This window comes from Marivirga arenosa, assembly GCF_030503875.2.
Classification (GTDB): domain Bacteria; phylum Bacteroidota; class Bacteroidia; order Cytophagales; family Cyclobacteriaceae; genus Marivirga; species Marivirga arenosa.
Window position 1 is genome coordinate 3,062,472 of record NZ_CP129968.2, and the last position, 230,686, is coordinate 3,293,157.

192 protein-coding genes and 1 pseudogene (2 of these 193 only partly in view) are annotated in these 230,686 nt (G+C 33.4%); 98 read left to right on the plus strand and 95 right to left on the minus strand.

The annotated features are described in order from the left end of the window. The 3 genes in view from QYS47_RS13180 to QYS47_RS13190 are tightly spaced (at most 58 nt apart) and all read right to left on the minus strand, a layout consistent with a single transcriptional unit that may run on beyond the window. Positions 1-94, minus strand: partial view of a 3'-5' exonuclease gene (locus tag QYS47_RS13180; RefSeq protein ID WP_308356229.1) — the start only. It extends 491 nt beyond the left edge of the window; 94 of the gene's 585 nt are visible here — the first part of the coding sequence; its start codon is at positions 92-94; its stop codon lies off the left edge, out of view. Then, entirely contained in the window at positions 91-1,533 is a 1,443-nt protein-coding gene (nhaC, locus tag QYS47_RS13185; RefSeq protein WP_308356228.1) for a Na+/H+ antiporter NhaC, read from the minus strand. Before nhaC ends, QYS47_RS13180 begins: the two co-directional genes overlap by 4 nt. Before the next feature lie 58 nt (positions 1,534-1,591). Next, entirely contained in the window at positions 1,592-2,722 is a 1,131-nt protein-coding gene (locus tag QYS47_RS13190; RefSeq protein WP_322346664.1) for an NAD(P)/FAD-dependent oxidoreductase, read from the minus strand. Between the two features lie 121 nt (positions 2,723-2,843). Here QYS47_RS13190 and QYS47_RS13195 point away from each other — a divergent pair, with 121 nt between their 5' ends. Then, a complete protein-coding gene (locus QYS47_RS13195) occupies positions 2,844-3,350 on the plus strand; it encodes a DUF4442 domain-containing protein (protein ID WP_302124125.1) in 507 nt (168 codons plus the stop codon). 53 nt (positions 3,351-3,403) lie between these two features. Here QYS47_RS13195 and QYS47_RS13200 read toward each other — a convergent pair whose 3' ends face one another. From QYS47_RS13200 to QYS47_RS13215, 4 genes are all read right to left on the minus strand, one after another. Beyond that, on the minus strand, positions 3,404-4,057 hold the full coding sequence (locus tag QYS47_RS13200; protein WP_308356226.1) for a tetratricopeptide repeat protein: 654 nt from the start codon (positions 4,055-4,057) through the stop codon (positions 3,404-3,406). A 141-nt stretch (positions 4,058-4,198) separates the two neighbouring features. Beyond that, the gene (def, locus tag QYS47_RS13205) at positions 4,199-4,753 is read right to left on the minus strand and encodes a peptide deformylase (RefSeq protein WP_322346665.1); all 555 of its coding nucleotides are present in this window, start codon (positions 4,751-4,753) and stop codon (positions 4,199-4,201) included. Positions 4,754-4,756: 3 nt separating this feature from the next. Next, positions 4,757-5,170, minus strand: coding sequence for a Holliday junction resolvase RuvX (gene ruvX / locus QYS47_RS13210; protein ID WP_322346667.1), 414 nt, complete (start codon positions 5,168-5,170; stop codon positions 4,757-4,759). 4 nt (positions 5,171-5,174) lie between these two features. Further along, a complete protein-coding gene (locus QYS47_RS13215) occupies positions 5,175-5,924 on the minus strand; it encodes an iron-sulfur cluster repair di-iron protein (RefSeq protein WP_308356223.1) in 750 nt (249 codons plus the stop codon). 105 nt (positions 5,925-6,029) lie between these two features. On the opposite strand from QYS47_RS13215, the gene QYS47_RS13220 reads away from it, so the two are divergent. The 3 genes from QYS47_RS13220 (at position 6,030) to QYS47_RS13230 (ending at position 10,351) form a co-directional block, all read left to right on the plus strand. Then, entirely contained in the window at positions 6,030-7,655 is a 1,626-nt protein-coding gene (locus QYS47_RS13220) for a S41 family peptidase (RefSeq protein WP_322346669.1), read from the plus strand. Between the two features lie 9 nt (positions 7,656-7,664). Then, positions 7,665-8,825, plus strand: a complete 1,161-nt coding sequence (locus QYS47_RS13225; protein WP_308356221.1) for a homogentisate 1,2-dioxygenase — start codon at positions 7,665-7,667, stop codon at positions 8,823-8,825. 128 nt (positions 8,826-8,953) lie between these two features. Continuing rightward, the gene (locus QYS47_RS13230) at positions 8,954-10,351 is read left to right on the plus strand and encodes an exonuclease domain-containing protein (protein ID WP_322346672.1); all 1,398 of its coding nucleotides are present in this window, start codon (positions 8,954-8,956) and stop codon (positions 10,349-10,351) included. Here the strand turns inward: QYS47_RS13230 and dnaA are convergent. Beyond that, positions 10,348-11,763, minus strand: a complete 1,416-nt coding sequence (dnaA, locus tag QYS47_RS13235) for a chromosomal replication initiator protein DnaA (protein ID WP_308356218.1) — start codon at positions 11,761-11,763, stop codon at positions 10,348-10,350. The genes QYS47_RS13230 and dnaA overlap by 4 nt on opposite strands. 395 nt (positions 11,764-12,158) lie before the next feature. On the opposite strand from dnaA, the gene QYS47_RS13240 reads away from it, so the two are divergent. The 3 genes from QYS47_RS13240 (at position 12,159) to QYS47_RS13250 (ending at position 17,389) form a co-directional block, all read left to right on the plus strand. Beyond that, positions 12,159-13,964, plus strand: a complete 1,806-nt coding sequence (locus QYS47_RS13240) for a methylmalonyl-CoA mutase family protein (RefSeq protein WP_322346675.1) — start codon at positions 12,159-12,161, stop codon at positions 13,962-13,964. After that, positions 13,961-16,108: a methylmalonyl-CoA mutase gene (gene scpA, locus QYS47_RS13245; protein ID WP_322346677.1), complete on the plus strand. Its 2,148-nt coding sequence runs from the start codon at positions 13,961-13,963 to the stop codon at positions 16,106-16,108. Before QYS47_RS13240 ends, scpA begins: the two co-directional genes overlap by 4 nt. A gap of 105 nt (positions 16,109-16,213) precedes the next feature. Beyond that, positions 16,214-17,389, plus strand: a complete 1,176-nt coding sequence (locus QYS47_RS13250; RefSeq protein ID WP_322346679.1) for a PQQ-dependent sugar dehydrogenase — start codon at positions 16,214-16,216, stop codon at positions 17,387-17,389. Between the two features lie 63 nt (positions 17,390-17,452). Here the strand turns inward: QYS47_RS13250 and QYS47_RS13255 are convergent, their stop codons facing one another. Next, entirely contained in the window at positions 17,453-18,037 is a 585-nt protein-coding gene (locus QYS47_RS13255) for a hypothetical protein (RefSeq protein WP_302124117.1), read from the minus strand. Positions 18,038-18,194: 157 nt separating this feature from the next. On the opposite strand from QYS47_RS13255, the gene QYS47_RS13260 reads away from it, so the two are divergent. From QYS47_RS13260 to QYS47_RS13295, 8 genes are read left to right on the plus strand one after another with little or no spacing between them, the layout of a single operon-like run. Continuing rightward, on the plus strand, positions 18,195-20,621 hold the full coding sequence (locus tag QYS47_RS13260) for a YfhO family protein (RefSeq protein ID WP_322346681.1): 2,427 nt from the start codon (positions 18,195-18,197) through the stop codon (positions 20,619-20,621). Further along, positions 20,618-21,514, plus strand: a complete 897-nt coding sequence (locus QYS47_RS13265) for a glycosyltransferase (RefSeq protein WP_322346683.1) — start codon at positions 20,618-20,620, stop codon at positions 21,512-21,514. The genes QYS47_RS13260 and QYS47_RS13265 overlap by 4 nt, the downstream gene beginning before the upstream one ends. Before the next feature lie 6 nt (positions 21,515-21,520). Beyond that, positions 21,521-22,432 carry a hypothetical protein gene (locus tag QYS47_RS13270; protein WP_322346686.1) on the plus strand — a complete coding sequence of 304 codons (912 nt, stop codon included), beginning with the start codon at positions 21,521-21,523 and terminating at the stop codon, positions 22,430-22,432. Continuing rightward, on the plus strand, positions 22,429-22,974 hold the full coding sequence (locus QYS47_RS13275) for an acyltransferase (protein ID WP_302124106.1): 546 nt from the start codon (positions 22,429-22,431) through the stop codon (positions 22,972-22,974). Before QYS47_RS13270 ends, QYS47_RS13275 begins: the two co-directional genes overlap by 4 nt. Continuing rightward, positions 22,971-23,660, plus strand: a complete 690-nt coding sequence (locus QYS47_RS13280; protein ID WP_322346688.1) for a cytidylyltransferase domain-containing protein — start codon at positions 22,971-22,973, stop codon at positions 23,658-23,660. The genes QYS47_RS13275 and QYS47_RS13280 overlap by 4 nt, the downstream gene beginning before the upstream one ends. Then, positions 23,650-24,666, plus strand: a complete 1,017-nt coding sequence (locus QYS47_RS13285) for an N-acetylneuraminate synthase family protein (protein ID WP_302124102.1) — start codon at positions 23,650-23,652, stop codon at positions 24,664-24,666. The genes QYS47_RS13280 and QYS47_RS13285 overlap by 11 nt, the downstream gene beginning before the upstream one ends. A gap of 5 nt (positions 24,667-24,671) precedes the next feature. Then, a complete protein-coding gene (locus tag QYS47_RS13290) occupies positions 24,672-25,790 on the plus strand; it encodes a class I SAM-dependent methyltransferase (protein ID WP_302124100.1) in 1,119 nt (372 codons plus the stop codon). A 7-nt stretch (positions 25,791-25,797) separates the two neighbouring features. Then, the gene (locus tag QYS47_RS13295; protein ID WP_302124098.1) at positions 25,798-27,171 is read left to right on the plus strand and encodes a glycosyltransferase; all 1,374 of its coding nucleotides are present in this window, start codon (positions 25,798-25,800) and stop codon (positions 27,169-27,171) included. Here the strand turns inward: QYS47_RS13295 and QYS47_RS13300 are convergent. Then, positions 27,166-28,521 (minus strand): alanine/glycine:cation symporter family protein, encoded by a 1,356-nt coding sequence (locus QYS47_RS13300; RefSeq protein ID WP_322346693.1) that lies wholly within the window; start codon positions 28,519-28,521, stop codon positions 27,166-27,168. The two genes, QYS47_RS13295 and QYS47_RS13300, sit on opposite strands and share 6 nt — an antisense overlap. Positions 28,522-28,768: 247 nt before the next feature. On the opposite strand from QYS47_RS13300, the gene QYS47_RS13305 reads away from it, so the two are divergent. The 5 genes from QYS47_RS13305 to QYS47_RS13325 all read left to right on the plus strand — a co-directional run bounded on the left by QYS47_RS13305 (position 28,769) and on the right by QYS47_RS13325 (position 35,481). Then, entirely contained in the window at positions 28,769-31,036 is a 2,268-nt protein-coding gene (locus QYS47_RS13305; RefSeq protein ID WP_322346694.1) for a TonB-dependent receptor plug domain-containing protein, read from the plus strand. Between the two features lie 6 nt (positions 31,037-31,042). Continuing rightward, positions 31,043-32,419, plus strand: a complete 1,377-nt coding sequence (locus QYS47_RS13310) for an HmuY family protein (protein WP_302124094.1) — start codon at positions 31,043-31,045, stop codon at positions 32,417-32,419. A gap of 2 nt (positions 32,420-32,421) precedes the next feature. Beyond that, positions 32,422-32,862 (plus strand): DoxX family membrane protein, encoded by a 441-nt coding sequence (locus QYS47_RS13315; protein ID WP_302124092.1) that lies wholly within the window; start codon positions 32,422-32,424, stop codon positions 32,860-32,862. Next, on the plus strand, positions 32,859-33,794 hold the full coding sequence (locus QYS47_RS13320) for a DUF6607 family protein (RefSeq protein WP_322346698.1): 936 nt from the start codon (positions 32,859-32,861) through the stop codon (positions 33,792-33,794). Before QYS47_RS13315 ends, QYS47_RS13320 begins: the two co-directional genes overlap by 4 nt. Positions 33,795-34,776: 982 nt before the next feature. After that, complete coding sequence (locus tag QYS47_RS13325; RefSeq protein WP_308356198.1) at positions 34,777-35,481, plus strand: DUF7255 family protein; 705 nt, start codon at positions 34,777-34,779, stop codon at positions 35,479-35,481. A gap of 111 nt (positions 35,482-35,592) precedes the next feature. Here QYS47_RS13325 and QYS47_RS13330 read toward each other — a convergent pair whose 3' ends face one another. Together QYS47_RS13330 and QYS47_RS13335 are read right to left on the minus strand one after the other, a co-directional pair. Next, positions 35,593-36,840, minus strand: coding sequence for a sterol desaturase family protein (locus QYS47_RS13330; protein WP_322346699.1), 1,248 nt, complete (start codon positions 36,838-36,840; stop codon positions 35,593-35,595). A gap of 147 nt (positions 36,841-36,987) precedes the next feature. Further along, entirely contained in the window at positions 36,988-37,800 is an 813-nt protein-coding gene (locus QYS47_RS13335; RefSeq protein WP_322346700.1) for a LytTR family DNA-binding domain-containing protein, read from the minus strand. A 403-nt stretch (positions 37,801-38,203) separates the two neighbouring features. On the opposite strand from QYS47_RS13335, the gene QYS47_RS13340 reads away from it, so the two are divergent. From QYS47_RS13340 to QYS47_RS13355, 4 genes are all read left to right on the plus strand, one after another. Beyond that, positions 38,204-39,016 carry a DUF3108 domain-containing protein gene (locus QYS47_RS13340; protein WP_322346702.1) on the plus strand — a complete coding sequence of 271 codons (813 nt, stop codon included), beginning with the start codon at positions 38,204-38,206 and terminating at the stop codon, positions 39,014-39,016. Between the two features lie 14 nt (positions 39,017-39,030). Next, a complete protein-coding gene (gene menD / locus QYS47_RS13345) occupies positions 39,031-40,716 on the plus strand; it encodes a 2-succinyl-5-enolpyruvyl-6-hydroxy-3-cyclohexene-1-carboxylic-acid synthase (protein WP_322346703.1) in 1,686 nt (561 codons plus the stop codon). After that, positions 40,713-41,558, plus strand: a complete 846-nt coding sequence (locus QYS47_RS13350; protein WP_322346704.1) for a 1,4-dihydroxy-2-naphthoyl-CoA synthase — start codon at positions 40,713-40,715, stop codon at positions 41,556-41,558. The genes menD and QYS47_RS13350 overlap by 4 nt, the downstream gene beginning before the upstream one ends. A 295-nt stretch (positions 41,559-41,853) precedes the next feature. Beyond that, positions 41,854-42,978, plus strand: coding sequence for a nitric oxide synthase oxygenase (locus tag QYS47_RS13355; protein WP_302124078.1), 1,125 nt, complete (start codon positions 41,854-41,856; stop codon positions 42,976-42,978). On the opposite strand, the gene QYS47_RS13360 is transcribed toward QYS47_RS13355, so the two are convergent. From QYS47_RS13360 to QYS47_RS13375, 4 genes are all read right to left on the minus strand, one after another. After that, positions 42,975-43,688: a DoxX family protein gene (locus QYS47_RS13360; RefSeq protein WP_322346706.1), complete on the minus strand. Its 714-nt coding sequence runs from the start codon at positions 43,686-43,688 to the stop codon at positions 42,975-42,977. The two genes, QYS47_RS13355 and QYS47_RS13360, sit on opposite strands and share 4 nt — an antisense overlap. 59 nt (positions 43,689-43,747) lie before the next feature. Continuing rightward, positions 43,748-44,311 (minus strand): hypothetical protein, encoded by a 564-nt coding sequence (locus QYS47_RS13365; RefSeq protein ID WP_302124074.1) that lies wholly within the window; start codon positions 44,309-44,311, stop codon positions 43,748-43,750. Between the two features lie 112 nt (positions 44,312-44,423). Then, positions 44,424-55,010 carry a T9SS type B sorting domain-containing protein gene (locus QYS47_RS13370; protein ID WP_322346708.1) on the minus strand — a complete coding sequence of 3,529 codons (10,587 nt, stop codon included), beginning with the start codon at positions 55,008-55,010 and terminating at the stop codon, positions 44,424-44,426. A gap of 3 nt (positions 55,011-55,013) precedes the next feature. Further along, complete coding sequence (locus tag QYS47_RS13375; RefSeq protein ID WP_322346709.1) at positions 55,014-55,385, minus strand: hypothetical protein; 372 nt, start codon at positions 55,383-55,385, stop codon at positions 55,014-55,016. A 369-nt stretch (positions 55,386-55,754) separates the two neighbouring features. Here QYS47_RS13375 and QYS47_RS13380 point away from each other — a divergent pair, with 369 nt between their 5' ends. Both QYS47_RS13380 and QYS47_RS13385 read left to right on the plus strand, forming a co-directional pair. Then, positions 55,755-58,025, plus strand: coding sequence for an aconitate hydratase (locus QYS47_RS13380; RefSeq protein ID WP_322346712.1), 2,271 nt, complete (start codon positions 55,755-55,757; stop codon positions 58,023-58,025). A 170-nt stretch (positions 58,026-58,195) separates the two neighbouring features. Further along, the gene (locus tag QYS47_RS13385; RefSeq protein WP_302101466.1) at positions 58,196-58,741 is read left to right on the plus strand and encodes a ferritin; all 546 of its coding nucleotides are present in this window, start codon (positions 58,196-58,198) and stop codon (positions 58,739-58,741) included. A 38-nt stretch (positions 58,742-58,779) separates the two neighbouring features. Here QYS47_RS13385 and QYS47_RS13390 read toward each other — a convergent pair whose 3' ends face one another. Genes QYS47_RS13390 through QYS47_RS13405 form a run of 4 tightly spaced genes read right to left on the minus strand, consistent with a single transcriptional unit; the run spans position 58,780 to position 63,433 of the window. Continuing rightward, the gene (locus QYS47_RS13390; RefSeq protein WP_322346713.1) at positions 58,780-59,616 is read right to left on the minus strand and encodes an alpha/beta hydrolase; all 837 of its coding nucleotides are present in this window, start codon (positions 59,614-59,616) and stop codon (positions 58,780-58,782) included. Between the two features lie 5 nt (positions 59,617-59,621). Continuing rightward, entirely contained in the window at positions 59,622-60,356 is a 735-nt protein-coding gene (locus QYS47_RS13395; RefSeq protein WP_308356183.1) for an MIP/aquaporin family protein, read from the minus strand. Positions 60,357-60,360: 4 nt separating this feature from the next. Further along, the gene (glpK, locus tag QYS47_RS13400) at positions 60,361-61,860 is read right to left on the minus strand and encodes a glycerol kinase GlpK (protein WP_308356182.1); all 1,500 of its coding nucleotides are present in this window, start codon (positions 61,858-61,860) and stop codon (positions 60,361-60,363) included. A gap of 7 nt (positions 61,861-61,867) precedes the next feature. Continuing rightward, positions 61,868-63,433, minus strand: coding sequence for a glycerol-3-phosphate dehydrogenase/oxidase (locus QYS47_RS13405; protein ID WP_322346715.1), 1,566 nt, complete (start codon positions 63,431-63,433; stop codon positions 61,868-61,870). A 136-nt stretch (positions 63,434-63,569) separates the two neighbouring features. Between QYS47_RS13405 and QYS47_RS13410 the strand changes: the two genes are divergently transcribed. From QYS47_RS13410 to QYS47_RS13470, 13 genes are all read left to right on the plus strand, one after another. Then, positions 63,570-64,331 carry a DeoR/GlpR family DNA-binding transcription regulator gene (locus tag QYS47_RS13410; RefSeq protein ID WP_308356180.1) on the plus strand — a complete coding sequence of 254 codons (762 nt, stop codon included), beginning with the start codon at positions 63,570-63,572 and terminating at the stop codon, positions 64,329-64,331. Positions 64,332-64,429: 98 nt separating this feature from the next. Further along, complete coding sequence (locus tag QYS47_RS13415) at positions 64,430-67,171, plus strand: hypothetical protein (protein ID WP_322346716.1); 2,742 nt, start codon at positions 64,430-64,432, stop codon at positions 67,169-67,171. Between the two features lie 2 nt (positions 67,172-67,173). Further along, positions 67,174-68,772: a mechanosensitive ion channel family protein gene (locus QYS47_RS13420; RefSeq protein ID WP_322346717.1), complete on the plus strand. Its 1,599-nt coding sequence runs from the start codon at positions 67,174-67,176 to the stop codon at positions 68,770-68,772. A gap of 33 nt (positions 68,773-68,805) precedes the next feature. Further along, positions 68,806-69,966, plus strand: coding sequence for a cystathionine gamma-synthase (locus tag QYS47_RS13425; protein WP_322346719.1), 1,161 nt, complete (start codon positions 68,806-68,808; stop codon positions 69,964-69,966). Positions 69,967-69,972: 6 nt separating this feature from the next. Continuing rightward, positions 69,973-71,658 carry a 1-acyl-sn-glycerol-3-phosphate acyltransferase gene (locus tag QYS47_RS13430; RefSeq protein WP_308356176.1) on the plus strand — a complete coding sequence of 562 codons (1,686 nt, stop codon included), beginning with the start codon at positions 69,973-69,975 and terminating at the stop codon, positions 71,656-71,658. After that, a complete protein-coding gene (locus tag QYS47_RS13435) occupies positions 71,636-72,691 on the plus strand; it encodes an NAD(P)H-dependent glycerol-3-phosphate dehydrogenase (protein WP_322346720.1) in 1,056 nt (351 codons plus the stop codon). Before QYS47_RS13430 ends, QYS47_RS13435 begins: the two co-directional genes overlap by 23 nt. Before the next feature lie 182 nt (positions 72,692-72,873). Continuing rightward, positions 72,874-73,647, plus strand: a complete 774-nt coding sequence (locus QYS47_RS13440) for a ParA family protein (protein ID WP_308356174.1) — start codon at positions 72,874-72,876, stop codon at positions 73,645-73,647. A 3-nt stretch (positions 73,648-73,650) separates the two neighbouring features. Further along, positions 73,651-74,565: a ParB/RepB/Spo0J family partition protein gene (locus QYS47_RS13445; protein WP_322346722.1), complete on the plus strand. Its 915-nt coding sequence runs from the start codon at positions 73,651-73,653 to the stop codon at positions 74,563-74,565. Position 74,566: 1 nt separating this feature from the next. Next, complete coding sequence (locus tag QYS47_RS13450; protein WP_322346724.1) at positions 74,567-75,172, plus strand: DUF5683 domain-containing protein; 606 nt, start codon at positions 74,567-74,569, stop codon at positions 75,170-75,172. Continuing rightward, the gene (gene dapB, locus QYS47_RS13455; RefSeq protein ID WP_302124031.1) at positions 75,172-75,882 is read left to right on the plus strand and encodes a 4-hydroxy-tetrahydrodipicolinate reductase; all 711 of its coding nucleotides are present in this window, start codon (positions 75,172-75,174) and stop codon (positions 75,880-75,882) included. The genes QYS47_RS13450 and dapB overlap by 1 nt, the downstream gene beginning before the upstream one ends. A gap of 3 nt (positions 75,883-75,885) precedes the next feature. After that, positions 75,886-77,007: a signal peptidase I gene (gene lepB / locus QYS47_RS13460; RefSeq protein WP_308356170.1), complete on the plus strand. Its 1,122-nt coding sequence runs from the start codon at positions 75,886-75,888 to the stop codon at positions 77,005-77,007. A 118-nt stretch (positions 77,008-77,125) separates the two neighbouring features. Next, on the plus strand, positions 77,126-78,028 hold the full coding sequence (locus QYS47_RS13465) for an RluA family pseudouridine synthase (protein WP_322346725.1): 903 nt from the start codon (positions 77,126-77,128) through the stop codon (positions 78,026-78,028). A gap of 9 nt (positions 78,029-78,037) precedes the next feature. After that, a complete protein-coding gene (locus QYS47_RS13470; RefSeq protein WP_308356168.1) occupies positions 78,038-78,970 on the plus strand; it encodes a D-2-hydroxyacid dehydrogenase in 933 nt (310 codons plus the stop codon). 45 nt (positions 78,971-79,015) lie between these two features. Here the strand turns inward: QYS47_RS13470 and QYS47_RS13475 are convergent, their stop codons facing one another. After that, positions 79,016-79,396, minus strand: coding sequence for a DUF3127 domain-containing protein (locus QYS47_RS13475; protein WP_308356167.1), 381 nt, complete (start codon positions 79,394-79,396; stop codon positions 79,016-79,018). 140 nt (positions 79,397-79,536) lie between these two features. Between QYS47_RS13475 and QYS47_RS13480 the strand changes: the two genes are divergently transcribed. Together QYS47_RS13480 and purB are read left to right on the plus strand one after the other, a co-directional pair. Continuing rightward, the gene (locus tag QYS47_RS13480) at positions 79,537-79,818 is read left to right on the plus strand and encodes a DUF3817 domain-containing protein (protein ID WP_308356166.1); all 282 of its coding nucleotides are present in this window, start codon (positions 79,537-79,539) and stop codon (positions 79,816-79,818) included. A 60-nt stretch (positions 79,819-79,878) separates the two neighbouring features. Then, complete coding sequence (gene purB / locus QYS47_RS13485) at positions 79,879-81,222, plus strand: adenylosuccinate lyase (RefSeq protein WP_322346726.1); 1,344 nt, start codon at positions 79,879-79,881, stop codon at positions 81,220-81,222. On the opposite strand, the gene QYS47_RS13490 is transcribed toward purB, so the two are convergent. Further along, the gene (locus QYS47_RS13490; RefSeq protein ID WP_322346727.1) at positions 81,223-81,738 is read right to left on the minus strand and encodes a D-glycero-alpha-D-manno-heptose-1,7-bisphosphate 7-phosphatase; all 516 of its coding nucleotides are present in this window, start codon (positions 81,736-81,738) and stop codon (positions 81,223-81,225) included. A 69-nt stretch (positions 81,739-81,807) separates the two neighbouring features. On the opposite strand from QYS47_RS13490, the gene QYS47_RS13495 reads away from it, so the two are divergent. After that, complete coding sequence (locus QYS47_RS13495; protein WP_322346728.1) at positions 81,808-82,575, plus strand: polyprenol monophosphomannose synthase; 768 nt, start codon at positions 81,808-81,810, stop codon at positions 82,573-82,575. On the opposite strand, the gene QYS47_RS13500 is transcribed toward QYS47_RS13495, so the two are convergent. The 10 genes from QYS47_RS13500 to QYS47_RS13545 all read right to left on the minus strand — a co-directional run bounded on the left by QYS47_RS13500 (position 82,565) and on the right by QYS47_RS13545 (position 94,921). After that, the gene (locus QYS47_RS13500) at positions 82,565-83,206 is read right to left on the minus strand and encodes an alpha/beta hydrolase (RefSeq protein WP_322346729.1); all 642 of its coding nucleotides are present in this window, start codon (positions 83,204-83,206) and stop codon (positions 82,565-82,567) included. The two genes, QYS47_RS13495 and QYS47_RS13500, sit on opposite strands and share 11 nt — an antisense overlap. Positions 83,207-83,279: 73 nt before the next feature. Then, on the minus strand, positions 83,280-83,708 hold the full coding sequence (locus tag QYS47_RS13505; protein WP_302101492.1) for a hypothetical protein: 429 nt from the start codon (positions 83,706-83,708) through the stop codon (positions 83,280-83,282). Positions 83,709-83,716: 8 nt separating this feature from the next. Beyond that, positions 83,717-84,622 carry a hypothetical protein gene (locus QYS47_RS13510; protein WP_302101493.1) on the minus strand — a complete coding sequence of 302 codons (906 nt, stop codon included), beginning with the start codon at positions 84,620-84,622 and terminating at the stop codon, positions 83,717-83,719. Positions 84,623-84,753: 131 nt separating this feature from the next. Further along, positions 84,754-87,843, minus strand: a complete 3,090-nt coding sequence (locus tag QYS47_RS13515) for an ATP-binding cassette domain-containing protein (protein ID WP_322346730.1) — start codon at positions 87,841-87,843, stop codon at positions 84,754-84,756. A gap of 89 nt (positions 87,844-87,932) precedes the next feature. Further along, positions 87,933-88,295 (minus strand): DUF1987 domain-containing protein, encoded by a 363-nt coding sequence (locus QYS47_RS13520; RefSeq protein WP_302101496.1) that lies wholly within the window; start codon positions 88,293-88,295, stop codon positions 87,933-87,935. 47 nt (positions 88,296-88,342) lie between these two features. Further along, positions 88,343-88,885: a SiaB family protein kinase gene (locus QYS47_RS13525; RefSeq protein WP_302101497.1), complete on the minus strand. Its 543-nt coding sequence runs from the start codon at positions 88,883-88,885 to the stop codon at positions 88,343-88,345. Between the two features lie 94 nt (positions 88,886-88,979). After that, positions 88,980-92,429, minus strand: a complete 3,450-nt coding sequence (locus QYS47_RS13530) for a PAS domain S-box protein (protein WP_322346732.1) — start codon at positions 92,427-92,429, stop codon at positions 88,980-88,982. A 28-nt stretch (positions 92,430-92,457) separates the two neighbouring features. Beyond that, positions 92,458-93,282 carry a GAF domain-containing protein gene (locus QYS47_RS13535; protein ID WP_308356161.1) on the minus strand — a complete coding sequence of 275 codons (825 nt, stop codon included), beginning with the start codon at positions 93,280-93,282 and terminating at the stop codon, positions 92,458-92,460. 192 nt (positions 93,283-93,474) lie between these two features. Next, the gene (locus QYS47_RS13540) at positions 93,475-94,068 is read right to left on the minus strand and encodes a chemotaxis protein CheB (protein ID WP_308356160.1); all 594 of its coding nucleotides are present in this window, start codon (positions 94,066-94,068) and stop codon (positions 93,475-93,477) included. Between the two features lie 22 nt (positions 94,069-94,090). Continuing rightward, entirely contained in the window at positions 94,091-94,921 is an 831-nt protein-coding gene (locus QYS47_RS13545) for a CheR family methyltransferase (RefSeq protein WP_308356158.1), read from the minus strand. Between the two features lie 282 nt (positions 94,922-95,203). Between QYS47_RS13545 and QYS47_RS13550 the strand changes: the two genes are divergently transcribed. Next, positions 95,204-96,562: a saccharopine dehydrogenase C-terminal domain-containing protein gene (locus QYS47_RS13550; protein WP_322346733.1), complete on the plus strand. Its 1,359-nt coding sequence runs from the start codon at positions 95,204-95,206 to the stop codon at positions 96,560-96,562. Here QYS47_RS13550 and QYS47_RS13555 read toward each other — a convergent pair. The 8 genes from QYS47_RS13555 to folP all read right to left on the minus strand — a co-directional run bounded on the left by QYS47_RS13555 (position 96,559) and on the right by folP (position 102,632). Beyond that, positions 96,559-97,272 carry a tRNA1(Val) (adenine(37)-N6)-methyltransferase gene (locus QYS47_RS13555; protein WP_322346734.1) on the minus strand — a complete coding sequence of 238 codons (714 nt, stop codon included), beginning with the start codon at positions 97,270-97,272 and terminating at the stop codon, positions 96,559-96,561. The genes QYS47_RS13550 and QYS47_RS13555 overlap by 4 nt on opposite strands. A 14-nt stretch (positions 97,273-97,286) precedes the next feature. Beyond that, positions 97,287-97,766 carry a hypothetical protein gene (locus QYS47_RS13560; protein WP_322346736.1) on the minus strand — a complete coding sequence of 160 codons (480 nt, stop codon included), beginning with the start codon at positions 97,764-97,766 and terminating at the stop codon, positions 97,287-97,289. A gap of 37 nt (positions 97,767-97,803) precedes the next feature. Next, the gene (rnhA, locus tag QYS47_RS13565; protein ID WP_322346738.1) at positions 97,804-98,256 is read right to left on the minus strand and encodes a ribonuclease HI; all 453 of its coding nucleotides are present in this window, start codon (positions 98,254-98,256) and stop codon (positions 97,804-97,806) included. Then, the gene (locus tag QYS47_RS13570) at positions 98,256-98,819 is read right to left on the minus strand and encodes a MarC family protein (protein ID WP_302101507.1); all 564 of its coding nucleotides are present in this window, start codon (positions 98,817-98,819) and stop codon (positions 98,256-98,258) included. Before QYS47_RS13570 ends, rnhA begins: the two co-directional genes overlap by 1 nt. 53 nt (positions 98,820-98,872) lie before the next feature. Beyond that, positions 98,873-99,925 carry an alanine--glyoxylate aminotransferase family protein gene (locus QYS47_RS13575; protein ID WP_322346741.1) on the minus strand — a complete coding sequence of 351 codons (1,053 nt, stop codon included), beginning with the start codon at positions 99,923-99,925 and terminating at the stop codon, positions 98,873-98,875. Positions 99,926-99,933: 8 nt separating this feature from the next. After that, on the minus strand, positions 99,934-100,707 hold the full coding sequence (locus QYS47_RS13580) for an enoyl-CoA hydratase-related protein (RefSeq protein ID WP_322346743.1): 774 nt from the start codon (positions 100,705-100,707) through the stop codon (positions 99,934-99,936). A gap of 216 nt (positions 100,708-100,923) precedes the next feature. Further along, complete coding sequence (gene cdaA / locus QYS47_RS13585) at positions 100,924-101,778, minus strand: diadenylate cyclase CdaA (protein WP_322346745.1); 855 nt, start codon at positions 101,776-101,778, stop codon at positions 100,924-100,926. Beyond that, complete coding sequence (gene folP, locus QYS47_RS13590; RefSeq protein ID WP_322346747.1) at positions 101,775-102,632, minus strand: dihydropteroate synthase; 858 nt, start codon at positions 102,630-102,632, stop codon at positions 101,775-101,777. Before folP ends, cdaA begins: the two co-directional genes overlap by 4 nt. Positions 102,633-102,671: 39 nt before the next feature. Here folP and QYS47_RS13595 point away from each other — a divergent pair, with 39 nt between their 5' ends. Genes QYS47_RS13595 through QYS47_RS13605 form a run of 3 tightly spaced genes read left to right on the plus strand, consistent with a single transcriptional unit; the run spans position 102,672 to position 104,808 of the window. Then, positions 102,672-103,214, plus strand: coding sequence for a DUF1599 domain-containing protein (locus tag QYS47_RS13595; RefSeq protein WP_407660335.1), 543 nt, complete (start codon positions 102,672-102,674; stop codon positions 103,212-103,214). 1 nt (position 103,215) lies between these two features. After that, positions 103,216-104,307 (plus strand): BT_3928 family protein, encoded by a 1,092-nt coding sequence (locus QYS47_RS13600; RefSeq protein WP_322346750.1) that lies wholly within the window; start codon positions 103,216-103,218, stop codon positions 104,305-104,307. A 3-nt stretch (positions 104,308-104,310) separates the two neighbouring features. Then, positions 104,311-104,808, plus strand: coding sequence for a shikimate kinase (locus tag QYS47_RS13605; RefSeq protein ID WP_322346751.1), 498 nt, complete (start codon positions 104,311-104,313; stop codon positions 104,806-104,808). A gap of 32 nt (positions 104,809-104,840) precedes the next feature. On the opposite strand, the gene QYS47_RS13610 is transcribed toward QYS47_RS13605, so the two are convergent. Together QYS47_RS13610 and QYS47_RS13615 are read right to left on the minus strand one after the other, a co-directional pair. Then, the gene (locus tag QYS47_RS13610) at positions 104,841-106,400 is read right to left on the minus strand and encodes an OmpP1/FadL family transporter (protein ID WP_322346752.1); all 1,560 of its coding nucleotides are present in this window, start codon (positions 106,398-106,400) and stop codon (positions 104,841-104,843) included. A 109-nt stretch (positions 106,401-106,509) separates the two neighbouring features. Continuing rightward, complete coding sequence (locus QYS47_RS13615; RefSeq protein WP_322346753.1) at positions 106,510-108,084, minus strand: hypothetical protein; 1,575 nt, start codon at positions 108,082-108,084, stop codon at positions 106,510-106,512. Positions 108,085-108,099: 15 nt separating this feature from the next. On the opposite strand from QYS47_RS13615, the gene proS reads away from it, so the two are divergent. From proS to QYS47_RS13650, 7 genes are all read left to right on the plus strand, one after another. Continuing rightward, entirely contained in the window at positions 108,100-109,578 is a 1,479-nt protein-coding gene (gene proS / locus QYS47_RS13620; protein ID WP_322346754.1) for a proline--tRNA ligase, read from the plus strand. 31 nt (positions 109,579-109,609) lie between these two features. Further along, the gene (locus QYS47_RS13625; protein ID WP_322346755.1) at positions 109,610-110,071 is read left to right on the plus strand and encodes an NfeD family protein; all 462 of its coding nucleotides are present in this window, start codon (positions 109,610-109,612) and stop codon (positions 110,069-110,071) included. A gap of 1 nt (position 110,072) precedes the next feature. Continuing rightward, positions 110,073-111,083 carry a flotillin-like protein FloA gene (gene floA, locus QYS47_RS13630; protein WP_308356144.1) on the plus strand — a complete coding sequence of 337 codons (1,011 nt, stop codon included), beginning with the start codon at positions 110,073-110,075 and terminating at the stop codon, positions 111,081-111,083. 115 nt (positions 111,084-111,198) lie between these two features. Then, positions 111,199-112,113, plus strand: coding sequence for a PhzF family phenazine biosynthesis protein (locus tag QYS47_RS13635; protein ID WP_322346756.1), 915 nt, complete (start codon positions 111,199-111,201; stop codon positions 112,111-112,113). Continuing rightward, on the plus strand, positions 112,106-113,179 hold the full coding sequence (locus tag QYS47_RS13640) for a glycosyltransferase (protein WP_322346757.1): 1,074 nt from the start codon (positions 112,106-112,108) through the stop codon (positions 113,177-113,179). The genes QYS47_RS13635 and QYS47_RS13640 overlap by 8 nt, the downstream gene beginning before the upstream one ends. Before the next feature lie 68 nt (positions 113,180-113,247). Then, positions 113,248-114,276, plus strand: a complete 1,029-nt coding sequence (locus tag QYS47_RS13645) for a DUF6588 family protein (protein WP_322346758.1) — start codon at positions 113,248-113,250, stop codon at positions 114,274-114,276. A 135-nt stretch (positions 114,277-114,411) separates the two neighbouring features. Further along, positions 114,412-115,002 carry an outer membrane beta-barrel protein gene (locus QYS47_RS13650; protein ID WP_302123928.1) on the plus strand — a complete coding sequence of 197 codons (591 nt, stop codon included), beginning with the start codon at positions 114,412-114,414 and terminating at the stop codon, positions 115,000-115,002. 53 nt (positions 115,003-115,055) lie between these two features. Here the strand turns inward: QYS47_RS13650 and QYS47_RS13655 are convergent, their stop codons facing one another. Next, complete coding sequence (locus QYS47_RS13655) at positions 115,056-116,513, minus strand: PAS domain-containing sensor histidine kinase (RefSeq protein ID WP_322346760.1); 1,458 nt, start codon at positions 116,511-116,513, stop codon at positions 115,056-115,058. A 285-nt stretch (positions 116,514-116,798) separates the two neighbouring features. Between QYS47_RS13655 and kbl the strand changes: the two genes are divergently transcribed. Then, positions 116,799-117,986: a glycine C-acetyltransferase gene (kbl, locus tag QYS47_RS13660; protein WP_308356139.1), complete on the plus strand. Its 1,188-nt coding sequence runs from the start codon at positions 116,799-116,801 to the stop codon at positions 117,984-117,986. 37 nt (positions 117,987-118,023) lie between these two features. On the opposite strand, the gene QYS47_RS13665 is transcribed toward kbl, so the two are convergent. Then, the gene (locus tag QYS47_RS13665) at positions 118,024-119,103 is read right to left on the minus strand and encodes a hypothetical protein (RefSeq protein WP_322346763.1); all 1,080 of its coding nucleotides are present in this window, start codon (positions 119,101-119,103) and stop codon (positions 118,024-118,026) included. A 602-nt stretch (positions 119,104-119,705) separates the two neighbouring features. Here QYS47_RS13665 and QYS47_RS13670 point away from each other — a divergent pair. The 3 genes from QYS47_RS13670 (at position 119,706) to fmt (ending at position 122,695) form a co-directional block, all read left to right on the plus strand. Continuing rightward, positions 119,706-119,855 (plus strand): hypothetical protein, encoded by a 150-nt coding sequence (locus tag QYS47_RS13670; RefSeq protein WP_302123917.1) that lies wholly within the window; start codon positions 119,706-119,708, stop codon positions 119,853-119,855. A gap of 222 nt (positions 119,856-120,077) precedes the next feature. Further along, positions 120,078-121,703: an ATP-binding protein gene (locus QYS47_RS13675; protein WP_322346764.1), complete on the plus strand. Its 1,626-nt coding sequence runs from the start codon at positions 120,078-120,080 to the stop codon at positions 121,701-121,703. Between the two features lie 74 nt (positions 121,704-121,777). Next, the gene (fmt, locus tag QYS47_RS13680) at positions 121,778-122,695 is read left to right on the plus strand and encodes a methionyl-tRNA formyltransferase (RefSeq protein ID WP_322346765.1); all 918 of its coding nucleotides are present in this window, start codon (positions 121,778-121,780) and stop codon (positions 122,693-122,695) included. On the opposite strand, the gene lpxB is transcribed toward fmt, so the two are convergent. From lpxB to QYS47_RS13710, 6 genes are all read right to left on the minus strand, one after another. Beyond that, entirely contained in the window at positions 122,690-123,796 is a 1,107-nt protein-coding gene (lpxB, locus tag QYS47_RS13685; protein WP_308356135.1) for a lipid-A-disaccharide synthase, read from the minus strand. The genes fmt and lpxB overlap by 6 nt on opposite strands. Positions 123,797-123,806: 10 nt before the next feature. Then, positions 123,807-124,457 carry a response regulator transcription factor gene (locus QYS47_RS13690; protein WP_302101533.1) on the minus strand — a complete coding sequence of 217 codons (651 nt, stop codon included), beginning with the start codon at positions 124,455-124,457 and terminating at the stop codon, positions 123,807-123,809. 124 nt (positions 124,458-124,581) lie between these two features. Then, entirely contained in the window at positions 124,582-125,301 is a 720-nt protein-coding gene (locus tag QYS47_RS13695) for an ABC transporter ATP-binding protein (RefSeq protein ID WP_308356134.1), read from the minus strand. A gap of 82 nt (positions 125,302-125,383) precedes the next feature. Then, positions 125,384-128,392 (minus strand): hypothetical protein, encoded by a 3,009-nt coding sequence (locus tag QYS47_RS13700; protein WP_322346768.1) that lies wholly within the window; start codon positions 128,390-128,392, stop codon positions 125,384-125,386. Positions 128,393-128,399: 7 nt separating this feature from the next. Then, a complete protein-coding gene (gene gatC / locus QYS47_RS13705; protein ID WP_302123899.1) occupies positions 128,400-128,687 on the minus strand; it encodes an Asp-tRNA(Asn)/Glu-tRNA(Gln) amidotransferase subunit GatC in 288 nt (95 codons plus the stop codon). Next, positions 128,674-129,417: a lysophospholipid acyltransferase family protein gene (locus QYS47_RS13710; protein WP_322346769.1), complete on the minus strand. Its 744-nt coding sequence runs from the start codon at positions 129,415-129,417 to the stop codon at positions 128,674-128,676. Before QYS47_RS13710 ends, gatC begins: the two co-directional genes overlap by 14 nt. Positions 129,418-129,439: 22 nt before the next feature. On the opposite strand from QYS47_RS13710, the gene QYS47_RS13715 reads away from it, so the two are divergent. After that, the gene (locus QYS47_RS13715) at positions 129,440-130,219 is read left to right on the plus strand and encodes a DUF429 domain-containing protein (protein WP_322346771.1); all 780 of its coding nucleotides are present in this window, start codon (positions 129,440-129,442) and stop codon (positions 130,217-130,219) included. Here QYS47_RS13715 and QYS47_RS13720 read toward each other — a convergent pair. Next, a complete protein-coding gene (locus QYS47_RS13720) occupies positions 130,201-131,565 on the minus strand; it encodes an MATE family efflux transporter (RefSeq protein WP_322346773.1) in 1,365 nt (454 codons plus the stop codon). The genes QYS47_RS13715 and QYS47_RS13720 overlap by 19 nt on opposite strands. Before the next feature lie 121 nt (positions 131,566-131,686). Here QYS47_RS13720 and QYS47_RS13725 point away from each other — a divergent pair, with 121 nt between their 5' ends. Next, entirely contained in the window at positions 131,687-135,916 is a 4,230-nt protein-coding gene (locus QYS47_RS13725) for a CHAT domain-containing protein (RefSeq protein ID WP_322346775.1), read from the plus strand. 8 nt (positions 135,917-135,924) lie between these two features. On the opposite strand, the gene QYS47_RS13730 is transcribed toward QYS47_RS13725, so the two are convergent. The 3 genes from QYS47_RS13730 to QYS47_RS13740 form a co-directional block, all read right to left on the minus strand. Further along, positions 135,925-136,530, minus strand: coding sequence for a carboxypeptidase-like regulatory domain-containing protein (locus QYS47_RS13730; RefSeq protein WP_322346776.1), 606 nt, complete (start codon positions 136,528-136,530; stop codon positions 135,925-135,927). 11 nt (positions 136,531-136,541) lie between these two features. Next, positions 136,542-137,597, minus strand: coding sequence for a M42 family metallopeptidase (locus QYS47_RS13735; protein WP_322346777.1), 1,056 nt, complete (start codon positions 137,595-137,597; stop codon positions 136,542-136,544). Positions 137,598-137,751: 154 nt separating this feature from the next. Then, entirely contained in the window at positions 137,752-137,943 is a 192-nt protein-coding gene (locus QYS47_RS13740; RefSeq protein ID WP_013453300.1) for a cold-shock protein, read from the minus strand. A gap of 82 nt (positions 137,944-138,025) precedes the next feature. On the opposite strand from QYS47_RS13740, the gene QYS47_RS13745 reads away from it, so the two are divergent. Then, the gene (locus tag QYS47_RS13745) at positions 138,026-138,505 is read left to right on the plus strand and encodes a SixA phosphatase family protein (RefSeq protein ID WP_322346779.1); all 480 of its coding nucleotides are present in this window, start codon (positions 138,026-138,028) and stop codon (positions 138,503-138,505) included. On the opposite strand, the gene QYS47_RS13750 is transcribed toward QYS47_RS13745, so the two are convergent. The 4 genes from QYS47_RS13750 to QYS47_RS13765 all read right to left on the minus strand — a co-directional run bounded on the left by QYS47_RS13750 (position 138,506) and on the right by QYS47_RS13765 (position 145,088). Further along, on the minus strand, positions 138,506-141,274 hold the full coding sequence (locus QYS47_RS13750) for a WD40/YVTN/BNR-like repeat-containing protein (RefSeq protein WP_322346780.1): 2,769 nt from the start codon (positions 141,272-141,274) through the stop codon (positions 138,506-138,508). It abuts the gene before it with no gap. 127 nt (positions 141,275-141,401) lie between these two features. Beyond that, positions 141,402-142,127: a hypothetical protein gene (locus QYS47_RS13755; RefSeq protein ID WP_322346781.1), complete on the minus strand. Its 726-nt coding sequence runs from the start codon at positions 142,125-142,127 to the stop codon at positions 141,402-141,404. Positions 142,128-142,200: 73 nt separating this feature from the next. Then, complete coding sequence (locus QYS47_RS13760; RefSeq protein ID WP_322346784.1) at positions 142,201-144,276, minus strand: ComEA family DNA-binding protein; 2,076 nt, start codon at positions 144,274-144,276, stop codon at positions 142,201-142,203. Beyond that, entirely contained in the window at positions 144,273-145,088 is an 816-nt protein-coding gene (locus tag QYS47_RS13765; protein WP_322346786.1) for a PorV/PorQ family protein, read from the minus strand. Before QYS47_RS13765 ends, QYS47_RS13760 begins: the two co-directional genes overlap by 4 nt. A gap of 4 nt (positions 145,089-145,092) precedes the next feature. Here QYS47_RS13765 and QYS47_RS13770 point away from each other — a divergent pair, with 4 nt between their 5' ends. Beyond that, the gene (locus tag QYS47_RS13770; RefSeq protein ID WP_322346788.1) at positions 145,093-145,791 is read left to right on the plus strand and encodes a toxin-antitoxin system YwqK family antitoxin; all 699 of its coding nucleotides are present in this window, start codon (positions 145,093-145,095) and stop codon (positions 145,789-145,791) included. Here QYS47_RS13770 and QYS47_RS13775 read toward each other — a convergent pair. Beyond that, on the minus strand, positions 145,788-146,930 hold the full coding sequence (locus QYS47_RS13775; protein WP_308356120.1) for a BamA/TamA family outer membrane protein: 1,143 nt from the start codon (positions 146,928-146,930) through the stop codon (positions 145,788-145,790). The genes QYS47_RS13770 and QYS47_RS13775 overlap by 4 nt on opposite strands. Beyond that, positions 146,931-147,353, minus strand: a pseudogene (locus QYS47_RS17545) (POTRA domain-containing protein); the annotation flags it as partial. It abuts the gene before it with no gap. A 58-nt stretch (positions 147,354-147,411) separates the two neighbouring features. On the opposite strand from QYS47_RS17545, the gene yidD reads away from it, so the two are divergent. Continuing rightward, positions 147,412-147,621, plus strand: coding sequence for a membrane protein insertion efficiency factor YidD (yidD, locus tag QYS47_RS13780; RefSeq protein WP_302104279.1), 210 nt, complete (start codon positions 147,412-147,414; stop codon positions 147,619-147,621). Here yidD and lgt read toward each other — a convergent pair. The 5 genes from lgt to QYS47_RS13805 are packed head-to-tail and all read right to left on the minus strand — an operon-like array spanning position 147,618 to position 152,884. Next, the gene (gene lgt / locus QYS47_RS13785; protein WP_322346791.1) at positions 147,618-148,700 is read right to left on the minus strand and encodes a prolipoprotein diacylglyceryl transferase; all 1,083 of its coding nucleotides are present in this window, start codon (positions 148,698-148,700) and stop codon (positions 147,618-147,620) included. The two genes, yidD and lgt, sit on opposite strands and share 4 nt — an antisense overlap. A 51-nt stretch (positions 148,701-148,751) precedes the next feature. Continuing rightward, positions 148,752-150,596, minus strand: coding sequence for a nitrilase-related carbon-nitrogen hydrolase (locus tag QYS47_RS13790; protein ID WP_322346793.1), 1,845 nt, complete (start codon positions 150,594-150,596; stop codon positions 148,752-148,754). Between the two features lie 37 nt (positions 150,597-150,633). After that, a complete protein-coding gene (gene rnc / locus QYS47_RS13795; protein ID WP_302123836.1) occupies positions 150,634-151,365 on the minus strand; it encodes a ribonuclease III in 732 nt (243 codons plus the stop codon). Positions 151,366-151,374: 9 nt separating this feature from the next. After that, positions 151,375-152,625, minus strand: coding sequence for a beta-ketoacyl-ACP synthase II (gene fabF / locus QYS47_RS13800; RefSeq protein ID WP_308356117.1), 1,251 nt, complete (start codon positions 152,623-152,625; stop codon positions 151,375-151,377). A 22-nt stretch (positions 152,626-152,647) separates the two neighbouring features. Beyond that, a complete protein-coding gene (locus tag QYS47_RS13805; RefSeq protein WP_013453317.1) occupies positions 152,648-152,884 on the minus strand; it encodes an acyl carrier protein in 237 nt (78 codons plus the stop codon). 155 nt (positions 152,885-153,039) lie between these two features. Here QYS47_RS13805 and QYS47_RS13810 point away from each other — a divergent pair, with 155 nt between their 5' ends. After that, entirely contained in the window at positions 153,040-153,465 is a 426-nt protein-coding gene (locus tag QYS47_RS13810; protein WP_308356116.1) for an IPExxxVDY family protein, read from the plus strand. Positions 153,466-153,480: 15 nt separating this feature from the next. Then, on the plus strand, positions 153,481-154,917 hold the full coding sequence (gene pyk, locus QYS47_RS13815) for a pyruvate kinase (RefSeq protein ID WP_308356114.1): 1,437 nt from the start codon (positions 153,481-153,483) through the stop codon (positions 154,915-154,917). Positions 154,918-154,980: 63 nt separating this feature from the next. On the opposite strand, the gene QYS47_RS13820 is transcribed toward pyk, so the two are convergent. Then, positions 154,981-155,268, minus strand: coding sequence for a sll1863 family stress response protein (locus QYS47_RS13820; protein WP_302101569.1), 288 nt, complete (start codon positions 155,266-155,268; stop codon positions 154,981-154,983). A 351-nt stretch (positions 155,269-155,619) separates the two neighbouring features. Here QYS47_RS13820 and QYS47_RS13825 point away from each other — a divergent pair, with 351 nt between their 5' ends. Then, positions 155,620-157,893, plus strand: coding sequence for a patatin-like phospholipase family protein (locus QYS47_RS13825; protein WP_322346801.1), 2,274 nt, complete (start codon positions 155,620-155,622; stop codon positions 157,891-157,893). Here the strand turns inward: QYS47_RS13825 and QYS47_RS13830 are convergent. From QYS47_RS13830 to QYS47_RS13840, 3 genes are read right to left on the minus strand one after another with little or no spacing between them, the layout of a single operon-like run. Continuing rightward, positions 157,869-158,939 carry a mechanosensitive ion channel family protein gene (locus tag QYS47_RS13830; protein ID WP_308356112.1) on the minus strand — a complete coding sequence of 357 codons (1,071 nt, stop codon included), beginning with the start codon at positions 158,937-158,939 and terminating at the stop codon, positions 157,869-157,871. The genes QYS47_RS13825 and QYS47_RS13830 overlap by 25 nt on opposite strands. Before the next feature lie 45 nt (positions 158,940-158,984). Next, the gene (locus QYS47_RS13835) at positions 158,985-159,272 is read right to left on the minus strand and encodes a hypothetical protein (RefSeq protein ID WP_302101574.1); all 288 of its coding nucleotides are present in this window, start codon (positions 159,270-159,272) and stop codon (positions 158,985-158,987) included. A 23-nt stretch (positions 159,273-159,295) separates the two neighbouring features. Beyond that, positions 159,296-160,477, minus strand: a complete 1,182-nt coding sequence (locus QYS47_RS13840) for an acyl-CoA dehydrogenase family protein (RefSeq protein ID WP_322346805.1) — start codon at positions 160,475-160,477, stop codon at positions 159,296-159,298. Positions 160,478-160,597: 120 nt separating this feature from the next. Between QYS47_RS13840 and QYS47_RS13845 the strand changes: the two genes are divergently transcribed. From QYS47_RS13845 to QYS47_RS13865, 5 genes are all read left to right on the plus strand, one after another. Then, the gene (locus QYS47_RS13845; RefSeq protein ID WP_322346807.1) at positions 160,598-161,593 is read left to right on the plus strand and encodes a tryptophan 2,3-dioxygenase family protein; all 996 of its coding nucleotides are present in this window, start codon (positions 160,598-160,600) and stop codon (positions 161,591-161,593) included. Continuing rightward, positions 161,594-163,432 carry a toxin-antitoxin system YwqK family antitoxin gene (locus tag QYS47_RS13850; RefSeq protein ID WP_322346808.1) on the plus strand — a complete coding sequence of 613 codons (1,839 nt, stop codon included), beginning with the start codon at positions 161,594-161,596 and terminating at the stop codon, positions 163,430-163,432. It abuts the gene before it with no gap. 18 nt (positions 163,433-163,450) lie between these two features. Further along, a complete protein-coding gene (locus QYS47_RS13855; protein ID WP_322346809.1) occupies positions 163,451-165,025 on the plus strand; it encodes an NAD(P)/FAD-dependent oxidoreductase in 1,575 nt (524 codons plus the stop codon). Next, the gene (locus QYS47_RS13860) at positions 165,018-165,386 is read left to right on the plus strand and encodes a CoA-binding protein (protein WP_302123812.1); all 369 of its coding nucleotides are present in this window, start codon (positions 165,018-165,020) and stop codon (positions 165,384-165,386) included. Before QYS47_RS13855 ends, QYS47_RS13860 begins: the two co-directional genes overlap by 8 nt. A gap of 151 nt (positions 165,387-165,537) precedes the next feature. Beyond that, on the plus strand, positions 165,538-167,736 hold the full coding sequence (locus tag QYS47_RS13865) for a GAF domain-containing protein (RefSeq protein ID WP_322346811.1): 2,199 nt from the start codon (positions 165,538-165,540) through the stop codon (positions 167,734-167,736). A gap of 32 nt (positions 167,737-167,768) precedes the next feature. Here QYS47_RS13865 and hisB read toward each other — a convergent pair whose 3' ends face one another. From hisB to QYS47_RS13880, 3 genes are all read right to left on the minus strand, one after another. Continuing rightward, complete coding sequence (hisB, locus tag QYS47_RS13870; protein WP_322346812.1) at positions 167,769-168,866, minus strand: bifunctional histidinol-phosphatase/imidazoleglycerol-phosphate dehydratase HisB; 1,098 nt, start codon at positions 168,864-168,866, stop codon at positions 167,769-167,771. 62 nt (positions 168,867-168,928) lie between these two features. Then, positions 168,929-171,094, minus strand: coding sequence for a ribonuclease R (gene rnr / locus QYS47_RS13875; protein WP_322346813.1), 2,166 nt, complete (start codon positions 171,092-171,094; stop codon positions 168,929-168,931). 66 nt (positions 171,095-171,160) lie between these two features. Further along, positions 171,161-171,859, minus strand: coding sequence for a 3'-5' exonuclease (locus QYS47_RS13880; RefSeq protein ID WP_322346814.1), 699 nt, complete (start codon positions 171,857-171,859; stop codon positions 171,161-171,163). Between the two features lie 238 nt (positions 171,860-172,097). Between QYS47_RS13880 and pgi the strand changes: the two genes are divergently transcribed. Then, a complete protein-coding gene (pgi, locus tag QYS47_RS13885) occupies positions 172,098-173,750 on the plus strand; it encodes a glucose-6-phosphate isomerase (protein ID WP_322346815.1) in 1,653 nt (550 codons plus the stop codon). 18 nt (positions 173,751-173,768) lie between these two features. Then, the gene (locus tag QYS47_RS13890; RefSeq protein WP_322346817.1) at positions 173,769-175,007 is read left to right on the plus strand and encodes a BaiN/RdsA family NAD(P)/FAD-dependent oxidoreductase; all 1,239 of its coding nucleotides are present in this window, start codon (positions 173,769-173,771) and stop codon (positions 175,005-175,007) included. Between the two features lie 37 nt (positions 175,008-175,044). Here the strand turns inward: QYS47_RS13890 and QYS47_RS13895 are convergent, their stop codons facing one another. Next, complete coding sequence (locus tag QYS47_RS13895) at positions 175,045-176,550, minus strand: DUF4301 family protein (RefSeq protein WP_322346819.1); 1,506 nt, start codon at positions 176,548-176,550, stop codon at positions 175,045-175,047. A 19-nt stretch (positions 176,551-176,569) separates the two neighbouring features. Continuing rightward, the gene (locus QYS47_RS13900) at positions 176,570-178,393 is read right to left on the minus strand and encodes a glycosyltransferase (RefSeq protein ID WP_308356100.1); all 1,824 of its coding nucleotides are present in this window, start codon (positions 178,391-178,393) and stop codon (positions 176,570-176,572) included. A gap of 227 nt (positions 178,394-178,620) precedes the next feature. On the opposite strand from QYS47_RS13900, the gene QYS47_RS13905 reads away from it, so the two are divergent. From QYS47_RS13905 to QYS47_RS13915, 3 genes are read left to right on the plus strand one after another with little or no spacing between them, the layout of a single operon-like run. Further along, the gene (locus tag QYS47_RS13905; RefSeq protein WP_322346821.1) at positions 178,621-181,041 is read left to right on the plus strand and encodes a glycoside hydrolase family 31 protein; all 2,421 of its coding nucleotides are present in this window, start codon (positions 178,621-178,623) and stop codon (positions 181,039-181,041) included. Between the two features lie 19 nt (positions 181,042-181,060). Beyond that, on the plus strand, positions 181,061-182,269 hold the full coding sequence (locus QYS47_RS13910; RefSeq protein WP_322346823.1) for a glycosyltransferase family 4 protein: 1,209 nt from the start codon (positions 181,061-181,063) through the stop codon (positions 182,267-182,269). A 1-nt stretch (position 182,270) separates the two neighbouring features. Then, a complete protein-coding gene (locus QYS47_RS13915) occupies positions 182,271-183,269 on the plus strand; it encodes a hypothetical protein (protein ID WP_322346825.1) in 999 nt (332 codons plus the stop codon). A 4-nt stretch (positions 183,270-183,273) separates the two neighbouring features. Here the strand turns inward: QYS47_RS13915 and QYS47_RS13920 are convergent, their stop codons facing one another. Then, entirely contained in the window at positions 183,274-184,407 is a 1,134-nt protein-coding gene (locus tag QYS47_RS13920; protein ID WP_322346827.1) for a glycosyltransferase family 4 protein, read from the minus strand. Between the two features lie 119 nt (positions 184,408-184,526). Here QYS47_RS13920 and QYS47_RS13925 point away from each other — a divergent pair, with 119 nt between their 5' ends. From QYS47_RS13925 to QYS47_RS13950, 6 genes are all read left to right on the plus strand, one after another. Next, positions 184,527-185,765 (plus strand): M16 family metallopeptidase, encoded by a 1,239-nt coding sequence (locus QYS47_RS13925; protein ID WP_322346829.1) that lies wholly within the window; start codon positions 184,527-184,529, stop codon positions 185,763-185,765. Position 185,766: 1 nt separating this feature from the next. Beyond that, a complete protein-coding gene (locus QYS47_RS13930) occupies positions 185,767-186,411 on the plus strand; it encodes an O-methyltransferase (protein WP_322346832.1) in 645 nt (214 codons plus the stop codon). Then, positions 186,408-188,444 (plus strand): LysM peptidoglycan-binding domain-containing protein, encoded by a 2,037-nt coding sequence (locus tag QYS47_RS13935; protein WP_322346835.1) that lies wholly within the window; start codon positions 186,408-186,410, stop codon positions 188,442-188,444. Before QYS47_RS13930 ends, QYS47_RS13935 begins: the two co-directional genes overlap by 4 nt. A gap of 176 nt (positions 188,445-188,620) precedes the next feature. Further along, entirely contained in the window at positions 188,621-189,037 is a 417-nt protein-coding gene (locus tag QYS47_RS13940) for a response regulator (protein ID WP_302101599.1), read from the plus strand. 30 nt (positions 189,038-189,067) lie between these two features. Further along, positions 189,068-189,979 (plus strand): DUF3078 domain-containing protein, encoded by a 912-nt coding sequence (locus tag QYS47_RS13945; RefSeq protein WP_322346838.1) that lies wholly within the window; start codon positions 189,068-189,070, stop codon positions 189,977-189,979. Positions 189,980-190,001: 22 nt separating this feature from the next. Next, positions 190,002-190,913 carry a CPBP family glutamic-type intramembrane protease gene (locus QYS47_RS13950; RefSeq protein WP_322346840.1) on the plus strand — a complete coding sequence of 304 codons (912 nt, stop codon included), beginning with the start codon at positions 190,002-190,004 and terminating at the stop codon, positions 190,911-190,913. Here QYS47_RS13950 and QYS47_RS13955 read toward each other — a convergent pair. The 3 genes from QYS47_RS13955 to QYS47_RS13965 all read right to left on the minus strand — a co-directional run bounded on the left by QYS47_RS13955 (position 190,907) and on the right by QYS47_RS13965 (position 193,101). After that, entirely contained in the window at positions 190,907-191,428 is a 522-nt protein-coding gene (locus QYS47_RS13955) for a hypothetical protein (RefSeq protein WP_322346842.1), read from the minus strand. The genes QYS47_RS13950 and QYS47_RS13955 overlap by 7 nt on opposite strands. Positions 191,429-191,490: 62 nt before the next feature. Further along, positions 191,491-192,600, minus strand: coding sequence for a DNA polymerase III subunit gamma/tau (gene dnaX / locus QYS47_RS13960; RefSeq protein ID WP_322346844.1), 1,110 nt, complete (start codon positions 192,598-192,600; stop codon positions 191,491-191,493). Positions 192,601-192,684: 84 nt separating this feature from the next. Beyond that, positions 192,685-193,101, minus strand: coding sequence for a 6-pyruvoyl trahydropterin synthase family protein (locus tag QYS47_RS13965; protein WP_322346846.1), 417 nt, complete (start codon positions 193,099-193,101; stop codon positions 192,685-192,687). Between the two features lie 91 nt (positions 193,102-193,192). Here QYS47_RS13965 and rfaD point away from each other — a divergent pair, with 91 nt between their 5' ends. The 7 genes from rfaD to tsf all read left to right on the plus strand — a co-directional run bounded on the left by rfaD (position 193,193) and on the right by tsf (position 199,181). After that, entirely contained in the window at positions 193,193-194,146 is a 954-nt protein-coding gene (gene rfaD, locus QYS47_RS13970) for an ADP-glyceromanno-heptose 6-epimerase (RefSeq protein WP_302123774.1), read from the plus strand. 46 nt (positions 194,147-194,192) lie between these two features. Further along, positions 194,193-195,014: a mechanosensitive ion channel family protein gene (locus QYS47_RS13975; protein ID WP_308356085.1), complete on the plus strand. Its 822-nt coding sequence runs from the start codon at positions 194,193-194,195 to the stop codon at positions 195,012-195,014. 169 nt (positions 195,015-195,183) lie between these two features. Continuing rightward, positions 195,184-196,296 carry a BamA/TamA family outer membrane protein gene (locus QYS47_RS13980; protein ID WP_407660370.1) on the plus strand — a complete coding sequence of 371 codons (1,113 nt, stop codon included), beginning with the start codon at positions 195,184-195,186 and terminating at the stop codon, positions 196,294-196,296. A 262-nt stretch (positions 196,297-196,558) separates the two neighbouring features. Then, positions 196,559-197,002: a 50S ribosomal protein L13 gene (gene rplM / locus QYS47_RS13985; protein ID WP_308356082.1), complete on the plus strand. Its 444-nt coding sequence runs from the start codon at positions 196,559-196,561 to the stop codon at positions 197,000-197,002. Between the two features lie 11 nt (positions 197,003-197,013). After that, entirely contained in the window at positions 197,014-197,400 is a 387-nt protein-coding gene (gene rpsI, locus QYS47_RS13990; RefSeq protein ID WP_302101604.1) for a 30S ribosomal protein S9, read from the plus strand. Between the two features lie 32 nt (positions 197,401-197,432). Further along, positions 197,433-198,227, plus strand: coding sequence for a 30S ribosomal protein S2 (gene rpsB / locus QYS47_RS13995; RefSeq protein WP_308356081.1), 795 nt, complete (start codon positions 197,433-197,435; stop codon positions 198,225-198,227). Positions 198,228-198,350: 123 nt separating this feature from the next. Beyond that, a complete protein-coding gene (tsf, locus tag QYS47_RS14000) occupies positions 198,351-199,181 on the plus strand; it encodes a translation elongation factor Ts (RefSeq protein ID WP_302123767.1) in 831 nt (276 codons plus the stop codon). Positions 199,182-199,251: 70 nt separating this feature from the next. On the opposite strand, the gene QYS47_RS14005 is transcribed toward tsf, so the two are convergent. Genes QYS47_RS14005 through QYS47_RS14025 form a run of 5 tightly spaced genes read right to left on the minus strand, consistent with a single transcriptional unit; the run spans position 199,252 to position 203,846 of the window. Further along, positions 199,252-199,881, minus strand: coding sequence for a TIGR04282 family arsenosugar biosynthesis glycosyltransferase (locus QYS47_RS14005; RefSeq protein ID WP_302123765.1), 630 nt, complete (start codon positions 199,879-199,881; stop codon positions 199,252-199,254). Beyond that, on the minus strand, positions 199,874-200,362 hold the full coding sequence (locus QYS47_RS14010) for a rhodanese-like domain-containing protein (protein WP_308356079.1): 489 nt from the start codon (positions 200,360-200,362) through the stop codon (positions 199,874-199,876). The genes QYS47_RS14005 and QYS47_RS14010 overlap by 8 nt, the downstream gene beginning before the upstream one ends. Before the next feature lie 13 nt (positions 200,363-200,375). Then, entirely contained in the window at positions 200,376-201,641 is a 1,266-nt protein-coding gene (locus tag QYS47_RS14015; RefSeq protein WP_322346852.1) for a glycosyltransferase 87 family protein, read from the minus strand. A 37-nt stretch (positions 201,642-201,678) separates the two neighbouring features. After that, positions 201,679-203,154, minus strand: coding sequence for a cellulose synthase family protein (locus QYS47_RS14020; RefSeq protein WP_322346854.1), 1,476 nt, complete (start codon positions 203,152-203,154; stop codon positions 201,679-201,681). A gap of 2 nt (positions 203,155-203,156) precedes the next feature. Beyond that, positions 203,157-203,846, minus strand: a complete 690-nt coding sequence (locus QYS47_RS14025) for a glycosyltransferase family 2 protein (RefSeq protein ID WP_302123756.1) — start codon at positions 203,844-203,846, stop codon at positions 203,157-203,159. Positions 203,847-204,080: 234 nt separating this feature from the next. Between QYS47_RS14025 and QYS47_RS14030 the strand changes: the two genes are divergently transcribed. Then, positions 204,081-204,473, plus strand: coding sequence for an Hsp20/alpha crystallin family protein (locus tag QYS47_RS14030; protein WP_322346856.1), 393 nt, complete (start codon positions 204,081-204,083; stop codon positions 204,471-204,473). Positions 204,474-204,617: 144 nt separating this feature from the next. Continuing rightward, positions 204,618-205,238 carry a hypothetical protein gene (locus tag QYS47_RS14035; protein ID WP_322346857.1) on the plus strand — a complete coding sequence of 207 codons (621 nt, stop codon included), beginning with the start codon at positions 204,618-204,620 and terminating at the stop codon, positions 205,236-205,238. A gap of 11 nt (positions 205,239-205,249) precedes the next feature. Here the strand turns inward: QYS47_RS14035 and dnaE are convergent, their stop codons facing one another. Together dnaE and QYS47_RS14045 are read right to left on the minus strand one after the other, a co-directional pair. Continuing rightward, positions 205,250-209,551 carry a DNA polymerase III subunit alpha gene (dnaE, locus tag QYS47_RS14040; protein WP_322346858.1) on the minus strand — a complete coding sequence of 1,434 codons (4,302 nt, stop codon included), beginning with the start codon at positions 209,549-209,551 and terminating at the stop codon, positions 205,250-205,252. 128 nt (positions 209,552-209,679) lie between these two features. After that, on the minus strand, positions 209,680-210,897 hold the full coding sequence (locus tag QYS47_RS14045) for an ABC transporter permease (protein WP_322346859.1): 1,218 nt from the start codon (positions 210,895-210,897) through the stop codon (positions 209,680-209,682). 106 nt (positions 210,898-211,003) lie between these two features. Here QYS47_RS14045 and QYS47_RS14050 point away from each other — a divergent pair, with 106 nt between their 5' ends. Together QYS47_RS14050 and QYS47_RS14055 are read left to right on the plus strand one after the other, a co-directional pair. Next, positions 211,004-212,104 (plus strand): exo-beta-N-acetylmuramidase NamZ family protein, encoded by a 1,101-nt coding sequence (locus QYS47_RS14050; RefSeq protein WP_322346860.1) that lies wholly within the window; start codon positions 211,004-211,006, stop codon positions 212,102-212,104. Between the two features lie 211 nt (positions 212,105-212,315). Beyond that, positions 212,316-212,921: a hypothetical protein gene (locus QYS47_RS14055; protein ID WP_308356071.1), complete on the plus strand. Its 606-nt coding sequence runs from the start codon at positions 212,316-212,318 to the stop codon at positions 212,919-212,921. Here QYS47_RS14055 and queG read toward each other — a convergent pair. Then, positions 212,918-213,850 (minus strand): tRNA epoxyqueuosine(34) reductase QueG, encoded by a 933-nt coding sequence (gene queG / locus QYS47_RS14060; RefSeq protein ID WP_322346861.1) that lies wholly within the window; start codon positions 213,848-213,850, stop codon positions 212,918-212,920. The two genes, QYS47_RS14055 and queG, sit on opposite strands and share 4 nt — an antisense overlap. Further along, positions 213,850-214,878, minus strand: a complete 1,029-nt coding sequence (ruvB, locus tag QYS47_RS14065) for a Holliday junction branch migration DNA helicase RuvB (RefSeq protein ID WP_308356069.1) — start codon at positions 214,876-214,878, stop codon at positions 213,850-213,852. The genes queG and ruvB overlap by 1 nt, the downstream gene beginning before the upstream one ends. 124 nt (positions 214,879-215,002) lie before the next feature. Here ruvB and QYS47_RS14070 point away from each other — a divergent pair, with 124 nt between their 5' ends. Together QYS47_RS14070 and QYS47_RS14075 are read left to right on the plus strand one after the other, a co-directional pair. Continuing rightward, the gene (locus tag QYS47_RS14070; protein WP_322346862.1) at positions 215,003-215,731 is read left to right on the plus strand and encodes a VIT1/CCC1 transporter family protein; all 729 of its coding nucleotides are present in this window, start codon (positions 215,003-215,005) and stop codon (positions 215,729-215,731) included. Positions 215,732-215,738: 7 nt separating this feature from the next. Beyond that, positions 215,739-216,032, plus strand: a complete 294-nt coding sequence (locus QYS47_RS14075; RefSeq protein ID WP_302123743.1) for a cupin domain-containing protein — start codon at positions 215,739-215,741, stop codon at positions 216,030-216,032. A 14-nt stretch (positions 216,033-216,046) separates the two neighbouring features. Here QYS47_RS14075 and QYS47_RS14080 read toward each other — a convergent pair whose 3' ends face one another. Beyond that, a complete protein-coding gene (locus QYS47_RS14080) occupies positions 216,047-217,120 on the minus strand; it encodes a mannose-1-phosphate guanylyltransferase (RefSeq protein WP_322346863.1) in 1,074 nt (357 codons plus the stop codon). 399 nt (positions 217,121-217,519) lie between these two features. Between QYS47_RS14080 and recQ the strand changes: the two genes are divergently transcribed. The 4 genes from recQ to QYS47_RS14100 all read left to right on the plus strand — a co-directional run bounded on the left by recQ (position 217,520) and on the right by QYS47_RS14100 (position 222,882). Further along, entirely contained in the window at positions 217,520-219,697 is a 2,178-nt protein-coding gene (gene recQ, locus QYS47_RS14085) for a DNA helicase RecQ (protein ID WP_322346864.1), read from the plus strand. Between the two features lie 92 nt (positions 219,698-219,789). Then, the gene (purD, locus tag QYS47_RS14090; protein ID WP_322346865.1) at positions 219,790-221,073 is read left to right on the plus strand and encodes a phosphoribosylamine--glycine ligase; all 1,284 of its coding nucleotides are present in this window, start codon (positions 219,790-219,792) and stop codon (positions 221,071-221,073) included. Between the two features lie 97 nt (positions 221,074-221,170). Continuing rightward, positions 221,171-222,418 (plus strand): PSP1 domain-containing protein, encoded by a 1,248-nt coding sequence (locus QYS47_RS14095; protein WP_308356061.1) that lies wholly within the window; start codon positions 221,171-221,173, stop codon positions 222,416-222,418. Beyond that, a complete protein-coding gene (locus tag QYS47_RS14100) occupies positions 222,418-222,882 on the plus strand; it encodes a gliding motility lipoprotein GldH (protein WP_322346867.1) in 465 nt (154 codons plus the stop codon). The genes QYS47_RS14095 and QYS47_RS14100 overlap by 1 nt, the downstream gene beginning before the upstream one ends. Positions 222,883-222,918: 36 nt before the next feature. On the opposite strand, the gene QYS47_RS14105 is transcribed toward QYS47_RS14100, so the two are convergent. The 7 genes from QYS47_RS14105 to sov form a co-directional block, all read right to left on the minus strand. After that, positions 222,919-223,668 (minus strand): carboxypeptidase-like regulatory domain-containing protein, encoded by a 750-nt coding sequence (locus tag QYS47_RS14105; RefSeq protein WP_308356060.1) that lies wholly within the window; start codon positions 223,666-223,668, stop codon positions 222,919-222,921. A 61-nt stretch (positions 223,669-223,729) separates the two neighbouring features. Beyond that, positions 223,730-224,509, minus strand: coding sequence for a peptidase associated/transthyretin-like domain-containing protein (locus tag QYS47_RS14110; RefSeq protein WP_322346868.1), 780 nt, complete (start codon positions 224,507-224,509; stop codon positions 223,730-223,732). A 30-nt stretch (positions 224,510-224,539) separates the two neighbouring features. Then, positions 224,540-225,868 carry a DNA recombination protein RmuC gene (rmuC, locus tag QYS47_RS14115; RefSeq protein ID WP_308356058.1) on the minus strand — a complete coding sequence of 443 codons (1,329 nt, stop codon included), beginning with the start codon at positions 225,866-225,868 and terminating at the stop codon, positions 224,540-224,542. A 125-nt stretch (positions 225,869-225,993) separates the two neighbouring features. Next, positions 225,994-226,674, minus strand: coding sequence for an energy transducer TonB (locus tag QYS47_RS14120; protein WP_302101625.1), 681 nt, complete (start codon positions 226,672-226,674; stop codon positions 225,994-225,996). 84 nt (positions 226,675-226,758) lie between these two features. Then, positions 226,759-227,052 (minus strand): VanZ family protein, encoded by a 294-nt coding sequence (locus tag QYS47_RS14125; protein ID WP_322346869.1) that lies wholly within the window; start codon positions 227,050-227,052, stop codon positions 226,759-226,761. A gap of 80 nt (positions 227,053-227,132) precedes the next feature. Further along, complete coding sequence (gcvH, locus tag QYS47_RS14130) at positions 227,133-227,513, minus strand: glycine cleavage system protein GcvH (protein ID WP_308356057.1); 381 nt, start codon at positions 227,511-227,513, stop codon at positions 227,133-227,135. A gap of 71 nt (positions 227,514-227,584) precedes the next feature. Beyond that, a protein-coding gene (gene sov / locus QYS47_RS14135; RefSeq protein ID WP_322346870.1) for a T9SS outer membrane translocon Sov/SprA crosses the window boundary here: on the minus strand, positions 227,585-230,686 show its end. 4,044 nt of this gene lie beyond the right edge of the window; only the last 3,102 of its 7,146 coding nucleotides appear in the window; the start codon falls outside the window, past its right edge; its stop codon occupies positions 227,585-227,587.

The following is a 230,686-nucleotide window of genomic DNA, read 5'->3' on the forward strand; positions in this document are numbered from 1 at the left end:
CTTCATCTTTCTCAACCAAGGTAATTTGACCTTCAAATTTCCAAAGCGGTAAATCCTTGATTTCTTCTTTCGAAATCTCCTTTACAATGTTCATTTATCCGAAATTCTTCTAATTTTTATATTTAGATAAGCAAAAAGAATAGTCATGAATGGACTTATAATATTAAAGAATGCATATGGAGCATAAGTCCAAGTTGAAACTCCTAACACCGAGGACTGCGTTGCTCCACAAGTATTCCATGGAATTAAAACACTTGTCACGGTACCAGAATCCTCTAAAGTTCTACTTAATACTTCTGGTTTCAACCCCCTCTCCTTATAGGTATCAGCAAACATCCTTCCTGGAACCACTATAGCTAAATATTGATCTGAAGCCGTTACATTGAAGAAAACACAAGTAGTAGCAGTTGAAGTAACCAAAGAGCCAGTTGAATTAGCTAATTTTATAATGGATCCAGTAATCACCTGAAGCATCTTAGTTGATTCCATAACTCCGCCAAAAACCATAGCACAAATGATTAACCAAATTGTATTCAACATGCCATACATTCCTCCTGTAGATAAGAGGTCATTAACCATTTGATTAGATGTTGTAATACTAATGTCTCCATACATAGAAACCATTACTGCTCTATAAGATTGCTCAAAGAAGTTTCCCGTTCCACCTGAAATAATTTCGATTATTTGCGGTTGAAAAACTATTGCAAATACTCCACCTAACAAAGTACCGATTAATAAAGCAGGAATTGCAGAAATCTTTTTAACAATCATAAAAATTACAGCTGCAGGCACTAAAAACAACCATAAATTGATATTGAATTTATCTTGAATTGCTGCTTGAACCTGACCTACCTGTTCTATGTCTGTTTCAGAACTATTCATGAATCCTAAAACTAAAAATATAATTAAAGCTATTGCAATTGAAGGAATGGTAGTGTATGCCATATACCGAATATGAGTGAACAAATCTGTTCCTGCCATTGCTGGGGCAAGGTTGGTGGTATCACTAAGAGGCGACATTTTATCCCCAAAATAAGCGCCTGAAATAATTGCACCAGCCACAACCCCTTCACTCATCCCTAAAGTCTGTCCAATTCCTAAAAGCGCTAAACCTAAAGTGGCGATGGTACTCCATGAACTTCCGGTTGCAACCGATACTATTGCACTTACCACACAAGCAGCAAATAAAAATATTGTAGGATTTAAAATATTTAAGCCATAATAAATCATGGCTGGAACAATTCCGCTCAATAACCAAGTACCAGCAAGCGAACCTATCAACAATAAAATTAAAATTGATGACATTGCAGAACTTATACTGCTTACTATACCATCCAACATGGTTGACCACCTAAATCCAACTTTTAAAGCAATGACTGATGCTACACCAGCAGATAAAATTAACGCTATTTGATTTGATCCGTCTAATGTGGCGTCTCCAAAAAAGTAAACGTTTAAACTTAATAATGTGATTAAAAATAGTATAGGAATTAGTGATTGAATTAGGCTAGGCCTGATCTGCTTGTCCGTCATGTAAGTTAAATCAATATATTAATTTAAATTGAATTCGAAATATAATAAAAATAAGTCATCAGTCAGCAAGCAAATGATGTAATTCCTCTCCTACCTGAGTACCAATGGCGACTCCCATTCCTCCTAAACGCACACCAACAGCTATTCTATCTGATGTTTTTTTGATAATCGGTGATTTATTTCTGCCAAAAGCCATAATACCTGACCATTCCATATCAATAGTAAAATTTTGATTGGGTAGTATTAGATTGTTTAAATCATCTAGAATTGATGATTTAATTTTAGGATTGATTCCAAAACTGCTAGTGTTTTCTGTTTCTTTATCTAAATTTCTTCCTCCTCCAATCAACACTCTATTTCCAACATTTCTGAAATAAAAATAACCTTCTTCATAATGAAAAACACCTTTAAACTTCAGATCCTCTATTGGTTTAGTAATCATTACCATTCCTCTTCCAGGATTTATATCTTCTTCCTTCAACCATTTATGAGCAAATGCATTCGTGCAAATTGCTACTTTTTCGGCTATTAGATCGATCGAATCAAAACTTGTTTTACATTTTAAAGACACGTGATGATCGTGCTCATTTATTTCTTCAACCTCAGATGCAGTGAAGAATTTTATCCCCAATTCACTACAAGCAGACCACCAACTTTTAATCATCTCACCAGTATTGATTTGACCTTCAAATGAATTTACTACTATGGTTTCTAATTCATCCTTATTAAAACCAAAATTATTAATGAGGGACGAGTCTAAACTGTATACATCTTTCTTGAATATACCCTTAAGTAAACTATTATAATGATCTATATATTCAAGAGCAGGCAATTCTGCCTTTCTAATCAATTCAAACCCACCGTTCTCTTCTAATCCAATGTTTTTATTTCCTAAAATATTTTGAAGTAATTGTAATCCCTTCCAGCGTTTTTCAACTAATGCTACCTGTTCATTTTCAGATAGACCCTTTCTATCATCTACCAGCTCGGTAATACTTCCAAAGCATGCAAAACCTGCATTTTTTGAACTAGCACCACTTGGAAAAATCCCTCTTTCAACAATAGCAATATCAGCTTTCGGATATTTCCTTTTAAGATGGTACGCAGTTGAGCAACCTACAATTCCTCCACCTATGATTATGTAATTATATTTTGATAGACTTTCTCTTTCCCAGAAACTTAACATCATGATTTATTTTAGAACAATAGTTGAAAAATAATTCGAATTAAGCGAGATTGCCCAATGAAACAGGAAGTATTTAATAATTATCCAATTCAAATTCAATTCAATCTGCTAAACAATCAATTTTATGAACTTAAATTCAATTGTAAATAAAGCTCAGCATTCAAAATTCTATTTATGGTTACTTAATCAAGGTTTAGATAGAATGATTCCTTTTAACAAACCCCACGGATTTAAAATTACATCTATAAATGAAGAAAAAATTCAAACATTATTACCCTATAAAAGGAGAAATCTGAATCACATAAAAGGAATTCACGCATGTGCTATGGCTACAATTTCAGAATACACTACAGGATTGATGATTTTATATAAATTGGATGTTAAAAAATACAGAATCATCATGCAGAAATTAGAAATGGATTATCACTTCCAGGCAAAAATGGATGCAGTAGCAGAATTTAGTATAGATGATAATTGGGTAAAGAATCAGGTTGAAGAGCCATTGAAAACAAATGATTCAGTTGTGATACCTTGTGAGCTAAAACTATATGATAAAAAACAGAATCATTTAAGCACAGGAACTATTTATTGGCAAATTAAGCCTTGGGATAAAGTAAGAACTAAATTATAGGCAAAAAAAACCGCAAATGAATCATTTGCGGTTTTAAATTTATCTAACAAATTTTATTCAAATTCTGATGGATAACATTTAACATCATTACATCTTTCTCTGATCATCTCATACGCTTTCAAGTCCCCTAACTCTCCAGCTTTACTAAGGTCTAAACATCCTTCTGATAATTGACCGTATTCAATTCTTAAAACTCCTCTTAAGTAATAAGCATCTACATTGTCCTTATCTTTTTCAATGATCTTTGTACAGTCATTAATTGCATCTTGGTATGCTTCTAGTTGCTGTTTCGCCTGACCTCTTTTATAATATGCATCTAGATTATTCTCATTTATCTCGATAGTCTTTGAATAATCGTTGATGGCTCCGTAATAATCTTGAAGAAGGTATTTTATATTACCTCTTTCAAAATAAGCTTCTGAAAATTCAGCATTTGCCTCAATCGCTTTATTATAATCTTTCATAGCACCATGTACATCAGCAAATTTTTGCTTAATATTACCTCTCATATAATAGGCTTGATAAGCATTTTCATCTAGCTTTATTGCTTCATTGAAGCTTACTATCGCTTCCATATATTCTTTATTTTCGAACTTCTTAATTCCGTTCTCAATAAATTCAGAAGCTTTTTTTGATTGAGCTTCTGCAAATGAAAAGCTGAATACTGTAATAAAGGCTATAATAAATACTCTAAATAATTGATTCATATCTTTTGAGAAAATGTTCTATTGCAATCATCGCAATAACTCTGCCACAATTTTATAGATTGTTAATATATTCTTTGATTAACAAAACTAATTATAAGTTTACTTAAAAATTCACCTAATTTCAAGCTGACCTTACATAATTTATTTTTTCATTGGAAACAGCATTTTATAATCGGCCTTAACCTTTCCTTTACTGATATTCGCTAATTTCCCTTTCAATAATCTTTTCTTAAAAGCTGAAACATGGTCTGTAAATAAAACTCCTTCTATATGATCATATTCATGCTGAATAACTCTCGCCACAAAACCATCAAATTCCTTTTCATGCTCATCCCAATTCTCATCAAAATACTTGATTCTGATATTTGGTTTTCTTTCTACATCTTCGCGAATGTTAGGAATGCTAAGACAACCTTCTTCAAATGCCCATTCTTCTCCTTCTTCATCTAAAATCTGTGGATTAATGAATGCTTGCTTAATTTTAGGTTCATCACCATCATCAATAGGATCAGTATCAATTACAAATACTCTTAAACTTTTACCTATCTGTGGAGCTGCTAATCCAACTCCATTTGCATTATACATGGTTTCAAACATGTCTTGCACCAATGTTTTAACATCAATCTCCCCTTTTTCCAAGTCTTTTCCTTTTTTCTTCAAGACCGGATGCCCGTACGCTACAATAGGATATATCATACTTTAATAATCTTCTAAAAATTGTTGTAAAATGATAGCTGCGCTAACCTTATCTATATTACCTGATTTCTTATTCCTTTGTTTCCGTTTGGAACCAGAATTAATCATTGCTTGTAAAGCTTCTTGCGAACTGAAGCTTTCATCCTGCAAATGTAAGGGCATTGTAGGGAATTTCTTTCTAAAAAGATTAATAAATGCATTTACATGTCTAGTTGCATCCGTTTCTTCACCCTCTTCATTAGTTGGGTAACCGCATACCACGGCTTCTACCTCCTCATTTTGAAAATAATCTTGTAAATATTGAATGACATCTTTGGAATGAACGGTATCTAGTGGGGAAGCTATGATTTTTAATGGATCAGTGACCGCTAAACCAACCCGTTTAGTACCATAATCTATTGATAAAACCCTAGGCATTTTATTAATTCAATCTAATTAGAGAATCGTATTGCTTTCTTACTGATTTCTCTAACATTAAGGCTTTCGGAAATAAAACTTCATTTTCAATTTTAGCATGAACTTTCAATTTCTCTTCAAAGCGAGTCAATTCTGAGAACAAAACTTTAACATTTAATGGAGAGCTTTCCTCCACAGGATATTGATCCATTAAATAGCGGATTCCCTTCATTTCATCGTCATGAACCTCATGATCGATTGCAAATTTTTGCATATTGAAATTAGGGTATTTATAGAAAAAGGCTGATGGGTTATTTTTACGATCTTCAATTGCTTTTAATTGAGTAATGTAATCAAATAAAGTATCCTCCTCCTCATATATATGGTGAACAAAGTCCTCAACAAAGAGAGGAAACACATCCTTAATCTCTTTTTCTACAGTAGCAAGATGATTTTCAGTGGTATTCAGTTTATTCACCAATTTTACCAAAAAAGGTAAATCTTTCTTAATGAAAATAAAGTGCGCATGCTTTAAATAAGTAATCACCAAATCAATCGGGAATGACAATAATTTAATATTTTCAATCTCTTCATTACGATTAATTTTTTCCAATTCAGCAATTACATATTTAACATCAACACCTTTGTTTTGACATACTTTTTCAAGTGTGTCTTCTTCAAACTCATAATATTCTATACCCAAATAATAAAGGACTGACGCAAAAACGTAATTATCAGCAACTAATTCCTTTATTTTCTTTTGAGAGTATTTCACTTTAACTAATTTAGGTAAATGACAAATGTAATTTAAAATTGGGGCTTTTCAACCCAACGATTTATTAATTTCGTGCGTTATTTATGAAAATAAAAATTCTTAAACGTGAATCAGAATAAAAATAGTTCATTTCAAATAAAATTGCCAATTATTGTTTTTACAACTCTGGCAGCTGGTATATTAATTGGTGCTACCATGGCCAATCCTTCAGCTAATAAGGACACTGTGCTTGAAGGAATTACCAGAATAAAAGAAATTCTTTTACAGGTAGATCAAAATTATGTTGAAGAGGTAGATACAGACAAATTAGTGAACAGTGCTATCAATGGTATCATCAAAGAATTAGATCCCCATACTTCTTATATCCCTTCAAAAGATTTAGAAATGGTTTCGGCCGACTTAAAAGGTAATTTTGAAGGTATTGGAATTGAATTTAATATTTTTAATGACACCCTTTATGTAGTAGCTCCCTTAAGTGGTGGACCATCAGAAGAAGCTGGCCTACAATCTGGAGATAAAATCATAAGTGTAGATGGTAAAAACATTGCAGGTGTTGGATTAACTAACCGACAAGTACATGAAAACCTGAGAGGTGAAAAAGGCAGTGAGGTAAAGTTAGAAATTATGAGGTCTGGCTTAAACGAAATAGTAGAATACACTATCATCAGGGATAAAATTCCTCAATATTCAGTTGATGTAAGCTATATGGTGGATGATGAAATCGGCTACATTAAAGTCAGTCGCTTTTCGGCTACCACTTATAACGAATTCATGGAGGCTTTAAATGGCCTTAAAGAGCAAGGGCTTAAAAAATTAATATTAGACTTACAGGACAATCCTGGTGGTTATATGGATAAGGCTATTAATATGGCTGACGAATTCTTAAAAGACAATGCCATGATTGTTTACACCAAAGGGAAAGAAAAGAGATATAATTCGGAAGCTAGAGCTATAAAAGACGGAAAGTTTGAAGAAAGTCCATTAATAGTATTAATAAATGAAGGCAGTGCTTCAGCTTCTGAGATAGTTTCTGGTGCTATTCAAGATAATGATAGAGGCTTAATAGTTGGAAGAAGATCTTTCGGTAAAGGTTTAGTGCAAATGCCTGTTCCATTAAAAGATGGCTCTGAATTACGATTAACCATTTCTAGATACTATACTCCATCTGGAAGATCGATTCAAAAACCGTTTGGTGAAAATCCTGATGAATACAGACAGGAAATGAGTTCTAGATATGAGCATGGGGAGTATTTTGTTGCAGACAGTATAGAATTTAATGATTCACTAAAATACACAACTGCTAATGGAAGAGTGGTTTATGGCGGTGGGGGCATCATGCCTGATTATTTTGTTCCTCTAGACACAACTCAAAATTCAACTTATTTAAACCGATTATTCTTAAGCAACTCATTAAGACAATATACTTTCTCTTACTATGAAAAGAATAAGTCAAGACTGGAGAAGATGGGATTTGAGAAATATAATTCAGAATTTGAAATATCAGATAAAATGCTTGATGACTTAATTTCATTGGGCAAAAAAAATGATGTTCAATTTGATAAAGAAGGGTTTAATAAATCAAAAGAATTAATTAAGCTTTATTGTAAGGCATACATTGCAAGAAATGTTTGGAATAACGAAGGCTTCTACCCTATCTTTAATCAACAAAACGAAATCTTTAAGGAAGCGCTAAAACTTTTTGATCAAGCCGAAAGATTAGCAAAAAAATAACTTTTTAAAATGGCATATTACGTAAAGAAAGGAAACATCCCTCCAAAAAGACATACACAATTTCGTCAACCAGACGGGAGCTTGTATGCTGAGGAGTTGGTAAGTTCATTGGGATTTTCAGGTATTTATTCAAACTTATACCACATAAACCCTCCTACAAGGATAAAAGAAATTAAAAAATCAGTTGCCTATGGTACTAAACCTGATAAGGATTTAACCCTACAGCAAATACATCTTAATACTTCAGGTGTGAAAAACACAGGTAGTGATTTCCTTGATAGTAGAAAAGTTCTTTTAATGAATGATGATGTATCCATGGCTTTGTGTATGCCATCTAGAAAAAGTATGGATTATTATTATAAAAATGCTGAAGCTGATGAATTACTTTTTATCCATGATGGTAGTGGATATATGTATTCTCAGTTCGGTAAATTGAAAATCCAGGCGGGTGATTATGTGGTAATCCCTAGAACTACTATATACAAATTAGAATGGGAAAGCAGTGATGTAAGATATTTAACAATTGAATCAGCTAGCCCAATAGAGACTGTAAGTCGTTATAGAAATCAGTTAGGACAATTATTAGAGCATTCCCCTTATTGTGAAAGAGACATTCATCCTCCTCAAGAATTAATCACAGAAGAAACAAAAGGCGATTATCATGTGAAAATTAAAAAAGGAGGTTACATACATCATTATGTATATGATCATAGTCCTTTTGATTTAGTAGGTTGGGATGGCTTTTTATATCCTTATACTCTATCAATTCATGATTTTGAACCCATTACGGGTAGAATTCATCAGCCACCTCCAGTACATCAAACTTTTCAGGCTCACAATTATGTGATTTGCTCATTCGTACCTCGACTATTTGATTATCATCCACAAGCAATTCCTGCTCCGTATAATCATAGTAATATAGATTCAGATGAAGTACTTTATTATGTTGAAGGTAACTTTATGAGTAGAAAAGGAATTGATAGAGGTTCATTTACTTTACATCCTGGAGGATTACCACATGGTCCTCATCCTGGTACGGTTGAAAAAAGTATAGGCGCAAAAGAAACTGAAGAAATTGCGGTAATGCTTGATACATTTAAACCACTATATGTTACCGAAGAAGGAAAAGACTTTATGGATAAGAAATATCCTATGAGTTGGACTGAATAAACTCATTATTTTATAACTACAAACGCTCTAATCTGAATTTAAGGTTAGAGCGTTTTTATTTTGTAATCATAAGATTTATAAAGTTCTTATTTTTGAACTAATAATTTTCCTTACAAGTTAGAAGTTGAATGTATGCAATTGTTGATATAGAAACTACAGGAGGATATGCAGCAAGAAATCGCATTTGCGAAATTGCTATCATTCTTCATGACGGACAAAAAGTTGTTAAGGAATATCAATCTTTAATAAATCCAGAACGGCACATCCCACCTCAACTATCTGCAATTCATGGTATTAATGATCAGATGGTGGCGGAAGCACCTAAATTTTATGAAGAAGCCAAAACTATTCATGAATTATTAGACGGTAATATTTTCGTTGCTCATAGTGTGAATTTTGATTATTCCTTTGTAAGAGCTGCATTTCAAGATTTAGGTTATGATCTGAAATTAAGAAAACTTTGTACAGTCCGCTTAAGCAGGAAAATATTTCCTGGCTTAAAAAGCTATAGCTTAGGAAATATTTGTGACGACAGAGGTATACAGATTCATGATAGACACAGAGCTTTTGGTGATGCTATCGCTACTGCCGAGCTTTTTACTCAATTAGTTGAAAATGATAGTGAAGGAATTATTGAGAAATCCTTAAAGAAAAATGCTTCTGTAGTGAATATTCCTGAAAACTTAGACCGGAAAGTTTTTGAAGAATTGCCTGAAGCTCCAGGGGTTTACTATTTCCTAAATCAAAAAAATCAAATTATATATGTAGGAAAGGCTAAAAACATCAAAAAAAGAGTCAGCAATCATTTTGGTGGAACGAAATTAGAAGTCGCAAAACAAGCCTTTCAAAGTCAAATTCATCATGTAGATTACTACTTGACTGGCAATGAATTAATAGCATTACTTCACGAATCACATGAAATAAGAAAAAATTGGCCTAGATATAATAGAGCTCAAAAAAGCAATAATCCTGGTTATTCTATTTATTTATACGAAGATAGAAGGGGGTATAAAAGACTACAATTAGGTAGAAAGCAAACTGGAATGAAAAGCATTTTAAGATTTCCTAACCATGCATCAGGCTTTAGTTTTCTCAATGAAATGAGTAAAAAATTAAATATTTGCCCCAAAATGGCTGGAATACAGTCAAGCCCAGATGCCTGCTTTGATTTAAAACTTGGTTTATGCGAAGGAGCTTGTATTGGAGATGAATCACTAGAGGATCACAATATAAAAATCGAAAAATTCATTGAGATTTGCGATATCGAAAAGAGTGATTATTTATTAATGGGTGATGGTAGAACCCTTAGTGAGAAAGCGTTTGTATTAGTTGAAAACGGGAACTATCAAGGCTTTGGCTTTTTCGATCAAGATGAATCTATCTCAGCCTGGGATGAATTCAAAAAATATTTGATAAAATATCCTGACCACCCAGAAATAAATAAGATTTTAAATAGTGAACACGCCACAAAACACTACAAAAAGATTAAGAAGGATGCTTTTAAAAGTAAGGTTGAAAAAATTTAAACCTTTTTCATTTTAAATCTCTTTTTAAGCTCTTCCATTTCTTCTCTAAACCTTTTATCTACTTGCATCATATCATTTACTGATTGCACAGCATGAATAACAGTAGAATGGTCTCTTCCTCCAAAATGGTAACCGATAGATTTTAAGGAGTGATTGGTATGTTCTTTACAGAAATACATGGAGACTTGTCTAGCGATAACAATTTCTTTCTTTCTCGTTTTCGCTTTTAAATCATCAATTTTTACAGCAAAGTGTTCTGAAACTGTCTTTTGAATGAAATCTATTCCAACTTCTGATTCAATATCGTGAACAATATTTTTCAGTGTCTGCTTAGCTAATTCTAGGTCTATTTCTTTTCTATTTAGTGAAGCATGAGCAATTAAAGAAATCAAAACCCCTTCTAATTCTCTAATATTAGTATCTACTGAATACGCCAAATATTCAATAACATCTTCTGGAATGTGTATCCCATCACTTTCCATTTTATTTTGAATAATGGCAATTCTTGTTTCTAAATCCGGTTGTTGTAAATCAGCAGTTAAACCCCATTTAAATCTCGAAAGTAATCTATCTTCTAAGCCCTTCAAATCTCTTGGTGGTCTATCGGAAGTCATTATGATTTGCTTACCATTTTGATGTAAATGGTTGAAGATATGGAAGAATATTTCTTGTGTCCGCTCTTTACCTCCTAAAAATTGAACATCATCAATGATTAATGCATCTATATGAAGATAGTAATTTGAGAAATCTTGAATCTTATTATTTCTAAGAGCATCAATAAATTGATTTGTAAATTTTTCAGACGAGACATAAAGAACAAATTTCCCATTTAATGTATCTTTAATCTCGTTTCCGATTGCTTGCACTAAGTGTGTTTTACCCAGTCCAACACCCCCATAAATCATCAAAGGGTTGAAAGAAGTAATTCCAGGTTTTTTAGCCACTGCATATCCGGCCGAACGCGCCAATCTATTACAATCTCCTTCAATAAAGGTATCAAAAGTATAATTAGGATTAAGTTGAGAGTTCTGCTGACTTAAATCTACACCATTTAATGCAAATGGATTCAAAGGCTCTGGTCTCTCTTGTTCCTTTGGTTTATTGGATTTATTATTATTTGGAAGATTGATTGTAAAGGGCTTATACTGTTCATTTCCTTTATCAACAATAACAGAATATTCAAGTCTTCCCTCCGGACCTAGCTCCTGGTGAATCACTTTTCTCAAAATATGAACATAGTGCTCCTCTAACCATTCATAAAAGAATTGACTGGGAACTTGAATCGTTAGAATATTATTTTCAAGTTTCACAGGCTCAATAGGAGAAAACCAAGTATTAAAACTTTGTTCTCCTACACTCTCTTTAATGGAGTGAAGACAATTATTCCATACTGATTTACAGTCTTTAACCATTCACATTAATAATTGGCGGATTTCAAATTTGAAGCCCTTTTTAAATCGGGGCTGACAAAAATGATAAAAAAATAGGTAAGAAAAAAATGGATTTTTACTTGACATAGCGTTAAATACATTTCAGTCAATATATGATATTATATAAGTTAAATTTTCTTTAAAAATTAACATTTTTTATTTGATTAAAAGATTTGGAGACAATTATCCAATTCAAAAACCTGACCAACGTTTAATATAATTAATAAATCCAACTTAAGCTACAACCTTCTGTTTTAAATAGCTAAGTTATTCATAACTGAATTAAGTCATATCCCTAATTCACCTTTTATATTAATATCATTTATGTATAGCAGGAAAAATATTAACTTTAACATTTAAACGACTAAATGAAGTAAATGAGCAGAAAAAAGCTATTCGAAGATTTTGGAAAAAGTTCAGCTATTGACTGGAAAAATCAGATCATTAAGGAGCTAAAAGACAAGCCTTTCGAAAGTCTTGTGACTAAAACAGTTGAAGGAATTTCGATACAGCCTTTTTACCATCAAGATAATTCAGATTTTAATTATCTAAACATTCAAAATCCGATACAAAATCAGCATGAAGCATTGCCTCCACGCTTTTGGGTTAATCAAGCTAAGATTGTCATAGAAGATGAAAAATCAGCCAATCAAAAAGCCCTACAAGTTTTAAATCAAGGTGCTGATGGCATCATCTTTAAAATTTCTAAAGCGGATTACGATCTTGAAATACTTCTTAAAGATATTAAAGCTGAATATTGCAGCATTTCATTTCAATCGGACGAACCCTTTTATTCATATATAAAAAAATATATTAACTACATAAATTCTCACAATATCGATAGCCATAAATTAAGTGGGTTTTATTTATGTGATATTATAGAATGTAGAGATGCTGGAAACATCGGTTTAAATGATAAAGATTATGAAAGCATTGCCGAGCTAATTAAGCATGCCGATGAATACCCTAACTTTAAACCATTATGCATAAGTAGTAATCTATTTCACAATTCGGGTGCTAATATAACTCATGAGTTGGGACTAACTTTAACAAAGTCAGTAGAGTTTTTAGATAAATTAACTGATCAAGATTTAAAAGCAAGCAGTATTCTCAAATCAACCGTTTTCTCAATTGCAGTTGGTAAAAATTATTTCTTTGAAATTGCTAAACTAAAGGCATTAAAGCTAAATCTTCTAAAAATCGCAGAAGCATACGAAAGTAAAATTGATGCTGATGATATAAGTATTCATTGTGACACTAGTATCAGGACAAAATCTGCATTAGATTTCAATGTAAACCTTTTGAGAAATACTAATGAGGCAATGGCTGCTATTGTGGGAGGATGTAACAGTTTATGGGTTCAACCACATGATGAAGCGGCTGGAAAACCATCTAGTGAAACTTTCAAAAGAATTGCTTTAAATATCTCAAGCATTTTAAAAGAAGAAAGCCATCTTGATAAAATAGTAGACCCAACACAAGGAAGCTATTATATTGAGAACTTGATCAATGAAATTGCTGAAAATTCGTGGAAAATATTCTTAGAATTTGAGGAAGAAGGCTCGTACAATCATCACTATGAGAATGGTAATATCCATCAATTAATTGACACTGATGCTGGTAAGGCCGAACAAAAATTATGGTCTAGAAAGGATGTAGTAATTGGTGCAAATACCTTCCAACTAATTGGAGAGAATGTAAGCGAATATCTAGATACTGAAGAAAGTGGTAAAAGTTTAGAAGCCAAAAGACTTACTGCCACAATCGAACATATGAGATATCGCATTGAAAAATTAGTGAAAGAAAAAGGTGAAAATTCAAGACCAATGGCTGAAATCATTTCTTTGGGCACTGATCCAGTAACAAAAGCAAAAGCTGATTTTGCCTATAGCTTTTTAGGTATTGCAGGTATTGGGATATCCTCTGAGAAAATTGAAAAGGAATTAAGCCAAGTAAAGGATTCAAATGAAGAGGTTTCAATTAGTGTTTTATGCTATTCTGACAAGCCTTCTGATTTAAATGATTACATTACTAATCAAAATAAAATCATATTGATTGCTGGGCAGGAAGAAAATGAAGAGCAACTGAAAAAACTTGGTTTATATGGATGTATCAACAGAAATGTAGATACTAAAAGATTTTTAGATAATTTATTAAAAGACTTAGGAATAGCACTTATATGAGACCTGATTTTTCAAAAATTCAATCAAAAAACATAACTGCTGAACATAAGAAAGCAGAAGGCAGAACTGAATGGAAAACAGCTGAGAACATTGTTATTCCACCAGTTACTGATAAAAGTAACATACAAGAAGCTGAACATTTAGGTTTTATCGCTGGTAAAGCACCTTATTTAAGAGGACCTTACAGTACTATGTATGTAAAGAGACCTTGGACTATTCGACAATATGCAGGTTTTTCTACTGCAGAAGAATCGAATGCTTTCTACAGAAGAAACTTAGCAGCGGGCCAAAAAGGACTTTCAGTTGCTTTTGATTTAGCTACTCACAGAGGTTATGATTCCGACCACCCAAGAGTTGAAGGAGATGTGGGAAAAGCGGGAGTAGCAATTGATAGCATTTTAGATATGAAAGTACTCTTTGATCAAATTCCTCTTGATAAAATGTCGGTTTCAATGACCATGAATGGAGCTGTAATTCCAGTTATGGCCTTTTATATAGTGGCAGCCGAAGAACAAGGAGTGAAACCAGAACAATTATCTGGTACTATTCAAAATGATATTCTAAAGGAGTTTATGGTGAGAAACACTTATATCTATCCACCTAAACCTTCAATGCGCATCATTTCAGATATTTTTGAATATACCAGTAGAAATATGCCAAAATTTAATTCAATCAGTATTAGTGGGTACCATATGCATGAAGCAGGTGCTACGGCTGATTTAGAATTGGCTTATACCTTAGCGGATGGATTAGAATACATTAGAGCTGGTATTAAGTCTGGATTAAAGATTGATGAGTTTGCTCCTCGCCTATCTTTCTTCTGGGCAATAGGTATGAATCATTTTATGGAAATTGCCAAATTGAGAGCTGGAAGATTACTATGGGCTAAAATTGTAAAGCAATTCAATCCTCAAAACCCAAAATCTTTGGCATTAAGAACTCATAGCCAAACATCAGGCTATAGTTTAACTGAGCAGGATCCTTATAATAATGTAGCCAGAACTTACATTGAGGCAAAAGCAGCTGCATTAGGCCATACTCAATCCCTACATACAAATGCTCTGGATGAAGCTATTGCATTACCAACAGACTTTTCAGCTAGAATCGCTAGAAATACTCAGTTATTCTTGCAAAATGAAACGCAGATCACTAAAACTGTTGATCCATGGGGTGGCTCTTATTACGTAGAATACTTAACTGATCAATTGGTTCAAAAAGCATGGAAATTAATTGAGGAAGTTGAAGAAATGGGCGGCATGACCAAAGCTATAGAATCTGGCCTGCCCAAAATGAGAATTGAGGAAGCCTCTGCTAAAAAGCAAGCGGGAATTGACTCAGGGCGAGAAGTTATTGTAGGTATTAATCGTTATCAAACTGATGAAGAGAGTGATATAGAGTTAAGAGAAGTTGACAATACCGCTGTTTTAAAGTCTCAAATTAAAAGACTTGAAAAGTTAAAGGACGAACGAAATGAAGAGGATACTAAAGTCGCCTTAAATAATTTAGCTGAGTGTGCTAAATCTGGAAAAGGGAATTTATTAGAATTTGCAGTTGAAGCAGCTAGAAAGAGAGCAACTTTAGGTGAAATATCAGATGCTATGGAAGAATCATTTGGAAGACATAAAGCTACTATTCGATCAATTCAGGGTGTATATTCTGGTGAAGCGGGGAATAGTGATGAATTCAAACAAGCTCAAAAATTAGCGAATGAATTTGCTGAATTAGAAGGAAGAAGACCTAGAATTCTAATTGCTAAAATGGGTCAAGATGGCCATGACAGAGGAGCTAAAGTAATAGCCACTAGTTTTGCTGACTTAGGATTTGATGTTGATATAGGACCTTTATTCCAAACTCCTGAAGAGTCTGCTATGCAAGCTGCTGAGAATGATGTTCATATAGTTGGAGCTTCTAGTTTAGCTGCAGGGCATAAAATGTTAATCCCTAAATTGATTAATGAGCTTAAGAAAATCGGTAGAGAGGATATTATGGTTATTGCTGGTGGTGTTATTCCACCAAAGGATTATGATTTCCTTTACGAGGCTGGAGTTTCAGCAGTTTTCGGACCTGGAACTAATATCGCAAAGGCAGCAATTCAAATATTACAAAAGCTTATGGGAGTAGATGAAGTAGAAAATGATAATTAACATTTTACCTTCAATCAATTAAACATAAGTGAATATAATTCGAATAAATAATTAAACATTTAGGTATTTTATATCTTTAATTGAATACACATAAAACAAATGAATATGAAATTGTTAAAATTTATAATACCAGTCATAGCCGCTAGTTTCCTAATTGCATGTGGTGGCAATTCAAAAGAGAATAAAGCTGAGGAATCAACTAGTGAGGAAAAAGTAGAAGCAAAACCATCAACTGAGATGGATAGCTTATTATCAACTTTAAATCTTCCTGAAGGATTTGAGATATCGGTTTATGCAGAAGTGCCAAATGCTCGTTCAATGGCTTTATCTGAATCTGGAACTTTATATGTGGGGAACAGACAAGAAGATAAAGTTTATGCAGTAAAAGATACTGATGGAGACGGAACAGCAGATAAGAAATATATTTTAGCTGAAGGGTTAAATATGCCTAATGGTGTTGCATTAAAAGATGGTGATCTTTATGTAGCAGAGGTTAGCCGTATTTTGAAATTCGCTGATATAGAGAATTCTCTTGAAAGCCCATCTTATGAAGTTATTTATGATGAATATCCAACAGACAAACACCATGGTTGGAAATATATTGCGTTTGGACCAGATGGTAAATTATATGTACCAGTAGGAGCTCCTTGTAACATCTGTAATAATCCAGACAAACCTGTATATGCAAGTATTACGAGAATGGATCCTGATGGAACTAATATGGAAGTATATGCACATGGAGTTAGAAATACGGTAGGCTTTACATGGCATCCAGAAACTCAAGATTTATACTTTACGGATAATGGTAGAGATATGTTAGGGGATGATATTCCTCCCTGTGAGTTGAATGTAGTCACAGAAAAAGGACAGCATTTTGGGTACCCATTTTGTCACGGAGGAACAATTAAAGATCCTGAGTTTGGTGACATGAGATCTTGCGATGAATTTAAAAAGCCATACAGAAACTTAGGTCCTCATGTAGCCCCATTAGGATTAAAGTTTTATACAGCTAATCAGTTCCCAGAGAAATATCACAATCAAATTTTCATAGCAGAACACGGAAGCTGGAATAGATCAAAAAAGATCGGATATAGAATTCAAATGGTAAGCAATACTGATGAAGGTGAACCAACATATGAAACATTCATTAACGGCTGGTTAGATCATGAAAAACAAGAAGCTTGGGGTAGACCAGTTGATGTATTATTAAATGATGCAGGGGATATGTTAATCTCTGATGACCTTAAAGGAGTTATATATAAAGTAAGCTACAAAGGATAATTTCAAATAATCTATAGAGTTAAAAAGGCGAATCAATCGATTCGCCTTTTCTTTTTTTGCTAATTATTTATTAACTGGAGTTATCATGATATGAGCTCTATGTGTACCCGGATCCATGATCCAGGCACCACCTGGCACCATAGGCTTAGTTGGCAATCCTGTTGACTCTGCCGTAGCAAAAGGAATATATACTACATATCGTAAACTTGCATTTTCTACTTCTCCTGTTTCTTTATTATAACTGGCATTTACTCCAGATAAAACATGTAATGTACTCGGGTGGTCAGGCATTTTGAGTGTTCCTGCTTTTGCTTCCTTTTCTCTTATTTCAAATATCTCGCCCCTCTCCTTTCCTTCTGCACGTAATTCATCTCCTCTTTTCATAAAAGGTTGTAAATCCTTATGGTAGCAAGCAACACTAAAACCTTCTTTATTAGGATCATCAGCCACACAAATCTGCTCATTTGTACCTTCTCTTAAAAGTACTTTTTTACCATCAGCATCAAATCCATAAACTGTTGCTCTATCCTGCTTTTCAGGTGGCGCAGCCTGAACAGCTGCTGCTATCTGCCCTTCTTTATCAGGAATCTGAGCCTCACAAGAAATTAAGCTTATTAAAAAAATCGGGATTAAAAAAAGTTGTTTCATGAGTATGTTAATTGGTCTAACTTATTAGACAAGTTAAGCAATTAGTAGATATTATCTAAATCAAGCTAAAAACACAATAAAAATGAAGCTTTAAAAGTCATGATCTTGGCCTAGGATCAAGAAATAACTATTATTGTAATTCCAAAACACAAAAAGCATGAATATTAAAAATATCGCTCCTCATATTATTGCTGTAGTCGTATTTATCACAATCAATTTGATTATGTATTGGCCAATCTTTATGGAAAATAAAGGACTAAATCAAAATGATATCTTACAAGGCGCTGGTGCAAATCAAGAAATTGTTGAATACAGAGACAAAACTGGAGAAGAGGCTTTATGGACCAATGGCATGTTTAGTGGAATGCCTGCTTATCTTATAAATGTTCATTGGTCTGGTGAATTGACTTATTACATTCAAAAAGCTGTTAGCCTTTGGCTACCAAGTCCTGCAAGTCACACATTCGTGGCTATGCTAAGCTTTTATATTTTACTATTGGTATTTAGAGTCAACCCATATCTGGCTATTGGTGGAGGATTGGTATATGGGTTAAACACATTCTTTCTTATATCTGTTGAAGCTGGCCACATCTGGAAAGTAGCTGCTATAAGCTGGATGCCTGCTGTACTTGGAGGTATAATTCTAGCTTTTAGAAAAAACTACTTATCTGCTTTTGTACTTACTTCCGTGGCAATGGCATTGGAATTACGATCTAATCACCTACAAATCACCTATTATCTACTTTTGGTAGTTCTAATATTTGGTTTGTTTCAATTGATCAGTGCGATCAGAAATAAGACATTGGCTGATTTTGGAAAAGCCATTGGAGTATTAGTTGTGGCCGTATTACTTGCTGTTAGTACTAATATTGGTAAAATCTGGACCGCTTACGAGTATGGGCAGTTTTCTATTCGAGGACCAGCTGAGTTGACTTCTAATACCGAATCAAGCGGTGGTTTAGATAGAGATTATGCTTTTGCTTGGAGTAATGGCATTTGGGAACCTTTTACTTTTCTTATTCCGAATTTTTACGGTGGTGCCAGTCAGGAGGAAGTTTCAATGGATTCAGAACTTGCTAATGGATTAAGAGCTAGAGGAGCTGGAAGTGGACAGATAAAATCTTACCTCAAGAATATCCCCACTTATTGGGGCGATCAGCCTTTCACTAGTGGCCCCTACTATATGGGAGCCATAGTTGTTTTTCTGTTCATTTTAGGAATAATTGTTGGTAAGAGTTCTTATAAATGGTGGTTGATTACTGCCTCTGCTTTAGGGATCGTGCTTTCATGGGGATCCAATTTTGAAGCATTTAATTACTTCATGTTTGATTATTTCCCAGGCTACAATAAATTTAGATCCGTTTCCATGACGGTGGCCATACCTTTCTTATGCATGCCTTTATTAGGTTTCCTTGGTATTAAGGAGCTGATGGAAGAAAAGGAATTTGCTGCTCGTAAAAAATTAATTAGCAGTATAGCGATAGCAGCAGGACTTTGTGTATTCATGGTATTGATTTCTTTTATGATAGGTTTTAGAGGTGCCGTTGATGCCCAACTGGGCGGACAAGAATGGTTAGTAGAACTAATAAGAGAGCATAGAGCCAGTATGTTTCGCACTGATGCCTTCCGTTCTCTCTTTTTCATTATTGTTGCTGGTGCCATACTTTATTTTTGGAAAATGGGAAAAATTCAGCAGAAAGTAGCCATTCCAGTTTTCCTATTGGTTCTTTTGGTAGATCTTATTCCAGTAGATAAAAGATATTTGAACGATAAAAATTTTCAGCGCGATGTAAAAGGCAGTTTTTTCCAAAAGACAGAAGCTGACAAAAAGATACTACAAGATGATAGTCACTATCGGGTTCTTAATTTGAGTAATCCATTTAATGAAGCGAAGACTTCTTATTACCACTCCAGCTTAGGCGGATATCATGGGGCCAAAATGAGACGTTATCAGGATTTGATTACTTATTATTTACAATCAGAAATGAATCAAATGGTTGAAAAACTGCGAAGTGGAAATACTGATTTGAGCGAATTTGGTGTAATCAATATGTTAAATACCAAATACATCAAATTTGGAAATCAGGCAGGTCAGGTAATTCAAAATAACAATCACTTAGGCAATGCATGGTTTGTCAATGAAGTAGTGGCTGTAAATAATCCTGATGAAGAAATTGAAACTCTTTGGGTTATAAATCCTGAAGAAAAGGCGGTTATTAACCAAAATAGATTTGACATACCGAAATCTACTTCTAGTTCAGGAAGAATCAGTCTTGAAAGCTACAGTCCTAATGAGCTGGTATATTCTTCAAATAATAATGCTGCAGGACTAGCCGTATTTTCTGAAATATACTATCCAAAAGGATGGAAAGCCTATATAGATGGACAGGAAGCTCAAATTTTACAGGCAAATTATGTACTACGTGCGCTAGAGATTCCAGCCGGAACGCATCAAATTCGGTTCGAATTCAAGCCTGCTGCCTACTACACAGGTAATACTATCATGTGGGTAGGTTCAATTATTTTGATAATCGTACTTATTGGAGGAATTGCTTATTCATTTATTAAACCGAAAGAAGCTTGATATCAGTAATTGTTTGTACCTACAATAGACAGGAATACATAGGCGAATGCTTAAAGCACTTAGCAAAGCAATCAGCATCAGCCGAAAAGTATGAGGTTCTTATCATTGATAATAACAGCAGAGATCAAACAGCTGATATCAGTAAGGAATTCGTAGCCAATCATCCTGAATTGAATGTTCACTATCATTGTGAAATGAATCAGGGCCATACCTTTGCTAGAAATAGAGGTATAACTGAAGCCAAAGGCGAAATTCTTAGTTTTATTGACGATGATGCTTTTGTAGATTATCATTTTATAGAGGCTATTGACAATTACTTCAAGCAACATGCGGAAGTAAGTGCAATAGGCGGAAAAATACTACCTGTCTATGAAGGCAAGCATCCTAAGTGGATGTCAAAATATCTATTGACCCTGGTATCTGCATTGGATATGGGTGAGCAAGTGAGAAAATTCACTGGTGCCAAATTTCCCATCGGAGCCAATATGGCTTTTAGAGCAAAAGTTTTTGAAAAATATGGTAAATTTAATACCGATTTGGGAAGAAGAGGAAGCGAATTGGAAGGCGGAGATGAAAAAGAAGTATTCCTACGATTGAAGAGAGAAAAAGAAGAAATTCACTACGTACCGCAAGTAAAGGTAGATCATATTATACCTGAACGAAGATTAAGCATGGAATACATTAAAGGACTTGGCGTGGGAGTAGGTACCAGTGAAAAAAGAAGGGTTGTTAAATCGGGTTTAGCTGAAGTGATTAAAAAATTCATTAGCGAAACCATTAAAGTAGGCGGAACACTTGTTCTTTTTTTTCTATACAGCCTTCAGGGAAAATTTGCACAAGCCTGGATGTTATTAAAGTTTAGGTTTTGGGTACTAAAAGGTTATTTTCAGTAAAAAACTATGGTTAAACTTAGAGATTTCATTCTGGAGGTTGGAGGTATTTTTCTCTCCATCATCAAAATCATTTTTATGTCTCGGGTTCCATTCAATTCTAAATTGGAAAAGAAGCCTGGAAAATCCCTAGTCCTATTGGGTAATGGACCTTCTTTAAATGATACTCTTAAGCAAAAAGATTTTTTTGAGGACAAAGATTTACTTTGTGTGAATTACTTTTGTAGAACAGAAGAATTTCAAGAATTAAAACCCTCTTACTATGTTATCACTTCTTTAGAATATTTCTTTAATGAAGAAAAAGAACATTTTGCCATTGAAAGAAGACGAACCTTGGAGAGTATTGCGAAAAACACACATTGGCCGATGATTTTCTTTATTCCTGCCAAAGCAAAATCTCAGCAGGAATGGAAGTCCATATTTAAGGATAATAAGTATATCTCTATCTATTATTTCAATACTACGCCAATATCAGGACTATCCTTTTTTACTAATTTTTGCTTCTCAAATAATTTGGGAATGCCAAGGCCCCACAACGTACTCATTCCTGCCATGATGCTAGGAATTAGGATGAGGTATGAATATTTATATGTAGCAGGCGCAGACCATAGTTGGCTAAAAGAAATATATGTAGACAGCGATAATGAAGTACTGCTTAGCCAAAAGCATTTTTACGATAACCAAGCAAAAAAACAGGAGCATTACAGAGACATGTCCGTTGCACAGCCAATGTATCATGGCGGAAGTGCTGCAACTCGTAAACTACATGAAGTAATTGAAAAGTTCTATTATACTTTCCGTTCCTACTGGAAAATCAAAAGCTACGCTGAAGATAAATCCGTAAATATTTATAATATTACTCCTGAAAGCTATATTGATGCATTTGATCGCATCGATATCACCCAAAAAAAGCAGTCATGAGTCAACTACGAAAACATCTCAAATTCAGCTGGAAGAACAAATGGCGTGCAAAGCTCCAGAAAAGACGCTTAGGCTTTTTGGGAATTAAAGTCTTTATTGATAAAAATGTTGAATTTCAGCGTTACCCAAAAAACATAACTATTGATTCCTATGCTGTAGTAAAAGAAGGAGCAAGAATCTGCTCTTGTAATGAAATTGCTAAAATTACGATAGGTAAAAACACTACTGTAGGCTTTCATACCTTCATTTTTGCTTCAAATAAAATAGAGATTGGCAATGATTGTTTAATTGCACCTTTTGTGTATATCGTAGATAGTGATCATCAAGCCGAGAAAGGAGAATTAATTAATCGTCAACCGAATCAAACAGCTGCTGTCAAGATTGGGAATGATGTCTGGATAGGAACTGGAGCTAAGATTTTGAAGGGGACTGAAATTGAGGATGGAGCTGTAATAGCTGCCGGAGCAGTAGTATCAGGTCATGTAAAAAGTAATGAAATATATGGTGGCATCCCAGCCAAGAAAATAAGTGAAAGAAAATGAAAGTAGGAATCATCGTTATTTGCCGTTTCAATTCTTCGCGTTTGCCCGGAAAAATTTTAAGAGAGATAGAAGGAAAACCGCTTCTTGCCTATATTCTAGAAAGATTAAATCAATCAAAATATAATGAAAATATTGTTGTCGCAACTTCAAATCAATCAACAGATGATCCTATTGTAGATTACTGTAAGAATAACAAAATTACTTATTTTCGAGCTGATTTAAATAATGTGAGCAAAAGATTTGCGGATTGTATGTCACACTTTAATTTTGATTATGGAATACGGATTAATGGCGATAATATCTTTACTGATGCTAATCTTGTGGATCAGGCCATCGACATAATTCTATCTCAAAAGCTTGATTTTGTTTCTAATGTAAAAGGCAGAACCTACCCTACTGGAATGAGCGTTGAAGTAGTTAATGCTGATTTCTATAAGGAACAATTAATTCAATTTACAGAAGAACGCCATCGTGAGCATGTCACATTATACTTTTATGAAAATGAAAGGGCTGGAAAATTTCAGTTTCTCACAAATGAAGAAATGGAAGAAGCAAAGGGATTGAAGATGGCAGTGGATACAAAAGAGGATTTTAACTTTGCAAGTTCAATTATAAAAAAAATGGACAATCCCCATTATTTATATGATTGGAAATCAATCACAAAATTTTACCTGAATGAAAAATAATTGGAAAGGAAAAAATGGCCCTATGCTAATTGCTGAAATTGGCGGTAATCATGAAGGCGATTTCGAATATGCTAAAAAGTTAGCCCAGTTAGCAATCGAATCAGGGGCTGATTATGTAAAATTTCAAATTTATACTGGAGATGGGTTGGTGAGCAAAGTAGAGAGTCCTGTTCGAAACGAACATTTTAAGAAATTTGAATTGACCCAATCGCAGCATATAGAATTAGCACAAATGTGTAGAAATTCAGGTGTTGGTTATACCGCTTCTGTTTGGAACTTTGATGCACTCGAATGGATAAATCCATATATGGATTTTTTTAAAGTAGGTTCAGGTGATCTAACAGCATATCCTATGTTGAGAGAGTTAGCAAAATTTGAAAAACCAATTTTGATTTCAACTGGCTTAGCAAACGAAAATGAAGTAATAGAATCAGTTGAGTTTCTCCGATCACAAAATAGCTTTTATAAAAGCAAAGAAAACATTGCAGTATTACAATGTACATCTATGTACCCTATTAAGAGTTCGGATGCTAACCTTAGGGTTATGCATAGATTTAAGGAGATATTGAATTGTACTATAGGATATTCAGATCATACAGAAGGCAGTTATGCTATGGAAATTGCAGTAGCGATGGGTGCCGAAGTGCTAGAGTTTCATTTCACCGATGATAGAAAAGGTAAGACTTTCAGAGACCATAAAGTATCCTTAACAAAAAATGAAGTCCAGGAATTAATTGAAAAAATTAATACCATTGAAAATTTAAAAGGATCAGATCAAAAAGTCGTTTTACCAATTGAATTAGAAAACGGTCATGAATTATCTTTTAGAAGAGCAGTTTATCCCTCAAAAGAGATAAAAAAAGGAGAAAAATTAACTGAAGACAATTTAACAATATTACGCCCTTTGCATGGTATTGATGCTAGGGAATATGATCTCTTAATAGGAAGAAAGGTAAATCAAGATTTAGCTCCATTCCAAAAATTGAGTTGGAAATATATAGATTAAAAAATATGAAATGGATGAGAATGACCCCCATGTCGGAAAAAGGGGAACGAAATAAAGAACAATGGATTCGTACAGAAGATGAATCTGCAAAACAGTTTGATGTTGAAACCTACTTAGGTAAAAAGACAGACCTATTAGCTCTGAAAAAAAATATAGTTGAGAAACTGAAAAAAAATCAAGCTTATTATAAAGAAAGTCGAACAGAAATATATAAACCCGAAAACACAGAGCCTGTTTCCGCCTGTCCTGTTTGTGATGAATCCTCGAAAAACACAGAGACTAAAGTAAATATTTATGGAGCAAAATATGCAATGTGTAAGAGTTGCACCCACGTTTATGTATTAGAAAGACCTTCAAAAAGTGCTATTGAAGGTTTCTATCTAAATGACATTACATATGCAGCTACCTATACAGATAAAAAAGCTGCAGAATCAAGACTAAACGCCATTGCTGTTCCTTGGTTAAAGTGGACAATGGAGGTATTTGAAAAAGCCCATGGTAGAAAGCCTGAGAGAATACTAGATGTTGGATCAGGAGCAGGGCACTTTGTAGAAGCATGCAGAAGGGAAGGATTGAAAGCAGACGGTATAGAATTAAGTCAATCAAGCAGGGACTTCTCAAAAGAAATCTGGGATATAGAATTAGATGGTAGAGATTTTCTTAAAGTGGGTAAAGATTACAATGGATACGATATCGTTACCTTCTGGGGATTATTAGAACATACACCAAATCCTTCAGCTATTTTAGAGAAGGCATATGATATTGTTTCAAGAAGTGATGCCGGTATGGTTATTTCAAAACTTCCTAGATGGAACTCATTAAGCAGTGCTATACAGCAGTTATCAACTGATACTGTGATACGCCATTTGGATCCTATGGGGCATATCATGGCCTTTACTGACGCCTCAGCATCTGAGTTATATTATAGAAATCGATTCCGTCCAGCAGCTGCATGGTACTATGGAATGGATGTTTATGAAACATTAATGCAGATCTCAACGAAAACAGAAGCCTACGATGCCTTTACGAAAACTGGCCCTATACAGATGGAATTACAACAGTTTGTAGACGAAAATATATTTTCTGATGGTATCACCCTAGCTGGAATACCTTTTAATAATTAAAATAATAATGAAAAGCCCTTTAGTTACTGTATATATTACTAATTACAATTACGAAAAGTACCTTCAAAAAGCAATTGAAAGCGTACTTGTTCAAACTATGCAGAATTTTGAGCTTTACATTATTGATGATGGATCTACCGATAAAAGCAAAAACATTATTGAATCTTATAGAGACCATGAAAGTATCTCCATTATATATCAGAAAAACAAAGGACTAAACATCACCAATAATGTAGCGATGAGGGCTGCAAATGGCAAATATCTAATGCGGTTAGATGCAGATGACTTTCTGGAAAAAGAAGCCATTGAAAAAATGAGTTTAGCTCTGGAAAAAGATGATGAACTTGGATTGGTTTTCCCCGATTATTATTATGTAGATGCAGAAGGAAACAAAACAGGATTAGAGCAGCGTCATAATTTTGAGAAAGAGGTATCTCTTTATGATCAGCCTGCACATGGAGCTTGTACCATGATTCGTTTAGAATTCCTCAAAAACCTAGGGGGATACAATGAAAGTTTTACTTGCCAAGACGGCTATGATTTATGGATCAAATTTATAACGCATCATAAGGTCAGTAATATCAATGAACCCTTATTCTCTTATAGAAGACATGGTCAAAATCTAACCACTAATGAGGAAAAAATTCTTAGCACTAGAAAACAAATCAAGTCAGTTTTTGTAGATGAACATTTTAGTTCACCACCTACTTTAGGAATAATTCCAGTGAGGAATACTTTTATCAACGGAATAAATCTTCCGATATTTGAAATAGAAGGGGAAAGCCTTTTGTGCCTAAAAGTGCAAGCATGTCTTAATAGTAAGAAGCTGGATCGTGTCCTTATATCTAGTGCGGATAATGAAATTCTGGCTTATGCGAGGCAAAAATTTGATAGGAATGATAAAGTAGAAGTGCTAGAAAGGCCAAAAGCTTTTGCAGAAAAAAACCAAAGTTTGAATGATACAATCCATCAATCTCTGGCTTTTGAAGAAGAGAAATCTAGGACTTATGAAGCTGTGATGACCATTGCTTTAGAATATCCATTTTTACAAGGAGAAACCATAGATGAAGCAATTGATACTTTAACTCTTTTTAAATCAGATGTAGTACTAAGCGTTCGACCTGATAATCGTTTATATTATCAGCATAATGGTAGCAGCTTGCAACCTATTTTAGATCAAGAGAAATTTACCAAGCTCGAAAGAGAGGCTATTTATAAAGGAGTTGGTGGCATTGTACTATCTACAGTAGACAATTTTAAAAAGTATAATAAAATGACTGAAGGCAGAATCAGTCATGTGGTGGTTGACCAGAGATCTGCCTTCGGTATCTTTAGTAGTTTTGATTTTGAAATCTATCAAAACCTGAGAAAAAGCTTATAAATCCTCCCTAGCAAAATAAACTTTTGCTGCCTTCATTACTTTAGGAGCCAGTATAAAAGCAGATATCATCGTTGGAAAAGCCATCAAGGCATACATGCCATCAATTAATCCTATCACTGCCCCTAATGAAGCAACAGAACCCCAGACTACCATGCCAATATAAAAATACTGGTACCATCGAATATGTTTGGCTCCGAAAAGGTATGCGAAACATTTACCTCCATAGTAGGAATAGCTAAACAAAGAGGTGATGGCGAACACAAATAGTGCTAACACTAGCAAATATCTACCGCCCCATAGTGAATCATCAAAGGCCTTTATTGTTAAGGTAACACCGCTAATTCCTTCTGTATGATCTTGCCAAATTCCAGTGATGAGAATGGCTAATGCGGTCATCGTACATACAACAATAGTATCAATTGCAGGCCCCATCATGGCAACTAAACCTTCTCTAACAGGTTCATTTGTTTTGGCTGCACCATGTGCCATAGGCGCTGTACCTATTCCTGCTTCATTTGAGAAGGCGGCTCTTCTTGCTCCTGCAACCACTATAGCTCCCACAGCTCCTCCTAATACTGAATTAGCTGTAAAAGCATCAATAAAAATCAGTTTTATATATTGTGGTACTAATTCATAATTTAATACTAAAATTGCAACTACAGCAATTACATACACTGCAACCATAGCGGGCACCATGCTACCCGCAACATTACCAATTCTTTTTATCCCTCCTAGAATGACTAATGCAACGATTATCGCCAATACAATACCGATAGCTAATTTAATTCCAAAAGTTAATTCAATCCCTAATGGTAAAAGTAAACCCTCTCCTATTGCAGCTGTTAATTGATTAGATTGAAAGCTTGGAATGGTACCAAACATACCAGCTATACAAAATAGAACTGCTAAAGGCTGCCATTTTTTACCTAATCCTTCTCTAATTACGTACATAGGTCCACCTTGTAAGTGTCCTAAAGAATCTTTCCCTCTATACATTACAGCCAAAGTGCAGGTGAAAAATTTGGTAGCCATTCCTACAAAAGCACTCACCCACATCCAGAAAATTGCTCCTGGTCCTCCCATGGTAATGGCTACTGCTACACCACTAATATTCCCCATTCCCACTGTAGCTGCTAATGCTGTTGATAGGGCCTGATAATGGTTTATATCGCCTTCTCCCTTCTCTCCATCATACTTCCCTCTTAAAATTTGGACAGCATGTTTAAAATAGCGAAATGGGATAAACCTTGAATAAAGCAGGAAAAATAAACCACCTCCCATTAATAGTAATAAGAGTGGTGTTCCCCACATTGCGTTGCCAAAACCAACTAATATCTCTTTTAATGTCATTTACCTTAAAATCTATGATTTGCTAAAGTAGTAAAGAAATGAAGAATAGAAATGAAGATTCTTATTTTATATTTCTTTCAATATTCAATCTAAACATACTTTTTGGCCCATTCTGATATTAAAGCAAAGACCTTTAATTGCTATTATCAATCAAATTTATAAAACCCATAAATTATTTTTATTTGGATTGATTATAAATAGTCAATATAATTGCATTATTATTTTTAATCAATCTAAATAGACTTAAATGAAAATAATTACTTCCACTCTTTTTTCTTTCCTATTTGCAATCAATTTACAGGCTCAGCTTAGCATTGAAATCACTGACCCGAATAATAAGGGAATAGAGGAAGTATTAGTTGCTTTTACGGAAATAAACTCTTCTAAACAATATCTAAAATGGACTGATAAAAATGGGATCATCAAAACATCTATTAGCAGCCCAGTTATTTTAAGCATTTCGCATTTGGATTATAAAACATTGATCGATACCATTTCTATTACTGGAAATTATCAATATCGTCTTTCACCAAAAAATCAAAATCTCAAAGAGGTGGTAGTGACGGGTCAATACGAACCAGAATCTGCAAAAAATGCAGTCTATAAAGTGAGAAGCATTGGTAAAGAACGCTTTGAACAACAAGCTGCAAATGATATACAGACAGTACTTTCTCAGGAACTGAATATCCGTTTTAGTAGAGATAATGCAACAGGAAATGCCAATTTTCAAATGCAGAGTTTAAGCGGCCAGTATGTAAAGGTTTTGGTTGATGGGATTCCCCTCACTGGAAAAAGTGGGACCAATAATGCTATTGATCTCAATCAAATTGATATTAATAATATTGAAAGAATAGAACTAGTGGAAGGTCCCATGGCCGTAAATTATGGTGCGGACGCTCTTGCAGGTGTCATCAATATCATTACTAAAAAGACTAATCAAGATAAGCTAGCGCTTGGAATCACATTACATGAAGAATCCGTTGGAGACAATTATTCCTTTTTTTCAGAAGGAATTCATTCTCCTTCATTGTCAGTAAACGGGAAAATTATTGAACATATCAGCGCTATGGCGAGTACAAGGAGATACTCGTTTGGAGGATGGGTAGGAAATGGAAGTGAAAGAGACCGAGAGTGGTATCCCAAAAACCAGTGGCTTCATAATGCCAAGCTGAATTATACTTCCGAAAAATTCGATATCACCTATTCTACCCAGAAGATGCAGGAGGAAATCTTAAATCTTGGCCCTGTCAATAACAATAATCCATTAAGAGATCCATTTTCAATAGATGAAAGCTATAATGCTGATCGATGGATGCACCAAATTCAAGCTAATTTTGACCTGGGAGAATGGAATCTTCAATCGGCTAATTCATTTACAGATTATGAAAGACTAAGCAAAGAGTTCCGAACTAACACCATTACACAGGAAGAAAGTCTTACTTCCGAAAATCAACAGGATACCATTTTTTACAAAGATTGGTTTAGTCGAAATACTGTTCAAGGCAATATTCTACAGGTTGGAAACTGGAAAGTGAGTGGACAATTCGGTACTGAAATTCAATATGAGCAAGCAGGTGGCACCACACTTTCTGATGGAAGTAAAGACTTATGGAATACTGCCTTTTTTGCTTCGTCAGAAATCGGAATAGGCAAATCTCTAAAAATAAGGCCGGGAGTAAGATATACTTTAAATAGCCTCTTTGAAACGCAACCGACTCCTGCTCTAAACTTGAAATATAATATAAGTGATAACCTTCAACTGAGAGTTGGCTACGGTAGAGGATTTAGAGCTCCATCAATTCGTGAACTATATCACGAATTTATTGATGCCAATCATAACATATTGGGGAATGCGAATCTACAGCCTGAAACTTCGCACAATTTCAATGCTGATTTCAACTTTACGATAAGTGGAAACCAGGAATTTAATATCAGTGCTTTCTACAACTATATTAATAATATGATTACATATTTTATTCCACAACAGGCTACGGCTGCAACAACTTATAGGAATTTAGAAAATTTCAGAACCAACGGAATTAATGCGAGATGGAATTACACATACAGTAACTTCACTTCTAATTTAGGAGTAGCCTATATTGGTCGATACCAAAGACTATCTGACGAATATCAGGTGAACGAAATGCTTTACTCTCCTGAAGCGAATGCCAACATCAATTATAACTGGCAAAAACCAAGGATTAATTTTGGACTATTTTACAAGTTCACTGGAGCAAACCAAGCTTACCGAGAAATTCTAAATGAAGATAATAACACCATTGTTGAGCTCCAACAAATGGATGCTTTCCATTGGCTAGACTTCACAATAGCAAAAACTTTTAACTACGGTATTCAAATATCTAGCGGGATAAAAAATCTGACCAATATCACAAGTATCCAAAATAACTTTACTGGCGGTGGGGCGCACAGTGGCAATAATACTGGACAAACAGCCATGGCCTACGGAAGAAGCTATTTCCTAAGAATTAATTATCAGTTTAATCAAAAAAAATAAATAAAGATGAATAAAATAAGTACCCTTTTTTTAATGCTCTTAAGCTTCATAATTGCGATTTCCGGGTGTAAGGAAGAGGAGCAAATTGCCCCTATTAACCTCAATTTTAACAGTAGCAGTCTCAATATAAATGAGGAGAATCAAGAGGCCCAAATTTCATTAGTGTTTTCCAGAGCCACCACTGAAGCCGGAAGTATTTCAGTGAGTATTGAAAGCCCCAACTTAGTTTATGGAGCAGATAATGATTTCTATACTGAACCGGCAGCAGAAGGTAATCAAATGATGCTTAACTATGAATCAGGACAGAGTGAATTAACTTTTACTGTTAAAGCGGGTAGTGGCCTTAACATTAACAATGATGAAAATATAGAATTTTTGATTAATTCAACTGAAGCTTTTCAAATTGGACAGAATGCTTCTATAGAAGTAGCAATTTCCGAGAATTTTATCGCAGAATCGGGAACAATAGAAATGAATGCGGGTGGTCCTGATTTTTCACTACAAGCTTTTGTTGATTTAAGTAAACTTCAATCGAATTCCCTAGATAAGTCAATATGGGACCTAGGTTTTTACAATGGATCAGGACATCATGTTACGCTTAATTCCACCGCGCAGGTGATGGCTCGCCCTCTTGATAAAACAGATTTAGCTGCCGTTACTGCAGAAGATACGATAGGTTTTGCCAATGAAATGCAAATTGGATTTACCGCAACACCGCCAGCAGCAGCTTGGATTGATGAACCAAATGGGGATCTTTCACAAACCGCTATAGTACCCATAGCATCAAATGAAGAGGAAAACAAAGTATACATCATCAAAAGAGCAGGGGAAAATGAAGCTTGGAAGAAAGTAAAAATCACTCAAAAGGGAGATGGCTATACTATTACTTATGCAAATATAGATGATACAGATTTCCAAACAGCAGAAATCAGGAAATCTGATAGCCACAACTTTGTCCATTTTGATTTGGATAATGGAATCGTGGACTATGCTCCTGAGAAAGAAAATTGGGATTTAATGTATGGAACCTACACAGAGAAATTCCCTTCCATGGGATCTAGTATTCCGTACAGTTTCAATGATTTTATAATTATAAACCGCCATAATACTTCAGCTGCTATGGTAATGACAGAAGAGAATACTACTTATGAGGGATTCAATCTTCAGCAAGCAGAAAATTTAGAGTTTAGTAGCGAAATCAATTCTATTGGTTCTTCATGGCGACAAGGAGGTGGGCCTGGAAGTGCGCCTGCTGTATTCTATGATCGTTTCTTCGTGATTCAAGATAGCCAAGGAAATTATTACAAAATAAGATTCATCAGTCTCACTAATGAAAACAATGAAAGAGGCTTGACCACTTTTGAATTCGAAATATTGAAATAAGGATGGGAAAGTTCATCAGCATATTCTTCATTATTGTACAGTTAGGTTTAGGTAGTTTATTTGTGTATGCAGGTGTTCGGAAATTTATTCCGAGCCCTGCCCGCAAATCATCTAATACCGAAATTGTAAAAGACAGCACAAAGGATCAAATGATTCAATTCATCAAAGGATTGAAAGCTAACACCTACTTCTGGCCATTTTTAGGAGTAGTTGAAATCATAGCTGGTTTGCTATTGGTGAGTCAATTTTTCGCAGTAGGAGGCGCTATTCTGCTGACTCCTATCACTTTAAATATATTCTTATTTCATATTTTCCTGAAACCCGATGATGTAACGGGAGGAATTATGTCAGGACTTTACCTCTTTGGGTCCATTCTAATCATTTTAAGAAAACATAAAACAATTACAAATTTAATTTACACTAATAAACCCTTTCAATTATGAAAAGAATAAGTCTAATACTCATGCTTGTTGTATTCGTGATGAGTGCTCAAGCGCAGAAAAAGAAAAAAGCAGATGACGTAAAAGCCATCATGGATATGTGTGGCTGTTATGAAGTGGAGTTCAATTTTGCAGAGACCTTCTCTCCGATCAAAGATTACGAAAAGCATGAGAACTATCGCTCTGCTGGCCTTGAATATGTATTTCCTGTGGAAAAATCTAAGGATAAAATTGTATTACAGCATTTATTAATAGTAGGTGATACGATGATCATCAAGCACTGGAGACAAGATTGGCTTTATGAAAACACTGACCTTTACACATTCCAGAAAGACAACACATGGAAATACAATGGATTTGATAAAAAAGAAGTTGAAGGTCAATGGACGCAGAAAGTTTATCAGGTAGATGATGGACCAAGATATGAAGGAACTGCTTCATGGGTTCATGTTGACGGGAAAAGCTATTGGGAATCTGTGGCTGATGCACCACTTCCAAGAAGGGAATTCTCTAAAAGAGATGATTACAACATAATGGTAAGAGAAAATAGACATGAAATCACTGAATACGGTTGGCTACATGAGCAAGACAACCAAAAAGTGGTTAGAGGTGAAAATGACGAACTTATCGCCTGGGAAAAAGGATGGAACACCTACACTAAAACGGAAGATGGAAAATGCCAAGTAGCAGCAGATTGGTGGGAAGAGCATGAAATATACTGGGCAGATGTAAGAGCCGTTTGGGATGAATTATTTGCTTCAAAAGAAACGGTGAAAATCAAAAAGCGAGTAGACGATAAAGTATTATTCATGCAGCTATTTGCTTTGCAAGATGAACTGCTAGCAAATGATTACGATAGCCAAAACGCTCAAACTGAAATCAAAGACGTAATTCAGAAATATTTAGATAGTGATCAAAGGCTATCAATGAAGTAATTCATGCTTAAAGTTAAATTCACTTTAATAAGTCGATTGACTAAAGTCCTCACAGGGTCGGTATTTTCAAACCTATCACCGGCCCTTTTGAGGCACAATGCCATCAATCGCTGCATAAATATATATATCGAATCTTAGGGTCTTCAATACTCCCTTCTATAGCTAGTATCAAAAGCTGATTGTCAAGTGTGGGTAAAGTTTTCAAAGATTAAAAACACCGAAAATACTTTTATACATCGCTTTCCGAGCATCAATTCAAAAGTCGTGTACAGATTGTCTTAACTCACCATCATTCAATTACTCAAGATTAAATTAATACGCTTCTGAACCTAGCTAAAAATTCCATTGCTTCTTATACATCTATACTTTATTAAGCCTATGATTAGCTTCAAAAGGGATCTCAGTAATAGTACTTTATCTTAACTGATAACCATCAACAAAAGTAAAACGCGTAAAAGTTTAAAATCGTGATAATCCCATTTCAAATATAACTCTTCTCCTTCCGAACCTATAAAACTTAAAGACTGTGAAAATTCAAACTGAAAAGTTGTTGGAATAAGTTGCAATGGATTTAATGAATATTTTTTTTGATTTCAGCAGCTAAATCTGAAAATAATTTGAACATAGCACTTAAATAAAAAGTGCATATGAAGTTACTTTATAATGCCTGCCAGATCTATATATACTAATTTATAATAATTGAGCTAACACAGTTACGGTAAGTAAAAACGGTGAAGAAGGTTCTTCACTATCGTGGTCAGGGAAAGATTATTCATTTTTAGTACTATTTTGAATATCGTAACAATTCACCTCTTCATTAATAGTAAAGAGAGTTGTTATTAGATTAAAAAAAGAAGAGATATAAACCAAAATATTTTCAATAAAAAGGATGATTACCCATCTCTAAAAATAAAGGTAAATCATCAATTATAAAATCAGTTTATACTTTATACTGTAATAAAGGTTTTTATACTTTTGTTACATGAATCAAATGAATATAGAGCAGAGCTCACTAATTTCTCAATTGCAACAATATCTTGAAAATGTTGAAGTAAGAACAGATTTTGAACTACAAGAAATTTCTGTTAATAAACTTTATGAGCATCATGGAGAAGAATTTGAAGAATTAGCTGATGATCTTGATTTTAGTTTAAAGGATCTTTTAAATAAAGATTTAAAGTTCAAATTTGAATTACTAAATCTGCAGCCTAGCAATATGAATCTATTTTTAGATCCTGAATATCATTTCAACCGCTACAGATTGAAAACCTTAAGGAACATAATTTATGATAAGATCCCATTTATGGATATTCAAAAATGGCGAAGCTATTGCAGGTCAAAAGAAAAAGAAGCATATAAAGGAGGCTTAGTAAAAGGAATTTGGGATCATAAGCTTGCAAAGGATATTTTTGGCAACTCTGAGGAGCCAGGTTACTTTGGCGATAATGGGAGTTCTGGTTGGAAACTCATTGCAATCGCAAACTACTGCCTGGATTTATATAGTAAAGATCAAAACTTACAATTTATAAGGCTTTGCCCATATGATAGTTTTATGAGCAATGGTCAAATTGAACTGCTGGGAAATTCTCTTAAACTGAGAAAAAATGAGAAAGCTATTCAAAAAATGTTAAGTCGGAAAATAGGTTTCCCGCTACCAAATGAAAATGATAAAAAAGAAGATGAATAAAATCAGAAAAGCGAATAAGAATAGTTGATTATTAATAATATAATCTAATTCATTCTTTCTGCTTTTCTGATTATTGTTCTATGAAATATGGAGTGAATTCATCAGCTTTAATTATATCGCCTCCTGATGCAGCTTTTGATTCTTATGATTAAAATGATACCCTGCATAGCTTATACTTAAACCACTAACGATTAAAATAAAGAAGGTAGACCAACTGGTAAAGGACATGATTTCAGCCTGATGAAGAACAAAAATTAAAGAAAAGGCCATAAATAAAATTCTAACCACTTCCATTCCTAATGCCCATCTTTTAGATTCTAGAATACCGCTCCAACTGATAATCATCATGAATAAACCTGATGAGAGGATGAATCTTTCCCAAAAACTAAGCGGTAGATTCATATTGATAGTAAAAGACATAAAAGCAAGCCCTATAATAAGCTGGACGATTAAATAATTTTTACTATTCTCAAGAGAAGAACTTTTATACTTTACTTGCTCAGATTTGTTGTATCCTATTACAGATGGTAATGGCTCGTCTACTAAATCCGCAGGTCTCCAACCAGTAGGCATAAACCAAATCCTTAATTTATCCTTAAAACTTTTTGTGTTTTTGGCATCATCCCATAACTGCTTCCAAAACTGAAAATTTAAATTAATAGGATGCCATGTTCTGGGAGGGTGAGTAACTCCATAGCATACTTCTTCTTCCTCAGGTTCAAAAGAACCAAATAGTTTATCCCAAATAATAAGGAATTCGGAGAAGTTCTTGTCAATATATTGTGGATTTACACCGTGATGCACACGGTGATGAGATGGAGTTACAAAAAATTTCTCAAACCATCCCATTTTTTTAATAAGTGAAGTATGATGCCAATAAGCTAATAATAGATGAACAGCAGCCATTGCATAAACTATTTCAGGCGAAAACCCTATTACTACTAATACCCAATCAAAAAACAAAAACTGAAAAAGTCTTTGAGTAAAACTAGCCCTTATCCCTACAGATAAATTCATTTCCTCAGAAGAATGGTGCGCCATATGCGCTGCCCAGAAAATATTAATAGAGTGACCCAAACGATGAAACCAATAGAATATAAAATCTTGCAGCAATAATAAAAGTACCATAGTATACCAAGTAACTTCTATCCGGAATGGTGTTAACTCGAATAAAAAGCCGTACCACTTATAGACAAAGAAAGCGACTGCCAGATTAATACATTGATTCCCAATTCCAGTTCCCAAATTGGTAATTGTATCCTGAAAGGGGTAATTTTTCTTTTGAAAACGTAATGTGATTATAATTTCAATTAAAAAGAGTAAAACCACTATCGGTGTGATATAGGTGTAAACGTTCATAACATATAATTTAAATGAGAGTTGCTTTAAATACTTCTTAAAAGTTATTAAAAGCTACTTTTCCAAATAAATCAAAGTGGTTAAACACTATTTCATTATGGTCAAAAATGGAGATTTGGGACGAAATTGTATTTTTGTAGGGGCGAATTATTCCTTCTTTAAGCCAGAAATTGCTGTATAATACTTTCCTGATAGAGGTATCTCTGAATTATAATACTTAAGAACCAAACTAGCTTTTTGTCTATGACCTTTCAACTGTTGAATATACCAGGGAGCAATAAGATAGGACCGATGACAATAGTGGAGGTGCTTTACTTGCTTTTTCATACTTGATAAAGTACTTCTCATAAGTATTTCCTCAACATCACTTTTTTCGTTTAAAAACACTATTCTAACGTAATTATCTTCAGCTTTTATAAAAATTAATTGAGTGAGTTTTATTTTTAATGTGTCATTTTGATTTTTGCCTAGTAGTAAAACTTCGGGGTTTTTAATTTCTTCATGGGATATTATTTCACCCTTAGTATACCTAACATATGCGAGTAAGGGTAGCAATAGCAAAGCTATAGGAAGTATAAATTGATATGAAAAAGTAAATAAATAGTCCCAAGTGATTGCACTCTGCTTAGTTACTAAAATATCATAGGAGTAAACCAAAATTGATGATAACAAAAAAAGACTGAGAAAGTACAGTAGTTCAAAAATAAAAATCCAATACTTTTTCAGTTTGAACACTATTAACCTCTCTGCTGTCAACAGTAATAAATCTGCTATAAAAATGCACATTCCATAACCCGCTAACATTAAATTTTTAAATGGTAAATATTTTTCGCCCGTATCAAATGGTTTTAAAAATAATAGAATAAAAATAACTAAAATGGTTAATACTAGACTGATAGCTAAACGCAGTCTTAATTTGTAAATCCAAGGATATCTTTTTGTTAGTGAAAAATCAGACATTGTGATAATAAACGAATTGGATTATGCATCATTTAAAGAATAAAACTAATCAATTAAATCTTAGCAATCCACCGCTTGAATTAAACGAAAATAAAGTATTTCATTGCAGGAAGTGTTTCTTATTTAATGAAGCAAACTTATTTTCATTGAAATAAATGACCTTAAAGAAAAAAAAGAATTAGATGTTCTATTTCTTTTCAACACAATAGGGTGCATACAGATTGTTGAAAAATTGATACTAAAATAGACTTTTATAGAAACCTATATAATTTGTAAAACCAATAGAAGCCTTTGCAAAGCAAATGCATCCTTAAATTAGATATGTAGTTTCAATGAAAACCTCAAAAGACAAAATAAATTAAAATCACCTTAACAAAAGTGGTTAAAATCGTTTATTCATTTTATGAAGAAGTATCTACTTGTCCTCACAGTCTTTTTAGTACCAAATCTAATTCAAGCACAGTGCTTGGAGCAAAATCAAGCCTATAAAGCAGGCGAAGAAATCTGGTATGATGTAAAATATAATTGGGGAATTATTTGGGTAGATGCAGGAGAGGTGATGTTTGCAGTAGAAGACGCAAAGTGGGAAGGTTATGATGCTCATTGGTTTAAAGGCTATGGTAGAAGCATGCCAAAATGGGATTGGGTATATAAGGTAAGGGATACCTTTGATGCTATTGGTACCCTTGAACAATTAAAACCTCTTTATTTTCATAGAAACACTAGTGAAGGGAGCTATAAAGTCAATAATAAATATTGGTTCGAAAAAGAAAAAAACGTCATTAAGACAGAAGTTTACAATTCTGATGCGGAAGAAACCACAACAAAAACGGTCAGCTATGATGACTGTATTTGGGACGTACTTTCAGCAATCTATTATGCAAGAAATTTAGACTTTACAAACTACACTACCGATCAAAAAATACCCTTCAATCTCATAGTAGATGGAAAAGTTCATAACCTGTTTGTTCGATATCTAGGAAAAGAGCAATTGGAAATGCCAGATGAAAAAGTCTATAATACTATAAAGTTTAGCGCTCTTTTGGTTGATGGGACTATTTTTGATGGAGGAGAAGACATGACAGTATGGGTGACTGATGACCAAAACAAAATACCACTTAAAGTTCAAGCAAAAATTCAGGTAGGTTGGGTAAAAGCCTTTCTTAAAAAGACAAAAGGGTTGAAATATGGTGATATTACTCCTCTCAATCCCTAAATTGCAGTCTGATTATGGAACAGCAAATTATTAATAATATAGCAGAAATTTGTCATCAACATGGTATAGAAAAAGCCATTATATCCCCTGGTAGTCGAAACGCTCCACTTACCTTGGCTTTTGCACGTCACCCTAAAATTCAATGTTATTCCGTAAGTGATGAAAGATCAGCCGCCTTTATTGGAATGGGTATGGCTCAAGCAGATCGTAAAACTGTAGCTCTGATTTGCACTTCTGGATCAGCTGCTCTAAATTATGCTCCAGCTATAGCTGAAGCCTATTTTCAAGAAATACCACTTTTAATTATTACAGCAGACCGACCACCTGAATGGATTGATCAATGGGATGGACAAACTATTCGACAAGAAAACATTTATGGTAAACATGTAAAAAAAAGCTTTAATCTTCCAGTCGATTTAACCCACAAAGATGCACAGCATCAAACTTACAGATTTGTAAATGAAGCTCTTATAGAAAGCAGTTCAAATGTGTATGGGCCTGTTCATATCAATATTCCATTTCGTGAGCCCTTTTATCCTGAAAAGGATACGCCATGGAAATATGATAATGAAGTACCTCTGATTAAAAAGTTTAGCGGTACAAAATCATTATTAGCTTCAGAGATTAAATCCATTCAAGATGAGTTAAAGCAATATTCAAAAATAGCCATTGTTTTAGGTCAGGAGCAATATGAAAACGAATTTTTAATTGAATTAGATCATATTACCCAAAAGCTCAATATACCCATCTATGCAGATATCATCTCCAATGGACACCGCTTAAAAAATGCTATTCATTTTACTGATACCATCGGCTTGAGAATCCTTAAAGAAGGAAATCATGATTTAATTCCAGAATTAGTGATTAGTTTTGGAAAAAGTATAATATCCAAAAACCTAAAGTTATTTCTAAGAAAGAATGTCAACACGCAATGGCATATAAAAGAACATAATGCTTTCATAGCTGATCCTTTTCAAGCCATAACAAAACAAATTGAAATCAATCCACAATATTTTTTAGCTGTATTGAATAAAGAATCTTCTCAGCAGTTTTTAAAAGATTGGAAAGATCAAAATGATCAGGTATCGACTATAACTAATAAATTTTTAGCAACTCAAAAATTCAATGAATTTTCCATTCTAGCAGAATTAATAGATAAAATCCCTGATAAAAGTAATTTGCACTTAGCCAATAGTTTAAGCGTACGGTATGCCAATTTTATTGGCCTTAAAAATAGAACTGCAATTAAAGTTTGGGCAAATCGTGGAACAAGTGGTATAGATGGTTCTACAAGCAGTGCTGTAGGACATGCTATTTCAAAAGAAAAAGAAGCTCATTATTTAATCACTGGAGATGTGGCCTTTTTCTATGATAGAAACGCATTTTGGCATAAATATCCTTACCCAAATTTGAAAATTATACTATTAAATAATCAAGGAGGATCTATTTTCAGAATGATTAAAGGTCCAAAAGAACAAGTGGAATTGGAAGAGTTTTTTGAAACTGAGCAAAGATTAAATGCAAAAAGCTTATGCAGTGAATTTGGCATTGCACATTTCTCAGCGCATCATGAAGAAAGCTTTGAAACCATCAAAGAGAAATTCATGAGTTATCCTCACGCTGCAATTTTAGAAATTAAAACTGAAAGTAAAACCAATCAAAAAATATTTGAAGACTTTAAAAATCAATTTTTATCATGAGTGAAATCAAGTGGACTACTGTAAAGGAATATCAAGACATTACCTATAAAAAAGCGAATCACGTAGCACGTATTGCATTTAACAGACCAGAAGTTAGAAATGCTTTTAGACCCTTAACTACTGCGGAATTATTTGATGCCTTATTGCATGCTAGAGAGGATGACGACATAGGCGTAGTATTATTATCTGCTGAAGGTCCATCTCCAAAAGATGGCAAATATGCCTTTTGCAGTGGCGGAGACCAGAAAGCAAGAGGTGAACAGGGCTACGTAGGAGATGATGGAGTGGCACGTTTAAATATATTAGAAGTGCAGCGATTAATACGCTTTATGCCTAAGGTGGTCATCGCAGTTGTACCAGGATGGGCTGTTGGAGGGGGCCATAGTTTACATGTTGTCTGTGATATGACATTGGCCAGTAAAGAACATGCAATATTTAAGCAAACAGATGCTGATGTTACCAGCTTTGATGGGGGTTACGGTTCTGCCTACTTAGCAAAGATGGTGGGGCAGAAAAGAGCGAGAGAAATATTCTTTTTAGGTAGAAATTATTCAGCACAAGAGGCATACGATATGGGAATGGTAAATGCAGTAGTACCTCACGAGAAATTAGAAGATACCGCTTATGAGTGGGCGCAAGAAGTTCTTGGGAAATCTCCACTATCTGTTCGTATGCTGAAATTTGCTTTTAATGCTACCGATGATGGCATGGTAGGACAGCAAGTTTTTGCTGGTGAAGCCACTCGTTTGGCATACATGACAGAAGAAGCTAAAGAAGGAAGAAATGCATTTCTAGAGAAAAGAAAGCCTAATTTTGAGAAGTTTAAAAGGGTGAGTAATTGAGAAAAGATTTTAGATTCTAGATTTTAGAATCTAGATTTAAAGAAAGGTCTTGGCTAATAGAAGCTAAGGCCTTTTTCTTTATGGAAATTTCAGTATAAATATAAAACAAAATCAGATTTTCAGGTTACTTTATAACGAAGCTAATATTGCAATGTAAAAGTAAGCTTATCTAAAGTAGCAGTAAACTCAAACAACGCAATCACAGAATGGACCATCAAAAAGATCAGTTAAGTTTCAGGAACAAAATCCTTTGGCAGCTGATTAGTCGTATAATTATTAAATAATATTTCTTAAAGTGCAAGCAGATTTTAAAAGAGCAACTGAATTCATTCAACAGTATTACCAAGAGAATAAGTTAGCAAATGTTGATGACCGGCTGAGTGAAATTCAAAATGAAATTGAATTATCCGGCACTTATACATTAAGGAATGAGGAATTAAACTATGGATGTAAATTAGCTTGGAGAAATAGTAATCGTTGCATTGGCAGACTTTTTTGGAACAGCTTAAAAATTAAAGATAAAAGGGAACTGACGTCTGAATTGCAAATATTTGAAGCTTTGAAGAGTCATATTAAATATGCTTTTAATAAAGGTAAAATCCGTTCTGTAGTTTCTGTTTTCAATCCTCAAAACATTAAAGTATATAATCAACAATTAATTAGATACGCAGGCTACCGCTTAAAAGATGGTTCTGTAAAAGGGGATCCCGAAATGGTCGAATTCACCAGTTATTGTATTAAGCTTGGGTGGAAAGCTAATTTTGGGGAATTTGATGTTTTACCTATTGTAATACAACTTCATGATTATAAACCTGTTCTATTTGATTTACCAAAGGATATTATTCCTGAAGTTAAACTGGAACACCCACGTTATTCATGGTTTAAAGATTTAAAATTAAAATGGTATGCCGTTCCCATTATCTCAAATATGGTTTTGGAAATTGGTGGGATTCAATATCATACAGCACCTTTTAGTGGGTGGTATATGTCAACAGAAATTGCATCAAGAAACTTAGCTGATAGTTTTAGGTATAATAAACTACCTTTAATAGCTGAAAATTTAGATTTAGACATTTCTAAAAATAAAATTTTATGGAAAGATCATGCTTTGTTAGTCTTAAATGAAGCAGTTCTTTATTCATTTGAAAAAGCTGGTGTTCAAATTGTTGACCATCATTCTGCTTCTGAACAGTTTATGAAATTTGTGAAATTAGAGCAAAAAAATGATCGTGAAGTCACTGCTGATTGGAGTTGGATTGTCCCTCCTATGGCTTCAGCCTCATTAGAAGTGTTTCATAAGGAATGGAATAATCAGGTAAAAAGTCCTAATTTTTATTATCGATCGCCTTTCTGGCAATCAGGAGAAGAAAAACAATCGCAACATTCTAAATGTCCTTTTCATATCGATTCAATGCATTAATGTTTATTATTATATTCCTCTAAACACTGATCCAAAGTACTTCCGTTTATGTGAATACATTGACAAAATTCAATACCCTTTTCTTCATTAATAGTATTAACGAATTGCTTTTTACAATCTTTTAGCGAATTTCTAGGCCTAAAATCATATCCGAACCTAGCAACAACTACAGTAAATGCAACACAGGCAATCACAAACAGACTAAATAACCAGGGAAACTTATTGCTGTATTTTTTAGATTTCCCTACATGAAGCATGTCTAATCTTGATTTAATTGGTAAAAGAAATTGTAGTTTATTATAATGCCAGACTAATAAAAACAGATTGGCGAGAACCATTAAGGGAGAGGTAACTAATGAACCTTCAAAACGAACTGCAATAGATAAAATGCAAATATTTAAGATGATAGGGAAATAGATCAGAGCACCCAAAAATACCGTCCTGGGTATTATTAATAAGATGGCTGCTGCTACTTGAGCATAGCCAATAAAAGTATAATAAAAGCCCGTATGATGCAGTGCTTCCAAATAAGCTCCCATTGGATGCAAAATTGATAATCCGCTAGCAAACCTCTCCCCTATAATCTTCACAAAGCCTGCCACAATAAAAGCATAGGCTAATACTACTCTACAGAAGATTGAAAACAACCAATACCACCTATTGCTTTTTGCTTTGAGATAGGTACGAAAGAACAATGAGGACAAACCCATAAATTAACTCTAAATATGCTATTAAAATTTACTAAAGTAATTATAAAAATGTCTGAAAATCACCTTTTATTAAATAGTTTATCTCTTAATTCATTCCTATTCTCCCTTCTCTCCTGTCTCCTTTCCTTTCTTTCTTTTCTTCTTTTTCTTTTTTCTCTTACCTTTTTTCGTTTAGCTTTAGTTTCTTTGGACAAAACGTAGTGTATTGAAACAGTCACAGGAAAATCAAACCAATTAGATTGATTGATATTGTAAGAAGGTTTTACATCTGAACCAAGCACCACTGGTATTGCTGGGATTTTCCATTCGACTCCTCCTACCAGATCATATCCATAATTTGAACCTAGTTCTTGCTCTTTACCTGTATGCATTCCTGCCCCAAAATAAAGATTAAAGCCTTCTCCAGTTATTGGTAAATGTAACTTTGGTAAAATCGTAAGTTGATAAGAGTTTGACTGAAAGTCCGCAATGCCTTCCAAACTGAATTTTGAAACAATCCTTTGCTTAGCACTTATTCCAAAGCTTGATTCTCCTAGCCTGACACCAACAGCTGCACCATATTTCTGGGCTTGCAAAGCATAAACTATGATAACCAACAATAAGGATAATATTATCTTTTTCATGCGGGTAAAACGAAGAGATCAACATCTAAGTATTGGTTATAAAAATAGGTAGACAAAAAAAATACCAAGCCTCTTTAAGGACTTGGTATTTAAATATCGGTTAAATAAACTTTTATCTTCTTCCTCTTATGATTTCAACCCAACCGCTTTGAGTATTTCCATCTACTGTTAATTGGTAGAAGTAAACTCCATCAGGGTTGTCCCCACCATCCCAAAGGTTGCTATTTCTATAGTTACTATCTCTGTAAACGATAGTACCATTTCTGTTTGTAACTACCAATTCAGCACCATTATCAGGTAGATTTAAAATTCTGAAGAAATCATTCTTACCGTCATTGTTTGGAGTAAATACGTTTGGAATGAATGGACTTCTATCGAAATCAACTGTAATATCAGAAGATCCCTCTCCATCAAATACTAATTTACTACCATCCGTTCCACATCCGAATGTATCATAGTATTCAATCTCATACACACCCGGTAGCAAATTATCAAATGTTATAGTCTGATCAGCTCCAAAATCTATAGGTTCTTCTGGTAAGATATAATCTGCACTATTATTTCCACCTAAAGGAGTTAATAAGAATATTTGAGCAGAGTAACCATTTGCACCAGAAGTTGGCTCTACTAATCTAATACTAATTGAACCATTCGCTTGATCTGGTCTTGTAGTAGGCATAGGATTCATATCCGCTCTTTCCCTTTCTATTCCTGGAGGCAAGTTTGGTTCAGGTACAAGCTCTACATTCAATTGATTTACTGGAGCATCAATAAAAATGGCTGCATTTTCAGACTCAATTACACTATTACAATTGTCAGGCTGTTGAGTCAATTTGATAATATAATCCCCCCTTGCAACCATTCCATAAAGACTTTGATCGATTAAGAACATTCTGCTTTCCGGAATTGAATTCAATGTGAAAATTTGAGTTGGATCAACATCATTCCCTTCATACACTTCAATATTCAAAGGAATAGTTTCATCTGCTACAATATTAGATATTTCAATTGAACCAGACTCTTGGAAACAAGCTACATCATTCGCTTGAATATCAAAAGTAGGGATAATAGCGCCACCGTTTATGGTTACAAAATTATCTGCTGAACAAGCTTGATCATCATCAGTTGCTCTTATTGTCCAACGATATCTAGCTCCTTTTTCAAAAGGAACATTATTATCTAAATCAAATTGAGAAATCGTAAACTCTCTACTTCCATTTGTATTGATATTCAACACATATTCTGAAGTGGTAGTATCATTTACTTTATTTATTATTAAATTATATGGACCAGGAACATTATCAATTGTGGTTTGATCAATGGTTACTAATATTCCTTCAGGCTCATCCACACAATTATTAGTAGGATTTATTTCAACTACTTCCGCTCTGATTTCATTCGGAGAAACAATTGATCTTATATCAAATGTCTCTGAGCAACCAGTAGCATCAGTGATGGTTAATTCATCTGCATTTCTAGCTAAACCTGAAATATTTCTATCGCTATCTAATTCAACTAAGTCACCATCAATTGAATATACATAAGGTGCAACCCCTCCTGTAACCTCAGGTACTTTAATTACTCCAATTTCTTCTGCAGTTGTACAACTCGCTTGAGTTACCAAAGTAATATTTGCATTACCTACAAATTCAATAGGTTGACTTAGATGTTGAATATCGATAGTTATGGATTGTTCACATTCTGAAGTACCTCCTTGATCACTCACAAGAATACTTCTTTGTGCTGTTAAACCTGTGATTGGTTCTCCAGATATGAATTCATTCCAAATAAATCCATCTAAAGAATAAAAGCCACTTCCAATACCATCCAATTCAATCGTAACTGAACCAGTATTATCACCAAAGCAAACCACATCAGTTTTATCTACGACAGTGGCAGTAAATCCTCCAGATCTTTCGATATTGAAGTTTCTACTATTTGGCTCACATACTCCAGGATTATCAATATTAGTAACCACTAATTCAAATAGACCTAATGTATCCAATTCTAATGTCCATGATCCCGAATCAGTTGTAATAGAATCAATAACCACTTCAGCAGTATCTAAAATTTGATACAGATACTCCCCTTCTAACTCAAAATTGATTAAGATTTGAGCAGTAGTTGTATTACAACTTGGTTCTACTACTGTTAAATCAAGAGCACTATTAGAAACCTGAGTAGGTTCATTTATTATAATATTCTTAACAGTATCTATCTGACATCCTCCAGTATTATTAAATGCAATACCATATTTAGCTGGAGCTAAATCAGTGAAAAGACCAGTATTAGTGGTATCTAATGGTGCATCAGTTGAATCTAATAATACAAAATCAAATGTACCATCTATAGTAACCTGGATTTGCCCAACAGGATTATCACAAGTTGCATCAGAAGTATTGATTAACGGTAAAATTGATTGCTTTTGACCCACGAGCACAGATATGGTATCTTCACAACTATTTACTAAATCTTTTAGAATCACCTCGTAATTTCCAGCGAAGAAAGTAGTATCAATTTGCGCCAAATTACCACTACCTGGATTCCCTAATTTTATGGAGAAGGTATCCATAACTACTGAGTTGATCGTAATATCTAAGGAATCTACATTACTTACTGATTGTAAAAACAAGAACACTTCACCATCTTGAACACCTTGACAAGTAGCATCTTCAGTTATTGCTGTAAATTTGGTGTCTTCGCATTCGAAATTTAAGTAATCTATAGTAACCGTCTCTGAATCTGTCGCACATGCTAAGGTTCCATTTACCGTATACGTGAATTCATAAATTCCTGTACTTGCAATAGAAAGGTCTACTTCACCAGTATTTACATCAAAGCTAGGGTCAGTACCACCTGCATTACTAGAAGATGTTAAAGCCCAGGTTCCACCTGTATCTTCATTATCTAATAGAGTAAATAAATCAAAAGGACTATCTCCTGTTGAAAGATTTACCGAAGGAGCTGTATTAAAAGTACCAGCACTTGGTGCCAATTCATAGGTAATAGTAATATCCTCAAATGTTTCAGTACATATATTATTATCGTCTGTAATAGTCCACCTGATAACATAATCACCTGATACCGTTAAATCATTAATACTAAAATTAGTATTTTCAATGTTAGCATCATCAAAATCAGCTACAGCTCCTGCTGGTGAGCTAATAATTGACCATGTCCCTGTTTCGTCTACTCCACTTGCATTACCAGATAATGCTACAATACCACTACAGGTTTCAATATCCGTTCCTGCATCAGCAATTGTAATATCTTTTCTTGTAATTACTATGGTATCACTATCAGAACAATTTGTTAATGTATTTTCTAAAATCCAAGCTAAAGTATAATCACCAAGCTCAAATAAATCTTCAAAACTTGTGGTAGGACTGGTTGGATCAATAATATTAGCAGTTGCTCCTGCAGGCTGACTTACAATTTGCCATTCACCAACTTGGTCAGCTGCTAAGGCATCCGCATAAAGTTGGATTGTAGGTAAGCAAATAGTAGAATCTGCTCCAGCTACAGAAGTCGGTGGAGTTGGCGCAGTAATTGTAAATATATTACTCACTATTGTACAACCAGCATCCTCAATTGTCAATTGATAATCACCAGCTATATCTAATCCAGTTAAATCTTCAGTATTTGGATCTGTAAATCCAGCTGGGCCTGTCCATGTAAATGTAGTTGGACCTGTAAATGAACCAGTAATAGCCACGTCAATAGCACCATCTGTACTACCACAGGTGGATATATTAGTTATAGAAGTAGCAGAATTATCAATATCAAATGGCGCATTTTCATTTAATAACTGATTTAAAACCACTTCACAAGTCGTAGAATTGTCAGTTATGGTAATTGTATAATTTCCTTGACCTAATCCTGTTAAATCTACAGTTTGAGGGCCAGTCACGGCTACTACAGTACTAGTAACTGGTGGATTTATCCCGTCATCATAAGTAACATCAAAATCATTACCTACATCCGTTACTTCCAGTGAAATAACACCATCTGTTGCACCACAATTAGGTTCAGTAAATGAATTTACTATAGCAGCAATTTGATCAGCTGGGTTAATAGTAAATGTTTCAGAATCTACACATGGACCTTCTTCTACGAAAATTTCATAGTTACCTGGTGCTAAAGATGAAAAGCTATAAGTAGTTGAAGGGTCAGCATCTGATCTGTCCACTTCCGTAGAAGTATTTGTATCTACAACATAATAGTTAAACGGTCCTACACCTGTAGTCACTTCAAAAGTTATGGAGCCATCATTTACTCCACACTGCGTTTGATTTGTTGTAGTTGTAATTCCACCAACTAATGTAGCTGGAGCCACTGTAAACGTTCTTGAATCAGTACATGCTCCGTCTTCGACAAACACTTCATAATCTCCTGGTGCTAAGGATGCAAAGCTATAGGTAGAAGATGGGTCAGCATCTGATCTATCTACTTCTACTAAGGTATTTGTATCAACAATATAGTAATTATATGGTCCAGTACCACTTCCTATATCAAAGCTTACAGCACCATCATCAAGCCCGCATTGAGATTGATCAGTAGATGTGAAGTTATCAATTGTAAATAGTATCGGTTCGTTTATTACAAATGATGCAGTAGTTACACAGCCTGTATTATCTGATGTAACTGTAACGTTATATGTTCCACCTTCTACGCTAGTGATATCTCCATCTGAAACACCAGTTAGTGTATTTGTATATCCATTAGGACCTGTCCAATCAAAGGTAAAAGTATCAGTTCCACCAAAGCTACTTGTTACAGTAAGGTCAATACCACCATCTGAAACACCACATCCAGAGGCATCTGACACAACTCCACTTAAGGAAATAGCACCTATATTTATCTGTACAACAGTTGACGCATTGTTGCAACCTCCTGAGCCTGGTACTGTATAAGTAAAAGTGTAAGTACCTACTGCAGCTGCACTTAGATCTACATCACCAGTAAAAGGACTAACTGTTAAAGAACTAGGGCCAGTTGTTTGTGACCATACTCCCCCTCCATCTTGACTACCATCTAACATACCAAATAAATCGTAGCTGGCAGGAAAATCGCATACATTTGCAGGAGTTTGTGCTGTTCCTGCATTCGGTAAGGCATTCACATTAACTGTTAAAGTCGCTACTGCATCTATACAGCCTGCTGAGGTTACTGTATATATAAAATTATAACTACCTAATGCTGTAGTCAAATTCGCTGTTCCCGTGCTTCCATCTCCTCCTTGAGTTAATATACTCGTGGCTGGGTTGCCTGGATCCTCCGTCCATGTACCATTCAACGCTTGTGGCGTTCCGTTTAATGCACTGAATAAATCAAAAGCTCCCTCATCTGAACACGCATCTACCGTAGTATCTAAACCTGCATCTGGTGCATCACTTACGGTTATCGTTACATCCGCTGTCGCTGGTGGACATCCTGGCGAGGTAACCTCGTAGGTAAACACATAAACCCCTGATGCTACTCCATCAAAGTCTGCTGTTGAAGTAGAACCATCGCCTGGTTGGCTAATCGTTACCACCTCCGGATTGGTTCCCGCTGCCGTAAAGCTTCCTGTTAAATCTGGTGTACCGCCTAATACATTATATAAATTAAACGATGCATCATTATTACATGCATTCGCTGCATCCGCTGTTCCTGCATTCGGTAAGGCATTCACATTAACTGTTAAAGTCGCTACTGCATCTATACAGCCTGCTGAGGTTACTGTATATATAAAATTATAACTACCTAATGCTGTACTCAAATTCGCTGTTCCCGTGCTTCCATCTCCTCCTTGAGTTAATATACTCGTGGCTGGGTTGCCCGGATCCTCCGTCCAAGTTCCATTCAACGCTTGTGGCGTTCCGTTTAATGCACTGAATAAATCAAAAGCTCCCTCATCTGAACACGCATCTACCGTAGTATCTAAACCTGCATCTGGTGCATCACTTACGGTTATCGTTACATCCGCTGTCGCTGGTGGACATCCTGGCGAGGTAACCTCGTAGGTAAACACATAAACCCCTGATGCTACTCCATCAAAGTCTGCTGTTGAAGTAGAACCATCGCCTGGTTGGCTAATCGTTACCACCTCCGGATTGGTTCCCGCTGCCGTAAAGCTTCCTGTTAAATCTGGTGTACCGCCTAATACATTATATAAATTAAACGATGCATCATTATTACATGCATTCGCTGCATCCGCTGTTCCTGCATTCGGTAAGGCATTCACATTAACTGTTAAAGTCGCTACTGCATCTATACAGCCTGCTGAGGTTACTGTATATATAAAATTATAACTACCTAATGCTGTAGTCAAATTCGCTGTTCCCGTGCTTCCATCTCCTCCTTGAGTTAATATACTCGTGGCTGGGTTGCCTGGATCCTCCGTCCATGTACCATTCAACGCTTGTGGCGTTCCGTTTAATGCACTGAATAAATCAAAAGCTCCCTCATCTGAACACGCATCTACCGTAGTATCTAAACCTGCATCTGGTGCATCACTTACGGTTATCGTTACATCCGCTGTCGCTGGTGGACATCCTGGCGAGGTAACCTCGTAGGTAAACACATAAACCCCTGATGCTACTCCATCAAAGTCTGCTGTTGAAGTAGAACCATCGCCTGGTTGGCTAATCGTTACCACCTCCGGATTGGTTCCCGCTGCCGTAAAGCTTCCTGTTAAATCTGGTGTACCGCCTAATACATTATATAAATTAAACGATGCATCATTATTACATGCATTCGCTGCATCCGCTGTTCCTGCATTCGGTAAGGCATTCACATTAACTGTTAAAGTCGCTACTGCATCTATACAGCCTGCTGAGGTTACTGTATATATAAAATTATAACTACCTAATGCTGTAGTCAAATTCGCTGTTCCCGTGCTTCCATCTCCTCCTTGAGTTAATATACTCGTGGCTGGGTTGCCTGGATCCTCCGTCCATGTACCATTCAACGCTTGTGGCGTTCCGTTTAATGCACTGAATAAATCAAAAGCTCCCTCATCTGAACACGCATCTACCGTAGTATCTAAACCTGCATCTGGTGCATCACTTACGGTTATCGTTACATCCGCTGTCGCTGGTGGACATCCTGGCGAGGTAACCTCGTAGGTAAACACATAAACCCCTGATGCTACTCCATCAAAGTCTGCTGTTGAAGTAGAACCATCGCCTGGTTGGCTAATCGTTACCACCTCCGGATTGGTTCCCGCTGCCGTAAAGCTTCCTGTTAAATCTGGTGTACCGCCTAATACATTATATAAATTAAACGATGCATCATTATTACATGCATTCGCTGCATCCGCTGTTCCTGCATTCGGTAAGGCATTCACATTAACTGTTAAAGTCGCTACTGCATCTATACAGCCTGCTGAGGTTACTGTATATATAAAATTATAACTACCTAATGCTGTACTCAAATTCGCTGTTCCCGTGCTTCCATCTCCTCCTTGAGTTAATATACTCGTGGCTGGGTTGCCCGGATCCTCCGTCCAAGTTCCATTCAACGCTTGTGGCGTTCCGTTTAATGCACTGAATAAATCAAAAGCTCCCTCATCTGAACACGCATCTACCGTAGTATCTAAACCTGCATCTGGTGCATCACTTACGGTTATCGTTACATCCGCTGTCGCTGGTGGACATCCTGGCGAGGTAACCTCGTAGGTAAACACATAAACCCCTGATGCTACTCCATCAAAGTCTGCTGTTGAAGTAGAACCATCGCCTGGTTGGCTAATCGTTACCACCTCCGGATTGGTTCCCGCTGCCGTAAAGCTTCCTGTTAAATCTGGTGTACCGCCTAATACATTATATAAATTAAACGATGCATCATTATTACATGCATTCGCTGCATCCGCTGTTCCTGCATTCGGTAAGGCATTCACATTAACTGTTAAAGTCGCTACTGCATCTATACAGCCTGCTGAGGTTACTGTATATATAAAATTATAACTACCTAATGCTGTAGTCAAATTCGCTGTTCCCGTGCTTCCATCTCCTCCTTGAGTTAATATACTCGTGGCTGGGTTGCCTGGATCCTCCGTCCATGTACCATTCAACGCTTGTGGCGTTCCGTTTAATGCACTGAATAAATCAAAAGCTCCCTCATCTGAACACGCATCTACCGTAGTATCTAAACCTGCATCTGGTGCATCACTTACGGTTATCGTTACATCCGCTGTCGCTGGTGGACATCCTGGCGAGGTAACCTCGTAGGTAAACACATAAACCCCTGATGCTACTCCATCAAAGTCTGCTGTTGAAGTAGAACCATCGCCTGGTTGGCTAATCGTTACCACCTCCGGATTGGTTCCCGCTGCCGTAAAGCTTCCTGTTAAATCTGGTGTACCGCCTAATACATTATATAAATTAAACGATGCATCATTATTACATGCATTCGCTGCATCCGCTGTTCCTGCATTCGGTAAGGCATTCACATTAACTGTTAAAGTCGCTACTGCATCTATACAGCCTGCTGAGGTTACTGTATATATAAAATTATAACTACCTAATGCTGTAGTCAAATTCGCTGTTCCCGTGCTTCCATCTCCTCCTTGAGTTAATATACTCGTGGCTGGGTTGCCTGGATCCTCCGTCCATGTACCATTCAACGCTTGTGGCGTTCCGTTTAATGCACTGAATAAATCAAAAGCTCCCTCATCTGAACACGCATCTACCGTAGTATCTAAACCTGCATCTGGTGCATCACTTACGGTTATCGTTACATCCGCTGTCGCTGGTGGACATCCTGGCGAGGTAACCTCGTAGGTAAACACATAAACCCCTGATGCTACTCCATCAAAGTCTGCTGTTGAAGTAGAACCATCGCCTGGTTGGCTAATCGTTACCACCTCCGGATTGGTTCCCGCTGCCGTAAAGCTTCCTGTTAAATCTGGTGTACCGCCTAATACATTATATAAATTAAACGATGCATCATTATTACATGCATTCGCTGCATCCGCTGTTCCTGCATTCGGTAAGGCATTCACATTAACTGTTAAAGTCGCTACTGCATCTATACAGCCTGCTGAGGTTACTGTATATATAAAATTATAACTACCTAATGCTGTAGTCAAATTCGCTGTTCCCGTGCTTCCATCTCCTCCTTGAGTTAATATACTCGTGGCTGGGTTGCCTGGATCCTCCGTCCATGTACCATTCAACGCTTGTGGCGTTCCGTTTAATGCACTGAATAAATCAAAAGCTCCCTCATCTGAACACGCATCTACCGTAGTATCTAAACCTGCATCTGGTGCATCACTTACGGTTATCGTTACATCCGCTGTCGCTGGTGGACATCCTGGCGAGGTAACCTCGTAGGTAAACACATAAACCCCTGATGCTACTCCATCAAAGTCTGCTGTTGAAGTAGAACCATCGCCTGGTTGGCTAATCGTTACCACCTCCGGATTGGTTCCCGCTGCCGTAAAGCTTCCTGTTAAATCTGGTGTACCGCCTAATACATTATATAAATTAAACGATGCATCATTATTACATGCATTCGCTGCATCCGCTGTTCCTGCATTCGGTAAGGCATTCACATTAACTGTTAAAGTCGCTACTGCATCTATACAGCCTGCTGAGGTTACTGTATATATAAAATTATAACTACCTAATGCTGTAGTCAAATTCGCTGTTCCCGTGCTTCCATCTCCTCCTTGAGTTAATATACTCGTGGCTGGGTTGCCCGGATCCTCCGTCCAAGTTCCATTCAACGCTTGTGGCGTTCCGTTTAATGCACTGAATAAATCAAAAGCTCCCTCATCTGAACACGCATCTACCGTAGTATCTAAACCTGCATCTGGTGCATCACTTACGGTTATCGTTACATCCGCTGTCGCTGGTGGACATCCTGGCGAGGTAACCTCGTAGGTAAACACATAAACCCCTGATGCTACTCCATCAAAGTCTGCTGTTGAAGTAGAACCATCGCCTGGTTGGCTAATCGTTACCACCTCCGGATTGGTTCCCGCTGCCGTAAAGCTTCCTGTTAAATCTGGTGTACCGCCTAATACATTATATAAATTAAACGATGCATCATTATTACATGCATTCGCTGTGCCTGCCGTTCCTGCATCTGGCCCCGGATCAACCGTAATTCCTGTGATACTAGTGGTACAACCATTATCATCAGTGATTGTAACATCATATGATCCTGGAGATAAACCGGAAATATCTTGGGTTGTTGCTAAATTACTCCATGAATAGAAATAATTACCTCCTCCATCAGGTGTCCCGCCTGAAACATCTATATCTATTGAACCAATACCAGTGTTATCACAATCGTTAACAACTGTATTAACGCTAGCCGTTAATTGAGTGGGCTCATCAATAACAAAACCAAATAAACCATCAGTTACTTGTATCGTGGGGCAACCCGATTTAAATACAACAACTTGAAATGAAGATGGATATAAATCTGAAAAAACAACCGTTCTTCCATCTCCACTAACTGTCCTAGTTACGCTTAAAGTAACAAAACTTCCAATATTATTGTCAAATAATTCAAAATTAAATGGAGGTGTTCCATCTGTAATTTCTACAGTAATTGTTCCATCATTAGCGCCAAAACAACTAATATCAGTGTGACTTTTATTAGCAGCTACAGCAGTAGGACATTGACTTTTAGCTTCATAACTGAAAAATGAAACTAAAATAAATACAGCTAATAAGCTTTTTATAAATTTGTAAAACTCCTTCATACTCTAATTACTTTGACCATTAAAATCTATTCCTGTCGGTCCACCTAATGTGATTGGTTTATCGCAATTCTTCTTATATATGTAAACTGTATACCTTCCTAGTTTAAGATTAGAAAATACAACCTTTGATTGATTTTTATTAAAAAAAACTTTTTTCTCTTCAGTTATCTTACCTTCATTCAGATCGTACAATTTGAGTGTAAATTCATTAGCTGAATTAGATAAGTTCTTTAACGACAATTGAAAAAAATCATTTTCAACTTCATTATATTCAAAATTAAAGTTTATATCACAATCTTGGGCATTAGTGGAAAAACTAAACAGAAAGAAAAAAGCCACTATTAAAAGGCATATATGAGTTAATTTACTTCGCATTTTAAACACATTTAATTTCAAAAGTAAAAAAAGAATTTCTTTTTAAACTACAAATCTAAACCCTTTTGGTACATGTATCATAATTTTATCGAAAGAATAATATAATTCCTTAAGATTAGATACATACGGAGACAATTCCCCAACTAGATTTTTTATCAATTCAAATATAAGTGATCCAATAATATAAACAATAAAAAACAAGTAAAACTTTAAGTACTATAACTTAACTTTCTATAAAACAGTATTTTATATCGATAATTAGAATTTTTACAAATATATATTAATTAATGTTTCTACTTCAATTAGCAGGTTCAATTTTATATCTTTGCAGAAAATTGATCAATTTTTAAAAATTAAACATACATAAATATGGCTTTTGATATAGACATGATTAAAGCTGTTTATGCCGGAATGAGTAAAAAAATCGAAGCGGCAAGACAGGTAGTCAACAAACCTTTAACTCTATCAGAAAAAATCCTTTATTCTCACTTATGGGATGGAAATGCTAAAACGGCATTTGAAAGAGGGAAATCTTATGTGGATTTTGCTCCAGATAGAGTAGCAATGCAAGATGCCACTGCACAAATGGCATTATTACAGTTTATGCAAGCTGGAAAAGATAAAGCAGCGGTTCCCTCAACTGTACATTGCGATCACTTAATATTAGCTAAAGAAGGAGCAAAAGAAGATTTAAGAAGTTCATTAACCGCTTCTGGTGAGGTATTCAACTTTTTAGAATCCGTTTCAAACAAATATGGAATTGGTTTTTGGAAACCAGGAGCTGGTATTATTCACCAAGTAGTCTTAGAAAATTACGCATTCCCTGGCGGTATGATGATAGGTACTGATTCTCATACTGTTAATGCTGGTGGTTTAGGCATGGTAGCCATTGGTGTTGGTGGTGCTGATGCTGTAGATGTAATGGCGGGTATGCCTTGGGAGCTGAAATTCCCAAAATTAATCGGTGTTAAATTAACGGGTAAAATGAACGGTTGGACTTCAGCTAAAGATGTTATTCTAAAAGTGGCTGGAATCTTAACCGTAAAAGGTGGAACAGGATCTATTGTAGAATACTTTGGCCCTGGTGCTCAGTCATTATCTGCTACTGGAAAAGGGACTATCTGTAATATGGGCGCTGAAATCGGTGCTACTACCTCTACTTTCGGATATGATAATGCAATGGAGCGTTATTTAAGATCTACCGATAGAAATGATGTAGCAGATGCTGCTAATGAAGTTAGAGAACATTTAACTGGGGACGATGAAGTATATGCTAATCCAGAGCAATATTTCGATCAAGTAATTGAAATCGATTTATCTACCTTAGAGCCTCACGTAAACGGTCCATTTACTCCAGACAGAGCAACTCCTATTTCAGAATTAAAAGCTGAAGCTGAGAAAAACGGTTGGCCTACAAAAGTGGAGTGGGGATTAATCGGATCATGTACCAATTCTTCATATGAAGATTTATCAAGAGCTTCATCTATAGCAAAACAAGCGGTTGAGAAAGGATTAAAAACTAAATCAGAATTTGGTATCAACCCGGGTTCTGAACAAGTTAGATATACGGCAGAAAGAGATGGTTTACTAAAAATATTTGAAGATTTAGACGCCACTATTTTCACTAATGCTTGTGGACCGTGTATTGGTCAGTGGGCGAGAACAGGTGCGGATAAAGGTGAGAAAAATACTATTGTACACTCTTTCAACAGAAACTTCTCAAAAAGAGCAGATGGAAACCCTAATACTCATGCATTTGTAACATCACCGGAAATGGTGGCTGCAATTGCAATAAGTGGTGATTTAGGATTTAACCCTTTAACTGATACCTTAACTAATGAAAAAGGTGAACAAGTAAAATTAGATCCTCCTTTTGGTGCTGAGCTACCTGAGGAAGGTTTCGCAGTAGAAGATAATGGTTACCAAGAGCCGGCTAAAGATGGTAGCAATGTTGAAGTTAAAGTTGCTCCGGATTCAAAAAGGCTACAATTATTAGAAGGATTTGATGCATGGGATGGTAAGAATATCTCCGGTGCTAAATTATTAATTAAAGCTTTAGGTAAATGTACTACCGACCATATTTCCATGGCTGGTCCTTGGTTAAGATTCAGAGGTCACTTAGATAATATCTCTGATAACTGCTTAATTGGAGCTGTAAATGCTTTCAACGAAGAAACTAACAAAGTAAAAAGCCAGATTACTGGCGAATATGGTGCGGTTCCTGCTACTCAAAGAGAGTATAAAGCAAAAGGAATCCCAACAATTGTAGTGGGTGACCACAATTATGGTGAAGGTTCTTCTAGAGAACATGCTGCAATGGAGCCAAGACACCTTGGAGTAAAAGCTGTCTTAGTAAAGTCATTTGCTCGTATTCACGAAACAAACTTGAAGAAGCAAGGAATGCTTGCTTTAACATTTGAAAACGAAGCAGATTACGATAAAATTCAGGAAGATGATACATTCAACTTTACTGACTTAGAATCATTTGCTCCAGAAAAGCCAATCACTATCGAGGTAGTTCATGCTGATGGAAGCAAAGATGTAATCAAAGCAAACCATACTTATAATGATACTCAAATAGGTTGGTTTAAAGCGGGCTCTGCTTTAAATAAAATTAAGGAAGAAGCTGCAAAAGCTTAATCATTTAATAAACTCCAAATTGAAAAGGTTATCATTTAATATGATAGCCTTTTTTTATACCCTATTTAAACTCAATCTATATTTAGATACAATCCAATTTCATATTAGGATTTAGGTCAACTAAATTGGTTTATATTATGTATAATGCATAAAGAAAAAGAAAAAAAATCATGAAAGATATAATTACACCTAAACGTTCATTAACAGAAGAAACTGAAAAGAGATTAAATGAACAGATAGTAATGGAGGGAAAATCTTCTGCCTACTATCTATCTATGGCCTCTTGGTGCGAAACTAAAGGCTATGAAAATTCAGCTAAATTTTTATATGAACATTCTGATGAAGAAAGAGGTCATATGCTTAAATTATTTAGCTACATAAATGAAGCAGGTGGACATGCTTTACAACCTGCCATCACAGACATAAGACATGAATTTAACAGCTTAAGAGAAGTTTTTGAGTTGATACTAGAGCATGAAATAAAAGTAACTAAATCAATTCATGAACTAGCTGATCACTGTTTCACAACTAAAGATTTTACAACTTTTAATTTTCTACAATGGTTTATCACTGAGCAAAGAGAGGAAGAAACCATCTCAAGAAGAGCCTTAGAAATATTTGATATTATTGGTGAAGAAGGTATGGGATTATGGCATATTGATATTGAACTAGGCAAGCTTCATGGAATTGAATCCACTGGAGAATCACAAGTCTAACAAATATTTAAAAAGCAAAAAACCTCATAGTCATACGATTATGAGGTTTTTATTTTTTGCATCCATTCTAAAACATCTTGCATTAAGTTCTTAAAATCAACATCATGATGAATCTCATGCTTAGATTCAGGATAACTTTTAAAAGAAAACAATTTATTATCCTTAGATAAACTTTCAGTAGCATCGTGGGAAATTATATTATCCTTTTGCCCATGAGCCATAAAAATAGGATGTTTAAATTTACCGGTATTATGAATCAGGTACTCACCTCCTTTTGAAATGGAAGAAAACAGCTTTGCCGAAATTTTACTATGAATTAATGGATCATTCTGGTATTTCTTTACCTCCTCCTCAATACTTGAGATATCATTTGCATCCAACTCTGTTGATTGAATTAAGGCAGGTATAATATCAGCCACCCAATTTCCTAAATTCACCTTCCATTTTGGAGGTTCAAATGCTAATTTAATCCAGGGTGAAGTTACGATTCCTGCTGTAAGTTCGTCTGACTGATCATTTACCATATAATTCAGCACAATATTACCTCCCATACTATGACCATACAGGTATAGATCAGCTTCTAAAAAGCGGACCCTTACTGATCTTATAAAATATTCAACATCTGTCAAAAGCTGATCTAAACTAGGTGCATGCCCCTTTTTACCTTCAGAATTTCCATGTCCTCTTAATGTTAGAGCACATACTGCAATATTTTTCTCATTGAAGTAATTAGCTACTTTACTAAAGCGTCCAGCATGTTCACCGTGTCCATGTATAATTAATATTATGGAATCAGGATTCTCAGAATGAAAGTATTCCTGAGTTTCTAATTTTAAATTATCCGAACTATGGAAATGATTTATTTTAGGAATCATGAATGTTATTTTAGAATTAAAAAAATGAAGGCAGCAAAAGCAGCACCTGAAAGTGGGCCCACAATAGGAATCCAACTATAAGACCAATCACTGCTTCCTTTTCCTTTAATAGGCAAAAGCTGATGCATTATCCTTGGGCCTAAATCTCTAGCTGGATTGATTGCATAACCAGTTGTCCCTCCTAATGCCAAACCAATTACCCATACTAAAATAGCCACAGGTAAAGCTCCTAAATCACCTAATCCAATGGGAGTTTCATCATGATTCATGAGCTGAGCGGGTGTTGAAAATAAAATCACTATAATCAAAACAAAGGTCCCAACAAACTCGGAAATAAAATTAGTCTTTACATCTCTGATTGCGGGTGCAGTTGCAAATGGAGCAAATAAGAGCCCTTGATCATCCGTTTCAAGAAAATGTTTCTGGTAGATTAACCATGCTACAAAAGAACCAACTGCCGCCCCAAGAATTTGAGCCGGTATATAGATCCAAAGTAAATCCCAGGCAAAATCTCCCGTAATAGCTAAGGCTAAACTAACAGCAGGATTTATGTGTGCCCCACTATACGGGCCCGCAACCACCACGGCTATAAAAACACCAAATGCCCAAGCAGTAGTAATTACCATCCAACCAGACTGACTTCCCTTAGTTTTGGGAAGTACAACGTTAGCTACTACTCCTGAACCCATCAAAATCAGTAAAAATGTTCCTAAAAACTCTGCTATAAAATAATTTGTCATGATTTTATGATTCTAGCCAATCTTTGCTTCGTTCAACTGCCTTATTCCAAAAATGTAATATTTTTTTGACTTCTTCTCTATCCATCGCTGGTTCATATGATTGATCTGCTTCCCATAAAGATTGTAAATCATCCATACCCTTCCAGTATCCTACTGCTAATCCCGCCAAGAAAGCAGCGCCTAAAGCGGTTGTCTCGGTAATTTTTGGTCTTGTAATAGTGCAATCTACCAAATCCGCTTGGAATTGCATTAAAAAATTATTTTCAGAAGCCCCTCCATCAACTCTCATTTCCTGAGTTTTTTGACCAGCATCTTTTTCCATTGCAGAAAGGACATCATTAACTTGATAAGCGATAGCTTCTAAAGCGGCTCTTGCCATATGTGCTTTTGTGGTTCCTCTCGTAATTCCAAAAAATGTGCCTCTTGCATCCTGATTCCAATGTGGAGCACCAAGTCCTGTTAAAGCAGGCACGAAATAAACGCCTTCATTATTTTCTAAAGATGTAGCTAGATCTTCTGACTCACTTGCTTTTCTAAATAATTCAAGCCCATCTCTTAACCACTGAATAGCGGCTCCTCCAATAAAGACACTACCTTCTAATGCATATTGCACTTTATCACCTATTTGCCAGGCTACAGTTGTTAATAATTTATTATTAGATTTAACAGGCTTATCCCCGGTATTCATTACTAAGAAGCATCCCGTTCCGTAAGTTGTTTTTGCCATTCCTGGTTCAGAACATAGTTGACCAAAAAGTGCTGCTTGCTGGTCTCCAGCTATGCCTGCAATTGGAATTTTATGAGAAAATAAATCTCCAGCTGTTGTACAATACTGCTCACTACTCGGCTTTACTTCTGGCAACATAGAGGCAGGAATCTCAAATAAATCTAATAGCTCTTTGTCCCATTTCTTCTCATGGATATTGTAAATCATGGTTCTACTAGCGTTGGAAATATCTGTTATATGAGTTTTTCCACTAGTAAGTTTATATACCAACCAACTATCAACAGTTCCGAAACATAGTTCACCCTTTTCAGCTTTTTCTCTAGCGCCTTCTACATTATCTAATATCCACTTTATTTTAGTTGCTGAAAAATATGCATCAATAATAAGACCTGTCTTATCATTTATTTTATCGGATAAGCCTTTCTTTTTTAATTCATTACAATATGCAGCAGTTCTTCTATCTTGCCAAACGATCGCCTTATGTATTGGCTTTCCTGTATTTCTGTCCCAAACAATAGTGGTTTCTCTTTGATTAGTTATCCCAATTCCTGCAATTTGAGTTGGAGTAATATTGGCTTTTGTAATTGCTTCCGTAGCTACAGAAGCTTGAGAAGTCCAAATTTCATTTGCATCATGCTCTACCCATCCTGATTGAGGGAAAAACTGTTCAAATTCTTTTTGAGCTACTGCTACAATTTCAGCTTTTTCATTAAAAAGTATAGCCCGAGAACTTGTTGTTCCCTGATCAAGGGACAAAATATATTGAGATTTATCCATAGTAATATTAAGGTTCAATTAAATAACGTTTTGCCAATTTATTAAAATCTTTTAATTGCTTATCAACCCATTCTTGATCTTTTCCTAATTCTGCAGCCATTATTTCCGCCACTTTAGGTGCCATTTCAATGCTAGATTGGGCATCTAAAAATAATATTCTAATTCTTCTGGCTAAAACGTCCTCTACCTTCATTGCCATTTCATTTCTACAAGCCCAAACCACTTCTGCAGCAGTATAGTGATAATTAGGGTGCAGTCGCTCATTCATTTTTGAATCAGAATCTTGCAATGATTTTATATCAACTCTATCACTTCCATATACTCCTAAATAATCAATCGGCTTATCGTTGGTAAACCCATGAATTTTTAAATCTGAGGAAGTGCTTTTCTGTAATTTTTCTCCCGTGATTTTTGTAAAATATTCTACTGTATCTTCTCCCATTTTTCTGAAGGTAGTCCATTTTCCCCCAGTTAATGTTACCAGATTACTATCCGATAAAATTACTTTATGGCTTCGGGAAATCTCTTTCGTTTTTTCACTATCATCAGAGGGAGCAGCCAATGGTCGTAATCCTGCATAAACAGACTGAACATCTTTTCTTTCGGGTTTTTTAGTCAAATATTCCTGAGCAGTTTTTAACACAAAATCAATTTCCTTTTCTAAAGCAGCTGGCTCTAGTTTAGGTTTTTTTCGCATGGTATCCGTCGTCCCTACCACTATTTTATCATGCCAAGGAACCGCAAATAGAACTCTCCCATCACTTGTTTCTGGTATCATAAGCGCATCATTACCCGATAAGAATGATCGATCTAGAACCAAATGAATACCCTGGCTCGGTCTGATCATTTTCTTAGCTTCAGGATTATCTAATTGAAGTATTTTATCTGCAAATACACCAGTAGCATTCACCACCATTTTCGCTTGAATATCATAGTTCTTTTTGCTTAACCTATCACATACTGATAAGCCCGTGATTTTACCTTCTGAATTTTTATGAAGCGCATCAACTTTAAAATAATTCAAAACAGCACCTCCTTTTTGATCACAAGTTTGCGCAACATTTAACGCTAATCGTGCATCATCAAATTGACCATCATGATAAACAACCCCGCCTATTAATCCTTCTTGTTTAATTGTAGGTAGTTTCTCAATCGTTTTGGATTTTGAAATAAAAGTTGATTTCCCTAAGCTGAGTTTACCAGCCATCCAGTCATACATTTTTAAACCAATAGTATATTTCATTCGATCAAAAAATGAATAAATAGGAATAACGAAAGCTTGATTATGCGCTAAATGCGGAGCATTTTTTAATAACCTACCCCTCTCCTTTAAAGCTTCTAATACTAAGAAAACATCTCCTTGTGCTAAATACCGAACTCCGCCATGAACAAGCTTAGTACTTCTACTACTTGTTCCTTTAGCAAAATCAGCTTTTTCAAATAAAGCAACACTCAAACCTCTTGACAGTGCATCAAGCGCTACACCCAAGCCCGAGGATCCTCCGCCAATGACAGCTACATCCCATACCTTTTCTTGATTAGATATCTGCTTTATATTTTCTTTTCTTTTCATTTCCTTTCGTTTGTTTCAAATATATAACAAAAAGAAAACTTTCAAAAGCATAAAATAGATATATGAAAGTATTTTAGTTTCTATATCTTTGTTTTAATTTCTTTTTATTCCTAATAATTATATTTTTGGAACCGATATGACAATAGCTGAAAGACATAAATACATTCTAAATCAATTACAGGAAGATGGTTTTGTAAGTGTAAATAATTTAAGTGCAGAATTAAATGTTACCAGAGTAACCATAAGAAAAGACCTTAGATTATTAGAAGAAAAAGGATTATTGTTTCGGTCTCATGGTAGCGCTACACTTGTTTCTCCTTATGTAAACGAAAAACCTGTAGATGAAAAAGAGTTGGTTAATGTAGAGGAAAAACAAGCGATAGCTAGAGCTGCTGCAGAATCGCTCAACATGAATGAGGCTATCATAATTGGTTCAGGAACTACCGTAAATGCCTTCGCTAGAGCCATACCAAGAAACATTGAACTAACAGTTTTGACTTCTGCGATGAACGTTACTATGGATCTCTTGGATTGCAAAGACATAGAAATTGTGCAGTTAGGTGGAGTGGTTCGAAAGGGTAGTTCTTCAGTGGTAGGTCATTATGCTGAAGAAATGATGCAAAATTTCGCATGTAGTAAACTTTACCTGAGTGTTGATGGAATAAGCTTAGAACATGGTTTCACTACATCAAATATGATGGAAGCTCACTTAAATGCCAAAATGATTGCTGCTGTTCAAAAAACTATCGTTTTAGCGGATGCTAGTAAATTTGGTAAAAAGGGATTTGGTAAAATCTGCAACCTAGAAGACGTTGATCAAATCATAACAAACAAAAGTGCTTCTAAACAATATATTTCAGCTTTAGAGTCAAAAGGAATTGAAGTAACATTAGTGTAAAATACAGAGATATTACCTTCAATATATTTAGCTGATGATACAGCCATAGTGATTAATAATCCTATATTTGCATAGTAACAAAATAAAGGCTTTTACATTTGAGAAGAATTTTAATCATACTATCTCTATTCATTATTATTTTGGCTAGTGGGTATGGAATTTATTACTACTGGGACAAGCAAAAAAGTTTAGACGCTTGGTCACTAGTACCAGAAAACACATTTCTAGTTTACGAAAATAAAAACCTTGTATCTTCCTGGAACGATCTTCAGGAAAACCCAATCTGGCAAGATTTACTTAAAATAGAATACTTTAATTCCTTAAAAGAAAATTTTGAGGCATTGGATAGTCTATCTGGAAATAATGGAATGCTCGATGAAGTGTTCCGAAATAATCAGCTTTTGATTGGAATGAATGTAGTAGCCAATGATGATTTTGATTTTGTATTCTATCAAACTTTAAAGAATACCGAGCAAATTCAAATTATTAAAAGCATAGAATCTAAGTTTAATGAATTTGATAAAACTGAGCGTGTATTTAATAAAAACACGATCTACGAATTAAAAAGTAAATCATCGGATAAGCTATTCAGCTATGTGCTATTGCGTGGCAATTTCGTGGGTAGCTTCTCTCCTATTCTGGTTGAAGATGTAATTAGAAATCTTGAAAAAGATGAAGTTAATTTTCAAGAAAGTATTGATGAGGTATTCAAAATAGCAAATTTTCAAGATGATCTTGGGAATTTATATATCAATTTCGAACGCTTAGATCGTTTTGTGAAAATTTTCACCAAAAGTAATGAAAGCACCTTTTACCAGGTATTATCTAATTTTTCTGAAGGTGCTTTTCTTGATTTGTTTTTAGATGGAGATGAATTGTACTTAAATGGCTATACTATTCCACAAGATTCTCTTAGCTTCTTAAACACATATCAAAATCAAAAAGGAGGAGAAGTAACTCTGGAAAACTTTTTCCCATCTAAAACTGCTTTTGTGATTCATGAGCGCTTCAGTAACCCGGCAATATTCGATAAAGCGAAAGTCAATTATTGGAATAGGATTGATGAACAGTATTCCAAGGAAAGGGATCAAATAGCTCAACTATACGAAACTGATTTCAGAGAATTTCATCAGTTTATGGCTGGGGAAAATGCTCAAGTAATATTAAATAGCTCACAATTTATCAATGAAAATAAAAAGCTGGTTTTCATTAAGATAAATGATAAAAACGAAGGGCTTAACAAATTCAACAAGCTATCTGAACAAGCTGCTATTCTAAATCAAGATACTTTATACTATGAAAACTACGCAGAAAATGAGATTAGAGAATTAGCCATTGAAGAATTCCCATATTTTCTATTGGGTAAGAATTTTGACGGTTTTAAGAGCTCATTCTTTACCACTATTGAAGATAACATTGTTATCAGCAACGATATTCAGTCACTCAAAGAATTAATACTAGATATTGAAACTGAAAATACTTGGGGAAAATCAATAAAGGAAAACCAATTTATAGAATCCTCTCTGCAAGAGTCGAACCTGAATATTTTCATTAATCTACCTCAAGTATGGTCAATCATTCTCAAAAATTTAAATGATAAATGGAAAAAAAACCTACAAGAGAATGAGTACCCATTAAAAAACTTTGATATGCTCGCCTTTCAATTCAGCAATGAAAATGAAAGATATTATAGCAATGTAGAAATTATCCATTCTAACAATAAGGTCAACAATGAGCTAAAGTATTTTGACGAGGTATTAACAGCTGAAATTCCAGCTCCAATTATTAGCAAACCATTTGTAGTCAGAAATCACAATACTGGCCTATTTGAAACTTTAGTCCAAGATTCAGCTTACAATCTACATTTAATCTCTTCTCAAGGGGATATATTATGGTCAGAACCTTTGAGTGCCCCTATTATTGGAGATGTATTCCAGATGGATTACTACCAAAACAACAAGTTACAATATGCATTCGCAACCACTGAGAAGGTTTATATATTAGATAGAAATGGGATTGCACTTGAGTATTTTCCTAAGTCATATGGAGACGAAAAAGTTGAAAATCAATATTTTAATCTAATTGATTATGATAAAAGTAAGACTTACAGATTATTGGTTGCTAAAGAAAATGGCGACATTTATTTAGTTAGCAAATATGGTGATCCTTTAGGTATTTGGGATCCATTAAAAATAAATGATAAAATAGCGGCTAGACCAGAACATATCCGAATTAGAAGCAAGGACTTCATGGTAGTTTTGCAGGAAAATGGCTTAATAAATGTCATGAGTAGGAATGGAGAAATGAAACCTAATTTTCCGATTGACATTAAGGATAGATTATCCGGTAACTTATTTTTTGAAGTAGGCAATAACTTTGAAAGTAGCTACTTAGCTACCATCACAAATGGTGGTGCGTTGGTTAAAGTTAGTTTTACAGGTCAGATAAAGGAAAAAGACCAATTGTATATGCCTAATAAAGAAACACTTTTTAAAATTGTTAAAAATGCTACTGAGCGTAATTATTTATTAGCACGACAAGACTTGAGTAGAGTTAGTCTGTTAAAACCTACTGGTGAAAACATGTTTGAAAAGGACTACATAAATCAGGAGGAAATGGAAATTCAGTATTATGAATTAACAGCTAACAAACAAATTATTGCTATAACAGATAAAAAGCAAAATTTCACTTATTTATACACCAACGAAGGACAATTGATTAATCAGCAACCTATCGAAAGTGTAGCAAAAATAGCCATGATTTACTACAACAAAGATAATGAAGTTCATGTCTATAAGTGCCATGACAATACATTTAGCATACTAAAATTTAATATTTAAGAATGAGATACTTTTTAATTGCTTTCATATTCTTAATTCATAATGCATTAGGACAGAATAATGCTTCCGCAAAGCTTAATAGTCCAAAAGCAACCGTAAATACCTTCTTAAAAAACCTTCAAGAAGACAACTTCAAACCTGAGGAAGCAGCTAAAACATTAAACCCCAATTATGTTAAAGGGATTGATAAAGAGTTAATCATCACGCAATTAAAACAAGTACTGGATGGTGCAGGAGTATTGATTGAGGCAGATGAAATTCCAGATAATCCTGATTATTCAGACTCTACGGGTCAAAATAGATACTATCTAACTGAAATTGAGTTTCCTGATATCTATATTGAAAAACAAAAAAGTAGATGGTACTTCAGTAAAAGAACAATACAAAAAGTTCCTGAACTTCATCAAAAAATATACCCATTTGGAACGGATAAACTGATGAATATCCTTCCTAAAATGGGATCACAGCGTATATTAGGTTTACATACCTGGCAATATATAAGCATATTAATCCTAATTATTATATGCGTATTGATTCATAAGGTATTAAGCTGGTTTTTTGACTGGCTCTTTTTTCAATTGCTAAAAAATAAAGGATTCGGAAATATCGCTCATGATTATATTCTACCAGTAGCCAGACCATTCAGTTTATTGATTATTGTAGGCATTTTGATAATTCTAGTTCCAGTTCTACAATTACCCATTACATTCAATCATTACTTTATTCTTCTTTTAAACGCCCTATTACCATTATTTGGCACCATAATGGCGTATAAGATAGTGGACATTTTGGGCGAATATATGCTTAAAAAAGCAGCTCAGACAGAAACTACAATGGATGATCAGATTGTACCTATTCTGAAAAGGGTATTAAAGATATTCGTGATCATTGTCGGTTTCTTATACATCCTAAACAATTTAAGATTTGACATAACGGCCTTACTTGCAGGTATTTCTATAGGTGGTTTAGCCTTTGCTTTAGCTGCTCAGGATACAATTAAGAATTTCTTTGGATCACTAATGATCCTATTTGACAAACCATTTCAAATTGGAGATTGGGTTACAGCAGGAGATATAGATGGAACTGTAGAAGAGGTAGGTTTCAGATCTACAAGAATAAGAACTTTTAGAAATTCTTTAATTACAGTTCCGAATGGAAAACTTGCCGACATGGCCGTGGATAATCATGGTTTACGGAAATACAGAAGGTTTTATACGACCATTACGATCACTTATGATACACCTCCACATCTGATTGAAGCATTTACTAAAGGTCTAAAAAGAATTGTTGAAGATCATCCTTACACCTGGAAAGACTTTTATCATATTTATTTTAATAACATGTCTGCTTACTCTCTTGATATCATGTTTTATGTCTTCTTAGATGTACCTACTTGGGGAGAAGAGTTAAAATATAAAGAAGAACTTTTATTCAGTATTATGAAATTAGCAGAGAAATTAGGAATTAATTTTGCGTTCCCAACACAAACTCTGCATATGGAAAACTTCCCTGGGCAGTCATCGTTGTCTCCGCAATACCAAGATCAGAAAGAGATTTCAAAAAAGTTAAATGACTTTTTCGGTTCTTCTAATCCAAAATAAGGTTATTTTTAAATCTGAATTAAATTTAATGTCATGAGTAAGTCAAGGAATTACAGATTTGGAACTAAAGCAATTCACGCTGGGGTAGAACCCGATTCTGCAACTGGTGCTATAATGACTCCCATTTACCAAACTTCGACTTACGTTCAATCATCACCCGGTAAACATAAGGGGTATGAATATAGCCGATCTAATAACCCCACACGAAAAGCTTTAGAAAAAAGCATTGCTGCTTTAGAAAATGCTGATTACGGACATACTTTTGGTTCGGGCTTAGCTGCCATTGATGCTGTTTTAAAAACGCTAAAAGCAGGGGATGAAGTAATAAGTACTAATGATTTATACGGTGGTACCTACAGAATATTCACTCAAATATTTGAGGGGTTAGGAATCAAGTTTCACTTTATCGATATGAGTGATGCCAATGAAATCGAAAAATATATTAATGATAATACAAAATTGATTTGGGTTGAAACTCCTACAAACCCAATGATGAATATAATTGACATAAAAACTGCTGCAAACATTGCTAAAAAGCACAATAATATAGTGTTGTGCGTAGATAACACCTTTTCAACTCCTTATCTTCAAAACCCAATAGATTTAGGAGCAGACCTTGTAATGCATTCTATCACAAAATATATTGCAGGTCATTCCGATGTAATTATGGGTGCGCTTGCAACAAACAATAAAGCCTTATCAGAAAAATTAGGGTTTATACAAAAAGCAAGTGGTGCAGTTCCAGGGCCTCAGGATTGTTTTTTAGTATTGAGAGGTATAAAAACTTTACATCTTCGGATGCAAAGACATTGTGAAAATGGAGTGACAGTGGCTAATTTTCTAAAAACCCATCCTAAAGTTAATAAGGTGTATTGGCCAGGATTTAAAAGCCATCCAAATCATGATATTGCAAGCAAACAAATGCATGACTTTGGAGGAATGATTTCCTTTTCATTGAAGGATGACACTCAAAAAGCTGCAATTGAAATTTTAGAGAAATTTGAAGTTTTCGCATTAGCTGAATCATTAGGAGGTGTAGAGTCATTATGTGGTCACCCTGCTAGCATGACACATTCAAGCATTCCCAAAGCTGAAAGAGAGAAGGTAGGATTAACCGATTCACTCATTAGATTAAGTGTAGGAGTAGAAGATATAGAAGATTTAATTCAGGATTTAAAGCAGGCATTAGGATAAATCGAAATGAAATTAAAGCGATATAGAAGTAAACGTAAATATGAACCTATTCTTCCCGGCCCCAGGGAATGGCCAGTGGTACAGCTCAGTCGTAACCGAAAAAAATTCATAAAGGAGGTTATTGATGAAGCTTACGAGAGAATAAAAAGCAACACTCGAAATAAGACAGCTTTAATTGAAGAGTTAGAAACTACCTTATATAAAGAAAAAACCAGAATCAGACAAACCCCCTGGAAGGTAGACCCAGATGATGAATATGAGTTTTGGGCTAAGGTAAAGCACGATTTATTAGAAATTTCTCAACAGAAAACGAAAGATGAGAAAAAAGCGAATGAAATCCTTTACAAGATAATTGAAAGGTATGCTGAAGAGATCGCTGGGAATTTCAATACGAGCCATTATAGATTCGCAAGAGGCTTAGCTACCTTTGGTTTTAACAGACTTTTGAATGCCGCTCGAGTTAAGAAATTAGGCGGCTTTTGGAGTAATCAACTTACCATGAATGATAAAATACAAATCAATGGTGAAGTTGAAAAATTAAGAGAATTAGCAAAAAAAGGCACTGTGGTTATAGTGCCTACACATTCTAGTAATCTTGATTCCATATTAATTGGATGGGTAATTTATACTTTAGGATTACCTCCAGTTATTTATGGAGCTGGCCTTAACCTATTCAACATTAGTATCATTGCCTATTTCATGAATAGTTTAGGAGCCTATAAGGTAGATAGAAGAAAAAAGAATATGATTTATTTAGAAACCCTAAAATCATATTCAGCATTAGCCTTAAAAAAAGGTTGTCAGAGTTTATTCTTTCCTGGTGGTACTAGATCGAGAGATGGCAGAGTTGAAAAAGATTTGAAATTAGGATTACTAGGCACTGCTATAGAAGCTCAAAGATCTAATTATCAAGAACATGGAGATAAGGCAGAAAAGATTTTTATTGTTCCTGTAAGTTTGAACTACCACTTTGTTTTAGAAGCACCTAGCTTGATTAGGCAATACTTAGAAAAAAGAGGTCAAGAGCGTTATTATGTGGAAAATGATGAGTTTTCTTCTTCCTACAAAATCATAACCTTCTTATTTAAATTCTTTACCAAAGGTTCCGATATTTCAGTATCAATTGGTGAGCCTATGGATATATTAGGCAATAAAGTAAATTGGGAAGGTGAAAGTTTTGATTCAACAGGCAAAGCAATATCACCTAAAGAATACTTTATTTTCCAAGATCAAATAACAGTAAACAAGCAAAGAGAGTCAGAGTATACAAGAATGCTCGCAGATAAAATAGTAGAGCAATACAGTATAATAGCTAGAGTTTTTTCAAGTCATCTAATTGCATTTACTGCTTTTGAAATGATTAAAAAAAGAAATAAGAAGTTAGATCTATTCTCTTTATTAAGACTTCCTGATGAAGACTTAGTCATCAATTTTAATGAATTCAGAAATACTTGTCTGAGAATAAAAAATAAAATTGATGATAGAGTTTCAGAAGGGAGAATGTCTCAGGCAGAACATATGAATGAAGATATTGACAATATTATTCAACATGGTCTTTTAAACTTAGGAATGTATCATTCAAAAAGACCACTCATAAAAACCAAGGAAGGTGATATCACCACTATGGATATCAATCTATTATATTTTTACAGAAACAGATTAGATGGGTATGGCCTCGAAAAATATATTTAATAAACCGATTGGAGTTATTGGCGCTGGAAGTTTCGGCTTGGCGGTTGCAAATCTGTTGGCTGAAAATACTGATGTTATTCTTTATGCAAGAAATCAGGAAGCATTAAAAAGTATAAATGAAACTGGAGAATGGAACAGTTATCAAATTAATAAAAAAATTGAAGCTACGGATGATTTAGAACACCTAGCCAAAAGTTGTGATATTATTTTTCCAGTGGTTCCATCGGCCAATTTCCGGGAAATGATTAAAAGCTTATCCCCTTTTTTACATCCCTACCATATATTAATTCACGGTACAAAAGGTTTAAACCTTAACCTTCCTGAAGGTAAAAGCTTACAAGATATGAAGATGCTCGAAAGGCACCATATCAAAACCATGAGTGAAGTAATAATGGATGAAAGTGTTGTAGTAAGGGTGGGTTGCCTAGCAGGACCAAACCTCGCCAAAGAAATCTCGCAAGGAATGCCTGCAGCCACAGTGGTAGCGAGTCATTTTAATGAAGTAATTCAAATAGGGCAACAATTATTAAGAAGCGATCGCTTTCAAGTTTATGGAAACCCCGACTTAATTGGTATTGAACTTTGTGGTGTACTCAAAAATATAATTGCGATCGCATCAGGGGCATTATCAGGTTTAGGATTAGGAGAAAATGCCCGATCTCTTCTTATCAGCAGAGGAATGGCTGAGATGATCTACTTGGGGAAAGCACTAGGCGGAAATGTACGTTCATTTATAGGATTAGCCGGTATTGGTGATTTGATGGCTACCTCCCACTCTACCTTAAGTAGAAACTTTACGGTAGGAAAAAGATTAGCAGAAGGAGAAAATCTTAATGCAATTTTAACAGACATGGCTGAGGTGGCAGAAGGAGTAAATACCATCATGATTGCCAAAAGAATAGCAGAAAGTTTTAAAGTGAGAGCTCCTATAACCGAAATACTTCATCGTGTATTATTTGAAGGACTTACAATGGAAGAAGCTGTGCAGTATTTAATGAAATATCCTCTGAATGTGGATGTAGATTTTATATAGATTCTGATAAAAGCAATATGAAAAATCCATTCAATTTCTCATATAAAATTTTATCTTTGTGGTTCGCTAAAAAATTTAGTAGCTGAAATAGAAACTTGCTCGGTTCTCCAATATTTTACGCAAGCCTAAATGAAAAGTCAGCTTACTGAATAACTTTTTTAAAGCTAAAATTTAAAAATCATATGGGTAAAGTAATTTCAATTGCTAATCAAAAAGGGGGAGTAGGTAAAACAACATCAGCTATCAATTTGGCAGCAAGTTTAGCCGCATTGGAGTATAAAACATTAATTGTTGATGCTGATCCACAAGCCAATTCTACCTCTGGTATAGGATATAACCCAAAAGAGATAGAAAGCAGTATTTATGAATGTATGGTGGATGAGGTTGATGCCCAAGACATCATCGTTGAGACTGATTTAGATTATTTACACATTTTACCTTCGCATATTAACCTAGTAGGTGCCGAAGTTGAAATGGTAAACATCAAGAATAGAGAAGAGCGTATGAAAGAGGCATTGAAAAAAGTGCGTAAAAAGTACGACTTCATTATCATTGATTGTTCTCCTTCATTAGGTTTAATTACGATTAATGCCCTTACTGCTGCTGATTCCGTAATTATCCCTGTACAGTGTGAATACTTTGCCCTTGAAGGTCTTGGTAAATTATTGAATACAATTAAAATTATTCAAACTCGCTTGAATAAAGATTTGGAAATTGAAGGAATATTGTTAACCATGTATGATGTTCGTTTGAACTTATCAAATCAGGTTGTAGATGAGGTAAAACAGCATTTTAACAAAATGGTATTTGAGACTTTGATCCCTCGAAATATTAAATTGAGTGAATCACCAAGTTTTGGATTGCCTGCAATTGCTCATGATGCTGAAAGTAAAGGAGCAATAAGTTATTTAAATTTAGCAAAAGAAATCATTAACAATAACGGATTAGGTAAATAGCGGATGGCAAAGAAACCCAGAAAAGCATTAGGAAGAGGCTTAGGCGCTCTTTTAGAAGATTCGGATTCTAATAAGGAATCTTCAAAAAAAGGTAATCAGGATATTACAGATTTCTCAGGCGGAGCTTCAATTAACGAAATTTCAATTGAGGATATTGAAGTAAATCCTTTTCAACCAAGAACTGATTTTGACAAACAAGCATTAGAAGAATTAGCGGAGTCAATAAAAGTTCAAGGAATTATTCAACCCATTACGGTTAGAAAATTAAGTAAAGATAGTTACCAGCTAATATCTGGTGAAAGAAGAACCCAAGCTTCAAAATTAGCAGGACTAAAAAGCATTCCAGCCTACATAAGAACTGCTGATGATCAGCAGATGCTTGAAATGGCTTTAATTGAGAATATTCAAAGAGAAAATCTTAATTCTATTGAAATAGCACTTAGTTATCAGCGATTACTAACAGAATGTGATTTAAAACAAGAGCAATTAGGTGATAGGGTAGGTAAAAATAGATCAACCGTTAATAATTATTTAAGATTATTAAAACTTCCACCTGATATACAATCAGCTATCAGAGATAAAAAAATTAGTATGGGGCATGCCCGTGCTATAATCAATATTGATGATATAGATAAGCAACTGGATGTTTTCAACAAAATATTGAAAGATGATCTTTCTGTAAGAAAAGTTGAAGCATTAGTTCGTGAACTCACAAGTGGTGAAGGCAAAGAAAAAGATAAGCAAGCAAAAGCTGAGATGCCATATGAAGCAAAACAAGTTCAAACTAAACTTTCTTCACATTTTGGCACTAAAGTTGGTATGAAAATTGATAAAAATAACAAAGGAGAAATTAAAATTCCTTTCTTATCTAAGGATGATTTAAATAGAATTTTAGACATTCTTTCAGTAGAACTTTAAAATGCAAAAATCTTTATTCGTTTTCATATTTTTATTTGCAGCTGTATTTGCAAAAGGTCAAGAGATACAAAAAGCTGATTCTTCAAACCTACGGTTAGCAAATGAAAATAAAGAAATACAGCAATTTCAATCTCAAGATACTATCCATTCCCCAAGAAGAGCAGCCTTGTATTCGGCTATTATTCCGGGAATGGGTCAGTTTTACAATGAAAAATATTGGAAAATACCAATCGTTTATGCATTAGGAGCCTTAGCGATTAATCAAATCAAACAAAATCATCAAAATTACTTATTGTTCCGTAATATATACATCAACTTGAATGATGGTATAGCAGAAAATAATGATCAAATTCAAAATTACATTGACATAGGATTCGATTTGGAAAGAAGTAATCGTACAATTGACCGATACAAGAGAGATAGAGATTACTGGATAATCCTTTCGGGCCTTTTCTATATACTAAATATTGTTGATGCTACGGTTGATGCCCATTTAAGGGAATTTAATATAAATCCCGATTTAAGTTTAAATGTACAGCCTGAATTTAAAAGAAATCCTTACAATAATATGACTGCAGGTTTAACGCTAAATTTTAGATTGAAATAATGAAAATACTTCTAATTGGTCACGGTAAAATGGGAAAAGCTATTGAGGAATATGCCATTCAGAGAGGACATAGCCTAGTAGCCACAGTTGATGTAAACGATACGCTGATGCCTACTTTAGCTGAACAAGCCGATGTGGCGATAGAATTCACCCACCCTGAAGCTGCTTTTGAAAACATAAAATTCTGTTTGGAGCATAATTTACCTGTTTTATCAGGAACTACCGGCTGGTTAGATAAATTATCCGAAATCGAAAAAATATGTCAGGAAAATGATGGAACATTCTTATATGCATCCAATTTTTCAATAGGTGTAAATTTATTTTTCAAACTGAATAAGTTCTTAGCTAAGCTTATGAGTCCTCACGACCTCTATAAGCCCTCTATGGTAGAAGTACATCATACTCATAAGAAAGATGCGCCTAGTGGCACTGCTATTACTTTAGCTGAAGGTGTAATTGAAGAACATAAAGGATATTCATCGTGGAAAAACGATAGCAATGTAAAAGATAATGAGGTTCCAATTACTTCAGAAAGAATTGGAGAAATACCAGGTACACACAAAATAACTTACAAGTCAGAAGTGGATCAAATTAGCATAGAACATGAAGCTTATAGCCGAGATGGCTTTGTTCAAGGTGCTGTTTTAGTAGCCGAGTGGTTACCAGCTCAAAAAGGAGTTGTTAAAATTGATGACTTCTTAAAATTATAAGATATGAAAATTCCTTTTTTCAATAAAAAAAAGAAACCTGCTAAGCCCAAATCTAAATTAAGAGAATGGGTAGATGCATTAATTTTTGCTGTAATTGCAGCTACAATAATAAGATGGGCTACTCTTGAAGCTTTTGTGATTCCTACGCCATCAATGGAAGGAACATTACTAGTTGGTGATTATTTGTTTGTAAGTAAATTACACTATGGACCAAGAACACCTAGAACACCACTTCAATTACCTTTAACTCATAGAAGATTTTATGGAACTGAAAATGTGCCTGCCTATTTAGACTGGATTCAACTTCCTCAAGTGAGAATTCCCGGGTTCAGTGAGGTAAAAAGAAATGATGCAGTAGTTTTTAATTATCCTGAGGAACTCCAATATCCATTAGATTTAAGAGAATACTACATTAAAAGATGTGTTGGAATCCCAGGAGATAAAGTGCAGGTTATTGATGCAACTTTATACATAAATGATGAAAAAGCTTATGTACCTGAAGATATACAGTTTAGTTACTTTATAAAAACTAAGCAAACCATTAGAGACAGGGTTTTTGAAGATTATAATATATGGGATAAGGTGTATGAACCAGGGTATGGATATCGAGTACATGCTGAACCAAAAGATATAGAAAGAATGAAATCATTGAATTTTATTGATGATATCATATTTTCTCCTACCTATAAAAATGGTCAAATCCTTTCTACAGACAGCACAGATGTAGATCCATCTACTTTCCCTAAAACACCGGAAACAAATTGGAATAAAGATTTTTATGGCCCTATTTATGTTCCGAAAGAAGGGCAAACCATAAAAATAAATCATAAAAACCTATTAATGTACGGTGATGTACTTAGGTATTACGAACACCTTGAAGATGTGCAAATTAAAGACGATAAATTATTCATTGAAGGCCAACAAGTAAATGAATATACATTCTCTCAAGATTACTTCTTTATGATGGGAGATAATCGTCACAATTCATGGGATAGTCGCTATTGGGGATTTGTTCCTAAAGATCACGTTGTGGGAAAAGCATTGTTTATCTGGATGAGTATGGATCCTAATCAGTCATTTTTCAATAAAATAAGATGGGAGCGTATATTTTCTGGAATTGAATAAGCATAAAAAGTATTAAATAAAAATTTAAGAAAGCCCTTCAAAAGATTTTGAAGGGCTTTTTAATTGAATATGGTCTGCATATTTGTAAAGACCGCTACTTATATAGAATTTTGCATCTATGAACAAAAAGTCAATGCCTGCTAATCAAGAGCTTAAGCGCTATAAAATTGAAAAAGATAGTGAATTATTTAAGTATCTTATCGAATTCTTTTCTAGTAAAAAAAAGCCTTTACTTAAATCAATAATGGGAGGTGGTCAAATCCGAATAAATGGGGATGTAATTACTCAGTTTAATCATCCTTTAAAAAAGGGTGATACAATGGAAATCAATTGGTCTAAACCATCAAAAAAGGTAAAGCTTCAAAAGTTAAATATTATTTATGAAGACCAAGATTTAATTGTAATTGAAAAAGAAGCAGGTTTATTATCTGTTGCCTCTTTAAAGGAAAAAAAGAAAAATGCAGTTCAGATTTTAAAAGAACATGTTGAAGCTGTTGATCCAAATAGCAGAGTATACATTATCCATAGGTTGGAAAGGGAGGCTTCTGGAATATTATTATTTGCTAAAAGTAAAAAAGTACAAGAGCTGCTTCAAAACTCTTGGGAAGATTATGTAATTGATAGAAAGTATGTTGCGGTAGTAGAGGGTAAAGTGAAGCAAGCAAATGGAACCTTGAAAAATTATCTAAGAAGCAATAAAAACAATCGAGTATTTGTAGTGGACACTCCAAATAATGCCACTGAAGCCATTAGTCATTTCCACGTCTTAAAACAATCTAATGCATATTCAATGCTTGAATTTAGATTAAATACGGGTTTTAAAAATCAAATTAGGGTTCAGATGGCTCACTTCGGACATCCCGTAACCGGTGATAAAAAATATACAGCCAAGAAAAATCCTTTGGGTAGAGTGGCTTTACATGCAAATCTTATTGAATTAAAACACCCCATAACTGGGGAACATTTAAAGTTTGAACTAGTTCCCCCTTCAAACTTTCGTAATTTAGTTGCGAAGGCATAATCAAAAATTATGGCTAAAAAGAATATACTTACTTACGGGAAACTAGCTGAAGGCTTTCATGATTTCATAAAAGAAGAATATGAAGAATTGAATTGCTTAGTTGCACAAAACAAGGATGAAATCAGTACTCTACTTCCTGATTGTCAGTACATAGGAGGATTCAATTTTTTAAAAGATCAAAGCATAGACCATTTAGAATGGATACACTCTTTTGGAGCAGGAGTTGATAGTTTCATGAGATTAAACCTTCCAGAAAACTTAAAACTGACCAAAACAAAAGGTAAAATGGGCCAGAGAATGGCTGAATATTGTTTAACCTACATACTTGAAGATTTAAATAAATCTAATTTATATAATGTAAATCAATCAACTAAAACATGGGACCAAGTAGTGCCTAAATCCCTCTCAAAGCAAAGTGTTATCATTTTTGGAACGGGAAATATCAGTACAGACATAGCCCAAGTTCTACAACCATTGGTTAAAAATATTGTGGGGGTAAACACCAGCGGAAAGAACAAGGAATTTTTTGATGTATGCGTCCCAATTGAAAAATTTGAAATTGATAATATTGATCCTGAAGCAATCATAATTAATACGCTACCTGCTACCGAAAACACCTATAACATTTTTGACTCTTCATTCTTTTCCTCTCTTCAAAATGCATTTTTTATTAATATTGGTAGAGGCCATTCTGTAAATGAAGATGACTTATTAATTGCTTTAGACAAAAATCAACTACGAAATGCCGTTTTGGATGTATTCAAAGAAGAGCCTTTACCAAAAAGCTCCAAGCTTTGGGAGCATTCTAAGTGCATAATTACACCTCATATTTCTGGAATAACTTTGCTTGAAGATGTGAAACAAAGTTTTAAAATAGCTTATGAAGCTGTAATCAAAGGTAAATCAAATAACCTAATGGTAGATACTGAAAGGGGCTACTAATTGTCTTCCTATTTATCAAGGTAAATAGGAAGACAATTTCTTTAATTAAAATGGTAATTCATCATCTTCACTTGGAGGTGGTGGAGTATCTTGAGCTCCGGAAGCTGGTGGGCCCGCAGGAGGTGGTGTAGATGCATTTGGAATTCCACCTAAATTCCCATCAGAAGCTTTTTCTACTGACCAAATTTTTACATTTGTATACCACTTGCCATTATATTCTCTGCTATCAATATTTATTTTTGCCGTTAGCTCTTCCCCTTTCTTGATATTGAAACCATCTATTTTATCACCCCAAGCCTCTGCACATACTTTTTTAGGATATTGTTCTTGAGTTTCAATTATATAAGATTGTTTTCTCCACTCTCCATTCTTTCCTTGTCCCTTTTCTTCAGGAAGAATGTCAATAACTTTTCCTTTTAACTCCATTTATTCTACTAATTTATTCAAAATACAAAAATGTTAAATATTATTACACCCACCTAATTACAATAGTTATTTATGTAAAAAACATTGGTTAAAACTAAACTAGCGACTTTCTTTGCATTTCAATATAATAATTAACAATTATGCTTCAGGCACTTAGAATAACCGCCATATTAGAAGGAATTTCATATTTATTACTAGGAATTACTATGCCGCTAAAATATTCAATGAATATGCCCCAACCTAATTATTTTGTGGGTATGGCTCATGGAGTATTATTTATTGCTTACTGTTCATTGGTAATCATTGTGGCTAGCAAATATAAATGGAATTTGAAACTTAGCTTTTTATCTTTACTTGCTTCCTTAATACCATTTGGAACTTTCTATGCTGACTGGAAATGGTTTAGAACTATAAAAGCTTAGTCAACATTCGCTTCTGCCTCGAATCTAAATTACTTATCTTTGCCCTTTAAATTTATAACCATGGAATTAACTACTTTAACTGCTATATCTCCAATAGATGGACGCTACAGAAATAAAACACAGAGCCTTGCTGAATTCTTCTCAGAATGGGGTTTGATAAGATATAGAGTGCATATTGAGGTAGAATATTTCATTGCATTATGTGAGCTACCATTACCTCAGTTAAAGGATTTCGATAAAAGTTTGTTTCCTAAAATGAGATCCTTGGTCTATGATTTTTCGGAAAAAGATGCATTAGTCATTAAGGAAATTGAAAAGACTACAAATCACGATGTAAAAGCAGTCGAATATTTTTTAAAACAAAAATTTGATGATTTAGGAATTGGGGGCCAAAAAGAATTTATTCACTTTGGTTTAACTTCACAAGACATCAACAATACCGCCACTCCTTTATTATTAAAAGAGGCTACTGAAAAAGTATATTTACCGCTCTTAGGAGAAGTTAAAGAGATCGTAAGTAAATATTCAAATGAGTGGAAAGGTGTCCCTATGCTGGCTAAAACACACGGGCAGCCTGCTTCCCCTACGCGACTAGGTAAAGAAATTCATGTATTTGCAACAAGGATTGAAGAACAACTAAATTTATATAATACAATACCTTTTGCAGCCAAATTTGGTGGCGCTACTGGTAATTTTAATGCGCATCATGTTGCCTATCCTAATATCAATTGGAAAGAATTTGGTGATAACTTTTGTGAAAAATATTTGGGTTTAAAACGATCTGAACCCACTACTCAAATAGAACATTACGACCATTTAGCAGCTTTATTCGATAATTTTAAAAGAATTAATACGATTCTATTAGATTTAAGTAAAGATGTATGGCAATACATTAGCATGAACTATTTTAAACAAAAGATTTCTAAAAATGAGGTTGGTTCATCTGCAATGCCACATAAAGTAAATCCGATCGATTTTGAAAACGCAGAAGGTAATTTGGGAATTGCCAATGCACTTTTAGAGCATTTAGCAGCAAAACTTCCAATATCAAGATTGCAAAGAGATTTAACGGATTCTACCGTTTTAAGAAATATAGGAGTTCCTTTAGCGCATGGAGTCATTGCGTTTGAATCGCTTAAAAAAGGATTAAATAAACTGGAGTTAAATCAAGATGCTATTAAATCTGATTTAAATGAAAACTGGGCTGTAGTAGCTGAGGCTATTCAAACTATTTTAAGAAGAGAAGCTTATCCATCTCCTTATGAGGCTTTAAAAGCTTTGACAAGGAAGAATGAGAAGATTACACAGAATACAATCTCTGAATTTATTGATCAGCTTGATGTTTCAGATACGATAAAAAATGAATTAAAAGATATAACTCCTTTTAATTATACCGGTATTTAATCATATCAATATAATATTTTGAACTGCACCCCATAGATTTTCTTCATGGGGTGTTTCTTTTTCAGGGCTTTCTTTATCTCCGATCAGTATACCTTTTACACCAACTCGCTCAGCAGCCTCAATATCCCTTTTTGAATCTCCTACCATAAATGAAGCCTTTGGATCGATATTCCATTTTGCCATAGCCTTTTCAAGCATTAGGCTATCAGGTTTCCGTAATAAGGATTGAGTGGTAATTGGATGATGTGGGCAATAATAAATATCATCAATAAAACTTCCCGTTTGGACTTGTAAATAATTATAACAATTCATAACATCTTCGGCTGAATATAGCCCTTTCGCAATTCCTGCCTGGTTTGTAATAACTATCAATAAATATCCGTTTTCCTTCAGCATTTTTAAAGCATCAGGAACACCATTTAATATATTAAAGTCATCTAATTTATATGTATATTCTCCTCTTTCTTCATTTAAAACTCCATCTCGATCTAAAAAAATACATTTTCTACCAGTCATAAAATTCTTTTGTGTAATTGATCGGCAATATCAGAAAAGATTTTTTAGTTTTGAAGTTCATAGCGTTTTATGAAAGAGAATTTAGTAATCATACCGACTTACAATGAGCGTGAAAATATTGAGGACATCATTCGCGCAGTTTTTCTTCTGTCAGAAAGATTTGAGATATTAATTATTGATGATAATTCACCAGATGGAACAGCTGAAATTGTAAAGTCATTACAAGAAGAATACTCTGGACAGTTACACATCATAGAAAGGCTTGGTAAGCTAGGACTAGGTACAGCTTATATAGAAGGTTTTAAATACGCTTTAAAGCATAATTACGAGTACATATTTGAAATGGATGCTGACTTCTCTCATAATCCATTAGACCTCTTAGAATTGCTTAAAGCATGTAAAAAACCAGATATACAATTAACTATAGGTTCTCGTTACAAAACAGGAGTAAATGTAGTGAATTGGCCGATGGGAAGAGTTCTCATGTCTTATATGGCTAGCAAATATGTGAAATTCATAACAGGTCTTCCTGTTTATGATGCTACCGCTGGTTTCATCTGTTATCACAGGTCAATTTTAGAAACCATTAAACTTGAAGAGATAAAGTTTATTGGTTATGCATTTCAAATTGAAATGAAGTTTACTGCCTGGAAATACGGATTTGGAATTGAGGAAGTCCCAATAATTTTCACAGATAGAAGTAAAGGGGTTTCTAAAATGTCAAAAAAGATATTTAAAGAAGCTATTTTTGGCGTAATACAAATGAAAATAAAAAGCTGGTTTAAAAAATATAAACCAGCCTCCGAATTAAAAACAAGTCAAAATGCTACTGCTTAATAATATCTTTTAATGAATCAATGTGAATATCATGTTTCCCTTTAAATTCAATATGATTCACTTTTAAATTTAGTTTATTAATCAAATCCTCTTGTTCTCTTTCCCTTTCTTCATTTATAAACTCATCCTGATCTCCTCTTAACATATACACTTGCTTATCTTTAAGTATATCTCCTAAGTGTTTAAAGCTAACATCTGGTGGAAAAGCACCTGAATGTAAAATGAGTTTCTCAAATTGAAAATCTAACTTCTCTGCCCATCTGCAGACAGTAGCAGTTCCTTGTGAAAAGCCTAATAAAGTGATTTTCATATTTGAGTTTACCTTTTCTAATAGTTGATCTGCTAGAGCATTTAAATAAACTATGTAATTTTCAATATCTAAAAGCCTTTCCTCTTTTGTCATCCATGATGACCCAACTCTGCCATAAAAGCCTTCTAAATAAAATTTTGATAACCCTCCTGGTGCTATTATAACCCTTTTCTCAGTTTCAATATCCTTAAACTTCCTAATAAAGTATTGAGGCAATTGACCATAGCCATGTAAAACAAACCATAATTCTTTTGTGTGATCTGTTATTTCTCCAGTTTGATAATAAACTGCTTTATGTTGAAAACTTACTGTTTGTCGCATTATGATTCAATAAAAAAGATTATAAATAAAAAAAGCAGGTAAAACCTGCTTTTAAATTATAATGTAGTCACTATTAACGCTTAAATCCGAGGACACTACCACCACAATAATTGGAGCTTCCTTCAAAAGTAAAAGTTATATAATAAATGCCTGTTACCTGGCACGGAAAGGCTATACTAGATAAAGTTGACCCCTCATATTTAGTGGAAGCAACTTTATTTCTATTTGAATCATATAATGTTAAAACGATTCCATCTGTACCAGAACCTTCATTACAAATCATTACTTGATATGTAGCTCCTTTAGTGAATACGTAAGAGTATTCTACCTTATCTTTTGCTCCACCTTGACCATCAATATTATAGCTCTTCAAAAAAGTAAAGCCTGATTGTAATTTAGGAATACATGCTTCAACATGTTTTTCAGTATTACACTGAGCAAACGATTGTTGTACAGAAGCAGTTACAAATATAATTCCTAATGCAAAGATTAGCTTTTTCATATAATTTCTTAGTTAATAATGTTCTTTCTAATTTCGTAAACCTGATTTCTGATAGACTCAATATTCTCGTCCTTCATTATAATTTCACTTGTACTGTTGTCCTTAACAACAAGCATGCCATCTACAACTTCATATGTAGGTTCACGATAAACAGTTTTAATTTCTATTTTATTAAATTCCTCCTGTAGTTTAGTAAATCGATCAGATAACTGCTTGATGTTTGGATCATTATCTTTGTAAAATGACATCAAAAGCACTACGTTATCCATAATCACTTTTTGTTCAGCTATTGTCTCTTTTAATTCTTCATTATCAGGATTTTTTTCAGACACCCTAGAAACTATATATAATGCCTCTAGCCAGCCACCTGATAACAACAAAATACTAAGGTTAGAACGTTTTTGCTCTTGTAAGTAATTGTTGATATTATTGAAGTTCTTAGTTGTGATTAGCAATAAAGAATCTAAGTTTTTACTATTAGTAGCCAACCTTTTGATAGTACCAATATCAAAGAATTGTCCGATGCTTAAGTCATCTGCTAGTGATTTGATTGAATTCAAATAAAATAAAGCATCCTGATTTTGCTCATAAATATTTGTATAACCTAAATCAGTACCATAAACACCAAGCGCTAATGCTTTTTTATAGTTACTGTTATAATCTGAAATCTTTTCCGGATCGTTCAGATATTCTTTATCGTATTTTGTCTCAGATTCTTTTAATAAGGTTGAAATTTCCAAAGGAGACGGAATCTGCTGAATGATATCAGATATGACATCCTCAGAAATAGATGGTTCTTCTATTTTAACAGAATCCAACACACCGGATATTTCATCTGCGGAAGGTTTTTTCTTCGAGTCACAAGAAGAAAGAACTGTAAGGATAGCCAACAGTCCTAAGAGTATGTTTTTCATATAATTCTTTTTTATCATAACAAAAATAGAAATTCCCTTAGTTAATACAAATTCTCCTTTTTTAAAATATTTATTTTTTTAACTCTTGCTATAAATCCATCTTTAACTGAAGCTAGCAAGTCGCACTCAACTTAGGAATCTTTTTTCTTCAATTTAATATTACCAAAAAACTCTAAAGCTTTTCTAAACAGCTCAAAATATAGCGTAATATATAAAATTAAAGACATGAACCATATAACAAGTATGTTAAAATAAAAAGTATCCATGTAAATCCCTGCAAAATACTTTTCAGGAGCAAAGAAATGTGTCCTATAATTTAATGGATTATTGGGTTTTTCCGGTGTATTGAAAACAGGATCAATCTGTTGAATCAATTCACCTTTAAATTCAATAACCCTATCCTCAACTGTGAGGTTTCTTACTAAATCAGATAAACTTTCATTAAAATATAGATCTTTAGCTTCATTTAGATTAAACTGATAAGCTGAATCATTTTCTAAATGGAATTGTAAGGTCTCTTTCTTTTTAACTGCTAAATTAAATTCATTTATATAATGATCTCTCAATTCATCAGTATAGCTACTGATCATGGATATTTTCTCTTTATTGATAGATTCTGGATTTAGCAATTGCTCTAAGTCCTTGCCTTCTAAACTACCTTTGAAAGGCTCTTTATTGATTGCATTATAGATAATCTCAATTGCATATTCTGTCTCTTCCTTCGCTTTTATTTCATCAGAACCAAGATTATTTTCAATCACTCTAAGCTTTTCCCTGATTTTTTTAGTTAAGAAAGAAGATTTAAAATCAGCCGTCTTTTCATCAGACTCGATATCATAAAAATATTCCTGATATCCATTATTTTTAAACATGTCAACCGCTAACGCTTCATATGCCCATCTTGAGGTCATTAAATCAGCTACAATAGGCACCTTACCTTTTGTACTTATGAAATCATTTAGCTTATCAAAACTAAATAATAAACCACTCAAAATCATTTGAGGTATTAATAATAAAGGAATTAGGATGTAGACTGTAACAGCTGATTTAAATGCCGCACTTACGTTCAGACCTAAAACATTGGCAAAGCATGAGGTGGTAAATAAAATAGCCCACATACTAATGGTGGCGTCTCGTATTTCCAGTACTAACACACCTATTATAACATAAGTTAAAGTTTGAATAGCTGATAACGTAAATAAAATGGTGATTTTAGATAGCAAATAGCTATTCCAGCTTAAATTCAAGAATGACTCACGTTTAAGAATTTTTCTATCCCTAATAATCTCTTCCGCACTAACTGTTAGCCCCATAAATAAGGCTACAATGATACTCATCAATAAAAATGCAGGTAAATTATCATTAAATCTGTAGATATAATCATCCCCTGTAGGTGCACTTCTGTATTTAATAATGAATGCAAGCAATAGAGCAAGAAATGGAGCTTCTAATAAGTTAATAAATAAATACTGTTTATTGCTTAATTTAGAAAGCGTATCCCGAACCGTGAAAATTACAGTTTGCTTTAATTTATTAGGAATAGCTAAAGTAGATGGTGGGGCTTTTTCTTCTTCTTTAACTGGTTTATGATCAAAATGATCATGATAAAACTCTCTCCACTGAGTTGGATTAACTTTTCTTTTATTGGTTAGCTGACCATATTCATCTACAACTTTCGCCTCAACTATATTAAAAATTTGTTCCGGGTTAACATTACCACATGTTGGACATACTCCCCTATCCGCATCAACTTGATTAGTTGTTTTCTTAAAATAGGTTACGGCTTCAACTGGATGTCCATAGAATATCTGGTAACCTCCTGTATCCATTATAACCATCTTATCAAACATTTTATAAATGTCAGATGATGGTTGGTGGATTACTACAAATATAAGTTTACCTTTCAAAGTTAACTCTTTCAGTAAATCAATTACATTTTCTGAATCTCTTGATGACAAACCTGAAGTTGGTTCATCCACAAACATTACGGCAGGCTCTCTAATTAGCTCCAGTGCAATATTTAGTCTTTTCCTTTGTCCACCAGAAATAGTTTTATCTAAAACTCCTCCTACTCTTAAATCTTTTCTTTGTTCCAATCCAAGATTCTCTAAAGTATCCATCACTCTTTGATGAATATCTTCTTCAGACATATTAGCAAAGCAAAGCTTGGCATTATAATATAAGTTCTGGTAAACTGTAAGCTCTTCAATTAGTAAATCATCCTGAGATACATATCCTATGATCCCTTGAAGCTCCTCTTTATCTTCATTTAGATCTAAACCGTTAATTTTAATATGGCCGCTAGTTGGAGGATGAATTCCAGCCAATACATTCATTAGAGTGGTCTTACCAGCTCCTGAAGCTCCCATTATTCCGACTAATTCTCCAGGCCCTTCAAAAACATTAACGTTTCTTAATCCTAGTTCCCCATTTGGAAACTGAAGCACAATATCTTCTGCATTAAAAGATAAATTAACCTGTTCAGCATCGGATAAGAACTTTCGAATTAATTCAGAATAGTATAAGGCTGCACCTTTAGGTGTTTTAATAGTACTACCATGAGAAAACAGATAAACAGAATCTGTTTTCATGATAAAACCATTTAAATTTATTTCTTCAGTGCCAGTGTATTTTACAAAATACATATCGACACTTCTAACATTCAAGAATAGTATCTCACCGTCTATATCAGCATGAACATGAAGTGCATCTTCAGCCGGAGTATCATTATTAACAGCTAAGATATCCTCAAATTGAACAAGTTCTTTTGAATCAGACTTGATTACAAAACTTTCAATTAGCTTAAACTCATCTTTAACAATGTTAAAGACATTGGAAACCGTATCAATGATTTCCATTCTTTGAGGAGTAAAGTTTTTGTCAGCAGAAACCATTTCCAAAAGCTTTATAAGTACAACAACTTTCTGCTTTTGGGTTAGAGTTTTATTGATCTTTTTACAGATTGCAAGAGTACGAACAGAGTCTCTTACTGAGGTAAGTTTTTTCTTTTTAGCTTTCCCGTCTTCTTCCTCTTTTTCAGGTTCAACACCCCAGCCTACTAACTTATCGTAAAGCTCTAAATATTCTTTAATAGAGTCTTGGTCGAGCTCTTGCTGGAAGAAACCGATAACAAAATTTCTTTCTTTTTCGGTTACCCCTCCATCCTGCTTGGTGATAATTCCAAATAGTTGAGTTAAGGCTTTGAGTATCTCTTCACTCATATAAAAAGACGGTTTTTACTAATTATTGATAAAAAACAATAGGCCATTCTTATCTATGGCCTATAAATGATAAATAAATTTATCTAGAATTAATACGTTTTAAATTCGAATGGAATTTCAACCAATTCTGAAAATTCCTCTCCTGCTTCTTCCATATCTTCATCATCTTCATGGAAATACCAATCAATAGTAACCCCATCAATATCCTCTAGAGATGAAAGCACATCCAAAATTAATTTTGAAGAAGCCGTATTAAAATATTCTAGTTTAAAAGTAAATAAAGTTTCAGGATTAGGATCTTCTCCGTAAGCAGAAATCCAATCTAGTATTGGTTGATAAAACTCAGCTGAATCTTCAGGTAAAGAGCGTCCTGAAATTTCAAATATACCATTTCCTTTATCTAATAATATTTTGGGGGTATCTTCTGTTCCTTCTAGGTTAATGATTTCCATATTTAATTTTATGTTTTATAATTTAAAGTTAAACTAAAATTTAGATTTTAAAATCTCAAAATCGTAGTGGTTAAAGAAAAGAAATAAAATCCTTCTCCCATGTCTTCAAAATCATATTCTAATTTTTGACCAGACTTACGCGCCATATCAACAAATCCTAAGCCAGCACCACCTTTATCGGATAAGCTATTTGATTTAATAATATCCTTATACATAGCCTTTAATCCATCTTTATCTAGTTTATTTATGCTATCAATTCTCTCTTTCAGAGAATCTGCTGTTTCCTTATCAACTGGATTACCACTAGTCACTACATATCTATCGTCTTCTTTACCAATAATAAAAATTGCAGCATTTCTTTTTGCTGAAAGTGGATTAAAATCATCAGAATGTTTTACAATATTTTGTAAACACTCTACCATTACATTAAATACTTTCCGTTTAATGCTAGACTCCTCACCCATAGAATCCATGTTTCTTTCTGCCATTGCCAAAACTGACTTGGTAATTTCCTGGGTGAACTCACCCTCATATACCAAAATAAGGTTTCTAGACAGCATGGTTTTATGTAGGTCGTATATATACTTCATGTTGTTAATAGGTTAAAAAGCCGATTTAAATAACAGCTAAATTTATTTCAAGCCTTAAATTAAATAATTTTATTAATAATTAAACTTTTACTAGTTAAAATCTAATACCGATTAACAACACATCATCTGTCTGTTTATAATCAGCTTTCCAGTTTTCCCAAGCTTCATCAAATATTACATGCATTTCATCCATGTTTTTACCATGATTATCGACTATAGTCTTTCTCAAACGCTTAGGTCCAAATTTTCTATTTTGTGGCCCACCAAATTGATCTGGGAATCCATCTGAACAGAAATAAATTGAATCCCCTGTTTTATACTTGATCTTATGATTATCAAAATTGGTTTGGTTACGATAAATACCACCACCAATTGGGAATTTATTACCTTTAATTTCATCTAACTCACCATTAGCATGTAAATAATATAAAGGCCTATGAGCTCCGGAGTATTCAATTTGATTTTTCTTCTTATCTATTTTACAGAATGCGATATCCATACCATCTTTTGTAGTGGAATCATCTCTATCCTGTCTTAAAGTTGATGTAACTCCTGCATCTAACTTATCTAAAATCACACCAGGATCAGTGATTTTTTGAGAGCGAACAATATCATTTAACAAGAAGTATCCAATTAATGATATTAAGGCACCCGGCACACCGTGTCCTGTACAATCCACAGCTGCTATGTAAATTACATCATCTACCTCTATGTACCATGGGAAGTCACCACTTACCACATCCTTAGCTTTATACAGGATAAATGAATCAGGTAGCTGTTGTCTAATCACTTGATTGTTAGGCAAGATTGCACCTTGAATCCTCTTCGCATAATTGATAGATTCTGTAATCTTTTTATTCTTAGAAGCAATTTCTAATTCAATGGCTTTACGATCTGTAATATCATGAGAAACTACTAATACAGACTCTAATACTTTCTCTTCGTCATATTCAGGAATAGCATTTACCTGCATGACCCTATCTCCCATTTCAGAAGGGAAATCTACCTCTTCAGTTACTTTTTCGTTTTCTTCTCTAACTCTATTTAGTAAATCAGCCCAAGCCTCAACGATTTTCGGCTCAATATCAGCTTCATGTAATCCCTTTTGAATTACTTCATCAGGCCTTTTACCTGTATAACGTTCAATCATCGGGTTCACATAGAAGAACTTACCTTCATTATCAATCCTGGTAATTAAATCTATTGAGTTTTCAGAAAGCGCCTGCATTTTACTTCTCATACGCTCTTCTTGCTCAGCTCTTCTTCTTTCAGTAATATCTCTGGTATTGAATATAATACCCTGGATGGCAGGATCTTCTAATTGGTTAGTTCCTGTAACCTCTACCCATACATATTCATTATCACTGTTTAAATACTGATGCTGCATAGTGATTGATTCATCAGGATTATCAACCAAATGCAAGAATTGCTGATGTACTTCATCTTTAGAATCTGGATGAACTTTATCAAGCTCCGTGGTATCGATAATATCTTCCTGTTTGTATCCTAAAATCTTCTCTACTGAAGGAGAAATATATCGAACCGTACCATCCTTTTCATAAATTGTAATAACCTCAGAAGCATTTTCAAGAAGCAACTGCATACGTTTCTGAGTTCTATTTACCTCTTCGATCTGATCCTCTAACCTTTGGTTAGTACGCTTCAACTCTTCTTGAGTAGCTTCCATCTCTTCTGCGTTTTGTCTTAAAACTTCTTGTTGTTCTTGAAGCTCCTGACTCATGGTTTGAGACTCAGCCAATAATTTACGCGTTCTTTCATTTACTTTTATGTTGAATACCGTTCTAGCAATAATCAAACTAATTTCTTCAACAAACTTTATTTGACTAGAATCGAATCTATGGAATCCAGCAAATTCTAAAACACCATATACTTTTTCATCTGTAATTAATGGTACAATTAGTATACAGCTTGGTCTTTTATCCCCTAATAAACCTGAAGTAACACTTATATAGTCATAAGGAATTTCAGTTCTTAATAATGTATCTTGTTCAATTGCTGATTGCCCTACAAGTCCTTCGGCAAACTTGAATTGAGCCTTTAAATATTTCTTTTTATTGTAAGCGTAGCTTGATTTCATTTCAAGGAAATGATTATCTGAATCATCATCATTAAGCACATAAAATGCACCTTGAATGGCATCAATCTTCTTAGTAACATACATCAAAATTTCGTCACCAAGCTGCTCTAAATCATCATTACTTCTTAAGATTTCGCCAATTTCAGCAACACCGGTAACAATCCAGTTACGTTCCTTATCTCTAATTTCAGCTTCCTGAATAGAGTTACGCATGTTAATTAATGAATTACCTAATGTATCTTCCTCAGATATAGGTTTGAAGTCAGCTTTAAAATCACCTTCTCCAATTTGCTTTGCAAAATTTGCAGTATTCTTTAATGATGAAACATAACCATCTAAAATGGTAGCCATTTCACCAATTTCATCATCTGAATTTTTAGGTACATTATTCGGAAGTATACCTTTTCCTAATAGTTTTAAAGTTTCTTTTAATGATAAAATAGGGTTTAATAAAACTCTTGAGAAAATAACTGAAATAATAAGTGATAATATGAGAATGATAATTCCAGTATATACAAATTTGCTTATTAAGCCAGATAATTGCTTATTGACCTCCTCCTGCGTAATAAAGGATGAAATCCCCCACCCCACTTGTGGGATTGAAGTCCAAGCAGAAAGGACATCCTCATCCATATAATTTACATCTTTCGAATATCCTTTCTGACCCAGTGCCGCCTTTTGAACTCCAACAGAATTATTATCCTTTAGCATTACAAATGAAGGAGCTAAACTGTCGTTTTTATGCTTTAGTTTAGATAAATAAAGCGCTTTGTTATCTTCTTGAGCAGTTAGGATGCTCTCAAATGATTTGAAATTGGTTTGATTAGAATTCACTATTTCATAAATGGATTCCATTTTCTTTGCCATTATTAATAATCCTGCAGGACTATTATAATCATCAATTAATGGCATACCATATAAAACATACTCTGTATCACCGAATTTTTCAGGAGTATTAAAAGTAGCTGAATTAATAGCTAGTTTGTAGAATGATTCATTTAAATCCTTAATGTTTGAACCTGTATTAAGTTGTTCAATAGAGTTATTAGAATTGAAAATAATATCACCACTTAAATCAGTAATCATTACTGCATCAATAGAGTAATTTTCAACAAATGATCTGATATCAGTTTCTATTTCATATAATATTGCTGATTGAAGGCTATCAACATTTAAGGTTGTGTCTTCTTCCTGATATTTTCTAACCCCGCTTTGAATTGAAATCAAACCTGATATGTGATTGGCATTATTTTGAATCCCTTCAAATATATTATCAATCTTATCAGCCTTCTGATTAGTATGAGACATTAATTTATCAAAATTCAATTTTTCGATTGAATCTCGATTCATGTTATAGGTAATAAAACTAACCGTGATAACACTCACTAATACCACAAAAAGTAGAATTGCAGTAATTTTAGTCCCGATTTTTATGTTTTTAAACATATTGAATTCTTTGATACTAAAAAATGAATTATTTTTCCTCTGTTTCTTTTGGTTTAGCTTTATCTAAATCATTTGCAAGCAATGCTAAAGATCTTTCCACTAAAACTTCTTGAGTATTGTTAAAAGCTTTGAAAGAAGCTATTTCAGCAACACCTAATAATTTATCATCCTTCATGATAGGACATAAAATAAGATGAGCAGGATTAGATTCTCCCAAACCAGATAATATCTTGATGTAGCCTTTCGGAATATCTGTAATATTAATTAATTTTTGTTCTTTAGCTACTTGACCTGCAAGGCCTTCACCAAATTCGTATGATACTGTTTGACTTTCAGGTAACACGAAAGCATATGCAGCAAATAATTTGATTACATTTTTACCATCCAGTTTATCTGCTAAATAAATGGCCGCTTGACTCGCTTCCAATTCATCTGCTAAATGAGATAATAGCTTTTCGGCTTTGGCTTTAACATCAGAAATCTTCTTGAGGGTAGCATTGATTTCTTTTAAATCATCATCAATGTTGGAATCATCATCTTGTGATTGCTCATTCTTCTTGTTTTCCTTCTTCTCTTTAAATTTCTCAATGTAGACTACATTATTGTCATTATCAGAGCTTTTATTGAATAAGTGAAGTAAAATAGCTAAAAATCCCAGTAAAACTGAAACACCAGCAAATAAATACAACTCATTCAGAATTGGCTTCATTTCTGATACCTCATCTAAACTGATTAAATGCGTAACATTTGCTATTCTTTCAGGAAAAATAAACAGATAGTAAGCTAACCCTATGATGCTCAGGGTAAAAAGTAAAGAAGTAATAAGCGCTAAATTTCTATATAATGCTTTCATATAATCACAACTCTGTTATTGAAAATGTAACATTATTTTCTGAAATCTAAATATTAAACTATCATCAGAAAGTAACTACATCTTACAATCAACTTTTTCAAATTGTTGAATTCTAAATAAATTACGTTTGTTAAAAAACAAACATTACCAAATATATATAATTGTATTGCTTTTAAGGCAATAAATTAAAAATCATTTATACATTTTGTCCAATTCTTTAAGGAATTGAACGATCTCTTGGACTTTTAAAACATAATCTATTTCTGTAATCTTTTTTGCTGCTGTTGGCATCGTATCAATCATACATTCTTCAGGGTCTTGGATAATAGTCAAACCTTTTCGGTCTTTTATTCTTTTCATTCCTAAAGCTCCGTCTTTATTTGCTCCAGATAGCAAAATACCGATTAATTTATCTCTATAATTATAGGCTGCAGTCTCTAAAGTAATATCAATTGCAGGTCTTGAATTATTAAACATTTCTTCGGTCGATAAAGCAAAAGAGTTTCCTAACTCAACGGATAAGTGATAGTTAGCCGGTGCTAAATATACCTTCCCTCTTTTAATGTTTTCCTTATCATATGGCTCAACAACTGGCTTAATACTTTTAATAGATAATGCCTCAACAAACCCATTTCGCACATGTTTTAGTCTGTGCAAACATAGGATAATAGGTAAGCTGAAATCAGCAGGAATTGAAGATAGTATTTGAGTTATCCCTTGAAAACTACCTGCAGATCCACCGATTACTATAGCCTTATATTTATTATCGAGATTAAATCGAGCCATTGAGTACTTTTTTGTACAGACCTCAGTCTTTAATTTTCTTATAAATTTTTTCTTCGTTATTAACTACGATAAACTTATTGGCAATTTCACACCATATTAAAGATTCTTTAGAGCCAATGACCAAATAGCCATATTTAAATAAGCTTTCATGATGTTTCTTTAATACTTCATTTTGCAGGTTTTGATTGAAGTAAATCATCACATTTCTACAAAGAATTAAATCAAATTTGTTGAAAACCACACCTTGAACTAAATCATGTTCTCTAAAAGATACATTTTCTATAAGTGATTTATCCATTACGGCTTTACCGTTTTCTTCCTTGAAATAATCTTTGAAATTATTCTTCCCTTCGAATCGGATATAGTTTTTTTCATTTAGCTCCATATTTTTCATGGAGTAATGACCTTTTTTAGCTTTTTCCAGTATTACTTTATCAATATCGGTTGCAATAATTTTTGCTTTATGTAAAATACCCATTTCCTTTAGTAAAATGGCCATAGAAAAAACTTCTTCACCAGAGGAGCAGCCAGCGTGCCATATACTAATAGTGTTATGATTTAATAATATATTGGGAATTACGTTATCACGTAATTCTCTCCAAAATGGAGGATCTCGGAACATCTCAGTCACATTTACTGTGATCTCTGCAATAAATTCATCGAAAAAGGATCTATCATCTTTTAGTCTTTTGATTAACAAATCTGCAGACCCAAATTTATAGAGCTCCATAATTCTGAGTATCCTTCTTCGAAATGAGGACATGGCATAATTGGTGAAATCATATCTGTACTGTTCTTTCACCAACTCAGTTATGCGCCTCAAATCCGATATTTCTATATCCTGTCTATTCATTTGAATTACATCAATTCTACTTTAAAACTATATCTCATCCCAATTAATAAAAATCATCTTAAAAAATATGCTAGATGTATGATTTTATATTAATTTCTTTGAAAATCTAGTCAATACTTCGATTAGTTTAAAAATAATAAAATGTCATTTAATATTAAGATTAATTAATTATATCTGCAATAATTAAGCATTGTTCTTACAAATTGTTATGGAAATAACATATTTCAATATTTTTTACTCATCTGAGTTTTTTGTGCTTTTCATATTAATAACTTTGTCGTTGTGGAAACTAAAAAAACTATGCAAAACATCTTACTTTTAGGAGCGGGTCGCTCTGCAACTTCACTTATCAATTATTTAAAATCTAATGCTGAAAAAGAAAATTGGCATATCAAAATAGGAGATTTTGATATCAAACTAGCTGAGGAAAAAGCCGGAAATCATCCGAATACCTCATTTATTCAGTTCGATATATTAAATGAAATACAAACTCAGGATGAAATCGCTAAAGCTGATTTAGTTATTTCTATGTTGCCTGCAAGATTTCACCCAAAAGTAGCTACTGCTTGTGTTGATTCTGGAAAACATATGGTAACGGCTTCTTATAATAGTCAGGATATTGAAGATTTATCTGACATTGCAAAAAGTAAAAACATTCTCATTCTGATGGAATGTGGTTTAGATCCAGGTATCGATCACATGACTGCAATGGAAGCAATGGACAAAATTCATGAGCAAGGCGCGAAATTAACTTCTTTTAAATCCTATACTGGAGGATTAGTAGCGCCAGAAAGCGATAATAATCCATGGCACTATAAATTCTCATGGAATCCTCGAAATGTGGTATTAGCAGGACAAGGAACAGCGCAGTTTATAAGAAATGGAAAATATAAATACATACCCTACCATAAATTATTTAGCCGATATGAAAAGATTGAAGTAAATGGATTAGGAGATTTTGAAGGCTATCCGAATAGAAACTCACTTAAATATAGAAAAGTCTATGGTATTGAAGAAATCCCTACTCTTATTAGAGGGACATTCAGAAAAGCAGGATTCTGCGATGCCTGGGATGTATTTGTGCAATTAGGGGTAACAGATGACACTTACAAAATGGAGGCCCTTGATGAGATGACAATTCGTGATTTCTTTAATGCTTTCTTACCCTATGATAAAGTTAAGCCTATAGAAGAAAAACTAAGTGATTACTTAGGTTTAGGAATGAACTCTGAAACCTTTAAAAAACTTGAGTGGTTAGGCATTTTCGAAGACAAGAAAGTACCCATTACGGAAGGAAGTCCAGCACAAGTGATGCAAGCTATTATGGAAGCAAAGATGAGTTTAGAGCCTGAGGACAAAGACATGATTGTTATGCAGCATCAGTTTGAATACGAACTTGATGGCAAGAAATATAGACTGGACTCATCAATAGTTTCAAAAGGAGATGATCAGTTAGAAACCGCTATGTCGAAAACTGTTGGTTGGCCAATGGGAATTGCTATCAAAAACATTCTTAATCATAACATCAATCTAAGAGGTGTTCAAATCCCTACAAAGAAAGAAATTTACGAACCCATTTTAAAAGAATTGAATACAATGGGTGTACAATTCAATGAAAATATAATTGAGATTGAAGACTAAAATATAGTTAAGAAATCTTTCATTAGTGATATATAAAAGGGGTGGAAATTATTATTTTCATCCCTTATATAAATCTTCCCATTTTGAATTTTTGTACTAATCTCTTCTCTTTTAAAAGATTTAAATAACCTAATTGTCTTCGAATTAGGCTTATGCATTAAACAAACACTTTTAAAACAGTTAAATCCTAATTTATTGATTTCCATTTCAAAAAGCTTCATTTCAAATTCCGGAAGCATAATATGAAGCTCTCCCCCATCAGCTAAATTCAATTCTATTCCTTTTGCTAAATCATGAAAAGATAATTGGTCAGTGTGATAAGCCGTATTTTTAGCTTGATTTGATTTGGACTGTAGGTGGTTATTGAAAAAAGGAGGATTGGTAAATATCAAGTCATATTTTGAATCATTATTAAATTGCTTAAAGTCTACATTTACAGCATTTAGCCTTTCATGCCAAACTGAATTATTAAAATTATACCTAGCCTCATTGGTAGCTTTTTCATTAATATCAATTGCATCAATATGTATATTTTCAAATCTCTGAGCTAGTATTAATGATAATACACCAGTACCAGTCCCGATTTCTAATACACGATTTACTTTATCAGGAATTTCTAATTGTGTTGCAAAAACGGTTGCGTCTGTGGTTATTTTTGCTGCACTGTCTTTTTGCCTAACAGTAAACTTTTTAAATATAAATTCAGACACAACTGTTAGTTAAATTAGAAGTAAAATCTAAATGAAATTCCGCCTCCAAACCAAATACCAGGAGTGGGAGTAAAATCATATGTAGGTTTTAAATCTATTCCTAATACCCAAGGAATTTCTGTAAATACATATTCTATTCCAATAACTCCATCAATACCTATGGTAAATCCCCTTCCTCTGCCTTCGAAATAATAGCCCGGGCGGGCAATATCAGCATTAAAAAACCCTGCATGAAAACCACCTCCGTAATACCATTCTAAATATGGTATATTAAAAGCATTTGATTGTTTTTCATACAAAGCAGTAATTTCAAAACCTCCTCTGTAGGCTGAAACTATTGCTTCTGCAGCATCCCTTTTAGTAAAAAAATATTTAGTATTTAATCCGGTAGGAAATCCACCTCTTACTCCTACAGCTGTTTTATAATTTTGAGCTTTTGAAATAGAAACACTTAAAATAAAAATACTGATTATTAAAAAACCTATTTTATTCATATCACCTTGAAATCAAAAAGCTTATATCAAGTTAAGCTTATATATTTTTTTCAAATCCTTCATCAATTGCATGTGGGCCATTTTCAGCTTTAAACACTGCTAGTTGATCGCACCTTTCATTATCAGGGTTTCCAGCATGTCCTTTCACCCAGTGAAACTTCAAATCATAGCCTTGGCATACTTCAAGATATTGCTTCCATAAGTCCACATTTTTCTTTCCTTTGAAGCCTTTTTTCACCCAGTTAGTCAGCCATCCTTTTGTAATGGAATCCACAACGTATTTGGAGTCACTATAAATATGAACAGGATATTTTTTAGTTTTTAAACTTTTAATAGCTACAATAATAGCTAATAATTCCATCCTATTGTTAGTCGTATTTCTAAAACCAGCAGATAGCTCTTTTACTTTATCTCCAAAACGAAGCACAACACCATAGCCACCAGGACCAGGATTTCCTAAAGCAGAACCATCTGTATATATTACAATCATTAAAAAAAGTTTTTAAATAGTTTTATTGAAATAGCTAATAAGATTATACCAAACACCTTTCTTAAAATACTAAAGCCTGCTTGACCAATTTTTCTTTCCAACCATCCACAAGTTTTCAAAACTACAAAAACTAAAAGTAAATTAATGACTACTCCAATAATGATATTTAAAGTTTGATATTCTGCCTTTAAAGATATTAATGTAGTCATCGTTCCTGCTCCTGCTATAAGCGGAAAAGCTATTGGCATAATAGAGGCACTTGAAGCAGAGCTGTCTTCATGCTTAAATAGCACTATACCAAGCACCATTTCCATACCAATCAAAAACATTACAATCGCACCAGCAATGGCGAAAGACGCTACATCTAATCCAAATAATTTAAGAATAGATTCCCCTAAAAAAAGAAATACAATCATTATAATACCAGCCACAATTGTAGCTTTACCCGATTGTATATGACCTAGTTTTTTCCTTAGATCCATAACAATTGGCACAGAACCCAAAATATCAATTACCGAAAATAGGATAAGTGATACTGAAATAATTTCTTTAAAATTCAGCATGTTTAAAAATTTTGCGCAAAAGTACAATAAATAATTAGCTTCTTACTAAAAATTTATAATTGCTGGAAGAAATTAATTAATTCAATAAAATCTTGATTTGGAATAGCAGGGAAATTCGCAATCCTTAGGGTTGTATCTTTTAATTCTCCATATCCATTCCCTAAGATAAAACCTTTTTTATCAGCAACTTGCTTTATAGTTTTCAATTTCCTTTCATTTGAAGAAAGGCAAAAAACAGTATCAGATTGAAATTCAGGATTTGTTATAATGGGAGCTAAATAATCTATCTCAGTTAATTGATTGAAGAATAGCTCTTTACGCTCAATCAAGTTATTATAAATCGCTCTGATATTTTCAACATTTTGCATCAATCTATTTAAAAGAAAAATGTTACTAATGTTAGGGGTATAATGCGTTTCATTCTTGCGGGCATTTTTTAAAACGAAATTAAATGAATTATAAAATTTATTATCACCTATTTCTTTTGCTACCCCTATTGCTTTTGGACTCACAATCATAATAGCCATTCCCGAGGGCAAGCCAAAACATTTTTGAACAGAGGCATACCAAATATCTCCTAAATCCCAATTTAAATCATAACCAGCCATAGAAGACGTTGCATCGTAAGCTATTAGGCTATCTGGAAAAAGATCTCGTATGTATTTCTGATAATTTTCAGGAATTGCATAACCATTGGAAGTTTCGTTATGCGTTAAAGCAATTAATTCAGGAGAATCTGTTGGATTTTTTATTTCAACAAATTCCGATATGTTAAATTCCTGTCCTTCAGATGAAGAATGAATCTTGGATGTATAATTAAACCACTTTTCCCCAAAAGCACCATTGTAATAATGTATTGAGGCTTTTTTAACAAAAGATTGTGCAATGATTTCCCAGCATTCCGTTGCTGAGGAAACCATTACAATCTCATAATCTAATGGAATGTTTAATTTAGATTTTAATAAAGTTTTAGTTGTCGCAAAAAGCTCATGGAATGAGTCTGATCTATGATTTTTCTCCAGAATACCCAAATCCATTGCCTCTTGAAAATATGTTGCGATTTGAGGATAGACTTTAGAAGGTCCTGGATAAAAATTATAACTCATTATTTGGTTTATTTCCCTTTAAAATCAGGCTTTCTTTTTTCAACAAATGCATTCATACCTTCCGTTTGATCTTCAGAAGCAAATGTTAAATAAAAGTTTTTACGTTCGAAATGTAAGCCTTCATCTAAATGCGTTTCAAAGGCTCTATTTACTGATTCTTTTGCTAATTTTGCGGCAACTGGGGACATTTGAGCTATTTGTTGAGCTAAATCTGAAGCTGCTTCTAAATACATTTCCGTAGGAACAACCTTATTCACTAAACCATAACTCATAGCTTCCTCAGCACTAATAAAGTTACCCGTCAAAACTAACTCCATTGCTTTTGCTTTTCCTATAGCACGAGTAAGTCTTTGAGTACCTCCAGCTCCAGGCATTACTCCGATTTTGATCTCTGGCTGACCAAATTTAGCGGTTTCAGATGCTACTATCATGTCGCAAGTCATGGCTAATTCACAACCACCGCCTAATGCGAAACCTGAAACGGCCGCAATTAAAGGTTTCTTTGTTTTTTTAATTTGATCCCAGGTACTGAATTGATCGACATTGAGCATATCAATCGCAGTTTTTCCTGCCATTTGCTTGATATCTGCTCCTGCCGCAAAGGCCTTTTCGTTTCCAGTTAGTATGATTACTCTAACGCTGTCATCTTCATCTAAAGTTTGTAATGCATTTTTCAATTCTGTCATCAATTGCAGATTTAATGCATTTAATTCTTTTGGTCGATTAAGATTTATTAGCGCTATATGCTTTTTATATTGATTGTTTACTTTAATAAATTCCATAATGTAAATATCAAAAAGCAGTGGGGTATAAAAAAGAAAAACCTTCTTTTTTCAAAGAAGGCTTTTCGTGTTAAACAGGTGTATGAATAAAATTTGTGTTTGTAATAGTATATACTGTTCGCAATAAAAAAGTAACCCCTGCCCGAAAACTTTTTTGAATTTTATTTGAAATAAAATGCAACTATTTGATTATCAGGTACAATGATTTTAAAAAATCTATTGAACTACCTCTTGAGGTGAAGATTCATTTTTAGAATCTTTAGATTTTTCTTTATTGTCTTCAGATAGGTACTCATTTATTTTAGATCGTATTTCTTGGTTAGAAAGATTATGGAATATTGTACCGTTTCTGGCAACGGATAATTGTCCGGTTTCTTCTGAAACAATCAAAATAATGGTATCAGTAGCTTCCGACATTCCAATTGCAGCTTTGTGTCTTAGTCCAAATTGAGCAGGAACATCTTTCTCTGTCACTGGTAAAACGCATCTTGCTGCAGTTATTCTACCTTTATGAATTATTACAGCCCCATCGTGCAAAGGACTGGTTTTATTAAAAATTGAAATCAATAATCTTTTTGAGACAATAGCATCAATTGAATCACCTGATTCTGCATAAAACTTCAATTCCGATCCTTTTGATAATACTATTAGTGCACCCGTATTTGTACCCCCCAATGATTTTGAAGCTTCTATTAAAGGGGTGATATTAAATTCATCTCCTTTTTTACGTTTCTTCCAAGGTAAGTTAGATAAGAATCCATTTTCGGAATTAAAAGAAGTAGTTTTCCCTAAGAGTAAAAGGAATTTTCTAATTTCTTGCTGGAAAAGGATTATGGCTGCAATCACCCCAACCCCCATAAATTGTCCTAAAATAGCAGAGAGCAGTTCCATTTCTGCTGCACGAACAACCAAATAGATTAAATATAGTGATAGGAAGCCTACAAAAATACGTACCGCAACACTTCCTCTCATCAGGCTATAAACCTGAAATAAAAGAAAACTCACTAAGGCGATATCCAAAACATCGACAAAACTGACTTCTAAAAACCCTATGTTAAATCCAAATATCAATTCTTCAGTTGATTATATAATTTTATCGTTTCTTTCGCCTCTTTCACATCATGAACTCTTAATATACTAGCTCCATTCATTAATGCAACCATATTTAAAGCCGTAGTCCCATTTAAAGCATTCTCAGCATTAGTCTCTAAAGTTTTATAAATCATTGACTTTCGAGATACTCCAACTAAAATAGGACAATTTAATACTTCAAAATAGGTTAAATTATCAAGTATTTCATAATTCTGCTCTCGACTTTTTGCAAAGCCAAAGCCAGGATCAATGATTACATCATTTACTGCTAACTTTCTAAGTTTATTTAGCTTCTGACTTAATTCGAAGGTTACATCTTTTATAAGATGATCATATTGATTCAGTTTCTGCATGGTGGCAGGTGTTCCTCTCATGTGCATCAATATGTAGGGAACATTCAAATCTGCCACCCTTTGAAACATTTGATCATCTAAATTACCTCCAGAAACATCATTTATTATAGCTGCTCCGGATTCAATGGCCTCTTTTGCTACTTCAGATCTAAAAGTATCTATTGAAATAACTAAATCAGGGAATCTCTTGTTTACGGATTCAATTAAAGGTAAAACTCTTTGCTTTTCCTCCTCAACAGCAACTTCTTTCGCATTTGGTCTAGTCGAATATCCTCCTACATCCAAAATATCTAAACCATCATCAAGCATTTTCTCTACTGTGCGAAGCGCATGATCCAATTTTAAGTTTTTTCCGCCATCATAAAAGGAATCGGGAGTAGTATTCAAAATCCCCATCACTTTGGGATCTGATAAATCCATTAAGTTACCTTTTACAAGAAGTGTTTTTTTATGAGAAAATGCTTTATCTTTCGCTTCCAAATATTTTTAAAGTAGAATTTTAAATTAAAACGCTATTTGATGACCCAAACCGAAAGCGAATATAAGGAAGTTATTGCGCTGTGTAAAGATGTTTTTGAAAAGAAGACAAAAGATTACGGTACAGCTTGGAGAATTTTAAGATTACCCTCAATAACCGATCAATTATTTATTAAAGCACAGCGAATAAGATCCATACAGGAAAAAGGCACTCAAAAAATTGAAGAGGATATAAAAAATGAATTTATTGGCATTATTAATTACTCAATTATTGCCATAATTCAAGAATCACTTGATGAAAATGCTCCTCTTGAAATCTCTGCAGAAGATTTAATGCCAAAATATCAGGCAGTGGCTGATGAATCCTTAGCTTTATTACTTGATAAAAATCATGATTATGATGAGGCTTGGCGTGATATGAGAATCAGTTCTATCACCGATATCATTTTAATGAAACTTTACAGAGTGAAACAAATTGAAGATAATAAAGGTAAAACTTTGATATCTGAGCCTGTAAAAGCAAATTATCAAGACATGATTAATTATGCTGTATTCTGTTTAATCAAATTAAAAGAAGAGAAATAATATGAGAACAGTTGTAGATATTATTAGATATATAGTTGGAGGTTTATTCGTATTTAGTGGTTTAGTAAAGGTTGTAGACCCTGTAGGAACAGCCATAAAGCTAGAAGAATATTTTGCGGTTTTTGCTGGGGATATTGCTTCATTCTTTTCAATTTTTGAGCCTTATGCTTTAGTTATAGGAATCGTTTTAAATGTGTTAGAAGTAACATTAGGAATTGCCCTAATGATTAGGTGGAGAGTTAGATATACGATGAATCTACTAAGCATCATGATTGTATTCTTCACTTTTCTGACCTTTTATACGGCATACTTTAATAAAGTAACAGATTGCGGATGTTTTGGAGATGCCATTACTTTAACTCCCTGGCAATCATTCACAAAAGATGTAATTCTATTAGTTCTAATAGGGTTCTTATACTTTAATATTAATAAAATTAAAGAAAGTACATTTGGCCCTAAAAATGTAATAGTAGTCTGCGTTACCGCAATTAGCTTACTTTTATGTATCTATTCTGTAAAGCACCTTCCTATTATCGATTTTAGAGCTTACAAAATTGGGACTAATATTCCTGATGCTATGAAGGCGAAAGAAAATCCAAAATTTCAATATACTTTTGAAAAGGACGGGGAAGAAATAAAATCTTATGAGTATAAGTCTGAGGAAGAGGGCTATAAATTAGTTGGACATGAAATTACAAATCCTGAAGCTTCTACTCCTAAAATAACTGATTTTGCTTCTTGGGATGAATCAGGTGATAAAACACAATACCTTTTGAATGGGCAGAAACTTTGGATAATTGCATATGATATTGCCAATGCTAATACTGGTGGCTTAATAGAAGTTAATGATCTTTTATCCAGATTAGGCCCAGGTATTGAACCCATCATATTAACTTCTTCTTCAGCGGAGGATGTACTCAGAATTAAAGCATTGCGAGGGCTAAAAGCTAATTTCTATTATGCAGATGCTACAGTTTTAAAAACTATTATTCGATCTAATCCTGGCTTAGTTTTAGTTAAAGATGGAACTATTTTAGATAAATGGCATTTTAATGATGTACCTAACCCAATTGATGTCAGAGAAAACTTATAATTAATGCGATATTTTCTTTTAGGGCTTCCAGGAAGTGGTAAAAGCCACTGGGGAAAAATTTGGGCCCGTGAAACTAGAAATTCATTTTTTGACTTAGACGAGGTAATTGAGAATAATGAAGGAGAGAGCATAAAAAATATTTTTAAAACCGAGGGTGAAGACCATTTTAGAAACTTAGAAAGCTTTTATCTTAATAAATTAATAGATAATTATCATGGATTAGTACTATCAACCGGAGGTGGTACTCCTTGTTTCAATGAAAATTTAAAACTTATGGCCAGTGCAGGAAAAACAATTTTCCTAAATCCACCCATTGAGGATATTGCTTCAAGAGTATGGAAACCTGAAACCAATGAGAGGCCAATGTTCAATCAATGCAAGTCTAAACAAGAAGCTTTTAGAGTATTAGAAGATTTAAAAACTAAAAGAATTATATATTACGAACAAGCTAATATAATACTTGAAAGGTGGGATGAGAACATAATAAAAAAAATAAAGTAATAGAAGGCCAGTTCAGCACTGGCCTATTTTTATTATAAACTTTTACCTATAGTTAGCCTGAAACTTGAAATATCTGATTCCGATCTTATTACGTCACTACTCATATCACTACTAGAATAAGCAACAAAATCAGGATTATCAAAACTGCTCAATCGGTATGTTGCATCAATAAAAAATCCATCTTTTTTCATTATACCAATTCCAGCAGAAATTGATTGTCTATTAAGATTGAAATTTTTATAAGGATTATCAAAATAAGCGTAACCTACTCTGGCCCGAAAAATATTAAGCCTTCCTTCTGCCCCAACTTTTAAATTAAAAGTACTATTCAAATTATTTCCAACCTCAGGGACATCTCCATCAAATGCTCCATTTGTACTACTATATCTTGCCGAAGTATAATCAACATATTCCAAATCTGCTGTTATAAACCCATATTTTGATATGAAAGTAGTAGCTCCAACAGACACTTTTTGTGGTAATCTTAGGCTATAAGATGGGACTTCATTAATTATTTCTTCTTCATAGCTAATATTCTCTTCACCTGTTTCAGGATTAAAGAAAAAGAAAGTTTCCATAGCTATGTCTTGTGTTTCGTTCATGGAAATAAAAGTTGGACTAGTATAGGAGAAGCCTACATTTAAAATGTTTATGGGTTTATAAATAGCCCCTAAAGTAAAAGCGGCTCCAGCACCAGAAATCATAGTTTCTTCATTTAAATCCATATAGTTAAGAAATGAATTATCTGGGGTCTCTCTAAAACTCCGTACCATTCTATAATTAAGAAAATTCACATTAAGTGCTGCTCCAATATATATCTTGTCATTATAGTTTGCACCGTAGGAAACATCCAAAGTAGTAATTCCACTATAGGTGTCAATATTTTCTCTCTGATCTGCTGATTGTGTTAAATATCCACCCGTATCCCCATCAAAATCATATCGATCTATTAAAAATGTATTGTTCTCAGTGTTGAAAGTCTGTAATAAATAAGTTTGATAAGCTAAATAGGTATAAGCATTTGAATTAGCTACATCATCAATTTCATTTCGGGTATTAAATTCTCTGAAACCATTTTCACTTAAAAAAGGAGTTAAGGCATTTTCAGTAAAATCATAAGCAATTCCGTTTTCATTTTGACTTACAGTTCCATTATAATTAATGTTATTATAGAAACTTTGCTTTTGATTTATTGCTAATCCAAAAGCTCCAGAAATCCATTTCGAATCTGCATATTCCTCGAATCGGTTTTGCAAAACAAACCCCATATTAGGAATTTGAAAATTCCCTCCCACATTATAATTATTATTCCCTTCATAGGTTGAGTTGAATTGTCCTAATCTTAAAACAGGAGAAATAGCCCATGAAGATCGATTATAAAATCCTAAACCAGCGGGGTTAGCTGAAATACTACTGATGTCACCACCTAAAGAAACATTAGCTCCACCTAAGCCAACAAAGCGAGCTGAACCTCCTCCATCGGTCTGACTGAACCTAACAGCGTCAGCAGTGTATAAAGGCACTTGAGCTGATGAATCAAAAGCCATCATTACACTCGCTAAAACCGCAAATATATAAACGGACGTTTTCATTTTACTAAATTTAAAAAGTTGAAGTTTAGACGTAGTCGTATTGTAAATACTCTGAAAAGTAATCGGTTAATTTAAAAAAAGCACCCTTTAGCAGGATGCTTTTTTAATATTATCTACCACCTCTTCCACCGCGTGAAGAGCTGCTCCCCCTTGAACTACTACTAGAGGATCTGCTGCTAGAAGACGATCTACTACTTGATGAAGATCTGCTGTAAGAGCTACTTGATCTTGAAGAAGAAGATGATGATCTTCCAAATGAAGAAGAACTTCTACTTGAGCCGGATGATCTTCCAAACGAAGAATTACTTCTACTTGCGCCAGTAGATCTACCAAACGAACTGCTACTTCTGGAACTGGAACCGAAACTACTCGATCTATCAGGATTAGAACTTCTTCCTGAAGAATATGTAGTTCTATTAGTTCTAGAGCTATTGTAGTATCTTGAATTATCTACAGCATTATTAGATCTACCTGTTCTACCACTCGTATAAGAAGATCTAGTTCTATCTCCGTTGTAAACTGCAGTTCTTGCTCCTCTTTCAGAAGCAGATGCAGTTCTCGCATATTCAGCTGTCCTAGAAGATCTAGTGTAAACTGGATTATTTGAACTTCTAGGTGTAGAAACTCTACTGCTTGCAGTTCTTGCAGAAGTTGCAGCTAATCTTGATGATCTATCAGCTGTGTTGGTACTTCTTAATGCAGTTCTACTTCTCTCTGTACCAACATTTCTACTTGCATTATACGTATTGACATTTCTGCTTCTTGTACTTGCTATTCTTGTATTATCTACAGATCTAGTAATTCTTGGTCTACTAGTATAAGTTCTATTTCTTCTGTTATTGCTGTAATCACCATAAAATCTGTTTTGATATAAGCCAGTATAATACCCATCGTAGAAGCCATTTCTATAACCATTATGATAAGCCCATAAAGAGTTACCTCCCCAGTAAGGATTTCTCCATGGATTCCCAAAGGCATATGGATTACCCCAGAATGGGTCATAGAAAAATGGATCGTAGAAACCTCTTCCATATCCTACAGACCAATAAGAACCACCCCATGAATTCCAACCAAAACCTACATTGAAGCCTGGTCTGAAGAAAAATGGATCATAAAACCCTCTATTAGCCCATGAATTGAACATCCAAGGATCATTCCATCCCATCATCCAAGGATTCATTCCTCCATAGAAATTATACACTTGAGTTTGTGCAATGCCATTTCCATTACGAGGGTCTCTCCCTTGTCTGGCTGCACTTTCATCATAATACCAGCCTTCCTCAGTGTTTTCAGCAACTGGTGGCGCTTGATTTAGCTCTGCATTATTTTCTTTTTCATTATTTTTTAAATCACGAAAATCTGAATCCGATTCAAATTGATCATAATCATAGCCCGATTTTTTTAATTCCTCTGCTCTGCGTTTCTCTTCCAAAGCAATCTTTTCATTCAATACTTTTCTATCTTTGGAATTAAAATAAAGGTCATCATTCTCAACTTTTAAATCAGATTGAGAAAAACCTATGTTCGGCATAAAAAATATGCTAATAAATAGTATAAAGCTTAAGGTTTTCATGGCTACATAATTTAATGTTTCTAATTTTACAACGTTTATCATCGCAAATTGATTTCCAATATATGAAATCTCTTTGTGATAATTAACATTAAATAGTGATACAAACTTCATACCAAATTATATAAAATGGCGAAAGGATTACCAAAAAGAAGTGAAGATTACTCGCTTTGGTACAACGAATTAGTAAAAAGAGCGGATTTAGCTGAGAATTCAGCAGTTAGAGGAAGTATGATCATCAAGCCCTATGGTTTTTCCATTTGGGAAAAAATGCAGAGAGAATTAGATGATATGTTTAAAGAAACGGGACATCAAAATGCATATTTCCCACTTTTTATTCCCAAATCGTATTTAAGTAAGGAAGCTGCCCATGTAGAAGGATTTGCAAAAGAATGTGCTGTTGTAACTCATTATAGATTAAAAAATGATGAAAATGGAAAAGGCATTATTGTAGATCCTGATGCAAAACTAGAAGAAGAACTAATTGTTAGGCCAACTTCTGAAACTATCATTTGGAATACTTTCAGAAATTGGATTCAATCCTATCGTGATTTACCTCTTTTAATCAATCAGTGGGCAAATGTAGTAAGATGGGAAATGCGTACTCGTCTTTTTCTTAGAACAGCAGAATTTCTTTGGCAAGAAGGACACACTGCTCATGCTACTAAGCAAGAAGCTATTGAAGAAACCGAAAGAATGATCAATATCTATGCTGAATTTGCTGAAGAATTCATGGCATTACCAGTAATAAAAGGATTGAAATCTGAAAGTGAAAGATTTGCTGGGGCTCTAGAAACGTATTGTATTGAAGGACTTATGCAAGATGGAAAAGCACTACAAGCGGGAACATCGCACTTTTTAGGCCAGAATTTTGCTAAAGCTTTTGATGTAAAATTTGCCACAAAGGATGGTGGAAAACAAGAATATGTTTGGGGAACTTCCTGGGGCGTTAGTACCAGATTAATGGGGGCATTAGTAATGGCTCACTCAGATGATGACGGGCTTGTCTTACCTCCTAGATTAGCTCCAATTCAAGTAGTAATTGTCCCTATCTTTAAATCAGAAGAAGATCAGAACAGAATTGCTGAAGTAGCAGAAAAGCTAAGAAAAAACTTGAAGAAAAAAGGGATTACTGTAAAATTCGATAATAGAGATACCCATAAGCCTGGATTTAAATTTGCAGAATGGGAATTGAAAGGAGTGCCTTTAAGAATTGCGATTGGGCCGAGAGATTTAGAAAATGGTACTGTTGAATTAGCTAGAAGAGATACTAAAAAGAAGAATACAGTGAATATTGAAGGTATTGAATCCATTATTGAGGATACTTTAGAAGCAATTCAAAATAATATTTACAAAAAAGCAAAAGACTTTAGAACTGAGAATACAGTAAAAGTTGATACATATGAAGAGTTTAAAAATATTATTGAAAATAAAGGTGGGTTTGTAAGTGCTCATTGGGATGGAACTGCTGAAACAGAAGAAAAAATAAAAGAAGAGACGAAGGCTACTATCAGGTGTATTCCTCTTGATGCTGAAGAAGAAGCAGGTAAATGTATTTATACTGGAAAACCATCAAATAAAAGAGTGCTTTTTGCAAAAGCTTACTAATTTTAATTATTTTTAGTTTTATTTGCTTCATATGGTTGGTATAATATTTCTTATTTTAGCTGGTTTAGCACTAATTATAGCTGAGCTTATTTTTGTTCCAGGCACTACATTTGTTGGAGTGATAGGTCTCTTACTTACCATAGTGGGTATCTTCATCGTTTTTGATGATTATGGAAATATAGCTGGTTATTGGACAGTTGGAATCACTGGAGTAGTTACTCTAGCAGCTATTATCTTTAGTTTTAAATCAGCATCTTGGGATAGATTTTCTTTAAAATCTAGTATTAAAAGCAAAGTAAATGATTCAGATGTTTATACCTTTCAGGTTGGCGAAAAAGGTAAAACTGTTTCTGATTTAAAACCTATTGGAAAAGCTGAAATATTTGGTAAAGTTTACGAAGTAAGAAGTAAGGGGGAATGGATAGGTGCAGGACAAGAAATTCAAATTATAAAAATAGATCATAAACGAATATTTGTAGAACCAATTAAATAATATGGACACATCATTAATCTTTATTGTAATCGCAGGAATAGTATTATTTTTTGTATTCCTATATTTTGTACCTATCAACCTATGGATAACCGCGATATTTTCTGGTGTTAAAGTAGGTTTATTCGAGCTTGTTTTTATGAGAATCAGAAAGGTTCCGCCAAGAATTATAGTGGAATCCATGATTACCGCTACAAAAGCAGGCTTAGAAGTTACTACCAATGAATTAGAAACACACTATCTGGCTGGTGGTAATGTTCCTAATGTAATTAAAGCATTGATTTCAGCAGATAAAGCAAACATAACTTTAGGGTTTAAGCAGGCAACCGCTATTGATCTTGCGGGTAGAGATGTATTTGAAGCTGTTCAAATATCTGTTAATCCGAAAGTAATTACAACACCTAAAGTGGCAGCGGTTGCTGCAGATGGTATACAATTAATTGCTATTGCAAGAGTAACCGTCAGAGCAAACATCCAACAATTAGTTGGGGGTGCTGGTGAAGATACAATCTTAGCTCGAGTAGGTGAAGGTATAGTTACTTCTATTGGTTCTGCTAACTCACATAAAAATGTATTAGAAAACCCTGATAAGATTTCTAAACTAGTATTACAAAGAGGTTTAGATGCAGGTACTGCATTTGAAATACTTTCAATTGATATTGCGGATGTAGATGTTGGAGCTAATATTGGCGCCAAACTTCAAACTGACCAAGCATCAGCAGACTTAAAAGTTGCTGAGGCAAAAGCAGAGGAAAGAAGAGCTATGGCCGTTGCCGAAGAACAAGAAATGAGAGCTAAAGCTCAGGAAGCAAGAGCAAATGTAATTCAAGCTGAAGCAGAAGTACCTCAAGCAATAGCAGAGTCATTCAGAAGTGGAAATCTTGGGATAATGGATTATTACAGAATGCAGAATATTCAAGCTGATACTGATATGAGAGAATCTATTTCTGGTAATGACAAAGGAACTAGTTCTGGAAAAAAATCTTCTGGTGGTAAAAAAGGAGACGATAAATAAACAATAATTAATAATTAATTTAAAGGCTCATTTTTTTTTAAAAAATGAGCCTTTTTTATGCTTTTCGGATACTTCATTATGTTATTTTGTTCAATCTTTTTTACTAATTTAGAGCATGAGCGAAACTATAAAATTTCAAATAATTGATGTTTTTACATCTGAACCTTTTGGAGGAAATCCTCTAGCTATTTTTGATGATGCCGATAATTTATCATCAGATCAGATGCTTAAAATTGCTAAAGAATTAAATCTTTCAGAATCAGTTTTTTTGAATAAGCCTGCTCATGGTGGTGATGTAAAAATGAGAATCTTTACGCCAGGTATGGAATTGCCAACAGCTGGCCATCCTACTATTGGAACTGCATTCTATTTGTTGAAAATAAAGGATATAATTCCTAAAAATGATTTAGAGCTAATTTTAGAACAAAATATTGGTGATTTAAAGGTTCAGTTCCAGAAAGAAGAGAGTAAAATCTCGAAAATATTAATGGAACAACCGCTACCGAAATTTGAACAAACCTTTAAAGATAAAAAATTAGTATCATCTTTAATTTCTGTTAAAGAAGAAGATATTGAAGAAGATTTTCCGTGCAGAATTGTCAATTGTGGTAATCCATTTCTAATTATCCCAATAAAATCAAAAGCTGCAATTGATAATATGAAGTTAAATAATGAGCTTTTCAGCGAAATCTTGGATGAAATATTCATCACAGGGGTAATGGCTTTTTCATTAGAAACAGTTAATAAAAATAATTTGACCTACAGCAGAATGTTTGCTCCACATATAGGAGTCCCTGAAGATCCTGCAACGGGTAGTGCACATGGCCCATTGGCTTCATATTTACATAATTACAATATGGCTGATTTGAGTACCATCAGAATAGGCGAACAAGGCTATTCTATGCAAAGGCCTAGTCAGATAAAAATGAAAATTGTACAAGAAGCAGGTAAAATTTCAAAAGTATTGGTTGGTGGGTCATGTGTACATGTTGGTAGTGGTGAAATCATTATACCTCAGATAAATGAGTAAAAAGCAAATATTATTTGTTTGTCCTTACCCAACTGATGAAGCTCCTAGTCAGCGATTTAGATTTGAACAATATTTCAAAATTTTAAAATCGTATGGCTACAAATACGACATTGCACCCTTTCTTACTATAAAAGCATGGAATATTTTATATAAAAATGGTTCTTCAATCCAAAAGTCAATTTGGATACTATTATCTTATTTCAAGAGAATTGCACTTTTATTTTTTATAAGAAAATATGACCGAATTTTTATACATAGGGAAGCATCTCCACTAGGGCCTGCATTTTTTGAATGGTTTAGCGTTAAAATTCTGAAAAAGAAAATCATTTATGATTTTGATGATGCGATTTGGTTAGATGATCCTAACGAAAAAGGATCCTTAAAAGCAATTTTAAAATGGAAAAGAAAAGTCAGAAGTATTTGTAAATGGAGTTATAAGGTAAGTGCAGGGAATCAATATTTAGCTGATTATGCAAAAAGATACAATCAAAATGTAATTATAAATCCTACAACCATAGACACTGGCTATCATGAAAATAAAGTAATCCAAAAAGAAAATGAAAAAATCACTATTGGATGGACTGGAACACATTCTACCTTACAATATCTATCTCCCCTAATTCCTATTTTAGATCAGCTTAATCAAAATTATGACTTTGAGTTATTAATTATTTCCAACCAAAAGCCAGATTTTAATGTCAATTACATACGATTTATAAAATGGAGTAAAACTTCTGAAATTGAAGACTTGAATCAGATTGATATCGGAATTATGCCATTATCCGATGATATATGGAGTAAAGGGAAATGTGGTTTTAAGATGCTTCAATATATGAGTATAAATAAGGCTGTCATTGCTTCTCCTGTAGGTGTCAATCAAAAAATATTAGAGGAGAGTAATGCTGGTATAATAGCTTCAAATGATTCTGAATGGATAAATGGTTTGAAAAAATTATTGGATAATAATGACTTAAGAAATGAATTAGGTAAAAGAGGACGGAAGTATATTCAAAACCACTACTCTGTCAAATCTAATACTGAAAACTTTCTGAAATTATTTGATTAATAAACTAAATTTAACTTTTAAATATAAAATCAATACTTTTACATACGTTTCTACTAAAATTAAATAATATGAAAAGAATAATTACAATACTTTCATTAGCGATTTTTTGTATTGCTAATATTCAAACCACTAAAGCTCAAGAATTTGAATCTTTGATTCAAAGTAGTTTAGGTGATGCCAATACTTATTTAAAAGACTATATGAATCCATTCGCTGCTTCATTAGGTAATGGATTAGCAAATGGTTGGTACAATACTGCAAAACCACACAAAACATTAGGTTTTGATTTAACTGTGAATATGAATTTTGCTGTAATACCAGATGCCGCTTCTCAGTTTGAATTTGTTGCTTCTGAATATAATAATTTAAGACTAATTAATTCATCTGATAATATGCTTCCTACTTTTACTGGTGGATCTACCGAAGCACAATTAGAGATTTTTGGATCTAGAGAAATTGATGGTCAAACTTATGATTTCGAACAAGCAATTGGTGCACCTGATGGTTTCGGTTTAAGTGATTTACCTGGCCCTTTAGCAGTTCCAACTCCTACTGTGCAGTTAGGTGTTGGCATTGTAAAGAATACAGATTTAATCTTAAGATTAACTCCTGAAGTTAATGTAGGTGATTTAAGTTTTAGATCATTCGGATTAGGTTTTAAGCATGATTTCAAACAGTGGATTCCTGGAATGAAGTTATTACCGTTTGATTTATCAGCTTTAGTAGGCTTTAATAGAATTACTACTACCTACCAAATTGATCAAGCAGCTGATCAATTTGCTGAGTTCAATGCGAGTGCTACTACTGTTCAAGCTATAATCTCTAAAAAATTATTATTCTTCACTCCTTATGCTGGTTTAGGTGTAAATATTGTGAATTCTAACTTCGCTATGAAAGGCGATTATGTATTCAACCAAGGTACTCCTGAAGAAATAGATGTTACTGATCCAGTTGACATTGCTTTCGATGGAGCTGGTGGCCCAAGATTTACTGTTGGAGCTAGAGTGAAAATTTTATGGGTTTTAGCTTTAAATGTTGATTATACTATCCAAAAATACAACACTTTATCTGTTGGATTAGGATTAAATATCCGTTAAAAAGAAAAAATAACAAAAAAGCTCAGATCAAAATTTTTGATCTGAGCTTTTTTGTTTATTACCATAATACACGTTTAACAATTAAATGAATATTTTTTAAGTTATAATTGCATCTGAAATTTAAAATCAACTAAAATGAAAAGTAAATTATTAATTATTGCCCTTATAGTTATAGCACATACTGGCTATACCCAAATCAGCTCTGGGAACTTATTAATTGGCGGAAGTGCTCAATTTAGAAGCTCTGATAATGCTGATATTCAAAGCATTACGATTTCACCCAATATTCATTATTTCATTAATGATAATATTTCTTTTGGTGGTACTTTAGGGTACAATACCCAAAGAAATAATATTGGTGCTAACGATTTTGTAAGGACTAATACATTTTCGATAGGTCCTGAAGCTCGATATTATATGGAATTAGGAGAAAGCTTATTTTTCTATGGAGCCGGAAGAATTGGACTTGGCTTTGGTGGATCAAATGCTATTACTGGTAATAGCAATACAGACCTAAATGATTTATCAACTTTTTCATTTAACCTAAATCCAGGAATTTTATTTACACCTGGATCTAAAATAGGTTTCAATTTTGAATTGAATTTATTTACTTATAGAAGAGTTTCGAATACACCGGCAGGAAGCAATACGAGTGCTATATCAAATGAAATAGTTTTAGGACCAAATACTTTCACACCTACATTTGGTCTTTATTATATTCTCTGAAACTAATTTTAAATAGAATATTGATAAAGCCTCATCTTAATTTTGATGAGGCTTTATTCTTTATTATTGATTGGAAGGTAAATTTTTGTTGTGGTCCATTCTCTATCTTTACTTTCCACATTCATAGTCCCTCCTATCTTTTTCAGTATCTCTCTACTGTTATATAAACCCATTCCATTTCCATTTGATAATTCTGTTCCTCTATAGAACATATCAAATATGTGAGGTTTAACCTTTTCAGGGATTCCAATTCCATTATCAGTAATTTCAATTAAATGGAAATCTTCATTTTGGGTAACAGAAACCTCAATTTTAAAAGCATCTTTCCCTGTATCTCTGTATTGAAAACTATTTTTAAGTATGTATTTAATGATAATTTCTAATCTATCATCATCAGTTCTAATGCTATAATCATTAGGTATATTTAGTGTTACTTTTGGCTTAAGATTATAAATATTATTAACAAATAATATTAATTGCTCAACCAAATCTCTGAGGTTAACTTCTTTTAAATTAACATGTGTATGAATATTTGTTGCTACATTACTTATATCATTCACAAAGCCATTTAACAGCCTTAAATTCAATCTTAAATGATGTTTAAGTTCGTTAACTGTTTGAACGTCTGAAATCTCAATTACCTTCAATAGTCCTTCTAAAGAAGCAACAGGACCTCGTATGTTATGAGATACACTGTACAAAAACTTATCTAATTCGTGGTTAATCTGATTTAAAGCTAAATTCTGTTTTGTAATCTCTTCCGAAAAATGAATGTTTTCAGTTACATCTTTTAGAATAAAAACGTAACCATTATCCGATTTTTCAATTGAGTCAACTTTTACAACTGTTGCATCAATGAATATTTCTTTTGATTTACTAAAATTCCTGATGACACAAGAGAAACTAATTTCCCGAAGGCCAGATTTAAGCTTATTAATTTTGTTCCAAAACGCAGAAATATCCTTAATATAAATGGCATCTATAAACTTGAATCTATTTTCAAACTCACGACCAAATAACTGTTTTATTCTTTCATTATACCAAATGGATTCAAAATCATCATTGGTGAAAATTATGCCACTAGGGATTTTGTTAAGTAATTTGTTTTTGTTTAATGAGGCTAAAAAGTGATTTTCTGATTTAGTTGCTTTATTCTCTAGGTTAAATTTTTCTAGATTTAATATTTGTACAAGAGCCTTACCATCTGAATTATATAATTTATTAAAGTAAATTTTAAACCCATCAGCTTGAAAATTAATAGTTTGATTGAGTCCAAACTCTTCAACTTTATTTTTAAAATAATCTAAAGCATCAGATAAAACTTCTTTATTTTTTAAAAATTCATCGTTTATTTTTAAAATTTTGCAAGAATCCAGATCAATGATAAACATTGGATCATTACAATTTTCAAAAACATCTGCAAAAGCGATAAAGCTCTTATCCATATCTTGATTTACGGAAAAGGGAACATTAAGATTCTTAATCAGTTTATGGTCTAAATGTTCAATCATATTTCAAATTTATACCCGATTCATAGTATAAAAAAATGGCTTAATCGAAATACATTACAGTTGTATAAATTGAATTGAAAATAAAAATAGTACCTTTTATTTGGGTTATTAAGATAAAAGTAAGTGGAATTACTTATTGATCAGTTATTAAAAACTGTAATTTCACTTAGCTTACATTCAGAAAACATTAAAAAAAGGAATAAATAATACAGTTTTATTATTAAAGTTTTACTGGAGAATAATCCAATGAAACTTATCTTTGCTTAAAGTCAAAAAGAAAACAATATGTACGGAAATCTTCAAAGTAAATTACAAGGTGAACTTGAACAGCTAGAAAAAGATGGCCTTTATAAAAAGGAAAGAATTATTACTACTCCACAGGGAGCAGCTATTAAAACTGATACTGGAAAAGAAGTACTAAACTTTTGTTCTAATAATTATTTAGGTTTATCATCTCATCCAAAGGTATTAGAAGCTGCAAAAAAAACCTTAGATACTCATGGATTTGGAATGTCCTCGGTAAGGTTCATTTGCGGTACACAAGATATCCATAAAGAACTAGAGCAAAAAATAGCAGATTTCTTAGGCACAGAAGATACCATATTATATGCTGCAGCATTTGACGCTAATGGTGGAGTTTTCGAACCTATTTTAGGCCCGGAAGATGCTATCATATCCGACTCTTTAAATCACGCTTCAATTATTGATGGTGTGAGATTATGTAAAGCGGCAAGATATCGTTACCAAAATAATGATATGGATGATTTAGAAGAGCAATTAAAGAAAGCTGAGGGAGCTAATAGTAAAATTATAGTGACTGACGGTGTATTCTCTATGGATGGCTATGTGGCTCAATTAGATAAGATTTGCGATTTAGCTGAAAAATATGATGCCCTTGTTATGGTAGATGATTGTCATGCTACTGGTTTTATTGGTAAGACAGGTAGAGGTACCCACGAACTCAACAATGTTATGGGTAGAGTGGATATTATTACTGGTACTTTAGGAAAAGCATTAGGCGGTGCTATGGGTGGATTTACTTCTGGTAGAAAAGAAATCATTGATATGCTACGCCAAAAATCAAGACCTTATTTATTCTCCAATTCCTTAGCTCCTGCAATTGTAGGAGCATCTATAGCTGTTTTTGATTTATTAAGTAGCTCTACTGAACTTAGAGATAAGTTAGAAAATAATGTTAATTACTTTAAAGAGAACATTAAAAGCGCAGGTTTTGATATAAAGGATGGTGATTCAGCAATTGTTCCTATTATGGTTTATGATGCTGCATTATCACAAAAATTTGCAGACAGATTGTTGGAAGAAGGAATTTATGTCATTGGATTTTTCTATCCTGTAGTACCAAAAGAGCAGGCAAGAATCAGAGTGCAGTTATCAGCAGCTCATGAAAAGGAACATTTGGATATGGCAATTGATGCGTTTACAAGAGTTGGAAAAGAATTAGGAATTATATAAGTATAAAAACCGGAGCAATATTGCTCCGGTTTTATCATTAACCTAAGTGATATATGGAATCTTGTTTGGCCTCATATATCCTAAACATCGATCTTATATAATCTTCCATCTCTTCAGAAACTGTCTTAATTTTAGAAGATATTTCTTGAAGATCATTTCGATCGAATTTTTCAATGTCAATTAAATTAGTAAGACCTTTCATAGTTACTACAGGTCTTCTCATGATATGGGAAATATCAAATATAATTTGATCAAGCAAAGTAGAGTAAGCCTTTTGTAGATTGAAATCTTCAAGGACTCCAAAGAATTTAAATCTGCCATCTTCAATTCTTTTGATATAAAGCTTAATCAAATAGTATCTTTTCTCCATTGTTTTGTTAGTACAACCATAAACATATTCCATATTATGATCCCCTCCTACTTGTCTGATATTTTCATAAAAATCAGATAGAGGCATGCATAATAGCTTACTGAGCCTTTTACTTTTTGATTCCTCAAATTCAAAAGCGGGGTGCTTTCTCATAAGGTGCTTACTAAATTTAACATCTAATATTTCCGCATCCTGGTTAATTTCTGCTTCAAAAAAAGAAGAGGGTAAATTATCAAAATTCAATTGGTAAAGTGAATGATTAATTAGTTCATCTAAATAGGAATGAAATATTGAATTAATATATTCTCCTAATGATTCCATCTTTTGAAATAATTGATCAAAATCATTTTTATGATGATCAGGCAACATAATTCCTAGCATACCCTTGATTTGCTGATCATCATCTACTAAAGGATAAATAAGTAATTGTCTACCCTCTTCAAAATCATTAAAAATATCAATTTTATTAAATAATGTGTGCAGTTTAAAATCTGGCACATATATAACTTCTTGTTGTAATCGAGCTATTTTAGACTTAAATGAATTTATATCTAAAGTTATTTCAGTATGTTGATCTTTTTCAACAGAATAAATTTGTTGGAAATCTTCATCCCATAATACCAAAAATGAACGTGAAGAATCTGTAACTTCAGCAAGCATTTTTAATGCAGGATTCATTTTCTTTTGCAATAGATGATGCTTGGCTAGAAAGGTACTCTTTATGGATGTAGTACTGGAGTATGTCATCTTATGCGGTTTTAATGATAGCCCCTATACTACATATGTATATTTTTTATTAAAGCTAAAAAAACCCTCTAAGATGGAACAAATGATATCTTAACAACAATAGGGGAGAAGTTATCTATCACTTTTAATATGTCCCATCTTATCGGGTGATGTCGCTATATAATTAAAGGTCTTGGTTGAATGCCTAAAGCATAATTGATTAACGACATTTCAAAGGTAGCACAGTGAGAACTTCTGTCAAACACCATAAATGGGGTATTTTAAACTATTTTAGGGGTAGTTCTATTTCAATTTGGTGGTTAAAATTTGATTTTGATCTGATGATATAATACTAATGAAAAGCCTAAGAAATAGTTAAAACCCAGCTTTACCATTGATTTTCAACAATTTAAAAATCTACATTATTATTTTATTATAAAGATTAAAGTCGATTAAAAACCCCATTTTTATTTTAATTTCACCCCTTTTTTATTGGATAGAATAAGAATAGGTAATAAATATAAGCCCAAATAATAATTTAAATAACCTCTAAACTAGTGTTTCCCAATTAGTTAAATAGTCCTAATATTGTAAAATCATTAACAACACAAAACAATAGGATTATGAAGACTTTAAAAACAATCAAATACGCATTAATATTAGCTTCAATATTTACATTCTCAGCTTGTGAATTAATCGAAGAACCAAATTTTGATACTACTGAATGTACTGATGGATGTAATACACAAAAAACTGAGGATGTTACAGAATAATTTTATTTTTTAACCTCATTATTCTAATTTTAGTATATGAGGTTCATTTTTATTTTTTTTTTAATAATCATAATTAGCACAAAACTTTATTCTCAAAATAATAAGGAAAAAGAATATTACGATATTGGAAAAAAATTTCATTCCATTGAGCAATTTGATTCGTCTATTGTCTATTTTTTGAAAGCAGAGAACTATTTTTTGCTTAAAAAAGATTCGCAAAATTTGGCAAAAACATATAATTATCAGGGGTTAAATCATAAAAACCTTAATAATAAGGAAAAAGCACTTTCTTATTTTTATGATGCAATTGAATTAAATAAAAAAATTAATTATAAACGAGGTCTAGTAATCAACTATATTAATCTTGCTAATTATTATAATTCAACTAACGTAGATTTGTCTTTATCATATTATCAGGAAGCGTTAAGATTAATAGAAAATGATGACAGTAAATTAAATGCAATTTTAAATATGAATATTGGTACCATTTACTCTTCAAATGATACCACTTATTCTAATAATGACTCCGCAATTTATTATTATTTAAATTCATTAAAGGTTTTTAAAGATTTAAAAGATACAGCTAGATTATCGAGCCTACATCATAATTTAGGATTATTATATGAGCAAAATGAAAATTTGAATGCTTCCTTAAGCAACTATCAAAAGTCATTAACATTTGCAAGAAGAACTAATAATAAATATACAATATCAGAAGAACTAATGGCGGTTGGTGTTGTTTTGCTCAAATTAAAAAAAGCAGATGAAGCTTTAAATCTTTTTGAAGAAAGTTTAGAAATAGCAATAAATATAGGAGATGAAAACAGAAAAATGCACCTATATTCAAATATTGTCAAGTCTAAAATGCAATTAGGGGAAGTAAATGAAGCTTCATATTATTTTGAAAAATTTAATAAATTACGGGATTCCTTATACAGTACTGAGAGAATGAAAGAGGTTAAAAACCTCGAGACTAAATACGAAACTGAATTAAAAGAAGCTGAAATTAAAGAACAGCAAAAGGCTATTGAGCAGAAAAACTTTCAGAAAAATTTATTCCTTGGCCTCAGTTTCTTCTTAGTATTATTGGTCATATCTACTATATGGTTCTTCCTTCAAAAGCAAGATTACCTTAAAAAATTGAAGAATGAGGAAATTGCAAACATGAAGACAGAACAGGAATTAAAAGAGCTCAATGCTATGATGCATGGACAGGAGGAAGAGAGAAATAGAATTGCTAGCGATTTGCATGATAGATTGGGTGCTCGATTGTCTTCCATAAAACTATTGTTTCAATCTGATCAGAACGGCAATGGGGAAACCTTAAAATCTAAACTATTAGACAACATAAACGAAGCAATAAAGGAGACTCGAGAAATCTCACATAATCTTTCTACTGATATGCTGAGTCGTTTTGGTCTTGAAACTGCACTTAAAGATATAGTAAGAACCATTAACGAAGCTGAAAAGATTAAGGCTGACCTATCAATATATGGCTTGCAAAAACGCTTGAGTCTGGAAATAGAAAGAAATATCTACCATATAGTTTTAGAATTAATTAATAATACTATTAAACATGCTGAAGCTCAACAGATTTCTATTCAAATAAGCTTGGTAGATGATGAAATTAATTTGTTTTATGAGGATGATGGTAAAGGATTTGATGTACAAAATGTTGTAGATTCAGGCTTAGGTATGAGAAGTATATACGCTCGTATTAATACTATTAATGGTGCTGTTTATTTTAATTCAAAACCTGGACAAGGTATTAATGTTGTCATGAATATCCCTGTAAAAGAGGTGGAAGAAAACATTAAAAGTCAAAATTACAAAAGCAAACTTGCTTAAAATTTACTCCTCCAATTTTAACTTAATCACAAGTTACTCTTAATAATTCATATCTACATTCCTATCTTTGCGATATGAATAAATTAAGAATTGTATATATGGGTACTCCTGATTTTGCGGTACCTTCATTAAAAATATTAGTTGAAAATAAATATGATATAGCAGCAGTAATTACTGCTCCAGATAAGCCTAAAGGTAGAGGTCAAAAAATGTCAATTTCTCCAGTGAAGGAATATGCACAGTCTGTAGGTTTAAAAATATTACAGCCTACCAATTTAAAAGACCCGAACTTTCAAAAAGAACTTAAAGACTTGAATGCTAATCTACAAGTAGTAGTTGCTTTTAGGATGCTTCCAGAAGCCGTTTGGTCAATGCCTGAAATTGGTACATTTAATTTACATGCATCCCTCCTACCGCAATATAGAGGAGCAGCTCCTATCCATTGGGCGGTTATGAATGGAGAAAAAGAAACTGGTTTAACTACATTCTTTTTAAAACATGAAATAGATACGGGGAGCATAATTATGCAAGAAAAAGAATCTATTTCAGATATGGATACCACGGGAGAAGTTTACGAAAGACTTATGAAAAAGGGAGCTGATCTAGTATTAAAAACGGTTCAGGCTATCGAAAATGATGATTATGCGCTTACTCCGCAAGATGAGAATCAAAAATTGAAGCATGCTCCTAAATTATTCAAAGAAAATACTGAATTGAAATGGGATCAGCCAGCAGAAAAACTCTACAACTACATCCGGGGATTAAATCCTTTTCCTAGTGCATGGGCAATTTTAAATGATAAAAAATATAAAATTCATTCCTCTTCAATAGTTGATAAAAATAAGACGGGAAATATCGGAGAGATTATAAGCGATCATAAAAGCTATTTACATATTCAATGTAATCCTGGTATTATTTCATTAGAGAATATTCAACCTGAAGGTAAAAAGAAGATGCCAACCGCTGATTTTTTCAGAGGAAATAAATTATAAAGAATCTTGCTGGATATTTTTAATGATTAACTCAGCTGTATTCTGAGAAGTATTTTCAGAACCTAGAATACTTCTCAGTTCTTCATATTCAGTTTTTTGCTTTTTAAATTTTTCACCTTGAGGTAATATCATTTGTAATTCATTTGCAATTTTTTCTACCGTAAAATCCTCCTGAATTAACTCTTTAACTACCTCCTTACCCATGATAAGGTTTACCAGAGATATAAACTTTACTTTAACTACTCTCTTCGCAATTGCAAAGGAGATCTTACCTGCTTTATAAACGACTACTTGAGGCACTTTAAATAAAGCAGTTTCAAGAGTTGCGGTACCAGATGTCACAATCGCAGCTTTTGCATGACTTAATAAGTCATAGGTTTGTTCAAATAATATATCAATGTTTGCTTCATTTTCTACATTTCCATATAATTCTGAATCCAGATTATTAACACCAGCAATTACAAATTGCTCTTTAGGGAATTTTTTTGTGACCTCCTTAAGGTTAGCAAGCATATGTAAAACCTCCTGCTCTCTGCTACCTGGTAAAACTGCTATCACTTCCTTATTTCTATATTTAAACTCAGGATTGGGCTCAAAAGCTCTAATAGCATCTAAAAGAGGATTGCCTACATAATCAACATCAAAATGAAAACGTTTGTAAAATTCCTTTTCGAAAGGAAGAATTACGTACATATGGTCAACATTGCGCTTAATGTTAAAAGCTCTTTTTTGATTCCAGGCCCATATTTTTGGGGAAATATAATAATGAACCGCAATATTATTTTCTTTGGCAAATTTGGCAATTCGCATATTAAAGCCAGCATAATCAATAAGAATTAAGGCATCTGGTTTATAATCCAGCAAATCCTTTTTACAGAATTGAATCTTCTTACTGATTTTACCATAATTTTTAAGTACCTCCCAGAAACCCATATAGGCCATTTCTTTATAATGGACTACTAAATCCCCTCCAGCTTTTTGCATTTTATCTCCGCCCCAGCAACGAACGTCAGAATTAGTATCAATTGATTTGAGGGCTTGAATTAAGTTTCCTCCATGTAAATCTCCAGACCGCTCCCCTGCTATTATGTAATACTTCATAATACTAGATTTAGCCTAAATAACCTTTCTCATACGCCATTTTCACCATATGAGAAACGTTCTTAGCTTCAAATTTTTGAAGTAATAATTTTCTGTAAGAAGTAATAGTATTGGGAGAAAGGTCAAGTTTATCTGAAATTTCACCGGATGTATCTCCTTCACTGAGCAGTTGCAATATTTTTCGTTCTGTATCGGTTAATTTAACACCACCATCAGATTCTCCATATACTCTCATTTTCATGGCCATTTTTGCCATTACATCCTGAGAAAAATAGGTCTTCCCTTCCATTAATCGTTTTACAGCCGATAATATTTCTGTTTCACTAACATTTTTGAGAACGTAACCGTCCACTCCAACATCTAGTGCATTTTGAATATATCCTTCTCTATCAAACATGGAAAGGATCAATATTTTAGTTTCAGGAAATTTTTTCTTAATTTCTTCAGTAGCTTCAATACCATTTAAGACAGGCATATTTAAATCCATGATGACTACATCAACAGGATTTTTAGCAAGAAAATCTAATACTTCCTTTCCATTTGAAACCGTTCCAACTATTGACAACTCCTCTTTTGCAGATAATATTGATGACATACCACTGGCTAGTATTTCGTGATCATCCGCAATCAATATTTTTATTGGGTAAGATATCTCAGTCATAATCAATATTAAAATTAAGCAATCTTAATTAGAATTGTGCAATAATAAGGATAATTGAATGATTTCAACTATCCAATAATGAATCCTTGATTATAAGTAAAATAAGAATTGTAAAAAGTAGAATTTAAACCGCCTGTGTTCCAACTCTCGTGATGTTATCATTAACATTATCACTTTCAACTAATCCATCACGCATTCTGATAATTCTATGAGCGTATTGAGCAATATCATCCTCATGAGTTACCATCACAATTGTGTTGCCCTGATCATGTAATAATTGAAATAATTCCATGATTTCATAAGATGTTTTGGTATCTAAGTTTCCTGTTGGTTCATCTGCAAGAATAATACTAGGATTGTTTACAAGGGCTCTTGCAATAGCTACACGCTGTCTCTGACCACCCGATAACTCATTGGGTTTGTGATACGCTCTTTCAGCTAAGCCAACACTTCCTAAAACCTCTAGTGCTCTTTCTTCTCTTTCAGACTTGCTATAACCCGCATATACTAAAGGCAGCGCTACATTTTCTAATGATGATTGTCTTGGCAATAAATTAAAAGTTTGAAAAACAAAGCCGATTTCCTTGTTCCGAATTTCTGCTAAATCATTTTCGGAAGTTTCACTTACATCTTGACCTGCCAATTCATATTTTCCTCTTGTAGGAGTATCTAAGCAGCCAATGATATTCATTAGTGTAGATTTTCCTGATCCGGAAGGTCCCATGAATGCCACATATTCTCCCTTTTCGATATTGATAGATACAGATTTTAAAGCCTCCACGGTTTCAGTCCCCATTCTGTAGATCTTTGCAATATCTTGTGTTTTTATAACGGCTTGTCCCATTTATTTTAAATTAATTGATAGTTATTTAGTGAAATTTATGACAGAAGCATCAATTCCTCAAATTAAATTTGATGAACGGAATTTACCACGGCATTTGTTCCATTTTATTTTTAATTGAATCGTATTGAGTAGAAAAATTCTCCCATTCCTCAGTACTTAACATGTTTGCTAGTTCTTCATAAGAATCTTCAGCATAAGAACTCAAATTTAATTGAAGTGCTTGTAAAGCATATAATTTTAAAATATTACTATTCCCTGAATTCAAACGGCTAGCTTCTACTAAAATTTCATAAGCTTTTTCTAAATTCTCCTTTTTATTAAAATACTTAGCACTTAAAATAACTGCGGACTCAAAAAATGCATTCTCATGACCTAGCTTATTCATCACTTTATCTAATGATTTTCTATCATTAGTATTTTTCAATTTATAAGCTTCCCACACTAATTTATAGTTATAAGGATAAACTTGTAATTTAGACTCCTGTACTTGATTAACCAAACTCTCATCATCAGTAAAAGTAACTAAAAGTGCGATTAAGTTATTTTTATATATCGATAAGCCTTCTTCACTAATTGGTATATTCAAATTCTGCAATATATCCTTAGCTTGCTTGAATCGAGCATTTTTGATATGAGATTCAGCTTCATTTAAACGTAATAAGGATAAGAATGGAGAATTAGTTAAGCTATTTTTAATTGAATCAATTGATTCTTGTTGTAATGAAGTATTAGTTTTCAACCACAAGTATTTAAAACTATCAGGTAATTGGTCTACATTTCCCAATAGCATTTGATAAAGTGGGTCATTATCTAATAAATCATCAGAAATAGACTCCGCATTTACTTGTTTTTGATACAATTGAGCCGCTTCAAATAGTTGTTGATTCAAAATTAAAGCTATTGTTCTATACGTATTGGCTTTACTCATTTTTAAATCTGCTGCTTTAGCAAAATGATTTTCTGCTTCACTGTAAGCCTTTTGATCTAAATACCATAATCCATGAAGTAAATAATAAAAGCCGGCATCGGCAATATTTTCATTTTCTAGTTCATAAATGTAACTATAAGCATCATTTATTTGACCAGAATAATTTAAACGAGCTGAGGAAACATATTTTAAAGATTTTGCGAAATCCTTATTCTCAGCTTTACTAATCAACCAGTTGATTGAATCAGAACTGAATGGTCTATTTTCGATCGTTTTATTTAAGGATTGATTAAAAATTAAAGAAAAATCATTGTAAGTTAAAACTTCAGGCATTTCAGAAGCTGAAAGTACAACAGTGTCAATATACTTTCGCTTTCTATTTGCTAAAGCAAAGTAATTAGCCTTATACGGGATACTTTTTTCATTTAAAATACCAGTTTCAGGTAAATCTTCGTCAATACCTTTTTTAGTGAATAAAGCCAATCTATTTACACTAGACACTTCTTCAATTTCACTATCTGAGGCAGCTCTATTTGCTGCATCAAAATAAATAAAGGAGGAGTCGGTTTTATTAAGACGTTCGTAAACTAAGCCTCTCATGTTATGCAAATATGCATTATCGGGAAAGTCTTTTTGAGCCTCTTCTAACGTAAATAAGGACTCGAATATTAAATTTGCATTTAATTGCGCTTGCACTTTATTCAAATACGCTTGAACACTCGGTCTTTTATAATTTGCTTGTGAAAAATAAGATGATGCTTCCGCCCAGTTTTTCTTCTCATATTCACTTTTACCTATCTCAAAGTTATGCTTGTGAGAAGTTACCGCATATTGTCTTGCAATTTTATAAGTAGTGAGAGCTTTCTCCTCCTCTCCTATGTATTCATAATAATCTGCAAGGCCATTATAATATCCTGATATTGCCTGATAGTAAGGTAAATAAGAAACTCTTAAAATTAACACTGCAACAATACCAAAACCAACCGCTCTAACCAAATTGTAAGGAATATTAACTGGTCTGAATACTACTGGATATATCCCTAATCCAGAATTTAGTAATGCTACAAAATTATAGAGGACATAAAAGAAAAATAAAACGCCAAATCCAATATGAGAGAAGATGATCATATCTTCAAAAGTATCAATCAAGGGATCATTTCCAGTTCTAAAAATCCAGATCAAGACAGCAAAAGCCATAATTCCCATGGCTAAATACACATATCCACCTAGTGGCCTGAATATTAATTGCTTTTCAATTAATTCGCTTCTTTTTCTAAATCCCCAAATCCCTAGTATTGCAGATATTCCTAGAAGTAGGAACTCATCCAAATAAATAATTTCAATACTGAGCAAGCCATCATTTTTAGCAAATGTTAAGCCTACATAAATTAAATAGAGCATTGAAATGATGATGAAGTGCACTAAATTTGAACTACCATCTCGATTCTTCTTTGCTGCCAACAAGTAAAGAATATGTAGAATTATATCATAAGCTACATTGAAAATAAAAATGATAGCAAGTATCACAGGAACTATAATACCATGATGAGTAATAAATACTATTGGTGCTTCTACGGTTGAAGCTGTATTAATCAAAATCAATATTGCAGTTAATAAAACTGCAAAAAATAACCATCTTTTAAATAAACTAGCTTCTTCATTAAAAGCATGAAAGTAATAACCCACTGCTAAAATCAGAGTTACAAAAACGAAAGTAAATAACTGATTTTCAACACCAAACAATCCGAGGAATTGTATTTTCAGTGTGATAATCCATATCACAAAAACTGATTGAAGAATAATAAACCACCATCTGCTTAGGTATGTTGAAGCGGTCATTAGGATAGAAAAAGCTAAAAATATTATAGCTGTTAATAGATAGGTATCTGATACTTGAAAGCCATTTCCTAATGATAAAAAAGATTGAAATACTATATAACTTCTGGCTGGAACCGCTAAGTCAAATACAAAGTTATGTACGTTTTGTAATGACAATTCTATACTTTGAGTCTTTCTTACCACTTCTTTAGGAAAAGCTATATCATAGCTATTCACCTGAGAGTAAAAACTAAAAGCCATTGTAATGACAAAAAGAAAAAGGAGCACCTGATAAATGCTCCTGTATTTATTTCTCCAGTTTTTCCAAAAATTAATATTATTCATAAGGTAATTATTCAATTACTTTTGGTACTCTAATATAGTTAGCATCCTTTTTAGGAGCATTTTTTAATCCTTCTTCATGAGAAAGTTGATTTTTTACTTTATCATCTCTCATTTGATTATCTTCAAATGACATAGAATCTAATGGTTCCACATTATCCGTATCTAACTCTTGAAGTTTCTCTACAAAAGAAAGCATATTATTCATGTCAGCAAGCATTTTATCCTTTGAATCTTCCTCAAATTCTAATCTCGCTAAATGTGCTATTTTCTCTAATGTTTCTTTATTGATACTCATACTCAATTTGAGTTTTTAATTCTTCAGAAATAATATCATAAACCTTTTCTTTTAACGCTGGTACATCCTCCATATTGAGCCCCTCGGTAGAAATTGGTTCATGATAAACCATCCTCATTTTTCTTCTTGAAATCAATGGAATTTTTTCGTCTGGTAAAATTATCCAATTATCTGGAAGCGTCACAGGTACAATTGGAATTTGTTTTATAATTGCTGCTCTAAACGCACCATCTTTAAATCGAGCCATTTCAGGAATTTTCCTTGACAAAATCCCACCTTCAGGAAACATTACTAAGGATCGATCCTCTCCCATTTTTTTTAATGCTAATTGAAATGCTTTGTAGGAATGCGTTTTACTTGCCCTATTTACCGTAACATGCAGCTTCTTAAACATATAACCGAATAAAGGTATTTTAGCTAAAGAACTTTTGCCTACATACACTACTGATTGAGGGGCAAAACCAAAGCTTACAATATCCAATAATGAAAAATGATTTGCACAATATACATATTGCTGCTTTACATCAATATATTCTTTTCCCTTAAATTCTTTTTTAATCCCTACTAAAAACAATGCGATATTCGCCCAAATTCTATTGACAACGATACAATGACGATGCCAATTTTTATTGAAAATTATAATCAAATAAAAAGGAAATAAGATTATGAATAATCCTACAAAAACAATTGCACACCAAAAAGTGTATATTTTCTTTAAAAAGTTTCGCATGCGTAAAGGCTAAAATTAGCAAATGACAAAAGAACTAAAAAATCAGGAAATATCCATTGGCTGGGATGTTGGTGGTTGGAGTGGAAAAAATCATGGACTTTGTATTTTAGAAACATTTAATGGTGAATTAAGGCTTACTATGGCTGAAAAACTCACTATTTATGCAATAAAAGAAGAAATTGAAAAAATTATAGCAGAAAAATCGGATACACATAAAATTACACTAGGAATTGATGCTCCCCTACAGTTTCCAAAATTATTTCAAGAAATAATAAAAAGTAATCCCATTAATATTTTCCAATCTAATCCAACTCAAAAGGAAAATCCTATTGCTTGGAGGCAAACTGACTTATTTATTAAAAAAGAATTTGGGAAAACTCCATTAAGTCCATCCTTTAGTTTTTTAACTAGCAATGCTACCGTTGCCATTACCCTATTAGGTGAATTAAAATCAAAAGGAATAGATTTATCTATTTTGCCCTTTGATAAAATCAGCTCTATAAATGCAATTGAGGTTTATCCAGGACTATTGAAGAGCAAAAAGATCAAAAGTAGTTTAGCATTTAATGTTTATCAGAAGATTTTAAGGGATAGCCAGTTTCAAAATATAGAAGGTTTTGAGTATTATTTTGGTGAGGCTAAAGTAAAAACAGATGTTGCAGACGCGGTAATATGTGCCTTGTACGGATTGGGTTTAAATGGCCATATAAAATCCATTCCTAATCTTGAAACAACCATTCCTTCTAAATACCTTGATATCTGCAAAAATGAAGGTTGGATTTATCATCCAGTTATTTCTTGATTAAATTTATGTGCTAATAAACGGGTTTTATTATTAAACCTTACAAATAAAATTATAGCCGTTACACTAAGTCCAATTAATAAACCATACCAAATTCCTTTTTCCTGAAAATCAAAAACAAAAGCTAATAAGTAACCTGAAGGGAGTCCAATCACCCAATACGCCATAAAGGTAACAGCAGTAGGTAATTTAACATCCCCCATACCTCTTAATGCGCCCAAACCTACTACCTGAATACCATCAGATAGTTGAAACAAAGCAGCTATGATTAACAATGATGAGGCGATTTGAATTACACTTTGATCTGAAGTATATAGAAAAGGCAGTAAATCATTCAAGCTCATGAAAAGAATTCCAGTAAAACTCATGAAAATTATAGCCATCAAAAAACAGGTGAAAGCAGCAATTCTCAAGGTAGGAATATCTCTTTGTCCTAATTGATTGCCAACTCTTACTGTTGCTGCTGCTGAAATTCCCGTTGCCATCATATAACTTATAGAAGCTAAATTCATTGCTACTTGATGAGCAGCCAATGGCGTGGCTCCCATCCAACCAATCATAACAGCCGCTGAAGCAAATGCACCTACTTCAAATATATACTGAAAACCAGTTGGGACACCAAGATTTAACAATTGTTTGAATGATTTTTTATTCCAAACTGTAACTTTAAAATGTGTCCAATACTTTTTAAATTGATGGAAATATAAAACAAATATAACCATTCCAATTGCCATCAAAACTCTTGATATTAAGGTAGCCCAACCAGCTCCTACCAATCCTAATGGTTCAAATCCAATTTTCCCAAATATTAAAATATAATTTAAAATGATATTAATGACGTTTGCGGACAAAGTAATATACATAGCCTGCTTTGTCATAGATAAGCCTTCTGCAAATTGCTTAAAGGTTTGAAAAATCATAAAAGGAAGCAAAGAAAATCCTATTATGGCAAGATAGGGCTTAGCCAATATAATAACCTCTTTAGGCTGATTAAGAATATCTAATATATAGCCTCCAAATAATAATAAAATGAAAAGAAGTAATCCAAATATAAAATTGATCACGAAACTGTGCTTTAAAAACCGCATTGAAGCCCTATGGTTTCCTTCTCCGTCTGCTTGAGCTACCAAAGGTGTTAATCCAAAAGAAACGCCAATTCCAAACATCATCGTAACACTAAAAACAGCATTCGCTATTGATACCGCTGCTAGCTCATTTGTACCTACTCTCCCAACCATAACAGAATCAGCCGCTCCTACTAAAACATGGCCCAATTGGCTCAAAACAACAGGATAGGCTAGTAAATAGTTGCGCTTGAAGTGTTCTTTAAAATCTCGAGCTTTCATTCAATTCAATTTGGAACGCAAAACTAAGCATATAAAACTGTATTTAAGGAAGAAAATAAAGAGGAATCCATAATATTTTTATTATCTTTATCTTATATTTTTTTGTAATAATTCAATTACTATGCGCTCATTAAGTATATTTCTAAACTTTATATTTTTTACTATTCTGGTTTCCTCAATTCAGATTAATTGTAGCCTAGGTCAAAGTGTAAAAAAGTATAATAAATACATAGAAAAAGCAGCAAAAAGCTTTGAAAAAGGTAAGTATGAAAAAGCACTCAGCCTTTCAAAAAAGCTTGAGCAGAAAAGCACAGAGAAATTTGGCAATCAAAATCAATTTATAGCGGTAGCTAAACTTAAACAAGCAAAATACAATTGGGCCTTAGGTCAATTTACTAACTATTATAAGCTAAATGATGAAGCCGTTGAAATCAGCAAAGCAGCAAATGGTGACAACTCTATTAGCCATGGAATCAATTTGATTGATGCTTCACAAAATATGGTGAATTATGGTAATTATGTTTTAGCCTATGATTACTTGATTCAAGCAATTGAAATATTTGAAAAATCACCTGAAGCTGGAGAAGCTTATATGAGTGATTTAAAACTCAGAAAAGCAGAAATATTAACAGCAATTGGACAATACAATCAAGCATTGAAATTAATTAATCAGGAAGAGCCCTTTTATTTACAAAGAACCTTAAATAAAGAGGGTAATGTTAATAAGGATGAATTAGAAAGACGGTATCAAGATGCTGCAAGGCTTATCACTTTAAAAAGTAACGTTTTAAGACATAAGGGAGAAATCAGACGAGCTGATTCTGCTTTTTCTGTTGGTGAGAACTGGATAAAAGATAAGCTCAATAGAAGAAATAAATATTTTGCAGAACACCTTTATCTGTTTGCAGAGTTCTTGGAAGAAAATGGAACTAGAGAATTACCATTTAGCTACTATAGTGATGCTTACGTTTTTTCTATCTCGTCAAATGGAGATCACCATCCTCAAACCTTAAAATATTTAGAAAAGTTAATTATAAACACAATTAATGAAGATAACATCAATAGAGCATTAGCCTACTATAAAGATTTAGATAAAATATTAAAATTAAATTTTGAAAAAAGCAGTTCTCATTTTGTAAAGCTTGCTTCCATCTCATTTATATCTGATCTTAAAAAAGGGAAAATAGAAAAAGTTGAAAAAGCAGCTCAAAAGCTTACTGAAGATAAAAATTTACTTCCCTCTGATCATCCGATTAATATAGACTTGCTATATACTTTGAAAGATGTGGCAAGTGCCAAGAATCAATATCAAAATGCCCAACAGTATCTAAAAGAAATTGTAAAATTAAAATCACAATTATACGGAGATACAAGTATAAACACTGCATTAAGTAGAATTGACTTAGCTCATCATTTATTAGACTATAGTGATAATTTTGAAGAGGCAGTTGGGATTTATGAAAGAGAATTTTTCGGAAAAGTAGAGAATGAAATCACATCTAAACATTATAAATATGTTCCACTCTTGAATCACCTTGCTTCAGCATATCAAATTGATGATGATTATGAAAAAGCTTCAAAAATGTTGGATGAAGCGCTTTTAGTGACAAGAGAAAAATATGATAATCAAGATATAGATTTTGGAAAAGAATTGAACCTGATTGCAGACCTTCAAATAAAAATTGGAGAGTATGAAAAAGCAGGTGAAAATATAAATGAATCACTAAAAATTTTAGAAAACTTCAATAGTGATTTTAATATAGTACATTATATAATGGCGCTAGAAACCTATGCGAAATTAATGTCTATAAAAGGTTTCTTTGATGAATCAGAAGAGGCTTTAGAACTTTCCCAAAAATTATATTCAAAGTCAGTCCCTAGTCCGGAATATAATCCTTTGACTTCTTCATTAGAATTAGCTTCTGTTTATATGCAAGTTGGTAAATATTCAGAAACTGAAGAGATTTTAACTCCAGCTTTAAAGAATTATGTAGCGCTTTATGGAAAAGACAGCAGAAAACTAATACTCCCTTTGACTGATTTTGGTAGACTGGAGCTCATTAAAGGAAACTATACCAAAACCGAAGAATTAGCGAGAAGAGCCTTAGAAATATCTGAGAAGATTTTCGGAATAGAATCTACTAAAAATGCACCTGCTGTATTATTGTTGGGTGAGTTATACGAAACATTAGGTGATTTCGACAAATCTGAAGAATACTATAGTAGAGCTATTACTATTTTAGAAAAACAGTTTGGAAGAGATCATGTGGATGTAGCAACAACTATTTCAAAATTGGCAATCGTAATGTTTTATGAAGGAGGCGAAGAAAATGATGATGAAATCCAAAAGCTACTATTTGAAGCGAAAGAAATTATTGGAAAAAGATTTTCAACAAAAAGCCCTCTTTATGCTGATTTATTAAAAGACATGGCTCGTTTCTTCATATCCGAAAATAAGCTAGATGAAGCCCTAGATTATTTAGCTCAATCCGAAGAAATATGGATTGAAAAGGCAGGAAGAAGAAATAACATTAAAGCAGCAGATATACACATTTTAAGAGGTGATATATATTATAAACAAAGAAAATGGAGAGAAGCTGAAAATGAATATGAAGAAAGCCAAAAAGTAAATGAAAAATTCTTTAACGATAAGCACCCAGAATATGTAAAAGCTACTTCAAGATTGAGTAAGGTTTACTTTATGAACGGTGATGAAAGAAAAGCAAAGCAATACATTGATGAGGTAATGCTTAATTACAATCGATTTATTAAAGAATATTTCCCTGCCTTAAGTGAAAGAGAGAAGACAAAATATTGGAATACTATTAAAAATGACTACAACTACTTTAATACCATTGCTTTAAAATTTTATGATCGCTATCCAGAAATGATTGAATCAGTGTATAACAATGCACTTAAAACAAAAGGATTATTGTTGAGCAGTTCTATAAAGATGCGAGAAAGAATTCTTAATAGTAATGATTCCACACTTAAACAGCAATATTTTGATTGGTTAGATAAGAAAGAACTTCTATCTAATGCCATTTCTATGAGTTCGGAACAACTGGATAATGAAGGTATAAATGTAGGACAGCTATCAAGAGAAGTAGAATTAATTGAAAAATCATTAAGTCAGCAGTCGGATTTATTCAGTGAAGGTATAACGCAAGAAGATCTTGATTGGAAAAAGATTAGACAGACTTTACAGCCTAATGAAGTAGCAATTGAAATGGTAAGATTTAGATATTTCGACCATTATGTTACCGATTCTGTTGTTTATCTTATGTTAATTCTAAAAAATGACACAGAAAGTAAGCCTGAATATGTAGTGATGGAAAATGGAAATGATATGGAGTCCAAATTTTTCAACAACTACAGAAATGCTATTAAATACAGAGTAAAGGATAGCTTCTCGTACCGTAATTTTTGGGAACCAATTGAACAAAAAATAGGGGAAAATAAAACAATTTATATTTCAGCTGATGGTGTTTATAATCAAATAAACCTAGAAGCTATTCCTCTTCAAAATAATCAATACTTGATTGATAAAGCTAACATAGTACTACTTAGCAATACCAAAGATTTGTACCTAAAAAAGTCTGAAAAAGAAAATAATCAAGAACAAAAATCAGCTCTCTTATTTGGTGATCCAAAGTTTTATATAGCCTCTAGAAATGACTACATAAGTGAATTTAGATCTGGAGCTACTCAAATAAGTGATTTACCGGGAACCCAAAAAGAAATTAATGCGCTAACAGAATTATTCCAGAAAAATGGATGGAAAACCTCAAGATATACTAAAACAGAAGCTGCGGAAGAAACCGTAAAGAATACCAAAAGCCCAAATGTATTTCATATTGCAACCCATGGATTTTTCACTGAAAAAGAAGATCGAAATCCGGATAATAGTTTTGAAAATAATCAAATGAATCAAAACCCGTTACTTAATACAGGCTTAATGCTTAAAGGTTCTGGAGATTTATTAGCTAAAACAAGATATAACTACAATTTAGAACCCGGTATTTTAACGGCTTATGAAGCCATGAACCTTAATTTTGATAAAACGGATTTAGTCGTTTTATCGGCTTGTGAAACTGGGCTTGGTGAGGTACATGGAGGCGAAGGAGTATATGGATTACAAAGATCCTTCTTAGTAGCAGGAGCTGAAACTCTTATCATGAGTTTATTCAAAGTTTCAGATGAAGCCACACAAAAATTGATGGTTTCATTTTATGAAAAATGGCTAGAAACTGGTGATAAAAGAAATGCTTTTATTGATGCTAAAAAGGAAATCCGTAATGAATACAAAGACCCAATTTACTGGGGTGCATTCGTTATGATTGGGTTATAAGTAAATGATTAATCCTTATTGTATTTCTTCCAATCACGAATAAAATCAGTCCAGGTCATAGGATTTAAGAAATTATTAGGAGGAACTATGCCTGTCATTTCATAAAGGCGGGCATATCTCCATTGATCATAATAAGGACTATTCTGATCGTATTGTTTTTCTAATAAAAGATTGAGTTCTCTTTTAAAATTGTTTAATTGATATTGTTGAACATCCGTTAGTTCCTTTTTAACAATAGTATCCGTAAAATAATCTGCATCAGGTAATGGATAAACTGTTACCTCATCTAGTAATACATTTTCTCTTACCATTAATTCTATTAAAGAATACGTTTTACCCTCCAATAATTCTGGAATGATAAATGTAGACGTCTGGTATCCAACACTTCTAAAAACTATGGTATCTCCAGGAAACGCTAGAAATGAGAAATAGCCTGAGTTATCAGCAACCGTTCCAGATTTACCATCTCCCATCAGGATTGTGGTAAAAGGTATTGCTTCCATATTTTCAGCATCTAAAACGACTCCAGTAATATTAATAGGGTCATCCTTTTGAGCAGATGCGACAAAACTAAACAGAAAAAAAATGACAGCTAAAAAAAGACTATTTCTCATAAAATTAAAAATTAATGATCCCAGTTATATTTATCTAAGGTTTCTAAACAAGCATTTAGTAATTGAACGGAATCCATAATATCTTGTTTATGGGCCATTTCAATTACTTGATGTATATTACGAGTAGGAATAGAGATCGCTCCTGCAATCGCTCCATTTTTACCCATTCTTTGCAATCCAGCAGTATCTGTCCCACCTGCAGTTAAAATTTCAGGTTGCCATTTAATGCTATTTCTATCCGCTGTTTGTTTCATGAATTCTACCATTCTGTAATCACAAATGGTCATGGCATCTAAAACTTTTATAGCTGTACCCTCTCCTAGAGAGGTAACTTTTTCGTGTGATTGAGCACCTGGTAAATCAAAGGCAATAGTAGTATCTAAAGCAATACCAAAATCAGGATTGATTTTATGCGAAGCTACATTAGCACCTCTCAATCCTACTTCCTCTTGAACTGTAAATACCGCATAAACATCATACGGGTGGTCTTTCAAGGTTTTTAATGCTTCAATTAATACAAATACTGAAACGCGGTTATCAATTGATTTACAGTTTACACAATCCCCCATTTCAATCAACTCACGTTCTCTGGTTACAGTATCTCCTACTGACACTATTTTCTCAACCTCCTCTTTCTTCATCCCTAAATCAATAAAGTAATCTGTAGTTTTAGACACTTTATTTCGTTCTTCTGGAGTCATTACGTGAATAGGTTTGGATCCCATAACCCCAATTACATCCTTTTTACCATGAACAATTACTCTTTGTGCAGTTAAAGTTTTAGGATCGAAGCCTCCTAAAGTAGTAAACCTCAAAAAGCCATTATCATCAATATGGGTAACCATAAAGCCAATTTCATCCATATGGGCAGCTACCATCACTTTTTTGCCTTCAGGATTGGTAGATGCCTTTTTTATTGCATGCACATTACCCATATTGTCGACCTCCACTTCATCAACCAATGGTTTTACTTGCTCAATTACAAGTTCTCTGATTCTTTTTTCATGACCCGGGGCTCCTGGAGTCTCACATATTTTGGATAATAACTCTATATCTAAATTCTGCATTTTTATAATTTTTATTTCTCAAAATTAATTGAATTATACTGCTATAAAATAATTTAAAATGAAAAGAATTGTTTGAAGGATTAAAATATGGGCACAAAAAAAGCCGATTGAACAACAATCAGCTTTAAATTCAGAATTTATAAATTATTTAAAATTATACTCTTCTGACACCAATAGCATTTAAGCCTTTTTTTCCATCAGTAGTTTCGAAAGTAACTTTATCGTTTTTCTCGATATCGTCCTCTAAACCACTTACGTGAACGAAGATTTCGTTCTCTGTTTCGTCTTCAATGATAAATCCAAAACCTTTGTCTTCATTGAAGAACTTTACTGTTCCAGTACTCATAAATAAATTGTTAGTAATTAAAATTTGAGGCAATATACATTTTTTGATCTGTATCGTTACTATTGTAGCATATTTATTTTATATGAAAAAATTGTTAATAGTTAGACATGCTAAGTCAAGCTGGGATAATCCTTCCTTAAATGATTATGACAGACCTTTGAATGATAGAGGAAAAAGAGATGCCCCTAAAATGAGTTTTTGGTTATCGAAAAAAGCTAATGTTGACTTGATCCTATCGAGTGGTGCAAGAAGAGCTTTGGATACAGCAAAGGCATTTCAAGCAACGCTTCATAGCCCATTAGAAATAGATGATAAATTATATCATGCTAGCTCTAAACAGCTTCTTTCAATTATTAAAAGTGTTGATGATGAAATTAATTCTTTAATGATAGTGAGTCACAATCCCGGAATAAATGATTTGGTGCATTATTTAAATTCGGGATTTCAAGAGAATGTGCCAACTTGTGGAATCTTACATTTTGACTTTGAAGTAAAAAAATGGAGTGCCACATCTAATAAAAATGCCACACTCCAAATTTTTCAATATCCTAAGAATTTATAATTACTTCACTTCAAAAGCTTGCTCATAGGATTCTTTAGCCATAGTAATTTTCAACTTATATTTTCCTTTTCCAATAAAGCTATTATTCAATTTACAATCCCATGTATATGAATTAAAGCCTTTCTGAGAGGTATCAGTCCATGAATGAATAGAATTCCCTTCTTCATTCATTAATTCAAATTTTACGGCCGCTTCTTTAGAAGAATTATTATATAATGGTAATTCTAAACTTGGAACATATTCTTTAGAATAAGGATGTGTTTTCTCACCCCATCTTTCACTGTAACGAATATTATCTAAATCAAAAGTGATGAGTTTTTGCTTATCAGATTTTTCAGCAATTTTTTGAATCGGTTTTACATCCAACACATACATACTTCTTCCATGAGTGGCCACGACCAATTCAAGATCTCTTGGGTGAACAATTAAATCGTAAGTAGCAACGTTAGGAATTGCTCCCATATGCATCCAGTTTTCTCCATCATTAATACTGGTATATAAACCATGATCAGTTCCTATATATAACAAACCTGCAACTTTAGGATCTTCGTATATCACATTAACTGATTCTTCGGGTAAATCGCCACTAATTGACTTCCAGTTTTCTCCAAAATCTGTGCTTTTATACACATAATTCTGGAAATTATCATTACGATATGCCGTTAAAGACAGGTAAACGGTACCTAAATCATGTTGAGATGGATGAATACTTGAAACCCATAAATCATCAGGAATTCCATTATTTAGCTTTTTAATACTTTGTCCTTCTTTTAATAACCAGACGTTACCATCATCAGTACCAAAATATAATGTACCAAAATCTAATGGTGATTCAGCAATTTCAGTAACCGTTGCAAAAGGAACATTCCCTTCTTTCGGACCATTGGTTAAATCGTTTGTAATGGCTGACCAGCTATCACCTTGATTTAAACTTCTATACACTTTCTGAGCTCCTATGTAGATAATGTCTGGATTATGATGACTCATTACAACTGGCGTTCTCCAATTAAATCGCAATCTATCTTCTCCTATATTATGCTTTGGAGTTATATACTTTCTATCACCAGTAGATCTATTAATTCTGTAGTAATTACCAAATTGGAATCCGACATATACAAGATCTGAATTTCTAGGATCAGCTGAAACGTACATACCGTCACCACCAAAAAGTCTCTCCCATTGACCTCTTTCATTAGGAATAGTTCGGGAACTACCTACCATAGTTCCATTATCTTGCAGACCACCATAAATATTGTAAGGCTTTTCCATATCCACATTCACAGTATAAAACTGCCCAACAGACATACTATTTTTATGATCCCAGGTAGCTCCGCCATCATATGAAATATAAAGCCCTCCATCATTTCCTAATATGATGTGATCTTCATCCTCAGGATTAATCCACATAGCATGATGATCAGCATGAACATCTCCTATAGTATCGGTTCTATTAAATGTTTTACCACCATCTCTAGAAACTACTAACGGAACACCTAATACATAAATCGTTTCTGGATTTTCGGTGGCTACACGAATTTCCCCGAAATAATAACCATAGGTATAATAAACACCTGATAAATCATAATCATGGGTCTTCTGCCATGTTTTTCCCTGATCTACCGATTTATACACTACGGCACCTTTCACGTCAGTATCAAACAAAGCTGCATTTGCATCGCCTAAGTAATCACTTAATGCTTTAGGTTGATAAACACCTTTTTCAACATCATTCTTAACATTTACAGCAGTATATCTTTTAGGGAAATTATTGCTATCTAAGAACTCATCTAAAGCTTTATTATCTAATTTTAAAAAATCCTTAACAGACATTTCCAAAAAGTCTGCTTGAGTTAAACCTTCTTCACCAGATTTTTTTTCCTTTTTTTCTTCTTTTTGATAATCCATTAAGGCATACATGATATCAGGATTAGACAGAGAAATATCTAAACCAATTCTACCAGTAAACTCATTATCATCAATCCCATTCATTGAAGGTGTCCAATTACCACCTCCATCAGTAGACATATAAACACCTGAACCTTCACCATTGCCTTCAAAATCCCAAGCATATCTTTTTCTTTGCCACATACTCGCCCAAAGCATATCAGAATTTTCAGGATGAATAATTAAGTCTATAGCTCCCGTCTTTTCATCTACATAAAGTACTTTATTCCAGTTTTCACCACCATCTGTAGTTTTAAAAACTCCTCTCTCCTCATTATCTGAATACAAACCTCCCATTGCTGCTACCCATACTGTATTTGGGTCTTCGGGATGTACAATTATTCTTCCGATATGCTGACTCGCAGGCAAACCTATAAATTCCCAACTCTTTCCTTTGTTTGTTGATTTATAGATTCCAGAACCTGCATAACTACTTCTACTAGAGTTATTCTCACCTGTACCTACATATATAATATTCTCATTCGAAGGGGCCAATGCAATATCTCCAATAGTTAAGGCCCCTACATTATCGAAAATCGGCTTAAAACTTATTCCATTATTTTCAGTATGATACAAACCTCCTGATGCATAAGCGATATAAAATTCTTTTATATTTTCATGATTAACCGCAATATCTATAATTCTTGCTCCTTGAATTACAGGTCCAACATTTCTAGCTGGATAATTTTTTAAAAGTGAGTTATTCGCTAACTGTTTTCTGTTTTCAATACCTTTCAAAATAGAAGATGCATCTGTTGGCTGAACTTGAGCCCAAGAAAGATATGAAACCATCAATAGGATGATAGAAGTGAATATTCGTTTCATAGTTTTAGTTTTAGTATGAACCGAATATCGAATATTAAAAGGAGAAAATTAAATTAAAATATATAATCGGATAAAAAACTGGATAATATGTGTTTTCAAATACTATGTATATAAATTATAAACATAATTATTCGGACTTTTTGAAATAAACTCTCACTTGAGGTTGGTTCCTATCTTCTCGCTGCTTTTCGTACCAAATAGTATTATTTGCAATATTGAAACTTATAAAAGAGTTTTGCTTAGTCTTTTGATCGAAGAAATCTAATTTAGTTAGAGAACTATTCGCTTTCCAAAAGCCCACATTTTGATCCCCATTTTCATTCCCATTATAAAATCTACCATCATCTGCGAGCAAAATCCACCGGTTAGGAAAAGCATATTTATCCGTATTGTTATAACCGTTCACAGTTACTTTATCAATAATCCACTTCCCAACAAGAGCCTCCTCTTGCATAATTTCAAGTTTTGGCAACTCCTTTTTGCGCTTTAACTCAATTTGAAAATGATTATGCTTATCATTTAAAAAAACTAAATTATCAGCAGCTTTTACTTTCCATGTCTTGGTGTCATCAAATGGTGTCCCTTGCATCATAACCAATTCATTTTTATCAGGATGAATCAACCAACTTTTCTCACTTGCAGTATCTAATAAACCAATCTGATATGTTCCTTTTTCATCGAAAACCAGATACCTTGTATTTTCATCTAAATAGTCACTTGTCATGTTATGCCCATTAGCTTTCACTGAAGCTATATACCAATTACCAAATAACATTTCTGGTGGGGTGGTATAATTACAGGATGTTATAAAAAAGATTATAAGTAATAAAGGAATCAGTTTTAAGGAACGCATTCAATATTTTTTTATCACTACAAATTATAAATTTAAAATGTTTCCGTTCAACTTAAAATAATTTCAGGGAAAATCAGATTTTGAGCATCATTTGAAATTTAACTTCAGACTTTGTATTTCCATTTATTTCCTCATTTCCTGAACCGATAGAATCCAGATCTAAATATCGAAACTGAGAATATCTAGCCCACAGTTGTAGATTTTTAGAAAATTTATATTGAGCTAATACGTAATTTCTAGTACCAGTATTTTGATATGCTGGAATTGAAAACGCATATAAAACATCTTTCTCATAAACATATTGTCTATTTTCATAATCATCCGTATCGAAAATAGAATAGCGTGTACTCAATCTGAAATTACCGAAATCAAAATTAATATCTTGGATTACAGCCATTCCATTTGTGTAAGATTCCTTAATTAAATACTCTGAAAACTGAGCTCTCATTTTGAAAGAAATAATACTTTTAGGCTTGATATCTAAATTCACTATATAATTTCTTTTTTGACCATTTGCCAATCCATAAAGATTTGACTCATCTAAAGTTTCTACATTTCTCTCTTTATTTTCGATGCGAAATTGTGAATAGAAATTAATTTGTCTGTTGAATTTATAATTAAATCTAATCAATGATTCATTCCCTTTCGAAGGAGCATCAGCACGAAATTTTAACCATGGAAAAATAAATTGATCATGGTATGCTGATATACTTAACTTTCTAAACGGCTGGTATTCAAGCCCCCAATAAACTCCCTTTTCATTTATATTCCTGGTATTCTCACCAAATGCATTTCCATAAAATGAATGAAAATCTTTTTGATAATGCCTAAGCACAATACTAGTTTGCACATTAGATGCAAGAGAAGCTATAAAACCACCAACACTACCAATTCCCTTTGATGAACTCATGGCTGATTCTCCAAAAAAATGAAAATTTCGCCAATAGTAATTTACAAATAAGCCATAATTAGAGTTTTGATCTCCACTAAATTCAAATTGATTGTATTTATTGTTTTGACGAAAATAGGGCCTATCATAAATAGTTTGAATAAAATTTAAACCCACATTTAATTTTTGATCTGTAGTTGTAAAAAGTAGATTTCCACCAAAATTCTGCGCATTGATAGCATTCTTTGCTTCCAATTCTGAATTTGTTCTATGAAACCCATTTAATCTTATGGATGAAAAATATTCTTCTTGGCTTAGTGCCGAATCTATTTCGGTGCTGGCATCTATTGAATTATAACTGTAAAATGAAGTGAAATCTAAATTACTATGAATTGAGTAGGTAGCAGCTATTCCTCTAAAAAAATTGGTTTCCAAAACAGAAGTGTAAGGCAAGGCCCCTAAATTACTTCTTCTGGCAGTAGCTACTGTTTGGCTACCTTTTCCTACAGAAAAACCTGCACCAAAAAGTAAAGACTGACCTAATTGCAATTGATAATCACCTAAAATTATATTTTTCAATTTCCCAATATTTTCTAATTGGGCATGAAAAGACCAATAATCCATACCATATTGGCTCTGGCCTGGATTCCATGACAATTTTTCTCCTGCATCCTTCTCGGCAGTAAACCCAAAGCTAAAATCATCATTATGACTTATCCTAAAGCGCGTATAAACTCTATTGGGGCTACCTAAATATGGATTATCTGTTTCAATATCATACCCAGCCTTAGGCTCTATTACCCTATCTGACCGAATAATCAAATAATTATTTTCTTCCTCTAATATTCTTCTCAATAAATATCTATTATCTGATTGTAAACCGTCATCAATAATACTTATAAAGGGTAAGATTGATTTTATGGTTTGCAAATCAAATTCAGGGACAGCTTGCAGTTCATAAATAGAAAGAAAATCTCCATTTTTTGCACGATAAGCTAAAAATTCATTTATCTGAATATTACTTAATATCAATAATGATTGTAAATCTTGTCTATTAGCCTTATTTAAGTTTATGGGTGATTGATAAATTTGAAATAAGGATTCATATAAATCTTCATAATTAAGCTCAGAATCCTGAATTGGAAAGTTTCTTTCAATGAAATCTTCTAAGTCAAAGTCCTGTTGTTGCGCATTAATTATGTGTATTGAAAATAATTGAATCAGAATAAAAATACTCAATATGTAATTCTTGAGTATCATCTTCTTTTTAAACTGTAATGAATTGAAATACTATGGGAAATGCCTAGTTCGGCATGATTACTTAAAGCATAATCCCAATTAATATCTATAAATTCAATTCCAAGTCCGTAAAAGGATTGATATGAAGCGCTTCTCATGCCCGCTCTTAAGTAAAACTTTTTAAGAAAATTATATTCCGCTCCTATTTTTAATTGAGTAGGAAATAATATATCTTTTTCAAGTTCCACATTGAAAAGAATGTATTCCTGTGGAGTATAAGAAACTCCCATTTTTAATAGGGTTGGAATTCTTTGTGCTGAAACTGAACCCAACTTGGATTGAGATATATTCAAAGCTTGCGCTCCTATTTTTAATTTTGGTGTAAGGCTTGCTATTCCGCCAAAATCAAATGAAAATGCATTTCTAACTCCAAAATCAAGTACACTTACTTGAAGGTAATTAACATTGAGACCGATTTTAATTATTCCAATTTCGGTTGCATAGCCCAATGTAGCTTTATGCTCATTGTAAATATCTCCACCAAATCTCATTACGTTAATAGCCGTATATCCAAATGGTAATTTACTGGTAATTCCTACAGCCATAATATTCATGGAGGGCAATGAATATTTATTTTCATAAGAAGCTCCAACTTCAATTCCACTTGTTGAGGTTATACCAGCGATATTCCTGTAGGAGGACCAATATCCTTCCATTGCTACAGTAGCATCGGCAAGACCAATCACTTTAGCTGATACAGGCGAATAAATGGATTGCGCTTGTATTTGAACGACTATAAGAAGTAAGGTTAGGTTGATAGTTAAAAACTTCATGTTTTTGAATAAGAAAACAAAAGTATTTAATTTAGATAATAAATATATAGAAATAAATTTGATTAATAATATTAAATATTGCTTTTACACAATTTTGACAATTTGTTTATTCAAATATGGAACAGCAAATTCTCAAATTGACACAAGTTATTATGATTCAGGCAAGATAAAAGCTGTTGGAGAAGCAAAAAAGGGTATTAAGGAGAATGAATGGATCTACTATTTTCCAAATGGAGAAATCAATTCTATTGAGCATTATAAATCAGGTGAGCTTCATGGAAAATTGATAAAATTTCATGAAAACGGAAATTTAAATGCCGAAGAAAATTGGGTTAATGGAGATTTAGAGGGGAAAGCTACTTACTATTACAGGAGCGGAAGAATTGAGAAGCAGGGAGAATATTTAAATAGCAACTATGATGGATTATGGGAATTTTATCATAAAAATGGAAAGCTAAGACAAGCTGGCAATTATGAGAAGGGGCTTCCTGACGGTCCATGGAAATTTTATAATGAAGACGGTCAAATCATTCAATCTGGTAGCTATACCGAGGGTAAAGAAAATGGTCATTGGGTTTTTTATGACAATAAGGGTCGTAAAACTTATGAAGGAAATTACGAAATGGGAGAAAAAATTGGGGATTGGTACTACTTCAATAGATTTGGGAAAAAGAAATTAGTTGCTAAAAATAAAATAGATTAAATACCAGATTTTACATTAATAAAGAAGCCAGTCTCATTTAATGCATTAATTGAATATTCTAACCTTAAGACTGCATCATAAAAAGTAACCAAATCAAGCCCAGCACCATAGCTGTATATGTATCTATTTGATAATAATGGACTAACTGATATTCTACTTCTATCACTAATATTATTTTGTACATAGCCATGATCAAAAAACACTTTAAAGTAAGCTGCAAAAGGTACTTTTCTAAATTGTTTCAATGGCATAAGCCTGCCCAAATTTGCTTCAATTGAAAACAGTTCTTTTTTCAATTCAGTTTTATGCATCACATAATGTTGACCCTGGATTACATATAGTTCATATCCTTTTAGTAAATTATTTGAAAAGCCTAAACCCTCAAAGTTATTATAGGGTTGAAATTTAGGGTAACTAGTGTAAGCAGTAAATGACGAGGCAATATTAAAATTATATTTCAAAGGTTTATAGTAAGCTAATAATCCTCTAAAATTTCCTTGGTCTATATCTTTAAAAATACCTAATCCAATTTTTGTGAATCTGGCATCAATAAGAAACCCTTTTAAAGGGTAATTATTCCTATCTCTAAAATCTCTTCTAAACCTATAGGATAAGCCTATATAATCTTGTTCAACATCTTGATTTTGACCCAAATACTCACTATTAAACTGTAATACCTCATCAATTATGGTTGTTCGGGAGTATACCAAATTTAATGAGTGAGTATTATAATAAGATTCTCTATAGTTAAAGAAAAGAAAGCTATTCATCGAGTTAGAGATGATTTGCCGTTCACTATCATCACCAAAAATGCTATCCGCATCAATGAATAAACGTTTATTCTCTACATTTGAGTAATCAACCTGATCAAATTCACTGTATGAAAAACCAAGCCCCATGCCAAACGTTTGAGCTTTATTCAAATATGGAATATTATAAGCAAAATTAAACCTCCTTTTAAATCCAAATTGAGCCATTGCGGAAAGGCGTTCATTTAATCCTCTTACATTAAACTGATCAAATTTAAATCCATATTCAAATCGATCAGTTGCTGCATTCTGATTAAAAAGCCAATCACTAAAATTTCTGTCTGCTAATTTAAATATCACACTAGGCCAGATATACCATCTTTCTTCCACAAAGAAAATTACTTGAATATGATTTTCATCTGAATTTTCAATAAACTCTATTTCTGCCCTTACAGAATTAAAAAGTCCGGTGTTAAAAATCTTATTCTCATCAAGCTTGATTAAGTCCTTTAATTCTTTAAAAGGATAACTTACATTAGTCTGTAAATCAATTTCTCTGGTAATAATCTTTCGTTTAGTTTTTTTATTACCTCTAATTTCAATTTTTTCAAGATACAGTATTTGATTTTGAAGACTATCTTTAAGCTTATTTTCAATGCTTTTATTATCGGAATTTAAATTAACTGAAACCTGACTTTTTGCGTTAGGTAGAAAGATCAGGGTTACTATACCTAAATATATAATATACTTAAAGATTAAATTAAATCTTAAGTGTTTTAGTAATTCAATATTTAGATTAGTTAATTTTATAATCTTTAAATTTAGTTTTAATCAATTGTCTAATTCCAGAAAAAATACTGTTACAAAAACCATACGAAAAGTAGCCACTTGGCCTATTCTCTTTTATCAATATGGGATTTCTCCTTTTTTTCCTTCTGCTTGTCGCTTCACTCCTACCTGTTCAGAATACACCAAACAAGCAATTTTAAAACATGGTTTACTTAAGGGTTCAAAATTATCAGCAAAAAGAATTTCAAAATGTCACCCATGGGGAGGGTCAGGTTATGACCCTGTTCCTTAAATTCTATTTTCAGCTTTTAATGATTGAAAAATGAAATATACTCCTGCCAAAACAAGTGGAATACTTAACCACTGCCCCATATTTAAGCTTAAATCATCTTCAAAAGCTACTTGATTTTCTTTTATAAACTCATATAAAAATCTTAACCCAAAACAAGCAATCAGGAAGATACCAAAAAGCCTTCCATCTGCCAACCCACTTCTGTTTTTATTCCATAAATAGAATAATACTAGAAATATAAATACACATGAAATCGCTTCGTATAATTGTGCTGCATGCCTTGGCACTCCATTTCCATAGGTGGTCGCATATATAAATCCGCCTTTTTCATTATAATCGAAAACTGCATCTTTAGGAACTATCAAATGCTGAGTAATACTTTGCTCTTGCAGTTTATCAAGAAGCTGATTTTCAGAAAATCTTTTCACATCTTCCAATTTATTTTTACTATTGAAGGCAATTTGCAACTTAACTGGATACTCATATCTGCTTTCATTTGATCCTTCTATCAAATTCGATCTCTTTACTTTTTCCACCTCTACATCTTCTATTGCAGATGTTAAATAATTCACTCTCAATTCAACTTCACGGCCAAAAACAACTCCATATGGCTTATCTGTTGGCTCGCCAATGATTTCAGAATTCATAAAATTACCAGTCCTAATCAACGCCCCAGTTATCGCCACAACAATAACGATTCTATCCAAAATCCATAAATAGCTTATATCCTTATACTTACGTGAGAAAAGATAAAGAGCAATTAATATCCCAGCTGCTCCACCATGACTTGCTAATCCACCTTCCCAAATTTTGAGAATATCCAGAGGGTTACTTAAGTATCTTGTGGGCTCATAGAATAATACATGTCCCAATCTTGCCCCTATGATAGTGGCTAAAACCATATATAAGGTCAGAATTTCAACTTGCTTTTCTTTCTTACCTTCTTTTTTGAAAATGTAGAACATTACTTGCTGAGAAATAATAAATCCCAATGCGAAGAGTAATCCATACCATCTTAATTCAGTAAATCCCAAATCAACAATATAAGGCTTGGGCGACCATACAATATAGCTAAGCATATTTATTTTAGTTTAACACAAAATTAGGGTAAAAAGAGAAATCTCAATGATTTATTCTGCTTTTTCAAGCTCTTCCAATTCTTCTTTAAATGAAGAAGACAAAATAGGAAACCTACACCAGGTTTTAGGATCTACATTATAATCATCTAGATGGAAAGAAACCGCTATTCTTTCTCTTTTCCACTGATTTCTTGACCATAATTTAAAAAACTTTTGAATAGAGGGCTTTAGTATAGATTTTTCACCATTCCAAGTTAATCTTAATTTTTCATATATTTCTAAAGGTGAATAACGATCCCTGATGGCTAATTCTTCTATAGATTGCAGTAATGGGTAGGGCATTAAATCACTTTCATCAGATTGCGATTTTTCGGAAGGTCTTAATTCGGCTGTAGGCCGAAGACTATTTACATAACTTAAACTAGCATAGCCTAACTCTTTTTCCGCCCATTTTAACCATTGAATAATGAAAGGCTTATCAATTGCAGCAATTGGTGCGATACTGCCACTTGTATCACCATCCATGGTGGTATAACCCACACTTCCTTCGCTTCTATTAGAGGTAGTAAGTAATAAAGCATTATTTATATTAGCTAAAATCCAAATAATTGGAGATCTAGCCCTTGCTTGAATATTTTGTAAAGCAATATCGTCTTGGTCCCAATTCAGCTGTCTTCCAATACTTTTAGATATCTTTTGAGTATACCCTTCTACCTCATCATCGATGGACCAATTATAAAAAACAGCTCCTATTTCATTTGCCAATTCCTTTGCTGATTTAAAAGTAGCTTCTCCTGAATTGACCGTACTTTGGTAGGCGGTTGTAAAAAGTCTTTTAGCTATCTCCTTTTCTGGAGCTTTTGAATCTTTAATTCCCTCGTACCATTCAATTTTATGGATTCTTTCGAGAAAAACTGATAGGCTCAATTCCTTAAGTCCAAGTTTTATCATTTCAGCTACCAAAACTGCAGTTGAAGAGGAATCTGCACCACCACTCAACGACAGTACAAAACCATTGCTATAACTTTTTCTTAAATAATCATATAGAGCCAGGCTAACAGCTCTTCTAAATTCTTGATTTATATCTACTTCAGGAATAGAAATTGATTTCTCATCATCGGTATCCCATGTTCCTATTTGAAAATTTTGAAAAGAAAGCAACTCATTTTTGAATTTTAATTCTCCGTGACTTGCTATTATCAATTCCCCATCATAGATCATTCTACCTGCCTCATTGCCTAATAAATTAGCATAAACATATATACAGTTATAGTTTTTAGAACTATCTAAAACTAAGTCGTTTCTGCTTTTAGTCTTATTAAGTGCAAAGTGACTAGCCGAGGGGTTTAAAATTATATCAACTCCTCTTTTACATAATCTATTGGCTGGACGATCCTCCCTCCAGGCATCTTCACATATCTCTAGTCCTATCGTGAAACCTTTGTAATCAACAGTATAATCTCCAATAGGAATAATTCTATCGTCTATTTTGATTTCCGTTTGCTTTCCAACTGGCCATTCCATAAACCACCTTGGTTCATAATGCACACCATCTTTTGCTAAGTTTTGTTTTGGAATGATATATTGTATTTCATTATGATCGCAAAAGGCAGCACAATTATATAAATCACCTTCAAATTTAATAGGAAGTCCCACAACGAATGCCATATCAGGTGCTTCAGGTAATATTCTGCTTACTAATATATTTAAAGCCTTTTGCCACATCCAATCAGATAAGAAAACGTCTTGGCAACCGTACCCACAAATAGTTAATTCAGGAAAACATAAAAGTTCAACCCTTTGAGATTTAGCTTCTTTTAATGCACCCAATATATTTAGAGTGTTTCCTGTCCAGTCTAATGGAATTTGATTAAGAGTTGCACCAGCAATTTTCATAATAATAATTTTAGAATTGCTGCTTAGAATTATAATTCTAAGACAGTTTTAATTTTTGGCAAGCTTTAAAGGCAGCATTTTGCTCTGCTTTCTTTTTATTAAGACCAGCTCCTTTTGCTATTTTTTCTCCATCAATAATGATCACGGCTTTGAATTCTCTTTTCATCCCTTCTTGTTTGTGGTCTTCTATATCAAAGCGTAAAGATCTATTTTTCTTTTGAGACCATTCAATGAGAATACTTTTATAATTAGTATTGTTTTCAATTATCTCATCTAAATCGAAATGGGGAATAATTAGTTTATTGATGATAAACTTTTTACAGTATTTATATCCTCTATCTATGTAAACCGCACCAATGAAAGCTTCCATCATATCACCATAAATCGACTTAAAGTGATATTTGCTTTTAGAAAAATCAGCCTCAAGCATCTGACCAATTCCTATTTTCTTTGCCAGTAAACTTAAAGATTCTCTGTTGACAATACGAGATCGGATTTCAGTAAGAAAGCCTTCATCTTTAAAAGGATATTTTTTAAAAAGGTAATCTGCTACAACTGCACCTAGCACTGCATCACCTAAATACTCCAGTCTTTCATTTGAAGCTTTAAATCCATTTGGTAATGTTTTGGCTACACTTGAATGTTGAGTAACAAGACGGAATAGCTCTAAACGAAAAGGCTTGTAGCCGACAATAGATTTAACTGCAGCTACAAGCCTTTTATCATTTTTATTTAATTTTTTGAGAGAAGAAAGAACGCGTCTGATCAAAGTTGGAAATTAATCTAACTTTCTTAAAACAATTGAAGTATTATGACCTCCAAAGCCAAAAGTATTACTTAATACTGTCTTTACTTCTCTTTTTTGCGCTTTGTTAAATGTGAAATTCAATTTTGAATCGAATTGATCATCATCAGTGAAATGGTTAATAGTAGGAGGTACTATTTGTTTTTCCAAAGCGAAAATACAAGCTAATGCTTCGATAGCTCCAGCTGCTCCTAATAAGTGGCCTGTCATTGATTTAGTAGAGCTAATATTTAAGTTATAAGCATGATCACCAAATACTTTCTTAATGGCTTGTGACTCACTCAAATCTCCTAATGGAGTTGATGTACCATGAACATTGATATAATCAACTTCAGTGGGATCAATATTAGCATCTTCCAATGCATATTTCATCACATTAGTAGCACCTAGTCCTTCTGGATGTGGAGCTGTCATATGATAAGCATCAGCAGACATTCCTCCACCTATTACTTCAGCATAAATCTTTGCTCCTCTGGCTACTGCATGTTCATATTCCTCTAGAATTAGTGCAGCTCCTCCTTCACCTAATACAAAACCATCTCTGTCTTTGTCAAATGGTCTAGATGCAGTAGAAGGATCATCATTTCTTTCCGATAAAGCCTTCATTGCGTTAAATCCACCAATTCCAGCTTCAGTAACTGAAGCTTCTGAACCGCCAGAAATAAAAATATCTGCCTTACCTAATCTAATGTAATTATATGCATCAATCAATGCGTTTGTTGCTGATGCACAAGCCGATACCGTTACAAAATTCGGTCCTCTAAAACCGTATTTTATAGAAATGAGCCCTGCACAGATATCAGAAATCATCTTAGGGATGAAAAATGGATTGAAGCGAGGATTTCTGTCATTAGAAACAAAATTATCTACCTCGTCTTGAAAAGTTTTTAAGCCTCCAATACCAGAACCCCAGATTACTCCTGCTCTATCTAAATTAATTTTAGATAAATCAAGCTTAGAATCTTGGATTGCCTGCTCAGCGGTAATCATACCATACTGAGTAAAAGGATCCATTTTCCTGGCTTCCTTGCGATCAAGATAATCCTCAGCTTTGAAGTTCTTTACTTCGCAAGCAAACTGAGTTTTGAATTTGGATGCATCAAATTTAGTAATGGGACCGGCTCCGCTTGTACCCTTAGCCAAGTTCTCCCAATATTCTTCGACAGAATTACCAATGGGTGTTAAAGCACCCAGTCCCGTTACAACTACCCTTTTTAAATTCATAAATGAATTATGAGCTATTAAATTATTTTACGTTTTCTTCTAAGTAAGAAATGGCCTGACCTACAGTACCAATGTTTTCTGCTTGATCATCTGGAATAGAGATATTGAATTCCTTTTCGAATTCCATAATCAATTCCACTGTATCAAGTGAATCTGCTCCTAAATCATTGGTGAAACTTGCTTCTGCAGTCACTTCTGACTCTTCTACACCTAGTTTGTCAATGATAATTGCCTTTACTTTCTGTGCTATTTCAGACATTATTTTAGAATTTTAGTTTTAAATACACCGCAAAGAAATGTATTTCCCCCATTAATGTCAAACTATTTTTTTCCTTTCGTACAAGTATTTTCCTTTATTCCTCAACTTTGCACTTCAGACTTTAGATTAAATCGAATTATTTATAACTTAAGGTTATGGACAAAAAAATGTGGAAAGATACTTTTACGGTTGATTTCAAATTATTAGCCATCTCGTCTCCTATTCCTGATTTTCAAATGGCTTGGAATATTAATCAATATACAAACTTCACATTAAAAAGGGTAAAAGATCATTTTATTGAATTAAAAAAAGATCAATTTCTGAATACTTCATGTTTTCAGTTTAAAACAGACCATGTTTCAATAAAGTTATTGAAAAATAAATTAAATGATAGTGAGGCCAAACAAGTGTTTCTAATTCCTGAGATGAAAAATATTGATTATTTCCTTCTTATTCAAGATGATACGGAAGAATTACAAATACTTAATGTAAAAAGTACACTAAGTAAAATAAAAAATGTAATTTTGGTTCAAGTTTTGGATGCCGATCGCCTAAAATCGGTAGTTAACTTAATGACTTAAAAAAGATTATAGATAATGAAAAGAGAAAACATCAAATTCAACAAATCAAAAATTGTAGCGACAGTTGGCCCTGCTTCCAACACTAAAGAAATGCTACAAAAATTAGTGAAAGCAGGTGCAGATGTTTTTAGATTAAATTTCTCTCATGGCGACCATGAAACTCATCAACAAACATTAGGCTATATTGAAGAAATTAATAAAGAATGGGGAACCAACATCAGTATACTTCAAGATTTACAAGGCCCTAAAATTAGATTAGGGGACATTGTAAATGGTAAAACTGTCATAAAGGAAGGTGATGAATTCATTATTACGATTAATGAGATAGAAGGTGATAGCAAAAAAGCCTCTACCACCTACCAAGGATTACCATCTGATGTTAAAAAAGGAGACACGATCCTGATTGATGATGGTAATATTCAATTAGAGGTGATTTCTTCAGATAAAACTGATGTAAAAACCAAAGTGATTTATGGTGGTGATCTGAAATCCAAAAAGGGTATAAATCTTCCTTTTACAAAAGTTTCTGCTCCAAGTTTAACTGAAAAGGATTTAGAGGACTTAAAATTCGGGCTTAAGAACGAGGTTGATTGGATTGCTTTATCTTTTGTTCGTTCTGCTGCTGACGTTTTAGATTTAAAAAATAGAATCCGCTACAATGGTAAAGATTGTAAAGTAGTTGCTAAAATAGAAAAGCCAGAGGCTCTTAAAGATATTGACAATATCATAGCCGCTACAGACGCTGTTATGGTTGCACGTGGTGATTTAGGAGTAGAAATCCCAATGGAAGATGTTCCGTTAGCACAAAAAATGATCATTAAAAAGTGTAATGATGCTTGCAAACCTGTTATTGTGGCAACCCAAATGATGGAAAGCATGATTGAGAATCCACGCCCTACAAGAGCAGAAACCAATGATGTGGCTAATGCAATTCTTGATGGTGGTGATGCCGTTATGCTATCAGCTGAATCAGCGGCTGGTCAATACCCAGTTGAAGCAGTTTTGAGTATGTCAAACACTATAGCTAGCATTGAAAAACATACTTCTATTTACCATAAATATGGACATGTTCATCGAGATTCAGAAACCTTCTTTAGTGATAACCTGGTACAAACTGCATGCAAATTAGCAGAAGAGACAGGAGCCAAAGCTATAGTTGGGATGACCAAATCTGGTTATACAGCCTACAGGTTAGCAAGCCATAGACCTAAGGCTGGCATCTTTATATTTACAGGAAATAACGATTTACTAGAAACTATCAATTTGGTTTGGGGAGTAAGAGGTTATATTTATAATAACTATGAGAGTACGGATAAAACTTTTGCTGATATAGAAAAAATCCTTAAAAAAGATAAGCACGTTGAAACTGGAGATATTATAATATTGATGGCAAGTATGCCAATTAAGGAGAAGAACAGAACTAATATGTTAAAAGTAACTGAGGTGAAATAAAGTTCTTTTTATAGCATTAAGAAAGCCATTGAATTAGATTTCAATGGCTTTTTTTATTTAAGATTATTTAAAATTTTCTTTAATCTTTTCAAAAGAACTTTTAATTCCTTCTAATTGATCCTCTGCTTTCGACTTTAATTCTTCCCAATCCTTTTCATCAGCATTTTCAATTTTATCAAGAATCTCTCTAGCCTCCTCCATTTTTGACTCAAGCTCTTTACCTTCTGGGCTTGCTTCAAGTTGTCCTTCAGCATATGCACCCTTTGTTTCTGCTTTGAGCTTATCAAAATCTGCTTTCCATTCTTCATATTGTGAAAAAATCTTTTGCTTTAAAGCATCTTTAGTATCCATAATTTTTATTCTATTAGTTTAAAAAGTTCTACTATTAATAACCCATTAGAATATATATTGTTACATTAAACCCCTATTCCTTCCTTAATGAGGTGTTTTCAAGCTTTTTCATGTCAATTATACTATTAAATAAATGAAATAGAATTCAAATCATTGTTCTTACAAAAGCGTATATTTTATTACGAATTAGGTATGAAAACCTAGATTATTTAATCCTTAATATTTAAAGAAAAAAAGTTAAGCACGGATAATTATAAAATACAAAAAAGAAACACTATTATTAATCCTAAGAAAAGATAAACTTTAGCTATCGACTTTTAAACTAAATTTCAAATAGGAAATGATGTTTTTATGAAAAAACACTTTAATACATTTATCTATTCATTTCCGATACAATTGGTATTAAATCATTTTAAAAAAAACCAATTATTACTACTCTGTTGGGTTTTATTATTTTCAATTATAAATGGAGGATTCGGAAAAGGTCTTGGTATCCCCTACTTATTCTTATCACCTGAATATTTAAACTCAGTAAGTTTCTCCAGTTATTTTATTGTTGGCCTCACGGTTGGTGGATTAATCGTTGCCTTCAATATAGCTACTTATATATTAGATGGTTATAAATTCCATTTCATAGGAGTTATTTCAAAGCCATTTTCAAAATTCTCTCTGAATAATTCAATCATTCCAATAGCCTTTATCATAAACTATATCATTCAAATTATCCATTATCAGATGGTTTATGAATTTATTGGATTTAAAGATGCCTTATTCCTAGCCTCCGCTTTACCAATAGGTATTTCTGTATCAATATTTTTCCTGCAGCTTTATTTTTGGTTCACTAATAAAGACTTCAGAGAGGTTTTAGCTGAAAGAGTAGAAAAAAGAATTAAAAAACTTAAAATAGGAAGAATAGCAGCAGTAAAATATCATAAAGACTTAAAGAAGCATGACCATTCGGTTGTAGGTTATTTCGATTTGAAATTCAGATGGATAAAAGTCCAGCACAAAACAAATCAGAAAATATTTCACGTAATCAATAGCATTTTTGACCAGAATCACCTTAATACTGTAATTGCTGAGTTTTTTATCTTTTTCATTATTCTGATTTTGGGCGCTTTTAGAGATTACCCTTTCTTTCAAATACCAGCTGCAGCAAGTGCTGTTTTATTTATCAGTATAATACTAATGGCAATTGGAGCCATTACTTTCTGGTTTAGATCTTGGGCTATAACCGGATCAATCGCTATTTTTTTTCTCATAAATCATCTTACAACCATAGATTTTTTAAGTAAAACACATTATGCACATGGCTTAAATTATGATACAACAGCCGTAGCTTACACACAGTCTGAAATAGATAAAATAATCAGCAAAAAAGCTATTGATCAGGATAAAGAAACAGGTTTAAAAATTTTAAACAATTGGAGAAACCAATTTCAGACAAAACCTAAAATGATATTATTAACGGCCAGTGGTGGCGGACAAAGAGCTGCTTATTGGACCATGAAAGCACTTCAAACTGCAGATAGTATTACGAAAGGTGATCTATTCAAACATACTGTAAGTATATCAGGTGCTTCCGGAGGACTTATTGGGGCTGCTTATTTTAGAGAATTAAAATATTTAAAAGAAAAGGGCGAAAACATAAATATATACAGCTCTGAATATCTTTCAAATATTGGGAAAGAAGCGCTTAACCCTATAATTTTCAGCCTACTGACTAACGATATTTTCATAAGATATCAATATTTTGAGTATGAAGGTTTCAGCTATCCAAAAGACAGAGGATATGCATTTGAGCAAAAGCTAAATAAAAATCTGGGTGGAATTTTAGATAAAAGAATTAAGGATTATCAACAAGCTGAATTAAGTGCTAGAATCCCTATGCTCTTCTTAGCGCCTACTAGTGTAAATGATGGCAGGAAATTATATGTAACTCCTAATAGTAGCTCATATATGTCTAAAAAAGCGATTAAAGATGATTCACTAAATTCATTGATGGACAATCGAAGTATTGATTTCCTTCGGATGTTTGAGCATTATAATGCCGAAAATTTAAGCTTCTTGACAGCTTTAAGAATGAGTGCTTCTTTCCCTTATATTACTCCTAATATCAATTTGCCTAGTGAGCCAACACTAGAAATTATGGATGCCGGTTTGGCCGATAATTTTGGAGTTAGCGATGCCGTTTTATTTCTATACAATTTTAAAGAATGGATTGCGGAAAATACGAGCGGAGTTGTCATCTTAACTATAAGGGATTCTAAAAAAGCAGCCTACATCAATGATGGACAAAATCTGTCCATTATTGAAAAATTATTTACTCCTATCAGTAATATTTACAATAACTGGTCAAACGTACAGGACACCCGAAATGACCTTTTGATTGAGTATGCTCATGAATGGTTTGATGGTAACCTCAGCCATGCCATGTTATCATATGATGCTGGAATTGATCCTTCCAGTGATAATGGAAGCAATATGAAGCACATTTCAGAAAGAGCATCTCTTAACTGGAGATTAACAGGCAGAGAGAAATATAACATCCGTAATGCTATTAAGAGCAAAGAAAATCAAGAGACTCTTGAATGGTTAAATCAAGTTTTAGAGTCTGGCAAATGATTAAGTTCCAACCTTGTTTTAGGTAAAGCTTCAGGATATTCTTTTTGAATAAATGTAATAATCTCTTCTCTTACATGACATCTTAAATCCCATGAAATCATTGAATTCTTAGCAGACATGAGCAAACGAATTTCCATAGTTTTTTCAGAAGCTCCTGTAACTTGAACTATTTGCGAATTACCGTCCCAGAGTGCTGTATCTTCTAGTATTTGTTCAAACTTCCTTCTTATAGCATTAACTGGGATGGTGTAATCAGTGTAAATAAAAACAGTACCATTGATATCAGAATGTCTTTTAGTCCAATTTTCATATACCTGTTCAGTAAAATAGGTAATGGGTAAAACCAAGCGTCTTCTATCCCATATTTTTATCACAATGTAAGTAAGATTAATCTCTTCTACCCAACCCCATTCGTCTTCAACATAAAGTGCATCACCAATTTTAATAGGTTGAGTAAATGCAATTTGTAGGCCTGCTAAAAAATTGGCTAATGTCTTTTGGGCAGCAAAACCAATGATAATACCGGCTACACCGGCAGAAGTAAGTATTGTAGCCCCATACTTCCTTACACTATCAAATTGCATGAGAATTAGGCAAACCGCCACAAGAATTATCACGAAAGTGATTAACTTTCTAAAAAACACAATTTGAGTGATAACTTGCCTACCTTTTACATCACTATCATCATTAAATTTTCCATAAAGAACATCCTGAAGAAAAAACACAAGCCTTATTACGACTATAGTAAAAGAAACTATAATCAATACTTCGGTAATAATATGTAAGGCCGATCGGAAATCTTCTTCTAATCCAAACTTAGGGATAAGTGTATGAATGATGAGTACTGGTAGAAATAAAAATATACTCCCTTCAAACCTATCCTGTAACAGTTCTACAGTTCTTCTGCTTTTCTTTTTATTTAATAAAAACAGAATTTTAAAGAATAAGAACCTTACGATAATCCCTATTAATAAAGAAATGAATGAAACAACAAGTAATCTAAGATAAGGCTCTTTTATTCCTAATTCAGATAGTAATGATATCATAAAATTGATTTCTTCTAAAGAAAAAAAGTCGGGATTCCGACTTTTTTATTTTAAGTTTTCTTTGGTTTTGTTTATACTTTCTGAAAAAGCTTCAGCTGAAGTAAAGAATGCTTCACTGAGCTCTTCCACTGCGATTTCACCAAAATGCTCTATTCTATTATATTTTTCCTCTAATTCATTCTTCAAGCGATCCATACGATCAATGTGTTCTTGCAATTCATCCTGAATTTCTTGCTGATGACTTCTAGTTTGAGCCTTTAAAGCTTCGTAATCAGAAAGCAAAGATTCCATTCTTTTTTTAGAGGTATTTTTAAAATCATCTAGATTAGCCATAATACAAATGTTTGATTAAAAAATTATTCAAATGCAGGGATTCCAGTAATCTCTCTGCCTAGTATCAATAAATGAATGTCGTGTGTACCTTCATACGTTACAACAGACTCTAAGTTGGCCATATGACGCATCATTGGGTAATCTCCAGTGATTCCCATACCTCCATGGATCTGTCTTGCTTCTCTTGCTATGTTCAATGCTACTTCAACTGCATTTCTTTTCGCCATTGAAATTTGAGGCGTTGTAGCCTTGCCTTCATCCATCAATTGAGCAATTCTATAATTCAATAATTGAGACTTGGTGATTTCAGTAAGCATCTCCGATAACTTCTTCTGCGTCAACTGAAAAGAAGCAATTGGCTTTCCAAATTGATGACGCTCTAATGAATATCTTCTAGCTGAATCATAACAATCCATAGCCGCACCAATAGCTCCCCAAGCGATACCGAAACGAGCTGAATCTAAACACTTCATTGGTGCACCTAATCCAGATTTTCCCTCTAATAAATTTTCTTTAGGAACTTTCACATTATCAAATACTAACTCTCCTGTTGCACTAGCTCTTAAAGACCATTTCCCATGAGTCTCAGGAGTTGTGAAACCTTCCATTCCACGCTCAACAATTAATCCATGAATTCTACCTTCCTCATTTTTAGCCCAAACTACTGCAACATCGCATTTTGGAGAATTAGAAATCCACATTTTAGCACCATTCAATAAGTAATGGTCGCCCTTATCTTTGAAATTAGTGGTCATTCCGCTTGGATTTGAACCATGATCAGGCTCAGTTAATCCAAAGCTACCTAACCACTCACCAGAAGCTAATTTCGGTAGATATTTCTTTCTTTGTTCCTCATTACCATAAGTGTAGATCGGATACATCACTAACGACCCTTGAACAGATGCAGTTGAACGCATACCTGAATCTCCTCTTTCGATTTCCTGCATGATTAATCCATAAGAGATATAATCTAAACCTCCTCCACCATACTCTTCCGGAATAGTTGGACCAAAGGCCCCTACATCACCAAATTTCTTTACTATCTCATAAGGGAAATGCGCATTTTGAGCCCATTCTTCTATGTTGGGACTGATTTCTTTTTTGACAAAATCACGGATAGATTGTCTAATTAATTTATGCTCATCCGTTAATAAGCTATCTAAACTGTAAAAATCAGGTGACTCAAATTGATCGTTAGTATTCATAAATATTAGTCGTTTTTATTTTTTTGCTTTGTAAGCTCAATTGAATAACGCAAATTTAAAAGTATTTTCAAGAATCCTTCAATATTGTAGGATTTTGAGCAAATTCAACACTTTTTATAAATGGAGAAAAAACAAATTTCTGAAAGTCTCGAAAAACTAAATCTTAAATACCAATCAATGGGGCAAGATTTATCTGCTTATTTGGATGGCTTGCTTTTATCAAATTACACTACTTATTGGGATTACATAAATGTTGATACTTTATTGACTTTACAAACTCCCAAAACTGATTTTCCTGATGAAGAGATATTCATCATTTATCATCAAATTACTGAGCTTTATTTCAAAATGTGCTTAAATGAGATGGAGCAAATTGCACATAATGGAAAGGAAATCGGTGAGAATGGCGAGGACCTAGGTTGGAGATCAGAATTGGATGTAAATTTTTTCATCCAAAGATTAAATAGAATGAATCGTTATTTCGAAACGCTTACAAAATCATTCGAAATCATGGTTCAAGGAATGGAAAAAGAGCAATTTCAAAGGTTTAGAATGGCTTTACTTCCAGCTAGTGGTTTTCAGTCAGCTCAATATAGATTAATAGAATTTGCCTCTACTCCATTAATTAAGTTAGTGAGAAAAGAAAAAAAGCAGGAGTGTGAGAACAGTTCAATTGAAGAGCAATATGAATTTGTTTATTGGAAACAAGGAGCAACCGAAGTAGAAACTGGAGAGAAAACACTGACGCTAAAACAATTTGAGAAAAAATATAAAAATGAATTTATCAGCTGGATAAAGCGTTTTGAGAATATTAATATTTACAAGAAATATCTATCATTAAGTACTGAAGATCAAAATAAACCTGAATTAAAAGAAGCATTAAGGAATTTTGATTTGAATGTTAATGTTTTTTGGCCGTTAGTACATTACAAATCAGCAGTTAGGTATTTACAACAAAAAAACAAGGATGTACCCGCTACAGGTGGTACAAACTGGCAAGAATATCTACCCCCAAGATTTCAAAAAAGAATCTTCTTCCCAACTCTATGGACAGAAAAAGAAATCGAAGAATGGGGAAAAGGCTGGGTTGTAAAAGAAATATTCGGAGAAGAATAAATGAAGTTTGCTTTAAGTATCATATTATCCATTATTCCAATCCTTCTTTATTCCCAAAGTAAAGAGGTTAAGGTTTATTATGACGATGAGCGAAATATGTTGAAAGAAAGGTATTTCGTTAAAGATTTGGACCCTAGTGTGCTATATGGTACTTATGAATCCTATTACATTTCTGGAGAATTAAAAAGCAAAGGTCAATATGTAGATAATGAGACCTACGGTCAATGGAAATACTATTATGAAAGTGGCTCTTTAAAAATGCAGGGGCAACTAAAAGACAATTCTAATCATGGTCTTTGGTCTTATTATTTTGAGAATGGAAAGCTTAGAATGCAGGGTAAAATCTTTGATGGAAAAAGAGAAGGTAATTGGAAATACTATTACGAAACTGGGATATTAAAGAGTGAAGGTGAGTATGAAAATGATCTAAAATTTGGATTATGGTCTTATTATTCTGAAAATGGAGAGCTAAAAGCAAAAGCAATCTACAAAAAGGGGGATGGGATATATAAAGAATTTTATCCAAATGGAAGTTTAAAATCTGAAGGCTTTATAAAGGACGAAAAGAGCGATAGTCTATGGAAAAACTATTATGAATCTGGAAGTATAAAATCAAAAGGCAACTATAAAGAAGGGGCTAAACAAGGAAAATGGACTTACTATTATGAAAATGGTTCCCTATCCGGTGAAGGCGAATATATTGATAATTTGAGTCATGGGAAATGGGTATACTATCATCCTAATGGACAAATAAGTGCTGAAGGAGCAGAAAGAGAAGGAAAGAAAGAAGGGTATTGGAAATTGTATTTTGAAGATGGTGGATTAAAAGGTGAAGGAGTTTATGATGCTGGTAGCGGGGAATACAAAGAATTTTATGAAAGCGGTAAGCTGAAACTAAAAGGCTCTGTTGTTGATGGAAAAAGTGAAGGCACATGGGAATACTACTATGAAACGGGTGAAAAGGAAGGTGAAGCTGAATTTTCAGAAGGAAAAGGCGAATATACTGGATATTACCTTAATGGTGATGTCAAAATGAAAGGAGAAATTAATGATGGCATTAAAGTGGGGACATGGGAATTGTACGATAATAAAGGTGAAATTGCAGGTTACTATAAACCCATATATGAAGATTATGAACCTCTTTTAAGAACAGCTAAAAAGGATAATGATAGTACTGAATCAAATCCACAATACAACAAACCAGAGTATCGATATAAATCGAAGGGGAGTTCTTATTTCAAAAGTAGAAACAATGATTTCCCAACTTTAATACTGCAGGTAAACCCGTTCAATATGTTATTTGGGGATTTGCAAGTTGCTATAGAACATAATATTCAGCAAAGAATAGGCTATGAATTATTATACCACACTTTCAGAAACCCTTTCTTTGCAAACTCTCTAAACCTGAGAGCGGGAGATAACTTCTTTGAAGGATTTGGCTTTAGTTTTCGACAAAGATTCTACCATAAAGATTCAAAATTCGGAATGCCTTATTTCGGACATTCAATATCGTATACCAATGTTAATAGGTTTAAATTTTATGAAAACAGTGATGACCAGAATGAAGTACTTTCTGCAGAAATGAATGCGCAAGGAATTCGATATGGTTTATTGGTAGGTAGTAGAATACTTCAAAACCTCAATGACAATGGATTTACATTTGACATTAATCTGGGAATAAATTTTAATTATTATTTCTTCGGTGATATAAAAAACGAGGGGCAACAAACTGCTATATTTGCAGATATTACAGATCAGCCATTCAGGGTTCAACCTATAGTGGGGATTTCTTTTGGTTATGTGTTTAAACTGAAAAATGTAAAAACTTTGAATCCATAGCCATAAAACCAATTTAAAATGATAGAGAAAGAAGTAGTTTTAAAGCCAGAAGAGGCTTTCAACGAAGAAGTTGTATTATCAACTATAAAAAATAAGTTACAACTTAAAGACTCACAATACTTCAGAATAGCAAAAAGGTCAATTGATGCTAGATCAAAAGAAGTTAAGGTAAGAGTAAAAGTTGAAATCAATAATGATACTCCTTTAGCAGATAGAATAAACTATAAAATATCTGACTTACCTAAAGTTCATGAAGCCAAACAAACTGCAATTATTATTGGTGCAGGTCCGGCAGGATTATTTGCAGCACTTAGATTTATTGAATTAGGCTGGAAGCCTGTCATATTAGAGAGAGGAAAAGATGTTCGTTCCAGAAGAAGAGATTTGGCAGATATTAACAAAAAACATATTGTAAATTCTGAAAGTAATTATTGCTTTGGAGAAGGTGGTGCTGGCACCTATTCTGATGGAAAACTCTACACTCGCTCAAAGAAAAGAGGCGATATTTATAGAATTCTGGAAATTTTGGTTGCTCATGGTGCCAAAGAAGACATCATGATTGATGCGCATCCCCATATCGGCACTAATAAACTTCCAAAAATCATCCAAAGTATACGTGATAGTATAATTGAACATGGTGGTGAAGTACATTTTAACACCAAAGTAACTAGCTTTCAAGTAGAAAATAACGAGTTAAAAGGAGTAAAAGCTAATGATAAAAATTATATAGCGGATGCTTATATCTTAGCAACAGGTCATTCAGCCCGAGATATATTCCACCTGCTACATGAAAGTAATATTTTAATTGAAGCTAAGCCTTTTGCTTTAGGGGTTCGAGTGGAACATCCTCAACGGATAATTGATCAAATTCAATATAAATGTGATGATAGAGGAGAATACCTACCTGCCTCATCTTATGCATTAGTACATCAAACCTATTTTAATGATAAAAAAAGAGGGGTATTCTCTTTTTGCATGTGTCCAGGTGGTTTTATTGTTCCAGCAGCCACCGAAAGTGGAGAAATAGTGGTAAATGGAATGAGTCCATCAAGAAGAGATTCGAAATATGCTAATTCAGGAATTGTTGTGGCAATTGAACTGGAAGACATGCTTCAATTTGATGATAAGGGGCCTTTTAAAGGATTAGCATTACAAGAGAGCATTGAGCAGCAGGCTTGTAAAATTGCTGGAAATACTCAAGCTGCTCCAGCTCAACGACTAATTGATTTCACACAAGGAAAATTAAGTAAGGATTTACCTGACACTTCATATCAACCAGGTTTGGTATCCACTCGAATGGATGAAGTTTTACCTCCATTTATTGCAGAAAGATTGAAAACAGCTTTCAAAGCTTTTGGAAAGAAGATGAAGGGGTATTTTACCAATGAAGCAATTATTGTGGGGGTTGAAAGTAGAACTTCCTCCCCAATTCGTATCCCTAGAGAAAAAGAATCGTTAGAACATACGCAAACGAAAAGGCTCTTTCCTTGTGGTGAAGGTGCAGGCTATGCGGGTGGTATTGTTTCAGCTGCAATGGATGGTGAAAGATGTGCGGAAAGAGCTGTTGAATTATACAAAATTAAAAATGAGTAAAAAAACAGTTATAATAGGAGCTACTCCAAATCCTTCAAGGTATGCTTATTTTGCTGCCGATAGATTATCCAATGCAGGACATGAATTTGTACCTGTTGGCATAAAAAAAGGAGAGGTATTTGGAGAAGAAATTCAAGATATTAGAAAATCACCTGAGGTTAAGGATGTGGATACCATCACACTCTATCTGGGAGCTCGACATCAACCAGAATATTATGATTATTTACTATCATTAAATCCTAAAAGAATCATTTTCAACCCAGGTACAGAAAATCCTGAACTTTCTAAAATGGCTCAAGAAAAAGGAATAGAAACTGAAAACGCCTGTACTTTAGTGATGTTAGGCAGTGGGATTTATTAGTATTATTCAACGAAATATTTTTCAAAAAAGCAGTATATTAAGTTTTCAATAAATCTTTACAGAAAAATTAAACAATCATTAATAATGGTTTTTTAATAGCTTAACAGCTTAAGCTAATTTCGATTTTATCTTCGTAGAAAATTAACTATAAATGAAGATAAGAGATCTAGCTATCCGTAAAAAATTCATACTAGCATTTTCAATATTATTAATCGTAATGCTCTCAGGGGCATGTATTTTAGCCCTGCTATGGTCTCAAATCAATAATTATCAGAAAGTAAAATCTGATATGGCTGAAATCATGATGAAATTTGATAAAGCCCAGAAAATTGAGCAAGACTTTCTGATTTTCGGTTGGAAAGATCCAGATTTTTTAAATAATGGAAAAAGTAAGTTCACTCTAGATTTTTTCACTCAATTAGACTTAGTAGAGCAAGAAATACAATCTAAAATCTCTTCCGATTTTATAAATGATAGAAGTCTTAGTCAGGATTTTCATTCCATATTAACTTCTGCCAAAAGCTACCGCAGTTCTTTTGACGAGCTGCGAAAATTACTTTTGAAAAGAGGATTTAGAGATCATGGACTTGAAGGTGAAATGAGAACCTTTGTGCATGAGGTTCAAGAATGCATTTCTGCAGAGGAAAAAGTGTTTGCATTTAGTTTAAGAAGACATGAGAAAGATTTCGCTTTGAGGAAAGATATGGGCTATGTAGATAAACTACATAATACCACAGATGAATTTATTTCTTTTATTGAAAATGCAAAAACGGAAGAATTTCCTCATATGATAAATTCATACAAGAGGTCTACAATTAATGCTATTCGTGCCTACAGAAATCATTTCGACAAAATAGTTCAGACTGAAATTGAAATTGGCTTAAATGAGAGATCAGGTCAATTTTTAGAGTTAAATAGGTATAAGAACCAAACAGAACCGCAGATATCATTATTATACAGTAAAATCAACTCTAAATATCAAGAGATAAACCAAAAAGCATTTTATGTAGTAATTAGCACATTTATAATCCTATTAGTTACTATCGCACTATTAGTTTTTTATTTACGAAAAACTGTATCTAAACCTATCATAAAGTTGGATAACATTACAAAAAAAGTGCTTTCAGGTGATAGTAATGTTAGTAAAGAACTTAATCACCAGTCAGTTGATGAAATTGGAAGTCTATATAGAAACTTTCACCAAATGCTTGAAAATCTTGAAGAAAATCTTCATCTGATAAAAGAAAAAAATCAGTCTTTAGAAAAGAAGAATACAGAAGATCTAAAGCAAAATTGGATCATAAATGGATTGAGTCATATTAGCGATTTAATGAAATCAAGTCAATCTGACTTAAAAGATTTTTCTTACAAAATAATAAGTGAGGTAGTAAAATATATTAATGCTAATCAAGGAGCCTTCTTTATTCTAAATGATTCAAATGACCATAAAGAAGCCTTTATGGAATTGATAGGCTCATATGCCTTCGACCGTAGAAAATATATAAAAAAAGAAATCAATAAAGGTCAAGGGCTTGTAGGGCAAAGCTGGCTTGAAGGTGATATACTATATTTAACTGAAGTTCCTACAGGATATGTTAACATCACGTCAGGCTTGGGAGAAGCACCTCCCCGATCTATTATAATTGTACCTTTAAAAACAGAAAACCAAATTCTTGGTGTATTAGAAATCGCCTCTTTCAAAGCTTTGGAAAAACACGAAAAAACCTTTTTAAAGGAACTTTCTTTGAGATTAGGGGCAGTTATTGAGTCGATTAAAATGCAAGAAAAAACGAATTATTTACTTAAGAATTCTCAAGAAATGACTCAACAATTAAGGTCACAAGAAGAGGAAATGAGACAGAATATGGAGGAATTGCAGGCTACTCAAGAAGAAATGAGTAGAAATGAAAAAACTTTGCACCATAAAATTAACTTCAAAAATCTTCAAATTGATATGATGGACGGGTTACTTGGTAAAGTTTATGAAGGCGTATTATTTTTTGATCATAATTTTAGAATTATATCTAGCAATAATTACGTTTTAAAAACCCTTTCATATTCAGAGGCAGATTTAAGTGGTAATCATCCTGATTTAATTCTAAAGTCGTCCATTGAAAAAGAAATTGAATCACTCTATAATGACCCTTCTTTTATTTTGACAGGTGTATCTGAAAGAAAAGAAAGTAAAATAATGGATAAATATGGCAGTTCTTATGATTGCAGGTATGTACTGACTAAGGTTGAATACAATCAAAAGATTTATTACTCTTTACTATTCAATAAAACTGAAGCTGAGTTTGGGAAAAAAGTCTTAAAACACCTGTTTCAAACAAAAAAAGTAAATATTTAGAAAGGCTAGATAACACTAGCCTTTCTTCTCTTTTATAATGCACCTTTTGTGGAAGGAAGATCATTCAATCTGCTTTCATCACGGCTGACTGCCATTTTTATAGCTCTGGCCCAGCCTTTGAATATGGCTTCAATCTTATGGTGCTCATTATCCCCGCTGACCTTAATATCTAAATTACATTGAGATGAATCAGAGAATGATTTAAAGAAATGGAAAAACATTTCAGTAGGCATGTCCCCTACCATTTCTCTCTTGAATTCCGCATCCCAATTTATCCAAGGCCTTCCACCGAAATCAATTGCTACTTGAGCTAAAGCATCATCCATAGGTAATAAAAAACCATATCTATATATTCCTTTTTTATTGCCCAATGCTTGTTTGAATGCCTCTCCTAATGCTAAAGCCGTATCTTCTATAGTATGGTGCTCATCAACTTCTAAATCACCATCAACTTGAATACTTAAATCTAATCCACCATGCTTACCTAACTGATCGAGCATATGGTCAAAAAACTTTAAGCCAGTTGAATTATTGGCATTTCCACTTCCATCAAGATTCAATTCAATCTTAATATCCGTTTCATTCGTCTTACGATTTATATTGGCAGTGCGAGCAGGCTTAACTAAATATTCAGCAATCTGTCTCCAATCTTGAGTTGAAAAAGTAGCTTCCTTTAAATCTTCTCCAATAAAAATAGACTTCGCTCCCAAGTTTTCCGCTAATTGAACATCCGTCTTCCTGTCACCAATCACAAAACTATTTGCCAAATCATACTCCTCAGAAAAGTATTTTTTCAAAAGGCCCGTCCCTGGTTTACGGGTATCTTTTCCCTCTTCTTCAAAGGTTCTATCAATATGTTGCTCTGCAAAAGTAATCCCCTCAATTTCTAATTGCTTTAACATTTTATTATGAGCTGGCCAGAAGGTATCTTCTGGATATGAATCAGTTCCTAAACCATCTTGATTTGTAACCATTACCAATTCATAATCAGAGTTTTGAGCTATGAATTGCAATGCACTTATGGCATAGGGTAAAAACTCTAACTTTTCGAGTGAATCAACCTGAAAATCAATCGGTGGTTCTTGTATAATTGTTCCGTCTCTATCTATGAATAATACTTTCTTTTTCATCGGCTATAATTTGAAAGCCCAAAATTAGGGATTCAACTTAAAATTAAAATCTTGATTGTGAATTATACTTCTTCTTTCTCGCAAAACTCTAAATCGATAGTTCTTTTATCGATATCAGTCGCTTTTACTCTTACGGTCACAGGATCACCCAAGGTTATCATGCGCTTATTATTCTGACCAATTACACGGTAATTCTTTTCATCGAATTCATAGTAATCATCCGTCATATCAACCAAACGAACCATACCTTCGCATTTGGTTTCAATGATTTCTACAAATATCCCCCATTCGGTAACCCCTGTTACTAATCCATCGAAAGCTTTATCCTCAACAGAAGCCATGAATTCAACTTGCTTATACTTGATAGAAGCACGCTCAGCATCAGATGCTCGTTTCTCCATTTCTGAAGAATGTAAACATTTGCTTTCATACTCTTCAGCATTTACTGACTTTCCTTCATCTAAATAATGTTGTAATAGTCTATGCACCATTACATCAGGATAACGTCTAATAGGAGAAGTAAAATGAGTATAATATTGAAAAGCTAATCCAAAATGAAATGAGTTTTTAGTAGTATATTTTGCCTTAGCCATTGATCGAATAGCTAAGCTTTCTAATACATTCTGCTCTGGTTTTCCTTGAATTTCATTCATTAATGAGTTCAATGATTTTGCAACCGCCTTTTCTTCAATTTCTAGTTCATGACCAAATCTTTTGGCAAACATAGAAAAGGTAGAAAGCTTTTCTGGATCAGGATAATCGTGCTGACGATAAACAAAAGTCAATTTTTGATCTCCTTTTTTCTGGGTAGCGACAAACTCCGCCACTTTTCTATTGGCTAACAGCATATATTCCTCCACCAATTTATGGGCGTCCTTCCTAACTTTTGGAATAACTCCCAATGGCTTTCCATTTTCATCTAACTTGAATTTCACTTCAACTGATTCAAATGCTATGGCCCCGTGCTTAAATCGGGTTTCCTTAAGCTTTTTCGCAATATTATTTAGAGTAGTAAGTTCTTCAGCATGATCACCAACTCCAGTTTCAATAACTGCTTGCGCCTCCTCATAAGTAAACCTTCTGTCAGAATGAGTCACAGTTCTCCCAAACCATTGATTATGAATCCCTCCTTTTTGATCTAATTCAAAAACGGCAGAAAAAGTAAATTTATCTTCATTTGGTCGAAGTGAACACAGTCCGTTTGATAATCTTTCCGGTAGCATTGGAATGGTTCTATCCACTAAGTAAACCGAAGTGGCTCTGTGGAATGCTTCTTCTTCTAATAATGTCCCGGGTTGAACATAATACGTAACATCCGCTATGTGGATACCGATCTCATAATTACCATTCTTTAGTTTCTTGAAGGAGATGGCATCATCAAAATCTTTTGCATTCTCAGGATCGATAGTGAAAGTCGTAGTTTCACGCATATCCCTTCTTTTAGAAATTTCTTTATCTGGCATTTTATCACTGATCTGCTCTGATTCTTTGATAACTGCTTCTGGAAATTCCATTGGCAGTTCAAATTCCGCCATTATTGAGTGAATCTCAGCCTCATTTTCTCCAGCCGGTCCTAAAACTTTCACAACTTTAGCTTCAGGCTTTCTATCCTGCCCACCCCAGCTAGTAATTTCAGCAATCACTTTATCTTGGTGTTTAGCACCTCCAAGTTTATCATGTAGGATAAAGAAATCAGTGTGGATATAGCGACTGTCAGGAATCATAAATGCATAGCGAACAGACTTGTCTATTCTACCTACAAATTTAGTTTTAGCTCTTTCCACTATTTCAATTACTTTTCCTTCTTCCCTACCATCTCTGTTTTTCTTAATGACTACGACTTTGACTGTATCATTATGCAAAGCGCCTTTCAGATTATCAGTTTTAACAATGATATCGTCTTCTCGCTCAGCAGATATTATATAAGCTAATCTAGGATTAACATGATCAACTTTTCCAATTATAAATTCAGGCTCCTTGTTCGAAACATAACTCGCGCGGGAAGCTTTTTCAATTTTCCCTTCGTTTAATAATTCTATTAAAACCTTATCTATTAATCTTTTAGCCTCAGCAGTATTGCTTCCTATAGCTTTGGCAATATTTCTTACTGTATACGATTTATGAAGATTAAAATCCAATATTTGCTGAACTTCATTTTTAAGTTCTGGTATACTCTTTATTGGCTTTTTAACCCTTTTAGGTCCTTTTTTATTTCTTTTTTTACTCATATTTAAATTTAAAATATTTAGCTCAGGATTAGATTAAGCCATTGTGAAGGAATTAATATAATTCAATCATCCTGAAACTTTAGTGATTTGCTCTTTTTCCAAGATAGGCTGCCCTTTTAACTTAAGGTACAATTGAGAAGTGAGCAATACATCTTTTTCACAATATTCGGCAATTCTATTTAAATCACCATCTTTATAATAAACTTCATATACTTGGCTTCCATCAATATCATCTTTGCTTGTTGGCAAATCAAATATATGGGCCAATAAATCTAACTTAGTGTAATTTTTTCGATCTCCAAACTTCCACAACTCAAGTGTATCTAAAAAAGGAGTTTGCCATGGTTTCATGGATGCAACGTCTAAAATAGAGGGAAGTTTTAATCCATTTATTAATATCCTTCTACAAATATAAGGAATATCAAACTCTTTGATATTATGACCGCAAATTAAAGAGTCAGAGTTATCCACTTTATGTAATACTTGAATTAGTGCTTCTAGAAGCTCTTTTTCATTATGGTTCTTAAGAGTTAAAAGTCTTAAGGTTCGGTTATCATCTTCTCCATACATCCAGCCCATTGATATTACAATTATTTTTCCAAATTCAGCATATATCCCTGCTCTTTCATACAGCCCTTCCGCTGTTTCTTTTTCTTTAGCAAAAAATGATGATTTGTGTTGCCATAACTGCTTTTCTCTTTCACTTAATGCGTTATAATTTGGCGACTGCGGAATTGTCTCGATATCAATAAATAGTATTGCCATGATTATTATTTTAGGTTGAAAGCTATTTGAATTTATGCAAAATTTCCATCTATAAATAGTACATAGCTTCGAAAGCAAATATTTCGTCTTAAATAATCAATGTTTGTTCTATTAGTTCAATAGGAATACTTATTACCATCTAATACTTACATAGCTAAAACAAAAGTAATCTAAAGTTATCTTTTTAATGGATAGGCTTTAACTTTGCGGATTATTATTAGAAAAGAAATTATTTAGAATGAAATATATATCACCTATTCAGACATCTAATTGGAAAAAGCTAGATGAACATTTTCAAAATGTGAAAGATATTCATCTTAAGACTCTGTTTGAGCAGGAAAAAGGAAGATTTGAAAAATTCACCATCAATACAGAATCTTTATTTATAGATTATTCTAAAAATAAAATCAATTCAGTCACTTTAGATCTTTTACTTCAATTTGCAGAAGAGATGAAATTGAAAGAAGAGATTGAAGTAATGTTTTCAGGAGATAAAATTAATCAAACTGAGAAGCGAGCTGTGCTTCATACTGCTTTAAGAAATTTCTCTGGTAAAGCTGTTTATGAATCAGGAAATGATATAATGCCTCTAGTTGAGAAGGTTAGAAAGCAAATGAAGGATTTTAGTAATAAAATTCATTCTGGTGAGTGGAAAGGATATACAGGTAAAGAAATTAAGCATATTGTGAATATTGGAATTGGTGGTTCAGACTTAGGGCCTGTAATGGTAACCGAAGCTTTGAAACCTTATAAAGTTGAGGATATTGAAAGTTATTTCGTGTCCAATGTTGATGCTACTCACATTGCTGAAGTTCTGAAGAAAATAGATCCTGAAACCACCTTATTTTTAATAGCATCAAAGACCTTCACTACTCAGGAAACCATGACTAATGCACATACTGCTAGAAATTGGTTTCTTGAAAATGGAGGAAATGAACCTGATATTAAAAAACACTTTGTTGCATTAAGCACCAATAAGGAAGGGGTTGAAAAGTTTGGTATTGATCCTGCCAATATGTTCGAATTCTGGGACTGGGTTGGCGGTAGATACTCACTTTGGTCAGCCATAGGTCTGTCTATTGCCTTAAATATTGGCTATGATAATTTTGAAGAACTCCTTAAAGGAGCTCACGAAATGGATAATCATTTCCAAAGCACGCCATTTGAAAAAAATGCCCCTGTAATTTTGGCACTAATCGGATTATGGTATAATAATTTCTTCAATGCAGAAACTGAAGCTATTTTACCATATGATCAATATCTACATAGATTCGCTGCCTATTTCCAACAAGGAAATATGGAAAGTAATGGTAAATCAGTCGATAGAAATGGTAATCCAGTGAATTACCAAACAGGACCAATCGTTTGGGGTGAACCTGGAACGAATGGTCAGCATGCATTTTATCAATTGATTCATCAAGGTACCAAAATGATACCATGTGATTTTATTGCTCCGGCTAATTCTCATAATCCTATCGGAGATCATCATCAAAAACTTTTAGCTAATTTCTTTGCACAAACAGAAGCTTTAATGAATGGAAAAACCGAGAAAGAAGCCAGAAAGGAATTAGAGAATAAAGGCTTGAGTTCTGATGAAATTGAGAAATTATTGCCGTTCAAAGTATTTAAAGGAGATAACCCAACCAACTCTATTTTATTAAAAAAGGTGACACCTAAATCATTGGGTAGCCTAATTGCATTATATGAGCATAAAATATTTGTTCAAGGGATTTTATGGAATATATTTAGTTTTGATCAGTGGGGTGTTGAGCTAGGAAAACAATTAGCTGGACTTATTCTACCTGAATTAGATCATGACAACCCAGTAATTGGTCATGATGCTTCTACAAATGGGTTGATCAATGAATACAAAAGAATGAAAGACAATTAAGCGTAACCTTATTATTCATTGACTAAAATAGTTGTTATAGGAGCTGGTGCAGCAGGAATTTTTGGAGCAATTAATATTGCTGCTCAAAATCCTGAAGCAGAAGTTATAGTATTAGAAAAGTCATCAAAGCTTCTATCGAAAGTGAAAATTTCTGGAGGTGGAAGGTGTAATATGACTAATGTTATCTCTGAGCCTAAAGAGTTGATTAAGAATTACCCACGAGGTAATAAAAAGCTTAAAAAGGCTTTTGAAACCTTTGGCACAAAAAGTACTATTGAATGGTTTGAATCCAGAGGTGTGAAAACAAAAGCTGAAGCTGATGGCAGGATGTTTCCCATTTCGGATGACTCTCAAACAATTATTGATTGCCTTTTGAAAGAGTGCAATAAATTAGGCGTTCAAATTAAGACTAAAGAGGGCGTAAAGGAAATTAAGCCAACAGCTAAAGGATTCATTATTCATACTAATAATTCTAGCTATGAATGTGATAAAATATTAATAGCGACTGGGGGTCATAATAAGATAGAATCTTTTCAATGGCTAGAGAAGCTTGGGCATAATATTTCGGTACCTGTACCTTCCTTATTTACTTTTAATTTACCTCAATCAAATATCACTAAACTTTCAGGAATCAGTGTAGCTGAGGCAGAAGTAAAAATTGCCACAACTAAGCTCTCTTATACTGGTCCATTATTAATTACACATTGGGGACTAAGTGGCCCCGCTGTACTGAAATTATCCGCTTTTGGTGCCAGGATACTAAACGAAAAAAATTACGAATACTCTGTAATTATTAACTGGGTTGGATTTAAAAATGAAGCAGAAGTAAAAAATCATTTATCAAAATTTCAGTCAGAAAACCCTAAAAAGAAACTGTTTAATAGTAATCCTTTTGATCTTCCGAAACGGCTTTGGGAATACCAGTTGCAGGAATGTGAAATAGATGAGGATTTACGCTGGAATAACTTCTCAGGTAAAAAATTAAATAAATTGGTTAATAACCTGATTGCTGATTTATATGAAGCTTCTGGTAAAACTACTTTTAAGGAAGAATTTGTAACTGCTGGAGGTGTAAAGCTTGGGGATATCAATATGCAAACGATGGAAAGTAGAAAGTGCCCAGGTGTATATTTTGCGGGTGAAGTTTTAGATATTGATGGAATAACGGGTGGTTTCAATTTTCAAGCAGCCTGGACTAGTTCTTTTTTAGCAGCAAACGGAATTACAGAAAGTCTAAAAACTAAAAAAGCTTCCTAAATTAATTAAGAAGCTTTTTGATATGTATTTTTTCACTCTATCCTGCTTGATGTTCTTCTCTTAATAAATCATTAACTGTTTTCACAGGATTAAAAGTTGACAAAGGAACCTCTACAAAAAGAGTGATCCAATCTGACATAGCACCATTCCAAAGACCTGGTAGTTCTAATGCTTTCAATTCTTTTCCATCTTTTGATTTACTTGTTATAAATCCAGTTTCCGGATCTCTGTATTTAATTAAATCAAACTTTTTACCATGCATATCTTTAATCCCGCAAACCAAGTCCACAGGATTAAAATGAGTTGCATTTTGAAGTGCCTTTTGAGCTTCCGGATTGTCGGGATCAATTTGTGAAGTTTCTGCTATTTGTAAACTCAAGGATCCATCTTTTTCTTTAACCCAAAAAGGACCTCCACCTGGCTCACCCGTATTTTCTACCATCCCGCATACACGAATAGGGCGGTGGAGTAAGTATTGTAAATACCCAACCTTTTCAGAAAATTCTAATTGATCATAATCATCTTTAAAAACTAAGAACAATTCCTTTTTAGCGAAAGTCTCAACTTCCAATAATTCTAATTCATTGATGTTTCTTTCCAATTGATTGAGATAGCCAAAAAGTTTACTCTGAACACTCATCAGCAAACCTGCCAGAGCTTTTTTATAATGGATAGTATTTAATTTAAGATGATCTGGAACTACATTATCAATATTCTTTATAAAAACGATATCGTGATCCAAATCATTTAAATTCTCTATTAAAGCACCATGACCAGCTGGACGAAATAATAAACTTCCATCTGAATTATGAAAAGGCGTATTATCTGGATTAACTGCAATTGTATCTGTTTCAGGTTTTTGTTGCGAAAAGGTTATTTCAAAATCATTAAAGCCCTTTCTAACATGAGCTGCATGCTCTTCAAATAATTTCTGATGCTCAGGTGAGACTGTAAAATGTAACCTTACTTTTCCCTCAACTCCTCTAGCGTAATTCTCTCCTTCCGTAAAGTGCTCCCCTACTGGTGTTTTTACTCCAGATTTATAGTCATGAAAATCTAATAAGCCTTTAGGAAGGTTGCCGTAATTCAATCCATCTTCAAGCAGTAAAGATTTTATGATTTTATGGTACTCTTTATTTTTCAATGATGAATCCAAGCTGTTCCCACTTTCTTGCATCTTCTCATCTAACGTTTTCGAAAAAGCAAACTTATGAATATTGGTAAAGAAGGTTTTTAGAAAATCATCTTTCTCAGCCATAGATTCATCTTCTTCCAAAAAGGCATATAATCTTTTGAACATCCTGCTAGCAGCACCACTAGCCGGAACAAACTTAATCATATTGTATTTTTTGGATTGATTTTCAAAAATCAATATAAATTCATCAATGCTCTTTTCTGATAATTTTAAAAGCCCATCCCCCACAACTGCAGGCCTATCAATATTTAAATAAGGAAAGCCTTTTTTAAATCTACCTAATTGCTCTTCTACCACCTCAACATCTTTTCCAGCTCTTTTTATTTCTTCAGTTAATTGATTGTCCATTTGTTTTGGTTCTAAAGTTTTAAAAATAAGTTTCTAAAGCCATTTTGTAACTTTTTTCGTAGGCCTCATATAAGTTTTTCCAATCAAAAAATTCAGATAAATCCTCTGATCTATTTCGCATATCTATTCGTTCTCTGCTTGTAATCTGAGTAAAATCCCACATGACATTTGTTAATTCCTCTGCTGCTTCATCAAAACTCTTATTCGCTCTTTTTACTATGAACATTCCGTGTTTTCGATCTCCTATTTCTACATTCTTCATGTAATCCCCAAAGCCTGATAAATCAGAGGTGACCGAAGCTACTCCACGTGCTAATGATTCAAGAGGAGTATATCCCCATGGCTCATAATAACTAGGAAAAACCCCTAAATGGCAGGCACGTACAAAATCGTCATACTCCATCCCAAATAATGGGTTAGTAGAGGAAATAAAATCTGGATGATAAACTACTTTTACTTTATCAGATTCCTTGTTCACTAAATCTGAACTACGCAGAAAATTTAATATTGCATCCTTTTCATCATCCACCAAATTATGCGTCACAACGGGAGGCAACCCACCTGATTTCCAAGTTTGAATTGTCCTTCTATGTCTTAGTTTCCAATAATCATCCACTAAATCATTCAGGTTTGGAAGCTTATGGTCACCTGTACTTGCCGCAGCCTGTCGGTATAGCCTATTCTTAATTTGTTCTACGATAGCGTTAGAATTTGTGTTTATTTTATCCAGCATAGCCCTGGCATTCAATACTTCAGGGTTTATTGAAGTTATAGGCTGCTTAGTAATAAAAAACATAACGACAGTCAATGGGGACTTAGCCTCTTTGAGACGATGATTTAAGCGCGCCAAAGCTTCAAGAGTTAAATCATAGCCTTTATTTGAATACTCAAACCTACCCGATGTAAAAAAGTAAAGGGTTTTATTTAAGTCGAAAGAATAGCTCTTAAAAAAGTGTCCCATTATAAACTGCTCCAGTAATTGCTTATACTTATGATGCAAATTCTGTACTTCATGCAACACGGAAAAACGCTCAATGTTTAAACCGTTAGGAAGAATTTTATCCGGATTTCGTCCTAACAAATGAAAGCACTCCTTACCTGTCACCTCACTTACAGTAGTAAACACATGGGCTCCATGAACACAGGCTCGCTCTAATTTTACATTAGCTTCCACATTAAAATGAACCGCTTCTTTATGCCAATCTAAAAATGGAAGATGATCATAAAAGTTTGGATCATTCATTGCTAAATATCTACCTAATAAGGTAGCATGCGTTGTAAATACGGTTTGTAATGGAACTTGATCTTTTCTTAAGTTTGGAATCGCTGACCCTGCCATCCACTCGTGAAAATGAGCTAAAGGTTTGATTTTTTTATCTAAGGCCACTCGTGTTAATTCAGATAAGAATATGTGAACCATATAACCAAAAGCAAGCACTTCATCCATCAAAGGATCATAATTTTTAAAATCAATACCATGATTTTGCCAGTAATAATACTTGATATTTCCTAGTTCATGAAATACAGATTTGTGATCGAATAAAAGTGTTTGGGGCCTGCCCGAAACCAACCAATAACCAGATTTAATATTTAATCCCTTTTGTCTACAAACTTCCAGCGCCTCATCAATAACAGCATGTCCAAAAGCAGCCTCTTCAAAATCAGTAGCCGCTTCTTTTGGAGCATATGGCCCTAACAACAAATAATTATTGCCCCAATTTTTAACCATTGTAGGGACTTTTGACCTAATAACAGTGTAAATTCCTCCAACTTGATTACATACCTCCCAGGCTATTTCAGTCAAAATGTGTTGACTGTTGTCAATGCTATTATTTTCTTTCATTATATGAGATTTTCCATAGAATAAACCAGATTTATCAATTTATAAGAATAATCTGAAATAAAGATGGAATAGCTAAAAAAACAGTAATTAAGGGTTTAATTATTGCATCCTTATTTATAAAACTTAATTTATAAAAAAATAAGCAAAATACTTAGTGTAAAAATTACAATAAGTAGTTAATTTGTATCAAATATTAGCTCTAAAAAGCTAAATACTAATACATTAATATGGAAGAGCAAAAAGATACCGCCCAAGAGTCTACTAAGGATTTTGAAGGCAACTACATAGAAAAATTTCAGGAGAAACAAGAGGAAGAATATTATCCTGGTGGGATAATTAGCTGGAAGCAAAAGAAAGGAAAACTTAGAATATATGCACAGCATTCCACAATGGAAATATCCATTATCAGTCCAAAAATTCTAAAGTTTAGATACGCTAACGATGGCTACTTCGAGGATGATTTTTCCTATGCAATCGATCCTGAATTTGAAGTTGAAAACAATCACTATGATTTTGAAGCTCAGGATAAATGTTTATTGATTAAAACCGAAGTATTAAAATGCTTTATTGATAAATCAGACGCTACTATAAAGATTTTAGACCAGAATGATAAAGTTTTAGTAGAAGACGAAAAAGGCTATCATTGGAAGGAAGAAAAAAGATTTGGCGGACATGTTGTGATTTCTACTTTAAAATCTGCTAAGAACAAAAAATATTATGGCTTAGGGGATAAAACAGGGCGATTAAATCTAAATGGTACCAGACGGGAATTATGGGGAACTGATTGCTATGGATATGGAAATGATACTGATCCTGTCTATAAAAACATTCCCTTTTTTATGGGCTTGACTGATGGACAGGGATATGGTATTTTTTTGGATAACTCATTTAGAACTTTCTTCGATTTTGGACATGAAAGAGAAGAAGCTTTAAGCTTCTGGGCACAAGGCGGTGAAATGAGATACTATTTTATCTATGGCCCGCAATTAGAACACGTAGTGCAGCAATACACTACCTTAACAGGTAAATCTCCCCTACCTCCTAAATGGGCATTAGGCTATCATCAAAGTAAATGGAGTTATTATCCTGAAAGCAATGTGAGAGAATTAGCGAAAACTTTCCGAGAGAAAAGAATTCCATGTGATGTTATTCATCTTGATATTGATTATATGGATGGATACCGATGTTTTACATGGAATAATGAACGATTTCCGCAGCCTAAAAAAATGATTGAGGATCTCAAAAATGATGGTTTTAAAACCATTGTAATTATAGATCCTGGAATAAAGATAGATCCACTTTATACGGTTTACCAACAAGGTGTTCACCACAACTATTTTTGCCAAAGAATGGATGGCGCCAGATTAAAAGGTAGCGTTTGGCCTGGTCCATGTCATTTCCCAGACTTCACCAATCCTGCAGCTAGAAAATGGTGGTCAGGTTTATTTGGTGGATTATCGCAAGATGGAGTAGCCGGAGTATGGAATGATATGAACGAGCCTGCTGTTTTTGAAGAAGGTACTTTTCCAAGAGATGTAAGACATGATTATGATGGACATCCTTGCAGCCATAGAAAAGGGCATAATGTTTATGGAATGCAAATGGCCAGAGCTACCTACGAAGGACTAGATCAATTTGCAGGAAATAACAGAAGCTTTACTATCACGCGCTCTGCTTATGCAGGTGTTCAGAGATATAGTTCAGTATGGACAGGTGATAATTTAGCATCATGGGAACATTTGAGGATTGCGAATATCCAATGCCAGAGATTAAGTGCTTCTGGAGTTTCATTTGCAGGATCAGATGTAGGCGGATTTATAGGTTCACCTGATGGAGAATTATATACTCGATGGATACAAATGGCCACATTCCATCCGTTTTTCAGAACGCACTCATCAGGAGATCATGGAGACAAAGAACCTTGGCAATTTGAAGAAAAGTATCTCAATATAGTTAGAAGATTCATTGAATTTAGATATGAGTTAATGCCTTACATCTACACTACATTCTGGAGATATACCGAATATGCTACTCCAATGTTGAAATCCATTTCAATGGCTTATCAGCATGATACTGAGACTTTGGACAGAGAAGAGGAATTCCTATTAGGAAATCACCTTTTAATTTGCCCAGTATCGGAGCCAAAAGTAAAAGATAGAATTGTTTACATCCCTGAGGGTAACTGGTACAATTACTGGACTGATGAATTGGTATATGGCAAAAAAGAAGTTAAAGTATTGACACCTTTAGATCAAATTCCACTTTTTGTAAAAGAAGGTGCTGTGATTCCTATGCAAGACAAAATGCAATATGTAGATGAATTCATCCCTGAAAATATAAAGTTACATCTTTACAAGGCTCTTTCTGAAACCAAAAGTGAACTTTATGAAGATGATGGTTTAACCAAAGATCATGAAATGGGAATCAGCACATGGCATACATTTATTCAAAAACCTATTGATAATGGAATTAAGTTAGAGCACATATTGGATTCAGAGTTTGAATCAGGCTCTTCCGGCTTTGAAATAAATCTTCATGGATTCGAAACTATATCAAGAGTAATAGTAGATGATGTAGATATCAATTTAAATGGAAGCAGATCTTTCGTAGTGCAACGAGAATTTACTACATTAATAATACATAGCTAAAAACCTTAAAACTAAGAAGATGGAAATTTTAATGATAGGCCCCGGTAAACCAAATCCTCAGAATAGTGGATTAGGAATAGCTTGCTATCATATAGCAGAAAATCTTGCTAAAAAGGTTCACTTAAAACTTTTTGCTGTACAAGAGGCTGAAGAAGTGGTAGAACAAGAATATGAGCAAAGTGAGGTGGCACATATGAATCAGCAAACCTTAACGAATAGAAAGCAGATTAATGCTGATCTAGTCCATTTATCTATCAAAAGTAAATTAAATCCATATTTTTATGCTTCCGGAGTTGAAGTTGAAGAGCATTACAATGAAAATATTGATTTATCCATCCATGAAGCTTTAGAAGATTTTAGCCAAAGAATAATTTCAAAAAGTAGAAATCTAGATTTTGATGTTATTTATGCTCACGACTGGACCGCAATTCCATCTTCTATAAAATTACAAGAGCTATTCAAGAAACCGTTTGTTTTGCATGTTCATGCATTAGATTATGATAGAAGCGGTAAAAAGACCAATTCATGGTTATTTGATTTGGAAAAAGAAGGAATGCAAAAAGCTGATTTAGTGATTGCAGTGAGCCATTACCATAAAAATGTGATGGTTGAAGAATACGGAATTGCTGAATCTAAAATTAAGGTGATACATCATGGATTAGCTCCTATGAAGGTATCAAATTACCAAACTCCATTCAATGAACATATAATTCTCTTTTCAGGTAGACTTTGTGTTCAAAAAGGAGCAGATACCTTTTTAGAAATTGCAAAAGTATTGGCTGAAAAGGAAGAGAATATTCGCTTTATTATAAGTGGCCAAGGTGAGCTAATGGAAGAATTGATTGCTAAGGCCAATGAAAGTAATTTATTAGATAAGATACATTTTACTGGTCATATTCCCCAAGAAGACTTATTTTCAGTTATGCAATCATCAGATGTAATGGTTATGCCATCAATCTCCGAACCTTTTGGATTGGCAGCATTGGAAGCAACAAGTTTAAAAGTTCCAATTGTAACTTCAACTAATTGTGGTGTAAATGAGGTGCTTGAATACGTTCAAACTGCTGAAGAGAATGACATTGAAGCTTTTGTTATTGCTATAAGAAACGTAATAAATCATAAAAATAAATTTAAAGAAGTTGCCGAAAAGAATGCAGAACTCGTAAAAACTAGAAACTGGGAGCATGTATCAAATGAAATACTTGACAGTATAAAGGAGGTTTTATAAAATGGATAATTACCAAATCATACATTTTAATCATCCTTTAAAATTAAAGGAATTATCATTTCTGGATATTGGAAAAGGTGTTGAGGCAATAGATGAGTCTAAGAGTACTGGTCAATTCAAGTCAAACTTTCAAAGTAATATTCTGCCGCAGCTGAAAAAGGTTTTAAAAATGGCTAAGGAAGATCAATTTCCTATCATCTATTTTAGCATACCCTTTTTAGAAGCTCTAAAAAAAGAAGACAATAATACTTTGCTAGAAATTACGAAAGCAGTAAACAAGGGTAAAATTCAGGTCATTGGGTCATGCTACTTTCATTCCTTTAGTTATTTATGTTCTCCTATTCTTTTCAGGAAAGAAGCTGAATTATATCTTAAAGGATTACAAAATTTCTTTGATCCTAGACCTGGCTTATTTATTAATACTGCCTGTCTGTATGACGATACAGTTGCTGAAATCATAAGCAGCATGGGCTATCAAGCAATCATAGCTACTGCAAACCCATGGCATCTAGCTGGTAAGCACTCAGGCCAAGTCTATCGTTCAAACACTAAAAAAAAGTTCAATGTATTGCTATCAAATGGTGATGGGCCTGATGATTTTCAAATTAGCCTCATAAATGCTTACGGAAGTGCTTATGAAGCGAATTTGATTGATGATAAATTAGGAAATAGTCACCAAATGCAAGAATTGTTCATGCATCAATCCGAAGAAGAGCATTCTGTATATGCAGTGAGCCTTCCCTTAAGTTCGCCATCTTGGCAACATAAAATTCCAGATTATACAAACAACCCTTTACAAAAGGCATTACTAAAACAGATCTCAAATCTGGTGAAAGAACATGCCTCAAAACTAAAAGAGGAAGATTTAAAATTATTAATGTTATTAGTACAACCAGATCATTTGTTACAAGTTAATCAAACCACCAAGGAAGAAGGATATAATAATTTCATTAGTAGCATGAACTGGATTACAGATATTAGTCTACGAAATAGAAATTAAAAATTTATTTCTTATAGATTTTCATTAAATCAAGAGCAATTTTCTCTTGAGTAAACTTAGCAAGATGAGATTCTACATTATTCAATAATTGCTCATTAAAATTATTGTCTTCGGCTAATTTAATCATTTGACTAGCTAAACTCTCATGATTTTTAGGATCAGCATATAAAGCATGCTGCCCACCTGCTTCCTGCATGGCTGATTGATTTCCCGCAACAACAGAAGTTCCCACTGATAATGACTCTAAAACTGGGATTCCAAACCCTTCAAAACTAGAAGGGTAAACTGAAGCTAAAGCACCTTTATAAAGATATGGAAGATCAGAAAAAGGTGTTTTATTATATATCCTGACATTATGGTCTAATCCCAGATTAGTAATTTCCTTTTCGACCTCTGCTTGATAGGCTGTTTTCTTGCCAACAATAAGGAGTAATAAATCATCTTTTACCTGATTTAGTACCAACTTAAATGCCATCACTAAATCTTTAGCATTTTTTCTATCCTCAATAGAGCCTACATATAAAAAATAAGGCTGATGTAAATTATAATGATCGAGGAGATACAATAATCTTCTCGTCTTTAATTCTTGATTATAAATAGGATGAACACCCTGATACACAACGCTTATTTTGTCTTCAGGGTAACCAAAAAATTCAATTATATCCTGCTTAGTTTGCTCACTTACAGCAATTACTTCATCCGCATTATTGCAAGCTGATTTAAACTTCTTCTTATAGATTTTCCTATCAATTAACGGATAAAACTCAGGATACCTTAAAAAAATTAAATCATGAATTGTAACAACTTTTTTAGTAGAATTTTTAAGGCCACTAGGCAATTCATTGCTCAAACCATGAAAAACATCCACATCGTGTTTTTCAGCAATTCGCCCAATTCTTTTTGATCTCCAAACATTTTTTAAACTGCCTAACTTCCATAATCCTGATGGTTGAATGGTTGATTCCTTATTTTCTTTAAAGAAACTTAATGCTTCCGAATGCTCAGTTAATTTTGGAGTAAATATTGAGTATTCTTCATCAGGGTAGTATTTTCTTAATGAAGAAATAACAAATCGACTATAATTCCCTAAACCGGTAAAATTGTTAAAAGCACGTTTGGCTTCGAAAGCTATATGCATACTAAAAAATTAAATCCTTAATTTGATTTTGCCCAAAACTAAATAAAATTTCCTTTGTCCTACTCATTACTTCATTAAAAAGAAAGATAATTGTAGTTTTGCAGCTAAGTGGGGAATGAATGAATTTATATAATATTAAGACTTTAGAAAACGGAATCAGGGTTATACATCAACCTGTTAGCAATTCAAAAATTGTTCACTGTGGTTTCGCATTAGATATAGGGAGTCGCGATGAAAAACCACATCAAGTCGGTATTGCTCATTTTTGGGAGCATATGGCTTTTAAAGGGACTAAAAAGCGCAAAACTTTTCATATTCTAAATAGGCTCGATTCTGTTGGGGGTGAGTTAAATGCCTACACCACCAAAGAAAAAATATTTTTTCACGCTTCGGTATTAGAGCAATATCTTGATAAAGCGATAGACTTACTTGTAGATATTACTTTTGAATCCATATTTCCGGAAAAACAAATCGAAAAGGAAAGACAAGTGATTTTGGAAGAAATGGCCATGTATAAAGATTCTCCTGAAGATGATATACAAGACCAATTTGACGCCTTAGTATTTTCAGGTCATCCATTGGGAAATAACATTTTAGGTACTGAAGAGAGCCTGAAAAGCTTCCACAGAAATCATTTCTTGGAATTTTTAGAAGAAAATTTAGATACTCAAAGGATAGTGTTTTCTATTGTAGGAAATATTTCAGAAAAGAAATTAGATCGTTTCATAAAAAAATATTTAGAGCCTATTGCACATCACAAAAGGCAAAGAGAAAGAATAAGTTTTGATCACTATTTACCAAGACGATTAAATTTCGATAAAGAAATATCGCAATCGCAATGTGCTATAGGCACTACCGCCTATCCTATTCATCATCCAAAACGGCTAGCCTTTTTTATGTTAGTGAATATCCTTGGCGGACCTGGCATGAACAGCCGATTAAATATGGCCTTAAGGGAGAAATATGGCTTTGTTTATGCAATTGATGCCGGTTATCATCCGTTTACTGATACTGCCCTATTCAGCATATTTTTCGGGACAGACCCAGGTCAACTGCCGAAAAGTATAAAGCTTGTAAAAAAGGAATTATTAAAATTACAAAATAAGCCTTTAGGCAGCATGCAACTTCATGTAGCCAAACAGCAACTTATGGGGCAATTAGCAATGGCAGAGGAGAACAATATGAATTATATGCTCATGTTAGGCAGGAGTTTATTAGATAAAGATAAAATTGAATCCTTAGATGAGTTATTTAATCAGATAAGGAATATTTCGGCTTCTGACTTACAAGACACTGCCCATGAAATTTTTAATGAGAATAGATTAAGTATCTTAACCTATACAGCTAAAAGAAGATGAAATGGAATTTCTAGACCCAGACTTAGAGAGATATGTTGAAGCTCATACCGAAAATGAAAATGAGCTTCTCTATAGAATAAATCGAGAAACGCATACTGAAGTTTTAAAACCCAGAATGTTAAGTGGGCATTTACAGGGTAGAGTACTTTCCATGATTTCTCACATGATTCAACCTAAAAACATATTAGAGATAGGCACCTACACTGGTTATTCTGCATTATGTATGGCTGAAGGTCTTCAAAATGATGGTAAACTCATTACGGTAGATGTTAATGAAGAATTGAAAGACCGACTAACAGAATATTTTAATGAATCTGATTTTGCAGATAAAATAGAGTTAAAGATAGGTAAAGCATTAGATATTGTGCCAAAGCTGGATGTTGAATGGGATATGGTTTTTATTGATGCTGATAAATCAAATTATCAAAACTATTATGACAACTGTATAGACAAGGTTAAAACCGGAGGTTACATTCTAGTTGACAATGTTTTATGGAGCGGGAAAGTTTTAGAAAAAAACAGAAAAAAGCTTGATAAAGATACAGAAGCTATGCTTAATTTTAACGAATTTGTACATAAAGATGAGCGTGTACAAAATGTACTATTTCCAATAAGAGATGGCTTAATGATTTTAAGAAAAAAATGAGATTGAAATTCCCTTTACTATTACTATTTATTTATCCATTGTGCTTTATTGCAAATGCTCAACAAGTTCCCTCAAGAATTGCATTTGCTAATATGGATTTAAGATTAACCTCCGATGCAATTCGTGACATTCAAGCAGATGTAGATGCATTAACAAGAAGTGAAAAATACTTTCAGAAAAAACTGGAAAGGGTAGATATGTACATGCCTATAATCGAAAGAATTTTTCAAGAAGAAGGCTTACCTGAGGACTTTAAATATTTAGTAATTCAAGAAAGTGCATTAGTATCAGACGCTGTTTCTAGCAGTAATGCTGTAGGCTTTTGGCAGTTTAAGGAAATATCGGGTTTAGAAAATAACTTAAGAATAGATCGCTATGTTGACGAGCGAATGAATATCGTTTCCTCTAGCCGTGCTGCTGCAAATTACTTAAAAAGTCATAATGAATATTTCGACAATTGGGCCTATGCCTTAATCGCTTATCAAAGAGGCCGTGGTGGCGCTATGGATGTGGTAGATGAAAGCAATTTCGGGAAAGATAAACTAAAGATAACTAGTGAAACGTATTGGTATTTGAAAAAATATCTTGCTCATAAAGTGGCGTTTGAAAATGTATTAGGAACATCTAAAACTCCCTACTATTTAAAAGAAGTATCCTCAAAAAAATCCGACAACCTAAAAACTATTGCGAAACAGGAAGAAGTACCCTATGAACTTCTTGTTGAATATAATAAATGGTTAAAAAGAAGCAAAATCCCTGAGGATAAGGAATATACTATTGTTGTTCCACTGAGTAATCTTGAAAAGATAACCAAATTACAGAATCAAAAAGAAGCTGAGTTAGATCATTTACCAGGAGATATAAATGATAAAGAGCAGCAAAAATTTCCCTTAGTAGACCACTACCCTAGTAAATCTGATCGATCTATCCCCCATAAGGTAGAAATAAATGGATTAGACGGAATTTATGCTCCAGCTGGTTATACAGTTCAGAAATTAGCTGAAGTGGCAGGAATAGAACAATATAAATTTAGAAAGTTTAACGACCTTAAAATCAGAGAGGAGTTAACAACAGGAAGAATTTACTATTTAAGAAGAAAAAGAAATCGAGCTAAATTTTATTATCATACAGTTACTGAAAGTGAAACAATGTGGGATATCAGTCAGAAATATGGAGTAAAACTTAAGAAACTATATAGGAAAAATAGAATGGAACCACCTGCTCAACCGAGAGTAGGCAGAGTATTATGGTTAAGACAAAATCGTCCTGCTAACGTAGAAATTGAATACAGAACAGCACCTAAAGTAGAGAAAGATGAGCCAAAACAGCAAGAAGTGATAGAAACTGTCATCAATGAACAACAGCCAGATACAATTCACAATAATCATGATTCATCGAAAAATACTATCAACCCAATTCATGGAAAACTTAAAGATTCAATAGTGATTTCTTCATCAGATTCACTTATTTCTGAAACCTTATCCGATAGCAATAGCACAGAAGTAGATACTGTATTAATAGAAGAAAAGACAGAAGATATTGATTCTACAGAAGTTGAAGTAGGTAAAAATATAATTGAAGAGTCAAGCAAAGAAGAGGATATTGAATTCGAAAATGAAAATGAGTCTGTTCAAGCTGATTTGATGGAATATACAATAAGAAAAGGGGATACATTTTTCTCTATTGCTAACCGCTTTAACATGAAAATATCTAATCTTTTAAGCGTCAACGAATTAAACATTAGAGACACCCTTTCAATTGGTCAGATTATTAAAGTAAATAAAGTAGAATATTTTGAAAACCCTTCAAAAGAGGAAAGTCAAACTGATGATGAAGCTATGAAAAACAGCGTTTCAGAGGCAGCTGACCAATCAAATGATTCAAAGGCCATTGAACATAAAGTAGAATCTGGAGATACAATGTATGCGTTAGCAAGAAAATATAATGTTAGCTTAAAAGATATAATGGAGTGGAATAACAAAAATGATTACACCTTAAAAGAAGGTGAATTAATTCTAATCAAACAGAAATAAAAGAAACAATTACATTAATTCTTAACTACATTGTCTTACATTTGTGGCATCTATCGAAAAAATAGTGTATTTCGATAGAATTATGTTTCAAATAAAAAAAACTTTACTTATGTTTAGAAATAACTCTAAACAGAGTAATAAGAAAGTTGATCAATTAGATTACAAGGGTAAATTACATGGTAACAGCTACAAAAACTGTTGATTTAGTGATGCTTGTCGATGACAATGATACTGATAACTTCATCAGCAAGCGTATCATAGAAATAACGGAATTCGCAAAATATGTCGAAATTAAAAATTCAGGTAAAAGTGCCTTAGAATATTTAGAAGATCATAAAAATGATCCTGACAAACTCCCTAACATCATCTTTCTTGATATCAACATGCCTATAGTTGATGGATTCGTATTTCTGTATGAATTCGAAAAATTCTCTGACATTGTAAAAGATAAATGTAAAGTTATAATTCTATCCAGTTCAGATAACAAAAGAGATATAGATAAGATCGTAAACAACGATCATGTAATTAAATTCATTACCAAACCGCTTACTGAGAACGCTCTTAACGAGATTCGTTCTTTGGATTTAAGCTAATTTTTAAATCAACATCAACATTTTCTGGCTATGAAAATAATTAAAGCTATTATTTTTCTGATTTTAGTGAGTGCAACAAATGCTATAGCACAAACTGATAGTATTGCTGCAAACACTGACACTTCATATTGGGATAAAGGCGGTTTAATTAACATAAATTTTTCTCAGGTTGATCTAACCAACTGGAATGGTGGAGGTAAAAGCTCTATATCCATTGGAGGACTATCAAACTTCAAAGCAAATTATGAAAAGGGTAAAAATGCTTGGAGCAATAGATTAGATTTAGCCTATGGTTTACTAAGACAAGGAGAAAATGAAAATCCTTTTATCAAAACAGATGATAATATAATTTTAACTTCAAGGTATAGTAGACAGCTAAAGAAAAGAATTTTCATCTCAGGAATGGTTGATTTTAGGACCCAATTTGATGAAGGTCTGAATGAGGAAAACGAAGTAATTTCGAGATTTTTAGCGCCTGGTTTTCTCTTAGCTAATATTGGCCTTACCTATCGATACAAAGAAATATTTTCAGCTTCTTTTTCTCCACTTTCATCTAAAACAACAATTGTAACGGATGATAGCCTATCTAACGCTGGGGCTTATGGCGTTGAAATAGGTGAAACCACAAGATTCCAAGGGGGTATTAACTTTTCTTCATCTTTCCAAAAAGACATTTGGGAGAACGTAAACCTGTCTACAAACCTGAATATGTTTGCTGATTATGAAAAATTAGGAAATATTGACATTAATTGGGAAACTGCATTAATCTTTAAAATCAACAGTTTCTTATCTGCTTCATATAGCACCCAATTAATTTATGATGATGATATTAAATCTAAAGAAATTGTAATTAATGAAGCTTTAGGAGAGTTCCGATACGTACCCGGCATTCAATTCAAAAGTGTAATGAATATAGGCTTAAATATCAAACTACCTTATTAACTATCAAACTTGTTAATCAATTTTGCTCAACCTTATTAGAACCAATTTTAAGGAATACGTGGCTTTCCTTAAAAACCCAGAACCGAACCCAAACAAAAGTGCAGATGACTCTGAAAGTAAATGGAGTAAGCTGTTTATTTTTTTGTTAATAGATGCGATAATAATTTCCCCTATTCTATTTCTTTTATACATATTAGAAGAATTTAGTAATATCGATTTAAATAACCATTCTGTTTCAAACATTGCCAATGAATATGGGATTATTATACTCATATTAGCAGGTGGTATTCTATCCCCTCTTATAGAAGAAATTATTTTTAGGCTTCCGCTTCATTATAAAAGAAACTATTTATTTAAATTTATTGGTCTTTTTATTGGGAAAGAGAGAGTTGAAAATTTTTGGTTAAAGCATTTCAGAATATTTTTTTACCTTTTTGTAATAGCGTTCGGTTTTGTCCATATTTTTAATTTTCAAGAAAAATCCATTTTGATATGGATTCTATTACCCTTGCTTGTAGCCCCTCAAATTATTGGTGGTACAATATTAGGATACTTAAGAATAAAACTAGGTTTCGGATGGGCTTTTCTACATCATGCAATTTATAATACTGTTTTAACAATTCTTGCTTTTTCTACACACTTAAATCAGGAAGTTTCTATTAACAACTCAGATTTTAAACTTAATATAGAAGTCGCAGAAAACAAGTACAACAACGAATCAAAAGTTGAAGATACTTCTGATTTTGATTTTAAAAATATTGTTAACACGCAATATGCAAGCTATAATTATATAGCTAATAGACTAGGTTGGGAAAAGATTGACAAAAAAGAGAACTATAAATATTACAATATCTCTTTGGAGATGAAAAACTTAGATTTAAATAGTGATTCTATTCTTCAGTATCATCTCATTAAAATAATTAAAAATCAATAATCAGGATCCAAGCCGAAAGTATCTCGCAATTTACCAAGAAGAGGATTTTCCTTCATCATAGCATCAAATTTCTCCTTTGGAGTGTATGGCCTTTCTGCTGCCTTCTCGATATTCACATGATGTTGCAATTGAATTTCCTGATTTTGAAATTTAGCTCGAATAAAGTTTAGAAAATCAGCCTTTATTTTTTCAATACCATCAACCTCAACGGGATTTGATAATTCAACCGTAATCATCTGTTCTTCTAAGTGAATGGAGTTTTTTAATGAGTTCTCAACTAAAGGTCCTACTTTATTTTGCTCAACGAACTGATTTACTACTTTCTTTAACTCCTCTGCATTTAAATCTAGCTTCTGAACAGTTGATGTACTCATTTCTTCAGATGATTCTTCAGAAGAAGTACCAACTATTGGATTAGGTTTTTTCTCTTCAGTTTTTTTCTGAACGGACTCTCCTGGCTTTGGAATTGAAGGAGATGACTTTAATGGCTTATTCTGTCTGGCCTTAGCAGCCATCTGGTCAGCAATGGAAGTCTTTTTTACTGAAGATGAGTCATCTTCAGAATCAGACTGTTCACTTAGCTTACTTTTTTTTTTAGAACTTCTTCCTGCTGCTTCGCTAAATCAATAGCACTATTGAGCTTTGCTAACTTCATCAAAGCTAACTCAACTGCCAATCTTTGATTTTTACTCGCTTTATAGGATTGATCCGTTTGATTAAGAATCTGTAAACCAGATAGCAAGAATGAAGCGTCAACATTCTTCGCTTGCTCCTGATATTGCGCTTTTACTTGATCCGAAACTTCTAATAACTCTAGAGTAGAGGCATCTTTGCAAACTAAAAGGTCTCTAAAATGAGAAGCCAGTCCATTTACAAAATTATGACCATCAAAGCCATTCTTCAGGATTTCGTCAAACAGTAATAATGCTTCAGGAATTTTTTCACCATTTAAAGCGTCCGTCACCTTGAAATAATAATCATAATCTAAAATATGAAGATTATCAATGGTAGTTTGATAAGTGATTTTATTATCAGGCGAAAAGGTAACAATTAAATCAAAAATAGAAAGTGCATCACGTAAAGCTCCGTCTGCCTTTTGCGCAATTAAGTGCAAAGCAGCATCTTCTGCTTCTATGCCTTCTCTATCAGCAATTTCCTTCAAATGATCTGATATATCAGATACTTTTATTCTATTAAAATCATAGATCTGACATCTGGAAAGAATAGTTGGGATTACCTTATGCTTTTCCGTAGTAGCCAGAATAAAAATTGCATAAGACGGTGGCTCTTCCAATGTTTTCAAGAATGCATTAAATGCTGCATTTGAAAGCATGTGAACCTCATCTATAATATATACTTTATATTTTCCGTGCTGAGGGGGTACTCTTACCTTATCAATAAGATTTCTAACATCATCCACGGAATTATTAGAAGCTGCATCTAGCTCATAGATATTTAAGGAAGAAGAACCCTCCATATTATCTACATCAAAATCGTTGATCAGTCTGGCCAAAATTCGAGCGCAGGTAGTTTTACCTACCCCTCTAGGACCACAAAAAAGTAGAGATTGCGCTAAATGATCATTATCAATAGCGTTTTTTAAAGTAGTAGTAATGTGTTTTTGTCCTACTACTTCATCAAATCCTTTTGGTCTATACTTCCTTGCTGATACAACAAAATTTTCCATTAGCGCAATTTATAAATACACTTTCGATTTTAAGGAATCATTGGCATTTTATTATGAAAAAAATTTAGAGGCTTTCATTATTAATTAGCCATAATATTCCACAAAATTCCTTGGAGTCTCATAAAGAGTTAATTTATGTAAACTCGCCCCTTTTTGTAATTCTTTAACTTTCGGCTCAAGTATTCTCCAGAATTCTGCAATAATGATCTCACAACTTGCCATTTTACCTTTAAGAAATGGCACATCCATGTTTAAATTTTTGTGATCGACCTTATCTATTACTTCTGATTTAATCAGATTGCTTAATTTTTTCAAATCTACCACAAAGCCAGTTTCAGGATCTGGCTCACCCTTTACTGTCACAATCAATTCAAAATTATGACCATGCCAGTTTTCATTTGCACAAGGACCAAAAACCTTTTCGTTCTTTTCCCTGCTCCAGTTTGGGTTAAAAAGCTTGTGAGCTGCGTTAAAATGTTCTTTACGATTAACGTAAATCATGCCAATTTCAATTTTTAGGCTGCAAATATACGTTTATTCATTTATAATAAATAGTTTTGTTCAAATAGCTTAATTCAAAAACATACATCTCATGATAATAGTTACTGGCGCTGCAGGTTTTATAGCTTCAAATTTGATTAAAAAGTTAAATTCTGAAGGATTTAACCACATAATTGCGGTTGACAAGTTTGACAATGCCGATAAAAATAAAAACTTAGAAGGATTAAAAATTCAAGAAAAAGTTGAAAGAGACGTCTTTTTTGATTGGCTTGAAAAACAAGATCCTAAAATGATTGAGTTCATTTTTCATTTAGGAGCTAGAACGGATACCACTGAATTTGACAAAGAACTATTATCACAGTTAAACACCGAATATTCTAAAAAGATCTGGTTAAAGTGTATAGAAATGCAAATTCCATTAGTGTATGCAAGTTCTGCAGCCACATATGGTTTAGGAGAATTAGGCTATGATGATGATGAAAGTAAAATCCCTCATTTAAAACCACTTAACCCATACGGTGTTTCCAAGAACGAATTTGACATTTGGGCACTGAACCAAAAGGTAAAGCCTTTTTATTGGACTGGTTTAAAATTCTTTAATGTGTATGGACCTGGAGAATATCATAAGGGAAGAATGGCAAGTGTTATTCTTCATGCTTATCGTCAAATTTCAGAAAGTGGTAAAATGAAATTATTTCGTTCACACAATCCTGAATTTAAGGATGGAGAACAAATGAGAGATTTTGTTTTTGTAAATGATGTTGTTGATGTCATGATTTGGTTGATGCATCATCGTAAAAATTCTGGCATCTACAATCTGGGCAGCGGTAAAGCTCGTACATTTTTAGATCTAGTGAAAGCAGTATTCAAATCTATGAAAATGAAAGAAGATATTAGCTTTATTGATACTCCTGAAGATATCAGAGATAAATATCAGTATTTCACTGAAGCTAATATGGAAAAATTAAAGTCAATTGGATATCCTAAGGATTTTACCTCACTAGAAGAAGGAGTTGACCAATATTTACAAAACATAAAAAAATAATTAACTATATTCAGTTTATATAAAGTATCACTAAAACTATAAAACTATGTTAGAACAACTTGATCCAGATGTACTAGAGAAAATTCAATCTTATGGTATTGAATTTGGAATTGCATTGATAAAAGTGATTCTGATTTTCGTTATAGGACGAATTTTGATTAGTTACATCATGAAAGGAATCAAAAAAGCATTTAAAAAGTCCGAGCTTGATGTTTCTTTAGCTTCCTTTTTAACTTCTTTTTTACGCTTTGTATTTTACATTGCTTTAGTATTAGTTATAGCACAAAGCATTGATATTAAAATAGCAGCATTATTAGGAGTATTAGGTGCAGCAGGTTTAGCAATAGGCTTAGCCTTACAAGGAAGTCTATCGAACTTCGCAGGCGGTATTTTGATACTCATTACAAAGCCTTTCAAAGTTGATGATATTATTGAAGCTCAAGGGCATATGGGAGTAGTAGAAAAAATTGATATACTCCACACTCATCTTCGAACATTTGATAATCAATTAATCATAATTCCAAATGGAGGCTTAGCTAATTCAAGTGTTAAAAATGCAACAGCTAAAGATACCAGAAGAGCTGAATTGAATGTGGGAGTAGCTTACGGGTCAGATCTTCAAAAAGTAAGAGAAATTATTTTAGGTGTTTTATCGAAAGATGACAGAATTAATCCAGACCCAGAACCAGTAGTGAAATTTACTAATTTTGGAGATAGTTCTTTAGATTTAAGTGTTAGAGTTTGGACCTCTACGGACAATCTATGGCCAGTTTACTTCGATAATATGGAAGCCATTAATAACGAATTTGTGAAACAAAACATAGAAATTCCTTTCCCTCAAAGAGATATACATATGAGAACTAAATAAATTATTTAAAATCAGAAATTTAAATAGCCTTTGTAGTTTCAAAGGCTATTTTTTTTCAAATATTTTTCAAAATATAGATGAAGATATACTTCAATATCGTTTCTTTGACTAAAGTTAAAAGAATAAAAGCTTGAATATATCATTATCGAATACTCTAAAAGTAATTTTCATAAGTACTTTAATAAGCCTTACTAATTTTGCACACGGACAGAACTTCGTAAGCAAATACATTAATAGTATAATCAATGATACCAGTGACATTCAAAAACCCCAGTTCTTGATCTACCCTACCCTAGCTTATGCGCCTGAAACCAGTTGGGAATTTGGTTTAAGCTCACTGCTCGTTTATTATGCAAATCAAGATACCACGAATCGATTAAGTGAAATTAATGGATTTACTTTTTTCACCCTTGAAAATCAATATGGCTTATGGTTCGATCATGCCATTTATTCCGATGAAGACAAATGGTTTTTACTGGGTAGAATAAGATTCCAAAGCTTCCCTCTCTTTTATCATGGAATTGGAAATGATACACCTGAAGAATATATTGCTCGAGTTGATGCCAATCAAATATTCATAAAAGAAAGAATATTACGAAAAATCAGAAAAGATGTGTTTTTAGGTTTTGAAACTGATTTTCAGCGCTTATCTTCTGTGAATTTCAATCCTGCTGAAGAAATCATCGAGCCACAAGAATTACCATTAGGAAGTAATGGTTCAACTAACCTAGGTTTTGGAATAGGTTTAGTTCATGATAATCGACATAATGTATTGAATGTTAGAAAAGGCTTTTTTTCAGAGCTTGCCATGCTTCACTATAATCAAGCCTGGGGTAGCACCTTTAATTTTACATCCATAATTTCTGATACTCGACTTTACAGATCGATAGGTAAACACAATGTATTTGCCTCACAATTATTAGGACAATTCAATTCAGGAGACGTTCCTTTTAATCAATTAGCTCTAATGGGAGGTGAAAGTATTATGCGCGGCTATTACTATGGAAGATATCGGGACAGAAACCAAATAGCCGCACAAGTAGAATATCGGTTTTTACCAATTCCTTTTAACTTCACCGATAGAATTGGAGCCGCTGTTTTCGCAGGAGCTGGCAAAGTATTTCCAGATATGCGAAATTTTAACTTAGATAATGTAGTAGTATCAGGCGGTGCAGGCTTAAGATTTCTTTTATTCCCTAAAAAAGATATTTACACTCGATTAGATATTGCATTTACTGCTGAGGGCACAGGATTCTATCTTTTTATAGGTGAAGCTTTTTAATTATAGTAATTTAATAAAATTAGTTTCAAATAATTAATTCCAGAAAGGTTAAGACTTCATTTATATTTACTAATTTTGCAGCCACAAAAAATAGCACTTATTGACTGAAAACCAGCGCATTTTTTCCTTAGTATGTTGTTTTTCAATTAATAAGCTTCTATCTTTGTGTCCCTTTTAGCGGATAGTGCGCCCGATCATAAATGTTAACTATCTGTAAAAAGCTAATTAATAAGGAGTTAAGAACTAACAAAAAGAAAAAATAGTGGATACGCTTAGTTACAAAACCGTCTCAGCAAACAAAGCAACAGTTGAAAAAGACTGGGTTGTTGTGGATGCTGCAGGAAAAGTATTAGGTAGATTTGCCAGCGATGTTGCGAAAATCCTTCGTGGTAAAAACAAGCCGAGTTACACACCTAATGTTGATTGTGGTGATAACGTTATCGTTATCAACGCAGACAAAATATTGATGACAGGCAAAAAATGGGATGATAGAACGTATCAGACTTACACAGGATATCCTGGTGGTCAGCGTGAAATCACACCTCGCCAGCTAAAAGCTAAATCATCTACTTTATTAGTAGAGAGAGCGATTAGAGGTATGTTGCCAAAAAACAGATTGGGCAGAGACTTGTTCAGAAACCTTTATGTTTATGAAGGCGCTGAGCATGGTCATGAAGCACAAAAACCTAAAGTTAAAGAAATCTAAAAAATCAATAGATGGAAATTATAAACACCATTGGAAGAAGAAAAACATCTGTTGCTAGATTGTACATGCAATCTGGTAAAGGTGCTATTACCATTAACTCTAAAGACGTTAAGGATTATTTTCCAACTGAAATTCTTCAAGCTATCGTAAATCAACCATTTGCTACTACAAAAACTGAAGGTTCTTTCGACCTTAAAGTTAATGTTGATGGTGGTGGTGTTGCTGGTCAAGCTGAAGCTGTTCGTTTAGCTATAGCTAGAGCTTTATGCGAAATTGATCCTGAGCACAGACCTGCACTTAAAGCAGAAGGATTTCTTACTAGAGACCCTAGAATGGTTGAACGTAAGAAATACGGTAGAAGAAAAGCTAGAAGAGCATTCCAGTTCTCTAAACGTTAATTTTTACTTACAAACAATAAATATAAACACTTATGGCTAAGCTTGAGTACAACGACTTACTTGAAGCTGGTGTCCATTTCGGACACTTAACAAGAAAGTGGGATCCAAAAATGGCTCCTTACATTTTCATGGAGCGTAATGGCATCCATATTATTGACTTGAACAAAACTTTAGCTGCTTTAGATGAAGCATGCCACGCGATCAAAAATCATGTTCGTTCTGGTAAGAAAGTTTTATTTGTAGCTACTAAAAAGCAAGCGCAAGATATCGTTCAAGAAGAAGCGAAAAGATTAAACATGCCTTATGTTACTGATAGATGGCAAGGTGGTATGTTAACTAACTTCGCAACTATCAGAAAGTCATTAAAGAAAATGGCTAATATCGATAAATTACAGAAAGACGAATCTTATCTTAATCTTGCAAAAAGAGAGAGATTAATGATTCAGCGTGAAAGAGAAAAGATGGAGCGTGTATTAGGTGGTATCGCTGATCTTAACAGATTACCATCAGCTCTTTTTGTAATCGATATCAAAAGAGAACATATTGCAATCAAAGAGGCTCAGAAATTAAATATCCCAGTTTTCGCAATGGTTGATACGAATTCTGATCCTACGCAAGTTGATTATCCAATTCCTGCTAATGATGATGCATGGAAATCAATTAGCTTAATCTTGAAATCTTTCGGTAAAGCTATTGAAGAAGGCTTAATGGAAAGAAAGCAAGAGAAAGATGATGCTAAAATGAAGCAAGCTGAGGAAGAGAAAAAAGCAGTAGATGCTAAAGCTGAAACTAAAAAAGAAGACGCTTCTAAAAAATCAGCTGAATAAATCATTATTCATGTAGAATATTGAATAACAATAAAATTGAACATCGGACAAGATTCGGTGTTCATTTTTTTGTTTAAACCCATTCAAGAAATAAAGTATATAACACACTAAAATCAAATAAGCATGGCTATTACAGCACAAGAAGTAAAAAAGCTTAGAGAAATAACAGGTGCCGGCATGATGGATTGCAAAAAGGCATTAACAGAAGCTGATGGTGATTTTGACAAAGCTATCGAGATCTTAAGAAAAAAAGGTCAAAAATTATCTGAAAAAAGAGCAGATAGAGAAACTACAGAAGGTAATGTATTCATCAAAACTAATGATGATCAGTCACAGGCTTTCTTGATTTCTTTAACTTGTGAAACTGATTTCGTATCTAAGAATGAAGACTTCCAGAAATTTGGACAAGAAATCATTGAGAAAGTTGCTGCTGAAAAACCAGCTGATATGGAGGCTTTAAAAGCTATCCCTTACGAGGATATCACTATCGGTGAAAAAGTTATTGAAATGGTTGGTAAAATCGGTGAGAAAATCGAAATCAGCCACTACGAGACTTTAGAAGGAGAAAAAGTAGTTTCTTACGTTCACGCTGGCGCTAAATTAGGTGTATTAGTATCATTGAAAAACACTGGTGATGTTGATGTAACTGATGCTGGTAGAGATGTTGCTATGCAAATCGCTGCTATGAACCCTGTAGCTGTTGATAAAGATGGCGTTGATTCTTCTGTAGTAGAAAAAGAAATCGAAATAGGTAAAGAAACTGCAAGAGCTGAAGGAAAACCTGAAGAGATGTTAGAAAAAATTGCTACTGGTAAATTAAATAAGTTCTTTAAAGAGAATACTTTATTAAGCCAAGCATTCGTAAAAGATAACAAAACTTCAATTGCTCAATATTTAGATTCAGTGAACAAAGGAATGACTGTTACTGAATTCAAAAGAGTTGCAATTGGATAATCATAAAATCTAATTTTTAGATCTTTGCAAAAGCCTTTGAAATAATTTCAAAGGCTTTTTTTATGTCCAATTAATATCGAATTAAAAGTTTATTTCTCTCCTCTTTTGGAATAGTATTAAAATCCTCTTCATTATCAATATCGACTAATTCATCGAGCAATTGATAACTTAGATTCAAATTTTTAAAATCTAAAACAGTATCCGGAGCTACAGTATCAGTACTCCATGTTTTATTTTGAAAGAAATCTACATAAGGTTTATTCATCCCTAATAAATAATAGCCACCATCATTACTCGGCCCTAAAACAACATCTTTATGCTCAAGAGCTAAAAAAGCGGATTCTAGAGTTTCTTTATTCAGAGAATAGCAATCACTACCCATAATGCAAACTGATTCGTATCCGTTATTAAATGCATCTTCAAATGCAGATTGCATCTTTACTCCTAGATCAGGATTTGAGTTTTGAATATGCTTGTAGAATGGTGGGTTATTGGGCCATAAATCATCTTTATCGATAAAGGAGGAATAATAAACAGCCTTATCAAAGGCTAATTCTTCTACTTCCTCTTTAGTTTTTTGAAGCATATTTTTATAAAAAACTAAAGCCTTTTCATCTCCTATTGTAGCTGCAAGTCGAGTTTTGCATTTCCCTAATTCAGGATTCTTAACAAATATGATTAATAGTCTTTTCTTATTCATATACTTTAATCCCTTTACCTTCTTCTAACCATTTTCCCCATCTTTTATTATAGGTATGCACACTATCAGTCACTTCCCCTTCTTGATTCACTACATCAAAATTTTCATTCTTCCACTGGAAAATACCTCCATATAGGTTTTTAACATTTTGATAACCAGCCTCCTTTAACTTCTCTCCTATTTTCTCACTTCTGTAGCCAACTGAACAATAAACAATAATCTCCTTATCCTTATCAATTTCACTTACTTGTTCTATTTCAAATCGATCGTAATCAATAAATTTAGCATTAGGCAGATGGCTTACAGCATATTCCTTTGCTGAACGTGTATCAAGTAATACAGTATTTTCGTCATTGAGCTTTTCTGACACCTCTTTAGGTTGAACTAAGTTTACCGTATTGCTGTATATTGATTTTAATTTCTGATCATAAGTTTGTTGACCACAGGCTACTAATGATTGCAGAAACGAAAGTATCATCATATTAATTAGTATTTTATGCATAAGAATTACTTTTCTTTATTCTCCTTTTATAGGATAACTCAAATACGATGAAAATGATTAAAGAGATGTATTCAATTGATATCAAGGATAAATTCTGGATATAACCACTTTCGGTGTATCCCCAATACGTTACAAAAATTAGAAATGACCATACGATCGGGAACCAATATTTTGATATAATACCTAAGACTAAAAGAGGTAAAATGTACCAGGGGTGCACGGTAGTAGCAAAAAGTAGATATATGAAATAAGTCCACATCATTCTCTCTGCAAGCTTCATATCTTTAATATTGATCAAATTAAATATTACCATCGCTGAAAAAGAAATAAGTCCTAAAATGGGGCCTGCAGTGCCAATTATATTATATCCCTTAGCTAGGAAACCAATTTCACGAACCAAGAAATATATACTTGCATTGAATTCAAAGTTTTTAAAATATAAAGTAGAGCTACTGAATATGGCTTTGAACACATCTGAAAATATAAAGGGTAGAAATATAATAGCTACTAGGAATAAGCTTAATACTATGTATTTGAGATAGTCTCTTAGAGATAAATATTTAAAGAAACTAGCTAAAAAGATTAGAGGAAATAATTTGAAGCTAATTGCTAAGCCAAGCGACAAGCTACTTATTGATTTTTTTTCCTGATTAAAATAATAAATGCATAATACTAAAAAGAAAATTACAAATACTTCAAAATGAAGATTACCTACCAATTCTAAAACCACAAGTGGATTAAATGCATAAAATAATAAGGACTTGCCATTCAAATTTATTTGCTTAAATACCCTTAATAAAAAATAAAGGCTCCCAATCTCAGTAAAAATTATAAGTAATCTTAAAGCAATTATACTTGTGAATAGCTTATCAAATAATGTAATTACAATAAAAACGAGCTGGTTAATAGGAGGATAAATACTGAAGTATTCGGGCGAGTTAAGTTTTTCAAATAAAAATTTAGCTGATTCCGATCTTTTTAAAAATTCTGAGGGAAGAATACTGTAAGCATCATATCCATCCCACCATAATTTTCCATCCCATATAAAACGATACACATCATCAGATAAATTCGGGACTAGAATTACTAATAATAACCTGAATAAAATGGCATAAGAAATTATTTCTCGAACAGTAAATTTTTCCTTTTGTAAACAGAAATAAAGGTAAATACCAAACAGTAAAAAGTATTGAGAAATTAATAGTGTACTTTCAAATCGCTCTGTATAATAGCTGATACTAATAAGCAAAAAACTCATTATTAGTATTGCGATATACTTCCAATATTGGTTCAAACTATTTGAATTGAGGTCTTACTGAATGGTAAAAAACGGTTAGGAAGCCTAACATCAACATTAGGTGAAAAATCACTAAACCGTAATCCTTTAAATTAAATCCAAGGTAAATAGCAAAGGCAAAATAAATTGCAAGGAAAGCTTCTAAAACACTTAACCAGCTAAATTGTAATTTGATGTATTTATTATCTTTCCAACTTTTGTTTTTATCAGAAATATTAAATTTTGGTGTTCTGATAAATGCAGATTTAAAACCTAGCAAACCCTCAGCAACAGCTAGTGCATTGTGAAGCGATAAGCCCATTGAAACCGTTATAAACAAAGGGAAAGTTTTAAAGAAATAAGCCGCATGCTTTTTGGTTTTCATTAAATGCTTATTCGCCACCCAGTAAAATATTGCAATTGAAAAGAACCCTAATAAAAAAACGCTCCCAATTTGAAATAGTATTTTTAATTCAGGGTGAATACTCTTAATCCACAACATTGGGACACTTAAAATGGCAGTGATCAAAATAGCTATAAAAATTGAGCTATTGAATAAGTGAAAAAAAGCATGAAGCTTATTGGAGATCGAAAGATTCGATTTAAAAACTTTAGCAATATTTTTTCTGGCCGTTTCTGCCCCTCCTTTATTCCATCTAAACTGTTGTGATTTTATGGCTGGCATTATAATGGGGAGCTCTGCCGGAGATTCTACATCCTCTTTATATAAAAACTTCCATCCTTTTAATTGAGAACGGTAGCTTAAATCCAAATCTTCGGTTAAAGTATCGGCTGACCATCCTCCCGCATCTTCAATGGTTTTTTTTCTCCAGACCCCGCCTGTTCCATTAAAATTAATAAAGGAACCTGCATTATTTCTCCCTACTTGTTCGATGGTAAAATGGGCATCAAGTCCAAACGCTTGTAATCTGGTCAAGATAGAATAATCTTTGTTTACATGACCCCAACGAGTTTGAACCACACCGATTTTTTCATCTTGAAAATGTGGGATGGTAGCTTTTAAAAAATAAGGCTTTGGTAAAAAGTCAGCGTCAAATATGGCAATAAAATCAGCATCCGTTTGCTGCATTCCATACTGTAAAGCTCCCGCTTTAAAATCAACTCGGTCAGGTCTACGAATTAATTCTATATTCTTTCCATACGCTTTCCACTCCTGAACTTTTTCCATAAGAATAGAAGTTGTTTCATCAGTAGAATCATCCAAAATTTGAATTGAAAGTTTATCATTTGGATAATCTAATTGACATACAGAATCTACCAATCTGCTTACTACATACTTTTCATTATAAATGGGCAACTGAACACAAACTTTTGGATATTCAGATTCCATTTCAGGAGTTGCACTTTTTTTATACTTACGACTCCTTTTTTGCTTCAAATAATGATAGGTAAGATGCAATTGTCCTAAGCTGAAGAAAAATATAAACAGCAAGCTAATTGCATACAATATGATGATAAGCCATTCCCAAGTCATGCTTATAAATATTTAAAAATCGTGTATAATATTTTATATCCTGCCATAAAAGTACCGTAAACTGTACCCGAAACTTTAGATTTACCAATTCGGTTCCTGTATTTCATAGGAACTTCTGTACATTTCAATCCTTTCTTTGCTGCTTTCACCTGCATTTCAACAGTCCAACCAAATGTTTTATCACTCATAGCTAAATCTTGAAGCTTTTCCCATTTAATTGCTCTGAAGGGACCTAAGTCGGTAAATTGATAACCGTAAAAAAGTCTAATCAAACGTGTTGCTAACCAATTACCAAATACTTGTGGAATGGTCATACTCCCTGATTCCCTATTGCCTAAAGCCCTTGAGCCAATAACCATATCCATATTATTTTCAATGATAGGTGCCACAAGTTCATTTAATTGTTCAGGGTAATCCGAATAGTCCGCATCCAGAAAAACAATAATCTCTGGATTACTATCCTTGTTGCTGACATAATCTAATCCTTTTAAACAAGCATTACCATACCCTTTAATAGGCTCATCTAAAACTATAGCCCCGGCTAATTCCGCTGCAGCTCTAGTCTTATCAGTAGAATTATTATTAACCACAATAATCTCCTCAACAGAATCTTTTGGAATATCATTCACAACTTTTCCTACTGAATTTTCCTCGTTAAAGGCGGGTATAATAACAACTATTTTTGAGTCCATTGGCTTAATTAGAGTGCAAAAGTACAAATTCAAGCGTTCTAATATGTCTTACTTTAGACAAAAATCCTGTTTAACTTATAAAAAATAACTATTCCAAGATATGTGAATCATATCCTGCAGTCCTTTTGTCAGTTTGTATTGTAATTAAATGTCATTTTGACCTATATCAGCAAGTTTTCTTATTTGGAACAAGCTTTGATGTAAGTACATCAATTATTTAAAAATTCAGTGATTATGAATTTATTAGAAAACAAAGACATATTAAGAAGCTTACTATTTCAAGGCGATCAATTAAATACCCTTGCAGGTGGAATTGCAAAAGTGAATTTCAATATAGAAAATCAAAATGATGGGTTTTTAATTACTGTTGAAGCGCCAGGTATTTCAGCAGATCAGCTTAAAGTGATTTCAGAGCGTAATTCGCTTCATATATTTGCAAACATGAATCATCCAGCTGAGAATTTAGGTGTTATGATTCCTTTGTTTTACAGAAAGGTTGATTTACCAATTTTTGCAAATACAGATGAAGTAGAGGCCGTTCATCATGACAGAAAACTAGAAATTTTTATTCCAATTGGAAAAAATAGTGCTAAAAGCAAGAAAGAAATCAATATCAAACAAATATAAATCTGCGTGTAGGTTAGGGACCTGCATTGAATTTTAAAATTGACTCAAAATCCTCTTCCAAAGTTTGAAGAGGATTTTTTTATTCCCAACACTTTGATTAGGTTTATAATATACCAACTATTTACCTACTTAAGAACCAAAACCATGCTTAGTAAATTACTTCCCATCCTTATCTTTACCTTGTTTTCAATTACAGTTGCAGCTCAGGAAGAAGCCAAAGTGAATTCCATCTCTTATTTCGCTGGTTCAGGATTTGGAGGACATGATATGTTACCAGGCAAACATCATTATGTAGGAATCGACCAAAGCATTTGGAAGTTTGTGTACGCCAGCGCTCAGGTAGGTATAATACATGCAACCAATAAGCGTTATTTTGAATTGGACGATATAAGTCTAGATGAACATTCTTATAATCTAATGATGCAATATGATGTAAATCTTAGAATAAAATTAGGACCGATTACCATAACCCCTCATGTAGGTTTAATTGGTCGTTATTCGGATGAAGTTAGGTATTTACATGGTTCGAACCAACCTCCAGAAACACCAATAGAAGATTTTCTATCTTATAGAAAAGTAGCATTCTCAGGCTTAAGTTATGGAAAGGCAGTTGGGGTGAATTTTGAATTCATGATTTTTGACCATACCTCTTTTGGAGTCAGAACTGATATTCAAGAATACAACAATAATCCAACTAGTTTAAGCACCTATGCTTTTCAAATAAGAACTAACATACAAAAGCTCATTAATGAATTTAAAAAGTAATAGAATCTAAATTATGTCAAAATTCTATAATTCAAATCTGGAATTCTTCCTAAACCTTCTAATAACTCATTACTAGGGTTCACCTTATATTTTCTAGATTTGGTTTCAACTCTGTAGCCATTTGTTTTATCAAGTAATTCTAATTTTACTTCACATTCGCCCTTAAAGGTTTGGCATAAGTTATCTAATTCTACAATTAAATCTTCAGTAATAGCATTCAGATCTAAACTGATCGATAAACTTTTAGTACGTTTATCTCTTAATTCCGACAGGAGTTCGATATTACTAATCTTGAATTCTAAGCCTTGATCTCCCCACTTTTTACGAGCTACTCTTCCTGAAATAAAGATAAACCAACCATTTTCTAAGAATTGCTTATTGCCTAAATAATCATCTCCAAAAAGGAAAAAGGTAAACGATCCACCGTAATCTTCTAGTTGTAGGGTACCAAAAGGTTTACCAGTTTTGGTTTGCCTATGAGCAACGGCAGTTACTATTCCCCCTACTTTCACTTCATTTTTGGCAGCAAGACTTTCTAAATCATTTAACTCTGAAACTGGAGTATTGCAGAAACTTTCCATCTCAAATTTAAACTCATCCAACGGATGACCGGAAATGAAGAGCCCTACTACTTCTTTCTCAATATTTAGTTTTTCTAGCTCAGAATAAGGCTCCATCTCAGCCACTTTCGGTGGCGGAATGGCAACACCTGCATCTCCACCAAAAAGTGATGTCTGAGCGCTGTCTTTCTCTTGCTGAAGCTTTTGAGCATATTTAATTATTTTTTCAATGAGTGTTCCTTCACCATTATCAGATACTAAGAATTGTTTTCTGTGATAATCTTTAAAGCAATCAAAGCCTCCTGCCATAGCTAAGGCTTCAAAAGTCTTTTTATTCACGCTTTTTAAAGGTATTCTTTCTGCAAAATCAAAAACATCCTTGTACTGACCATTTTCTTTTCGCTCTTGGATTATACTTTCAACAGCTGCAGCACCTGCTCCCTTAATTGCAGCTAAACCAAAACGAATCTGACCATTTTCATTTACTGTAAACCCTGCATTTGATTCATTAATATCAGGACCTAAAACTTCAATACCGGCTCGCTTACATTCTTCCATAAAGAAAGTAACATCAGTGATCTGGTTCATATTATTACTCAGTACTGATGCCATGTATTCTGCTGGATAGTGAGCTTTTAAATAAGCCGTTTGGTAAGCTACCCAAGCATAGCAAGTTGAATGAGATTTATTAAATGCATATGCTGCAAATGCTTCCCAGTCTTTCCAGATTTTTTCTAAAACATCTTTTGGATGACCTTTTTCTGCACCCTGATTAATGAATTTAGGCTTTAATTCTTCTAGTAAAGCAAATATCTTTTTACCCATTGCTTTACGCAAAACATCCGCTTCACCTTTGGTAAAACCTGCAAGCTTTTGAGAAAGCAACATCACCTGCTCCTGATAAACCGTAATACCATAGGTCTCCTTCAGATATTCTTCCATTTCAGGAAGGTCATAGCTGATCTCCTCTCGACCATTTTTACGATTAACGAAATTAGGAATGTATTCTAATGGACCAGGACGATAAAGGGCATTCATCGCAATCAAATCCGAGAACTCTGTTGGTTTTAATTCTCGTAAATATTTCTGCATACCAGGAGATTCATATTGGAAAATACCAACCGTTTCTCCTCGCTGGAATAGCTCATAGGTTTGCTGATCATCTATTGGAAAGGCATCAGGGTCTAGTTTAACCCCATGTCTTTCTTCTACAATCCTGACTGCATCCTTTATTAGAGTTAGGGTTTTTAAACCCAAGAAATCCATTTTTAGTAAACCAGCATTTTCCACCACAGCATTATCAAACTGGGTGCAATACATGTCAGAATCCTTGGCTAAAGCTACAGGAACAAATTTTGTAATATCATCTGGTGTAATAATTACACCGCAAGCATGTATTCCTGTATTACGAACAGAACCTTCTAATACTCTAGCTTGATTAATCACCTTAGCGGAAGCATCATTAGCTTTAGCAAGATTTAATAATTCTTCTGCTTTGCTGATGGCCTCACCATTATTCTTAAGCTTTGCTGAAAGTTTCTTTTTATCAGGCGCTAAATCAAAAAGTGCTTTTAATTTTATATCTGGCACCAGCTTCGCAATTCTATCAGCATCCATCAATGGTAATTCCATGACTCTGGCAGTATCACGAATTGCAGATTTAGCTGCCATGGTACCATAAGTGGTGATTTGGGCTACTTGATTGGCTCCATATTTATCAATTACATAATCGATAACTTTTTGTCTACCATGATCATCAAAGTCAATATCAATATCGGGTAATGAAACCCTGTCTGGATTTAAGAAACGCTCAAATAGTAAATCGTATTTAACTGGATCGATATTCGTAATTCCGATACAATAGGCTACTGCTGAACCAGCAGCTGACCCCCTACCCGGCCCAACTGATACTCCCATTTCGCGAGCGGCTGTAGTGAAATCCTGTACAATCAAGAAATAACCAGGATATCCCGTTCTTTCTATTGTTTCTAGCTCAAAGTTGAGCCTTTCTTCAATTTCAGGAGTAATGGTTTCATATCTCTTTCTGGCACCTTCAAACGTAATATGTTTTAAATAGGCATTTTCACCTCTATTTCCACCATCCTCAGCATCTTTAGGATCAACAAATTCTTCTGGAATATCATATTTAGGAAGAAGTACATCTCTTGCTAACTCGAATCCTTCAATTTTCTCAGCTATCTCAGCAGTACAAGCAATTGCTTCAGGATAATCAGCAAAAAGCTTTTTCATTTCATCAGGTGACTTGATGTAGAATTCATCATTGGGTAAACCAAAACGATATTCTCTTCCTCTTTTGCCTACATATTTTTTAGGTTTCCCTTGAGCACCTGTAGTTTCTCCATCCTTTACACAAAGTAAAATATCCTGCGCTTCCGCATCTTCCTTATTGGTGTAATACGTATTATTAGCAGCAAAATATTTAACATCATATTTCTTAGCAAACTTCAATAAAACTTCATTTACTTTTTGCTCTTCAGGGATACCATGTTGGTTTAATTCAATGTAAAAATCCTCTCCAAATTGTTCTTTCCACCATACAAAAGCCTCTTCAGCTTGTGCCTCACCTGCATTCAGAATTAAAAAAGGAACCTCACCCCACAATCCACCTGTAGTAGCAATAATATCTCCTTTGTATTGAACTAAAGCTTCTCTATCAATTCTTGGAACGTAGTAGAAGCCTTCTACAAAAGCGATAGAGGATAATTTAGCCAGATTATGATAACCTGCCTTATTCTTAGCTAACAAAACGGTTTGGAAGCCATCATCCTTATTTTTTTTATTTTTTCTATCCTGCGTTAAGAAAAATTCACAGCCCACAATGGGTTTAATTCCAGCCTTATTAGCATCTCGTACAAAATTATAAGCTCCCATCATGTTACCATGATCTGTCATGGCTATTGCAGGCATCCCTAAATCTTTTGCTTTATTTACCATTGAAGGGATTTCTGTAGTAGACTGCAAAATAGAAAACTGAGTATGACAATGCAGGTGTACAAAAGGCGTTTCGCTTAATTGTGAGATATCTGCATTTTTAGCTTGCTTTAAAGCATCAGCTGCTGCCTTTTCTTCATTTTTCGAGCTTGAAGCAAAATTTGCAGCATCTAATTTAGGTGGCTCATAATTAATAGCTTCAATAGGGGTATCGCCTAATGGTTGAACCGCTTTTTCAGAAATTAAGCCAAAGAAACATTTTGCAGTAGCATCAACATCATATGCAGCATCATGCGCATCAGCAAAATCTTTTCCAAATAGCTTTTGGTGAAGCTCTGTTAATGTAGGCCATTTGTATTGTCCTCCTCTCCCACCAGGTATTTTACAGAAATTTGTACCTGCATCTTTGGTATCGATTATCGGCTTATCCGTTAATACAGTTTCCGATAGTTCTTTGCGAAGCATCTCTGCTCCCATAATTGAAATATCAAAGCCTATATTATGACCTACTACAACATCTGTCTTTTCTAATATGGCTTTAAAGGCTTCCAGTACTTCAGTTAGTGGCTTACCCTCTTTATGTGCTCTTTCGGTTGAGATTCCATGAACCTTCTCAGCATTGTATGGAATATCGAAACCCTCTGGAATAATGATATGATTTTGAGCATCTAATAACTCACCCTTTGCGCCATGTAATTGCCAGGCAATTTGCACACATCTTGGCCAATTATCTGCATCACTCAATGGAGCATTATAATTTTTGGGAAGTCCTGTGGTCTCGGTATCGTAAATTAAATACATAGAATTATAGCTGAGAAGAAAATATTTTTGAGAATTTGAAATTAGTGAAACACCAGCAAAAACGGAAAGCTAAAAAATGAAATCTTATCAAATTTTCGATGGATATTAAACTGAAACGTTAGTTTCTTTTAATCAAACCGAATGGCTTTTATAGGCTTCATTCGAGCTATAAACCAGACGGGTATAAACAATGATATTAGAACAACAATTAGTACAAGTAAATTCAATCCTAATATCATTCTAAAATCCCAAAGAATAGGAACAAAATCCATATAGTAGTTCTCTTGATCGAGTGGGATTAGATGAAAATAATATTGCAAAACTGCCGCCCCAATAGCCACTAAATTACCCCATAATAATCCTTTAAAAGTTAGTCGTAGTCCACTCATCAAAAAGACTTTCCTAATTAATCTATTTTGAGCTCCCATCGATTTCAACATTCCAATCATTGGAGTTCTTTCCATTGTTAAAATGAAGATAACAGCCACCATGTTGAAGCAAGCAACAAAAAGTATTAAGGCTAAAAATAACTGGACGTTTTGTTTTAATAATTCAAGCCATTCAAAATATTGCGGATATTTTTTATTGGTAAGATTCACAAAGTGATCTGCTTCTACTGCATCAAAAACAACAGATTCAGCTTCCTCTTCATCAGCATCATCGTTTAAAAAAACTTCATAACTTCCGACTTGATCATCGGACCAATCATTAAGACGCTGAATCATTTTAATATCTCCAATGATGATTCGCTCGTCAAAATCTTCTAAACCAGTTTCATATATTCCCACTATCTCTAATTGTCTGTAGCGTGGCGGATTTTGGACAAAATACATAATCACTTTTTGTCCCATTTCTAACTTTAATAGTTTAGAAATCTCTTTACTGATAATGATCTCGGTTGTATAGCTATCAGTTTCTAACTTAGGGAATCTTCCTTCAATTAAATTAGATTTGAAGTTGGTCGAGTCATAATCTACTCCAATCCCTTTAATGACAACGCCTTCTACCGCCTCCTCAGTCTTTAATAATCCAGCCTTATAAGCGATACCTTGAACATGATCAATAAAGGGAAAATTCTTATGATTTTGAAAAAAGTCAGTTTCAGTAGAAATTGGAGATTCATCAAACGAGTTGCTTAAAGTATATTTGGTCACTTGCATATGACCTGCAAAACTGTAAACCTTATCTTTTATGGTTTTCTGAAAACCTCCTAAAATTAATAATGCCAATAGCATTATACCTAATCCTATGGCAATACTGCTAATTGCAATCTTGTAAATACTAGCTGAAAATTGCCCAGTTTTAGAATTAATCGTACGTTTCGCTATAAAATCAGGTAGATTCAAGAATAAACTATATTTTTGATTTATGATTCAAACTGCAAATTACAATATCATAAGGAAACTCATTCCGCTTTTGGGACTAATTTTTCTGCTTTTAATAAATGCTTGCATGGCTCAAGAGAAACCACCCGTTCCAGGTGCTTATAAGATGAATGAATATTTGAAAATATTGGAAGGTAAAAAAGTGGGAATGGTAGTGAATCAAACCTCTGTGATTAATGATACTCATCTAGTGGATTCTTTAAGATCCTATGATATTAATATTAAAAAAGTTTTTGCTCCAGAGCATGGTTTTAGAGGAAAAGCAGATGCAGGCGCTACTGTGAAATCTGGCTACGATGAGAAAACTGGCTTGCCTATCATTTCATTATATGGAAAAAACAAAAAACCAAGTAAAGAGCAGATTGAAGACCTAGATATCATAATATTTGATATTCAGGATGTTGGTACCCGTTTTTACACCTATATCAGTACTATGCATTATGTTATGGAAGCATGTGCTGAAAATAATGTAGAATTATTGATTTTAGATCGCCCGAATCCTAATGGAATGTATGTTGATGGACCGATTCTAGAAATGGAAAACCAATCTTTTGTGGGTATGCATCCTATCCCAATTCTTCATGGACTAACAGTTGGTGAACTAGCAAATATGATTGAGGGAGAAAAATGGTTGAAAAATGAAGTGAGTTGTAATTTTATGGTTATTAAGAATCAAAATTACTCGCATCAATCAACGTATTCATTACCAATAAAACCCTCTCCAAATCTTCCTAACGATTTAAGTATTGCTTTATATCCATCTTTATGCCTTTTCGAAGGCACAGTTGTGAGTGTGGGAAGAGGAACTAAAAAACCTTTTCAGCAAATAGGGCATCCGACTCTAACAAATTACACTCATCATTTCACTCCTGTGAGTATGCCAGGAAGTAGCAAATACCCTCCTTTTGAAAATGAAAAATGTTTTGGTTTAGATTTTACTTCAAAGGAATTTGAGAATGGTTTCACATTGAAATATCTGATTGATTTTTACAATGCCTTTCCGAATAAAGATGAATTTTTCAACAATTTCTTTATAAAGTTAGCTGGTACAGAATCCTTGCAAAAACAAATTGAAGCTGGATTTTCAGAAGATGAGATTAGAATGAGTTGGCAAGCTGAGCTTGAAGCTTACAGAAAAAAAAGAGAGAAATATTTAATTTACAAATAAACCCATTCCATAATAGGATTTTTAAAGAGTTGGTTTTCAATATATTGAAAGTAACACAACTAATTTTTAAATAAAAAAATCAGACACTCACTAAAATTTCAAGCTCAAAAATTTGTAAAAAAAAGTATGACATTAATCATGTTTGCTCCTTACTAATCTCAGTGCAAGGTCGCTCTGTTTAACCGATTTTTGTATAAAACAATTGGAAAAGATGGAAGGCACTGTAGTTAAAAGTCAAGAAAAGAGTACTAAAGTAGATGATTGGAAAGCTGCAAGATCATTTTATTCCTGTAAAAATGGCATATGTGATGGTTGTCTTTCAAAATATGAATTTAAAAACCAACTCATTTTACCATTGTCTAAACTGAGTGACAAAGACTTTAAATTTGATATTAACAACTTTATCAAAAGCCTTGCTAAATTCAAAAGACCTATTTTATTCTACCATCAAAATATCCCCATTGAACAAAATGCCTTAATTAAATTCACAGGTCATGAAAACTTTGAAGATTCATTTAAAGTTTTAAAACCCTTTTTGCCTGAAACCACTATTCCTGCAACCATTATTTCACCTTACAACCTAAGTAAAAATAATAGACTAAAGGAGCAGCAATTAGTGAAACTAACAAAGAAATTTTTTGAACCTTTGGGCTTCATAAAACTTCATTTACATTCTGTTGCAGAATTTCACAATTATGGTAAACAAGAAAATATAGGCTTACTCTGCATGCCGTTAAAAGATTTACCTGATTACATTCAGTTTGCTAGAAATGCAGAAGCAATTGATGAGATTATCCCAACAATTTTTCAGCCTTAAGCATTATTGATATAATTTATATTTCGCATCAAACCAGAATACTTCGTTCTTTTAACCGCTGATTTTCGAAAGATTTCACTAAAGACTTCTTGCGTAAGCTCTTTCCAATCTCTTGTATTCAATTCTTTAAGTTTGGAATGAGGTTTAAATAGGGGTTCTTGATGTGGTTTAGAAAATCTATTCCAAGGGCAGACATCCTGACAAATATCACAGCCGAAAATCCAATCCTCCATTTGATTTGAAAACTGTGATGGAATCTCATCTTTTAATTCTATGGTAAGATAGGAGATACATTTTGAAGCATCAATTACACCGTCCGCAACAATTGCATCAGTGGGGCAAGCGTCAATACATTTTGTACATGTACCACAGTAATCTTTTATTGGTCCGTCTTCTTCAAGTTCTAGATCAATGATTAATTCTGCTAAAAAATAAAAACTCCCCCTTTGTTTATTAAGAAGTAAACTATTTTTACCTAACCAACCCAATCCACTTTTAGCAGCCCATTGTCGTTCCATGACTGGTGCAGAATCTACAAAAATTCTTCCATCAACCTCTCCTATCTCTTGGTGAATTCGGCTAATGAAATCTTTTAGCTTATCCTTTATTACAAAATGGTAATCTTTCCCATATGCATATTTTGCAATTTTATAGGAATCACTTTTTGAAATATCTTCCTCAGGATAATAATTATACATTAAAGAAACCACCGATTTAGCTCCTTCCACCAGCTTAGTAGGATCTAGTCTTTTATCGAAATGGTTTTCCATGTATTTCATTTTTCCATGGTATCCTTTCTTTAACCAGTTTTCTAATTTTGGAGCTTCTTCTTCTAGAAAACCAGCTTTTGATGTACCACAAAAGTCAAAGCCTAAATCTGAAGCAATGGATTTGATGAGCTTAGTATTTCTTTCTTTAAGGGATAACATTAATCAAATAAACTACCAATTCTTCCAGGAGGAACACTTCCGATATGTTTATAGGCTAACTCAGTAGCTTGTCGACCTCTAGCAGTTCTTTTAAGATAACCCTCTTGAATAAGGAAAGGCTCATATACTTCTTCAATTGTATCCGCTTCCTCACCCACTGCTGTAGCGATGGTTCCAAGTCCAACCGGCCCACCTTTAAATTTATCAATAATAGTGGTCAAAATTCTATTATCCATTTCATCAAGACCGTGCTGATCTACATCCAAGGCATCTAATGCAATTTCTGCTATTGATTTCGTAATCGTCCCATCTCCTTTAATTTCTGCAAAATCACGAGTTCTACGCAATAATGTATTCGCAATTCTAGGAGTTCCTCTACTTCTTCTTGCAATTTCAAAGGCTGCATCTTCCTCCAAAGGGGTGTTCAAAATGGCGGCTGAACGTTTTATGATTTTCTTTAATAATTCAGCATCATAATATTCCAACCTGGCATTAATACCAAAGCGGGCTCTCAATGGTGAAGTTAGTAATCCAGAGCGAGTAGTTGCTCCTATTAAAGTAAAAGGACTTAAGCTGATCTGAACAGACCTTGCATTGGGACCACTATCTAGCATGATGTCAATTCTGAAATCTTCCATGGCAGAATATAAATATTCCTCCACTACAGCATTTAATCTGTGGATCTCATCAATAAATAAAACATCTCCTTCCTCAAGATTAGTGAGCAATCCTGCTAAATCACCTGGCTTATCCAACACAGGGCCAGATGTTATTTTAATATTTGAATCTAATTCGTTGGCAATAATATGAGATAAAGTGGTTTTCCCTAAACCTGGAGGGCCATGTAGAAGAACATGATCCAAAGGTTCAGCCCGTTTCTTTGCTGCCATAACAAAAACCTGAATGTTATCTACAGTCTTTTGTTGACCTGTAAAATCACCAAATGACAGGGGTCTTAAAGCTTTTTCAAACTCCTTTTCCTCAGAGTTCATATTATCATCATCACCAGTCAAGAAATCTTCTCTCATACCATTTTTAGATTTGTGGCAAGTTAATCAAAATTGAGCATTGAGATAAATTAAAATTTACTCTTACTATAAATTTTGATTTATGGGTGGTATATTAAAATATAATTAGGCTTTAAATAAAGAAATGAAATCGATGGAGGAAAACATCCATAGCGGAAAAGGTTTTTTCGGAAGACAGCAGAATTACTTATCGGAATTTGTATATGGAGGAATAGATGGAAGTGTCACTACTTTTGCAGTTGTTGCTGGTGCTGTAGGAGCAGGACTAGATAATAGCATAATTATCATATTAGGATTTGCTAATTTGTTCGCTGATGGATTTTCCATGTCTATTGGTGCATATATGTCTGCTAAATCTGAAATACAGCATTTCGAAAAACAGAAAGCGATTGAGTATTGGGAAATAGAAAACTTACCTGAAACTGAAAAGCAAGAAATTAGAGATATCTATATTGATAAAGGATTTAAAGAACCATTATTAAGCCAAATTGTAGATGTAATTACAGAAGATAAAGACAGATGGGTGGATGTAATGATGAAAGATGAATTAGGCATAGTTAAAAATGATAAATCACCTTTTCAAATCGGACTATTTACTTTTGTTTCTTTTTTAATTATAGGATTAATTCCTCTTTTTGTTTTTGTAATAGACTACTTTAATGTAAATGTTGATAACAAGTTTTTATGGTCCAGTTTAATGACTGCCATGGGATTTACTATTATAGGTTACTTAAAATCAAAAGTGACTAATAACTCTATATGGAAAGGAATATTAGAAACTTTATTATTAGGTGGATTAGCGGCAGTTGTAGCTTATTTTGTAGGAGATTTCCTAGAACAAATAATAAACTGAAATAAGTATGAAGTACATAAAAGAATTACATGAGAAAAATAAAGGTGTCTCTGCTAAACCGATTTTTAAAAGCAGTTTAGGAGGTAATACCACATCAATTCAGTTATTGAATAATGAAAAGCTAAAAGAACATAGCTCTAAAACAGATGCACTTTTAATCTGCATTGAAGGCAAGGTTTTATATCAAGATGAGGACAACAATAAATATGAACTAAAGTCAGGAAATTATGTCGAAATCAAATCTAATGTAAAACATGAGCTAGAGTCTATACTAGAAAGTCACTTGATCTTGATAAAATAATCCAAAAAAGGAGATTATATAAAACTGTCTCCTTTTTTAAGTTTAACAGAATTTACAATTTCTTTAATTTCTTTTTCTGCGTCTTTTTTACAGATTAGGATTATTCCATTTTCTTCTGCTACTAAAAAATCATGTAAATCTTGGATAACCACTAGATCACTTCTATCAGTTGTCACTATATTACCTGTAGAATTAAAACTCATTACATTTTCATCTAAGGCATTATCATATTTATCCTTTTCTCTAATCTCATGAAGGCTTTCCCAATTCCCTAAGTCTGACCAACCGATATCTGTTAATAAAACCTTTACATTATCAGCTTTTTCCATAACGCCAAAATCTATGGAAATATTAGGGCTATGAGAATAGGCCTTATTTACAAATAGCCTCTCATTTGAACTGTAGTATTGAGTATTCCCCTCATTAAAAATTTCAGCTAAATCAGGTAAATACTCCTCAAATGCCTTTAAAATGCTTTTAGCTGACCAGATGAAAATACCTGCATTCCATACAAAATCTCCACTTTCTATAAACTTCTTAGCTAAGCCAATTTCTGGCTTTTCAGTAAAAGTTTTTACTTTCTTTATTGTAGCTGAATCTGGAATATATTGAATATATCCATAACCTGTTTCAGGTCTGTTTGGATGCATGCCCAATGTAATAAGCTGATCATTTTTAGAAGCACTATCTAAGGCTACTGCAACTGATTGTAGAAAAATATCCTCTTTTAATATTAAATGATCTGCAGGAGCAATTACCATATTCGCATCTGGATTTTTACTCGCTATTTTGTAGCTAGCGTATGCAATACAAGGAGCTGTATTTCTTTTATACGGTTCCAGTAATAATTGATCACTACCAATCCCTTTGATTTGGTCTTTTACGATTCCTTCATAATCCTTATTAGTAACTATAAAGATATTTTCTCTAGGAAACTTAGATAAAAACCTCTCATAAGTCATTTGAAGTAGCGTTTTTCCAACCCCTAGTATATCATGAAATTGTTTTGGTTTAGTAGATGTACTAACTGGCCATAAACGCGTACCTGTTCCGCCAGCCATTATAATTACATAATTATTATTGTTCATAGAGTTTATGGTTCTGAGATGAGCTAAAAATCAAAATAAGAGAAAAAACGAGTTGATTTTATAGCATCAGTAAGCTTAACGCTTAGACTGAAAAATAAGTTGTATCATGAAAATTCATGAGCTCAAAACTGCAAAATTATATATAAAAATTAAAAGTCAACTTGCGATACATATTTTTTAAATTCACTTTAAACAGAGTAAACCAATTATTACCCTTCGAAAATGATTATTTCGCGCATTACCTTACACTAAGATGAAATATAATATGACAGTTTTCGCTTATACTTTTTAATAATTTTTACTAAATTCAAAGTATCTCATAATTAGACATTAACTTTGAGATAACATTAGCAAATAGAAGAAAAAGTAAAGTTAAAATAAGCAATTTGTGCTAAAGAGATGATAGAAGAGCAAGAAGCTACTTTAAAACAAAAATTAAAAGAGGTATTTGGATATAATCAATTCAGAGGAAATCAGGAATTGATTATGCAAAATATAATAAAAGGCCATAATACTTTTGTTATTATGCCTACAGGAGCAGGTAAATCCCTTTGTTATCAATTACCTGCCATTGCCCAAGAAGGAACAGCATTAGTGGTTTCACCCCTGATTGCCCTAATGAAAAACCAAGTTGACACTTTGGTAGCCTTAGGTGTGAATGCGGCATTTTTAAATTCAACCCTAACAAAAACAGAAACTAAAAGGGTGAAAAAAGAAGTAATGAGTGGAGACTTAAAACTTCTTTATGTAGCACCCGAATCTTTAACGAAAGAAGAAAACGTTGAATTTCTTAAGCAAGCAAACATATCATTTGCTGCTATTGATGAGGCTCACTGTATTTCAGAATGGGGTCATGATTTCCGTCCAGAATACAGAAAGATTAAATCGATCCTTCAGCAGATTTCTAATATTCCAATAATTGCATTAACTGCAACCGCTACTCCAAAAGTGCAACTTGATATACAGAAGAATCTTAATATGGAGGAGGCTAATGTATTCAAATCTTCCTTCAACAGAGAAAATCTCTATTATGAAGTTCGCCCTAAAAATCAGGCGAAAAAGCAGCTTATAAGATTTTTGAATGAACGGAAAGGAAAATGTGGTGTAATCTATTGCCTTAGTAGAAAAAAGGTTGAAGAAATTGCAGAATTCCTGAATGTTAATGGCTTTAATGCAGCTCCATATCATGCTGGATTAGAAAGTGGTGCTAGAATGAAAAACCAGGACGACTTTCTAAATGAAGATGTTGACATCATTGTTGCTACAATTGCATTTGGAATGGGTATAGATAAACCTGACGTTCGTTTTGTAATTCATTATGACACTCCAAAATCAGTAGAAGGCTATTATCAAGAAACGGGTAGAGCTGGTAGAGATGGCTTAGTAGGTGATTGCTTAATGTTTTACAGCTATAACGATATCTTAAAGCTTGAAAAGTTTAATAAAGACAAGCCAGTAACAGAAAAAGAAAATGCAAAACTCTTATTAGAGGAAATGTCTTCTTATGCTGAATCATCAGTTTGTAGAAGAAAACAGTTACTTCATTATTTCGGTGAAGAATTTGGTGATTACTGTGGTAAATGTGATAATTGCTTACATCCTAAAGAGAAATTTGAAGCTAAGGAAGAAATGATAACAGTTTTAAAAACTGTAAAACTCACGAAAGAACGTTTCGGAATTAATCATTTAGTAAATGTAATAAGAGGCTCAAATGATCAATATGTTACCAGCTACGGACACAATGAGCTTGAAGTTCATGGAGTAGGCTCTGATAAAGATCTAGAGTTTTGGAAATCTGTAATCAGACAAACCATGCTTTATGGATACCTTGAAAAAGACATTGAAAATATTGGAGTCCTTAAATTAAATGATGCAGGAAAGAAATTTTTAGAAGCCCCTACTGATATTCAATTCACAGTTAATCATGTTTATACGGATGATGGAGACGAAGACCAAATAGAAAAAGAAACCGTTTCAGCCAATTCATTTGATGAAACATTATTTTCTCAATTAAAAGCTTTACGGAAGAAGGTTGCAAAGTCTAAAAATCTTCCTCCATATGTAATTTTCCAAGATCCATCTTTGGAAGAAATGGCTACAACCTACCCTACCACTCAGGATGAACTTGCAGCAGTGAATGGTGTAGGTTTAGGAAAAGTCAGAAAATTCGGAAAACCTTTTATGGAGCTTATAAAAGAGTATGTGGATGAAAATGACATTATAACAGCAGCAGATGTAATGGTGAAATCATCTGTTAACAAGTCAAAAATGAAAATCTTCATCATTCAGCAGGTTGATAAAAAAATCGACCTTGAAGAAATTGCTGAAATGAAAGACATATCCTTTGAGGAGTTGATAGATGAAATTGAACTAATCTGCTATTCAGGTACAACCTTAAATCTGGATTATTACTTAAATCAAATCATTGATGATGAAAAGCAAGAAGAAATTATGGATTATTTCTTGTCTTCAGAATCAGACAGCATAGATGATGCAATGGATGAGTTTGAAGATGAATTCAGTGAAGAAGATTTAAGGCTGATGAGAATTAAGTTTTTATCAACTTACGCAAACTAATTGCTGTCCTAGTTAAATCTGGGACATTTTTTTCATTAGTTTTACTATTAAAATCTCATCCATAATAGGATGACTAAATTAGAACAAAATAGATGAATATATTAGTACTAGGCTCTGGAGGCAGAGAATATGTTTTTACTGAAAAAATTAAGGAAAGCGAGAACTGCGGGAATTTGTTTGTAGCACCAGGTAATGCGGGAACTGCTCAAATTGCTAAAAATATTGATATTAACCCCACCGACTTTGATAATATTGCTGATTTCTGCTTGAAAGAAAATATATCTATGGTAGTTGTAGGACCTGAGGCTCCATTAGTAGCAGGAATTACGGATTACTTTTCTGAAAAAGAAGAATTAAGGAATATCCAAGTAATAGGACCAGGAAAAGAAGGTGCTAATTTGGAGGGGAGTAAAGAATTTGCAAAAAGCTTTATGCAAAGACATAATATCCCAACAGCAGCTTATGCAAGTTTCGAACAAGCTACCTTATCAGAAGGACTCAATTACTTAAAATCTTTAAATCCACCATACGTACTGAAAGCAGATGGACTTGCAGGTGGAAAAGGAGTGGTAATCTGTGAGAATTTAAAAACTGCTGAAAAAACTTTAACAGAAATGCTTCAGGACAAAAAATTCGGTGAAGCTAGCAGTAAAGTAGTTATTGAGGAATTCCTGAATGGTATAGAATTATCCGTATTCGTTTTAACTGATGGCAAAAATTATAAAGTTTTACCAGCTGCTAAAGATTACAAAAGAATAGGAGAAGGTGATACTGGCCTAAATACTGGAGGAATGGGAGCTATTTCGCCAGTGAAATTTGCTGATGCTGATTTCATGCAAAAAGTAGAATCTAAAATCATAAACCCTACAATAAAAGGCTTAAAGAAAGATAAAATTAATTATCAAGGTTTTATTTTTATTGGCTTAATGAATGTGGCAGGCGAACCTTATGTTATTGAATATAATGTAAGAATGGGAGATCCTGAAACCCAGGTAGTATTAGCCAGATTAGAAAGTGATCTTTTGAAGTCATTTGAAAGTTTAAGATCTAAATCACTACATAAGGAAGAATTTAAAATAAGTGATAATACAGCAGCAACTGTTGTATTAGTAGCAGGAGGATATCCTGAAAGTTATCAAAAAGGCAAAGTCATAAAGGGACTTAATGAAGTTGAAAATGCTAAAGTTTTCCATGCAGGCACCTCTTCTAAAGATGGAGAAGTAGTAACAGCGGGTGGAAGAGTATTAGCCATTACAGGCATGGGTGAAGATTTAAAATCAGCCCTAAAGAAGGCCTATGATGGTGCTAATAAAGTTTGCTGGGATGACATTTATTACAGAAAAGATATTGGCCAAGATTTATTGGCTCTAGAATAGAGATTAATGAATATCCCTCTACTTGTCTTTTGAGGAAAAGGTATTCAGAATAATCAATGTATAACACTGCATTAAGCAGTTAAAAATAAAATATAGTATGGGATGCTCATCATGTGGTACTAAAAATAAAGAAGGAGCCACTAGTGGTTGCCAGAACAATGGAGGTTGTAGCACGGGAGGATGTAATAAAATGAATTCTTTCGATTGGTTGTCCAATATGGATTTCCCTAATTATGATAACTTCGATGTAGTTGAAGTTAAATTTAAGGGTGGTAGAAAAGAATTCTTTAGGAATATACATAATCTTGACTTAGTAACAGGCGATCCAGTGGTGGTGGATGTCCCAAATGGACACCACATTGGTTATATTTCTATGCAAGGCGAGTTAGTACGCTTACAAATGCAGAAGAAAAAAGTTAAGAATGATGATGAAATAAAAGCCGTTTACCGTGTTGCTACTGATAAAGACCTTGAAAAATGGTATGAAGTCCAGAACAGGGAAATGCCTACTATGTACAAGGCAAGAGAAGTTATTCAAGAGCTTAAATTAAAAATGAAGCTCTCTGATGTTGAATATCAAGCTGATAATTCGAAAGCAACCTTCTTTTACTCAGCTGAAGAAAGAGTTGATTTCCGTGAATTAATCAAAAAACTTGCTAGCGAATTCAAAATCAGAGTTGAGATGAGACAAATCTCCTTACGTCAGGAAGCTGGCAGATTAGGGGGTATTGGAAGTTGTGGAAGAGAATTATGTTGTAGCACTTGGCTTACAGACTTTAAAAGTGTTTCTACTAGCGCAGCCAGATATCAAAACCTGTCTTTAAACCCAAGTAAGTTATCTGGTCAATGCGGAAGGCTTAAATGTTGTCTTAATTATGAGCTAGATACCTATATGGATGCATTAAGTAACATCCCTGAGGTGGAAAAGCCAATTCAAACTAAAAAAGGCACTTTGACTCTTCAGAAGACTGACATATTCAGGAAAATTATGTGGTTTAGTTATTCTGAAGACAATATTTGGCATCCTGTAAAAGTAGAAAGGGTAAGCGAAATTATTGCACTGAATAAACAAGGTGAAAAACCAGACACTTTGATGGAAGACGTGCTTGAAATTGAAGACTCAGTGCAGATTAATAGCGATTTAATAAAACTAGACCGGAAGTTTACAAAGCCCAAAAAGAAAAAGAAGAAAAGCGGAAAATTCAGACCAAATAAGGTGAAAGCTGTAGAAAAGACTATAAACCAAACCAATAAAGACAAGTCTCAAGCGAAACCTAAAAAACATAAAAACAAGAAAAAGTTTAATAAAAACAGAAACCCACAAAATAAAAATAAGAAAGATTGATGAGGTTTATTTATATTATTTCAGCCATAATATTATTCACTTCGGCTTGTACTGAAGATAGATATTTTGAGGAAAATATTGATTTCACCGACAGAAGTTGGAATATGCAGGATTCCGTTCTATTTCAATTTGAAATTGACAGTATAGAACTCCCCTACAGAGTTAAACTCAATTTAAGAAACACAATGGATTATCCCTACAGGAATATATATGTCCAATATTATCTAAAAGATTCAAGTGAAATTCTAAATGAAAATCTTCAAAATATAAAGCTATTTGAAGCCAAAACAGGAAAACCTTTTGGTGATAGACAAAGTGAAATATATTCCCATCAATTATTAATTCAGGATTCCGTTTATTTCCCCAAAAAAGGAAAATATACTATTCAACTAGAGCAATATATGCGTGAAAAAGAATTAGAAGGAATAGTTTCTGCGGGAATTAAGATTGAGCAATTAAAATAATTTGATTGCTTTATCTTTATTATATTTAATACTCGATTATCCTTTCAGAGTTTTATACTTTTCAAATTCTTCCAAAATTCTGGAAGCAATTTCATAATCACTAGATCGTTGAACAAAGGCTTCATCCAAATCAAGATATTGAATAAAATCTGTTAACTCATCTCCTTTTAAACCGGTTAAATCTTGAACTAATCCAGAATTATACTTTTTACTATTTTGAATAGCATTACCCTGATTGGCAACTGTCTGGTAATACTTTAGCTTTTCTTTATGAGACTTACTTAATTTCTTTACTATAAAGGAAATGGGTTTATTAATAGCATAGCCAAGTGAATTAGTATAGCTAGGGTCATAATTTTTAGGAATTTTTGACATAGGTTTATTAGGTTTCATTCCATATGGTACAAAAGCATCATCCTCAACAACTCCCATATCTACAATTTTCCTACGAAAATCTGATTCTGTTTCAGGCATATTACTGACCCTTACCTCATCTAATTGAATATTTGCTTCGCTTAATACAATTTTCAAATATTTCTGATCCCCTACAATTAATTGCTTTGTATTATAATTGATATTTGAAACTACTAAAGTATCTCCTTTATTAACAGCTAATTTGAATTCTCCTACATCAGTTGAGATTGCCATTATATTTGCACTAATATTCACAATGTGGGCTCCTGAGATAGCTTCACCAGATTCGGATAAAACGATACCATTATGATCTTGAGCAGTAATTGCCGTAGAAAAACTAAATAACAATATGAAAAGTAAACTTAATCGCATTAACTCTAAAAACGTATTTAATTTAAGACTATTATATAAATTAAATTCAAAATGTAAAATCCTAATCCTTAAACTTTTCTAATTTATATTCCTTAAACGAATTAATTATCAATAAGGTAATTTCGTAATCTGAAGCTTCCAAAATATATTTGTTATTAAGATTTAAATAACTCATAAAGTCCATTAAATCTTCACCTTCCAAAGCTGTCAGTTTATGGATTAGTTCCTTATTATATTTTTTATCAATTATAATACGATCATCAGATGTGGCCTTTAACTCATAGTATTCCATTTTAGATTGGTATTTTTTATCGAACCTCTTTCTAAAATAAGACAATGGAAGTGTAAATGAGGGATTAAAATCTTCATCAGCCCCAAACTCTAAACCGGACTCTTTCTCGAATTGCTTTGGTATCTCTCCCATCGGCTTAGCAGGTGTTACTCCGAATGGGATGAATTTTTCATCAGTTTTTACTTCTGTTTTTAATATTTTCCTTTTAAAAGCAAATTCATCATTAGGTAAATTATAAACTTTAATTTCATCTAGTTGAGTAACTTCTTCATCTAGCTCAATATTTTGAAAGGATAATTGTTTTACAACAACTAATTTAGATTGATAGGATATGTGAGAGATAATTAAAGTATCACCAATTGAAGCCTCAATTTTAAACTTCCCCTCCTTAGTTGAAATAGACTGTGTATTGGTATTTATATTTCTTAAATGGGCACCAAATATTGAAGAATAATTATCAGCATCATAAACTAAACCTGAAATCTGACTTTGACTAAGTACAACTTGACTAAAAATTAAGATTAGGTTGATAGTAAAAAAGATACGCATGTAACTGCAAACGCATCTCTTATGTTATTATTACTCACTTGACCTATCCAGTAATCGTTTATCTATAGTTTTGGTGGTTTTTGCACCCAACTCTCTCAAGATTTCTGTCCTTCTGATAAGATTCCCTTTACCCTCATATAGCTTCTTCATAGCATCAGAATAACTATTTTGAGTAGTTTTAAGATTATTACCCACTTTTAGTAAATCATCTGTGAAATTAGTAAACTTATCATATAAGGCTCCTGCCTGAGTAGCAATTTCTATCGCATTTTTATTTTGAAGATCCTGTTTCCAGATATAGGATATAGTTCTCAATGTGGCCATCAATGTGGTTGTACTAACCAATACGATATTCCTATCTAATGCTTTTTCATATAAACTGTGGTCTTCTTTTAAAGCAATAGTTAAAGCAGGTTCATTTGCAATAAACATTAGTACATAATCAGGTTGATTGATATCATATAAGTTTTGATAGTTCTTATCTCCTAATGTTTTGATATGGGTATTAATGCTATCTAAATGATTTTTAAGAAACCTAGCTCTTTGAGTATCATCATCAGCATCAAAATAATTACTATAAGCCGTTAAGGATACTTTTGAATCCAATACCAAATACTTATCATCTGGCATTTTAATGATATAATCTAGCCTTTGGTTGGAGCCTTCTTCATTTTTATAGTTTTTCTCTTTTTCATAATGAACATCCTTTTGAAGTCCAACTTTTTCTAAAATAGCTTCCAGTTGCATCTCACCCCAATTACCTTGAGATTTTGAATCACCCTTTAATGCTTTAGTTAAATTTTCAGCTTCTTTTGTAATCTGCTGGTTCAATTCTTTCAAAGAAGATATTTGTTCTTTAAGTGCACTGTTCCAAACTAAGCTGTCTTTATTACTTTTCTCAACCTTCTCTTCAAACTTTTCAATACGTTCTTTTAGTGGATTTAATAGCTCTCCTAAATTCGTTTTATTCTGATCTGTGAATTTCTTGCTCTTCTCTTCAAAAATTTCTTGAGCTAGATTTTTAAACTCATTTTTAAATTGTTGTTGTAGTTCAGCTAGTTCAGCTTTATGTTCATCTAACTTAATTTTAAGATTTTTATAATCTGATTCAACAGTGGATAATTGTCTATTTAACTGTACATTTTTTTCTCTTTCTTTGCTATGAGCATCTTTTTCTTCTTTTAATTCAGCGTATAAGTTCTCTTTTTGGCTCATGGCAACGGAAAGATCCGTTTGCAGCTTTTGTTTTTCATTATTTATCTGATCAATTTCAGCACTATTATTATTTTGGGATTTTAGGATAAAGTAAGCTAATACTCCTCCAATTACTAAACCAATTACAACTGCAATAATTTCCATAAGAATCCTAAGCTAGATTTCAATAACAAAATTAAGTATTCCAATTAAATGACCAGTGTGAAAATAAATTAAAAGACAAAAAAAAAGCCGGATAAACCGGCTTTTCTATATCATGATATTTTCAATTAATTCAATACAAAACGGATAGGTATAACTCGCTGAGAACGAACTGCTCTACCTCTTTGTCTACCTGGCGTCCATTTTGGAGAGTTTTTCACCACTTCCACGGCTACTTCATCACAACCTCCACCAATTCCTTTAACGGCAGTAACGTCTGTTAATGAACCATCTCTCTCGATCACGAACTGAACGTAAACTACACCTTCAATACCCATACGCTGTGCTTGTCTTGGATATTTATCGGCAAGTTCGTTACCTACATAATCGTAGAAAGCTTGAATACCACCTTGAGGCTCCGCTTGTTGCTCAACAATCTGGAATACCTTATCAACTTCTTCCTCTTCACCTTCTTCTTCGAAAACGAGATCTTCAATAACTGTCTCTTCAGTCATATCCATATCCAAGTCTAATTCGATATCTTCTTCAATCTCTTCCTCATCAGGAATCTCGATGATTTCAGGAAGCTTTACTTTTGGTGGCGGTGGGGGTGGCTGCTCCGTTGGTGGAATCTCCATGATTTCCTCCATGTCATCATCAACCGTACCTAAATCCATGGCCGGCCCTTCATCGTAAAATTTGTACTCGAAAGCAAAAAACACCAAGGAAATGGAAATAACCAATCCTATATTCAAAAAAAGCGTTGACTTTTTGTTGATGTCTGCTCCCGGATTCTTTTTAAGTTCCATAATTAAACATCGTTTAGATAGTAAAACTATTATTTAATGATTTAAATTCAAATTATACTCTTAATCTTTTCGAATAATTTCAAATTAAATTTTATAAATCAGATAAAATACAAACCATCCTGCAAAAACTCCAACTGAGTTTGCCATTATATCTGTAAACTCCAAACCTCTTTCAGGAATTAAAGTTTGACCTAATTCAATTATCAATCCGTATAAAAAGCTAATACCTGTTGCCAGTATTTCAGCATTATAACGAAAATACAAAAAGGTATATTGTTTGGAAAACCCTAGAATAAAAAGGAAGGTCAGTAATGCAAAAACAATAAAATGAGCAATCTTATCGAAGCTAAGAACATCCCATATATTAGTTAGTGGCATTGACTCCCCTGGCGTTAAACCGATCAATAGTATGAGTAAAAACCAAATAATCCCAAACAGATTATACCTTAAAAACATCCTTACTCTCCAATTAATTCTTTATAATCAGCTGCTGATAATAAAGAATCAACTTGTGATGCGTCAGAAAGCTTTACTTTAATCATCCATCCTTTTTCATATGGGTCTTCATTTACTGATTCTGGTGCATCTTCCAACTCTTCGTTGAATTCTAATACAGTTCCTTCAACTGGCATAAATAAATCAGAAACAGTTTTTACTGCTTCAACTGTACCAAATACTTCACCTTCACCAAGTTCGTCATCTATAGTTTCAACTTCTACATATACAATGTCACCAAGTTCTCTTTGTGCAAAATCAGTAATGCCAATAATAGCAGTATCACCTTCCACTTTAACCCATTCGTGATCTTTGGTGTATTTCAGATTTTCAGGTATGTTCATCCGTTAAATATTTAAATGATTATTAATTAATGTTTCTCAAAATTACACTCTTTTTTCGGATGCAAAAATAATTATTGCAATCCAAATCGAACTTGTACACCAAAGGAGGTATTTGTGGTTGGAAATGAGTTTTGAACCCTCGGTTCATTGAAATTTCTTTGAAAATAAAAATTCAAATTCAATCTATCATTCACTGTATAATTTACCGTTGGTCTTAATTGGAAATTAATTGTACCGTCTACCAATACATTTCGACCATCGTCTAATGTTCTTTGAACTACTTCGGTATCTCTGACAGTAACACTTAATTGCATTGTTAAGTCATTATCAAGAGAAACCGTTCTGCCACGTACTTTGAAAGGTAATGTGAAATTTGGATCTGTAAAGCCTATATCTATTACTATATCATTGCTTTTTTGATCTGTTATTTGAGAAGTTTCTGTACTTAAAGCTACATTTCTCTCCTTTTTGTATTCAAATTTAGCTGTCAGCCTTCCTGAACTTCTCATGCTCACTCCTATTAATGGAGAAAATCTTTCTGAAATTAGAACTTGGCCAATAGTATAAACGGGCAAATAAAATCCGCTATCTGATACTGCTGATGGTAATGGGTAATTATTTTCAATGTTATTACTTAAGTTAAGCTCTTGTTCATCCCCATAAAATGCATTATTAATAAAATTGTTAATGGTTAAAGTAGATACATAAGCATGACTAAGACTTATACTTGGAAAAACCTCTTTAATCGCTTTAATATTTGATAGGCCCTTATAGTCTACTCTCCAATTTGGCAGTGGTAACCGTGGAAACGGATTGGTCTCTATTTCTGAAGCTCCTACTCCTGTGTAAGCAGCCAAAAAAGAAGGAATCAAAATATCCTGATGATTTAATTGATACTCTCCACCATTTTGATTCGCGCTTGATAATCTTTGCCTTAAAACTTCCCTGTTTTCTCTTACTTGTTCAAATAATGGAGAATTATCTACCTCAGTTCTTACAAAAGCAGTATTGATCATATTGTAGCTCATTACAAAATTTCCACTTCTTGTTGGCGTAAGATTTACAAAAGCATCTGCATCATCACTAAATCTAAATAACTCACTGTAATTCTCATTAAGCGTTCTATTTACATCTAATTGGACACTTAAATCTTTTGCCGGTTCTAAGGTAGCCTTAATATCTAGCGTCTTTACAATAGACTGAGTGTAAAAATTAGACTGGGAATTTGATCTTGCTAACCAGTCATTTTCTGCAGCTCTAAATCGTATAGTAGGATCCTGACTTCCTAATATAAATGGTATTCCAGGAGCCGTTAAAGATGAATCTAACCCGAATAAATATGCTCTGTTTCTAAAGCCAGGTAACAATGTACCGCCACGTTCCGAATAGCTTCCAGTAATATTCTTAACTGACATTAATAATTTCAATAAGCCTTTAACAATGGGGGCCCCGGGTTTATTCCAAGTTGTATCTGGCTGATTCGCTCTTCTACGCGGAGGATTATTTATGCTATTCAGGATTTTAACTTTATTGTAAAGCTTATTCATATCTAACCTAGAGTTCAATCCCCATTCACTGCTATTTTGTATGATATGTCCTAAAGTATCAATTTGATTTAAAGATCCAGATGTCCAGTTGAAATCAACTTTATAACGTGCTTCAGCCGAAACCCAATCGGTGAATGGAATTTTTGCTAATGGCAATTGATAACCTGTTACTACCGATTGGTCAAAATTTTTCATTCTACCTAAATTCTGAAGATTAGTTAAAATACTATCGCGTTTTACTTCAGTATTAATCTCTCCGGGAGCCTCATCAATTATAGAAAATGCTCTTGCAGAATAATTGATATTCACATTCTCAGTCAAGTTCCAGTCTAAATTATAAGTTCTATTTAAAGTGAATGATTTCTGAAATTGAGGCTCTATTCCTTCAATACCCAATCTGTCGTTTCTTAATTGTGTTTTAACATAACTTCTATCTAAGTCAGCTCTTAGTCCAAAAGTTGAAGGTAGTGGATTGATATTGATATCCTGGATTAATTTTAAATACGGAGAATTTAGAAAATCAACATTTTTCAATGGTGCGATATTGGCATTTGGAAAACCATAATTATACCCCACTGCCCCTTTGTAATTTCTGGTCTCAAAAGAAGCAGTTTGAAGATTACTTCTATTTATATCGCTATAAGCGTAGGTGAAATCGAAGTTTGAAATGGCAAAAGGTAAAACCAACTTATCGGTTTGCTTTCTTTCTTTCCTAACATTTGTAAAGTTGATACTTCGCCTTACTTCTTGATCAATCACTAAATTCCGGTACTCCTCAGCTTCACTTACTGTTTCAAAACTCTCTATTGCTTGGATTAAAGGAATGTCTGGGTCTCTCGGATCAAAGAAAGGCGTAGCTGTAAAGGTTTGATAGCCTAAATAAGCTGGGATTTTTATTCCTGATTCATCCCCAAAGAATTTGCCTAAGCTAATATTAGCTGAAACATCATAGGCTTCAGTAGTTTCTCTTGTTCTTTGCGCAATATTTTGTTCAATTCCTCCGAAGCCTACTGTTGAATAATTTGTACCTAATGTAATATTAGCAAAATCAGCTAATTTAGCATTTAAGGTAGCATTGGCAGCCCATCCGTTAGTTTGATCAAAGTCTGTTACTCTCATCTCATTTGCCCAAACACAAACGTCTTTTGGTAAAGTACTTCCCCCATCAGGGTTTCTGATACCTATCATAATGGTTTGAACGGAACTCATATCGGGCCTACCTCTTACCGTTAATGTGTATTTACCCACTTGCTCTGAATAAGGAAGAAGAATATTTTGATTTCCTAATACTCGGTTCCTTCTTGATTTAAGTCTATATAATTCATTAATATCCAGATCAATTTCATTTTCTAAAGGCCAGATTTCACGAGGATCAGTAGTTTGATAAGGCGTGACTTTTAAGGGGAGTTCGATCTCATAGTAGTTATCATCAAAATCAGTTCCCAATCTTACAAAAGCAGTAACATCATCATCATTTACATTAGCTCCCTGTGCATGAAGGAATAATTTTAATGTGTTATAGTTCACTAAATCAAAATTCACATTTTTGAATGCCGCTACTGCTTTTCCATCTTCCAAATCATCTACACAGAGCTGTACTGATTTTTCATTTTGACGAACAGGATT

Excerpts from the sequence above, each read along its gene's own strand:
- QYS47_RS13390 (WP_322346713.1), bottom strand. The coding sequence starts at position 59,616 with ATGATTCCTAAAATAAATCATTTCCATAGTTCGGATAATTTAAAATTA.
- rfaD (WP_302123774.1), top strand. The coding sequence starts at position 193,193 with ATGATAATAGTTACTGGCGCTGCAGGTTTTATAGCTTCAAATTTGATT.
- scpA (WP_322346677.1), top strand. The coding sequence starts at position 13,961 with ATGAGACCTGATTTTTCAAAAATTCAATCAAAAAACATAACTGCTGAA.
- QYS47_RS13850 (WP_322346808.1), top strand. The coding sequence starts at position 161,594 with ATGAAGTTTGCTTTAAGTATCATATTATCCATTATTCCAATCCTTCTT.
- QYS47_RS13190 (WP_322346664.1), bottom strand. The coding sequence starts at position 2,722 with ATGATGTTAAGTTTCTGGGAAAGAGAAAGTCTATCAAAATATAATTAC.
- dapB (WP_302124031.1), top strand. The coding sequence starts at position 75,172 with ATGAAAATACTTCTAATTGGTCACGGTAAAATGGGAAAAGCTATTGAG.
- QYS47_RS13930 (WP_322346832.1), top strand. The coding sequence starts at position 185,767 with ATGGAATTTCTAGACCCAGACTTAGAGAGATATGTTGAAGCTCATACC.
- QYS47_RS13570 (WP_302101507.1), bottom strand. The coding sequence starts at position 98,819 with ATGCTGAATTTTAAAGAAATTATTTCAGTATCACTTATCCTATTTTCG.
- QYS47_RS13200 (WP_308356226.1), bottom strand. The coding sequence starts at position 4,057 with ATGAATCAATTATTTAGAGTATTTATTATAGCCTTTATTACAGTATTC.
- purB (WP_322346726.1), top strand. The coding sequence starts at position 79,879 with ATGGAATTAACTACTTTAACTGCTATATCTCCAATAGATGGACGCTAC.
- QYS47_RS13695 (WP_308356134.1), bottom strand. The coding sequence starts at position 125,301 with ATGGGACAAGCCGTTATAAAAACACAAGATATTGCAAAGATCTACAGA.
- QYS47_RS13855 (WP_322346809.1), top strand. The coding sequence starts at position 163,451 with ATGATAGAGAAAGAAGTAGTTTTAAAGCCAGAAGAGGCTTTCAACGAA.
- QYS47_RS13895 (WP_322346819.1), bottom strand. The coding sequence starts at position 176,550 with ATGGACAATCAATTAACTGAAGAAATAAAAAGAGCTGGAAAAGATGTT.
- QYS47_RS13735 (WP_322346777.1), bottom strand. The coding sequence starts at position 137,597 with ATGCAGAATTTAGATATAGAGTTATTATCCAAAATATGTGAGACTCCA.
- QYS47_RS14105 (WP_308356060.1), bottom strand. The coding sequence starts at position 223,668 with ATGCGATTAAGTTTACTTTTCATATTGTTATTTAGTTTTTCTACGGCA.
- QYS47_RS13880 (WP_322346814.1), bottom strand. The coding sequence starts at position 171,859 with ATGGCAATACTATTTATTGATATCGAGACAATTCCGCAGTCGCCAAAT.
- ruvX (WP_322346667.1), bottom strand. The coding sequence starts at position 5,170 with ATGCCTAGGGTTTTATCAATAGATTATGGTACTAAACGGGTTGGTTTA.
- QYS47_RS13475 (WP_308356167.1), bottom strand. The coding sequence starts at position 79,396 with ATGGAGTTAAAAGGAAAAGTTATTGACATTCTTCCTGAAGAAAAGGGA.
- QYS47_RS13260 (WP_322346681.1), top strand. The coding sequence starts at position 18,195 with ATGAATATTAAAAATATCGCTCCTCATATTATTGCTGTAGTCGTATTT.
- QYS47_RS13420 (WP_322346717.1), top strand. The coding sequence starts at position 67,174 with ATGAGATACTTTTTAATTGCTTTCATATTCTTAATTCATAATGCATTA.
- QYS47_RS13255 (WP_302124117.1), bottom strand. The coding sequence starts at position 18,037 with ATGAAACAACTTTTTTTAATCCCGATTTTTTTAATAAGCTTAATTTCT.
- QYS47_RS13370 (WP_322346708.1), bottom strand. The coding sequence starts at position 55,010 with ATGAAGGAGTTTTACAAATTTATAAAAAGCTTATTAGCTGTATTTATT.
- QYS47_RS13825 (WP_322346801.1), top strand. The coding sequence starts at position 155,620 with ATGAAAAAACACTTTAATACATTTATCTATTCATTTCCGATACAATTG.
- QYS47_RS14030 (WP_322346856.1), top strand. The coding sequence starts at position 204,081 with ATGAATTTATTAGAAAACAAAGACATATTAAGAAGCTTACTATTTCAA.
- QYS47_RS13710 (WP_322346769.1), bottom strand. The coding sequence starts at position 129,417 with ATGCGAAACTTTTTAAAGAAAATATACACTTTTTGGTGTGCAATTGTT.
- pgi (WP_322346815.1), top strand. The coding sequence starts at position 172,098 with ATGAAATATATATCACCTATTCAGACATCTAATTGGAAAAAGCTAGAT.
- menD (WP_322346703.1), top strand. The coding sequence starts at position 39,031 with ATGGAACAGCAAATTATTAATAATATAGCAGAAATTTGTCATCAACAT.
- QYS47_RS13250 (WP_322346679.1), top strand. The coding sequence starts at position 16,214 with ATGAAATTGTTAAAATTTATAATACCAGTCATAGCCGCTAGTTTCCTA.
- QYS47_RS13575 (WP_322346741.1), bottom strand. The coding sequence starts at position 99,925 with ATGAGTTATAATTTTTATCCAGGACCTTCTAAAGTCTATCCTCAAATC.
- QYS47_RS13910 (WP_322346823.1), top strand. The coding sequence starts at position 181,061 with ATGGAAATTTTAATGATAGGCCCCGGTAAACCAAATCCTCAGAATAGT.
- QYS47_RS13365 (WP_302124074.1), bottom strand. The coding sequence starts at position 44,311 with ATGAAAAAGATAATATTATCCTTATTGTTGGTTATCATAGTTTATGCT.
- QYS47_RS13700 (WP_322346768.1), bottom strand. The coding sequence starts at position 128,392 with ATGAATAATATTAATTTTTGGAAAAACTGGAGAAATAAATACAGGAGC.
- QYS47_RS13360 (WP_322346706.1), bottom strand. The coding sequence starts at position 43,688 with ATGGGTTTGTCCTCATTGTTCTTTCGTACCTATCTCAAAGCAAAAAGC.
- QYS47_RS13610 (WP_322346752.1), bottom strand. The coding sequence starts at position 106,400 with ATGAAAACGTCCGTTTATATATTTGCGGTTTTAGCGAGTGTAATGATG.
- QYS47_RS13290 (WP_302124100.1), top strand. The coding sequence starts at position 24,672 with ATGAAATGGATGAGAATGACCCCCATGTCGGAAAAAGGGGAACGAAAT.
- rnhA (WP_322346738.1), bottom strand. The coding sequence starts at position 98,256 with ATGATTGTAATATATACAGATGGTTCTGCTTTAGGAAATCCTGGTCCT.
- QYS47_RS13750 (WP_322346780.1), bottom strand. The coding sequence starts at position 141,274 with ATGAAACGAATATTCACTTCTATCATCCTATTGATGGTTTCATATCTT.
- QYS47_RS13525 (WP_302101497.1), bottom strand. The coding sequence starts at position 88,885 with ATGAAGTATATATACGACCTACATAAAACCATGCTGTCTAGAAACCTT.
- queG (WP_322346861.1), bottom strand. The coding sequence starts at position 213,850 with ATGTTATCCCTTAAAGAAAGAAATACTAAGCTCATCAAATCCATTGCT.
- QYS47_RS14025 (WP_302123756.1), bottom strand. The coding sequence starts at position 203,846 with ATGGACTCAAAAATAGTTGTTATTATACCCGCCTTTAACGAGGAAAAT.
- QYS47_RS13865 (WP_322346811.1), top strand. The coding sequence starts at position 165,538 with ATGAAGATAAGAGATCTAGCTATCCGTAAAAAATTCATACTAGCATTT.
- QYS47_RS13545 (WP_308356158.1), bottom strand. The coding sequence starts at position 94,921 with ATGAATAGACAGGATATAGAAATATCGGATTTGAGGCGCATAACTGAG.
- QYS47_RS13655 (WP_322346760.1), bottom strand. The coding sequence starts at position 116,513 with ATGATTGAACATTTAGACCATAAACTGATTAAGAATCTTAATGTTCCC.
- purD (WP_322346865.1), top strand. The coding sequence starts at position 219,790 with ATGAATATATTAGTACTAGGCTCTGGAGGCAGAGAATATGTTTTTACT.
- QYS47_RS13515 (WP_322346730.1), bottom strand. The coding sequence starts at position 87,843 with ATGAGTGAAGAGATACTCAAAGCCTTAACTCAACTATTTGGAATTATC.
- QYS47_RS13500 (WP_322346729.1), bottom strand. The coding sequence starts at position 83,206 with ATGCGACAAACAGTAAGTTTTCAACATAAAGCAGTTTATTATCAAACT.
- QYS47_RS13395 (WP_308356183.1), bottom strand. The coding sequence starts at position 60,356 with ATGACAAATTATTTTATAGCAGAGTTTTTAGGAACATTTTTACTGATT.
- QYS47_RS13240 (WP_322346675.1), top strand. The coding sequence starts at position 12,159 with ATGAGCAGAAAAAAGCTATTCGAAGATTTTGGAAAAAGTTCAGCTATT.
- dnaE (WP_322346858.1), bottom strand. The coding sequence starts at position 209,551 with ATGTATTTAATTTACGATACCGAGACCACAGGACTTCCCAAAAATTAT.
- QYS47_RS13490 (WP_322346727.1), bottom strand. The coding sequence starts at position 81,738 with ATGACTGGTAGAAAATGTATTTTTTTAGATCGAGATGGAGTTTTAAAT.
- QYS47_RS13450 (WP_322346724.1), top strand. The coding sequence starts at position 74,567 with ATGCAAAAATCTTTATTCGTTTTCATATTTTTATTTGCAGCTGTATTT.
- QYS47_RS14070 (WP_322346862.1), top strand. The coding sequence starts at position 215,003 with ATGAAATCGATGGAGGAAAACATCCATAGCGGAAAAGGTTTTTTCGGA.
- QYS47_RS13340 (WP_322346702.1), top strand. The coding sequence starts at position 38,204 with ATGAAGAAGTATCTACTTGTCCTCACAGTCTTTTTAGTACCAAATCTA.
- QYS47_RS13495 (WP_322346728.1), top strand. The coding sequence starts at position 81,808 with ATGAAAGAGAATTTAGTAATCATACCGACTTACAATGAGCGTGAAAAT.
- QYS47_RS13935 (WP_322346835.1), top strand. The coding sequence starts at position 186,408 with ATGAGATTGAAATTCCCTTTACTATTACTATTTATTTATCCATTGTGC.
- QYS47_RS13295 (WP_302124098.1), top strand. The coding sequence starts at position 25,798 with ATGAAAAGCCCTTTAGTTACTGTATATATTACTAATTACAATTACGAA.
- QYS47_RS13410 (WP_308356180.1), top strand. The coding sequence starts at position 63,570 with ATGACAATAGCTGAAAGACATAAATACATTCTAAATCAATTACAGGAA.
- QYS47_RS13665 (WP_322346763.1), bottom strand. The coding sequence starts at position 119,103 with ATGACATACTCCAGTACTACATCCATAAAGAGTACCTTTCTAGCCAAG.
- QYS47_RS13650 (WP_302123928.1), top strand. The coding sequence starts at position 114,412 with ATGAAAAGTAAATTATTAATTATTGCCCTTATAGTTATAGCACATACT.
- QYS47_RS13640 (WP_322346757.1), top strand. The coding sequence starts at position 112,106 with ATGAGTAAAAAGCAAATATTATTTGTTTGTCCTTACCCAACTGATGAA.
- QYS47_RS13405 (WP_322346715.1), bottom strand. The coding sequence starts at position 63,433 with ATGAAAAGAAAAGAAAATATAAAGCAGATATCTAATCAAGAAAAGGTA.
- rnr (WP_322346813.1), bottom strand. The coding sequence starts at position 171,094 with ATGAGTAAAAAAAGAAATAAAAAAGGACCTAAAAGGGTTAAAAAGCCA.
- QYS47_RS13810 (WP_308356116.1), top strand. The coding sequence starts at position 153,040 with ATGGACAAAAAAATGTGGAAAGATACTTTTACGGTTGATTTCAAATTA.
- QYS47_RS14050 (WP_322346860.1), top strand. The coding sequence starts at position 211,004 with ATGGCTCAAGAGAAACCACCCGTTCCAGGTGCTTATAAGATGAATGAA.
- QYS47_RS14035 (WP_322346857.1), top strand. The coding sequence starts at position 204,618 with ATGCTTAGTAAATTACTTCCCATCCTTATCTTTACCTTGTTTTCAATT.
- QYS47_RS13270 (WP_322346686.1), top strand. The coding sequence starts at position 21,521 with ATGGTTAAACTTAGAGATTTCATTCTGGAGGTTGGAGGTATTTTTCTC.
- QYS47_RS13860 (WP_302123812.1), top strand. The coding sequence starts at position 165,018 with ATGAGTAAAAAAACAGTTATAATAGGAGCTACTCCAAATCCTTCAAGG.
- QYS47_RS13385 (WP_302101466.1), top strand. The coding sequence starts at position 58,196 with ATGAAAGATATAATTACACCTAAACGTTCATTAACAGAAGAAACTGAA.
- QYS47_RS13615 (WP_322346753.1), bottom strand. The coding sequence starts at position 108,084 with ATGAAGTTTGTATCACTATTTAATGTTAATTATCACAAAGAGATTTCA.
- dnaA (WP_308356218.1), bottom strand. The coding sequence starts at position 11,763 with ATGGTTAAAGACTGTAAATCAGTATGGAATAATTGTCTTCACTCCATT.
- QYS47_RS13300 (WP_322346693.1), bottom strand. The coding sequence starts at position 28,521 with ATGACATTAAAAGAGATATTAGTTGGTTTTGGCAACGCAATGTGGGGA.
- QYS47_RS13820 (WP_302101569.1), bottom strand. The coding sequence starts at position 155,268 with ATGGATACTAAAGATGCTTTAAAGCAAAAGATTTTTTCACAATATGAA.
- QYS47_RS13425 (WP_322346719.1), top strand. The coding sequence starts at position 68,806 with ATGAGTAAGTCAAGGAATTACAGATTTGGAACTAAAGCAATTCACGCT.
- glpK (WP_308356182.1), bottom strand. The coding sequence starts at position 61,860 with ATGGATAAATCTCAATATATTTTGTCCCTTGATCAGGGAACAACAAGT.
- QYS47_RS13715 (WP_322346771.1), top strand. The coding sequence starts at position 129,440 with ATGACAAAAGAACTAAAAAATCAGGAAATATCCATTGGCTGGGATGTT.
- QYS47_RS13275 (WP_302124106.1), top strand. The coding sequence starts at position 22,429 with ATGAGTCAACTACGAAAACATCTCAAATTCAGCTGGAAGAACAAATGG.
- QYS47_RS13320 (WP_322346698.1), top strand. The coding sequence starts at position 32,859 with ATGAAAAGAATAAGTCTAATACTCATGCTTGTTGTATTCGTGATGAGT.
- kbl (WP_308356139.1), top strand. The coding sequence starts at position 116,799 with ATGTACGGAAATCTTCAAAGTAAATTACAAGGTGAACTTGAACAGCTA.
- QYS47_RS13925 (WP_322346829.1), top strand. The coding sequence starts at position 184,527 with ATGAATTTATATAATATTAAGACTTTAGAAAACGGAATCAGGGTTATA.
- def (WP_322346665.1), bottom strand. The coding sequence starts at position 4,753 with ATGATATATCCTATTGTAGCGTACGGGCATCCGGTCTTGAAGAAAAAA.
- proS (WP_322346754.1), top strand. The coding sequence starts at position 108,100 with ATGGCGAAAGGATTACCAAAAAGAAGTGAAGATTACTCGCTTTGGTAC.
- QYS47_RS13380 (WP_322346712.1), top strand. The coding sequence starts at position 55,755 with ATGGCTTTTGATATAGACATGATTAAAGCTGTTTATGCCGGAATGAGT.
- QYS47_RS13605 (WP_322346751.1), top strand. The coding sequence starts at position 104,311 with ATGCGATATTTTCTTTTAGGGCTTCCAGGAAGTGGTAAAAGCCACTGG.
- QYS47_RS13230 (WP_322346672.1), top strand. The coding sequence starts at position 8,954 with ATGTATGCAATTGTTGATATAGAAACTACAGGAGGATATGCAGCAAGA.
- QYS47_RS13835 (WP_302101574.1), bottom strand. The coding sequence starts at position 159,272 with ATGGCTAATCTAGATGATTTTAAAAATACCTCTAAAAAAAGAATGGAA.
- QYS47_RS13965 (WP_322346846.1), bottom strand. The coding sequence starts at position 193,101 with ATGATTTACGTTAATCGTAAAGAACATTTTAACGCAGCTCACAAGCTT.
- QYS47_RS14095 (WP_308356061.1), top strand. The coding sequence starts at position 221,171 with ATGGGATGCTCATCATGTGGTACTAAAAATAAAGAAGGAGCCACTAGT.
- QYS47_RS13595 (WP_407660335.1), top strand. The coding sequence starts at position 102,672 with ATGACCCAAACCGAAAGCGAATATAAGGAAGTTATTGCGCTGTGTAAA.
- QYS47_RS13510 (WP_302101493.1), bottom strand. The coding sequence starts at position 84,622 with ATGAAAAACATACTCTTAGGACTGTTGGCTATCCTTACAGTTCTTTCT.
- QYS47_RS14020 (WP_322346854.1), bottom strand. The coding sequence starts at position 203,154 with ATGACTTGGGAATGGCTTATCATCATATTGTATGCAATTAGCTTGCTG.
- floA (WP_308356144.1), top strand. The coding sequence starts at position 110,073 with ATGGACACATCATTAATCTTTATTGTAATCGCAGGAATAGTATTATTT.
- hisB (WP_322346812.1), bottom strand. The coding sequence starts at position 168,866 with ATGAAAAAGAAAGTATTATTCATAGATAGAGACGGAACAATTATACAA.
- ruvB (WP_308356069.1), bottom strand. The coding sequence starts at position 214,878 with ATGAGAGAAGATTTCTTGACTGGTGATGATGATAATATGAACTCTGAG.
- QYS47_RS13645 (WP_322346758.1), top strand. The coding sequence starts at position 113,248 with ATGAAAAGAATAATTACAATACTTTCATTAGCGATTTTTTGTATTGCT.
- pyk (WP_308356114.1), top strand. The coding sequence starts at position 153,481 with ATGAAAAGAGAAAACATCAAATTCAACAAATCAAAAATTGTAGCGACA.
- QYS47_RS14015 (WP_322346852.1), bottom strand. The coding sequence starts at position 201,641 with ATGAGTTTTTTGCTTATTAGTATCAGCTATTATACAGAGCGATTTGAA.
- QYS47_RS13755 (WP_322346781.1), bottom strand. The coding sequence starts at position 142,127 with ATGCGTTCCTTAAAACTGATTCCTTTATTACTTATAATCTTTTTTATA.
- QYS47_RS13530 (WP_322346732.1), bottom strand. The coding sequence starts at position 92,429 with ATGTTTAAAAACATAAAAATCGGGACTAAAATTACTGCAATTCTACTT.
- lepB (WP_308356170.1), top strand. The coding sequence starts at position 75,886 with ATGAAAATTCCTTTTTTCAATAAAAAAAAGAAACCTGCTAAGCCCAAA.
- QYS47_RS13325 (WP_308356198.1), top strand. The coding sequence starts at position 34,777 with ATGAATCAAATGAATATAGAGCAGAGCTCACTAATTTCTCAATTGCAA.
- QYS47_RS13805 (WP_013453317.1), bottom strand. The coding sequence starts at position 152,884 with ATGTCTGAAATAGCACAGAAAGTAAAGGCAATTATCATTGACAAACTA.
- QYS47_RS13720 (WP_322346773.1), bottom strand. The coding sequence starts at position 131,565 with ATGAAAGCTCGAGATTTTAAAGAACACTTCAAGCGCAACTATTTACTA.
- QYS47_RS13310 (WP_302124094.1), top strand. The coding sequence starts at position 31,043 with ATGAATAAAATAAGTACCCTTTTTTTAATGCTCTTAAGCTTCATAATT.
- QYS47_RS13740 (WP_013453300.1), bottom strand. The coding sequence starts at position 137,943 with ATGAGTACTGGAACAGTAAAGTTCTTCAATGAAGACAAAGGTTTTGGA.
- QYS47_RS13195 (WP_302124125.1), top strand. The coding sequence starts at position 2,844 with ATGAACTTAAATTCAATTGTAAATAAAGCTCAGCATTCAAAATTCTAT.
- QYS47_RS13955 (WP_322346842.1), bottom strand. The coding sequence starts at position 191,428 with ATGGCTGCTAAGGCCAGACAGAATAAGCCATTAAAGTCATCTCCTTCA.
- QYS47_RS13540 (WP_308356160.1), bottom strand. The coding sequence starts at position 94,068 with ATGGCTCGATTTAATCTCGATAATAAATATAAGGCTATAGTAATCGGT.
- QYS47_RS13315 (WP_302124092.1), top strand. The coding sequence starts at position 32,422 with ATGGGAAAGTTCATCAGCATATTCTTCATTATTGTACAGTTAGGTTTA.
- QYS47_RS13470 (WP_308356168.1), top strand. The coding sequence starts at position 78,038 with ATGGCTAAAAAGAATATACTTACTTACGGGAAACTAGCTGAAGGCTTT.
- QYS47_RS13830 (WP_308356112.1), bottom strand. The coding sequence starts at position 158,939 with ATGATATCATTACTATCTGAATTAGGAATAAAAGAGCCTTATCTTAGA.
- QYS47_RS14110 (WP_322346868.1), bottom strand. The coding sequence starts at position 224,509 with ATGCGTATCTTTTTTACTATCAACCTAATCTTAATTTTTAGTCAAGTT.
- QYS47_RS13445 (WP_322346722.1), top strand. The coding sequence starts at position 73,651 with ATGGCAAAGAAACCCAGAAAAGCATTAGGAAGAGGCTTAGGCGCTCTT.
- QYS47_RS13900 (WP_308356100.1), bottom strand. The coding sequence starts at position 178,393 with ATGAAAGAAAATAATAGCATTGACAACAGTCAACACATTTTGACTGAA.
- QYS47_RS13285 (WP_302124102.1), top strand. The coding sequence starts at position 23,650 with ATGAAAAATAATTGGAAAGGAAAAAATGGCCCTATGCTAATTGCTGAA.
- QYS47_RS14010 (WP_308356079.1), bottom strand. The coding sequence starts at position 200,362 with ATGATGATACTTTCGTTTCTGCAATCATTAGTAGCCTGTGGTCAACAA.
- QYS47_RS13905 (WP_322346821.1), top strand. The coding sequence starts at position 178,621 with ATGGAAGAGCAAAAAGATACCGCCCAAGAGTCTACTAAGGATTTTGAA.
- nhaC (WP_308356228.1), bottom strand. The coding sequence starts at position 1,533 with ATGACGGACAAGCAGATCAGGCCTAGCCTAATTCAATCACTAATTCCT.
- QYS47_RS13435 (WP_322346720.1), top strand. The coding sequence starts at position 71,636 with ATGGCCTCGAAAAATATATTTAATAAACCGATTGGAGTTATTGGCGCT.
- QYS47_RS13760 (WP_322346784.1), bottom strand. The coding sequence starts at position 144,276 with ATGATACTCAAGAATTACATATTGAGTATTTTTATTCTGATTCAATTA.
- QYS47_RS13915 (WP_322346825.1), top strand. The coding sequence starts at position 182,271 with ATGGATAATTACCAAATCATACATTTTAATCATCCTTTAAAATTAAAG.
- QYS47_RS13335 (WP_322346700.1), bottom strand. The coding sequence starts at position 37,800 with ATGTCTGATTTTTCACTAACAAAAAGATATCCTTGGATTTACAAATTA.
- QYS47_RS13920 (WP_322346827.1), bottom strand. The coding sequence starts at position 184,407 with ATGCATATAGCTTTCGAAGCCAAACGTGCTTTTAACAATTTTACCGGT.
- QYS47_RS13765 (WP_322346786.1), bottom strand. The coding sequence starts at position 145,088 with ATGAAGTTTTTAACTATCAACCTAACCTTACTTCTTATAGTCGTTCAA.
- QYS47_RS13505 (WP_302101492.1), bottom strand. The coding sequence starts at position 83,708 with ATGAAAAAGCTAATCTTTGCATTAGGAATTATATTTGTAACTGCTTCT.
- QYS47_RS13465 (WP_322346725.1), top strand. The coding sequence starts at position 77,126 with ATGAACAAAAAGTCAATGCCTGCTAATCAAGAGCTTAAGCGCTATAAA.
- QYS47_RS14075 (WP_302123743.1), top strand. The coding sequence starts at position 215,739 with ATGAAGTACATAAAAGAATTACATGAGAAAAATAAAGGTGTCTCTGCT.
- tsf (WP_302123767.1), top strand. The coding sequence starts at position 198,351 with ATGGCTATTACAGCACAAGAAGTAAAAAAGCTTAGAGAAATAACAGGT.
- QYS47_RS13600 (WP_322346750.1), top strand. The coding sequence starts at position 103,216 with ATGAGAACAGTTGTAGATATTATTAGATATATAGTTGGAGGTTTATTC.
- QYS47_RS14080 (WP_322346863.1), bottom strand. The coding sequence starts at position 217,120 with ATGAACAATAATAATTATGTAATTATAATGGCTGGCGGAACAGGTACG.
- dnaX (WP_322346844.1), bottom strand. The coding sequence starts at position 192,600 with ATGGAAAATTTTGTTGTATCAGCAAGGAAGTATAGACCAAAAGGATTT.
- gatC (WP_302123899.1), bottom strand. The coding sequence starts at position 128,687 with ATGAGTATCAATAAAGAAACATTAGAGAAAATAGCACATTTAGCGAGA.
- QYS47_RS13845 (WP_322346807.1), top strand. The coding sequence starts at position 160,598 with ATGGAGAAAAAACAAATTTCTGAAAGTCTCGAAAAACTAAATCTTAAA.
- QYS47_RS13280 (WP_322346688.1), top strand. The coding sequence starts at position 22,971 with ATGAAAGTAGGAATCATCGTTATTTGCCGTTTCAATTCTTCGCGTTTG.
- QYS47_RS13730 (WP_322346776.1), bottom strand. The coding sequence starts at position 136,530 with ATGAGAAATAGTCTTTTTTTAGCTGTCATTTTTTTTCTGTTTAGTTTT.
- QYS47_RS13635 (WP_322346756.1), top strand. The coding sequence starts at position 111,199 with ATGAGCGAAACTATAAAATTTCAAATAATTGATGTTTTTACATCTGAA.
- rmuC (WP_308356058.1), bottom strand. The coding sequence starts at position 225,868 with ATGGAAATTATTGCAGTTGTAATTGGTTTAGTAATTGGAGGAGTATTA.
- QYS47_RS13945 (WP_322346838.1), top strand. The coding sequence starts at position 189,068 with ATGAAAATAATTAAAGCTATTATTTTTCTGATTTTAGTGAGTGCAACA.
- QYS47_RS13560 (WP_322346736.1), bottom strand. The coding sequence starts at position 97,766 with ATGAATAAAATAGGTTTTTTAATAATCAGTATTTTTATTTTAAGTGTT.
- QYS47_RS13330 (WP_322346699.1), bottom strand. The coding sequence starts at position 36,840 with ATGAACGTTTACACCTATATCACACCGATAGTGGTTTTACTCTTTTTA.
- QYS47_RS13520 (WP_302101496.1), bottom strand. The coding sequence starts at position 88,295 with ATGGAAATCATTAACCTAGAAGGAACAGAAGATACCCCCAAAATATTA.
- fabF (WP_308356117.1), bottom strand. The coding sequence starts at position 152,625 with ATGAATTTAAAAAGGGTAGTTGTAACGGGACTGGGTGCTTTAACACCC.
- QYS47_RS14120 (WP_302101625.1), bottom strand. The coding sequence starts at position 226,674 with ATGGAACTTAAAAAGAATCCGGGAGCAGACATCAACAAAAAGTCAACG.
- QYS47_RS14005 (WP_302123765.1), bottom strand. The coding sequence starts at position 199,881 with ATGAATAAGAAAAGACTATTAATCATATTTGTTAAGAATCCTGAATTA.
- QYS47_RS13940 (WP_302101599.1), top strand. The coding sequence starts at position 188,621 with ATGGTAACAGCTACAAAAACTGTTGATTTAGTGATGCTTGTCGATGAC.
- QYS47_RS13375 (WP_322346709.1), bottom strand. The coding sequence starts at position 55,385 with ATGCGAAGTAAATTAACTCATATATGCCTTTTAATAGTGGCTTTTTTC.
- QYS47_RS13305 (WP_322346694.1), top strand. The coding sequence starts at position 28,769 with ATGAAAATAATTACTTCCACTCTTTTTTCTTTCCTATTTGCAATCAAT.
- QYS47_RS13625 (WP_322346755.1), top strand. The coding sequence starts at position 109,610 with ATGGTTGGTATAATATTTCTTATTTTAGCTGGTTTAGCACTAATTATA.
- rpsI (WP_302101604.1), top strand. The coding sequence starts at position 197,014 with ATGGAAATTATAAACACCATTGGAAGAAGAAAAACATCTGTTGCTAGA.
- QYS47_RS13225 (WP_308356221.1), top strand. The coding sequence starts at position 7,665 with ATGGCATATTACGTAAAGAAAGGAAACATCCCTCCAAAAAGACATACA.
- QYS47_RS14100 (WP_322346867.1), top strand. The coding sequence starts at position 222,418 with ATGAGGTTTATTTATATTATTTCAGCCATAATATTATTCACTTCGGCT.
- QYS47_RS13975 (WP_308356085.1), top strand. The coding sequence starts at position 194,193 with ATGTTAGAACAACTTGATCCAGATGTACTAGAGAAAATTCAATCTTAT.
- rpsB (WP_308356081.1), top strand. The coding sequence starts at position 197,433 with ATGGCTAAGCTTGAGTACAACGACTTACTTGAAGCTGGTGTCCATTTC.
- QYS47_RS13430 (WP_308356176.1), top strand. The coding sequence starts at position 69,973 with ATGAAATTAAAGCGATATAGAAGTAAACGTAAATATGAACCTATTCTT.
- QYS47_RS13580 (WP_322346743.1), bottom strand. The coding sequence starts at position 100,707 with ATGGAATTTATTAAAGTAAACAATCAATATAAAAAGCATATAGCGCTA.
- recQ (WP_322346864.1), top strand. The coding sequence starts at position 217,520 with ATGATAGAAGAGCAAGAAGCTACTTTAAAACAAAAATTAAAAGAGGTA.
- QYS47_RS13725 (WP_322346775.1), top strand. The coding sequence starts at position 131,687 with ATGCGCTCATTAAGTATATTTCTAAACTTTATATTTTTTACTATTCTG.
- QYS47_RS13440 (WP_308356174.1), top strand. The coding sequence starts at position 72,874 with ATGGGTAAAGTAATTTCAATTGCTAATCAAAAAGGGGGAGTAGGTAAA.
- gcvH (WP_308356057.1), bottom strand. The coding sequence starts at position 227,513 with ATGAACATACCTGAAAATCTGAAATACACCAAAGATCACGAATGGGTT.
- QYS47_RS13745 (WP_322346779.1), top strand. The coding sequence starts at position 138,026 with ATGAAAAAATTGTTAATAGTTAGACATGCTAAGTCAAGCTGGGATAAT.
- lpxB (WP_308356135.1), bottom strand. The coding sequence starts at position 123,796 with ATGAAGTATTACATAATAGCAGGGGAGCGGTCTGGAGATTTACATGGA.
- QYS47_RS13690 (WP_302101533.1), bottom strand. The coding sequence starts at position 124,457 with ATGACTGAGATATCTTACCCAATAAAAATATTGATTGCGGATGATCAC.
- QYS47_RS13670 (WP_302123917.1), top strand. The coding sequence starts at position 119,706 with ATGAAGACTTTAAAAACAATCAAATACGCATTAATATTAGCTTCAATA.
- QYS47_RS13790 (WP_322346793.1), bottom strand. The coding sequence starts at position 150,596 with ATGAAAATTGCTGGTGCAACTCTTAATCAAATTCCATTAGACTGGACA.
- QYS47_RS13350 (WP_322346704.1), top strand. The coding sequence starts at position 40,713 with ATGAGTGAAATCAAGTGGACTACTGTAAAGGAATATCAAGACATTACC.
- QYS47_RS14055 (WP_308356071.1), top strand. The coding sequence starts at position 212,316 with ATGGAAGGCACTGTAGTTAAAAGTCAAGAAAAGAGTACTAAAGTAGAT.
- lgt (WP_322346791.1), bottom strand. The coding sequence starts at position 148,700 with ATGCTTAGCTATATTGTATGGTCGCCCAAGCCTTATATTGTTGATTTG.
- QYS47_RS13535 (WP_308356161.1), bottom strand. The coding sequence starts at position 93,282 with ATGAAAGCATTATATAGAAATTTAGCGCTTATTACTTCTTTACTTTTT.
- fmt (WP_322346765.1), top strand. The coding sequence starts at position 121,778 with ATGAATAAATTAAGAATTGTATATATGGGTACTCCTGATTTTGCGGTA.
- QYS47_RS14125 (WP_322346869.1), bottom strand. The coding sequence starts at position 227,052 with ATGCCACTAACTAATATATGGGATGTTCTTAGCTTCGATAAGATTGCT.
- QYS47_RS13840 (WP_322346805.1), bottom strand. The coding sequence starts at position 160,477 with ATGAATACTAACGATCAATTTGAGTCACCTGATTTTTACAGTTTAGAT.
- QYS47_RS13480 (WP_308356166.1), top strand. The coding sequence starts at position 79,537 with ATGCTTCAGGCACTTAGAATAACCGCCATATTAGAAGGAATTTCATAT.